The organism is Providencia rustigianii, assembly GCF_900637755.1.
Classification (GTDB): domain Bacteria; phylum Pseudomonadota; class Gammaproteobacteria; order Enterobacterales; family Enterobacteriaceae; genus Providencia; species Providencia rustigianii.
Genome location: NZ_LR134396.1, coordinates 461,372 through 692,057 on the forward strand (window position 1 = coordinate 461,372; position 230,686 = coordinate 692,057).

A 230,686-nucleotide genomic window follows, 5' to 3' on the forward strand; every position below is an offset into this window, starting at 1 on the left:
GGTCATCGGTAAGATCACTAAGGTACTGATCAATAACGTACCAAAACAGATCAGTAGCGATCGCCCAAATGCCATTAAAAATCGTGGATCTTGCCACAGTTGCAGATACCATTTTACGGACAATGCATCAGGTAAAATGGTCGCGCCCCACGAACTCGAAATGGAGTAAATAAACGTGGCAATAATTGGCAAGGCGAGGATAGCAGCCACACTGGTCAGAACGATTTTATGAAACAGTAAGCTCGGCGTTTTTGAGGTACGGAGATTAGGACTTAGCATGGTAGCTCCGCTTTAATAGCCAATGGTGGATAGCTGTAATGAAACCTAGAATAGCAATCAGCAGTACAGAAATTGCCGCAGCCATATTGGGTTCAAGGAAAAGATCGCCGGAAACCAAACTTGCAATACGGATGGTAACAAGATTGTAGTTACCGCTGGTTAATGCGTAGGTACTGGCATAAGCCCCCACCGCATTTGCTACCAAAATAATAAAGGTGCCAAGTAATGCGGGAGCAATTACCGGAATTCCCACCTTCATCCAGTACGTGAACTTACTGGCTCCCATGGTTTTGGCGGCATCTTCCCATTCAGGTTTAAGGGCATCAAACGCAGGGTATAGCAATAAAACACCCAGCGGGATTTGAAAGTAGATATACAGCAGCATTAACCCACTGGCGCTATAAATATTAAAATCATCAATCCATCCCCACGCTTTTAATTGCAGAGTAATTGCACCGTTGAAGCCCAAAATGATGATAAAGGCGAAAGCCAGAGGTACGCCACTAAAGTTGCTCGCCATTGTCGTAAATGAAATCATCAAATTGCGTACTTTTCCCTGCATTTTGTAGATGGAAAAAGCGGTGATGCTGGCTATCAATAAACCAACCACGCTGCAAATTAAGGATAGCCAAATCGTATTTTCAAAAGCTTGCAGATAAAAATCATTGGTGAAGATTTCAAAGTAATTATCGAAAGACCAAGCTTCTTCATAAATGAAGCTGTTAAACAGCACCCAAATCATAGGGGCAATTTGGAATAAGCAAAACAGTAGGATGAACGGCACGATTAACAGTGCGGCTTGCCAATGAAAACGGGCGAATGGTTTTTTAGTCATTATTATGCCCTCTGTTTTTGGATGGGGCTGTGCGCAGTCGGCGGGAATATCAGCCATGAGTCACCTCGGTGAGTAAGTCATCGCAAACAGTTTTGTTTGGATGGGGTACATCAAGTAACTGGCAAATCGTGCCGCAAATAGCCGTTTGCTCAATTGCGGCGTGAGATTGATGGGAAAAACGGTTACCAATGGTGAATAACGGGATTTCGCGTTCTTCGGGTAAAATTCCACCATGGCTACGATCGTTATTCATGCCGTGATCGCTGGTAATTATGATTTGATAACCTTGTTCCATCCACGCTGGTATGTAGTGGGATAGGGTCACGTCAGCTTTACGGGTCACATTACGATATTGTGGGGAATCAAAACCAAATTTGTGCCCAGTATCGTCAATGTTCATTGGATGGATTAGTAAAAAATCTGGGGAATACTGGGTTCGTAAATACTCTGCATCCATAAACAGGTGGTCATCGGGATAATGGTCAGCTTGGTAAAAGCAGCCATATTGAATCGGTAACTGTGTATCGTGGGTAAAGCGGTCGCGGTTGGCATCAAAAGGAGCTCGATTATACAATTCGCTGACCCAATGATAAGCCGCTGCTGCCGTGATTTTCCCGGCTTTATGAGCCAGCGAAAAAATACTGTCAAAGTGGGATAAGCGTACAATCTCGTTGTTGACGATACCACTTTTGACCGGAGGTACACCCGTTAAAATACATTCGTATAACGGGCGCGACATGGATGGGAGCTCACACTCCATTTTATAAAGTGTTGCACTACCGGTTTTTATAAGACCATTGAGATAGCCCATGCATTGATGGGCTACTGAATAACTTAAACCGTCTAGAACAACAAGTATGACTTTCTCAGACATCAGACTGTTGCTTCCTAAATTATTGCTGGTGGATCAGCACTTGTTGCTGCCACATTTTTGGTAAATTACGTGATGATTTTTCCCACGCTTGCGCATCTTTAATTGGGTGAACATTTTTGTATTGCTCATCCGGTAACAGTTTGGCTTGAATATCTGCTGGCAGCGTAAGGTATTGAGCACGAATTGGACGTGCATAACCTTCGGCAAGGTTGATTTGGCCTTTATCGCTGAAGATAAATTCACGGGCTAACTTAGCGGCATTTGGGTTTTTGGCGTATTTATTGATGATGGTGGTGTAACCCGAAATGACGCTACCATCGGATGGGATCACGACGATAAAACGGTCGCGGTTGATTTGGTCACGGTAATTCAATGCGTTGAAATCCCAAAGAATACCGACTTCGACTTCACCTTTTTCGATGTTAGCTACGGTTGGATCATTGACGGAAAGTCTTTTTTGTTTTGCGAGTTCACCGAAAAATTCAATGGCAGGTTGCAGGTTATTTTCATCGCCCCCACGTGCAAAAGCGGCAGCTAAGACGGCATTATTTGCTTGGGCTGCGATCCCCACATCACCCACAGTAACTTTATATTTGCCTTTTAGCAGGTCGTCCCAACTTGCCGGGGCTTCTTTGACTAAATCTTTGTTAATCATAAAAGCGATAGTGCCGGTATACGCCAGTGCCCAATGGCCATCTTTATCTTTTGCCCAATCAGGAACTTGTGACCAAGTCGTCGGTTTATAAGGTTGTGTTACCCCTTTTTGTACCGCTACGGGACCAAAAGAGGCACCGACATCGCCGATATCTGCCGTTGCATTACTTTTTTCAGCGGCAAATTTCGCGATTTCTTGTGCGGAGCTCATATCGGTATCTTGGTGTTTTAAGCCGTACTGGCTGGATAAATCTTGCCATGTGCCTTTCCAGTTTGCCCATGTATCAGGCATCCCCACGCTATAAACTTGACCTTCTTTTTTTGCTGCATTGATTAATTCGGATAAGTCGGCGTCAGCAGCAAATGCAATCTGAGAGGTAGTGAGTGACAGTAAAATTGCAGGTACGATAGCTTTCATGTTGTTTCTCTCTATAAGAGGAGCCGTATTGGTTGCTTAGCATGCTAATTTTTGAAGGTGACAATGAGTTGACGGTTGTGTGACACTTTTTGTACATCGTGACTTTAAAATGTCTAAAAAGTGTCAAACTGCACAAACTAAGATGATGAATAAAACGGTTATGTGACAATCTATAAAACAAGCGTATCTTTAACGGTAACAAAAGGATCTAATACAGATATTAACGATGAATAAATTCACATTAGCAGGAACGGAAAGTGGCTGGTGGTTTGTCTGTTTTGCCGGTCGTTTATGGCTGCCAAAAGGGGATGTACCGAGAGGAAATGCCAACCAGTATGGGTTAACTGGAAAAGTGGCAACGCCAATTGGTGAGTGGCAAGGCGAAGTAGTTTGGCTGATAGCAGAAAAAATGCCAGCAGATATGGGATCTCCACGGATGGTAACTGCTCAAGATGAAGGCTTATTTCGCTTAGCGGGACGCGGAGTACAGTTGGCTGAATTTTATCGTTCACATCGTTATTGTGGTTATTGTGGTACCGCAATGCGCCATAGCCCAACAGAATGGGCATGCTTATGTGACCATTGTCATGAACGTTATTATCCACAAATAGCACCTTGCATTATTGTGGGTATCCGTCGTGATGACCATATCTTGCTGGCTCAACATCGCCGTCATTCGCAAAATCCACTATTTACAGTGCTTGCGGGGTTTGTCGAAGTTGGGGAAACGCTAGAAGAGGCCGTTGCTCGTGAAGTGATGGAAGAGAGCAATATTAAGGTTCGTAATATTCGCTATGTTTCCTCTCAACCTTGGCCATTCCCACATTCATTAATGATGGGTTTTTTAGCTGATTATGATAGTGGCGATATTAAGGTCGATCCGAATGAACTGATTCGTGCCGATTGGTATCACTATAACGATCTGCCAATGATCCCACCGGGAGATACCATTGCAAGGCGTTTGATTGAAGATACTGTGGTTTTATGCCGTCAATATGATGAAGAGAATCGCTAAAGGCAGGATCGCTGATATTGTTTCCCTTTGCTGATATAATGCGGCGCCTTAGCCATTTGCGGCGGCCACAATAATAATGGAGTAAATAATGACTGAGTTAAAAAATGACCGCTATCTACGTGCGTTGCTACGTCAGCCTGTAGATGTAACCCCAGTATGGATGATGCGTCAAGCCGGGCGTTACCTACCAGAATACAAAGCAACCCGCGCAGAAGCTGGTGATTTTATTGCTTTGTGTAAAAATACTGAGTTAGCGTGTGAAGTCACGTTACAGCCACTTCGTCGTTTTCCATTAGACGCCGCAATTTTATTCTCTGATATTTTAACTATCCCTGATGCAATGGGGCTTGGGCTCTATTTTGAAACTGGGGAAGGACCTCGTTTTGAAAAGCCAATCAAGAATGCCGCAGATGTTAAAAATATCCCTATTCCCGATCCAGAAATGGAACTTGGCTATGTGATGGATGCGGTGCGCGCGATCCGTAAGGCACTGAATGGGGATGTCCCGCTGATTGGCTTCTCCGGAAGCCCATGGACATTAGCAACTTATATGGTCGAAGGCGGTAGCAGTAAAGCATTCACTAAAATCAAAAAAATGATGTATGAAGATCCAACGACGCTGCATCTGCTTCTTGATAAGTTAGCGGATAGCGTGATTTTGTATCTGAACGCACAAATCCGTGCAGGTGCACAATCACTGATGATTTTTGATACATGGGGCGGAGTGCTGACCAAGCGTGATTATCTGCAATTCTCCCTGCACTACATGCATAAAATTGTTGATGGTTTAATTCGTGAAAATGACGGTCGCCGTGTACCTGTAACGTTATTCACTAAGGGTGGCGGTCAATGGTTAGAAGAGATGGCAGCAACAGGTTGTGATGCACTCGGTCTGGACTGGACAACCGAAATTGCAGATGCCCGCCGCCGTGTTGGGGACAAAGTGGCTCTACAAGGTAATATGGATCCTTCTATGTTATATGCGCCTCCTGCTCGTATTGAAGAAGAAGTGCAGCATATTCTAAAAGGCTTCGGTCAAGGGGAAGGGCACGTCTTCAACTTAGGACATGGTATCCATCAAGACGTTCAGCCGGAGCATGCGGGTACTTTTGTCGATGCAGTGCACCGTTTCTCCCGCCAGTACCATCAGTAGATAGAACGCAGGTTCTATCTCACTTTGCATCTCAAAATGAATGGTGTATTTACAGCGTGTTGTAAATACACCATTAGCATCTATGATTAAAACTCACTAAGCAGCGGTCGTACTATGGTTTTAGATACTCAGCAATTACGGCAACAGCAAACCCAGCTAGCACAACGCATCATTTTACAGGATGATTTTGCGACTCCCCATTTTATTGGTGGAGCAGATGTTGGATTTGAGCAGGATGGGGCTATCACTCGTGCAGTGATTGTCGTGTTGTCATGGCCTGAACTTAAATTGATTGAGTATCAAATCGCACGTATACCAACACAATTGCCTTATATTCCGGGGTTACTCTCTTTTCGTGAGGTTCCTGGGTTAATGGCGGCTTGGTCGCAAATAAAGCAGAAACCTGATTTAGTGCTGGTGGATGGGCAAGGTATTGCGCATCCTCGGCGTTTCGGTGTGGCGTGTCACTTTGGATTACTTGCGGATGTTCCCACCATTGGGGTTGCAAAAAGCCGATTATGTGGTGATAACGTCGAGCTTGATCCTGAACCTGAAAGTGTCCAAATGTTAAGGTTGGGGGATGAACAGCTCGGATGGGTATATCGGAGTAAAAAACGCTGTAATCCTTTATATGTTTCACCGGGTCACAAAGTGAGTTTTATTTCCTCGCTAGCATGGGTAAAAGGGTGTATTCAAGGGTATAGATTACCAGAACCCACCCGTATGGCTGACGGAATCGCTTCGAATCGAACGTTTTTTAAGCGAATGAATGAGAAAATTGGCTAATTATCAGCAAAATATGTGGCATTGGCTGATTTTCAGGTAAACTGCGAAGTATTAAGATTGATGAGTCAGAAATTATGTTAAGAAATCCTATTCATTTGAGGTTGGAGAAGCTAGAAGCCTGGCAGCATATGACATTTATGGCATGCCTGTGCGAAAGAATGTATCCCAACTATCAGATGTTTTGTCAGCAAACTGAATTTGCTGATGCGAAGGTTTATCGCTCCATTCTAGATTTAGTTTGGGAAACCTTGGTTATCAAAGATAGCAAAGTCAATTTCGACAGTCAGTTAGAAAAGTTAGAAGAAATTATTCCAGTAGCTGATGACTTCGATATGTATGGTGTGTATCCCGCTATCGACGCTTGCATTGCTTTAGGTGAACTCGTTCATGCAAAACTGAGTGGCGAAACCCTTGAGCACGCAATTTTAGTGAGTGAAGCCTCCATCCGTACAGTTGCCATGCTTGAAATGACCCAAGCAGGGCGGGAAATGACTGATGAAGAATTAAAAGATGTGCCTGCTGTAGAAGAAGAGTGGGACATTCAATGGGATATTTTCCGTTTATTGGCAGCTTGCGAAGAACGGGACTTAGAATTAATTAAAGGATTAAAATCTGACCTCCGCGAAGCGGGTGTCAGCAACATTGGCATCACTGTAGACTAAAATTTGCGCTTTTATGCGTGAAAACGTGACTTGAAGCAGTAATGCTGTGTACTAAGACTTCACATTTACCCCTACTCTGGTCTACATTGAGGGGCGAGAAGAAGTGGCTATCGGGGGCGTGTATCAGGGCTGTCAATCTGGCATATCCGACGCACTCGATGCTTTGCAAACGATAAACACACTGTGTAAGGATAATTTATGAACAAGACTGAATTAGTTGATGCTATCGCAGAATCTACAGATCTGACTAAAACCCAAGCTAAATCAGCTCTGGAAGCGACTCTGAGCGCTATTTCAGATTCACTGAAAAAAGGCGAAGCAGTACAACTGGTCGGTTTCGGTACTTTTAAAGTTAGCCACCGTGCAGCACGTACCGGTCGTAACCCACAAACTAAAGCAGAAATTCAAATTCCTGCGACAACTGTACCTGCTTTCTCTGCCGGTAAAGCATTGAAAGACGCTGTAAAATAAGTACATTGTCTATAAGAGTTATCAGAGGGGGTATTACATTATCCCCTTTGTTTATTCGCAAAAGGTTGCTGGTATTGGGAGCTATCTCAATGCTAAGCGCCTGTTCTTCTCATTCGCCTCAATTACCTGAGTTTAGCGCGAGTGGATTTATTGCCGATGATGGCGTGATCCGAATGTGGCGACTCAACGATGCGAAAAGTCAGCCGTTGGTCTTAATGGTGGTGTATAGCCCCTTTAAACGAACTGACACTTCAGTCAATTTCTTTGAGTATCGTGATGGTCAACTTTGGCAGATCCGCAGCCAGGTCTTAAACCAAGGCGACAACAATATCACCGAGCAATTGCGATTTAATAAAGACAATGAAATTGTGTTTATGCAGCGAGCTCAAAAAAATATCAAATCCCCACTTTCTCCTGATGAAATTAACCGTTGGCGCTTTGAAGCTGAACGGATCCTCGATGTGAATACAGCTTTAATTGTTGGCGGCGTAGAACTGCACCAAGGTCACTGGCAGCAAGGTAAAATTACCACTTGTAGCGGCGAAGAACGAAAAGTAACGTTCGAACCTTATGCACAAAAATGGTTGGATGACCGCGCGAAAGTGTGGACTAAAGAGCTGAATTTAGCTTGGTTGGAGTCGCCAGAAGGGACTCAGCTTTTGATGGTGGCGGATACTAATTTTTGCAGCTGGCAGCCTTCTAAAGATTCTTTGTAGGTCACCGCTCGTCGTCTTTCAAATCCTAGCGTTGTTGGCTTCGGTGACTTAACCCAGTCACATAGTTATCTATGCTCCTGGGCATAAGTAACCTTGCCGCCTAGCTATGCTTCGAAATACTTAGAGCCATTGGCTGGGTGAAGGTCAAAAGCAAACAAAATTCAAAAGCAGGAAAGCAAAAAGCTGATAAAAGTTTCCTCTTATCAGCTTGTGGGTTATTTGTTTCTATTACTTAATACGAGCGATGGCGCGGTAGCCGATGTCATTACGATAGAAACTGTCAGACCAATTGATGGTTTTGGCAACTTCATAAGCTTTAGCTTGGGCTTTTGCGATGTCGTTACCTAACGCAGTTACGCATAGAACGCGCCCACCTGCAGTGACGACTTCACCTGCTTGATTTAACTTGGTACCCGCGTGGAATACTTTACTATCAGCAGCCTCGCTGGTTGGTAAACCAGAAATGACATCGCCGTTGCGATAATCGCCCGGATAACCACCTGCGGCGATAACAACGCCTAGAGCAGGGCGTTCATCCCATAGGGAATCTTTACCTGCTAACTCACCTTTAGCGCCCGCTAAACACAGTGCAACTAAATCAGACTGCAAGCGCATCATAATTGGCTGAGTTTCAGGATCACCAAAGCGGCAGTTAAATTCAATGACTTTCGGATTTCCGGCTTTATCAATCATCAAACCTGCATATAAGAAGCCTTGATAACGATTACCTTCCTGATCCATTCCTTTGACCGTAGGGTAAATCACGTGCTCCATGACTCGCTGATGAACTTCATCAGTCACGACAGGTGCTGGAGAATAAGCGCCCATACCGCCAGTATTTAACCCTGTATCACCGTCACCAACACGTTTATGATCTTGGCTGGTTGCCATTGGAATGACATTTTCACCATCAACCATCACGATAAAACTGGCTTCTTCACCATCGAGAAACTCCTCGATAACGATACGATGACCCGCGTCACCAAAGGCATTTCCAGCCAGCATATCGTGTACCGCATCTTTAGCTTCTTGCAGTGTCATCGCAACGATAACGCCTTTACCTGCGGCAAGGCCATCAGCTTTAATAACAATCGGTGCGCCGACTTTATCTAAGTACGCGAGAGCGGGCTCAACTTCAGTAAAGTTTTCATACGCTGCTGTTGGAATATTATGGCGAGCTAAGAAATCTTTGGTAAAGGCTTTTGAGCCTTCAAGTTGTGCAGCACCTTGAGTTGGACCAAAAATCGTGAGTCCAGCTTGCTTGAATGCATCAACAACACCAATAACTAAAGGCGCTTCAGGACCTACGATGGTCAAGCCAATTTGTTTATCCTTGGCAAATTGAAGTAGTCCATCGATATCCGTCGCTGAAATATCAACATTCTCTAACGCTGGCTCAATCGCTGTTCCTGCATTACCTGGAGCAACATAAACTTTGTCTGCTAAAGGTGATTGTGCTGCTTTCCACGCTAAAGCGTGTTCACGACCGCCGCCACCAATAATCAATATATTCATAAAAACCCCTAAGAATTAATGACGGAAATGACGCATGTTAGTAAAGATCATTGCGATGCCATGTTCATTAGCTGCATCGATGATTTCATTATCACGGATAGAGCCACCCGGTTGGATAACACACGTTACACCAACTGCGGCAGCGGCATCAATACCATCACGGAATGGGAAGAATGCATCAGATGCCATTGCACAGCCCGCGACTTCTAAACCTTCATCCGCAGCTTTGATGCCTGCGATCTTCGCGGAGTACACACGGCTCATTTGCCCTGCGCCAATTCCGATAGTCATATCATTCTTAGAATAAACAATTGCATTCGACTTCACGAATTTAGCCACTTTCCAGCAGAATAGGGCATCTTTTAATTCACGCTCAGTCGGCTGACGTTTAGTCACCACACGCAAATCGTCGGCGGTTACCATGCCTAAGTCACGGTCTTGTACTAATAAGCCACCGTTAACACGTTTGAAATCTAAGCCAGCAACTGGCTTGCTCCATTCTCCGCAAACTAAAACGCGAACGTTCTGTTTTGTTGCTAATGAAGGAAGCGCATCTTCAGCAATAGAAGGTGCGATAATCACTTCCACAAATTGGCGTTCAATAATAGCTTCCGCTGTCGCTTTATCTAATTGGCGGTTAAACGCAATAATGCCACCGAATGCGGAGGTAGGATCAGTTTTGAATGCTTTATCGTAAGCGGTATGAATATTATCGCCAATTGCTACGCCACAAGGGTTAGCGTGCTTAACAATTACGCAGGCTGGTTCGTCGAAAGATTTGACACATTCAAGAGCGGCATCGGTATCAGCGATATTATTATAAGAAAGCGCTTTACCTTGAATTTGTGACGCAGTAGCGATTGACGCTTCCTTCGGATTCTCTTCTATATAGAAAGCGGCATCTTGATGGCTGTTTTCACCATAACGCATATCTTGCTTTTTAATGAAGTTAAGATTCAAGGTACGAGGAAAGCGACCCGATGGCTGAGAAGTGTCACCATGGTAAGGTGCAACGAGCTCACCAAAGTAGTTAGCAATCATGCTGTCATAAGCGGCAGTATGTTCAAATGCTTTAATTGCTAAGTCAAAACGTGTTGACCAATTTAAAGAGTTTTCGTAGTTATCCATCTCTTCAATGACTGTACTGTAATCATTGCTATTTACGACGATGGCAACATCTTTATGGTTCTTAGCGGCGGAGCGAACCATGGTTGGACCGCCGATATCAATATTCTCAACGGCATCTTCTAATGTGCAGTTTGGTTTTGCTACGGTTTGAGCAAAAGGATAGAGGTTTACAACCACCATATCGATAGGGGCAATATCATGTTCTTGCATGATTGCGTCATCGGTACCACGACGACCTAAGATCCCACCGTGAACTTTAGGGTGCAGAGTCTTAACACGACCATCCATCATTTCAGGAAAACCAGTGTAATCCGAAACTTCAGTGACCTTTAGGCCTTGCTCTGCTAATAACTTTGCGGTTCCACCAGTAGAAAGCAGTTCAACACCACGCTGAGAAAGCGCCTTAGCGAATTCAACAACCCCTGTTTTATCAGAGACACTGAGCAGGGCACGACGAATAGGACGAAGCTGTTGCATGAGAGAGATCCCTTGGATTTGGATAAAGAAAGCAATATCTATATATAAGTCACTAACAATTTCAGAGCATCAAAATAAAATCAATGCTGAATTTTCGCGCCAATTGTAGCGCAAACGTTTGCGTAATGCGCGAACTATTTTAACTATTTTTCATCATTGTGGATAACTCTGTGTGTAAATCGGTATAAATAGGGGTTTTGCTGTGGAATGCAGCAGTTGAATCAAAAAATGCAAAAAATATCAAAAAAAGGGTTGCCAGATTTTTCTGACTCCCTATAATGCGCATCCACTGACCGGGAACAAGCCAACGCAAAGCGCGATGGACACTGAACCGGCAGCGAGAGAATCTGAAAAGATTAAGCAAAAAATGCTTGACTCTCACTGAGGAAAGCGTAATATACGCCACCTCGCGACAACGACCTAAGTTGATAAAAACTGAGTCGATTTCCAAAAGAAATGTCGCACCGCTCTTTAACAATTTATCAGACAATCTGTGTGGGCACTCACAAGACACTATCAAAAAAATATTTGATTTTAAAGTCTTGAAGAGTGACTAACACGTTAATTCATATATATGAACTAATAGGTAATTTGGTTTCTTAGGAAATCAAACGACAGTAAACATTCTTTGAGCATCAGACACTTTTAATTGAAGAGTTTGATCATGGCTCAGATTGAACGCTGGCGGCAGGCCTAACACATGCAAGTCGAGCGGTAACAGGGGAAGCTTGCTTCTCGCTGACGAGCGGCGGACGGGTGAGTAATGTATGGGGATCTGCCCGATAGAGGGGGATAACTACTGGAAACGGTAGCTAATACCGCATAATCTCTAAGGAGCAAAGCAGGGGAACTTCGGTCCTTGCGCTATCGGATGAACCCATATGGGATTAGCTAGTTGGTGGGGTAATGGCTCACCAAGGCGACGATCCCTAGCTGGTCTGAGAGGATGATCAGCCACACTGGGACTGAGACACGGCCCAGACTCCTACGGGAGGCAGCAGTGGGGAATATTGCACAATGGGCGCAAGCCTGATGCAGCCATGCCGCGTGTATGAAGAAGGCCTTAGGGTTGTAAAGTACTTTCAGTTGGGAGGAAGGCGTTGATGCTAATATCATCAGCGATTGACGTTACCAACAGAAGAAGCACCGGCTAACTCCGTGCCAGCAGCCGCGGTAATACGGAGGGTGCAAGCGTTAATCGGAATTACTGGGCGTAAAGCGCACGCAGGCGGTTGATTAAGTTAGATGTGAAATCCCCGGGCTTAACCTGGGAATGGCATCTAAGACTGGTCAGCTAGAGTCTTGTAGAGGGGGGTAGAATTCCATGTGTAGCGGTGAAATGCGTAGAGATGTGGAGGAATACCGGTGGCGAAGGCGGCCCCCTGGACAAAGACTGACGCTCAGGTGCGAAAGCGTGGGGAGCAAACAGGATTAGATACCCTGGTAGTCCACGCTGTAAACGATGTCGATTTGGAGGTTGTTCCCTTGAGGAGTGGCTTCCGGAGCTAACGCGTTAAATCGACCGCCTGGGGAGTACGGCCGCAAGGTTAAAACTCAAATGAATTGACGGGGGCCCGCACAAGCGGTGGAGCATGTGGTTTAATTCGATGCAACGCGAAGAACCTTACCTACTCTTGACATCCAGAGAATTTAGCAGAGATGCTTTAGTGCCTTCGGGAACTCTGAGACAGGTGCTGCATGGCTGTCGTCAGCTCGTGTTGTGAAATGTTGGGTTAAGTCCCGCAACGAGCGCAACCCTTATCCTTTGTTGCCAGCACGTAATGGTGGGAACTCAAAGGAGACTGCCGGTGATAAACCGGAGGAAGGTGGGGATGACGTCAAGTCATCATGGCCCTTACGAGTAGGGCTACACACGTGCTACAATGGCGTATACAAAGAGAAGCGACCTCGCGAGAGCAAGCGGAACTCATAAAGTACGTCGTAGTCCGGATTGGAGTCTGCAACTCGACTCCATGAAGTCGGAATCGCTAGTAATCGTAGATCAGAATGCTACGGTGAATACGTTCCCGGGCCTTGTACACACCGCCCGTCACACCATGGGAGTGGGTTGCAAAAGAAGTAGGTAGCTTAACCTTCGGGAGGGCGCTTACCACTTTGTGATTCATGACTGGGGTGAAGTCGTAACAAGGTAACCGTAGGGGAACCTGCGGTTGGATCACCTCCTTACCATTGAAGTGTTTTTGTGAAGTGCTCACACAGATTGTCTGATAGAAAGTAGAGCAATAGGCTATACGTGGGAGAGCTATTCGAAAGAGTGGTTCTTACACGAGATATGCAACAAAGCAATTTGTGCAGTATTTCGTGTCCCCTTCGTCTAGAGGCCTAGGACACCGCCCTTTCACGGCGGTAACAGGGGTTCGAATCCCCTAGGGGACGCCAATTGCGCCGATATCGAGTGAAAGACGATGTCCCCAATAATGATTAAGCCAATTACGATGTAGTTGGTTTAACAATTATGCTCTTTAACAATCTGGAACAAGCTGAAAATTGAAAACAACGCACATTGTTTTGCTTAAACAATGTGAGAGTCTCTCAAAAAATCTCAACTTGAAGATGTTCTCTGAACATTCGAGTCGACGAGCGACATGAGTTCAAGGCAGACAGCGCACAGCAAGCGCAGCGTACTTAAGGTACGTGAGCATTGCGAGCACTGACTAACGCCGAAATCATGAAGCACAGTCACTCGTTGTAAGAAGACACCTTCGGGTTGTGAGGTTAAGCGACTAAGCGTACACGGTGGATGCCTAGGCAATCAGAGGCGATGAAGGACGTGCTAATCTGCGAAAAGCGTCGGTAAGGTGATATGAACCGTTATAACCGACGATATCCGAATGGGGAAACCCAGTGCAATCCGTTGCACTATCGTTTGATGAATACATAGTCAAACGAAGCGAACCGAGGGAACTGAAACATCTCAGTACCTCGAGGAAAAGAAATCAACCGAGATTCCCCTAGTAGCGGCGAGCGAACGGGGAACAGCCCAGAGTCTTAATCAGCATTAGCATCAGGAGAACGGTCTGGAAAGGCCGGCAGTATAGGGTGATAGCCCCGTATCCGAAGGTGTTAGTGTTGTGAACTCGACGAGTAGGGCGGGACACGTGTTATCCTGTCTGAATATGGGGGGACCATCCTCCAAGGCTAAATACTCCTGATTGACCGATAGTGAACCAGTACCGTGAGGGAAAGGCGAAAAGAACCCCGGCGAGGGGAGTGAAATAGAACCTGAAACCGTGTACGTACAAGCAGTGGGAGCCTTGATTTATCAGGGTGACTGCGTACCTTTTGTATAATGGGTCAGCGACTTATATTCTGTAGCAAGGTTAACCGTATAGGGGAGCCGTAGGGAAACCGAGTCTTAACTGGGCGAATAAGTTGCAGGGTATAGACCCGAAACCCGGTGATCTAGCCATGGGCAGGTTGAAGGTTGGGTAACACTAACTGGAGGACCGAACCGACTAATGTTGAAAAATTAGCGGATGACTTGTGGCTGGGGGTGAAAGGCCAATCAAACCGGGAGATAGCTGGTTCTCCCCGAAAGCTATTTAGGTAGCGCCTCGTGAACTCATCTTCGGGGGTAGAGCACTGTTTCGACTAGGGGGTCATCCCGACTTACCAACTCGATGCAAACTACGAATACCGAAGAATGTTATCACGGGAGACACACGGCGGGTGCTAACGTTCGTCGTGAAGAGGGAAACAACCCAGACCGCCAGCTAAGGTCCCAAAGTCATGGTTAAGTGGGAAACGAAGTGGGAAGGCTCAGACAGCCAGGATGTTGGCTTAGAAGCAGCCATCATTTAAAGAAAGCGTAATAGCTCACTGGTCGAGTCGGCCTGCGCGGAAGATGTAACGGGGCTAAACCATGCACCGAAGCTGCGGCAGCGATATGTAAATATTGTTGGGTAGGGGAGCGTTCTGTAAGCCTGCGAAGGTGTGCTGTGAGGCATGCTGGAGGTATCAGAAGTGCGAATGCTGACATAAGTAACGATAATGCGGGTGAAAAACCCGCACGCCGGAAGACCAAGGGTTCCTGTCCAACGTTAATCGGGGCAGGGTGAGTCGACCCCTAAGGCGAGGCAGAAATGCGTAGTCGATGGGCAACGGGTTAATATTCCCGTACTGGTGATAATTGCGATGGGGGGACGGAGAAGGCTAGGCTGGCCGGGCGACGGTTGTCCCGGTTTAAGGATGTAGGTGGGTGAATTAGGCAAATCCGGTTCACTATACACTGAGGTCTGATGACGAGTCACTACGGTGGCGAAGTAGCTCATGCCCCGCTTCCAGGAAAAGCCTCTAAGCTCTAGATTATCATTAATCGTACCCCAAACCGACACAGGTGGTCAGGTAGAGAATACTCAGGCGCTTGAGAGAACTCGGGTGAAGGAACTAGGCAAAATGGTGCCGTAACTTCGGGAGAAGGCACGCTGGCATTAGGTGAAGTCCCTTGCGGATGGAGCTGAAGCCAGTCGAAGATACCAGCTGGCTGCAACTGTTTATTAAAAACACAGCACTGTGCAAACACGAAAGTGGACGTATACGGTGTGACGCCTGCCCGGTGCTGGAAGGTTAATTGATGGGGTTATCCGTAAGGAGAAGCTCTTGATCGAAGCCCCAGTAAACGGCGGCCGTAACTATAACGGTCCTAAGGTAGCGAAATTCCTTGTCGGGTAAGTTCCGACCTGCACGAATGGCGTAATGATGGCCAGGCTGTCTCCACCCGAGACTCAGTGAAATTGAACTCGCTGTGAAGATGCAGTGTACCCGCGGCAAGACGGAAAGACCCCGTGAACCTTTACTATAGCTTGACACTGAACATTGAGCCTTGATGTGTAGGATAGGTGGGAGGCTTTGAAGTGTGGACGCTAGTCTGCATGGAGCCAACCTTGAAATACCACCCTTTAATGTTTGATGTTCTAACGTGGCCCCATTATCTGGGGTGCGGACAGTGTCTGGTGGGTAGTTTGACTGGGGCGGTCTCCTCCCAAAGAGTAACGGAGGAGCACGAAGGTTGGCTAAGCATGGTCGGACATCATGCGGTTAGTGCAAAGGCATAAGCCAGCTTGACTGCGAGAGTGACAGCTCGAGCAGGTACGAAAGTAGGTCTTAGTGATCCGGTGGTTCTGAATGGAAGGGCCATCGCTCAACGGATAAAAGGTACTCCGGGGATAACAGGCTGATACCGCCCAAGAGTTCATATCGACGGCGGTGTTTGGCACCTCGATGTCGGCTCATCACATCCTGGGGCTGAAGTAGGTCCCAAGGGTACGGCTGTTCGCCGTTTAAAGTGGTACGCGAGCTGGGTTTAGAACGTCGTGAGACAGTTCGGTCCCTATCTGCCGTGGGCGTTGGAAGATTGAAAGGGGCTGCTCCTAGTACGAGAGGACCGGAGTGGACGCACCACTGGTGTTCGGGTTGTCATGCCAATGGCATTGCCCGGTAGCTAAGTGCGGAAGAGATAACCGCTGAAAGCATCTAAGCGGGAAACTTGCCTTGAGATGAGTCTTCCCTGACCCTTTAAGGGTCCTAAAGGAACGTTTAAGACTAAGACGTTGATAGGTTGGGTGTGTAAGCGTAGCGATACGTTGAGCTAACCAATACTAATGAACCGTGAGGCTTAACCTGACAACACCGAAGGTGTTTTAGAGAGATAAAGTTGAATTCAATAGCGAGTGAGAAGCCGAAAGGTGAAGGACACAGCAGCTTGTTCAGGATTGATATTCTGGTTACCAAAAGGTAACGGGAATAAACAGAATTTGTCTGGCGGCAATAGCGCGGTGGTCCCACCTGACCCCATGCCGAACTCAGAAGTGAAACGCCGTAGCGCCGATGGTAGTGTGGGGTCTCCCCATGTGAGAGTAGGGAACTGCCAGACATTAAATTAGCCGAGAAGCCACCCATTGGGTGGCTTTTTTGCGTTGGGTGCTTGGTGAAAGTTGAATATGAAAATATGGCGTCGTATAAAAGCACTTCATTATTAATCAGTCGCTCTACATCCTAAAATTATCCTTGCTGAAATCATTCTAATCATTGTTTATCAGATATTACTTTTAGTACTTTTCAACCTCAAATTGGAGAATGTACTGAAACCTATCCGTCAATGAACCCAATACGTCATTGAGCCCCTTGGTGATTTTTTCTTTCGATTTCCTTCCTTCCTTCCTTCCTTCCTTCCTTCCTTCCTTCCTTTTCTTTCTTGTACTTTTCCTGGCGTATATCTTCTTGTGCTGAGTCAGTTCTGATTAATGACGAAAAAATATAAGCGATTTGGAATATTAATGTGTAATAAAAATAAGAGAGATCAGTGAGTTATTACTTTGCTAGACTTTGAATTGTAAAACGACCATATGAATAGCTTGAATTTATTTCAACTAGCTTTGAAATGCTCGACAAACTTAGCAACATTGGTTAGATTATTTAGCATTCTAGAAGTCTAAACGTATAAAAGTATATTTAAGGGGATAAGGGATGCCTATTCGTTTACCAGATGAGCTACCGGCAGTTAATTTTTTGCGCGAAGAGAATGTTTTTGTCATGACAACGACAAGGGCAAGCCTTCAGGAGATCCGTCCCTTGAAAGTACTGATATTGAATCTGATGCCAAAAAAAATAGAAACTGAAAATCAGTTCTTACGTTTACTGTCTAATACGCCGCTACAGGTCGATATCCAGCTTCTACGTATCGACCAGCGCGAATCTAAAAATACCCCAGCAGAGCATCTCAATAACTTTTATTGTGACTTTGAGGATATACAGAATCAAAATTTTGATGGATTGATTGTTACTGGCGCGCCACTAGGTTTAGTTGATTTCAGCGATGTATGCTACTGGGATCAGATCGAGCGAGTGATTGCATGGGCTAAAGAACATGTAACGTCGACCTTATTTGTCTGTTGGGCAGTACAAGCTGCGTTAAAAGTACTCTATGATCTACCTAAATTTACACGCAAAGAAAAACTTTCAGGGGTTTATTCCCATGAAACGGTAAAACCTTTTGCATTGTTAACTCGCGGCTTTGATGCCTCATTTTACGCTCCCCATTCCCGATACGCGGATTTCCCTGAAGATTATATTCGTCAAAATACAGATTTAGATATTTTAGCGAGCTCTTCAGAAGCTGGAGCGTATTTATTTGCCTCTAAAGATAAGCGGTTAGCATTCGTGACTGGGCATCCAGAGTATGATGCTGAAACACTATCTCAAGAATATTGGCGTGATGTAGAGGCCGGACTTACTCCCGAATTACCCTGCAATTATTTTAAAAATGATGATCCTAATAATGATCCAGAAGTTCGTTGGCGTAGTCATGGGCATCTACTATTTTCTAATTGGCTCAATTATTATGTGTACCAGATCACACCGTTTGATCTTACTCATATGGCACCGACGCTCGAGTAAAAAACGTATTTACTGCCAAGTAAAGATGAGATTTTAAAATTAAAGACTAACTAATAGCACATTTTTAGCCTATAAATCACAATATCCTCCCTATTTAAAGATAAAAAAGTAGCCGATAAACGGCTTCTTTTTTATTTATCTTTTCTGGAATGAAAAAAATCTTCAGCCTACAACTCTATGATTTAACTAATATTTAACAAATACATTTTGTAAATAGAAATAAAAAACAAAAGTGATTTTATTTAAAAAATCATAAATATCAAATCGATATATTGATTTTAAATTAAAATGGAAACCGTTTTTGATTTATTTATGATTTGGGCCTACTCTTAATTCATAGCCAGCCATGAATGAGGGTAAGACAATGGAACAGCAGTTATCTATATCAGATTTAACATTTACAAAAGATATTACTCAGCAAGATGAACAGGTTTTACATGCTGATTCTATTGCTTTTCTTTCTTTTTTAGTTGAAGAGTTTTTACCTCGTCGAGAACAATTACTGAAAGACAGAATTGAGAGACAAAAATCAATAGATGCAGGAATGTTACCGAATTTCATTATGGAATCGAATTCCATTAAAAATTCAGAATGGAAGATTCAAAATATTCCTGATGACCTCATGGACCGTCGAATTGAAATTACAGGCCCTGTAGAACGTAAAATGGTCATTAATGCTTTGAATGCAAATGTAAAAGTGTTTATGGCTGATTTTGAGGATTCACTATCACCTTCATGGGAGAAGTTGATCGAAGGGCAGATTAATTTAAGTGATGCGATCAAGGGTGAGATTTCCTACACCAATGAAAACGGAAAAGTTTATCAACTGAAATCAAATCCTGCGGTACTTATTGCTCGTGTTCGTGGCCTTCATTTGGATGAAAAGCATGTACTCGTGGATGGAAAACCTATTTCTGGGGGGCTGTTTGATTTTGCACTGTATTTTTTCAATAACTACCAAGCGCTACTCGCAAAAGGTAGTGGCCCTTACTTCTACATTCCGAAATTAGAATCTTGGCAAGAAGCACAATGGTGGAGTGACGTATTTAGTGCTGCTGAAGATTTTGTTGGGCTGCCAAGAGGCACGATCAAAGCAACTGTATTAATTGAAACGTTACCTGCGGTTTTCCAAATGGACGAAATTCTGTACCACATGCGCCACCATATTGTCGGGCTGAACTGCGGTCGTTGGGATTATATTTTCAGCTATATCAAAACATTGAAAGAGCATGCTGACCGAGTACTTCCTGATAGACAAGTCGTCACCATGACGCAGGAGTTTTTAAGTGCCTATTCTCGTTTATTGATTAAAACCTGTCATCACCGTGGAGCATTTGCGATGGGTGGAATGTCGGCCTTCATCCCAAGTAAAGATGAGTTAGAGAACCAAGCTATTTTAGCCAAAGTTAAAGCAGATAAAGAGCTGGAGGCGAGAAATGGCCACGATGGTTCGTGGATTGCTCATCCTGGTTTGGCTGATACGGTGATGGATGTCTTTAACATGGCTCTTGGCGATCGTAAAAATCAGTTAAATGTACGCCGTGAGAATGATGACGAAATTACCGCTGAACAATTATTGAAGCCTTGTGCTGGGGAACGAACGGAAGCAGGAATGCGTGCCAATATTCGTGTCGCAGTGCAATACATTGAAGCGTGGATTTCAGGGAATGGCTGCGTCCCTATTTATGGGTTAATGGAGGATGCCGCAACCGCAGAGATCTCTCGTACCTCGATCTGGCAGTGGATCCGTCACGGTAAATCGCTATCAAATGGAATGAAAGTCACCAAAATCCTATTTGAAGAGATGCTAGATGAAGAGCTGCAAGTTATTCAAAAAGAACTCGGTGACCAGCGTTTCCAGAGTGGGCGTTTCCGGGAAGCCGCCGAATTAATGCGCCGGATCACTACTCAAGATGAGTTGATAGAGTTCCTGACCATTCCTGGTTATCAGTTATTAGATTAGTCATATTTTGTTTATTAAAACAATAAATACAACATTCGATGAATCCTACACATTATTAGAAAGGAAGTGAATCATGACCACATCGCGCTTAGAACAGATTGCTCAGTTAGAAAACGAATGGAAAAAACCTCGTTGGAAAGGGATCACCCGCCCTTATGCGGCAGAAGACGTGATTAAGTTACGTGGCTCTGTTAATCCAGAACACACATTAGCGCGCAAAGGGGCTGAGCGTTTTTGGGCTCAACTCAATGGTGGTTCGAAAAAAGGGTATGTAAATGCTCTGGGTGCATTAACGGGTGGGCAAGCATTGCAGCAAGCTAAAGCCGGTATTGAAGCTATTTACTTGTCCGGTTGGCAGGTGGCTGCGGATGCGAATACTGCTTCTAGCATGTACCCAGACCAATCGTTGTACCCTGTAGATTCCGTTCCTGCGGTAGTTGAACGCATAAATAATACATTTCGACGTGCAGACCAAATCCAGTGGGCGAATGGAATTGGACCTGATAATAAAGAATATATCGATTTCTTCTTACCGATTGTGGCTGATGCTGAAGCCGGTTTTGGTGGTGTTTTGAATGCCTTTGAATTGATGAAACATATGATTGAAGCGGGTGCGGCGGCTGTTCACTTTGAAGACCAGCTGGCAGCCGTGAAAAAATGTGGTCATATGGGCGGTAAAGTACTCGTTCCAACCCAAGAAGCGGTTCAAAAATTATCTGCGGCGCGTTTAGCTGCCGATGTTTCGGGGATTCCGACCATTTTGATTGCAAGGACAGATGCCGATGCTGCGGATTTATTAACATCGGATTGTGACCCTTATGATGCTCAATTTATTACAGGGGAACGTACCGCTGAAGGTTTTTTCCGCACGAAAGCTGGTATAGAGCAAGCGATTAGCCGAGGCTTAGCTTATGCGCCGTATGCAGATTTAGTTTGGTGTGAAACTTCGAAACCCGACCTTGAAGCCGCACGTCAATTTGCAGATGCCATCCATGCAAAATACCCGGGTAAATTGTTGGCGTATAACTGTTCACCATCATTTAACTGGAAGAAAAACTTAGATGACAGCACGATTGCACGTTTCCAAGATGAATTATCAGCAATGGGATATCGCTTCCAGTTCATTACGTTAGCGGGTATTCACAGCATGTGGTTCAACATGTTTGACCTTGCTCACTCCTACGCTCAGGGTGAAGGAATGAAACACTATGTTGAAAAAGTTCAAGAATGTGAATTTGCAGCAATTAACAAAGGCTATACCTTCTCTTCTCATCAACAAGAAGTCGGAACTGGTTACTTTGATAAGGTCACAACGGTTATTCAAGGAGGAAGTTCATCCGTTACCGCATTAACGGGTTCAACTGAAGAAGAGCAATTTTAAATAAGTGAAATAGCTTAATTTGGTGTGACCGCTACATTTTGTGTGTGCTCTGTGTCTATGTTGACTTTGGTGTATCTATCTATTTTTCAGGCACGTAAGTGCCTGTTTTTTATTGGAGAGAGAAAATGACCCTAGAAACCGAACAGATTATCGCCCAAACTATTTTGCAGGGATTCGATGCCCAGTATGGACGGTTTTTAGAGATTACGTCAGGAGCGCAGGAACGTTTTGAACGTGGGGATTGGCATGCAGTGCAAAATGCCATGAAACAAAGAATCAAATTGTATGACCATCATGTAGGCTTGGTGGTGGCACAGTTGCAATGTATGGGATTGGTTCAATCTTTAAGCCCCTACAGTTTGGCGAGAATTAAACGGGTTTATACCACACTGTTACCCGATTATCCTCGATTTGAAATTGCAGAAAGTTTTTTTAATTCAGTCTATTGCCGCTTGTTTCAGCATCGAGAATTAACCCAGGATAACCTGTTTATTTTTACCTCTCAGCCTGCGAGGCGTTTTAATACATTACCTCGCCCATTAGCGCGTGAATATGCGCTAGAGGCAAATATAGAGGATGTATTGTTGGGAATTCTAAGTGGGCTGCCCTTAAGATTACCGTGGAAAAATTTATCGTTTGATATCCAATGTATCGTTACCATCCTGACAGAAAAATTTCCAGAAATCACTGAACAACCTGTACGATTACATGTTGCTAATGAACTTTTTTATCGAAATAAAGCGGCGTGGCTGGTAGGTAAACTGTATGTTAATCAACAAGTTTATCCATTTTTATTGCCAATTCATCATGATGAACAAGGTCATATGTATGTGGATACCTGTCTAACGGCATTGGATGAAGCCAGCATTGTGTTTGGCTTTGCTCGATCATATTTTATGGTTTATGCGCCATTCCCTGCGGGATTAGTTTTTTGGTTACGGGAAATCTTACCAAGTAAATCTATTGCTGAATTGTATATGGCAATTGGTTGTCAAAAGCATGGGAAAACAGAGTACTACAGAGAATATTTGGCTTATTTGAATTTTTCACGGGAGCAATTCTCTCTGGCTCCGGGTGTAAAAGGGATGGTCATGCTGGTATTTACCGCTCCATCTTTTGATCGTGTTTTTAAGATTATCAAAGATCAATTTGCGCCACAAAAAGAGGTCACTCAGGAGCGGGTTCGCGAATGTTACCGATTGGTCAAAGAGCATGATCGCGTTGGGCGAATGGCCGATACCCAAGAATTCGAAAACTTTGTCATTGAAAAACGTTTTGTGAGCGATGAATTAATGAATGAATTGCTCACGGAAGCTGCATCCCAAGTGGAAGATTTGGGGGATAAAATTCTAATTCGCCATCTTTATATGGAACGTAAAATGATCCCACTAAATCTTTTCATTGATGGAGCAACGGACGAGCAGTTATACCATGCAATTGAAGAATATGGTTGTGCGATTAAACAGCTAGCCGCCGCAAATATCTTTCCGGGAGATATGCTCTTTAAAAACTTTGGAGTGACCCGCCACGGGCGAGTTGTATTCTATGATTACGATGAAATTTGTTACATGACAGAGGTAAATTTTCGTCATATTCCAGAACCTCTTTATCCTGAACAAGAACTATCGGGAGAGCCGTGGTATAGCGTGAGAGAGCAGGATGTTTTTCCGGAAGAATTTGCTCAATTTCTTTGCCAAGATACTAAAATTCGCCACTATTTACAGCAATATCATAGTGAATTATTTTGCGCAGATTATTGGCAGAAATTACAAAATCGGATTATTAGTGGGCATGTTGAAGATGTGTATGCATATCGTGAGGAGCTACGTTTTTGTCGACGATTTAGTGAAGTCGCTTCTGTCGCTTAGGAAAATCAAGTAGGTCACCTCAGTATTAGGTGACCTACCATTCAATTATGCGCTCGCGCCTTGCACCGCTTCTTGCGCTAACTGAGTAATTCTTTCATAGTCGCCAGCAGCCAGTGCATCTTCCGGTACTAACCAAGAGCCCCCGATACATAACACGCTATCGAGCGCGAGGTAATCGCGGTAATTAGCAAGAGAAATTCCACCCGTTGGGCAGAAGCGAACTTGAGAGAATGGACCTGAAATCGCCTTTAAAGCTTTGACTCCACCATTGGCTTCCGCTGGGAAGAATTTAAATTCTTTCAGACCATAGTTCATACCAGCCATCAGCTCTGATACGGTTGAAATACCTGGAATTAATGGAATAGTGCCTTTGGTTGCAGCTGCAAGTAGTTCTTCGGTTAGCCCCGGGCTGATAGCAAATTGAGCACCCGCTTTAGTCACTGCATCTAATTGCTGAGCATTGATCACGGTTCCTGCGCCAACAATCGCTTCTGGGACTTCTTCAGCAATCAAGCGGATCGCGTCAATCGCACATTCTGTGCGTAATGTGACTTCTAAAACTTTAACGCCGCCTTTAAGTAAAGCTTTCGCCAATGGAACGGCTTGTTCGAGTTTATTGATCACAATGACAGGAACAACAGGACCTTGTTTTAGAACATCTTCAGCGGTCATTTTCCAATTATTCATATTTAATCCTATTAAGCTTAGAGTGCTAAAAATTGAGACTACAAGCGCCTTCTTCAGCGCCTGATAAATGTGTTCTTAATGCACCAAATAATTCTCTACCGCAGCCGACACGCTCAGCGCTAAGGTCTGGTTGGTATGGTTGGCGAGCCGCTAATTCATGCTCATCCACTAAGAGTGAAATCTCGCCAGTTAAAGCATCAACACGGATGAGATCTCCATCTTGGACTTTAGCAAGTAATCCGCCATTATAAGCTTCTGGAGTGACATGAATTGCAGAGGGAACTTTACCGGAAGCCCCGGAAAGTCGTCCATCAGTCACCAGCGCCACTTTGTAGCCTTTATCCAATAATACGCCAAGGGGTGGCATCAATTTATGCAATTCAGGCATTCCGTTAGCAGAAGGGCCTTGGAAACGCACGACGATCACGCAGTCGCGATCTAATTCTCCGGCTTCGAAACGAGGTGCAATATCGTTCTGGTTATTGAATACGATAGCTGGCGCTTCAATCACTTGATTTTCGACTGGCACCGCGGATGTTTTCATCATTGCTCGGCCTAAATTTCCGGACAGTAATTTCGTACCGCCATGGGCAGAAAATGGCTGATTGATATCAGCAATGACATCAAGATTGTAAGACGCTTCAGCACCTTCGCGCCATGCGAGTTGCCCGCTATCTAGCCATGGCTCCATAGTATAGCGAGATAATCCAAATCCAACGACGGTATTGACATCATCATGTAATAAGCCTTTCGAGAGTAATTGGCGGATCAATAATTGCACGCCGCCAGAGGCTTGGAATTGGTTAATATCCGCCTGCCCATTTGGATAAATCCGGCAAATGAGTGGAACAATCGCAGAAAGGTCAGAGAAATCATCCCAATTAATGATGATCCCCGCAGCTCGTGCAATGGCCACAAGGTGCATAGTTAAGTTAGTCGAACCGCCGGTTGCTAGTAACGCAACAATCCCATTGACGATCACTTTCTCATCGACCAGCTGACCAATTGGTAAGTAGTTGCCAGATTGCTCAGTCAATCGTGTTATTTGACGAGCCGCGGCGATATTTAATGCATCGCGCAGTGGAGAGTCTGGTGGTACAAAAGAGGCGCCGGGTAGATGTAGCCCCATGACTTCCATCACCATCTGATTTGAGTTGGCGGTACCATAAAAAGTACAGGTTCCAATACCATGGTAAGAGGCAGCTTCAGCTTCAAGCAGTGCGCTACGATCCACTTTTCCTTCTGCGTACAGCTGGCGGATGCGAACTTTCTCTTTGTTTGGTAAGCCTGTACTCATTGGACCCGCAGGAACAAAAATGGCGGGAAGATGCCCAAAGGAGAGTGCGCCAATCATTAATCCAGGAACGATTTTGTCGCAGATCCCTAAATACAGTGCGCCATCGAACATATTATGGGATAACCCAATGGCGGTAGACATAGCAATCACATCACGGCTGAGCAATGAGAGTTCCATCCCATCCTGCCCTTGTGTCACGCCATCACACATCGCCGGAACCCCAGAGGCAACCTGACCGATAGCCCCATTTTCTAATAAGGCTTGCTTAAGTTTTTCTGGATAGCTGTCATAGGGACGATGTGCGGAAAGCATATCGTTGTAGGAGGTGATGATCGCGATATCTGAGCGAGTCATGCTTTTGAGAATTTGTTTTTCTTCACTTTGGCAGGCGGCAAAACCATGAGCCAGATTTCCACAGGCAAGTTCGGCACGATGAACGGTCGTTCTACGGGCATTCTCAATTCGCTCTAAATACGCTTTTCGTGTTGGTTGTGAGCGAGAAATTATGCGCTGGGTGATCTGCTGAATGACATCATTGACCTTACTTGAAGGCGTTACTTTTGGAATATTATTGCTCATGATAATGGCTCCACAATGCAGGCAGTATTGTTTCTATACGCTTGTATTAAGTGTTTTTTATTGATTCTTACCAATTCTCGTTATGGCATAGACCACTTTTTGTTACTTTATATGTTACCGGTAACATTGTTCAATGAAAATACATGGGTTGCAATGATCAAATTGAATATTTCCACTTATCTGTGATCTGTGTCAAAAACAAACAGCTTGGGGGCTTTTGAGATTAGTCGCGAACATTTATCCATTGAGGTGGATAAATAATGGCTATAATGAGCTTATTCACTGAAATCATGATGGTATTTTGAGTAGGAAATGTATGAGCATACTGAAATCGATAAAGCGTATCGGGCTATTTTTTGTCTCATTCCTACTTTATTCAGGGAGCATTCAATCCAATGAGTTGAATGAAGTGGTGCTCACCGCGGGCTCTTATAAACTATTAGAAAATGTCATTTCAGCTGGGCAGAACCAGAGTACAGAACAGAAGGTTATTAATGCGACTACAATCTTGTTAGGAACGCCTTATAACAATCGTACATTGAATATGAATCCATTATTACCGGAGAGATTAGTTATTGATTTAAAAGCGATGGACTGTATGACATTCATTGAATATAGCGAAGCTTTTAAGCATGCAGATAACCTTGAGCAGTTCTCCCAGCATTTAGAGAAAGTACGTTATATCGATGCCAAGGTCGCTTTCGATAGTCGCCGCCATTTTTTTACTGATTGGTCCCAGGAGCATGATCGCCTAGTAGATGATATTACTAGTCAGCTTAGCCCTCATACAATATCTGTAAATAAACAATTGAATTTAAAAGAAAATGGAGGGAAGTATATTTCAAGTTTAGACAGTAAATCACGGGTTATTCATTATATTCCGGTAAGATTTATTGACCATCGAGTATTATCGCAGTTAAAAACCGGGGATTATATTGGTATTTATTCACCGTCTTCCGGACTCGATGTTACCCATGTAGGGATTGTGATCCGTGAAAATAATAAAATCCTGTTTCGGCATGCGTCTTCACAGCACAAAAACTTTCAAGTTATTGATACTGAGCTTTCGCAATATTTGAAAGGAAAAGAGGGAATTTTAGTCTTTAGATAATCATGCTCGACCATAGAAGATTGAAGTTTAGAGCTATAATTTTTGTAACATTGTAGGTTAGATCACTGATATAAATTAATTTATAAAAATTAAACTTCATTTTAAAGAAGTTTTTAGTTACGAATCATTTCTGGAACTAATGAAATTGTAAAATTTTATTAAAAACACAAAATTAAAACTAAGAGGTTAAATATGAATTTTAGTGTTTATGGAATGAGAAAAATATTAAAAAGCAATGAATTACAAATTAGACAAGCTAAAGAGACATTTTAATTATTTACTATTCACCTTATTCCCTATCAATTAATATACTTTCAATTGTTTATAACTATTTCAAAATGGATGAATTATTTTTATAATAATTGAAAGAGTTAATTTTTACTTATATAAGGGGTAAATATGTACGTAGTGGGAAAACAAAATATCTATGCAGTATTAGGTAACCATTTACGCAAAGCACGAGTAAGTAAAGGGTTGTCTGGACAAGAGCTAGCCGGAATTATTCAATTAAGTCAGCAGCAAATATCTCGTTATGAACTCGGCATTAATAAACTTAGTTTAGATAAATTAATCGAAATAGCGATATTTTTGGATATTGATATTAACGAGATCACAAAAATGATAATAAAACAATTTGAATGGGAAAGAGAAATTGCCGCATAAGCGGTATAATAATCAAATAGTTTTAATGTTAAAATATACTACGATAGCATTAATGTGATTTTTTATAGTGAAAATTAATTATATTATTAATCGTAATAATATAATGAGTTTATTGGTTGAACTAATAAAGTAAATAAAAACACTATTAGGTTAAAATATTTCACTAAAATGTTTTTATTTTCTCTATTTCTGATAATCCTATTTCATCATTTATTATAAATTTTGTTTATATTTAATACCGCTATTGAGAGACGTTTTGATAGTGTTATCGATAGCGGTGTGATTAAATGAGCGACAATTCAAGATGGAATAAGGGTCATTTCAAATGTATAGGGCGATATGGATATCTATTATATTCCTACTCGTTGGCTGTTCAACAACACCGTCAAAAACGGGTTACTTCCTAGACCAAAGCCACCCATCACGGAATACCAGTGAGCGCATTCAGTATATTGTTTTGCACTACACGGTTTCTGATGATGCCCATTCGATTAAGATTTTGACCAAAGGAAAGGTGAGTTCCCACTATCTTATCCCGAGCCAGCCTGAACAAAAAAATGGACAGCCTGTTATTTTACAACTCGTTCCTGAGCGTTTGAAAGCTTGGCATGCGGGAGATAGCCGTTGGCAATATCATCATAGTCTGAATGACAATTCGATAGGCATTGAAATCGTTAATGAAGGCTTAGTGAGAAAAAATGGTCAGGATATTTGGCAACCTTTCAATGATTCCCAGATTGATGCTCTAATTCCATTACTCAGTGATATTATGCAGCGCTATGGTATCCCGCCTGAAAATGTGATTGGACATAGTGATATTGCGCCATTACGTAAGCAAGATCCTGGGCGAGCATTTCCATGGCAAGCATTAGCATTGCATGGCATTGGTGCATGGCCAGATCCACAAACGGTGACAAAGCATTTAGCTGGACGTCAGGTTAACGCGCCTGCGAATGTTTTGCGTCTGCAAAAAGCTTTGAAATTTTATGGGTACGCAGGGATACCGCAAACGGGTAAGCTAGATGCAGAAACTAAAAGAACGCTGCGGGCATTTCAATTGCATTTTCGCCCAAGAGATATTGATGGGTTAGCCGATGCAGAAACTGAAGCAATTGCTTTGGCACTGATTGAAAAATATCGCGATATGCCGAAATTTATGCACGTTTTGAAGTCGAATAAACCGGATAATTCATCTAATCAGCAAGGTGATTAAGATGTCGAGTGCGGGGGATCCCGCACTGTTTAGTCAGCCTTAGCGGTTTGCACCATACTCATGGCTGATCTCTTTAGCGGCTTTGATCACCATCGCGCCTAATTCCGTAATACGATCGTCAGTGATCCGCGATAGCGGTCCTGAAATCGAAATCGCAGCAAATGCTTCCTTATGCTCATCATAAATACACGCACCGATACATCTCAATCCTAGTGCATGCTCTTCATCATCATAAGAAAATCCCTGTTTTTTAGCTTGTTGTAGATTCTCTTTGAGCGCAGATGGATTAGTCAGTGTGTGTGGCGTATAGCTGTGGAGACCTTTTTTACTGAGTAATGGAATTAATTGATCTTCAGGAAGATTGGCAATAAAGGCTTTTCCGGCTCCAGAAGCATGCAATGGTAATTTCCCGCCAATCGGCGCAGACATTCGCATTAATGCATTACACTGTACTTGATCAACAATAACCGCATCGTATTCGGTGTAGTCTAAAATCGCTAAATTAACCGTTTCCCCTGATTCATCCATTAATCGGCGTAATATCGGGTGTACTAAGGCTAATAAATTACGGCTCTCAAGGAAGCTACTGCCGATGATAAATGCATGGGAAGCGATGACCCACAAACCGAGATCCCCTGTTTGGCGCACAAAACCATGCTGTTCAAGCGTCATTAACAAACGGTGGGTTGTGGAGTTAGGAAGCCCGGCTTGTAATGCGAGGTCAGTTAAGGCGATCCCCCCAGTAGATTCAGAAATATATTCCAAAAGTGTCAGCCCGCGACTTAAAGATTGGACTTGTCCGGCTGCCGTGGCACCGCTAGCGGGACCTTTTGCCTTCTTTATTTTTTTAGTAATTGGTGAAGCCGCCATTAGTGTCTCCTGACAGGAATGAATATTCGTTTCTATTATGAATGATTTCACTGCAAAATACTCATCGGATCAGTGAAAAGTTAGATCTGCAACAACCTGAAAAAGTCTCATCATAAGCAAACATTTTATGGCAATAAGTTATGGTAGGATGTGATTTATACAAATTTAACTTATTTCTAATTCAATTAATCATCAGGTCGTTGACACTCTAGAGCTTATTGAGTCGAAGGATTTTAACTTTCAGGAGGACAGTGCAGTGTCCAGCAAGAAAAATCAATTAGAACAACAATTAAAAAACCGAATTTTAGTCCTAGACGGCGCAATGGGCACCATGATCCAACGCCATAAACTCACAGAAGAACAATTTCGTGGGGAACGTTTTGCCGATTGGCCCAGTGATGTAAAAGGCAACAACGACCTACTCGTCCTTACCCAGCCTGATATTATTCGCGATATTCATCATCAATATTTTGCGGCGGGTGCTGACATTATCGAAACCAACACATTCAACTCCACGACGATAGCGATGGCGGATTACAAAATGGAATCCCTTTCTGCTGAAATCAACGAAGTGGCAGCACGAATTGCTCGAGAATGTGCGGATGAATGGAGCCGTAAAACCCCTGAAAAACCACGTTATGTTGCGGGTGTTTTAGGTCCAACAAACCGTACTGCATCGATTTCTCCAGATGTTAATGATCCCGCATTTCGAAATGTGACATTTGATCGGCTGGTGGAAGCTTATCGCGAATCTACTCGCGCATTGATCAAGGGCGGTGCCGACTTGATCATGATCGAAACCATTTTTGACACACTGAATGCCAAAGCGGCGATCTTTGCGGTAGAAACGGAATTTGAAGCGTTAGGGACTCATTTGCCAGTGATGATCTCAGGGACGATCACTGATGCCTCCGGCCGGACATTATCGGGGCAAACCACGGAAGCATTTTATAACTCATTGCGTCACTCTCAGCCGCTATCTTTTGGCTTGAACTGCGCTTTAGGTCCCGATGAATTACGCCAATATATTGCCGAACTATCGAGAATATCGGATTGCTATGTGAGTGCTCATCCTAACGCAGGGCTACCAAATGCCTTCGGGGAATATGATCTTGATGCACAAAACATGGCGCAGCAAATTCGTGAATGGGCGGAAGCGGGTTTCTTGAATATTGTTGGTGGCTGCTGTGGGACAACGCCGCTTCATATTCAAAAAATGGCGGAAGCCGTTGAGGGTATCAAACCTCGTCCATTGCCTAAATTACCCGTGGAATGTCGTCTTTCCGGTTTAGAACCACTGAATATTGGTGCTCAGTCTTTGTTTGTTAACGTAGGCGAACGCACAAACGTCACTGGCTCGGCTAAATTTAAGCGCTTAATTAAAGAAGAAAACTACCAAGAAGCGTTAGATATTGCGCGTCAGCAAGTGGAAAGTGGGGCGCAAATTATCGACATCAACATGGATGAGGGGATGTTAGATTCCCATGCCGCCATGGTGCGTTTCCTTAATTTGATCGCCGGTGAACCCGATATTGCCCGTGTGCCGATTATGATCGACTCCTCGAAATGGAGTGTGATTGAAGATGGCCTGAAATGTATTCAAGGTAAGGGGATCGTAAACTCAATCTCTATGAAAGAAGGTGTGGATACCTTTATTGAGCATGCCAAATTAGTCCGTAAATACGGTGCCGCAATGGTAGTCATGGCATTTGATGAGGTAGGTCAGGCAGATACCCGAGAACGTAAAATCGAAATTTGCCGTCGGGCTTACCAAATCCTCACTGAAACGGTCGGTTTTCCGCCAGAAGATATTATTTTCGATCCAAATATTTTTGCTGTCGCAACCGGAATTGAAGAACATAATAATTATGCTGTTGATTTTATTGAGGTGTGTAAAGACATCAAACAGCAGCTTCCTCATGCACTGATTTCTGGTGGTGTCTCTAACGTATCTTTCTCATTTCGCGGAAATGATCCCGTGCGCGAAGCGATCCATGCGGTATTTTTATACTATGCGATCCGTAATGGGATGGACATGGGGATAGTGAATGCGGGACAGTTGGCGATTTATGATGATCTTCCCGCAGAGTTAAAAGATGCGGTAGAGGATGTGATCCTTAATCGTCGAGAAGATGGCACTGAACGTCTGTTAGACCTCGCGGAAAAATACCGTGGAACGGGCGGGCAAGAGCAGCAAGTCCAACAAGCGGAGTGGCGCAATTGGGAAGTAGAGAAGCGCTTAGAATATTCTTTGGTTAAAGGGATCACCGAATTTATTATTCAGGATACGGAAGAAACTCGTCAACGTGCCGCGAGTCCAATTGAAGTCATCGAAGGCCCGTTAATGAACGGAATGAATGTGGTTGGCGATCTGTTTAGTGACGGGAAAATGTTTTTACCGCAAGTAGTGAAATCTGCGCGAGTCATGAAACAGGCGGTTGCTTACCTAGAGCCTTATATTCAAGAGCTAAAACAGTCGGGAAGTAGTGCTGGAAAAGTGTTGCTTGCCACGGTTAAAGGCGATGTTCACGATATCGGCAAAAATATTGTCGGTGTGGTTTTGCAGTGTAATAACTATGAAATCATTGATTTAGGCGTGATGGTGCCTTGCGAAACAATCTTAAAAACAGCCCGTGAAAGAAATGTGGATATCATTGGATTATCAGGATTAATTACTCCATCTCTTGATGAAATGGTGCATGTGGCGAAAGAGATGGAAAGGCAAGGATTTACGCTGCCACTATTAATTGGTGGCGCGACAACCTCAAAAGCGCATACCGCGGTAAAAATTGAGCAAAACTATTCTGGCCCGACGACATACGTACAAAACGCCTCGCGTACCGTCGGTGTTGTTGCCGCTTTACTGTCGGATACCCAAAAAGAGGAATTTGTGGCGCGTACCCGCCGTGAATATGAAACCGTGCGCCAGCAATATGCACGTAAAAAACCAAGAACGCCACCCGTTGAGTTAGAAGTCGCCCGAGCAAATGGTGTAAAAATCGATTGGGATAACTATCAACCACCTACGCCGAAGTTTTTAGGTGTGCAAGAAGTCACGGCTTCTATTGAGACGCTGCGTGAGTATATCGATTGGACACCATTCTTTATGACGTGGTCGCTGGCAGGTAAGTACCCACGTATTTTACAAGATGAGGTAGTTGGTGAAGAGGCGCGCAGAGTCTTGGCAGATGCGAATGCCATGTTGGATGAACTCGATCGCCAGAAATTGCTTACGCCAAGAGGTATTTTTGGTATTTTCCCTGCTAACCGAGTACAAGACGATATAGCGATCTACGCATCATCTGCCCGTGATTGTGTGAAAGCAGTTTCCTTGAATTTACGCCAACAAACCTTAAAAACTGATTTTCCAAACTATTGTTTATCGGATTTTGTTGCACCAAAAGAGAGCGGAAAAGCGGACTATATTGGCGCATTTGCGGTTACGGGGGGGTTAGAAGAAGATGCGTTGGCTGAACAATATGAAAATGCTCATGATGATTACAACAAAATCATGCTCAAAGCGCTGGCGGATCGTTTAGCTGAGGCCTTTGCGGAATATCTTCATCAGCAAGTGCGCATCCACTATTGGGGTTATGCGGCAGAAGAAAGCTTAAGTAATGAAGAGTTGATCCGTGAAAATTATCAAGGGATCCGTCCTGCTCCAGGTTATGCAGCTTGCCCAGAACATACTGAAAAGGAAAAAATCTGGCAACTACTGAACGTTGAAGAGAACATTGGTATGCAGCTCACCAGTTCTTACGCAATGTGGCCGGGGGCATCCGTATCAGGCTGGTATTTTAGCCATCCTGATAGTAAATATTTTGCAGTTGCTCAGGTACAAAAAGATCAAATCGAAGATTATGCGAAGCGTAAGGGAATGAGTATCGCGGAATTAGAACGTTGGTTAGCGCCTAACTTAGGATATGATCCAGAGGATTGATTTTTAAATCATTCGCCTCCATCTTATAGGTAGTATATTTATTGGGAGCAAATGATGAGCTATGAATTTATAATTGAAGGAAAACTGCCATCATCGGTAGTTTATCCTTATCAGATCCAAAATAATGCTGCGCCAGATACCTTTATGATGAGTGAAAACGCAGTGAGCGCCATGATGAGTATTTTACAAATCATGGATAAATTGGATACTGATGATTCATTGACGGAACATTGTTTTAATCGGATTTGGTTGAAAAGCGAACTTACCCCTGCTCGAGCAGAAGAAGTTTATCTTTTCTTAGAAAATCAGGAAAGCGTCGAGCCGGTGCCTTCGGAAGAAGAAATTGCTGCTTTTCATCAAGCTCAACAGGATGAAGACAAGTTATTGTCCCAAGAAAGTCCTAAAGACGGAATGGTGCCTGTCCATAAATTTGCTACAAATGATGGTTGGTTAGTGACAGCAAAAGAGTGTGCATTAATTGCTGAAGTATTTTCTGTGGAGTTGGTGAGTGAAAACCATTTTGTGGTTTCTCAAATATCGACTCTGTGTAAAATGAGCCATCCAAAATTAGAATTATTATTAATTGAATGGGGTAAATTTAATTTATTTGCCAGCAAGCATGGCGGATATAGAGTTAATTAAATATCTCGTTCAGACAATACAATTATTAATCCTTGGGTGATCAGTTCATTTTATGACCAATGATGATGGTCACCCAAATTATTTTCTTAAAATAACCCTTCAATTGATTATTTTCTGCTTATAGTCCTTATGATTTTTGTATGGTAATGATATCTTATATAGCTCTGGTCAATGCCAAGCTGTGAGTAAATGTCATGAAATTGCCTTCTCTATTATTCGGTATCTGCGCTATTTATATTCCTTATGTTAATGCAGAGTCTGTAGAGATAAATATGACGAATGAGAAACTCTCAGCGGCATCGTCATCAATACCTTCCTCATCAACGATCTTACCTGTTGTTTTAGCGCCACAAACGGATGCTGTAGTGGTTGAACCATTACCCAAAGTGACAGAGCAAATAGATCAAAGCCATCTTCCTGTTGATTTTCAAAATAGAATTAAAGAAGCTAATAATGGAAAAATCGACGCGATGATCGATGTGGGTGTGGCTTATTTAGATGGTGCAGAGTTTCTAGAGGCCGATGAGAAAAAAGCGTATTACTGGTTCAAGAAAGCCTCTGATTTAAATAGTACAGATGGTGATTATTATATTGGTATGTTAGCTCAGCGTAAAAATGACTATGAGCAAGCTTCAAATTGGTATCGTAAGTGCGCAGAGAAAGGGGATGCTTACTGCCAATATGCCATGGGATACCTGTACGAACGCGGTCTTGGTGTACCAAAAGATTATAAGCAGGCGCGGGCGTGGTATTTTGAAGCCGCAGAACAAGATCAAGAATATGCTCAGTTTGCTATCGGTTTATTTTATCACGATGGCTTAGGGGGCGATGTTGACTATGCTAAAGCCTATACGTGGTATGAGCGTAGCGCTCAAAATGGAGTCGCTTCCGCGGTCAATAACCTTGCTGTGATGTATGAAAATGGCGAGGGTATGGAAAAAGACGATGAGTCTGCCATTTATTTGTATCGCGAAGCAGCGAATATGGGGTCATCAATAGCTCAAAAAAACATGGGAGACTTTTACCAAAAAGGTCATCCATTAATAGAAAAAAATAGCTATCAAGCGGTCTACTGGTATAAGCGAGCGGCGAATCAAGGAGAGCTAGGGGCTCAATATGCATTAGGGCAAGCCTATGAAAAAGGCGATGGCGTCGGGCAAGATTTGGCTGAAGCTTTCGCATGGTATCAGTTGGCAGCAGATAATGAATCTGCAGAGGCGGCAATGAGAGTTGCTGAGTTTTATGAAAAAGGCTTAGGCGGTGTCAAGCAAGACATGGCTAAAGCGATCCAATGGTATATGGAGTTGGCAGAATCAGACATTACTGCCGCTCAATTAAAAATGGCAGATTTATACCTTTCTGGTCAGTTAAAAAATGTGGATATTCAGCAGATTGTTAAATGGCTACAAATGACTGAAAAGGACAACATGGAGGCAAAAAATCAGTTAGCGATTTTTTACCTCACAGGAACTGGGGTTGCTCAAGATAGTCAAAAAGCGCGTGAACTTCTTGAAACCGCCGCATTTAAAGAAAATAGTGATGCACAGAATAACCTTGGGGTGATGTATGCCAGAGGGGAAGGTGGCACTAAAAATATTTTCCGGGCGATTATGTGGTTTGAGCGAGCGGATGCGTTGGGAAATATCACGGCCAAAAATAATCTCAAATTATTGCAAGAAGAGAGCGCCACTAAAGGAAGTATGTTGCAGTACACAGAAAGTGTGAAAAATTCCGTATCTACTCAATTAGTTCATTAATCAATAACATAATCATCCTAAGCCAGCAGTAATATTAAAATTGCTGGCTTCCAATCCATAAATTCATTATTTGATTTCTTATTAACCGCCTATAAATATCATTTTGATGTCATTTGTAAATATCTTTCTTTGATATTTTCTGAGGCGTTTTTTAGAATAAATCCGTAATAACCTTTGATGAAATAAGACTATCCATAAATTATGGCTTAAGGATATACGTTAAATTTATTTTCATAATGAAGTATAGTTTTATAAACTAGAAAGTCGTTGAACATTTATTGTAATTGTCTCCATTAGATTAATGTCATTAAAGTAGTCGTTACTGAGTATGAAAAATGAGGTGTTACATGAGCACTTATTGTTTTTTTACTAAATCCGATGAAGTTGTGGCTTTAGATGTTAGAAATACCGAGAGGGTCTCAGCGCTTCTCCAAGCGGGTTATCAACGTCAGTTTGAAGAGCTAGAAGCTAATTCGGAAGAGCTGGCGGTAAAGCGCTTTGCAAGTATTCGTAGCGGAGAAGAGCAGAGTGTCAGCGAGTCAGTGTTTCATGGGCTAATTACGTCGTTTTTAAGCCGATAGGTAGTTTATCTTCAGGAATAGCATTCCTTGCGGTTACATGTTTAACGGGCAATGACGCCATTGCCCGTATCCATCCTAAATCATCGTTATTCAAATAAATTACTGTGTAAAGTACGCACAATCTCTTCTGCATCGTCACCGGGGACTAATAAACAGATATTGTGGCTGCTGGCTCCATAACTGATCATGCGAATATTAAATGACTCTAAGACGCCAAAGATTTGTTTGCCTAACCCATTAACTTGAGAAAGCTGGTTACCAATAATCGCGACTAGAGCGAGATTTTCTTCAACCTCCACACGGCACAGAGCAGACAATTCCGTCATTAATGCATTAGTCAGTAAGCTGCCATTGGTGCCCGTCGACCCTGTAGTATCTAAGGTTAGCGCTACACTGACTTCTGATGTCGTAATCAAATCTACTGAAATATTGTGGCGCAATAAGATAGTGAAAATCTCGGCTAAGAAACCACGGGCATGGAGCATTTTCAGACTATGCAATGTCAGTAATGTTTGTTTGCGGCGCAGTGCCAACGCTCTAAATTGTGGTGGGTTGACGGTTTGGTCACAGACGATAGTTCCACCGGCTTCAGGTGCTTTGCTCGATCCCACAAAAACTGGGATGCCCGCACGTACAGCTGGCAACAAGGTGGCTGGATGCAAAATCTTCGCGCCAAAGGTTGCCATTTCAGCGGCCTCATCAAAGGCGATTTCATCAATACGCTGTGCATTCGGCACGACACGAGGGTCGGTGGAGTAAATCCCTGGAACATCAGTCCAGATATCCACTCGGGATAGATTTAAAACTTCAGCCAATAGTGCAGCGGTGTAGTCACTACCGCCACGACCTAATGTTGTGGTACGTCCTTTGTCATCACGACCAATAAATCCTTGCGTGATGACAACGGAATCAGGCAAACGAGGCAGTAAGTGTTGCTGGGCTAGCGCTTTAAGCTGTTCGAGATCAGGTTCCGCGCGACCAAACTGTTCATTTGTTCTCATGACCTTACGCACATCAAACCATTGTGAATGGCTATTACGCTGGCGCAGAACTTCGACAAATAATAGCGTCGACATAATTTCGCCGTGACTGACCATCTCATCCGTTAATGCATCGGATGTGGCTAAGGATGCGGAATCAGCTAAGTGGGCAATATTTTCCAGTAATCTATCGATCTCTTCGCGGATCACATTTGCGGTTTGCAGATGATCTATAATGTCATATTGGATCTGTTTAACTTTTTGCAGTAGCTCGTTGCGTTTGTCGGTATCGCAACCTTCCGCAAGCTCGATCAATAAGTTAGTCACTCCCGCACTGGCTGAGAGTACGACAACGCGAACATGGTTATTTGCCAGTACGATATCCGCACTTTTGTTCATAGCCTCAAAGTTGGCGACACTAGTTCCACCAAATTTCGCGATAACAAACTGATGACTGTCAGCTACTGTATTCATGATCCCAATCCCTTTAATTAAACAGCCTGCCTTAAATAATTTATGATCCCAATATAATTCATGTGGAACTTGCGGAATAAGTCGCTCATCAACAGCTTGAAATATGTTGGACTTATAGATTTATCCAGTTTGGCACTTATCGTCAATGATGAATCGAGGTAAATCAGTAATTCTAATGATGAGTAATAGATTATCGGTTTTTTCAATGTCGATCTTATTCATCTGACTAAATTATTGCAGAATGAATAATTTTGAGGACAGTTGCGGCGAGGTTTGGGAGAATAGGCCTAACAGCAGTAGATAATGAGAACGCAGAAAACCGATAAGCTTCGTTTTCTCGACGAGTTACAATCTATTTTAATTTGAAATCGTTTTGGGAGTGTTATCCATGAAAAGTATCAATCCAAGCCAAACGGCAGCATGGCGGGCGCTAGAACAGCATTTTGCACAAATGAAAGATGTGCATATGCGAGATTTGTTTGCACAAGATACACAGCGCTTTACGAAATTTTCAGCCACATTTGATGACCAAATCTTAGTGGATTTCTCCAAAAACCGTATTACACAAGAAACATTGGACAAACTTTTGGCATTAGCCAAAGAGACAGAACTTGAAGATGCAATCAAAAGTCTGTTCAGTGGTGAAAAAATTAACCGCACTGAAGATCGTGCTGTATTACATACTGCACTGCGTAACCGTGATAACACTCCGATATTTGTCGATGGTAAAGATGTGATGCCGGAAGTGAATGCAGTACTGGAAAAAATGAAGCAATTCAGTACCCGCATCATTAGTGGTGAATGGAAAGGCTATACCGGTAAAGCCATTACAGATGTGGTGAATATTGGGATTGGTGGTTCAGATTTAGGCCCTTTTATGGTGACTGAGGCATTACGCCCTTATAAAAACCATTTAAATATGCATTTTGTTTCTAACGTTGATGGCACACAAATCGCAGAAACGTTGAAAACGCTGAATCCAGAAACAACGCTATTTTTGATCGCTTCAAAAACATTTACTACACAAGAAACCATGACCAATGCGCATTCTGCTCGTGATTGGTTAATGACGTTTGCCAAAGATGAGAAACACATCGCCAAGCACTTTGTTGCGTTATCCACTAACAGTGAGCAAGTGGCGAAATTTGGTATCGATACCAACAATATGTTCGAGTTCTGGGACTGGGTAGGCGGTCGTTATTCTCTGTGGTCTGCAATTGGTTTATCGATTATTTTATCTATTGGTTATGATAATTTCGTTCAGTTACTGAGCGGTGCACATGCGATGGATAAACATTTCAGCCAAACGCCACTGGAAACAAATATCCCAGTATTATTAGCACTGATTGGCATTTGGTATAACAATTTTTTCGGCTCAGAAACTGAAGCGATTCTGCCATACGATCAATATATGCACCGTTTTGCTGCCTATTTCCAACAAGGTAATATGGAATCTAACGGCAAGTACATCGACCGTAATGGCAAGGCGGTGACTTATCAAACAGGACCAATTATCTGGGGCGAACCGGGAACCAATGGACAACATGCATTTTACCAGTTGATCCACCAAGGTACTAAAATGATCCCATGTGATTTTATTGCGCCAGCCGTGACCCATAACCCATTGGGAGACCATCACGACAAACTACTGTCTAATTTCTTTGCTCAGACTGAAGCATTAGCTTTTGGTAAAACCCGTGAAGTTGTGGATGCTGAATTTGCCGCTCAAGGTAAAAGTGCTGAAGAGATGGAATATGTTGCACCTTATAAAGTTTTTGAAGGTAATCGCCCAACCAACTCCATCTTACTGAAAGAGATTTCACCATACTCTTTAGGGGCATTGATTGCGATGTATGAGCATAAAATCTTTACCCAAGGGGCAATCTTAAATATTTTCACTTTTGACCAGTGGGGTGTCGAATTAGGTAAGCAATTAGCGAGCCGAATTTTACCTGAATTGGAAAATAGTGATTCAGTAAATAGTCATGATAGCTCGACGAATGGGCTGATCAATTGCTATAAAAACTGGCGTTAATGTTGGTTTTTTAATCCATTAACAGCCTGTGTTAAGCAGGCTGTTAGGATCCTAATAAAAAAGAAAAAATTCGCTAACTCATTATAAATAAAATAAATTTTACAAAAATTTTACAAATTGTGTTGAATTCACGAATTTTTATATAAATTGTTATCTATCTTTAACCTTGCTCTATGACAACGTGATATTCTATCGCCCAAGAATTAAGATGAACACGACTGGAAACCTTTTCAACTCAATTGAATTGCAAGCAGTAGGTAACCATAAGTTCTATGGTGGAATCAGATTGAATGCATGAAACAATTTTTACCCATCATCCCATTGATTGGCTAAACGAGGATGATGAGTCAGTTCCTAACAGTGTACTAGATTGGCTGCAAGAGCGTGGTTCAATGACTAAACGGTTCGAGCAGCATTGCCAAAAAGTCACAGTAATTCCCTATTTAGAGCGCTATATCACTCCAGAGATGCTGAGCGCTGATGAAGCCGAGCGTTTACCCGAAAGTCAACGTTACTGGTTGCGAGAAGTCATTATGTATGGGGATAATATTCCGTGGTTGATTGGTAGAACATTGATCCCTGAAGAGACCCTCACCAATGATGATAAGAAACTGGTGGACATTGGTCGTGTGCCATTAGGGCGTTACCTTTTTAGTCATGATAGTCTTACCCGAGATTATATTGATATTGGCACCAGTGCGGATCGTTGGGTGCGACGTTCTCTGCTGAGATTATCTCAAAAGCCCTTATTATTAACTGAAATATTTTTACCTGAATCACCTGCATATAGATAACTATCTAACATAATCAAATGACATTTATGGGTAAAATAGAAGCGTAAAGGAGCACGAAAACGTGGAGGGAAGTATGGCGCTAAGTAAATGGCATGCATACAGCCGTTTAATGCGTATTGATAGACCCATTGGTTCATTATTATTACTGTGGCCGACGTATTGGGCGCTGTGGATTGCCGCTCAAGGCACACCTAGTTTGCACCTTTTGATCGTCTTTACAGCCGGCGTATTTCTGATGCGCGCTGCTGGGTGCGTAATCAATGATTTTGCAGACCGTAATTTTGACGGGCATGTGGAAAGAACCAAACATCGGCCTTTGCCTAGTGGTGACGTCACAGAAAAAGAAGCAAAAATCCTATTTGCTTGTTTAGTGGGCTTCTCCTTCTTATTAGTCCTGACACTCAATTCGATGACTATTTGGCTATCCGTAGCGGGTTTAGCATTAGCGTGGATTTACCCCTTTGTTAAACGAGTCAGTAACCTACCGCAAGTTGTGTTGGGTGCTGCTTTTGGGTGGTCGATTCCAATGGGGTTTTCGGCAGTAAGTGAGTCCTTACCTCTTGTTTGTTGGCTACTGTTTTTGGTCAATATTATTTGGTCAGTGATTTATGATACCCAATATGCGATGGTTGATCGTAATGATGACTTAAAAATTGGCATCAAATCGACCGCAATTTTATTTGGAAATTACGACAAGCTGATCATTGGTTTACTGCAAGTTGTGATGGTTGGATTACTGGTGGTGATTGGGTTTCTCGCAAATTTAGGTATGGTTTATTATGCCGCACTGGTACTAACGTCAGCCTTGTTTGTGTATCAACAGCAATTGATGGTTAATCGCGAACGCGCACCCTGTTTCAAAGCATTTATGAACAATAACTATGTGGGTTTTATTCTGTTTATTGGCATGGTGATTAGCTATTTATAATCACTAAAATAGATGCGATAAAAAAGGGGTAATGCTTAGGCATTACCCCTTTTTGTTACAGTTAGAGAATCAACTCAATCAGTTAATCCTGCTTATCTTCTGACTCGCTAGAGGTATCTTTGAGTGTGTCTTTTGAACTTACCTTTGGTGCTGAAAGCTCCTCGGTTTGGCTCACACTTTCAATAGTTAAGCGAATCTCTGGTGACATTAAGCGAGCAAGCACGGCATACAGTTTTTTCGCATTTGTCGCAAAAATATCCGTCTCATCATTATCGATATAACCTTCTTCTTTCAGGGTATCGACCAGTGTTGAGAAGACCGCTTTATCAAAGAACTCAGGGGCATTAATACCATGAAGAACAGATAGACGCTGGGCAAGCATGCGACTCTCTTTTTCTAAAGTATTACGGCTGACTTCTGGGCTAGCATTGAGTAATGACAGCGTAATTGCATAGCGCTGTAAGGTTTCACGTACGCCAGCCGCCAATAATTGCAGTGGGCGGATACGGTGTGGGTTTAATGCCACACGATCGCCATCTTTCAAGCTGATCAGTTTTTGGCTATTTAACTCGTCAATTAAGGTGTCCACGGTGCTGATCAGAGCATCATTGTCATAACGCATAAATAGCTCAGCTTTCAGGAATGGGTAAATCAGCCCAACCTGCTGGTGGATTTCTTGGCGACTAATTTGCTCATGATGCAGAACAATACTGGAAATCAGTGATGGTAGAACCAGTAAGTGATGGATATTATTACGATAGTAAGTCATCAAGACGGCATTTTCGCGAGGCAGAATAATAATATCCCCCATGCTGTCTTTTTCGACTTCGAATTTATCCATTTGCAGTGCATGTTCGAGAAGCTCTTCAGCCGTTTTATTTGGCGTCGTTGCATCTGCGGTATAAGGCACATTACGCAGTAATTGCAGGTAGCAATCCACTTGTTCAATCAGTTGTTCACGGGTAAGTGAGCGCTGACGTGATGCCAATAATGCTGTCGCACATAAGTTGATTGCGTTAGCGGCGGCAGCATTATTGATATTGACCATAATGTTATCTGCTAAGCTACTCACGGTTGGGTTTAACCAACTTGGACGCTGAGGCTCAATAGGGTCGATAGATTCACGCCAATTAGGTACGCGATTATTTAAGTATTGCGGTAATGAAATAGGTTGCCCGAAATTCACATAACCTTGACCTAAATTGCGAAGTTTACGCAAACCGCGGATCATCGAGATAAAGCCTTCTTTCTCTTTTTCCGCACCGCGTAATTCTTTGGCGTAAGTACCTACTTCCATAACATGCTCATAGCCAATATAGATAGGCACGATGGTAATTGGGCGAGAATCCCCGCGTAGCATGGCTTGCAACGTCATCGATAAAGTACCGGTTTTCGGTTGCAGTAAGCGACCTGTGCGGGAGCGCCCACCTTCGACAAAGTATTCAATGGAATAGCCGCGAGCAAATAACTCACTGAGATACTCACGAAAAATAGTCGAGTAAAGCTTATTACCTTTGAAAGTTCGGCGAATAAAGAATGCACCAAGGCGGCGGAATATCGGACCTGCTGGCCAGAAATTGAGGTTGATCCCCGCTGCGATATGTGGAGGAACTAGCCCTTGGTGATACAGAACATACGAGAGCAACAGATAGTCCATATGACTACGGTGAGATGGCACATACACAATTTCATGACCATCTTGAGCCAATTGGCGAACGCGCTCTGCATGCTGAACATTGATGCCTTGATACAGGCGATTCCAAGTCCAGCTAAGTACGCGGTCACTCAGACGAACAGCTTCGTAAGAAAAGTTGGCAGCAATTTCTTCCATCATCGCCACTGCATTTTGCTGGGCTTTTTGTAATGGAATTTTTTTGCTGCGGGCCTCATCTTCAACGGCTTTTTCAATCGCTTTTGAAGCGAGAAGCTTATTGAAGAGCTCATAGCGAACAGGTAGTTTAGGTCCTACGGCCGCCAAGCGCTGGCGGGAATAGTGGATACGAGCCACTCGAGCGAGTTTATTCGCAATAATCGTATCTGTACCATGCTCTTGCGCCATTTTCCCCAATGAGATACTGGGTGAAAAACGGACGAAGCTATCACGACCTAACCATAGGATAGCAAAGAATTTTTGAACACCATTTAGGAGTTTCAGTGGTGCAGGCTTATGACCTTCACGACCCGGTGAACGACCGAACATGACGGAGGCCGGTAGCATCTGGATATCAAGATTTGGGTTATTCTTATGTAAATCTAGATACGCATGGAATACTTTCACTGACTCTTTACGTGGATCTGGTGAATAGTAGCGAAAAACTCTCGGACCATCATCAATAAAGACGTAGGCTGGAAGTTTTGTTCCATTAATGTCGTTATCGACCAGCGGATCAGGAAGACCGATGGCTAAACATTGGTGTCGTAATGTTAGCAAGTCAGACTTTGAATGGTATGGCAATACGTAGAGAGTTGGCTTGTTAGTATCAAGCTGCAGCTCTGCGATTGGGTCTGACGGAATTAGTTTACTTTTTACCAATAATTTTAGTGGTAAATTCAACATGTTGTAATATATTTTACGCCATAGTGACATAAATGATTATAGCCTCTTGTTAAAAATGCTGCGTGATCATACCAGAAAGCAGCGTTCAGATCTGTTATCGATAATTCACTTTGACCGCAAAAGTTGATTATTGTTTAGAAATTTAAGGAAAAAATATGGCAAGTGAAACCAAGGGATTTACACGCGTTATTAAAGCAGCTGGATACTCTCTTAAGGGTTTAAAAGCTGCATGGGTCAATGAAGCCGCGTTTAGACAGGAAGCAGTTGCTGCTATCATAGCGATAATTATAGCTTTTTATTTGGATGTTAGCCAAATAGAGCGGATTTTATTGATTGGCTCAGTGGTGCTTGTTGCCATTGTCGAGCTAATTAATAGCGCTATTGAAGCGGTAGTTGACCGAGTGGGGACTGAATATCATGAACTCTCTGGGCGGGCAAAAGATATTGGTTCAGCAGCGGTTTTTGTGACTATCGGTTTAGCACTGTTTATTTGGGCAACCATTTTATGGTCACGTTATTTTGCCGTTTAATGATGAAAACACAGAAATATCAGTAAAAAATGCGGATATTGAGTGATTTAACGGTTCCCAATCCCTATTTACCTGTATATACTCACAGTTTGACTGTATAAACAAACAGGGGAATGGAATGAAAGCACTGACGGCTCGACAACAGCAGGTTTACAATCTGGTGCGTGACCACATTTCGCAGACAGGTATGCCACCGACTCGCGCTGAAATAGCAGCAAGCCTTGGTTTTCGTTCGCCTAATGCGGCAGAAGAACATTTAAAGGCCTTAGCGCGTAAAGGGGTTATCGAAATTGTCTCTGGTGCTTCCAGAGGAATTCGTCTGCTTTTAGAAGAATCTAATGATGATATTGGGTTGCCTCTCATTGGCCGAGTTGCTGCCGGTGAACCATTACTCGCTGAAGAACATATCGAAAGCCATTATCACGTTGACCCAGAATTATTTAAACCACATGCGGATTTTTTACTGCGCGTGAATGGCATGTCAATGAAAGATATTGGAATTATGGACGGTGATTTATTAGCAGTACACAAAACCCAGAATGTCCATAATGGACAGGTTGTTGTTGCTCGTATTGAAGATGAAGTTACCGTAAAACGCTTTAAGCAGCAGGGTAATCGCGTTGAGCTGATTGCAGAAAATCCAGAGTTTGCACCTATTATTGTTGATTTACGTCAGCAGAATTTTACCATTGAAGGTTTGGCTGTTGGGGTTATTCGCAACGGTGATTGGTATTGATGTTGAATGATTGAGTCTGGAAGCAGACTCAATAGTTTTTAAATTTCTCTTCTTCTATATAGCTTCCTTTATATAGAAAGACGTTACTTCTCTTTTTTTCTCTTCTTTATTACTTCTTTTTTAAATTTATCGGTATCTGATGGTCGTGACCGCAATGTGCGTGATCCTGGCAAATTGCAGTTTCATAGCAATTTTTGCATAGGCCATGATTTTCAACAACGGTATGCCTTAGATGAAAATGATGCTTTTCCGCTAAATCCATAATCGCTTCTTCAATTGCCACGCCGTCACTTTCCGTTACATTCCCACAGTTATCGCAAATTAGCATTACAGAAGTATGGCTTGGATTATCAACGTGATGACAGACGATGTAGCTGTTGGTTGATTCAATTTTGTGGATAAAGCCTTGTTCCATCAGAAATTCAAGACCACGATAAACGGTAGGTGGCTTTGCCTGCGGTTCTATTTCACGCAATAAATCCAGTAGGTCATATGCACTGATGGCCCGAGACTGCTGAGCAATTAAACGTAATACCGTTTCTCTTTGTGGGGTCAAACGAACGCCTTTGGACTCACAAATACGTTTGGCTGTTGCAAGTAACATATCTGCACTCATTTTTTTCATTAACTTGACTCCACAGGATAGGCTTAAATGTTTATTTCTCCTCAGTCTATCATAATTTTTGTATCTGTTGAGGTTGAAATGATTAGAGAAAGTCTACTCTTTTTAAGTAGAAAACAGTTTTTAGCTAATAAATAAAAAAGATAATAAATAAATGGTAAATATTCTCGTAGAGAAAAGTATTTTTATTTTAAATATATTGTTAATAGCTACATTTTTTTAAAAAAAATGAGTTTTAAATTTAACCGACGCGAAACATTTTTTGAAATTTTTAGTTACTATTTGAGATAAATTTTAATTGAGACTTATCCTACCAGTGATTTTTCTTGGAGTTATTGATAGTGAGTTATTGGTCATGATTTCACTTAAATTCTTTAATTTTTACTTTTAATTATTTTTTTATCTATAAATCATCTTAAATATAGATTTTTATATTTCCTGTGTATTTTGTTTATTTTGTAATATTTATTCATTTTTCTAAATATAAAATGAAGTGTTCATATAAATATTTCTAAGTAATTCATTTATTCTGTAGGTCTTCTCACCAAAATCTATTTTTATATCTATTATTTACAAGATTCCAGAAGATAACTCTAATTAAACTCTGTATTTGAGTCGATTTTGACAACAAATATCACATATGTAGAATTGACATCAGAAAACATCACAAGGTAGTTATCAGAATTCATTTGGTGTTCTATATCAATTTTAATTAATTAATGAATGACTCAGTAATTAATTTAGACGTGAGAATGTTGGCTTAATGAGTTTTGTTTTTTAAATCACATAAATGAGATGGAGCTCGTTTATATAAAAAATCTCTAACCTGAATGAAATTCATCAAGTAGGAAAGCTAGAGGAATTTTCAAGGGTGCACTGCTTAAGTAAATAGACTTAATTTTGCATCAGTGAAAACAGGAAAGAGAAAAAGAGAAATAGCAGTTCCTACTCATTTAAAGGAAAACTTTTATGAAACTGAATAAATTAGCATTAACTCTAGGTTTAGGTTTAGGTGTTGGCGTTTCTGGTGCTGCTTTAGCTGCTGATCCAGTAGAAAGCTCACAAGGTGAAATCCGTTTTACTGGTTTCATTAACGACGTTCCATGTTCAATCGATGCTGACAACCTGAAGCAATTAGTTGAATTCGGCGAAATCGCGTTACACGAACTGACTTCTAACCAATTCCGTTCAGACAGCAAAGCGTTCGATATCGTTCTGAAAAACTGCTCTACTGAAACTTATAAAAACGCAAAAATCACATTTACTGGTTCTACAGTAAACGGTTTCACTGGCTTCACAGGTGACTTACTGGGCTTAGGCGGTAAAGTTAAAAACGCTGGTATCGTAATCACTAACGGCGCTGACAAAATCGTTGAATTCGGTAAAGCATTCCCAGGTACTGGTGACGGCTACGCGTTAAACAATGGTGACGGTTCACAAACTACTCTGCACTTCGCAGCGTACGTTAAAGGTAACGAAGATCCAACTCAAAAAGCTACAACAGGTCGTTTTGACACTGTAGCTAACTTCAAAATTGTTTACCAATAATAGTCAGTTTCTATAGAGAACAATATGGCGTAGTTATACGCCATATTTCTTATATCGTCTTCACTGTATTTATTTGTATAGGCGCATAGTTAATGAAAAGCATGAAGCTAAATCTAATTACAAAATTAATGCTTTTAATGTTAACGCCAATGGTTGCATTCTCTGAAGAGGCCGTTGATTTTAACACCGACTTCATTGATTCTGAAGGTAAAGAAAATGTTGACTTCAGTAAGTTCTCTCACGCCAACTATGTCCCTCCTGGGGATTACTCTTTAGCGATTGAAGCGAACCGCGCTAAAGTTTCTATGGAACAACCTATCACCTTTTTTAATCCTAATTACGACGATAAAGTTTCGTTGGCATGTATCACGCCTGAAATTTATGCATTATTGGGATTAAAAAAGGAGTGGGATAGCCAAGTCAAATGGCTAGATGATGGAAAATGTTTGGATATTCGTTCAGTTCCGGATATGACCATTCAAGGAGATTTGGCAAAGAACGTTGTACAGTTCAATATTCCTCAGGCCTACATGGAGTACTCAGACCCTGATTGGGACCCACCATCTCGTTGGGATGACGGGATCATGGGTGCATTTATTGACTATAACGCGACAGGACGCGTTGTTAATAAACAAACCGGCGATAAAGGAACGAAATCAGGTCTGACGGCCACAGGGACAATGGGTGCAAACTTCGGTGCATGGCGTTTGCGTGCCGATTGGCAAACTCAAAATGGTGAGCTGAATAAAGGTAGTAAATCATGGTCTTGGAACCAATTATACGCCTATAGAGCGATTCGTTCACTGAGTGCGCGTTTGACACTCGGGGAGCAATATTTAGCGTCAAACCTGTTTGACAGTATTCGTTATATTGGTGCGAGTTTAGAAACCAATGAATCCATGTTGCCGCCTCGCTTACAAGGCTATGCGCCTGAAATTGCGGGTGTTGCAAAAACGAATGCGACAGTCATTGTAAAACAAGATGGTCGTATTATTTATCAAACAGAAGTTAGCCCTGGTCCATTCCGTATTCAGGATGTGAACTCATTCGGTGGTGGTACGCTGGATGTGGTGATCCAAGAACAAGATGGCACAACAAGCAGTTATCGGGTGGAAACCTCTCGACTGGGTACGTTGACCCGTCCTGGACAGCTGATTTATCAATTTGTGATGGGTAAACCGACTAAAGATGACCATGATACTCAAGGCCCTGCATTTAGCATGGGATCGCTCTCTTGGGGGGCGACAAACAATATCACGGTTTATGGTGGTTTACAGGCATCATCTGAATATCAAAACGTTGCATTTGGTTTAGGTCGTGACTTTGCGCCATTTGGTGTGCTATCAGGAAACATCAACATTTCTCGCGCACAAATGGGTCGACTGGATGACAATGAAACGTTAACCGGTAACTCTTATAACCTGACGTATTCTAAGCAGTTTGACGAAATTAACAGTCAGATTACGTTTGCGGGTTATCGATTCTCTGAACGAAATTATATGACCATGAGCCAGTTTATTGACCGTCGCTATAAAGGCGATACCGTCGATAGTGGTAAAGAACTTTATACTATTATCTTTGGTACGGCGTTCCCTGATTATAACGCCAACATGTATTTGAACTATTCGCACCAAACCTATTGGAATAGAGCTTCAACGAACCAGTATAACTTTACGCTTTCAAACTATTTTGATATTGGCAAAGTTAAAAATATCAGCCTGAGCTTAACGGCGTATAAAACTAAATCACGTGACAGTGATGATGATGGTGTTTATTTAAACCTCATGATCCCATTAAATAAAAATGAGTCGAGCATAAGCTATTCTGGTTCCTATTCTGGGGGTAATAACTCCAATAACGTTAACTATTATAGCCGAATTGATAATCGCTCTTCTTACTCTGTATCTGCAGGTAACTGGGATAAAGATAAAGTCACGACAGCGGGTACATATAGTTACGATGGCGATAGAAGCCAGCTGAATTTGAGTGGTACCTATATTCAGGATAACCAAACTGCTATTTCTATGCAGTTAAAAGGCGGAATGACGATGACACCTGAAGGTGGCGCGATACACCGTAATAACTCAATTAGTGGCGGATCCCGAATATTAGTCGATACTAATGGTGTCGCAGATGTACCCATCTTAAATGGAGTAACACCAATAAAAACTAACCGTTACGGTAAAGCGGTGGTCACCAGTGTGATGGACTACAACCGTAATAACTTAAATATTGATCTGAAAAATGTGCCGGACAATGCAGAAGCATTGCAATCCACACAGTATGCAACCCTGACAGAAGGTGCCATTGGTTACCGTAAATTTAATGTCATCACGGGTGAGAAGTTAATGGGAATTATCAGCTTAGCTGATGGAAGCTATCCACCATTTGGGGCTTCAGTGAAAAATGTGAAGAAAGTAGAAGTTGGAATTATTTCAGATAAAGGTTTTGTTTACTTAGCGGGAGTTAACCCATCAGAGTCGCTTGATGTGGTGTGGGGTGATGATACTTCATGTCATATTCAACTGCCTGAAAAATTAGATAGCAACATGGAGCATAATGTTTTACTGCCATGTAAATAATTAAAAAAAAAATGTTTAACGTCAACGGTGAAAATATGAATTTATTAACTAAACGTAATGCGGTCGCAATTTTAAGCGCCTCATTACTGGCTCAATCAGCTTATGCAGCCATTGCTATTGATAGAACTCGTGTGATTTACAATGAGGGCGATAAGTCAGTAAGCGTAGGTTTAAGTAATGAACACAAAATCAGCCCTTATTTAGCGCAAGCATGGATAGAAAACGATAAAGATGAAAAAGTAAATTCTCCTTTTATTGTGACGCCACCCGTACACCGGCTTGAGGCGGATTCAAAAAGCCAAATTAAAATTCAGTCTGTGCCTGCTATCTCTAAATTACCGAAAGATCAGGAAAGTGTTTATTACCTAAACGTGAGAGAAATACCACCGCGCAGTGAAAAAGCCAACGTATTACAAATTGCGTTACAAACAAAAATAAAACTGTTCTATCGTCCTGCTGCGATTGCAACGAAAGAAAGAATGGAAACTATTCCTCAAGAGAACGACATTAAACTGGTAAAACAGGGTAGTGGATATATCGTTAAAAACCCAACACCTTACTTCTTATCAGTCACTAAATTCAGCAAAGGTAAGACGGAAGTTGCCGATTTTGAACCTATTATGGTTCCACCACGCGGTGAAACTAGCTTAGGAAAAAATACAGGGGATATCGGGACATCACCAACCTTAGTATATCTCAACGATTTTGGCGGTACGATTGACTTGAAATTTAACTGCAGTGCGGTTGAGTGTTCTGTCGTACCTAGAAAATAAGGTCTACCGCTATGATGTCTATTAAAAATTTAGCCAAGGTATTATTGATATCATCGACTCTTTTTACGTCAGGTGCCTTTGGATTTTCAGGCTACCTGTATGTAGAAATTAAAGGGGTCGTCTTATCCAAACCCTGCCAGATTAATAATGGACAAGCGATAGAAGTCGATTTTGGCGATGTCATGACTACGCGTATTGAAGGTGAAGTGTATAAACAGCCAATGGACTACACCATTACCTGCAAAGATGGCGTTCAACCAAAATTGAATATGTATATTGACGGCACACCCGCTGTGTTTGACCAGCGGGTGCTTAAAACGAGTGTCGATAATCTCGGTGTCCTTTTTAAGGCGGATACCAGTGATTTTCCATTAAAAAGTAGGCGCGGTTTTAACTTTGCATCACCAACTAAATTATTTGCAGTATTGGTGAAGAAAAGTGGCGCTGATTTACCAGCGAAAGCCTTTACGGCCAATGCGACACTCAAAGTCGAGTATCAATAAGGGTGATAAACATGCGGGACATTTATAAGCTTATTGGGGTGTTTTTACTGTTTATCTTATTCCCTTTCGCTTCAACGGCGAGAGATAATGAAACGGACATTCTGATTAAAGGTAATTTAATCACCCCGCCACCGTGCCATATTGATAATGGTAAAGATATTGAAGTGGAGTTTGGTAACGTTTCCATTAAATCCATTCAAGGTAATGCTCAAAAGAGACAAGTGAATTACCAAATCCAGTGTGAAGAAAACAAGAACAACTGGGCCATGTATTTAACATTAAATGGCGCAAAAAGTGCATTTGATACCAATGGGTTGAATACTGGCGTTACTAACCTTGCGGTTAAATTTCAACTGGGTGATCAAACTTTAGATTTAGGCAAAAAATATTTAATTAACCCAAGTAACCCTGGGGTACTTTGGGCTGTATTGGTTCGTGATGGTAATAAAGAGCTGAAAACAGGCGACTTTCTTGCAAACGGAACCATGCTAGTGGAGTACCAATAATGAATAAGAAAATACGTTTTGGAGTTTTATTTGCATTACTGGGAAACCTCGCTGCAGTAGCAACGATGCCTGCGCAAGCTGCGCAGAATAATATGAAAATCAAAGGAACGCTGGTAAATGCACCTTGTGTGGTGTTACCAGAAAACTCAAAGGTTGAAGTCGATTTTGGTGATATCCGACTGTTGGATATCTATGAGCCGGGATTTCAATTTCCTAATGAATCCTTCACGTTAGTGCTGTCAGATTGCGATTTGACCATTGCCCAAAAGTTGAAAGTGAAATTCTCAGGAACTGAAAACTTACTGTTGCCGGGTTCTCTTGCGTTGACGGGAAGTGATTTAAACCCAGGTTTAGGGATTTTTATTGAGTTAACCGATGGTACTCCGATGAAAATTAACCAATTTTCATCTTTAATGCCAATCAGCAAAGCGGGTAAGAATGAATTACAGTTTAATTCATTTATCAAAGCGACATCGGACGTTGTGAATAATAAACAAGTGAAAGTAGGTAAAATATCAGCCACTGCAACATTTATATTTGAGTACGAGTGATTTTATTATCAAAGCATATAACTTTGATTTAACTAAGCTTTATTAAGTAAATAAAGAGAACTGAAATGGGAAAACGAATTCAAAGGTTATTTTTAATACCGTTGCTTTTTATAAGCTCTCTTGGTTATGGGTCGACGTATTTCTCGTATGTTGAAGATATTGTCTCTTCAGGTAGTAGCCATACCTATTATTACCAATTTGATTATTGGAAAGCGAACTCTCCTACGGAACCAAACCCATGTGTTGCTGTTCTAGGTTCTGGTGGTGCTAGGAACTGCTATTTTACGATTAACCATTTACATACAGCTCCAAATATTGGGGGGGCTGGGTCTCGTAAAGACTGGGAGTGTTCCATAAATTTCGCGACTTACAAGACGATGCAATCAATTATCGATGCAGCACAAAACCAATGTGGTTTGAGTTTTCCTAAAAAAGGGGATAGTCGTCACTCCGGATCTATTACAGCAGATGAATGTGTCGGTATCTTTTTAGACACAAACCGCACTAGTGGTTCTGCGAAAATGCTACCCGGTGGAATTTGTGGTATTGCACCTCCACCTGCAGGTAAGTGTTATTTCAATTATGTTGCAAATAACCGAATGGAATTAGATCACGGTACATTGAATACTGGGGAGCTGAATGGAAATATGCAACGCGGATTCTTCTCTATTGTTTGTAACCAAAACATGCGAGTAAAAGTTTCTTCAAACATGTTGCAAGAGTACGTGAATTTGCGTCCGAATGGTGAATTGATGTCACGGGTGACATTGAACGGTCAACCTGCTTGGTTTGGTACGACTATCAATGCAAGAGCAAATACGAATGAGCTTGTGACAGTAGAATCTGTATTGAAAACGAATGGTACGGTTGCACCGGGTAACTTTAGTGGTGTAATTACACTGGTAATGACCATTCCATGATGTGAAGCGTTAAGAATTTTGTATTCGTCATTTTCCCATGTTGACAGTTTTGCCTACTTAAACGTAATTGTTGGTAGGCTTTTTTTATTCTATGTAGCAGGTAAAGGATGAGTAAGCTTCATCGCGAAGGATATAGAGATCATCTTCCATTTTGGTTACGCTAATATAGTATTTTGTTTTATCTTTTTCTAGTTCAATGAAATTAGAAAACATTGAGTTTGGCGTATTGTCAGCGTTAGTGACTAATGATTTATTAAATTCAACTTCATAATTACCTTTTTTATCGACAGGAGTATAAGAAAAATAAATTGCTCTATCTAACCGATAAACCGCTTCTTCATTTTTAATGTATCCATAAAAATTCATTCGGCCGTTATGATTATCTGAGATTTGGATGTTTATTTTGGATTTTAGTGTTATTCCATTTGGAGTGCCATTCTCTTTTATCCATATTATCTCGGAGTGACAAATTTTCATTTCATCCTTATCTTCATTTATTATGAAAAGAGATCCTGATGCTATGGCAACTAAAATAATTGAAATGGAAATATACTTTTTCATTTAAATTCTCTGGTCATTAATAGATACGCAATTAGGTTTTTCATTTTTTTCTTTACAAATACTGAGAGAAATATTTTTATCTAATGTATAGTCGGAATTGGTATCGAATAAAACGATAATTCGCTTAGGTTCATCGCAAGAAATATTATATTTTTCAAGCTTTTTATTCACGAACTCGAGTGTGGATTGGTTGGGTTGATGGCTCATTTCGATGGGAGTCTGAATAAGGCAACTATCTTTTTTACTGATGGTGTAGTACGTATTCTCTTGTTTTTTATTGATTATTTCATTGTTAGAAAACAAAAAATAAGTAATAGCCGTAGCTATTATGAGTAACAAAAGACGAGTTATTATTTTCTTTTTATTTGATTTTATTGCATCACTGCTAGTAAATTCTATAGTCGGAGTTTCATTAATGTAATTTAAGTCAACATTTACGGTGGTGGATGTATTTTCAACAGTGGGTGTTATCCCCGAATTAAGGGGAAGAGAATGTGAGGTGATAGAATTCGAAAGGGTAAATGCATTTGATTCCGTTATGTTATAATTTTCCGTGTAAATGTTTTCATCTGGTGTCGTTAATATTTCTTCATTATCTATTTCAATATTTGAAAGATGACTATCAATTCTAAAGCCTTTTTTAGGGACCGTAACGATAGTTTTTGGATCAATACCAACTTGCTCGAGTTTTTTTCTTATCTCGCTAATATAAGTATTTAAATTATTATTTGAACCAACAAGTCCATACTCTTCCCAAACGTTGGTAAGTAATTCATCACGAGTAGCAATCCCTTTTTTAAAATTTAATAAAAGAATCTCCCCAAATAAGCGTGCTGCTGGTTTTGATAATTCAACAGATTGATCTAGGTCACCTTTTAGGTAAATTAGACATTTTTGTTGCTCAAAAATAAATTTTTCATCAATAGTATAATCATGTTTTTCGATCATGGTTACCGCCAGTTCTCTCAAATTCAAATAATTCAATAAGCTAAGCCACCATTATTTATTGGCTAAGTAAAATTAAGTAAAATTAAGTTAAATTTATTTAGGTGTTTTATATTTTTATAATTTTAATAATGTATATAGTCTAAATAGTGAAATGAATTACTGCAAGTATTGCTCGATGAGCTTTTTTGCGATCAATTAGCAAAATTATTGATTTGAATGCCTGGTTGGGATTTTTACCTGTATATATTGAGATTCACAGTCTAATTATATAATTTCGTCGCTTATTTTGAGTGTAAAAAGTTAATTAATCTATATTTTAAATGAGGGTTTAATTGAATTTATAGGATTTATCTTAGGTATAATTGCTTAATTTAATTTATGGATAAACCTAATTTATATAATAGATTATTTTTTATATTGTTAGGTAAGAACGTCAATTCTTACCTAACCTAATTAAGTACTAGTATTTATATTCAATACCTAACCAATAGTTACGACCTTCCTCTATATATCCATTGGTATATTCGTAAGATTTGTCGAATAGGTTATTCACTGAACTATTTACGGATAAGCCATGTCCGAGTTCGTAATCTAAGCGGATATCGGTTTTGGCAAAGCCGCGAACCTTATCTTCGCTATCTATATAGTTAAATGCCCAGCTTCTGGCCTCTTCGGTTACGGTAATACTCATTGGTTCATACGGTGTGAACTTGAGCCAAGCAAAGGCTTTATGAGTTGGTAACTCAGCGACATGGCGTACGCTATAGTGTTTTGGGTCTGCGTGAATATAGCTATAGTTTACGCCAGCTTCTAGCCAGTCGGTAATTTGCCCTGTGGTACCTAAGTCCATCCCCATATAATCCACTTTTCCACTATTACGGTTTTGCAGTAAATCGGCACCTTTTTTATTCACACCCACATGATGTGCCATGATGGCATCAGAAACTTGGTTATAGTAGGCGCTCGCCGTGTAGTTCCAAGCGGGAGTGAAATGACCTTTATAGGTTAAATCAAAGGTTAATGCGCGTTCAGCATCTAAATGAGGGTTAATGAGAAATGAATCATTATTCTTCATTTTATTTTCGGTATAACGCTCTTTTTGGGTTGGGAATCGCGTTCTTTCTGATACTGAGAATTGCACGGTATCTTCATTTTCTAAGTGATAGCGTGCCATGGCTTCCCAGTTAAAGGCATGTTGGCTATTATCATCGTAATGTTGGACACCCTCCATAGCGCCACTTTTTTTATTATAAAGATAGCGCTTACCTTCATCGCTGTTACGCCAGTCATAGCCAATCCCGCCGATAATATCGAGTTTATCCGTGGCAACCCATTGGTATTCTGTTGCGACAGACCAAGTTTGATCTTTATAACGATCAAATGGATTGGTTTTATTGCTACGGGAACGGTGAATATCTTCTTTCCAGTGAGCGGCGAATGACAGCATATCTAATTCTCGAACCGTGAAATCAGCACGTAAATCTGCACCATTACTGTAGTCATCATAGCGGCTATAGTTAAAATCGCCTTTTTGGTAATCTTTGACAGATTTGTACTGATGCAGCGTATTTTTAAATGAGTCATGGTACACACGGCTTTGTAACGCGATTCCATCGGTTACCTGAGTCGTGCCATTAAAATAAATACTTTCTTTATCATAGGCTGGCCATTGCCAAATCTGCTGTTTATCAGTATTCACATTCGGTGCACTGTTTTTGTCGCCATCCTGCTTAATATAGGTGAGGACATACTCATCGGTTTCTCGCGGCGTCCAGCCCATTTTTAGCATTAAGCGTTTATCATCGGTGGCCGAGTTCGTTCGGCGGCCATGGCTTCCTGCCAATGGATTATTATCTTCTGAACTCGGTAATCCCATAAAACGCTGTTTATACTGGCTCCCACTGACTTGGATAAAACCGAGATCATTACGCCCTCCAAGGCGTGCGCTGATGTTATGGGCATTATCAGCCCCACGAGCGAAACCTTGATTGAGGCTAATATTGGCTTCAAGGGGCTTTTTCGGCGTCGCAGTGGTTAAGTTAATCGCGCCACCCATCAAGTTTGGGCCTTGCAATAATGAAGTGTATCCCGTGGACAATTCAACGCTAGCCAGCTCACTGGTCATAAAACGCCCCAGATCGAGGGTGCCATCATAAGGGACATAAGTGGGGATACCATCGAAGAAAACAGGCACCTGACGGCTATCAAAACCTCTTACATTCACTTGGGTTTCATTGCGATTACCGGATTTTTGAATTGCCACACCCGGTAAAGTGCTTAATGCCTGTGCGACGTTGGTTTTATTGAGCTGCTTCATTTGTGACTCAGTGATCACATTGGCATCAGCCGCAAGCGGCGTACTCCATACGGACATGACATCACGGTTAGTTTCTGTTGAGGTTACCGAAGCTGCTTGCCCTTGCGCTGCGAATAATGCCATTCCTACAAAATAAGGTATTTGTTTTATTTTCATTATTAATGTCCAGTTAGTTTTTATCACGACAATCATCGCTATATTTATTTTTATATAGCGATAGCCGTCGTTTATGCCATAAAACACCATCCCGCTATTTTTCGCAGGACAGGTTTTAAATCTCTATTTTAAAGATGATTAAGATTTAAATAGGTGAACTTTGATATCTCTCGGTGCAGCGTAATAAGGGGCTGAAGTGACTAAAATCGACACGCCCGTTTGGGAATAAGCCTCAATGGTTTGAAGATTAACTCCGCCCGCAATAGAAAGCCGGCAGGGGGAATTTTGCTGTTGGATATATTGCTGTAATGCTTGAATTTGCGGAATCGGCAATTTATCCAACTGAACAATATCGGCATTAGCTTTAATCGCTAATATCGCTTGTTGTTCATCATCAGCCTCTACAATAATGAGTTTCTCTGGTGCCGCCGTACGCAAAGTCTTTACATGGGACTGCCAATCATCAGGATTTGCTAAACAGTTGCGATGATTGGTAAACAGCAAGATTGTTTCCGCGCTGCCTGCGCGATGAATAATGGCGCCGCCAGCTAAAATTGCCGTGAGGGCAAGCGGCTTGGTCATTGGGATGGTTTTGCGGGTACAGGCGAGTTGCCCATCAGGTTGATATTTTTTCAATATCGATACCATCTGGTAAGTGTAATGGCTGACTCCGCCACACCATTCAAGGACGTTTTGTACCGCTTTCCAGCCCTGATGTAAGGCTTCGCAGGAACCGGATGCTTTAATTAAGCAGCTCTGAGGTTCGACAATATCCCCATCATGGAATAAGCATTCACAAGTCACACCGAGCTTAGTTAGCATTCTCTCGGCGATATTTAACCCACTGACACAGCCACCTAGTTTTGATGTAAAAGTCATGGTGCCTTGTTGTGACTGTAAACCAAGGGCGCGAGTTGTTAAATCGCCGTATTGAATATCGTCAAGAAGTAACTGATCAATCAGGGCATCCGGTAAGTAGATCATAAAATCAGTTCCGATTCATCAACCACATCCCATGACACCATCGCCCAATCTCTTGATGGGAATGGGAGAACTCTACCGGAAGCCGTTTGTTCATTATAGTAGTGACGGAGTTTTTCAATTTCGTCTTCGGTGAGATCTTTCAGTGACCAATTCACGCTATCTGCAAAAGCAGCAAAATTATCAAAGCCCCCTTTATTAGGGCTTTTAATAAAATCGACTCGCGCATTGATCCCCATTTGATGCAGGATATTTACGGCATAAATATAGGTCGGTAGAGAAACAACGTTTCGTCCAATCGCCTTGATAACCTTTTCATCAATAAAAGTAGGGTTGATGGTATGGGTGGTATAAACCCGTAAATTAGTCTGGCGGTTCAACTTCAATAATGCGCCCTTCAAGTCATCTACCAGTGTAGAGCGAGAAGCCACCGAGATATCCACTTTCGGTAACGAATCCCAGTTATCTTCCCATGCCAATGGTTCGAAACGTGCATTGGTGATATTCATCTCTTTTGCGCGAATTTCTGCCATCTCTAGCATGCCTTGGCTGTAATCGATACCGATAACGGATTCAAATTGATTGGCTAGCGCCAAACTGATAGAGCCGGGGCCACAGCCAACATCCAATAATGTTTTAGCACCGGTAAAATCCATTAATTGGCGGAAACCAACTAAGTAAGGATCGTTTGGATTGGCACAGGTTTGCGCCATTTGTTGTGCTTTTTTATCCCAATGTTCTGGCTCTTTTCGAGAGCGCTGAGCTTGTTGCATATGCTGTTGGTACATTTTTGCAAAATCGAGTTGATTGATAAGCATGACGCTTGCCCTTAACAAGTAAAATTGGATGGAAGCTGAAAATGAGCCATGATACTTGGCTCATCGATATTATAAAGCTCTGCCAAGTTAGTGAGTGTTAACATACTTTGAGCAGAGCCATGTCTGGCTTGCTGTTGCCTATCCAACAACACCACATGGTCAGCAATGGCCGCTGCATGTTGTGGGTGGTGGGTGGACATTAAAACCGTCATTCCATGCTGTTTTAGATTTTCTATTTGTTGTAATAAACGAATTTGATTACCAAAGTCTAAGCTAGCAGCCGGTTCATCCATAATCAGCAATTTGGGCTTTTGAATTAATGCTCTAGCAATGAGAACCAACTGTTTTTCACCACCACTCAAGGTGCTATATAAGCGCTCTCGGAGGTGATCAATACCTAACTGTTGGAGTTGTTGCATAGCGGCGATTTGTTCTTTTTCTCTTGGAAGTGAAAATACAGAGCGGTGGGGAGTTAGCCCCATTATCACCATATCCGTCACCGAGAAACTGAAGGGCGTATCGTGGGCTTGTGGTACGTAAGCAATTACTTTCGCAATATCTCTTGGTTTTAAGCCATTCAGGGATTTACCCTGTAGCCGGATCTCTCCCTGTATTGCGGGTAGCAACCCTAACAATGTTCTCATCAAGGTGGTTTTACCACATCCATTGGCACCCAGCAGACACGTTATCGCCCCCTCGGGTAGCGAAAGATTAATATTTTCAATAATGGCATGATGGTGATAACCAATCGCGAGGTTATTGAGTGTCAAAATACTCATTTGACCCGCCTTGTTTGCAACAAAATGGCTAAAAAGAACGGTGCCCCCACGGCTGAAGTTAGGATGCCCAATGGAAGTTCAATAGCCGCAATGGTTCTTGCTAGTGTGTCAGTGATCAAGAGTAAAATTGCACCAATTGCTATGGATGCCGGAAGTTGATGACGAAAGTTAGCGCCCACTATCATTCTAGTGATATGGGGCACAATCAATCCAATCCACCCAATAATACCCGCAATCGAGACGGTACTTGCGGTAATCAATGTGGCGCAAATAATAAAAATCCCACGGTTCAAGCTGACATTGACACCGAGGCTTTTGGCTTCCTCATCGGATAGGCTGAGCAAATTCATACGCCAACGTAGGAGCAGCAAAGGGATAATGCCTATAACCATAATGGGGAGAACAGAGAGTAAATCCTGCTGGGTAATGGAAGATAACCCTCCTAATAACCAAAATGTGATAGAGGGTAGCTGGGTATAAGGGTCGGCTAGAATTTTCATCAAAGAGATGGCGGAGCCACAAATCGCACTAATCGCCACGCCAACGAGCACCAGCGATAAAATAGGATCATGCTGGCGTGCCATTTTGGCAATCAAACACACGGCGGCGACAGCCAGTAATCCTCCAGCAAAGGCAAATAGCTGGATATACACCAAAGATTGCCCAAAAAATATGCCAAATACCGCCCCCACGCCTGCCCCTGCAGAAACGCCCAATATATCGGGAGAGACTAATGGATTACGAAACATGCCTTGATATGCTGCCCCAGCAACAGCTAATCCACCACCGATTAATATCGCAGCAAGTACTCGAGGGAAACGAATTTGCCAAAATACTGTGTTATTGCGAGGGTCACCCGTTGTATCTTGGAACACGAGACGATACAGCTCCCCCAAGGTTAGTGAGTATTTACCACTGGTTAACGCTATCAATAGGCAGGTCAAAAAGATCATTAACAACCACAGAGGCTTAGCTTTGTTATTCAGAAGCCCACGAGTCATGACATTTCCATCAACATATCAACCTGTTGTGGGCTTAATGGTGAATGATAAAACAGTTCAAAGAACTGCAAAATATCCTGTTTGATGGTTTCCTCGACACACTTATCAAAGTGACTTTGTAGCCTTCTCATACCGAGTAAGCGATTAATACCGGGAGGCCCATCTAGCCAACCAAAAGGCATCCCGCTGAAAACAAATAAATTATTGGAGGTAATGGCGCTGAGTCCTTCCCATAACGGTGAGGTTGTCATTAATTCAACGGCTTCATCATATTGCGTAATAATAATGTCTGGCTCCCATTGATAAAGTTGCTCCATGGAGACATCCGTTAATCCGTGAAATCCTTTGATATCAACGACATTACGTAAACCTAGCATTTCAATAGCTTCAGTATGAATCGAGCCTTTTGTTCCCGTTTGCAACCCTTTAGCCCCCCGAGCCAGATAAAAACTCAGGGGATTTTGTTGGCGACTTTGGGCAAACAGTTGGGCATTTTTTAAATAGCGTTCTGCTAGTGCACTGAGCTTTTCTGCTTGCTGGTGGACATTGAGGATTTTGCCTAATTGGCGCAACTGCTGTGGTGCATCGGCAAGCCCCCCTTCCATTAATAAATAGGGGATCCCCGTCTGTTTAGACACTTTTTCTGCTTGAGAGCGATAAGTCTCATCGAGGTTTCCCATATCTATAATTAAATCGGGATGATAGGCCATCAACTGCTCTAGGGATAAGGTACTTCCTCGCCCAGCAAGACGACCATAAATGGGAAGCGAAAGCCATTGTTCGGAAAATAATTCGGTTTTCCCTTTATTGAGGGAAATCGATGCAAATCCCACCATTTTCTCAGGCGCAAGTGCAAATAAGAGTAAATCCGCAGGAGGTCCTGCGCTGATCACTCGCTGAAGGTTTTCAGCGGTTGGTAACTGACCGAATAGTGCTTCGGCGATTTTTTCACGGCTGAATGCAGGTAAATAGTAAAATACAGCCAGTGCCGCGCAAGATTGTAGGAAGCGTCTTCGATTCATAGTCATAGCCGATGATTGAGTATCGTTATACTTATAATTATATAACGCGGAAATTAACGAACTCGGGGAAGAGAGTCAACTACTTTGAGGAAAACTCGATATTTATGTGATTTAAAGCAATAACAAGGGATTGCTATCCACCAACAGATCGCAGAACATAACGCAAGATAACTGCGTACATATTGAAAATATGGGATATATGAAGAATAAAAGACCCTCTTTGCAAGACGTCGCCGACCTTGTCGGTATCACAAAAATGACGGTGAGCCGCTTTTTACGCAACCCGGATCAAGTTTCTGAGTCTTTGCGTGGAAAAATTGCTAATGCGGTGGAGGATTTGGGATATATCCCGAACAAAGCACCAGATATTCTCTCTAATGCAACCAGTCATGCGATTGGGGTATTACTACCTTCATTAACCAACCAAGTGTTTGCCGAAGTGATCCGCGGTATTGAAGCAGTTACTGACCGCCACGGTTATCAAACCATGCTCGCCCACTATGGTTATCGTGCTGAAAAAGAAGAAGAGCGATTAACCTCGCTACTTTCTTATAATATTGATGGCGTGATTTTGGCCGAGCGTACCCATACAGAACGCACACTGCGTATGTTGAAAACAGCGGGCATTCCCGTGGTGGAAATCATGGACAGTATTTCCCCTTGCTTTGATATGGCGGTGGGCATCAATAACTATGAAGCTTCTCGCCAAATGACCGAAGCAATGATCACCAGAGGCTGTCGTAAGGTTGTCTACTTGGGAGCTAGGCAGGATGAGCGAACCATTATCCGCTTAAAAGGCTACGAACAGGCAATGTTAGATGCCAAATTAACGCCTCGAAATTTAATGACTCAGGAAAGCTCCTCTTATTCTCTAGGTGCCCAATTACTTCAAGAGTGTCGCGAAAAATACCCTGATGCGGATGGGTTATTCTGTACAAACGATGACTTAGCAATAGGCGCTATTTTTGAGTGCCAACGTTTAGGGATCAAAGTGCCGACGGATTTAGCTATCTCAGGTTTCCATGGTCATGATGTCGGGCAGGTGATGACGCCAAAATTAGCAAGTATTTTAACTCCTAGAGATCAAATGGGGCGTAAGGCGGCTGAAGTCCTGCTGGCAAGAATGCGTGGAGAAAAATTAGCGCACAAACAGTTCGATGTTGGTTTTAAGTTACTGACAGGTGAAAGTATCTAGTTTGCTGCTATCGAGTCAGCTAAATATTATTGCGAGTATCATCACAATTCCGCTTTTTTCTTCACCGATCTAATTGCTAAAAAACCCTCAATACAGATAATGTTACCCGTAACCTGTTACCGGTAACATAAACCTAAATTTTAATAAAATATTCAGATAATTTCTTTTCAACACCCGAGGAGATTCCTATGAGTGATACCCAAAATCAAAACTATACATTTGTCCTAATGGGGGTATCGGGTAGCGGCAAATCAGCAGTCGCTAGCGGCGTTGCTCAGCAGCTACAAGCTGCTTTTCTTGATGGGGATTTTTTACACCCTAAAGCTAATATCATGAAAATGGCATCAGGACACGCGCTGAATGATGATGACCGTCGCCCTTGGTTAGAAGCACTGAACGGTGCAATTTTTGCTATGCAAAGAACGAATCAAATTTCATTAGTAGTTTGTTCTGCTTTGAAAAAAAGCTACCGCGATATTCTTAGAAACGATAATAAAAATCTCTATTTCATCTACTTGAAAGGGGATGCAATAGTGATTGAAGAGCGTTTAAGAGCGCGTCGTGGTCATTTCTTCAAACCAGAAATGTTGAAATCACAGTTTGAGGCATTACAAGAACCAAATGAACAAGAAACTGATGCGTATGCGATTGATATTCGTCCATCTTTGGATGTAGTCATCGATAATACGTGCTCAACTATTCGTCAAATCATGGCTGGGGATAAGGTATGAATGCTCCTGTAGAAACATTAAGTACCCTTACGTTAGTACTGACCGCTGTTGGCTCGGTAGTCTTACTATTATTCTTAGTAATGTATGCCCGCTTACATGCGTTCGTGGCATTAATGATTGTATCCATTGGTGCTGGATTATTTTCTGGGATGCCAATCCAAGATATCACCGCAACTATGCAAAAAGGAATGGCGGGAACACTTGGTTTCTTAGCGATAGTTGTCGCTCTAGGTGCCATGTTCGGAAAAATCTTGCATGAAACTGGTGCTCTGGATCAGGTGGCTCATAAGTTACTGACAGCTTTTGGTGAAAAGCGAGCGCATTACGCTGTGGGCGTGGCAGGTTTGATTTGTGCATTGCCTCTGTTTTTTGACGTTGCGATCGTATTGTTGATTGGGGTGGTCTTTGCGGTAGCAAACCGTACCGGTCATAATGTGGTTCGTTTAGCTATTCCTCTATTTGCAGGTGTTGCCGCTGCAGCAGCATTCTTATTACCGGGGCCTACACCGATGCTAGTTGCATCACAAATGGGCGCTGATTACGGTTGGATGATCCTGATTGGTTTATGTGCAGCTATCCCAGGTATGATTTTAGCCGGACCACTGTTTGGTAACTTTATCAGCAAATTCGTCCATATCGATATTCCGGCTGACTACGAAGCACCTCAAGCAGCTAACGGTAAAGTACCAAGCTTTGCATTCAGCTTAAGTTTAGTGCTGTTTCCGCTGCTGTTAGTGGGATTAAAAACCATTGGTACCCACTTTGTTGAAAAAGGCTCTAACGTAGAACATTGGTTAGAATTTATTGGTCATCCATTCACTGCATTATTATTAGCGTGTTTACTGGCAATTTATGGCCTCGGTTTCCGCTACGGCATGGATAAAGAGCGTGTGATGGCGGTATGTTCTGCAGCAATTCAACCCGCGGGTATTATCCTGTTGGTGACCGGTGCTGGTGGCGTATTCAAGCAAGTGTTGGTTGATTCTGGTGTTGGTCCTGCATTAGGCGACTCTCTGATTGGCGCTGGCTTGCCAATTGCCATTGCGTGCTTTGTCTTAGCGGGTGCGGTTCGTGTGATCCAAGGTTCTGCTACGGTGGCATGTTTAACGACGGTTGGCTTAGTCTTGCCTGTTATCGGTGAACTGGGCTATTCCGGAGCTCAATTGGCAGCGCTATCTATCTGTATCTCCGGTGGTTCATTAATTTTGAGCCATGTGAACGACTCCGGTTTCTGGTTATTCGGTAAATTTACAGGCGCAACAGAAGCTCAAACGCTGAAAACATGGTCTGTAATGGAAACTATTCTAGGTACCACGGGTGCCATTGTTGGGATGGTTTTCTTTAGCTTCCTGTAAGTTTTCTTCCTCAGCTCCACTCAAAAGAAAAAGCCAGCTTATTTCGATAAGCTGGCTTTTGTAGTTTTGACTGCAGCTCACACAATATGAGCTTTATTCATTACTTCAACATCTGATTAAACTGGCTGTAAAGAGCCTGAGCGCTTTTCTTATAGCCATCCGCAGAGAAATGTACATTGTCTGGGCGCGCTAAACCTTGGGCTGCCCACGAACGAATAGAGCAAGGACCGCCCATGTAGGCCTGCCAATCCCAAAATAGTGTGTGCTCTTGAGCTGCAACCGCTTTTTGAATGCGGATAACATTCATCAAATTCACAGGCATTTGTGCCGTACAGCCTGCGGCGCTACTAAACTTAATTGAGTCGCTTGGCCCCACTAACATAATCACCGCATTCGGCATTTGCTGGCGGATTTGACGAATTTTCTCTCTGAGGCTCTGCTCATAAGCCGTCAAGTTCAATGTATCGTTAAAGGCTTCATTGGTACCGAAAGCTAAAATAACCATGTCAGGAGACATTTCAGCTAATGTGGCACTCCATTGAGATTGCCATTTATCCAACATATTGATGGTGGCACCATTTAACCCTACCGCAGATAACATGACTCCCGGCTTGTTTGAACGCACTAACCATCCACCGACTTTCAGGTTACCTTGTTGGCTCATTGATACTTGAGAGGGTAATTGAGTGTTCACTGGAGCCGAAAATTGCCAATTATTACCAGTCGCAGGTAATGTCACCATGGATGACGACGACGGTGATACCTTCATCTGGCTATTTGCCGAACTCTGATAAAGCGCTTGTAGACGGTAACTGTTCTGTACTGGTTGCAATGGTTTTAACAGCACATTGCTGCTATTGGAGTGTGGCTCGGCAATCAACCCACCCAGAGGGTAGTCAAATCGCTCATCTTTGCGACTCGATGCGAGTGTCCAATCAGCTTTATCACTCACCCGATTAATCGTGGCAGTACGTTGGCCGGGTACCGAAATAGGTGGTACAAATCCTGGCCCCGCATCACCATAGCGTTGCTGAAATAATGTGCGTAACTCCCCGCTGAAAAAATCTGCCGCTGTGTGCGAATCGCCGATTTGAACGATATGCACTTGTTGGCTACCTTGGCGTAATTTAGACGCCAAAAGACCCAGATTGGGTTCCCCATTATTCACCAATTGCCCTTGCTCTGTAGATGCAGACCATTTTGGTTGTGAGGTTTTACCACGTTGATTGTCAGGCGTTTGGCAAGAGATTAAACCTAATGCCAACAACGTGACGACGCTAGTCGAGAGTAGCTTGCTCTTGGCTTGACGCAAGTTGTTCAGTTTCATGAGGCTCCTTGTCTCCCTCTTCGAAATGGATCAGTGAAAATACACGTTCGGCAATCATTTGTTGCCCTTTACCACTGAAATGGATCCCATCACCACTGCGCAATTTTATAGCATTGCTGCCATCACCAATATAGTCAGAATAGTCGTCATTTTTATACTTAAAGACATCGTTGGCAGAAATGTACATTTCGCCATACTTTTCGACTTCGGACTGATAAAGACTGCGTAGGAACTTCATGCCATCGGACAGGTTATTTTTGCGCATATTAGGCGGACCGACCCAAATAACATCGACGTTATGTTGGCGAGCGGTGGCTAATATATCATTGATGCGCGAGCGGTACACTTGCTCCCACTCTTCACTCTTGAACTTCACATACTTATAGCCTGTCTGCGGCGGCATATCCCATGGGTCATTAGGCCCTAAAAAGACCACTAACACCTTAATATTGGGATTATCATTTAACGCTTTAGCGATAGTTTCTGGCCAGTTAAAGAAACGCGGGTAGGCAAGACCCGTACTCTGCTTACTCAAGTTAATGCTGTCTATATTATACTTTTTCAATAGCATGTTTTTAACATGGGGAGCGATACCCTGCATCATGGAGTCCCCTGCAAATAGCACTTGATCTCCCGCAGTAATCTTAGCGATATGTTTTGGGGTAATCGGTCCTTCTGGACTCGCCAGATTGACCCCAGCGAAAGCGCGTGTTGAATTCTTGGCTCGTGCTTGTGGCCGTTTTAGCAATTCTGGAAACGTCACTGATAAACTTTCGGCTGGGTAGATATAGCCGTTAACAAAGTGTAGCCCAACCCGGAAATCATCAGGAAATTTTAACGCGTCATTACGGTCAGCTATTTGAGCGGCTTGTTTATCGTCTACGGCTTTTTGTCCAGAAGCGTGATAGGCAAACGTGAGCCCCGCTTCTTGCACCCCATCGTGTAACGTACTGCCGTAGCTCCAAACGGGATTGCCCATCATTTTCGACCATGGGGTATCTTGATGGTACTTTTGCTGCCAGAATCGTTCCAGTGAGCCTTGATTCAACCAAATTAATAACAAGCCCGTAATAAGGACGATAAAGAGGACTTGCCCTGTTTTTTTCAGGTTATTTTTAAACTCAGAAGTTAGCATAGATAAATCCTGGCATGCCTGAAGGTGAAAGCATAAACATAATAGTCAGAACAATGGCTAATGGGATAGGGTAATAATACCAAGCGATATCTTGATGTTTTTTGGCAACATATTGGTAGCCTTGAACAAAATAAGGATAAGCAAGGAACAATAGCCAAAATGGGATCAGTAATCCAAGGTTAGCGCTAATCGAGGCGATAAATCCGGGTTCAATAAATTGATTCAGCATCACCATCGCATCATCGAAGGACGGGCTACGGAAAAATATCCAAGCAAAACAGACAAAATGAAACGTAATAATACGTGATAACCAAGTTGATAATGTTTGATTTGGTAGCGACCAATTCCAACCTAGCTTTTGCATGCAGAAATTCTTAAGACTCAGGAATACAATCCCTAAACCGTGAATCGCTCCCCATACAACAAACGTCATTGCTGCACCGTGCCATAAACCCGAAATCACCATGGCTAAGAATGCGTTAATGTTCATTCGGGTAAATCCCTTACGGTTACCACCCAATGGAATATACACATAGTCGCGAATGAAGGTCGATAAACTAATATGCCAGCGCTTCCAAAAATCTTGTAAGTTAGTCGCTAAATAAGGGGCATTAAAGTTTAGAGGTACGTTGAAACCTAACAGTAATGCAATACCGGTGACCAGATTGGTATAACCGGAAAAGTTAAAGTAGATATTCCACGCATAGGCATAGGTAGCAATTAATATTTCGCCCGCGCTATAGCCTGTTGGGGCATCAAAAACGGGGTTAACATAATTTTCAGCCAGATAAGAACTAAACAGAAAAAGCTTCACCAGCGCTAAGCTAATCAGCAAAATGGCGCGTCGAGAATCAAGGATGTTGCGACTTTCTGTCTGAATTTGTGGTAGAAAGTTTTTTGCGCGATTAATTGGACCCGCCACAATACTTGGGAAGAAAGCCAAATACAGTACCACATCAAAAAAATCTGCTTTTTCAATTTCTTTACGGCACACAGACACCGTATAACTCACCGAATGGAATGCGTAGAAAGAAAGACCTAACGGAGCCAATAATTCAAGGATCGGTAACCCAACACTGAATCCAAATTTATCGAGAGTCTGTTGTATGGTTTCTTGAAAGAAAGAATAGTATTTAAATGCGGTAAAGCAGCCAATGATGGCAATACCTAAAAGCGTGTAAATCCAGCGATTGGATAACCAAACGGTTGCCCAATTGGTTAGCAAATAGATAAATAATGTGTAGCCAAATAGAATATAAGCAAAATCAGGGCTAAAGGAATAAACAAAAAAATAGCTAGCGGTGATTAGCAACCCATTTTGTAATTTTGCGCTGGGTTGGCAGCCCCAATAAATAAGAAAAAAAACCAAAAACGAGCCAAGAAACTCAAATGAGAAAAAATTCATAATAGACTCAGATGTTAATTGTTATGGTGCATTATAATATTTATTCTTTTCCGGCTTGCAATCGGAATTTCGTCATATTTCATGTTGTCGCGGTGTTGTCTTCGTATCGCTACCCTAGTCACATACTCATGTATGCTTCTAGGGATATCAATACTCGACGCCTAGCGACAACACGAACTATTTAGAAATTCAAATGGAGAAGCCTGCCATTCATCTAAAATCCGAATTATTTAGAGTAAAACGGATGATGAAAAGAAAAATAAACGATTCAAGATTCAAGATTCAAGATTCAAAGTCTAAGAAGTATAGCTGGGGTGGGGTGGGTTGTCATATTTCGAGTGGATGAGAAAAACTGCAAAAAAAATCCACTTCCGAAAAAGTGGATTTTTATATTGTTGTACCTGGTGTGTTGATACAAATTAACTGCGAGTCGCTGCTCTTTGTTGAGCTTGTGTAATCAATTCTTCGTTGCTCGCGTACATCTCTTTCAGATAGCGGTTATATGACGAACCTAATTCTGAGTACCCTTTCATGTCGTTAATCAGCTTGACTGAGTCTAGCTCATCTTGCGATTTACGCTGCTTAGCGCGTGAATGACGTAATGACTCATACGCATTATGGGTATTCATGTTCTTCATATAGGCTGTTACTGTCTCTTCCACTGAAGAGTACGTTGAATAGCCTTTAATCTTTCCTTTCTTGGTCTGACAGCCGCTACCACAGCGCATCCCAAATAAATTTCCATTTTGTTGAGCAAGCTGAGATGTACCCCAACCAGACTCTGTTGCTGCTTGTGTCGCAACTAAATGTGTTGGCATGATGTCAACACGACTTAACAGTTTATCCCAATTAATACGTTTTGGGTTGCTGCAGTTAATGCCATAGCTATCACAGATCTGAGTCAGGCGACGTAGTTCTTGTGCGCTCCATTTGGCATTTGTACGTACTGACAGTAGCCAGTTACGTTCTTCCATGATCTGTTGATTGACTTTTTCAATCACAGGGACAACCGTTTTTAAAAACGCTTTCTTACGTGCAGTACCAGACGGGTATTTACGCAAATCAGGCAATGGTGTTTGTGCTTGATTTGTACTTTGCGCTTGCTTCAGTGCAAAGTCTTTTTTCAGCATCGTACTAGTACTGGTTGAGCCAAAACTGAGACTCGAAAATAAAAGTAAAAATAAGAAAGCGAAGACGGCGTTTGTCCTCATCGTTCGAGAGGGCATTTGCTTCTCCTATGTATCTCTGAACAAAAATCGAGCGAATGGTATCAGAATAATTTTTTACGAGCTACTTTTATCCGACTCACATTAACTAAATTTCTGTATTATTTTGTATTGAATGGTTTATTTTTTTTAACTTATTGATTTTAATCGAGTGATTAATTTCTTTATTTATATTTTCGACTATTTATTTATTAATTTTAATTTCTTATTTCAAAATGAAATCATCTGTCTTAAGTTAAATTTGTTTAAAATACAATCAATTAACTTTGTTTTTATAAGGTTATTATGATTAAAAAACACCCATTAAGGTGGTTATTTTTAGCTCAAATCACCCTTTTTCGCATTTTATGAACACTTATGGTTTGTATGAAAATCAAATGAAGGCAAACTATGATGACTAGAAATGGCCAAAAAAAATGGGCTTTTTTGACCATAGATGACGAATAATATGACAAAATTAGACTGGAAATTTTACTTTTTCAAAGTGCGTGTTTGTTGTTTTTGATCTTCAATTTTAGCTTGTTCTGCGAGAGTCGAAAAATCATCAATCGTCCAATATTTTTCTGGAACAGGAAGTTGTGCCATTTTATCCGTAGGTACCAACCGGAACTGCGCTAATTTTGCTAATGAATATCCCGCATATTCGTCAGGTAAACTGAGTTTTAACCCTTTGTGAGGGATTGTTTGTGTGGGTAAAAATGGGTAACGGCTATCTGCCACATCATAATCACGGGTTAATAACAAAAATTTATTTGGAACACGTTTTGAGCTATCCCACCATATTCCATCGACTCGATCAAAAACTTCTCGAGTTTTTTCTTTATTAAATGCTCCAAGCTCATTTAAGGCAACAGGGAGTATCGTTTCTAAGGAATGTGAGAAGATAGTTAAGGATTCTGCTCGCCCCTGTAATATTAATGAACTGGCTAAACGAGCCCCAAGGAGGTTGGAATATAAATCTTCAGGAGAAAAAGCGGACACGCCTTCAGAAAAGCCGGGAACAGACTGATAGCCATACCATTGTGCGATTTCATGCCATGCCGCTAACTGAAAAGCCAGTTTCGCGGCAAGGTAAGTACTCAACGTATAGCGTTCTACCGCTGATTCAGGTGGGGTAAACGAGTTAAAGTGAATTTGCCGGCTAGCCAGTTCATCACTGAGTTTTAATGTCCATTCTTTACCCAAATTCGGGTAGATTTGGCTGAATAAGTATAAAGTATAGTCAGCGGTATCACGTACGTGGGCAATATCAATAAAGCCGCCGTCTGTGGTATAGACGAGCCCAACTTTTTCGCTATTTAACCCGACAATATCTGCCGTTGCGGCAAGGTAGCTATCATTATAATGATGCTCACCAAGTTTATTAGCCTCAACGATATTGTCGATAAGATAGAAAGGAACTGGGACGCCAGAGATCTCCGCTCGAATATTATAACCAAATGCACAACAAGCTCTTAGCCCTTGAGGGGCACCTAGAGAACTAAGAACTGGCCAAGTTTGAGAGGCTTCCTCAATAGGGATACTGGCAAGATCCGCCGTTGCAGTAGGGAGCTGAAGTTGTTCGCGGTTTTGACAAGCCACTAACGCGAACAAAATGCACGAGATAATAATGTATTTGAGCATTAGAAAGATTCACCTACTTGAAAATAGAATCCGGTACTGTTGCGACCGACACCAAAATCTAACCTAACATTCATTCGTGGTTTAAATTCAAAACGATAACCCACTCCCGCCGTGGGGAGCCAGTGACCACTGCCGAGTTCTGATGGCGAGTTACTCATGGTGCCGGTTCCTAGCCAACCTACGACACCATGGCGCCAATCTAATTTATGCCGCAACTCGACTTGGCTCGTCAAAATATTATTGTCTCGATATCGTCCTTCGTAATAGCCACGCATGCGGTTACTATTACCTAATAAAGATAGCTGGTTCCATGGTACTTCACCTGTTGAGAAACGGGCATAGTTATCAATGGCAATGACCGTTTTTTCGGAAAGCTCATGGTAATAGGCATATTGCAATTGTGTGGTTTGAAAACGCGTATCACTACCCAAACTCGGTGCAAAATAAGTATAGATAACTTCGAGAGCTTGGCCATTATGTGCATTAGGTAAGAAATCACGGGTGTCATAACTGTAATAAGCACTCACGCCCGAATTAATGGTAGAGCGCCCCCCAGTGGATTGGGAAAAGTATTCTTTTGCGCCGTCATCGGGATCGCTGGCATTAATTGATGAAAAATTCCAACCTAGGCCAACATAGGCGGAATCACCCAACTTATACAGGGCGCGGGGGGTAATCTGAAATTCTTGGGAATGATACTTTTCTTTATTGCTGTCTTTTTTGCCCGCGGCATAACCTTTGCCCCAATAATAGGTCGGAATATTATTGATAGTGCCGGAAATAAACAGACGCCATTGGTCGTTATCAATGAAATTATAATTGGTAAAGTTAACACCAAAGGCACCGGTTGAGGATGCAAAGCCACTCACGCCAATAGAGGATGGCTGAGTCAATGTATCTTGTTTGTCGATACGGTATAAGCCAACGAGAGCAGTACCAATACCGATACCCATTTCAGGCGTATAAAATGGTCCGGGTAATACACCCCAGTCGATAGTTTTGCTCTCATCAAAGCTATTTTCACCGCCAAGCTCGCTTAACCAGCCATCGATGGTGTTACGCTCGGGAAGTATTTGAGCCTGTGGGGCGAAAGAAATAAAAAGGCTGAGTAATATCAGCCTTTCTAGACAGTGATGTCGCAGCATTAAAAGCGGAATTCCCCAGAAATAAAGAAGCTATTACGGTTGTTAAAACCAATTTCAGTGAGGACGTTAAAGTTACGAGTTAATTCCACTCGGGCGCCGACAGTATTATTCCATTTATGGGCGAGATGTTGTTTGACGTCGAATTTTACATCGCCAATAATTTGATTCATACCGGGACCATTTAACATGCCATCCAACTCGTTAGGTAGATTTAGTTTACTCACATCACCTTTAAAGCGCTGAGTAATATCTTGGTACATGGCACCCGTCCAAACTTGAACTTTTGTATTGCCTTGACCAGCAATTAATGGTTCAAATATAAATTCATAGCCAATGCGCGGTGTCACAACAAATGCACTAATATCACCATCTAAGATATCAAGATTAGTACGTGTATAGTTCATATCTAAGGTACCGAAAAATTGGTTATAAGCCCCCGCAAAAGTAATCCCACCACCGTAGGTTTTACCTTCAAAGTCCAAAATAAAAGGCATGTCTTTGTCCCACATGCGCTCATCACTATCACCTAGATAAATACCAGTAATATTAGTTTTAGAGGTACCTTTGGTTTTTCCATAGATACCATACATATTCATGAATGGAAGAACCCAAGCATCGAGCTTTAGTGTGTGTGATTCATTTTTCTCACGGGTATGGCCTGTTTTTACAGATATTTGAGATAGTAAAGCTTGCCCCAATGGTTTGCTGGCATTAAATCCAATTGAATCAACCACAATATCTTGACGCAGATTCATATAACCATAGCTTACCCCAAAAGGTTCTGGAATATCGTAACCTTGGGCGCGTGCCTCATCTCCCCAAATGGGCAACACTCGGGATTCCGTGCTGGATGAGCGAGTCACGCCACCTTCAGCATTATTTTTAGGAACACCCGATTCTGTCATACTGACAGAGAATAGGGGAGTATCGCTATCGGCAAAACTTGTTGGAATTACCAAGCAAGATGAAATAAGCAGCACTGTGCTGAGTTGATTGCGTGTCATAGTGGACTCAATTATCTAATAAATATAAAGGCGTGAATGATAAATAAAACGAAAGAATAAAACTTACAATAAACGCCAAAATTCTAGCATATATTGCGAATTTTAATATGTTCCATAATGCGATTCTAAAAAGATCATGTTTTAAATCAAATGATTCTTATTATCGATGTAATAAAGGTAGGAAAATATGCAGGTAAAAATGCCGAAGCCCAAGAAGACATCGGCAGAGGGACAAGTTAAATATTATTTCTTATTATTTTTGTGAAATTGGACTCGTTCATGGAAATAATTTTTTAAATGGGCTTCCAGATTATGAATTTTCTGCTCTAACGCGTTAACCAGTACATCATCATTATTCATATCAAAGACTTGTTGCATGGCGAGGTCGTCAACGTATTGTTTTTGCTTTTCGGTTAAATCAGTCATATTTCATAACCTATATATAAGAAAGAATGTGTTTCACTGCCAACCCAACATGGCAGAAATGTCATTCTCATTGTGCCTCAGAGGATAACGGATGAAAAGTAGAATAACCAACCGCAGAATAATGAGGATTGATTAACTTAGCAAAAATGAGGCGGATTAAATCACTATCTGAATTGGTTAAGAATATTCACAATATTCTTACGGAATATAAGCTGATATCCTCGATAAAGATAATAAATTACAGGGCAAAATAATGAGTAATAAACAACAATACCTTGATATTGCAAAAGGCGAAGGGGAAAGAGAAGCCTCGATGATGGTGGCTATCCCTGCTTCTGAACTGACTTCACTACAACTTGAGCAACGATTAGAAGAACAAACCTATTTTACTGACGGTGATATTGATTATGTATCTGAAGAAGATGGTGGCGGTTTTTTCTTCACCTGCAAAAAAGATGAACAAGATTTACGCTTTTATATCTCTCTCGTAGAAAGCGATCCGGAATATACAATTAACCCTTATTTTGCCACTGATCCGATTAGCCAAGAGCTATACGCAGAAGCGACTGCTGCACCCCAAGCGGTAGTCGTTGAATGTTTATTCCAAGACCAACCACTCGTCAATTACTTACAGCAACTGAAAATCATCCAAATTTTAGTCCCTGACTTATTATTAGGATTGGATATTTCGGCGGCGGGTAAAGTCTTTACACGTGAATGGCTAAACTTCCAATTGCTGGATGATTTGATGCCAAGTATTGATTCTTTGTATGTAGTGCATGCTATTTATGACCACGATAAAGACGCAGGCGAAGATGCTGCGCCAACCATGTATTGGTTCCATACTCATGGTTTAGCGCGTTGTGGGCTATCCGAAGCAGAGATTATTATCCCACACCCGATTGCGTCTTATTATGGGATCCCTGAGCTATTCTGGAGTTTTGTGAATAACAGCATTACCCAAGGAAAAATTGACTTCAATGAGCCGATCTTCATTGGTCAAACCCAAACAGGTTATGAATATTTGGTGGCAGTCCCATTTGAAGAAGGACTACGCCATGTGGGGCAATCAACCCCTGTTGATAACTTAAAACCATTGGAAGAGATGAATTTTGAATTTGGTGATGCCAGTTCAGAGCGTTTTATGGGCGATTGGCATGATCGTGACGAATCTCACCAACATCCATCCGTGATGCTATTTCGCGTGACCCAAGAAAATCCAACATTAGAAAGCTTCTTTGAAGGTTTTGAAGATCAAAATGCGATGATGTTTATGCGTACTGATGAAGAAACCGCGGATATGTCTCGTAAAGCCAGACTACGTTGGGAGTATTTTACCCACATGCTGGATAACTACGGTCCAAAACCTGTCGTACCGAAGAAAGGATTATTTGCGAAGCTGCTCGGAAAAAAAGAAGACGAAACGGATTCAGAATGGCGCTTCCTTGTGAAATGTGGCATTAGTTATCAGGATGAAGACGGTGATGAAGGGCATGAACACATGTGGTTTGAGCCAATTTCATGGAAGGGTGACCAGTTTGAAGGCCGCTTAATCAACCACCCTTTCTATGTGCAAACTATGCAGGAAGGGGAAACTTACCCGCTTACTCGTGAAGATATCACCGATTGGACTATTTATTACCAAGATGGTAGCTATACACCTGATACAATCTATAAACTCTTAAGCGGTGCCCAAGTTCATTAATATGGATTGGGCACGTTAGTCAGTGCCCAATTTTAATGACCAACGAGTAGATAATGACACAGCCCGAACTCTATCAGTACGCTCTATTTCTGCTTTCCCGACGTGATTATGGAAAGGCAGAGCTATTCGCCAGAATGAAGCGCCGAATGTATGAAAAAAATGACGGAATTATTGATGAGGCGTTGATTGAAGGCGTACTCGATAAACTCAATGAGCAACATTTTTTAGATGATGACCGAGTGGTGGGGTTATTAATGCAAGGCTATGTTCGCAAAGGCTATGGTCCTTTGCGAATTAAACAAGAAATGCGCCAAAAAGGCTTTGCAGAAACTTTAGTGGACCACCACTTTTCGCAACTAGACGTAGACTGGTTTGATATCGCTTCAGAGGTTCGCTGTAAAAAATTTGGCGATGAAATTCCAAAAGATTTTAAAGAAAAAAGTAAGCAAATTCGTTATTTGCAATATCGAGGCTTTTTTGGGGATATGGTGTTTGAACTCTTCAAATAACGCCTTTCAGGCTCTCAATGATGAATAAATCCTCTCATCGTTCACCTCCCATTGTTTTCTAAATGATGTTCATAAAGTGTGACGCTTTTATCCTTTTAAAGAATATTTTGTTAACGTTAACATTGCGTGGGGATATACTGCGACAGTACTTAATTTGAGCATCTGCTCTAAACGCACCTTTAACGATTAAAAAATACTTAGTTGCTTTGCTTCGGTTTAATTCAACAGGATAAAAAATGAAAAAATTTTATTTATCAGCGATTGCGGTGGGATTCGCTGCCATTTTTCCTACTCATAGTCAGGCAGAAACTGATTTGAGTAAAATAGAAGCTCGGCTTCAAGCATTAGAGAAAAGAGCGGAACAGGCTGAGCAACGGGCAAATGTAGCGGAACGTAAAGCGGAAAAGCTTGAGCAAATTATGATGGCGAATAGTTCCCCTGCCTTACCTCCCACCCAGCAAGTTGCGCTATCAAACTCGGAACCACCTGCTCTGGTCAATACATCAAGTAAGAATGCGCCGGGCATTCAATATAATCATGAATATGGTGAATTAAAACTCTATGGAGATGTGGAATTTAACCTTGATAGCGCAAGCCGAAAAGGACAAATTACCTCAGTTCGTACCGCATTAGGTAAAGATAAAGAACCCAATAAATCTGATAACTGGGATATTAATGGGCGGATCTTGATTGGACTGGATGGAAAGCGCATTAATGAAAATGGTAATTACGCAGGTTTCTCTGTACAGCCATTGGCGGATATGACGGGAAAAATGAATCTGGATGACGCGGCGTTTTATTTTGGTCAACAAAATAGCTGGCAAGCCAAAGTTGGGCGTTATGAAGCTTATGACATGTTCCCGTTAGGGCAAGACACCTTCGTTCAGTATTCGGGGAATACCGCCAACGATTTATATGCGGACGGTTTCGGTTATATTTATATGATGAAAGAAGGGCGGGGGCGCTCAGGGGATGGTGGGAGTATTCAATTATCTAAATCATTAAATGATTGGTATTTTGAAGTGAATGCGTTGGTGGAAGATGGTACTGCATTATTTGATAGTGGCTCATATCATGGGTATCAATTAGATAATAAAAAAAATGTCATTTATGTTAGGCCGGTCATTGCTTGGAAACCCAATGAATTTAAAGTGGCGGTGGCAATGGAGTCCCAAGTTATCAATAATGCTTATGGGGCTAATGTGGATGACAAATGGCAAAATATGTCAAAACGCAATGGCTATGGCATGACGATGGAATGGAATAGCCTAGAGAAAGATCCTGACGAGGGATTACAATTAACATTCAGTACTGCCTATTTAGATGCTTCATCGGAAAAAGATTTATCCATTGGTGGATATGGGCTTTGGAAGCGCCTGCAATTAGGCTATATCTATGCGCATAATGATATTCAAGATTTTAATGCAGATAAAATATCGAATGATCCGAATTCAGTGTTAAATAGAGCACCCGGTAAATACGATATTCATACAGTATACACCTCTTATGAATTACCTCAGATTTTAGACTTAGACAATTATAAAATCTATTTAGGGGCATACTACTCAAAAATTAACGCTGATGATAATAACATGATTAATCATCACGATGATGATCGTTATGGTGTTCGTGCCCGCTTCAAATATTTATTCTAAAAATAAAACCCGTTAATTCCCTCTATTCTTTTAAGCAATAGAGGGAATTTGGCTTAAGTTAAATCGAAAAAATAATTATTAATTTTTAGCTTGTCTTTTTATCTATTTCTAGATTAAAAATATTGTCCAACATGATCATTATCAGAGTATTTCGCTTTTTTTTTAGGCAGAGTACCTTCAATAATTACAAAATGAGACGGGCAGGAAAAATAAATGATTGAGCTTTTAATCGGCGTGATAGTCGCCATTGGTGTCGGGCGCTATATAATAAAAGGCTACTCTGCGACAGGGGTATTATTGACCGGCGGTATCTTACTTTTAATCATTTCTGCCTTAATGGGAAAAAGTATTTTACCCGATTCAGTAAAGCCTACGGGATGGCGCGTTACTGATATTCTGGAATACATTAAGTTCCTATTAATGAGCCGAGGTGGCGACCTTGGCATGATGATCATGGTGCTATGTGGTTTTGCGTCTTATATGACCCACATTGGTGCTAATGACGTGGTGGTGAAAATTGCGTCTAAGCCACTTAAAATGATCAACTCCCCTTATTTACTGATGGTTGCGGCTTATATTGTTGCCTGCTTGATGTCACTTGCCGTTTCCTCGGCTACGGGTCTTGGTGTGCTATTAATGGCGACGCTGTTCCCTGTGATGGTCAATGTCGGGATCAGTCGTGGAGCTGCTGCGGCAATCTGTGCTTCTCCGGCGGCGATTATCCTAGCGCCAACATCCGGTGATGTTATTTTAGCGGCGAAAGCAGCAGAAATGCCATTAATCGATTTTGCTTTTAAAACAACCTTGCCTATCTCGATTGCAGCCATTGTGGCGATGTCGATCGCACATTTTTTCTGGCAACGTTACTTAGATAGAAAAGAGCATGTTAAGACTGAAATGCTGGATGTAAATGAGATCAAAACTCATGCGCCAAGCTTCTATGCAATCTTACCTTTCACGCCAATTATCGGTGTTCTCGTTTTTGACGGTAAATGGGCACCAGAATTACACATCGTCACGATTATTGTCGGCTGTATCATTCTGGCGGCAGTGATTGAGTTCCTTCGTAGTTTCAGCGCTAAGCACGTCTATAGTGGCTTAGATGTTTGTTACCGAGGAATGGCTGATGCATTTGCGACGGTGGTGATGCTGTTAGTCGCTGCGGGTATATTTGCTCAAGGCTTGAGTACCATTGGTTTTATTCGTGGCCTCATCGATTTAGCCCAATCTTTCGGTTCTGGTGCCATTATCATGATGATTGCTCTGGTCGTGATTACGATGCTGGCAGCGATGACAACTGGCTCAGGTAACGCACCGTTCTATGCTTTCGTCGAATTGATCCCACACTTAGCGAAGCAAATGGGAGTTAACCCAGCTTACTTAGTGATTCCTATGCTACAGGCTTCCAACTTAGGTCGTACATTATCCCCAGTTTCTGGGGTGGTGGTAGCCGTTTCAGGGATGGCAAAAATTTCACCGTTTGAAGTGGTGAAGAGAACTTCCGTTCCCGTATTAGTCGGTTTAGTGGTCGTCGTGATAGCAACAGAAATTTTAGTCCCTGTTTATCTTTAAATTCGCCTTTTAAATAAAAAAATGGCTAGCAAAATAATGCTAGCCATTTTTTATGGATGTTTATTTTTGATGATAATTTGAGTGAAAAGTAAATAAATATGAATTCATTTTAATGGCATGAAATTTTTATTTTTAATCAATTGATAAACTTTTATTTGCGAATATTAACAAATTGTCATTATTTAACGTTCAGTAATGAGATCTACACCAAAAAGCCAGAAAGATTCTAAAAATTAAGCTAGGTGCTCTTCATCATTTCATGCAGAATTCGCCCATCTTTTTTATCCCTTTTTATAATCATTAAGCGACAATATGAGCACAATAAAAACCGCAGTAAGCACAACGGAAAAATCTGCTAATAAGTGGACCTACAAGGACTTCACTTGGGTGTTATCCCTTTTCGGTACCGCAGTAGGTGCTGGTGTTCTTTTTCTTCCAATTAAAGCAGGTGCGGGTGGTTTCTGGCCATTAGTGGTACTGGCTTTAATTGCAACACCAATGATTTGGTTAGCCCATAAAGGACTTGCGCGTTTCGTACTGTCAGCCAAAAAACCGGATGCGGATATTACTGATACCGTTGAAGAACATTTTGGTAAAGTAGGTGCAAACATCATCACGTTTGCTTATTTCTTTGCTATTTATCCTATCGTATTAATTTACGGTGTGGGTATCACCAATACCGTCGATTCATTCTTAGTGAACCAAATCGGTATGGATCCTATTCCTCGTTGGTTACTGTCAGGCGTTTTAATTGCTGCGATGACGGCTGGGGTCGTGTTTGGTAGGGATTTAATGCTAAAACTGACTTCAATGATGGTTTATCCATTAGTCTTGATTCTGCTAGCACTGTCTCTGTATTTGATTCCTGAGTGGAATACTTCGATGTTAGAAGTTGCACCAGACTGGAGCGCAATGCCGATTGTGGTATGGATGGCAATTCCTATTATCGTGTTCTCTTTTAACCACAGCCCAATTATCAGCCAATTTGCTAAAGACCAACGTCAACAGTTTGGTGACCAAGCAGTGATTAAAACTGACATGATCACCGGTGGCGCAGCATTCATGTTGACCGGTTTTGTCATGTTCTTTGTCTTCTCTGTCGTGCTGTCTTTAAGCCCAGCGGAATTAGAAATTGCGAAAAAAGAAAACATCAGCGTGTTATCTCATATTGCAAACACCAACCCATCTCCAATCCTGTCTTACTTAGGTCCAATCGTGGCATTTGCTGCTATCGTTTCGAGCTACTTTGGGCACTTCTTAGGAGCTCATGAAGGTCTGGTTGGGTTAATAAAATCTCGCTCTTCTGTTTCTGTGAAGAAGATTGAACTCATTTCTCTGTTATTCATTGTTATCACAACGTGGATTGTCGCAATCATTAACCCAAGTATCTTGGGTATGATTGAAACCATGGGTGCGCCAATGATTGCGGCAATCCTGTTTATTCTGCCTGTTGTTGCAATGCGTATGATCCCTGCGATGAAACCATTTAGTACCTCTAAAGCAGCGCAAATCTTTACGATGATTTGTGGTTTAGGGTCGATTACTTCTGTTATTTATGGCGCATTTGCGTAATTAAATTCAGTCGTAACGGAACCCATATTGCTTCGGCAGTATGGGTTTTTTTATATCTGTAGGTTGGAAAATAGATCGATAGATTGTGTTGAATGAAATAATTTCAAGTTAATCCGGTTGTTTGATAACTCTACTTGGGGGATATTTATTGGCGTAACAGTGAGATAACAAAAACAAACCCTTGAATCTAGCAGTGCGGGTGTAGTGCATTATAACAAGGATAAAACAATGAAATTAGAAACATTATCGATCCACGCTGGCTACTCTCCAGACCCTACAACCAAGTCTGTTGCTGTTCCTATTTATCAAACGACATCTTATGCTTTTGATGACACACAGCACGGCGCTGATCTGTTTGACCTAAAAGTCGCGGGCAATATTTATACGCGCATTATGAACCCTACCAATGATGTTCTTGAGCAACGGGTGGCAGCGCTTGAAGGCGGCGTTGCGGGCTTGGCTGTCGCATCAGGTATGGCGGCGATTACTTACGCGATCCAAACTCTTGCTCAGGTTGGCGATAACATCGTTTCTGTTGCCAAGTTATATGGTGGAACCTATAACTTACTGGCTCACGCTCTCCCGCGTCTTGGAATTCAAACCCGTTTTGCTGAACACGATGATTTAGCCGCTCTTGAAGCCCTGATTGATGACAAAACCAAAGCTGTTTTTTGTGAGTCGATTTCTAATCCCGCAGGTTTTATTGTGGATATTGCTGCACTTGCACAAGTGGCTCATCGGCATGGTGTACCACTGATTGTCGACAATACCGTTGCGACTCCTTATCTCTGTCGACCCTTTGAACATGGTGCGGATATCGTGGTTCACTCATTGACTAAGTATATTGGTGGGCACGGAACGTCACTTGGGGGGATGGTGATCGACTCAGGTAAGTTCCCGTGGGCAGAACACCCTGAGCGTTTCTCGCTGCTGGTGGAGCCGGATGTGGCATACCATGGTGTCAGCTATACCGAACATTTTGGCGCTGCGGCATTTATTGCTCGTTGCCGAGTTGCTCCGCTGCGTGGTACTGGCGCGGCACTATCGCCATTTAACGCATTTTTAATTCTACAAGGCTTAGAAACCTTGGCATTAAGAATGGATCGTCATACTGAAAATGCGTTAAAAGTTGCACAATATTTAGAGTCCCATCCGCAAGTGGCATGGGTTAAATATGCAGGGCTACCAACGAATCCAGAACACAAACTGGCACAGAAATACATGAATGGTAAACCTGCCAGTATTATGTCATTTGGTATCAAAGGTGGACAGGAGGCTGGTGCTCGTTTTATTGATGCGCTGAAGTTGATTGTTCGTTTAGTTAATATTGGTGATGCTAAATCCTTAGCGTGTCACCCAGCTTCAACTACCCATCGTCAATTGAATGATGCTGAATTGGCTCAGGCTGGCGTTTCTCGGGATATGATCCGCTTATCTATCGGAATTGAACATATTGATGATATTTTAGAGGACTTAACCCAAGCATTGGATGCGGCTAAGTAAAAACCGATAAACTAGAGGTAGTTTTTGATAAGTCGATTCATCAATAGCTGCCTTTAGTCTCAAATTTATTATTAAACTTTTCTCAATTTTGCCTTTCTAGAATTAATAACTATTCTCAAAGCTACAGAATGTTTCATTTACTTATTAAATTGTTAAAAATAAATGGAAAATGCTGAACTATTGTTTTTTAATCTAGTCTTAACTTTCGATTGATTTTTATATATTAAGCTAAAAAAGATAGTCTCATTTATCGATTATTTATCTAGGGCAGCGGTTGAGAAATTAAAAACGTTCATTGGTTTATGTTGGGTTTAGCTAATAACATGATAATAAAGCCAATTGAAGATTAATGAAAGTTAGTCCGATGATTAAAAATAGATAATTATTAAATATTTATTACAAGAATGGTTGAGATTAAATGATGATGGCAAATAATAAAGTTGCCTACTTTAAGTGGTGCTTGTTATTCGGTTTTGTGCTTGTAACTTATTTCCTTCCACTCAATGGGCGCTTACTTTGGCAACCTGATGAACTGCGCTATGCTGAAATTAGCCGCGAGCTAATTCTGAGTAGTCATTGGAGTGTGCCTGAGCTGCTAGGTATTCGCTATTTTGAAAAACCTATTTTTGGCTACTGGGTAGGCTCCTTCTTCCAATTGTTATTCGGCGAAAATAATGTTTCCGTGCGGCTAGGTGTGGTTTTTAGCACCTTAATTAGCGGGCTATTTGTTTATCTCAGCGCAAAAATGGCATGGAAAAAATCGGATATCGCATTTAATGCGGTATTAATCTATCTCTCCATGTTCATCGTGTTAACTATTGGAACTTACAATATTTTAGACCCGATAGTCACCGCATTTATTACGATGATTATCTTCTTTTTCCAATGGGGTATTACGACTACAAACTTCACCCACAAATTATATGCATATATTCTGATTGGCGTTGCATGTGGTTTAGGCGTGATGACAAAAGGCTTTTTAGTACTGGTGTTACCAACACTGGTTTGTTCTGTCAGCGCCATTTACTTCAAACGTTTTAAAGAAGTCTGTGCGCTCGCGTGTTTATCCATTGTGACCTCAGTGCTAGTGTGTTTACCCTGGGGATTAGTCATTGCGAGTCATGAAGCCGATTTCTGGAATTATTTCTTTTGGGTTGAACATATTCAACGTTTTATGGCAGATAACGCCCAAAATAAATCCCCATTCTGGTTCTATGTCCCTATTCTATTAGTGGCAGTGATCCCATGGTTAGGCTACCTGTTTGGTGCAATTGTGCATGCCATACGTACAAAAGGCATGAATCTCTATTTCTTACTGTGGGCAGTTTTACCCTTCTTATTTTTCAGTATTACTAAAGGTAAATTACTAACCTATATTCTGCCTTGTATTGCTCCACTCGCCATTATTATGGCGTCCTATCTGAATCAAGTTTTAGAAAGTAATAAAGTGGCGATTATTCGCCTGAATGCCTTAATTAATATCACGATTGGCGTTGCTGCTGCGGGCGCATTTATCGTCTCCCCTTATTTTCCTAAAATGAACCTGTATCAAGGGGATGAGAGCTATAAGATCTGGCTTGCGGCTGGGGCTTTCTTATTCTGGGCATTAATGGGGGCAATCTCCTTCAAACGGAAATATTGGTCTCTCGCTGCCGCTTGTACACTTGTGCTGAGCTTATCAATTGGGCATGTGATCCCTAAATATATTGAAAGCAACAATACGCCACAGGGCGTGCTGACAAAATATAAAGATCAGCTGCAAAACCGTGCAATATTGTTAACTAACAATGTAGGCTTAGGGACATCATTGGCTTGGGTGCTTAAGCGCAGCGACATTACGATGTTGTATCAAACCGGTGAACTGGGTTATGGGCTTAATTACCCTGATGCAGAAAATCGATTCTACCGTTTAGAGCAATTGCCAAGCCTGCTGGCGAGTCAGGGAAATCGAAATGTTGCGGTGGTGGTTGATGCATCACAAAATGAGGTGTTAGACGCCTTACCCGGTAACCCGATTATTATTAAAGAAGGCAAGTTAGTAATGGCTTTCTACGAAGGCCAATAACCAGTAAGTCAAATAAATAGTGAAAATGAGCCGCACATTGATGATGCGGCTCTTTTTTGCGTTTATCTAGCTCATACATTGTTATCGCTCAAGAGTGAATTAAAATGCATTGGGTTTATAACGTAGAGATCCAATAATCCGATCCCAAATTTCGACCATTTCAGACTCACTGTATGTTGTGAATTGACTTGTGTTACTCATGATAATATGTAGTTTAGGAATCGTTAAAGACCCTGTTTCTTGATTGGAGTAAAATGTAAAAAAATAATATGGTAAATTAGGGATATCGATATTCTTTTCTTCCGAATAAACATCTTGTTCGCCTTTTACTAACCATTCTTGAGATTGAATGTTACTTGGTAGTAAATTTCCTTTTTTGATCGTTTTTCGATTTTGTTGCCGTATAGCTTCATTGATCTCTGAACTTCTATTCAATAATGTATCATTAGACCCCGCAAAACTATTGTCTGACCCAACCGAAAAAGTGAACTCCTTCAACTCGTAAAGAAAAGCAACATCTTGCGTTGGTATGTCTTTATCATCCAAAATAAAGCCATTCGGAATACATACGCCTTTTTCTATCGGGATGTCATGATCTAAACGCCCCTGCAATCGAGAAATTAAAGATAACATGGCTGCTAATTTTGCAGGCTTATCATTCATTTCATATTCTGAAAAACCCGCATTTTTATAAGATTTTTTTTCCTTCTCATACTTAGGTGCAGATAAATCTAATATCTCTGCTGTAATGGTAAATGCGACATGATTCACATAGACATGCGCTTCTAACATTCGATACGCATCATTTGAAGTTGGTTTGTTTCTGTCAAAAATAACCCCTTTACCATCCGGTAATTGAATTATTTCTTTCAACATCGGTGCATTCTCTGCACTAGTTTTCCATTCCCGTAATTCCGCTTCACGTAACTCAATGCGTTGCTTGAATGCTGGGGGATAGGTAAATAAACTTTCCAGCTTAAAATCACCGATAGAAACACTATCCCGAAGCTTATTATTGAATGATTCAGGTACATCAATGATATAGCGCCCAATGCACTGAGGTTTCGTTTTTTCAAAAAGTGTGGCAATCACAGTATTTTCCTTGTTTGCTAATTCTGTCTGTGCGAGAGCATTTGTCAAACTCCCCCCAATACACACCAATATCCCAATAAAGGAGATAACATTTCGCGTATAACGATCAATCAGCTGCACGAATATCCACCTCTTGCACCATTTTCACTATCGCTTTTAGGGTAAATCGAATCGCATCCCGATTTCTAATATCTGGAAGGCTATCAACCGCATAGGCGTTTTGATGGTCAACATTGGTTGCCAAACTACTTTTGACGAACGGACTATTGAGAATATCAACCAGTGATTCAACAGGAACGGTGCCATCTCCCGCACCTTGAGAAGAGACCAATCGAAATTGGGCGTATTGATAAGAACTGCTATCCCATGACCCTAAGGCATTATTCGCCTCGTTCCCGCCGGAATACACAATGCGTTGGTTATTTTCGGGATTAAAAACTAAAGGACGCCTAGGACCCACTTTCAATGGGAAAATTTTTTCCACGGTCCACTTAAGCGTGTTATCCGATTCCTCTTCGGTACCATAAAAAACGTAAGAATTTGGGTGGTATTGTTTTTTTTCTTGATGAATAATGCTAGTCCTTTCGATTTATCCCTAAGGGAAATAGAATAGCGTAGTTTGGCTTAAGTGTCCCCCTTGAAATATCTGATTCTCGATACTCATAGAATCCATGATGTTAAACAAGAAAATTTGTGGCTCAGAACCTTTTGTTTAACATCATAAAAATACCTCTAATCAATTCTAAATATTAAGCGTCGTTTAACCCCTAATTATGAGGTCTCCAATATTAGGGGTTTACGTTACATTGATGCGGCTCTTTTTATGGGGCTATTTATAGAATGAGTTTTCTGCACTTTTTTGCTTAGAACGCGCGGGGTAACAGTGGTAAATCATCATCATTGCGCTATTACTCATTGGGTTACCTGAAAACGCTTGCTGCTTATCTTCACGGGTACCGCGTTTCTCTTTGCGATTGGTGGTTAATGAAATAGGGTTTAATGAAGAATAATTCATTTTGCATCTTCCTCTTTAATTAGACGATCCGCTTCTGCGAGTTCATAGCGTCTTGGGGTCAATGCATTTGCGCTATGGTTACGAGCCAATAATGAATAAATTGTTGGCAGTACAAATAAAGTAAACAGGGTACCAATCAGCATTCCCGTGACAATAACCAGCCCCAATCCAAAGCGGCTATTGGCGCCAGCGCCCGTGGCGAACAGCAATGGAACCAAGCCAATCACCATGGCGGCAGTGGTCATCAAGATAGGACGCAGACGAATTTGTGCCGCTTTCAAAATTGCTTGGCGTTTATCAAGCCCTTCATTGGCTTGCAGTTCATTGGCAAATTCCACCATCAAGATCCCATGTTTACTGATCAAACCAATCAAGGTGACTAAGCCTATTTGGGTATAAATATTCAAGGTGGCATAGCCCAATGCGAGTGGGATCAAGGCGCCACAGATAGATAACGGAACGGTGATTAAAATAATCAATGGATCAACAAGGCTTTCATATTGTGCCGCTAATACCAGATAAATAATGACCAACGCAGCCATAAAGGCAAAGGCGAGCGTATTGCCTTCTTGCTTATATTGGCGAGAATCTGATTGCCAGTCATGGCTAAAGCCCGCGGGTAATTCGCTCGCAATCTCATCTAAGTAGGCGACCGCTTGCCCTAATGTCACCCCCGGTGCCGGAATAGCTTGGAAAATAGCCGCATTTTGTTGGTTAAATTGAGTCAGTTTATTAGGTTCAACTTGGGTTGAAATCTCAACGACCGTTGATAGCGGGATCATGCTGCTATCTTGTGCTTTCACATAGTGGCGAGAGAGTGCTTCCGGCGTTAAACGCTGATTGCGCAAACTTTGTGGGATCACATCGTAGGAACGGCCATCCATCCCAAAGCGGTTAATGTAGTTTTCACCGACTAACAAGGTCAGGGACTCCCCAATATCCTGCATACGGATCCCCAAACTGTTCGCTTTAGAGCGGTTAATTCGCACTTCAACGACGGGGTTGTTGTAGTCAAGATCGCTATCTACCACCATAAATAATCCACTTTCACGGGCTTTTTGTTTGATCTCTTCCATGGTGCGATACAGGACAGGGTAATCTTGCGGGCTTTTTATCACCATCTGAATGGGTAACCCACCTGTAGAACCCGGTAATGCAGGGAGTTGGAACACAAAAATACTGTTGCCTTCTACCTCGCCGACTCGCGCTTGTAAGTCGGATTGAATTTCGGAAGCTGGGCGATTGCGTTGCTCCCAAGAAGAGAGATTGGTTCCCCCAAAACTGGCGGAAGGCCCATCTGTCCCGTTAATTATCCACGTACTTTCAGTTTCTGGTAGATCCATGAATACATTGTGTAACTTGCGAGAAAAACGCTCAACATACTCAAGATTGGCATGTTGTGGAGACTTAATCGCTGTTAAAACACTGGATTGGTCTTCAACAGGGGCTAATTCACGAGGGGCTGCTTGATACAGTATGGGTAAACTAATCACCACACCTAACGCTAAAATGCCCGTGATCCAACGGTTTTTCAGGGAGAAATTTAAAACGGCGGTGTAGTAGTTGGCGAGGGTATTAAAAAAGGTTTCCGCCATGCGCGCCATACGCCCTTCATTTTGTTTTGAGTTCAGCATAAACGAACTCATGACCGGCGAGAGGGTCAGGGCGACGATGCCTGAAACGATCACTGCACCTGCTAATGTTAACGCAAATTCTTTAAATAATGCCCCAGTTAGCCCAGACATCAATCCAATGGGGGCATACACTGCCGCTAGCGTAATGGTCATGGCGATAACAGGGCCTGCCACTTCACGAGCACCAATTAATGCAGCAAGTACGGGCGATTTTCCCTCTTCAATATGTCGATGGACGTTTTCTACCACCACAATGGCATCATCGACGACCAAGCCAATCGCCAGAACCATGGCTAATAGCGTCAATAAATTGACGCTAAAACCAAATGCCATCATCAGCGCAGCGGCACCCAACATGGATAAGGGAATGGCGAGAATGGGAATGATCACACTGCGGATGGAGCCTAAGCATAAATAGATCACCGCGATCACGATCAGTAATGCTTCGACTAAGGTATTAATCACTTGATCAATGGAGGCTTTGATAAAACGAGAGGTCTCAAACGCCATCTCGATCTTGACTCCCGGAGGCAGGGTTTTGACGATATCAGGCATTAAGGCGTTCATACCATCGACAATCACCAGCGGGTTTCCTGTGGGGGTTGCGAACAGACCTAAATAGATTGCTGGTTCACCATTCATCAAGCCGCTGGTTTCAGTGGAAGATGCGCCGAGTTCCACGGTTCCAACATCTTTCAGGCGAACTAATCCATTTCCATCGTTACGGATCACTAAATCACGGAACTCTTCTACGTTGGTTAAATCGGTATTCACATACACGTTGGAAATAACATATTCACCTTTTACCTTACCGGGGGCGGCTTGGTAGTTATTTTGGCGTACGGCTTGCGCAACTTCAGCGGCAGAAATACCCCGTCCCGCAAGTTTATCCGCATCTAACCATAGGCGCATGGCAAGTTGCTGCCCACCAAAAACTTGCACTTTTGCGACGCCATCGATTGACGAATACATCGGCTCAACGACCCGAGAAATATAGTCAGTTAGGGCGGGTATTGATAATTCGGTGCTGGCGAATCCAATATAAGCAACCGCAGTGGATTCCCCTGAAGAAAGCTCAATCACGGGGTCATAGGCTTCTTTTGGTAGCTTATAACGCACCTGATTTACCTTTGCCATGACTTGGGTAAGGGCTTGAGTTGAATCGCGGTTTAACTCCATCCTGACGGTAACAAGGCTACTACCTTGAACGGAAGAAGAGGATAAATAATCCACACCTTCTACAGAAGAAACCGCTTGTGCAATAGGTTGGGTCACAAAGCCTTGCATCAACTTGGCAGAGGCTCCGGGGTATTGAGTACTAATCGTGATGGTGGCACTTTCTAACTGTGGGTATTGGCGAATAGGTAATTTACTCAGCGCAAATAAACCGACTAATACGATCAAGGCACTTACCACCAGCGCGAGAACAGGTCGACGTACAAACAGATCCGTGAATTTCATAGCGTCCTTCCTTATGACCCTTGAGCGGTATCTAACGTAGATTTAGCCAATGTATCTTGGGAAACTGGCGTAATCGCTGAGCCATTATTTAGGCGCAATTGACCGGATGTGACCACCTGATCGCCAGTATTTAAACCATGCTCAATTTCAATTTTTCCATCAAACCGTTGACCCGTTTTCACAGAAATACGTTTGGCGGTCATCGCTTCACCGCTGCCTTCTGCGATAAAAACAGTATCGCCATAAGCGGTATAAGTGACGGCAGTTTCAGGAATGGTCAGCACTTGGTTATTGGCTTGGCGCACCACATTAACGTTGGCATACATACCCGCTTTAAGCTGACCATTGCTGTTATCGAGAGTGGCTTGCAAGGCGACGGTTCGGGATTTACCAATCAATGGATCAATCGCGGTGATCCGTGCAGGGAATGGGGTGTCAGGATAAGCGTCGACGGTAATATCGACCACTTGTCCTTGATGTAATTCCGGGGATGCTTGCTCATCCAATGAGAAATTCAGTTTCAGAGTTTGCGTATCGACAAGGCTGGCGATAGCTTCTCCCGGACTCAAATATTGGCCCTCATGGACTTGACGGATACCAATGGTGCCATCGAAGGGCGCATGAATGGCTTTTTGGGCAATTAACGCTTGAGTTTGTTGTATCAATCCTTGTGCCATATCTCGTTCGGCACGGGTACTGTCCACTTGCGCTTCAGCCACTAAATGTTGGGTAGATAATGATCGTGTTCGCTCATGCAACCGAGACGCATTACGGTATTGGGCTTGATAACGGGCGAGGTCGGCACGCTCTACGGCGTCATTGAGCTGAACCAGTAATTGCCCTTTTTTAACCTGTTGCCCAGATTCAAAACCAATTTTAGTGATCCTCCCGCTGGTTTCCGCAGCTACAAACACTTGGCTTCCGGCTTCTAATTCTCCGACGCCATAAAACGTTCGTGGTGCATTATCGAGGGTGACAGGGGCTAGAGCCACTTTCACGGGTGGATATTGATAAGCGGTCTGTGGCTTATTATCAGTGTTGGCGTAAGTCGAGTAAATCACTGCGCCGCCGCCAACTGCAATGAGCGCAGCACATAGCAGAGTGAGGTGTCTTTTATTCATTATCATTGAGCATCTTAAATTGACAAACTGTGGCGGGCACTATAAAACCTTAAGTTAAGTTAAGTTGAGGTCAATAGAGACAAGTGAAAATGGCAGATAAAGGCACGAAAACGATAAAAACGGGTAAAATCAAACAAGAACAAATAGATTTTACGCGTGCATTAACGGTGGGTGAGGTCGCTAAACGCTCAGGAGTCCCGGTCTCTACGGTGCATTTTTACGAGTCAAAAGGGCTGATTCAAAGTGCTCGAACTCAAGGAAATCAGCGCCGTTTTCCGCCAGTCGTTTTACGCTATATTGCAATTATAAAAGTGGCACAAAGCACCGGAATCCCTCTCAAAGAGATCCAAGATGCATTAGGCAAATTCCCGGCGAATAGCAAGTTAACGTCAGAGGAATGGAAAGGAATGTCGACAGAATGGAAAAGTTCATTAGATAGGCGAATCAAACAGTTAACTCGGTTACGCAATGAATTAGACCACTGCATTGGTTGTGGCTGCCTTTCCCTTAGTGACTGCCCTTTGCGCAACCCTGAAGATGTCCTCGGAAATAAAGGCTCAGGAGCTCAGATTCTAGAACGTCCTTAAATCACACTTTTCATTATCTGGATAGTCACTGCAAAATGTGGCTATTTCTCCAATATTATCATTACCTTATTATTCAAATTGCCGCGCTGAGCGGATAATCTTTGCGCATATAGGCTACAGCTTTTTGCTGATCTTGCGTAATGATGCTTCATGTTAATTTTTTGTGAATGCATTGTGAGCAAAGAGGGCACAGCGATGAAAGGTTTGAATAACAAAATTGCCATTGTCACGGGTGGCGCAACTAAAATCGGCGCAACAGTGGCAAAAATATTATGTTCTTATGGTGTCAAAGTTACCATTTTTGATATCGATAAGGTTAACGGTGAAAAGGTGGCTCAGTCAGAGCCTAATATCGATTTCTTACCGGTAGATATCACCGATGATCAGCAGCTCAAACAAGGAATTGACCGTGTTGCGCAAAAATATGGGCAACTCGATTTTTTGGTTAATCTGGCCGCGACCTATCTGGATGACGGTCAAGCATCTTCACGTCAAGATTGGTTAACGGCTTTAAATATCAATGTGGTCAGTGCAGTAATGGCAGCGCAGTTTGCTAAACCGCATTTAGCCAATGCTGAAAAAGGCGCCATTGTTAACTTTACCAGTATCTCCTCATCGGTTGCGCAAACAGGTCGTTGGCTCTATCCCGCATCGAAAGCCACCATGTTGGAAGTCACTCGTAGCCAAGCCATGGACTATGCGCCAGATGGCATCCGAGTGAACTCGGTTTCTCCGGGCTGGACATGGTCTCGCGTGATGGATGAAATTACGGGCGGCGACCGCCAAAAAACTGACCGCGTTGCAGCGGATTATCACCTTTTACAACGTGTTGGCGACCCTGAAGAGGTTGCTCAAGTTGTCGCATTCCTACTTTCTGATCTGGCGAGTTTCGTGACTGGCGCAGATTACGCTGTCGATGGCGGTTATTCCGCTATGGGGCCTGAACAGGCTAAACCCGCAATTCCCCGTCTTGCTGAATAAGACATCGTTATTTTAATCTCATCGAGGAAACAACTATGCGTCGTATAGCAATCGTAGGTGGTGGTCAGGCGGGTATGCCATTGGCATTAGGGCTATTAGATAAAGGCTATGAAGTTACTGTTGCCACCAATCGAACCCCAGATGATGTCAAAAATGGCCGAGTGATGTCCAGCCAATGCATGTTTGATATCTCGCTACAATTTGAGCGCGATTTAGGGATCAACTTCTGGGAAGACAAATGTCCACCTGTCGAAGGGATTGGTTTTACGGTTCCCCATCCAGAAAAACCGGGTGAAAAAGCCATTACTTGGCGCTCCCGTTTAGATAACTATGCGCAAGCGGTGGATCAGCGCATCAAAATGCCGTATTGGATGGAGCTGTTTGCTGCTCGTGGCGGTGATTTGCGTATCGAAGATGTTGGCGTTGCAGAATTAGAACGTTTAGCAGAAACCCACGATTTGGTGATCCTTGCGGGTGGTAAAGGGGAAATTGTGAAGCTACTAGAGCGCGATCCTTCTCGCTCGCCATATGATAAACCCCAACGTGCGCTGGCTTTGACCTATGTTCACGGCATGTTGCCAACTCCTGAATATTCCCAAGTTTCCTTCAACCTGATCCCAGGTGTTGGCGAATACTTTGTCTTCCCATCTCTGACCAACAGCGGCGATTGTCACATCATGGTATTTGAAGGTGTACCGGGTGGACCGATGGATCAATGGGGCGAGGCGCGTACACCGCAAGAGCATCTGGCATACAGCAAAAAGATCATTGAAACCTATTTACCGTGGGAAGCTGAACGTTGCAAGCATGTGGAATTAACCGATGAAAATGGCATCTTAGCCGGACGCTTTGCTCCAACGGTACGCAAGCCCGTATTGACTCTGCCATCAGGCAAAATTGTGTTTGGACTCGGCGATGCATTAGTCACCAATGATCCATTAACGGGCCAAGGTTCTAACAACGCCACTAAAGCCTGCAAAGTTTACTATGACGCGATACTCGCCCACGGCGACAAGCCATATACCGCACAGTGGATGAACGAAACATTCGAACAATTCTGGAAATACGGTCGCCATGTGGTGGAGTGGACAAATGCACTGTTAGCACCACCAGAGCCCCATGTTCTTAACGTGTTAGGCGCAGCGCAACAATTACCAGCTTTAGCTCACACGGTCGCAAACGCCTTTAACTACCCACCCGTACTTGCACCATGGTGGCACGATGCCCATGCCTGCGATGCTTATATTCAATCGTTGATGCAAGAAGAAGTTCGCGCTTCGTAGGAGAATCAGTATGTCGATGATTGCAGAGGATACGCTCATGTGTGATAGCGAATGGGGTCATACCGAATTTGAATCAAAAACCTTACGCAATTTATTGGGTTGCTACCCGACAGGGGTCGCAATTGTGACCACGCGCACGGCAGACGGGCGTGATGTGGGGCTAACCATCAACTCATTTGCATCACTCTCTTTGGATCCACCGTTGGTGCTATGGAGCTTAGTTAATCACTCTCCAAACCTTGCGGTATTTCGTGATTGCCAGCATTTCACCATCAATATTTTGGGGAAAGATCACCAAGAGCTTGCAATGCGTTTTGCTAACCCGCGCATTGAAAACAAGTTTGACGATGTGGCAATCCACATCACTCCAGAGGGTATTCCCGCATTACATGGGGCATTAGTGACCTTAGTTTGTGAAAACCACAAACAAGATCATATCGGAGATCACTTATTGATGGTGGGTCATGTTCGCCGCATCGGCAGTGAAACTGGTAAGCCTTTAGTTTTCCACAGCGGTTCATTTACCGCTCTACATGAAGCGCAATAAGCGCAGGAGAGAGTATGGAACAGCAAACTTTGATGTCATTCGCCAGTGAATTACAAAAAGGCAATATTCAAATTATCGACTTGACGCAAACCTTATCGCCTTCATTTCCTGCGTTACAGCTGCCTGCTGAGTTTGGGCAAGTATGGTCATTTAAGATGGAGCAAATCTCACGCTACGATGAAAATGGTCCGGGTTGGTATTGGAATAATTTTAGCTGTGGAGAGCATACTGGAACCCACTTTGATGCACCTATTCACTGGGTTAGTGGCAAAGACCAACCCAATAATACGGTAGATACCATTCCGCTAAAAAACTTCATCGCTCCTGCTGTAGTGGTGGATGCGAGTAAAGAAGTGGCACAAAACCCAGACTGGATACTGACGGTAGATTTTTTACAAAAGTGGGAAGAAAAACACGGCAAAATTCCCCAAGCGGCATGGGTACTATTACGCACGGATTGGTCTAAAAAATCTGACAATCCAGAAGCCTATGTGAATATGCGTGAAGATGGTGCCCATACTCCGGGTCCTTCACAAGAGGCGGTGGAATGGCTGATTCATCAGCGTAATGTTAAAGGTTTTGGCGTTGAAACAATCAATACGGATGCTGGACAATCGTATAGCTGGCCAATTCCCTATCCATGCCACACCTTGATGCATGGCAATAATAAATATGGTCTGCAATGCTTAAAAAATCTCGATAAATTACCAGCCACTGGGGTCGTGATTGTCGCGGCACCGCTGAAAATTGAAGGTGGTTCGGGTAGCCCACTGCGTGTGCTAGCGCTGGTGGGGTGAGGTATGACAACCTTATCTAACCCCCAAGTGATTGTCGTGGGTAGTGGGATGAATTCGCTGATGTGTGCCGCTTTATTAGCGGTGCGCGGAAAATCAGTATTGGTACTGGAACGTAATGACCGCCTTGGCGGCTGTATTCGTACCGAAGAACTGTTTGCCGGTTATACCCACGACCTCCTTTCCTGTTGGTATTCGCTGTTTGTTGGTAGCCCGGGTTATCAAGAGTTAGAACCGTATTTAAAACCCCATGGACTGGAATTTGCACAATGTGACTATTCCACAGGATTAGTGCAGCCAGATGGTCAGTCTATTGCCTTAAAACGGGATATTGGCGAAGCCGCAAAACAGCTGGATGCTATTGCTCCCGGTGATGGTTTAGTGTTTCGAAAAATGGCAGAAAAACTGTTTAGCGCAGATGCGGCACTGACGTTTGGTTTACTCGGACAAAACCCGTACAGCGGCGGGATGTTCAAATTACTGTTTTCTGAGTGGCGTAAACGGGGCGTCGATGGGTTACTCGATTTCGCAAAATCGGGTGTGGAAAGTTTTCGGCGTTGGTCTGAGCGTGAACTTCAACATGATTTTAGTCGCGCATTAATGTCCCCATGGGTATTACATACGGGATTAGGGCCTGATGAAGCCAGCTCCGCATTAATTGGAAAACTGACATTTGCGGCAGTGGTTGCTGGAGGAATGCCGGTGGTGAAAGGCGGCAGTTATCGCATTGTTGAAGCCTTTGCCAAGGTCATTGAACAACATGGGGGAGAACTGCGCACAGGAACCCATGTTGAAAAAATTATCACCCAAGGTAGTGGAAAAAATAGCCGTGCTGTCGGTGTTAGCGTTAATGGGCAAGTGATCCATGCCAACGAAAGTGTGGTATGCAATGTGACACCGACTCAATTATATGGATCTTTACTCGATGAGGTTTCTCCGCAAGTTCAGCAACGGGCGAAAGGCTACCGCTATGGGCGTGGCGGAATGCAAATTCATTTTGCGTTGAGTGCGCCTCCACCGTGGTGCAACCCTGAACTGCTCAATGTTCCATTAGTTCACTTTACCGAAAGCATGGAGCAAGTCTGCTTATCGGTCACTCAAGCCAACAATGGCTATCTACCCAATAAACCGACATTTGGTATTGGTCAGCCGACAACATTAGATCCGAGCCGCGCACCTGAAGGTGGATGGATTCTGTGGATACAAATGCAGGAACTTCCACGTCGCTTAAAAGGTGATGCAGCGGGAGAGATCGAAATTCCGGAAGATGGGCGTTGGAATGAAACGGTTCGTGAGGCAGTAGCCGATCGTATTCAGCGACGTCTGGAAACGGTGATGCCAGGTTTTTCTCAATTAATTATCGGTCGCAAGGCAATTTCCCCTGCGGATCTGGAAAATTACAACTGTAACTTGGTTGGTGGAGATCCTTATTCAGGAACCTGTTCCCCTGACCAATTCTTCTGGTTACGACCTTTTGCGGCATCAGGGCAAACCAAAGCCCATCAAACCGCGGTCAACAACTTATTCCATATTGGAGCTTCAACGCATCCGGGGCCCGGCCTTGGCGGGGGTTCTGGGTATTTAGTCGCTGAGAAATTAGCAGCGAAAAAAAAGCGGTAATGGGCGTTACAACATCATTGGCAAGACAAACACAGTAATACATTTTTAACCATAAAAATAACTACCATAAAAACAACAATAGCGGCAGGTAACATGATGAATAAAGAAATGGTCAATAAGCTTCTCGTCGGCTCGTGCTTAGGTGCACTGTCATTTGGTGCTGTCGCAACGGAAGGGGGCGGTCTTGGGATCTACCCTGATGGGTTGGAAAACTTTATGTCAGGGGCGCTGCCACCGCAGGGTGTGCATGTCCTAATGTACGGTGGAAATGCCCATTACGACAGCGTTCGTGATAATAAAGGTGACAAAATTCCTATTCCCGGATTTAGCGTCAATGTTAACGTATTAGCACCACGCCTTATCTGGGTTACCGATCAAAAAGTGTTTGGTGGCGATCTTGCCTTTCATACCATTATTCCTTTACTGGATGTCACGGCAAAAGCCGCTGGAAATAAAGAAACTAGCCGAGGATTAGGGGATATCACATTCGGTCCCGCTTTAGGTTTTCATCCTTCTGCTGACTTACATTATGTGGTGGGATTGGATGCCTATGCACCAACAGGAAAATACAGTAAAACTGACCCATCGAGTTTAGGTAAGAATTACTGGGCATTACAGCCTGTGTGGGCGATCAGCTATATTCCACCCGTGGGTGTGAATGCGGATTTAAAAATGATGTATGACTTTAACTTCCGCAATAACGATACGGATACACGTTCAGGGCAAGCTTTCCATGCGGATTATGCCCTAGGCTGGGGCTTCGGTAATGGCTGGGTCGCGGGGATTGGTGGATATGGGTTTATGCAAACTACCAATGATAGCGGACCAAACTCGGCACAAGGCAAGGCACAAGCCTTTGCCGTCGGACCGTCAATTCGCTACGCAAATCCACAAGGTTGGTTATTTACTGCCAAGTGGGAAAAAGATTTTGCAGTTGAAAACCGCCCTGAAGGCTCACAGATTTACCTCAAAGCCTCCATACCGTTTTAATCCCTCAATCTTTAATTGGCAGCCGAAAGGCTGCTGATTTTTGAGTTGTTCGAGCTTATAAATTCGTTTTTTCTCATTTTGAATTTGACATATAAGCTATGGCTTATATGTCTCGCATAAGCTAAAACTTATATGAGGGTAATAATGAAAAAGTTAAAACAAGCCATTGCTGAGCGTTCTCAAGAAAGTCAGGAAAGAATCAAAAATCTTACTGATACATTGGTGTTAGAGACGGGATTACAGCTTTTAAGGGAAGAGCTAAATATTTCACAGAAAACGTTAGCAAATAATCTTGGCGTATCTCAACCTGCGATCACCTAGATAGAGCAAAGAGGGAATGATATTAAACTCTCAACGTTGAAGCGCTATATTGAAGCGATGGGGGTAAAGTGAGTTTAACGATAGAGTTACCCACTGGAGATGACCGAGTTTTTCATATCTGAAAAGTAAAGCGCTGGGCGCAGACAACCAGCGCTGTCGATTTAATGACTGTGTATGATAGTCGTTCACTAAGCCTTTTTCATACTTTGGCTTGGCGTTTCCCCATAGCGTTGCTTATATTCCGCACTAAAACGCCCCATATGCGCAAATCCCCAACGCAATGCAACGCCAGTCACGCTGGTGGCTTCACCTGACATCAATTCAGAACGGACTCGCTCCATGCGCAAATCCCGTAAATATTGCATTGGGCTGATATCCAAAAACTCTTTAAAGCCAGCGTATAAACTGCGCAAACTCACACCGGCAATATGAGCGAGTTGCTCAACCGTAATGGGCTCATGAGCATGCGCCTCTAAATATTCCTGAACACGGCGAACATGACGTGGGCGAATTGTGGCTCGGCGCATACCAGAATCTTCTAGGTAGTTATGTTGATGGGTCGATAATAAGGTCACGGAAACTAACTGCTCAACTTGGGTGGTAATCAATTTATGTTGCAGCAAATCAGGGGTTCTCGTTGCGCACTCAATCAGATAATTCATCAAGGTGCGCCACGCAATGCAAGATTGCCATGCAAATCCCAATTCAAAAACTAAAGGCTTATCTAATGTATGCCCAAGCTGACCAACTAAACTACGTTCTAGTAAAGAACGCGAAATACGCAACATAAACTGGTCGTTATCCCCATTCCAGCGCATCACCGTTGACTCTTCAGGGCTGAGCAAAGAAGCCATGTGTGGCGTAGATTCGATACTTTTCCCGCCACTTTCGATCGTTGCACTACCGGATAGCGGCATTTGCACGAGAAAAAAATCTTCGAGTTGCCCCGGAGTGATAGCGACATCGGCACCATAGCGTAACCGACTGAGAGAAATATCCCCCATCGGAATGTAATGCATTCGGGCATCAAGCCTTTGATGTTGATTAAGTAATTTAAAATCATGGGGTTTCATCACTCTTCCCACCATGGATTTAATTTCTTCAGGATCCGTAGAACTAAACAATAATCGTTCAGAAGAGCAGAGTTGATTCTCTATCTGAGGTGCCGGTGTATAAGGCCATGAGTTGCTCAACATAAGGAGGTGCCTCCAAAGTAAACACAGTACCCTTGGTTGACCATGTTATTGGCGGTGTGGACTAACCGATTTCATGGTGCTTTGTGAGGGTATCTACGGGATATTTAAATATCTTATTGTTTTCATGATTTCCGACCTTCTTATACGGGTCGATTTGTTAACATTTTATTAAACTATCTGTAACTAATTATGTTTCGAACATAGCATAAAGAAAATGGCTTACCTAGGTATATTTGTGCAAAAACTATCCAGATAATGCAAAAAATTATAAAGAGTTTACTGATTGTGATTTCCATAACAATATAAAAAATAAAGTGATTTTATTTTGATTTCAGCTCTAAATATATGATCTTTCATATTGTTATCTGTGTTTATCTGCTTATTTGTTAGTCATGACAATTTCTATCTGGTTATTGCGTTTTTTATTGGCATAATTCTCTAAATCCACTTGGATTGTAAGGATTTATTGAGAGTAAATGCGAATTTTCAATTTTCATTTAAACAGCCATATATAGCCTTAAATCACCGTTGCTTGGGGCCGTATGTATAATTTTTTCATTGTTTTACAATGATTTTGTCCATTACATGCATCTCCTATCCACTCTCTGCAAAAATCTAATATGCATGATTAATCATGCATTGACCGATTATTAACAAATGAGATACAAGAAAGAAACACAAAAAAGATAAAAACGGTCTGACGTTGACTGGTGAGGTTAAAATGGCTGAGCGCTCGTTTGTTCAAGAAGTTCAAAAATTACGGCAAGGCGAAGGTGAAATCTTCAGTGGCGAAGGGATCCTTGCTGTCACTAAAGCATTACTTGAATCTGGTGTTTCCTACGTCGCTGGATATCAAGGATCGCCGATTTCCCATCTAATGGACGTGCTTGCGGACGCCCAAGATATTTTATCTGAATATGGCATCCGTTTTGAAAACAGTGCCAGTGAAGCAACCGCAGCGGCAACGTTAGCGGCTTCAGTTAACTACCCATTACGTGGTGCCGTGACGTTCAAAGCCACGGTTGGGACAAACGTCGCTTCTGATGCGTTAGCAAACTTAGCGTCTGGTGGTGTGCTAGGCGGGGCTTTGATCATCGTCGGTGAAGATTACGGCGAAGGCTCCTCCATAATGCAAGAGCGCAGTCATGCTTTTGCCATGAAATCCCAAATGTGGTTACTCGATCCTCGCCCTAATTTACCGTCGATTGTTCAGGCGGTAAAAGATGGTTTTGATCTGTCTGAAGCCAGCAACACCCCCGTTATGCTGCAAATGCGCATTCGTTCTTGCCATGTCCACGGACAATTTACGTGCTCAGAAAACCAATATCCTAAATTTACGATAAAGGATGCGTTGGAAAATCCGACCCGAGATGTGAGCCGTATCGTACTGCCTCCCGCCAGTTTCTTGCATGAAAAAGAGAAGATAGAGGCACGTTGGCCAGCTGCGATTAAATTTATCCAAGATCGTGAACTTAATGAATTTTTTGCTGAAGGTGCTGATGATGTCGGCATCGCCTTGCAAGGAGGATGCTATAACACCTTAATTCGTGCGCTGAATAAGGTTGGACTAGCTGATGTGTTTGGCAATAGCAAAATTCCCTTATATGTCATGAATGTGGCATACCCACTAGTCGACGAAGAATTCGAACGTTTTTGCCGCAATAAAAAAGCTATTTTAGTTTTGGAAGAGGGGCAACCAAACTTTGTTGAGCAGAATGTGGCGAACATCTTACGCCAGCGGGATATTGATATCGCACTTCATGGCAAAGATATGCTGCCTTTGGCGGGCGAATACAATACCGCGACGGTATTAGCGGGGCTGCGCTCCTTCTTTGAACGCTACGGAAAAATTGAACCACAAGTTAAAGCTGCGACAAACCAAATTCGTATTCCAACCATTAATGTGGCCGCAGTAAAAGCTGACGATGATTTGCCTGAATATATTAACGCAGCAGAACCCACTTTAAATGAAACCGTACATGCGCGCCCACCCGGATTTTGTACGGGTTGCCCTGAACGACCAATTTTTACTGCCATGAAGCTGGTTGAGCGTGAATTAGGGGAACATCACATTAGCGCAGATATTGGCTGCCATCTGTTCTCTATTCTTCCTCCATTTAACCTCGGCAACACTACGATGGGCTACGGTTTAGGTGGTGCGGGAACTGCTGCATTAAATGCCAATGCAGGAAAGCGTGCAATTGCAGTGATGGGCGATGGTGGTTTTTGGCATAACGGTTTAACCAGCGGGATTGCCAATAGTGTTTTCAACCGCAGCGATAACTTAACTATCGTGATTGATAATAACTACACGTCAGCAACGGGTGGGCAAGATATTCTCTCTTCAACAGCCCTGAATCCAACGCGTAGCACAGGTCATGAAATTGAAAATGCGGTGAAAGGTGTGGGGGTCAGTTGGGTAAAAACGATTAAGCATACCTATGACTTAAAAACGATGACGAAGACGTTGCGTGAAGCGCTGACGACTACAGAAAAAGGCCCCAAAGTTCTGATTGCGCAAAGCGAATGTATGTTGAATAAACAGCGTCGCGAAAAGAAAAAAGTTCGTCATGATATTTCTACGGGTAAACGTGTTGTTCGTGAACGTTTCGGTATTGATCCTGATACCTGCACTGGGGATCATTCCTGTATTCGTTTATCGGGCTGCCCATCATTATCGATCAAGCCAAATCCAGATCCACTGCGTACCGATCCTGTCGCAACGGTGATGGACAGTTGTGTAGGGTGTGGTTTGTGCGGTGAAGTTTCCCATGCCGCAGTGCTGTGTCCATCATTCTTCAAAGCTCAAATTATTACCAATCCAAATGGTTGGGACAAATTGCGCCACCGTGTTCGCGGCTGGTTTATTGGCTTCTTACAGCGTCGTGATGCACGCCGCCGTGAACAACTGAGTTTCTAAGGGGCAGCAAATGACACAACCTTTAATGGCATTACAGCCGATAAAAATCGCCATTCTCGCCATGGGTGGCGAAGGTGGCGGCGTTCTTGCCGATTGGATTGTTAATCTTGGCGAAGAAAACGGCTATTTTGCGCAAACGACGTCGGTCCCTGGTGTCGCTCAACGTACAGGGGCAACAATCTATTATGTGGAGCTATTTCCCGGGGCTGATAACCCAGAAACTCCGGCGCCCGTGTTGGCATTAATGCCAATGCCGGGAGATGTCGATATCGTATTAGCATCTGAATTGATGGAAGCGGGGCGTGCGGTACAGCGTGGTTTTGTAACTCCTGAACGCACCACGTTGGTGAGCTCGACCCATCGGGTTTACTCCATTGCAGAAAAATCGGCAATGGGAGATGGACGTGTTGATAGCCAAGCATTGATACGCCATACAGGGCAAGCAGCGCGCCAATTTATTCATTTTGATATGGCTCAAGCCGCTCAAGACAGTGGCAGTGTGATCAGTGCGGTTCTGTTTGGTGCTCTGTTCGGTTCCGGCGTGTTGCCATTTAGCCGTGAACAATTTGAAGAAACCATTATGCGAGGCGGCGTCGGTGTTAAACCTAGCTTGCGGGCATTTTCTCTGGGGGCAGAAAAAGCTGCACAGCCCGAAGAGGCTTACCAAGCTGAAGTGGCTGAAAATGTAGTAAAAACACCCCAAAATAAGCATGTTATGGAACTCCTTTCCCGTATTGATAACCAATTCCCTGAGCATGTTCATTACTTAGCAACTGAAGGCATTCGTCGCCTTATTGACTACCAAGACCCTGCATATGCTGAGCAGTATTTAGATCGGCTCGAGAGTCTGTTTACGCAAAAAGGCGGTGATGACCCACGCCTGCAACGTGCTTTGGTGCGCCACTTAGCGTTATGGATGTCTTATGAAGACACCATCCGTGTGGCAGATCTCAAAATTCGTGATAGCCGCTTTGCTCGGGTACGCAATGAAGTGCAAGCCAAAGATAGCCAACTGTTAGACATCAATGAATTTATGCATCCGAGAATTGAAGAGATTTGCGAAACGCTTCCCAAAAATTTAGGTAACTGGTTGATGAAGCCACATTGGGTTCACAAAGCCGTTCGCAAATTTGCCCAAAAGGGGCGCACGATCACTACCAGTTCTTTATGGGGCTTCTTACAGTTATACGTGCTTGCAGCATGGCGACGGGGAAGACGCTCAACATTACGTTATCAACTTGAAAATAATCGTATTGAAAAATGGTTAGCGGTAGTGGTTGATGCGGCGAAAAATAATCCTGCTCTTGCGACTGAAATTGCGCAATGTCAGCGGGTGGTTAAAGGCTATAGCGATACTCATGCCCGTGGATTGCGCAACTTCCAAGTATTGATGGACATTGTTGAGCGCCAAGGTAGCCAATTAGCCCCCATTAATCTACGCGAATTACGTGAAGCCGCATTAGCGGATGAACACGGAAAAGAGTTGCAAAAATGTCGCCAGCGTTTGGCGATGGAATAAGGACAACATCATGAGCTTACTGAAATTTTCACGGGAACATCGGATTCATTTTTCAGAATGTGACCCCGCAGGGATCGTGTTTTACCCACAATATTTCGTGATGTTTAACAACTTGATTGAACGTTGGTTCGATGAGCTGCTTCCTGAAGGATTTGCAGGTTACATTCTCGACCAGCGTTTTGGCTTACCAACCGTTCATTTAGAAGCCGATTTTAAAGCGATTAGCCGTATGGGGGACGATGTCCAGCTAGAGCTACAAGTTGAGCGTATAGGAAGTAAATCACTGACTCTGTGCCAACGTTGTATCAGCCTCGACGGTGAATTACGTATGCAAGTGACTCAAACCTATGTCACGACATCCCTTATCACGCATCAGGCGATCCCTATTCCTGATGCACTGTATAGCGCCTTAACCCAGCAGCAACCTGTGTAATGGCAAAACGTCATTAAAGGAGAAATTCCATGAATATCGTTTGTATCGGCGGCGGTCCCGCAGGGCTTTACTTCGGGTTGCTGATGAAATTACAGAACCCAGAAAATCGTGTTGTGGTGGTTGAACGTAACCGCCCTTATGACACCTTTGGTTGGGGTGTGGTGTTCTCGGATGCCACATTAAGCAATTTACGCAAAGCAGACCCTGTTTCAGCAGAAACTATCAGCGCAGAGTTTAGCCATTGGGATGATATCGACATTCATTTTAAAGGTAGCTGTAATCGCAGTGGCGGACACGGTTTTATCGGGATCGGGCGTAAAAAATTACTCAATATTTTGCAAGATAGTTGTCTTGAAGTGGGCGTAGAACTGGTGTTCGAAACTCAAGTGACAGATGACCAAGAAATTGCTCGCCAATATAACGCAGATTTAGTCATTGCTTCAGATGGGATCAACAGTGCGGTGCGCACTCGTTATGAAAATATCTTTAAACCGGATATCGATCAGCGTCGTTGCCGTTTCGTTTGGTTAGGAACTAAAAAGATTTTCGACGCATTTACCTTTATTTTTGCTGAAAATGAACATGGTTGGTTCCAAGTTCATGCTTATCAATTCCAAGATGGACTTTCTACATTTATCGTAGAAACGACGGAAGAAACGTGGTTAAAAGCCGGTATTGACCAAATGTCCCAAGAGGATGGCGTCGCTTACTGTGAAAAACTGTTTGCGCCATGGCTTGATGGGGAAAAATTGATGGCTAATGCTGCTCATCTGCGTGGTGCCGCCATTTGGATCCGTTTTCCTCGTGTTATTTGTGATAAGTGGGTGCATTGGACTCAACCAGCTGAAAACAAAGACGTACCCGTCGTACTGATGGGAGATGCTGCCCATACCGCACATTTCTCAATTGGTTCAGGAACTAAGCTCGCATTGGAAGACGCTATCGAGTTGTGTGAAAGTTTAAAAACCACTCAGGGTGATTTGCGCAAAGGCTTAGAGCATTACCAAAAAGTTCGTAGTGTTGAAGTATTGAAAATCCAAAATGCGGCACGTAACTCAACTGAGTGGTTTGAAAATGTTCAGCGCTATGAAAACCTCGACCCAGAGCAATTTGCTTATTCATTATTGACCCGCTCTCAGCGTATTTCCCACGAAAATTTACGCGTTCGCGATGGCAGTTGGTTAACGGATTACGAAAACTGGTTTGCCGAAAAATCAGGATTACCTACGAATGTTACTAACCAAAAAATCGCGCCGATGTTAACGCCTTATCGTTTGCGTGATTTGGAATTGAAAAATCGTGTGATTGCCTCACCAACATTATTGTATTGCGCAACCGATGGGGTTGTCAGTGACTTCCATTTAGTCCATATCGGGAGCCGTGCTCTTGGCGGTGCGAGCCTGATCATGACTGAAATGACTGCAATTTCTCCAGAGGCTCGGGTGACAACGGGATGCCCAGGAATTTGGAATGATGAGCAAGTCGCTGCATGGAAAAATGTGACTCAGTTTGTGCATCAAAAAACGGATGCAAAAATGGGTATTCAACTCGGTCATGCAGGGCGTAGAGGTTCAACTCAACGTGGTTGGGAACAAGAAAATCATCCAATGAAACACGGTAATTGGCCATTGGTTTCTGCCTCACCATTACCTTACTTACCGAATATTTCAGATACGCCTGCGGAACTGACTGAAGCGCAAATGGCAATAATAATTGACCAATTTGTTGCGGCGGCAAAGCGCGCGGATCAGGCTGGATTTGACTGGTTGGAACTGCAAGCAGGGCACGGTTATCTATTATCCAGCTTTATTTCACCATTGACGAACCAACGTACCGATGGTTTCGGTGGCTCACTGGAAAATCGCCTACGTTTCCCATTGGCAGTAGTGAGTGCAGTAAGAAAAGTATGGCCAGAGGGTAAGCCGCTTTCAGTGCGTATTTCTGCAACTGATTGGGTTGAGGGCGGTACCACGGTTGATGAAGCGGTCTTGATTGGGAAAGCTTTACACCAAGCTGGTGCTGACATCATTGACTGCTCATCGGGCGAAGTTTCGCCTCTGCAACAACCTGTTTATGGGCGCATGTACCAAACCCCAATGGCAGATCGAATTCGTAATGAAGGTTCGGTTCCAGTGATTGCTGTTGGTGCAATCACTGATGCGGATCAGGTCAACAGCATTATCGCTTCAGGGCGTGCAGACCTTTGCGCTCTATCTCGTCCATTGCTTGCTGACCCTGCTTGGTTACTTCATGAATGTGCTCGCTTTGGATGGAATACCGTAAATTGGCCTGCGCCATATGAATATGGTCGCCAGCAATTGATCCAACAATCGAAAAGTCGCTAATTGCGCTAGCTATATAGGAGCTAAAACCGATGACAACTCAGTCCCATGAACAGTATAGAGAAAATGTCGCAGGACGCGCAGATGTGGCCGACACTCCTGAATTGTTGGCGTATTACAAGCAATTAGATGAATTAAAAACTGGCGCATTATGGACGGTTGCTAACAAGATTGAGCCGTGGCAGCCAAAATCCCAGTCGGTGCCCGTGTTATGGCGCTACCAAGATTTACGGGAACATGTTTTACGTTCAGTGGATTTAGTGACGCCAGAAAAAGCCGGCCGCCGGGTTATCTATCTCAACAATCCTGGTCGTCAAGATGTCGCGGCAGCGGTGGGTTGGTTGTATTCCGGATTACAAGTTATGCATCCAGGAGAAGCGGCATCAGCACATGCGCATTCTTCATCAGCATTGCGTTTCATTATGGAAGGGCGTGGAGCTTATACCATTGTTGAAGGGCAAAAAATGATGCTAGAAGCCAATGATTTTGTGCTGACACCGAATGGAACTTGGCATGAGCATGGTGTTGCAGAGGATGGCTTACCGTGCATTTGGCAAGATGGGCTCGACATTCCCTTAGTCAATGCGATGGAAGCTGGCTTCTATAAAGTGCATCCAGATTTAAATCAAGTGCAGACACGTCCGGTTGATTACCCAGTGGGTATGTGGGGCGGAACGGCATTGCGCCCACAGCATATTGGCTGGGATAAACCTTATTCACCCCTGTTCAAGTATCAATGGGGGCCGACTTATGAAGCGCTACAACGTGCAGTAAAAGTTAGCGAGGGCTCACCCTTTGATGATGTGCTGATGCACTACACCAATCCGTTAACCGGGGGGCCAGTGATGCCAACGATTGGAGCGAGTATGCAGTTGCTGCGCCCAGGTTTTGTGGGTAAAGCCCATCGCCATACAGGCAGCTTTATTTACCAAGTAGCGAAAGGAAAGGGTTATTCGGTTATCAATGGGCAACGCTTTGACTGGCAAGAGCGGGATATTTTCTGTGTGCCGTCATGGATGTTCCATGAGCATGTGAATACCTCGCAAAGTGAGGATGCTTGCTTATTCTGTTTTAACGACCTGCCAGTGATGAACTCCCTTGGCCTCTATTATGAAGAGGCATTAGTGGAAAATGACGGGCACCAAAAAGTTATTGGCTAATTATTTATTCTAACTATTTACGTGAAGATTTCAGTCAGGCATATCGACCTGACACAAGGAGAAGAATTATGCGTCTTATTACTTACCGTTCAGATGTTACCGCAGCAGCACGTTTAGGTGCGATCGTTGATAGCCAAGTAGTTGATTTAGCGAGACTTGCTGAAGAAAACGGCCAATATTTACCAGACAATATGTTGGAATTTATTGATTTAGGTCCTCAAGGGATCCGTGCAGGTACTGAATTATTAAACGCACATAAAGGTCAATTCCCTGCGGGAACTGCATGGCCAGTACAGAACGTAAAAATTTTAGCGCCAATTCCACGTCCAAGAAAAAATATTTTCGGGATCGGTCTGAACTATGTTGAACACGTTGCTGAGTCTAGCCGTACTTTGGATACCTCGAAAGAATTACCTAAAGAGCCTGTTATTTTCTCTAAGCCGCCAACAACGGTGATTGGGACGGGTGATGCGATTGAGCATAACAGCCAGATCACGCAGCAATTAGATTGGGAAGTGGAATTAGCGGTGATTATGGGAACTCGTGCAAAAGGGGTTTCTGAAGCAGACGCACTGAATTATGTGTTTGGTTATAGCCTCATGATCGATATGAGTGCGCGTGATTGCCGCCGTGCAGGCCAATGGATTTACTCGAAAGGGCAAGATACCTATGCGCCGTTTGGCCCTTGCATTGTCACCGCAGATGAAATTCCCGACCCTCATTCCCTTAATTTGAGTCTGAAAGTGAATGGTGTGACTAAACAAGATTCCAATACTCGTCATATGCTGTTCAATGTTAACGCATTAATTGCAGATATCAGCAAAGGCATCACGTTAGAGCCGGGAGATATCATTGCCACGGGGACTCCTGAAGGCGTTGGTGCTGGGCGTTCTCCACAAGAGTGGGTATGGCCAGGAGATGTGATTGAAGCTTACGTGGAAAAAATTGGTGAGCTACGTCATCCAGTGGTTGCGGTATAACCCAAGGGAGATAAAAGTATGTTAAATCTACCTCAGTTTAAGGCGGCGGCGGTACAAGCCGCGCCTGTTTTCCTCGATACCAACGCAACGGTCGACAAAGTGTGCCGGTTAATCGAAGAAGCGGCAGATAACGGGGCTAAGTTAGTGGCATTTCCCGAGGTTTTTGTTTCTGGTTACCCTTATTGGAGCTGGGTGATGAACCCTATCGATGGTAGTCCATGGTTTGAAAAATTGTGCAAATCAGCGATTGAAGTTCCGGGGCCAGAAATTAAGCGCATTGCGCAAGCTGCGGCTCGTCACCATATTAATGTGGTGATTGGGGTGAATGAACGTAATCCCAACGGAATTGCTACTTTGTACAACACCCTTGTGACTATCTCGGATGAAGGGCGAATTCTCGGTCGCCACCGTAAATTAGTTCCGACTTGGGCTGAGAAATTAACGTGGGCAAATGGGGATGCGTCGTCACTAAAAGTCCACCAAACCAGTATTGGTCCTTTGGGAGCGCTGGCTTGTGGGGAGAATACCAATACGTTGGCACGTTTCTCATTATTGGCTCAAGGGGAGTTAGTGCATATCGCGAGTTATATCGCTTTACCCGTTGCGCCAAAAGATTACGACATGGCAGAGGCCATTCGCCTACGAGCGTCGGCACACTGCTTTGAAGGGAAAGTGTTCACCGTTGTTTCTTGTTCAACAGTTTCTGATGAAATTATTGAGGCGATGGCAGATTCTCATCCGGAATCTCGTGAATTGCTCGCGCGTCCTAATAGTGCATTTTCCGGCATTATCGGTCCAGATGGACGCGTAGTGGGTGAACCACTGATAGATAAAGAAGGGATTGTTTATGGTGAAATTGATTTAAATCGCTGTATTCAGCCACGTCAGATGCACGATATTACGGGGCATTATAACCGCTTTGATATCTTTGATTTACAGGTTAATCGTCGCCCACTGACTGCAGCTCGTTTTCATGATAGTGGGCAGAATGTGGATGAATTGAACCAATTTGCCGAAGCAGATGAGCAATCTCTGGAGAAAGGACTATGACTTTAGCGCGCACTTTTCGTATTGGGCAGATAGTGCCTTCATCCAACACGACAATGGAAACAGAGATTCCAGCAATTTTACGTGCTCGTGAAGCGATGTTTGCCGAACGTTTTACATTTCATTCCAGTCGTATGCGTATGCAAAAAGTGACCAAAGATGAGCTGGCAAAAATGGATTTTGACAGTGACCGCTGTGCGATTGAGCTATCTGATGCAGATGTTGATGTTTTAGGCTACGCTTGCTTAGTTGCGATCATGAGTATGGGAAAAGGTTATCACCGTATATCGGAAAAGCGCCTTCACGAACGTACCATCGATAATGGTCACCCAGCTCCGGTTGTCACCAGTGCAGGGGCATTGGTTGATGGGCTACATGCGATTGGGGCGAAAAAAGTCTCTATCCTAACGCCATATATGAAGCCGTTAACTCAGTTGGTGATTGATTACATTGAAAGTGAAGGTATTGAGGTTGTTGACAGTATTTCTCTCGAAATTCCTGACAATCTCGAAGTGGGAAGACAAAATCCATTAGCGCCTGTGGAGATCACCAAAAAACTCAATACCAATGTGGATGTTATCGTTGCCTCCGCTTGTGTCCAAATGCCCTCTTTGCCATCAATTCAATTAATTGAAGATAGAGTTGGGCTGCCCGTTTTATCATCATCGGTAGCAACCACTTACATGATGTTGAAGAAGCTGGGGCTGGATACCCGCGTGGATGGTTTCGGTTCATTACTTAGCGGAAAGTTTTAGTTAAATTATGTTAAGAGTTAGGTTTCCTTCTGCTACTCTGCTAGCTTCCAGTGTGATTAAACTTGAAGCTAAACATGAGGAACTGATGCCTGAATCAAAAGTTTTCGTGGATAATTATCTGCCTGCCCTATTGGGGCAGGCGTGGATGCTTGTATCATCTGAATTTCATGCGGTGGTCGAAGCCCATGGGCTATCAGTATTGGAGTGGCGAGTGTTGTCGACGTTGGCGAATAACGGGTCGATGGGGATAACTGAACTTTCCCAAAAAACTGTCAGTAAGCAACCGACTATCACACGAGTGCTGCAACGATTGGAACAGCAGGGGCATGTTATCCGTCATAATAACCATACAGGCAGCGATCGCCGGGTTACACTAGTCAGTGTGACATCAAGCGGAGTTGCTTTAGTGGAAGGATTATTAGTGGCGGCTGAAGAGCATGAAAAATTAGTATTAGCACCTTTAGGTACACGAAAAAGTAAAATGTTAAAACAGATTTTGCAGGAGCTTATTGATAGACACAGCCCTGAAGTTAAATAAGTAAATCACCATGAAATGGTAGGATTTATCTGTTTTTGATGTGTTTTAATCGTTTGCCAGTAAAGCTATTATTTAAGCCTTATAAAACATTGAGATATTCATTATTTCTATGACGTATTTTAAATTGAGTAATATCCTGTAACACAATGATTGATATGGTTGTTTTTGATTTTCTGGTTATTTTTAAAAGATTATAAATTGCTACTTTACATTGATTTGATTTATCTATTTACTGCAAGACAGAAAACTAATAGATAAACCATACTGGAGCACTCAATGTCAGTAGTGACACTTGTACTCGTTTTTTTACTTGCAGTGGTGGTGAGCGTTTTTGTTTCACGCTTACTTAAAGATATTATTCCGTTACCTATTATTCAAATAGCGTTAGGTGCAGCCTTATCGTTTTATGGGTTTACGGTAGAGTTCGAACCGCATTTATTCTTATTTCTATTTATTCCTCCTTTACTATTTCTTGATGGCTGGCGAATTCCCAAAGAAGCCTTATTTCAAGAAATTAAACCGATTATATCGCTAGCTATTGGGTTAGTCGTCGTCACCGTTATTGGGATGGGCTTCTTTATTCATTGGTTAATTCCGACATTTTCGTTAGCGGTGGCGTTTGCGCTGGCGGCAATTTTATCGCCAACAGACCCCGTATCGGTTTCTGCAATGACCGTGAATTCACCTTTACCATCGCGTATGGCGCATATTCTAGAAGGTGAATCACTGCTTAACGATGCAACGGGTTTAGTGTGCTTTAGTTTTGCAGTTGTTGCGGCGCTGACAGGGGAATTTTCACTGACATCCGCCGCTGGGCAATTTGTTTTGGTGGCATTTGGCGGGATCGCGATTGGCTTACTGGTGGCATGGGCGATTGGCTGGATTAACCAATTTTTGGTGAAACGGACCGGTGAAGAACCCTCGATTCAGATTATGATCAGCTTGTTAATGCCATTTACGGCTTACTTGTTAGCGGAACATTTGCATGTTTCCGGTATTCTTGCTGCTGTTGTTGCGGGTATTGCAATGCACTACGAGAAAATTGCAGGACGTATGCAAGCGGCAACTCGGATGCAGAGCAAGGCTGTATGGGATACGGTACAAACCGGTTTAAATGGGATGATCTTTATTCTATTAGGTGAGCAGCTACCGGGAATGTGGACTAATATGCCGGAGGTTGCAGAAGCGGCAGGAGCCAGTCATCCGTGGATGCTATTTGTCTATGTCGGTATTATTACCGTGGCATTAGGCGCGTTGCGTTTTGCGTGGGTATGGATTTCGATGACGTTAACGGTATTCCATAATCGTCGTCGTGGTAAGCAGGCGGATGAAGTTCGTATTCGTATGATGGCAGTGATGGCAACCGCAGGCGTGCGTGGTGCGATTACGCTAGCGGGTATTTTGACATTGCCATTATTGATGCCGAATGGCTCAATATTCCCTAACCGTGACGTGGCAATTTTCATTGCGATGGGGGTTATTCTATGTTCATTGCTTATTGCCAGCATTGCGTTGCCGATTTTAACTAAAGGTTTAGTGCAAGATTTACCCTATGATAATGATGAAATTCGTGCTCGTCTGGCACTGAATGAAGCCGCAATGGCACATATTCGGGAGCTAATGAACCACCCTTCAGAAGATGTTGATGAAATTGCGATGCGTACAGAAGTGGGGGCTCAGTTATTAGAGATTTATGGTCGACGTTTAGATAACTCTGATGAAACTGAATCTGATGTATTTGATTTACATAGAATGATTGAGATGGAACGCTCAATGTCGGGCTCTGCATTGAAAGCGAAACGAGATGCGTTATATCAGATGCGTAAAGGGAAGAATATTAATGAGCGAGTGTATCACCGTTTACGTGATGAGCTTGATCTTAAAGAAGAAACCCTTAACCATAATAAGAGTTCGAAGCATTAGTGTAGACTAGATTAATAAAAATGGCTTAAGGAAACTTAAGCCATTTTTTTGTATAGAAAAATAGTTTCAGGCAAGTTTAGTGATAACGTGATTCAGTTTACGTAATGAATAGTTTATTAGTGTAATAATTAAAATATTCTATTGAGTTTGGTGTTAACTCCAAGGTTTATACTAAGGTCAGTAATAGCAATGGAGGATTACATTATGTCATTTTTCAATTGGTTATTTAGTTTGGGTAGGAATTCTCGTTATTCAAGATATGGTCGAGATTCTCGATGCGGCGATAGCTCGGGCTATGGTTACTCAAAACATGGAAATAGTTCAAAACATGGAGAAAGATACAGAGAAGATGATGATTGTATCTCCCAGCAAAACCATGAAGTAAATAGGCAATATCAAAAGGTGACGAAGTGTAGTCAGTGTAGAGCGATTTTAAGTATGGATGCTAAATTCTGTAGTGAATGTGGACTAGAAAATAGATAGCACATTGAAAATACTTCTGATTAAGGTGTGAAAATATGAAGCCACCTTCTCTATTTAAAATAAGTCATTATCAGTTGTATATAAAAAATTTCATGATATCACCAACTAAAATGGGCTCATTATTCCCATCTTCTCGTTGGCTATGTGATGCGATGGTTAGTAATATAGATTGGGAAGATTGCCTTAATATTGCTGAAATTGGAGCCGGAAATGGTGTGATGAGCAGATATATTATGAATAAAATCACGCCAGAAACAACTTTAAACCTTTATGAAATTAATAATGATTTTATTCATTTTTTTATTTATAGCGCATGATATTAATTATAATTAGCTAATTATATATTATCACAAGATCTATTTAATTGTATGTAATCAATGGATATTTTATTTTTTAAATCAATCAATAGAAAACAAATAAATTAATTCGATAGGCATTAGCTATTGAATTATATAAATTCGATCGATATAAACGTATTTACAGTGTTATTCCTTGTATCTATATTTTAATAAATTATGTTTCCTGCAATTCGGATATATCCATTTTTTATTGAGCTGTTTATTCATTGTTATGGACTCTCTGTGAATAAATAAAATTAAAGCTATCTAACGTTGGTTTTAATATGATTAAAAATAAAATTTTATTACGTAAAGAAGTGGGTTTGTTTTTACGGGATGCTAGAGTAAATAGTTCTTTAACGGGCGAGCAATTGGGTAAAATGCTTCATATTAGCCAGCAGCAAGTATCTCGCTATGAAAGAGGGATCACCAGTATTAGTATTGAAACTCTTGATGCTTTACTAAATATGCTAGGTAAAGATTGGTCTGAGTTTTTCTTTAAAGTTATTGCTAATTACTCTGATGAAATAGCAGAGATAAAGCGACAGGATAATTTTTTATTCCAAGATAAAAAATCAAAATATTCTTACTATGAAAAATTAAAATTAAGATCAATAAGTGAAATTTAATTTGTTTTTTATTCAATAGTTATGTCTTGAATTATTTTATTAAGATGTTGTTTATGCCATTAATTATTTTAATGGTGATATTTGTTTCCCTCATTTTTTAAATTAAAGGAAAGTCATATTATGAAACTAAATACATTGGCATTAGCCACAATTATGGCTGCCTCAGTCACATCTTTTGGTGTGATGGCAGAAAATACAGGCACAATTAATTTCATCGGAACCGTAGTAACGTCGCCATGTAATATTGGGCAGTCATCACTGAAACAAACCGTAGATTTTGGGCAACTATCTCGTCGAGGGCTAGAAAATGGCCGCTCTGCCGAAGTGGATTTTAATATTGAATTTACGGGCTGTGATTTTTCTGACTTTACTAAAGATGATGCCGGTACTCCTGCTGTGGTGAAATCAATGGAGCTTGTGTTTACAGGGCAAAATTATGCCGATGCGACGAATACATTACTTTCAACTTCTCCAGGTAATCTCAATAACGTAGGTATTGCAATTGATGGCTTTGAATTTGGTAAAGCCAAAGATATCTTGTCACGTATCATCAATAAAAAAGGTGATAATACTTTATCATTCAAAGCACTAGCTAAGGCTATTGATACAACTAAAGATGTCACTGAAGGTAAATTCAGCGCCATCACGAATTTCCGAATTACTTATCAATAAGAGTGTGGAGATACCGTCAGCAGTGTGCTGGCGGTATCACTGATCGAATTGAGGGAGGGAATTGTGATTGTTTATCAACGGCTAGCTCGCCAATTAACACGATTGATAACCACAGTGATTTTGCTGTGTCCTGTGATATCGAGTGCCACCAGTAATAAAAAAATTGAGCTTAACGCGAGTACAACCTTCAAAGGGATCGTTGTCGCTACCCCTTGTTCTGTGGTGATAGAGAATCGTTTCCAATCTATTGATTTTTCTCCATTAGCATTAACGATGCTAGGAACTAAAATTCAGCGAGAGCAGCACAATCAACCTTTTGTTATTGAGCTTCGTGATTGTGGCAGTTTGCACTCTTCTCTCGATCCTAAAACCTGGTCAATTCGTTTTGTCGGTCAAGCTGCTGAGCATATTGATGCCTTTGTATTACAGGGAGCATCTCAAGGGCTTGCTGTCTCCGTATTAGATAATCACTTAAACACGCTGATACCGGGTCAATACTACCTCTTGTCAGATAATGTCTTACGACAAGACAAATCAGAAAAAGTACTTTTCTTACGTTATTTCTTACGGTTAGAGCTGACAGGACAGCCGATTCAGGCGGGTAGTTATCAAGGGCTGATTCGGTTTTTTATCGATTATCAATAGGTTGCAAATATATATGCTCTCGAAATCATTTTCGAGAGGGGCACACTTGTCGCATTTGGGATGGTATAGAGCATGGTGTTCAAACATAGCAAACTAAGACAGGCAGTTTTGTTAGCGCTGAGTATGGGCATAGGAAATGTGTATGCCGCTGAATTTAATACCGATGTATTAGATGCTAGCGATATTAATAATATTGATATGAGCCAATTCTCCGTTGCTGGGTATGTTCCTCCCGGCGATTATATTCTCACCGTTTTTGTCAATGGTCTGCGCTTAGGAGCACCTCGAGATGTGGCTGTTTATGAAGATAAAAGTGTACAGAAAATACAGTCTCAATTCGTGTGTATCGCACCGGAATTACTGGATTTGATGGGTTTTAAGCCATCATCAATAGAAAAAATAACCTTATCTCATGATGGGAAATGTTTAAATTTCTCGGCACTTGCGGGGGTACAAAGTAAAGTCGATTTACCCTCAATGTCCCTCAAAATGACCATTCCACAGATGTGGATGGAATACCGGGACCCTTATTGGGTGCCTCCGAAGTTATGGGAAGACGGTATCAACGGAGTATTTGTCGATTACAACGCAAATATTTCGGCGACTAAAGAAAGCGAAGGCAATAAGCGTATCTATTTATCCGGCAATGGAACTTCTGGTGTGAATATTGGTGCGTGGCGCTTACGTGGTGATTTTAATGGCACGTATCAAAAGCAGCATGGTGGGGATTATGACCAAGAAAAGCATAATTTTGATTTCAGTCGGTTATATGCCTTTCGTTCCCTAAAAGATTCTGCGGCGATCTTAACTCTTGGTGAAAATAACTTTTATTCGGATGTTTTTGAATCGTGGCAATACACGGGGATCTCGATTGAAAGTGATGATCGCATGTTGCCTCCTAAGTTAGTTGGTTATGCACCAGAAATTATTGGGGTGGCTAAAACGAATGCGATTGTGATCGTGCGCAGTCAAGATCGGATCATTTCAGAAACCTCAGTGCCACCGGGGCCATTTCGTATCCAGACGTTAGATAGTGGCGTTCGAGGCCTTTTAGATGTGATCGTACGAGAGGAAAATGGTGAAGAGAATAAATTTAGCCTTAGTACCGCCTCCTTACCGTATTTAACGCGTCCTGGAAGAGTCGTTTATAAGACCGCGGTAGGTAAAACACGTTATGACAATCGACATTTAACGGGGGAGCCGGTCATTAGTGGTGAATTGTCATACGGTGTCTCCAATGCATGGTCGCTTTATGGGGGGGCTCAGCTCAATGCCTATTATCAAAGTGCAGCACTCGGTATTGGGCGAGACCTGTTTTCTCTCGGGGCGATTTCTGTGGATGTCACTCAATCTTTTGCTGATTATTCAGATGATAAAGACCGCTTACAAGGGCGCTCTTATCGCGTCAATTATGCTAAATCATTTGATGATTTACGCACAGATATTACCTTTGCTGGCTATCGGTTTGCGGATAAAGAGTACCGCACTTTGACGCAATATATGGATGAAGATCGAACGGGCGCCACACCAAGAGCGACCAAAGAAAACTACCAAGTTTACCTTAATAAGTATTTTGATAATTTTAATGTGTCGTTCAATTACCAATACAGTACGTATTGGCAGGATGATCCTCAAACTCAATATGGTTTATATGCCAATACTAATTTGAGTTTTCCATCTCTCTCTCAATACAACGGAAATATTGCGTTATCCGCGACACGTACAGAGCGCAGTAACGGCTATGAAGATGATTCCATCAATTTGTACTTAACGATTCCACTGTATAGCGGACATAGTCTGACATTCTCCGAGCTTTATTCGCGGTCAGCCAAAAAGAATCAATATAACCATAACGTGGGTTATAACGGCTATGGAGATAATGATAGCTATAGCTTAACTATGGGTTACAACCATGGGCAGGCTATGGATAGCCAAACCAGTTTCAGTGGTTTCTATTCCCGCGATCTCTCGGATGCCAATGTTTCATTCAACGGTAGTTATGTACCTCATCAATATCGCAGTGTGGGGGCATCTATTAATAGCGGTATTACTGTCACGGGTAAAGGTGCTGCATTACACCGTTCCGCGAATGGCGATACGCGCTTAATGGTAGAAACCTCCGATATTGGTGGCGTTCCCTTGAATAACGGTGTGACCAAAACTAACGCATTTGGGCTCGCAGTGATCCCGAATGTGAATAGCTATCGAAAATCAACAGCCTCTATCAATACCAGTAAGTTACCTGAAAATATTGAAGCGTTGAGTTCAACCAGTGATATCACGCTGACAAAAGGTGCCATTGGTTATCGCACCTTCCCTGTGATGAAAGGGGAAAAAGTGTTTGCCGTGATAACCCTGAAAGGAGGTAAAACACCGCCATTTGGTGCCAGCGTTCGTAATGAAGCTAACCAAGAGTTGGGGATCGTTGGGGAAGATGGGGTGACTTGGTTAGTTGGCGTTTCTGGAAAAGAGCCTTTGTGGGTGTATTGGCGTAATCAAAAACAGTGTCAGTTGATGCTGCCGGACACACCGAATGCCTCTTCTTCCATGCTGTTACTGCCATGTGGCCAATAATCTTTTCGTCAATAAATCATTCTATGAGGTTGATTATGTCTAATTTTCGCAGATCACTGATGGGGCTACTTGCCATCACTTCATTTGCATCTTATAGCGCAGTAACACTGGATAGAACTCGGATTATCTTTCCGGGTAATGAGAATTCAATCAATATTCGCATATCCAATGATAATCCAGAAGAAGCCTATCTAGCCCAAAGCTGGATTGAGGATTTACAGGGGAATAAATTAACCAAAGGGGCCATTTTAGCAACGCCACCATTGCAGCGTATTGAACCTAATAGCCACAGTTTAGTCCGTCTGAGTAAAACGCCTTTATTTAGTCAGTTACCCGATGATAGGGAATCAGTTTTTTATTTTAATTTACGTGAAGTTCCGCCGAAGTCGACGGAAGAAAATACACTACAAATTGCCCTCCAATCCCGTGTAAAGCTGTTTTATCGTCCCGCTAAAATTATCGGCGAATCCGAAACGAAATGGGCGCATAAAGTCACGTTGGTCAAAACACCAAAAGGCTATCGTTTAAACAATGTTACCCCATTTAATCTCACGATTATTGGGGTGGGAAATAATCGTAAACAGTCTGAAGAGAGTGCGTTTGAGGTGGTGATGATTGCGCCGAAGTCGACGCTGGATATTAAATCAAATCCACTTAATACCCCCCATCTTACCTACATCAATGACTATGGCGGTAAACCCACACTGGAATTTCGTTGCCAAGGGGATACTTGCACCGTTTCTGGGGAACAGTGAGTGATAGGGGAAAGCACATGAAAAATATCTCATTGTGGTTAGGGTTAGTCGCAATAAATCTAGTAGCCAGTGTAAATGTGGTGGGCGATGAGTTTGTGGGAAGCGTACCCATCAATGAACCCCGCTATGAATCATCTCAAGGGGGATGGTTGTTAGTCAATGCGACGGTATTTAATGCACCCTGTGATTTGCAGTTGGCGGGAAAGTTAATGCTGACTAATTGTGGTGCTGGTACCAGTTTTAGTGAGATTGGAACATTTAACCATACAGCTAAAACACCCATTATTTTGCAATTAGTTGATCTTTCTACTGGGCAAAAAGTAGTGCGTTATCCAATGGCATTAATGAATGGCAATAACCTTATTCAGCTGCCAAATATCAGCGAAAGATCCCATCAATTCAGATTGGAGGTTAGCTATGAATAAGTCGCTTACCCTCTGTAGCACTTTGTTGATGGCTATTTTGTGGATCTTTTCAAGAGAAGCAAATGCTCAGGTTCTTGATGTCGAGTTCGGTGGAGAACTGATTAATTTATCTTGCCGGGTGAGTTCGACATCCGTGAATAAAGAAGTTCGTTTAGAAAACTTACGGTTACAGACTCTTAATCAAGAAGACCGTAGCGAAATTACGTCTTTTTCTATTGGCATCGATAATTGCCAGCCTAGTGATTTGGACAAGCTAATCAAAATGACATGGCACAGTTCCCAGCTAGTGAATATTGATGGGCACGATTATGTGGCGACTCAAGGGGAAAGTGGTGTTGTTTTAGGGCTATTGACCCATGACGAAAAACCCATCGAATGGAATACCCCGATGGAGGTGGGAAAAGTGATCGAAGCGGATTGTGAACAAGAACTTTTCTTTGGTGTATTTGCTCGTAAACCACAATCCGGTTTAGTCAAAGAAGGTGATTTTTCTGGTTGGGTGACTTTTGCTCTGGAGTATGAATAGTGAAAAGAATCAATAGAATAAGTCTATATCTCTGGGGGTTATTATTACTGAACTCCCCAGCGATATACGGGGATGTTCTGGTGGATGTGACAGCTACGATGGTTGATCCGGCTTGTAATCTCCGTGGTGAGGACGGCAATTCTCCATTACAAATCCATTTTGGAACCATCGAGACCCACAATCTAAATGAAATTTCATTGGCAAAAGATTTTCCGGTGTATATCAGCGGGTGCAATGGTGGAAAGGGGTTATCGATATTGCTAAATCCTAAAGGGTATGGAACTCAAGAATACAGTGGCAAGCAGATCCTATCCACCAGTACAAAAGGGCTTGGCGTTAATCTCTATGATGTCACTGGGGGAAAAACAGATTCTCTGGGGCTTAATCAGCTTCAGCCGATCAATCCGGAGCTAATTAGTGAGACAGAGCACCGAATTAATCTACAGGCTCAGTTGGTTAATACCTTGCCTGTCAGCCAGTTATCTGTAGGGAAATTCACATCTGCGATGATGATTTCAGTCACTTACAACTAGTGAGAACACCGGTATGTTGAAGATTAAACCCATAGCTAAAGTATTTTACTTAGCTGGGAGCCTATTATTACCTATGACGGTACATGCGGATTATGCCGCTCAGATTATTGATCCGAGCTCAGGATACGTGCTTAAAGTCGATAACAATAGTACGGTAGATCCGACTCCCTACAAAGGCAGTGATGGTCAAAATTATTATCAGGTGGGAGACCCAATTACCTTAGACAGCACCTCCGCTCAAGCGTCGGGAATAGTTAAATGTGTTGGGAGACGCTGGGGGGGGAACAGTACACAAATTCTATCCACCAATTCGTTTCATCGATTATTTATGTATGTCCCAACTACAGGCATTTCCATTGGTGGAAAAGAGACTTACCGCATTAACAGTAACGTAGTGATGACCGTCGAAGCGGATATTATGCAGTGGACAAATCGGGGTGCGGGGGTTTGTTCTCTGGCTTATGAAGATACCAAGTACGAAGTTCCTATGTTTAATAGTCAGTTCCCCATTACGATGACTTTCTATATTAATGAGCGAATTATTGATGGTCAGTTGATGATTTATGGTATGGATCTCGCGGGGTATGTGCGTGCATTTACCGATCCCTTGTCGACGCCACCCTTTAATAGCTGGCCGCTGAATGAAGTTTCAGTGCCACTGCGATTAGCAACATCACAAATCAATGTGGGAGCCATGTGCTCAACCAGTACTAGCTCGGGTGATAAAGCGGTATTGAACTTACGTCATGGGCAATTAAACAGTTTGAATTATGACAGTCGAACTAACGGACAAGTGACTTACAGTTGCTTATTTAGCTCCTCAACAAAAGTGCGTTTACGTCTGGATTATGCTTCAGATGAAGATCCTCAAAAGCGGCTACCAATGACCAATAATGCCAATGATAAAATTTATAGCGCGCTCACGATTATAGATCAGGAGACCGGTCAATCGGGTCAAGAGTTAAGGACAGAAATTTATGCTAACAAAACATTTGAAATTATTAGCCACCTGCAAGGGGAAAATGCCGCAGCCGGTGACTATCATGGCTCTGCGTGGTTAATTGCAACCTATGAGTAGGAGTTACTCATCGATTCGCTGGATAAAGCTTGATGGGGTTTGTCCTAACCATTTTTTAAACATGGTAGAGAACGAACCCACGTTACAATAACCGAGATCAAAGGCGACTTCGGTTATTGATTTGCCCGCAGATATATTTGTAATGGCGTTTAATAGGCAGGCTTGCTGTCGCCAATTGGAGAAAGATAAGCCTGTCTGCGCGCTAAAAAAACGGCTAAATGAGCGCTCACTTTTATGTAATTTTTTCGCCCATTCTTGGGGAAGGGACGTGATATGCGGAGCCGTTAAAAACTCACGACACAGCGTTGCTAAATGCGTATCACGGGGAATGGGAGCAAAGAAAGGCAGCGGTTTGGCTCGTGCTACCTCATGTAATATTAACTGAATTAAAATTCCTTCTCGCCCATGAAGGTCGTATTCCAAAGGAATATCGACAGCTTCCAGCAATAACTGACGCAGTAGCCCAGAAACCCGCAGAACTTCACACTTATGGCTTTGGCGAGGTGCGACGGTAGGCTCAATATATAAGCTGCGAGTACTGACATTGAGCATACGTGTTTCATGGAGTGTTTGAGCCGGTATCCACACGCCACAATCCGGGGGAATAACCCATTCTCCATCAGCAGTACTGACCTCTATAAGCCCAGTAGCCCCATATAAAAATTGCGCTCTGCGATGTTCGTGAGCACTTAATAGCATATTCGGGGGGTAATCTGTACCGATGGCTAAAACATCACGAGGCACAGCATCAATTGTGTTCAGTGAAATATTTCGCATGTGGGTTCTGCTTGGCTGAGATTCAAACATCATTATCTATTTTTTGAAGTTTGGCAATTCAGGGCTGTTCTTAATATTAGATCAACATAATCCAAAAATTGTACGAGCAGCAAAGTTTGTCAGAGAGACGCTCTTTTTATTTTATGGCTAATAAGGTTTCCTTGGTCATTAATAAATACAACCACAATATCTTGTTTGTGTTCGTTATTTTCATGGATATTTTGTTCCGAAAATGGTGCAACCATAACGCTTTTTGCTATTGGATTCTGTTGGTTTTTTTCATAATAAACTTCTGAAATATTTAAAAAATAAGGTGTTGGATTTTCAATAATGAGTTGTTTACCAGAAGATGAGAGTTTCACGAGGTCAATAACAGATTCAATGTTACCCGAGAGTATTGTGGGGCGGTAAAAAAGTTTAATGCGTATTTGTAATGCGAGCTGTATCAGATTTATACCTTGTTTATTTTGGGGTTTGGGTGAAATATCGAGAACGTTTAAGTAAAATACGGATTCCCTATCTTGCGGGAGATCTTCTCCAATATATTGAATGCGCAGTTGAGCCCCTTCATTGGCCGCAATCTTGGCAACGGGTGGGGTGACAATAAACGGCGCTTTTGTTGTTTCTGGTGTTGAATGAATATCGCCTTCATCAATCCAACTCTGAATCAAACTGGCTTGCTCGCTATCATTAACCGTTTGAATGCTAATCCGTTCCTTGTCGCCTGGATAAATAATTCGAGTGCCTTTTAAGATTAAACTTGCGTGGGTTTGATGGCTCAACAAGAGTAGCACTAAGCTGTAGATGATTTTCTGTATATGCCTCATGATGCTAACCCTCAATTATATGACATGACAACAGTCGCAGTGCTAGAAACGGCGCCTTGAGTGATGCTGTTCGGGTTATAAGGGTAATAATAAGCCCCCATGTTGATGGAAAATGAAGGGGCTATTGGGTTGCCTTTGTTCACACTAAAAATTGAAGTGGCATTACTTTGAGCTGAGGTACTATTAGACAAGGTTAATGGTGTATTGATATTGCTTGCTGTAACGAGCCTAAAACCAACACCCGCCACACCTTGATTTGCTGTGTTATTTAATACTGTTTTATCGCCCGCGAGTAAGCTATTACTGGATAAAAATATAGAAATATCCCGTGAGGCATTACCACCCGCAAGAAAATCTTTGCAGGCAAAGTTAAGATTGAATGGGGTATAACCTGCTCGAGGGGTATTTTTTACTGTATTGATACTAACTGGAGGAAGAGACACAACCAAACCTTGGTTAGAAAAATTACAGGTGGTTAGTATGGGATTATAGGTAATTTGGACGGGTTGTAAGAAAATATCATCGGGTTGGGTTGTCCATACAAATCCCAGTAAAAATGCAAGAAGCCTTGCAACAACGTCAATGAGCCATTCAACGAGCCCGAGTGTTGAAGCATCAGAGGCAAAAACGACAGGGGTAATTGTGGTGGTGCTACCCGGCACTTCAATATAGTTTGTCGCAGGCTTGCTATCAACTAAAGTAAATTGCATCGTAAAATTAGCATCAAGATCTGACGCAGGATGTGACCCCGTAGTAATATTAGACACATTATTTTTTTCCAAAGCGGTTACTGTAATAGACACAAACTGCTTTCCGCCATTGAACCCTACGGTTGCCGTTCGGTTTTGAAACGGTGATGCTATCCCAACGGTATTTGGGAAAACACCACGTGGAGTACACGTAAAATTACCCGGATATGTCGTGCGAGTCGCTTTCGATATAGGCGTAGATGTGCTGGTTAGTTCCGTTGATAAATCAAAAGAAATCGCAGGTGCTGTCACGGTTGAGACCTGCCGACAATTTGCAGATGCATATTGACTTGTTGCTAGTAAGGCTGAAAGCAATAATGCCAATTTCGTTGTTTTCATCATTTTTTCCTTTATCGGCAGAGATTTTTGTTTTTATCCATCGTATTCACTGGATGGTGGATAACACATGTTTGATTCCCTTTAAGTTTGATATAGATAGCCGATGGGAATTGATCGCTTTTTAGGTACAGCACACCTGATTGCCCGACATAGCCAATGCTTTGTTGTTGTGCATCCATAATTTCAGTGCCGAACGGTAGATTTTTTCCATCTGCGAGTTCACCGCGTAAAATAAAGGTTTGTCGAGTATCCGTTTCTAGCTGGATATAATTAACGGCGCCTTGGTATGGACTGATATTGGCCATATTACCAATGACTTCAGCTCCAGAGGTTTTTTCGGTATCAGATAGGGTATAAGTATTTGCTCTGTATGGCGTGGTGTTAGTCAGCAGGACTACACCTTGTTGATTAGTTAGCGCTGTTTTATCCGAGTTAACCATCATATTATTCGCCATTGGGGCATCAATAATGGTGTAGGTCTGCCCGGTATCACCGGATAAGGCAATATGTCCGGGGATTGCCACAATCGTGCCTCTCATACCTAATCCAGCTTGGCGATAATCATTGGCTTCGGTATAAGACCCGGACAGGGTTGTATCAGGGTGCTTATAGCTGACATTTCCACCGATTAAATTATTACCACCAGATTGATTGGTACCATTAACAGTATAATTAGTTTGATTATTTTCCCCTGCAATACCACTGACACTCAGTGTGGCTTGTTGATAGCGTGAATCGGTAAAGTAACTGCCCATACTGATGTTTGCGCGTTTTTCAAATAACTGAATAGGGACGCTAACATTCATGTATAAGCGAGTTTCTTCATTGTTATCATAATTACGAATACGTGATACGGAGACACTGTAGGAAATATCATGATAGTTGTTTGAATAACCGACTTGATACTCGCGGCTATTACCGTTGGTATTCCAGTAATCGCGATGGGTACCGGAGACGAAAATGGAGCCAAAATTTTCACCCAGTTGCTGATTCAAGTTTATGGTGAAGGTATTTTTAGCTCGGGAACCACGCAGTGCATCGAACGTACTTAATGAGATATCTGAATTATTGTTATTACCAATTTGATTTGAGTTTTCATCTTGATATCTTTTCCATGCTTGGTAGTTATCATGGGAATAAATAGAATCAGTAAAGCTATAATAGCCACTGGTTGAATAACGATAAGTGGCAAGGGTTAAATTGGTTGAGGTTGAATTAATAAATTTACTATAGGTTAGCCGATAGCTTTGCCCACTTTTATCGCCACTATCGAGAGTGGTATTTGCATGGGTAATATCCGCAGAGATAGCACCAAAACGAAAATTCCATCCACTGCCGATCACAGCAGAACGATACTTTTCACTAAACAAAATACCGGAATAGAGAGTGACAAGATTATTTAGCCCGTAGTTAATTTCACCTTGCACAAATTTAGGTTGATAGGATGTATTATCAATTTTTGATTGCCCAGCCAAAAGGTTGTAATTGTAAATCCCCTCTTTGAGCATATTTGGTACCGTTGAGTATGGGACTGTAAAAGTCTCTTTTCTGCCATTAGCTTCTTGAATAACCACCAATAAATCACCGCTACCTGCACTAGGTTGAATATCATTAAATGAAAATTCACCAGGAGGAACATTTTCCTGAAAGACTAAATAGCCATTTTGATAAACGGTAACGAGGGCGTTAGTCTGCGCCACTCCTCGAATAATCGGCACAAAATTCTGGCTGGAATTGGGGAGCATCCCCATTTCAGTTGCTAACATCATTCCTCGAATGCGAATACTGTTAAATAAAGCACTGGGGGTATAGAAGTCACCCACTTTCAAGCCCGAATTAATTTGGCTGATGGGGCGATAGCCATAGCGAGTGTTATTTGTCCATTTTTGAGCGCTGTGGGAAGTATAGCGATAGCTGGATTCATCACGAAATTGCCATGCACCTAAGTTGATGCCTGAGTTTAATGTTGCATAAAAACTGTCATTATTACGCTTCTCATTTTGTTTTTCTTTATAGCTGTAATAGTTTGTATTATAAGAAAAAATAATAGCAGGAACACCGTAGTTCCATAAGCTAGGGTCAACGTAACCTGATTCAGATTGTTTGAGCGATGCTTGTGGAACCATCATATCTAAACGTAATTCGTTGATTTTGAATTTGTAATGAATATTAGATGCGAGTGAATCAATTAATACATAGTGATTATCTTGTACTGGCTCAATGTTTCTCGGTGATGGTTTCAAGCCTAATTTGGTTATATCGCTTTGTGGAATACTGATTTTTTTACCATTATCTTCGATGCCAATTTCAAATTGCCCTCGCCAAACCTGATTAACATAGACATCTGCCAATTGTTTTCCTGATGGTATTTTCCCTTCAGCGTAGAATCGAGAAATATCCCCTTTTCCAGATTCACCCACCAATAAAGAGGTATCAAATTCATCTGAAAGTGAGTTTTTTGAATATGTTTGTAGCCCTATTAAGATCAGGATGTAGAAATAGTTTTCTCTTTTCATGATGATTTCTTCTATTAAGGCTGAATATTTTTAGATCTGAAAACACCATAGTCGTCAACATAGCTGAGTATGAGATTGTGATTTTTTAACTTTCCTTTTAAAGGTAACTCTTTTGATGATAAAGGCGGGATCATTTCTGAATCAACAAGAGCTAGGTTTTTATCTTCAGGTGTTGTTATCGTCACAATAGTAAAATGGTATTGTGAGTTGTTTTTAACTAATACATTATTGCTATTTATTTGATAACTGATTTTTTCCGTAATATCTTCGGATCTTTCAGTTAAGGCTTTTGGACGATAAAATATTTTAATTCTTGAACGTGTAGCTAATTGAATCGTATTTTTTCCTATCATTGAATCAGGTGTTTTAGGAATATCTAAAATATTTAAATAGAAAACGCTTTCAACATTATCAGGAAGTTTTATATCAGTTTTTTTAATTTTCAATTGCTGCCCTTGTAAACCATCTACTTTGACTATGGGTGGATAAAGATAAAAAGGGGCATTTGAATTTTCTGGTGTTGAATTTATATCTCCACTATCAATCCATGACTGAATTAATGAAGGTGATGTACTGTTATTGGTTAATTGAACTACCATGCTATCAGCTGCTTCTGGATATATAACTCGAGTACCCGTGATAATTACATTTGAAAATGTTTTTAATGGAAATGATAAAGCAAGTAAGAATAAGAGTATTATTTTCATCGTAATTTCTCACTAAAAGCTAGGCTCAGAGAGCCTAGCTTTATTCATTAGTTGTTATAGATATGAAACGGTATAAATTACGTTTGATTGCAAAGCTCCAACTTGGGCAGCAGTAGCATTTGTTTTGTAGTAGCTAGCGATTAAGCTTAAGGTTGAACCTGCGGCTGATGTTGTATTTGCAGCGGTTAACTGAGTATCAAAGGTTGAATTTAATGGAATCGCAACGGTTGGTGTCGTTGTTTGTGACAGGCTGAAACCAACGTTTCGTGCGACTGATGGGTCATTTTCATTTGCGGTTGTATTCATTAAATACAAACCAGAGGGAGAAATAGTACTTGATGAGAAATGCAGTTTTAATGTGCCAGTTGGTGTTCCTGCACCAACAAGTGCGCAATTTGAAAATGTAAGAGCAAACGTTTTTTGGTTTTTAGTTATCACCGTATTAGCCGATGTACCAGCATCAGCTGGGACAATTGGATCTAATGCGATCGCCATGTCAGCACTATTACCACCATTAATCGTGCAGGTAGTATCACTAATAGCACCTGAGAAATAAATAATGCCTCCAGGGCTATTCGTTGCTGCAAGTACTGAACCCGATATCATAGATAAAGAAAATATCGACAGAGAAAGTATATGTCTAGGCATAATTAATCCCATTGAGGTTGTGTATTAGTAAAATACAGATGCGATTTAGCTAGTAGAATTACCTAGCTTTGTTAAGCGTAGTTAATGAATTAAGAACTTCAAGATTAATCTTATTTAATTTAATAGAATATTTATCCAATAAAAAAGGGAGTGAAAGAATAAATGATTAAAGATGCTAGTGATATTGTCAGGTGTATCTAGTAAAGATAAAAATAATAAATAAAATTATTAAGATATAAATTTTATATTGTTTATGAAAAATATTCATCTCCACTGTTTGTTTTTTAAACTTCCGCTTTTTTATTTTTAGAATAAATTAATTTAAGATTAAAAAAATAATCAAAACGATTAACAACATTAATTATCATGAAAATAATTTCATCAGATCTAATTTAACTAACGTTACAGTTTCATGAAAAACATTTTAAAGGCACCAATATAGTGCAATTTAATACGGAATATTTAAATTTAAGGATAAAATTGCTTATTAGTTTTTAGTGATAACTTTTAAAATTGAGACTTGTTCAATTTTTTTGTTTATATATCGAATTAATAAACGCTATTTTTGAATAAGTGGTTATGATTTTTTTATTATTGAAATAACCTTGATATAGATGTGGTAAATCTAAATTAAAATAATTCTCATTTTGAATTTCTCGGTCATAATGATAAATAACGTAACTTAATAGGGCGGGTATAAAATGATCGGACTATTCAACCGTTGTTTGTCACATGAAGATGCAGGAAAATTGCTATTGCGCTTAGCTGTGGGTGGATTAATGCTATTTCACGGAATGAGTAAGCTATTAACGGGGGCTAGTGGTATCAAAGGATTGTTAGCCTCATACGGTTTGCCCGAATTCATTGCCTACGGCACAATTGTCGGTGAAGTTATTGCGCCTATTTTTATTATTTTAGGGATTCTGACCCGACCTTCTGCTTTGCTGGTCGCATTCACAATGTTTATTGCATGGCTAATGATTGGGCTAGATAAAACGTTTATACTCGATAAAACGGGTGCATGGGCAATTGAAAGTATTGTGTATTTCTTTGTTAGTGCGATTGCTATCGCACTAATGGGGGCAGGGAAATATTCTGTTATGAAAAATGAATGCTGGCGGTAGGCATTGATCGATAAAGAATGCATAGGGCATCAATCTTGATGTCCTATTTTACTGTTTCTCGGCAGCCGTAAAGACAGCCTAATGATGCTGATCGATTACGTAACTAGCAGGTGAAGTTCGGGTTAGATTGGGGGCATATCTAATAAAAAGAACAATATAAATAAGGAATGGGAATGGAATTAACGTTTCTAGGAACCAGCGCGGGTGTACCGACAAAAGATCGAAATGTCACCAGCATGCTGCTGGATTTGATTGGAATTCGCAAAAATTATTGGGTATTTGATTGTGGGGAAGGAACTCAGCACCGAATTTTAAACAGTCCATTTAAACCCTCAAAAATTGAAAAAATCTTTATTACACACTTACATGGTGACCATATTTTTGGGCTACCGGGGTTGCTATGCAGTCGCTCTATGGGGGGATCAACTGACCCATTGACGATTTATGGGCCTAAAGGATTGAAACAGTATATAGAAACCGCATTGTCGCTCAGTAGCTCCTATATGACTTATCCTCTTGAGATTATTGAAATCGAAGCGGGGCAGTTATTTGATGATGGAAAACTGATTGTGACGGCATATTCTCTCGATCATCGGGTGGAATGTTATGGCTATCGCATTGAGGAATACGCGAAACTAGGAGCTCTAAATGCTGACAAACTGGCTCAAGATAATATCCCCCGAGGGCCATGGATGCTGGCGTTGAAGCAAGGGAAGCAGATTCAATTAGATGATGGGCGAGAGGTTAATGGCACCGATTATCTGGAGGAACCAAGAAAAGGTAAAGTCGTTGCCATTTTTGGAGATACTATCCCAACACCGAATGCCTTACTATTGGCCAAAGATGCGGATGTCATGGTTCATGAAACAACCTTAGAGGCTGAATTTGAAGATAAAGCCAATGAGCGTGGGCATTCAACAACTCGCCAAGCAGCATTGCTTGCTAGGCAGGCAGGAGTAAAACGCTTTATCGCCACCCATATAAGTGCACGTTATGGGCCTCAAGACATCCCCAGATTATTAGCCGAATGCCAAGCTGAATTTCCGGCGACAGAAATAGCGGAAGATTATCTGACGATTAAAATCTGAAAAAAGTGTCGATTTTTGTTATCAAAATCGACACATAAGGAAATCCCATTTTAATAAATCACCTTCACAAACCCATTTCGGCAATACGCTTCATACTCATCAGTAAGTTGTCGATTAGTCACAATCACATCAAACTGGGATAACTCCCCCATATTGGCTGTTGCGACTTCATCGAACAAATTATAAGGCGCCAACAAAATCTTCCGGATAGATTTTTCCATTCCTTTCTTTTTCATCGGCAAATCATCGATATTGTAGCAAGTCACGCCATAGGTGCTGTGGACTCCAGTGGCGGACATAAAGGCTTTTTTGGGATTAATTGAGTCCAGTAATGAAGGCAGTGTTGGGCTATAAAATGAGTCACTTTTAGGACGATATTCCCCACCACAGAGCAGTGCAGTGGCATTTTTTTTCTGGCTCAGAGCAAGAAAAACGTTATGGGAATAACAAATTCCGGTGAAACTGATCTCTTCGGGGATTAGGGAAATCAAGGTTGCCATTTCGATCCCATTATCAAAAAAGATCACATCGTCTTCACTGACCATACTGGCGGCGAGATTAGGGATGTAGAGTTCTTCTGTTTGATCGGGCGTGAAAATATCAGCGTGGTGTTCGGTTGGTGATAAGTGGGAAGTAGGTTGAGTGACAGAAACAATGTAGCCACCAAGCAGTGACATAGGGATAGGGCCTTCAGTATCCGCATTGAGATCTCGGCGAATGGTCATTTCAGAGACTTCAAGTATTCTAGCGGCTTCTTTGAGATGAATGCGTCCTGAACGTTTGATACATTCACTTAAGCGGCGAAGGCGTTCTTTTTGTTTAGTTTCTATCACCCTACAATCCTTTTTATAATGGCGCGGACGAACCGCGCCCCGTTGTTTAGTACTCACTTGGAGTGGTTTCATCTCCAGTCACAATTGAGACACTTGCGCTTGCGCCAACACGGTTAGCACCGGCTTCAATCATTTTAATCGCTGTTTCACGAGTACGAACACCGCCAGAGGCTTTGACGCCGATTTCGTTACCAACGACTTTACGCATCAATGCGACATGATGCTCAGTTGCACCCATTGTACTGAATCCTGTTGAAGTTTTCACAAAACCAACTTTCATTGTGCGGCAAATTTCACAAACTTGTGTGATTTCTTCATCAGTTAACAGGCAATTCTCTAAAATAACTTTCAAAGTGGCATTTCCGCAAGCGGCAAATACAGCTTCAATATCACGGCGAACGAATTCTAAATCACCACTTTTAAGCATACCAACGTTGATAACCATATCGACTTCATCGGCACCACGGCGAACAGCTTCTGCTGCTTCAAATGCTTTTGCTTCTGTTAAGCATGCGCCTAAAGGAAAGCCTACCACACAGCAAACTTTTACATCACTGTCTTTTAAGCATTCGCTTGCAAGAGGTACATAGCCTGTATTAACACAAACAGAGGCAAAGTGATATTGTGCAGCTTCTGCACATAACGTTTTGATATCATTAACAGTTGCGTTTGCTGCGAGTAAGGTGTGATCAATATATTTCGCTAAATCTTGCATTTTAAACCTTCCTATATGATGTGAATTAGGATAAACGTGGGTTAGGTAACAAAGAATGAGGAAATGTGGCAGATATAACACTTGATCATTCGTTATTCGAGATCCTAATCACAAATGATATTTTTGCAACATGATAATGTTAGTATTATATCATTATGTGATTTATTTAACACGAGGGACATTATGGATATAGCAGTTATAGGTTCAAATATGGTCGATTTGATCACTTACATCGATCAAATGCCAAAAGAGGGGGAAACCCTCGAAGCGCCAGCGTTCAAAATTGGTTGTGGCGGTAAAGGTGCTAACCAAGCGGTTGCTGCGGCAAAACTGAACTCAAAAGTGATTATGTTAACCAAAGTCGGTGACGATATCTTTGCTGATAATACCATTCGTAATCTTGAGTCTTATGGCATCAATACCCGTTATGTAGAAAAAGTGCCTTGTACATCCAGTGGGGTTGCGCCAATTTTTGTGAATCAAAACTCCTCTAACAGTATTTTGATCGTCAAAGGTGCGAATAAATTCTTATCTCCAGAAGATATCGATCGCGCTGCTGAAGATCTGAAAAAATGTAAGTTGATCGTGCTGCAATTAGAAGTACAGCTGGAAACGGTGTATCACGCAATTGCATTCGGGAATAAGCATAATATTCCTGTGTTGCTTAACCCAGCCCCAGCTCAGCGTTCATTGGACTTAGATTTTGCGTGTCGTTGTGACTTCTTTGTACCGAACGAAACGGAGCTGGAAATTCTCACCAATATGCCAGTAGATACCTTGGATAACGTTCGTCGCGCAGCCCAATCTTTATTAGATAAGGGACTGAAAAACCTGATTGTTACATTAGGTGATAAAGGCGCGCTATGGATGACTCGTGACAGTGAGTTGTTAATCCCTGCAATCAAAGTGAATGCTATCGACACCAGCGGTGCAGGTGATGCCTTCATCGGTTGCTTCTCCCATTACTATGTTCACACCGGAAATATCGAAGAAGCAATGAAAAAAGCCGTTCTGTTTTCTGCATTTAGCGTAACAGGCAAAGGTACTCAATCCTCTTATCCGAGTATTGAGCAATTTAGTGAATTTGTTCAGTTAAGTAATTAGTCCTTATCGTCTTTCAAGCACCAGATGCATTGCCTGTACCCGCAATATTTGCTCTGAATTTGAATGATGTTGAGCATGACCGGTTGAAATGAATGCCGCCAATAGAGCGATAAAGCAACGTTTAACCGGTTAAAAATATTATAAAAATTATTAAGGGTTACCATGAACATTAAGAACATCACTCAGTTACCTGATGGGTACCTGAATAAGACACCTCTATTTCAATTTATCCTACTTTCCTGCTTATTCCCGTTATGGGGATGTGCAGCTGCACTTAATGACATTTTAATCACACAGTTTAAAAGCGTTTTTGAACTCAGTAACTTTGCGTCAGCATTAGTGCAAAGTGCGTTCTATGGTGGTTACTTTTTGATTGCGATCCCGGCTTCACTCGTGATCAAAAAAACCAGCTATAAATATGCGATCATGATTGGATTGATCTTGTACATCGTGGGTTGCACCATGTTCTTCCCAGCTTCACACATGGCAACCTACACCATGTTCTTAGCGGCGATCTTTGCGATCGCAATCGGCCTAAGTTTCTTGGAAACCGCAGCGAATACCTACAGTTCGATGATTGGTCCAAAACAGTATGCGACCTTGCGTTTGAACATCAGCCAAACTTTCTACCCAATCGGTGCCGCTGGCGGGATCTTGCTGGGCAAATATTTAGTGTTCTCAGAAGGTGAAAGCTTACAAAATCAAATGGCGGGTATGGATGCGACGCAGCTTCATGAATTCCGTCTGGCAATGTTAGAAAATACCCTCGAACCTTACCGTTATATGATTATGGTGTTGGTCGTGGTAATGATTCTGTTTTTAGTGACTAAATTTCCAAAATGTAAAGTGGCTGAAACGGTGGAACATAAACGTCCATCTGCGATGGATACTCTGAAATACTTAGCGAAAAACAGTCGTTTCAGAAAAGGCATTATCGCTCAGTTCTTATATGTGGGGATGCAAGTTGCGGTTTGGTCATTCACTATTCGTTTAGCGCTTGAAATGGGCGATATCAACGAGCGTGATGCCTCTAACTTTATGGTGTACAGTTTCGCTTGCTTCTTCATTGGTAAATTTATTGCCAACATTCTGATGACCCGTTTCAATGCCGATAAAGTGCTAATTATCTATTCTATTATCGGCGTGCTGTTCTTAGTGTATGTCGCCTTTATGCCAAGCTTTACCGCTGTTTACGCTGCTGTATTAGTGAGTATTTTGTTCGGACCATGTTGGGCAACTATCTATGCGGGAACCCTCGAGACAGTTGATAACGAACATACTGAAATGGCGGGTGCGGTGATTGTGATGGCGATAGTCGGCGCGGCAGTGGTTCCTGCGATTCAAGGCTATGTTGCAGACCTCACTCATTCACTCCAGCTTTCTTTCTTAGTTTCTATGTTGTGCTTTGTATATGTGGGCATTTACTTCGTTGGTGAACGCCGCTTCAAAGCAAAACAAGCTGCTAAATAAACCAAAAAGTATATTGGGTAGGCTTGCCTGCCCAATTCTCATTATCAAACCGTGAGTATGACCATGAACACAATGATCCCGTTACATAAAAGCTTATTTACGGAAAAACCGACATTAATCGTTAAAAATAGCCAGTTTTCCGTTTCCGCATTTGTTTATCACTCTGGGGTTCAAGGTTTACGCGTTGAAAACCAGCAAGGTCACCTGACAATTTTGCCATTTTTAGGGCAGATGATTTGGGATGCGGAGTTTTGTGGGCAAAACCTGAAAATGGAAAATATGTTTTCAGAGCCTAAACCCGTCCCCACCGTGATTGAAACGTATGGATGTTTTGCATTCCATTCCGGCTTAATCAGTAATGGCTGCCCATCACCAGAGGATAACCATCCATTACATGGAGAAATGCCTTGTGCATCCATGGATAGCGCATGGCTTGAACTGACTGAAAATAGTCTGAAAGTGTGTGGCGAATATGAGTATGTGATGGGGTTTGGTCATCACTATCGCGCAGCACCTTCCGTGCAATTACATGCTGGCAGCTCGCTATTTGATATTCATATGTCGGTGACGAATTTAGCATCGGTACCAATGCCACTTCAATATATGTGCCATATGAATTATGCCTATGTGGATAATGCGACACTGACGCAAAACATCCCAGAGCAAGCTATCAAGCTACGTGAGTCTATTCCTGGACATGTCCATCCAACCCAAAAATGGCTCGATTTCAATCAAGCATTGAAATCAGGCGAAATCACCTTGAATCAGCTTAACCAGCCACAAATGTGCGACCCGGAAATTGTCTTTTTTATGGATAATCTGAGCCAATATACTCAAAATCCAGAGTTTAGAATGACATCTCCTGCGGGTAATACTTTTGTGACTCGCTTTAAATCGAATGAACTTAATTATGCGACTCGCTGGATTTTATATAATGGCGACCAAAAGGTTGGGGCGTTTGTGCTACCAGCAACATGCCGTCCTGAAGGGTTTCTTGCTGCAAAAAATAACCAAACATTGATTTGGTTAGATGCGGGGGAAAATCGTCAATTTACAGTGACGACGGGTGTAGAAAAGTAATTTTTAATTATTTTTTTCGCGAAGGCTGCTGATTAGTAGCCTTTTTTATTGCTGAATAACGGCAATACTCAGTATTGTTTGTCATGAATAATTCATTATTGGACTATATGAAAAGTAATTGATAATTATTAGGAAACTTAAGCGAATAATTGCTATCTTAGCGATTATTCACTCATAATTTAGAGTGTTATTTTTCATACAGCAAGTTGATTTTAGGGCAATAAACCATGATTCAAACACTACTCGAAAAATATGCTGTCGGTATGACTATCATTACCGTCTGTTTGGTTGTGTATTTAATTTTCGAGATTTTACATAAAAGACATAAACATAAAAGAAAAAGTATTCTGGTTCATGTAATCCAAACTATTGTGTTGTGTGTGATTGTTTTAGCCATTGCTCAGACCGTGGATATGGCAGCCAGTGATTTCGAGCTCAGCTTTATTTCTACACCATTAATTAATTTAGTGGCGATATCGGCGATTACATTAATTATTATGCGAAAGCTGTTTCAGTTAGCAAACCGCCTTGAAAAACAACAAATTAAAAAAGGTAGTGACCCAACTTCAGCACGAATTATCGCTCGTATCTTTAAAACCACCGTTTTTGTCATCATCGTCCTATTGTTTGGTGAACATTTTGGCATGAGCCTCTCAGGCTTAATGGCATTTGGTGGGTTAGGTGGTATTGCGATTGGTATGGCGGGTAAAGATATCCTGAGTAACTTTTTCTCTGGGATTATGCTCTACTTTGATCGCCCCTTTAATATTGGGGACTGGGTGAGTTCTCCAGATAGAAATATTGAAGGTACAGTAGTCGAAATTGGCTGGCGGTTGACCAAAATAGTCACTTTTGACCATCGTCCTTTATATATTCCCAACTCGTTATTTTCATCAATTAGCGTAGAAAATCCTGGGCGCATGACCAACCGACGAATTAAAACGGAAATTGGTTTACGCTATGAAGATTCTGACAAAATTAGTGCCATAGTGGATGATATCCGCACGATGCTGAAACAAGATGAAAATATCGATACAGGGCAAACGTTATTGGTTTATTTTGATGCTTTTGCAGATTCATCATTGAATATTATGGTGTACTGTTTTACCAAAACAACTGTGTGGGCTGAGTGGTTAGATGCACAGCAAACGGTCTACTTAAAGATTATTGAGATCGTTAAAAAGCACGGTGCAGACTTTGCTTTCCCATCGCAAACGTTGTATGTGGAAAAAAACCAGTAACGTCCCAATCCTGTAAAATTAACCGACTCATTCACTGTAATATAAATGTGAATTAGTCGGTTAATCTGCAAACTATTTCTATGTTATGTTTTAATGCTGATGAGTCGTGAGTCCTCCTTTGAAATTTTTATGCTATTAACCAGCAAGTTATAAAAAAGATTCAACTTAGGCCAATTTGAATCTTTTTGCTCACGCTTCGATTGTTTCAATCTCGTTATCTATCAAGTATATTGACCGCCTCTTTACCTCAGCTAACCAAGAGCCAGACTGCTATGAAGAAAATCAATGTGGCATGTAGCCAGGGGGTCGCTATCTATTTTACTGGTGCTTTTCAGTGGGTAGATATTCGCGATGCACAGTTAAACAATATTGCTGCGGTTGTGCTATCTGAACAAGATGCCAACCAAGGGCTGTGGAAGAGGGTTGCTGATAGTAAGCTCAGTATTCCACTGTTTATCATTAGTGATAAACAGCTACCAGAACATGGAAATAAACCACCTTATTTAACCGCATTATTACCACCAGCCCCTGCGGCTCGTGAAGATAATAGCCGCCAGTTACGTGAGGCGGCGAATCAATATCTTGAGCAGTTATTACCCCCATTTTTTGCTCGAATGATGGATTATGCTGCTGGACACAATGTGACTTTTGCATGTCCGGGGCATCAAGGCGGACAATTTTTCCGTCGCCACCCTACCGGAGAGCAATTCTATCAATTCTACGGTGAAAACTTATTTCGTACTGACCTGTGCAACGCCGATGTCGCCATGGGAGATTTGTTGATTCATGAAGGAGCGGCAAAAGAAGCACAAAAATTTGCAGCGAAAGTGTTCAATGCCGATAAAACCTATTTTGTCCTCAACGGTACTTCATCATCGAATAAAGTGGTTCTAAATGCCTTGCTCACACCGGGAGATTTAGTGCTCTTTGACCGGAATAATCACAAATCAAACCATCACGGGGCGCTTATTCAAGCAGGAGCAACTCCTGTTTATTTGGAAACTGCCCGTAACCCATTTGGGTTTATTGGTGGCATTGATGCTCAGTGCTTCGCGGAAGAGTATCTGCGTGAGTGCATTAATGAAGTGATGCCAGAAAAAGCGCAAGCTGAGAAGCCATTTCGTCTGGCAGTGATCCAGTTAGGAACCTACGACGGTACGGTCTATAACGCAAGGCAAGTGGTCGATAAAATTGGACACCTTTGCGAATATATTTTGTTCGATTCTGCATGGGTTGGTTACGAACAATTTATCCCAATGATGCGCCAATGCTCCCCATTATTGCTGGAATTAAATGAAAATGATCCAGGCATTATGGTTACGCAGTCGGTACATAAACAACTCGCTGGTTTTTCCCAAGCCTCGCAAATTCATAAAAAAGATAATCATATTAAAGGGCAGCAGCGATTTGTATCCCATAAAAAGCTCAATAATGCCTTTATGATGCATGCCTCGACTAGCCCATTTTACCCGTTATTTGCCGCTTTGGATGTGAATGCACGTATGCATCAAGGAGAGGCTGGAGAAATGATGTGGATGGAGTGTGTGAGACAAGGGATTGAAGTTCGTAAATCCATAATTAAGCATTGCCGTTACTTTAAACCGTTTGTGCCTGAATTCGTCGATGGTAAACCGTGGGATGAATATCCTACCGAGCAAATTGCTTCGGAACAGCGTTTCTTTAATTTTATTCCAAAAGAACGTTGGCATGCCTTTGATGGATACGCACAAGATCAATACTTTGTTGACCCTTGTAAATTAATGCTGACCACTCCGGGAATTGATGTGGAAAGTGGTGAGTATGAGTCTTTTGGGGTTCCAGCCACTATTCTGGCGCACTTCCTGCGTGAGCATGGGGTGATCCCTGAAAAATGTGATTTAAACTCAATTCTGTTTCTATTAACCCCCGCAGAGTCACAAGAAAAGCTTGAGCTGCTGGTTTCTCATTTGGTGCGTTTTGAGCAACTTTTAGATGAAGATGCGTTATTAGAAGAGGTTTTGCCTTCAGTTTATCAGCGTTATCAAGAACAATACCAAGGCTATACTTTACGTCGCCTATGCCAAGAAATGCACCAGCTAAGTGTGGATTTCAATATTAAACAGCTACAAAAACAGATGTTCAGGAAAGTGCATTTCCCGCAAGTGAAAATGAACCCACAACAGGCTCACGTTGAATTTATTCGTGGCAATGTGGAGTTATTGCCATTGGATGAATTAGAAGGGCGCATTGCCGCAGAGGGTGCATTACCTTATCCTCCGGGAGTACTGTGTGTGGTGCCGGGAGAAGTGTGGTCAGGGCCTGTGCTGCAATACTTCAAAGCGTTGGAAGCGGGAATTAATGCGCTACCGGGCTTTGCTCCTGAACTACAGGGTGTCTATATCTCGAAAAATGAAGATGGGCCTAAACGCGTGTATGCGCATGTTTTGAAATAATTTTCTTCGTATTCAGATACTAATCATAGATTTTGCCTTATGAGATAGCTAAATTGGGATCAGTAAAATGCTGATCCCAATTAACGACAAGGTAATGCTATGACAAAAAAGATTATTCTTGATTGTGACCCAGGGCATGACGATGCTATCGCCATGTTATTGGCTTACGGTAACCCGGAGATTGATTTACTGGCTGTCACCACGGTAGCTGGCAACCAAACCCTCGAAAAAGTCACCTATAATGCTCGAGCGATTGCCAAAATGGCAAATATTTGCGGCATTCCGTTTGCGGCGGGATCGGCTCGTCCATTAGTGCGTGAAGTTGAAGTTGCACCAGATATTCACGGTGACTCAGGGCTTGATGGGCCTGAGCTTCCAGCTCCCACATTACAGTTAGATGAGCGTCATGCTGTCGCGCTAATCATTGAAACGATTATGGCGAATCCGCCAAAAACTATCACATTAGTGCCAACAGGCGCGCTGACCAATATTGCTCTAGCGGCGAGATTAGAACCCCGCATTGTGGAGAGAGTGAAAGAAGTGGTATTGATGGGTGGCGGTTACCACGTGGGTAATTGGAGTCCGGTCGCGGAATTTAATATCAAAATTGACCCTGAAGCAGCACACATTGTTTTTAATGAAACATGGCCGTTAACCATGGTGGGATTGGATCTTACTCACCAAGCTCTAGCAACACCCGAAGTTGTCGCAAAAATTGCAGATATTGGGACTAATTGCTCGCAATTTGTTGTCGAACTATTAGATTTCTTTGGAAAAATGTACAAGCAGGCTCAAGGCTTTGATGCACCCCCAGTTCATGATCCTTGTGCAGTTGCATATGTCATTGATCCGTCAGTCATGACGACTCAGAAAGTACCTGTGAATATTGAATTAACCGGTACATTGACTCTCGGTATGACGGTGGCGGATTTTCGTTATCCTATTCCTGAAGATTGCCATACCCAAGTCGCGGTGAAATTAGATCGTGATAAGTTTTGGAAAATGGTCATTGATGCACTGAAAAATATTGGTTAATAAAAATCGTATTCTGATCTAGTCGTGAAGAAGTCAAATGCCCTTTTTATCATTGATAAAGAGGGTTCTTCATCCAACCCCTTCAAATTAATGATTAGCTTCCTAAGATTTATTAGGAAAAAGTGTTTTTCTAAATAGCCTATATTTCTCCATCTCATCAATTAATTTATTATTTTCCTATAGGTCGCTATTAATAAAAATGGTGCGCATCTATGCACTGTGCTATTGTGCATTCAATGCCGTAATGCTATTTTAGTCATTGCTACCTACAGGATCATAAATGACTCATGGAGGAGGTTTATGTGAATGAAGATAATGATTGTCGTTTAATTTTTAGAGATGAGTATTTACGACTATTTTATGTCTATGGAAAGTTACATCGTCTAATTCCGTCTATCATCTGCACTGTTTTAGCCCGAAAGTTAGACATGCTAAATGCAGCGAAAACATTACAGGATTTTAAAAGTCCCCCAGGAAATCGGTTTAAGCAGCTCAAACCACCGTTGGAAGAATTTTACTCAATTAGAGTTAATGGGCAGTATCGGCTTATATTTAAATGGAAAGATACAGTCGAGGGATTGTATTTGGATCCTCATAAAGATGTTTAGCTAGATGATTTATTTGGAATAGAAAAACCGGAGGATTTGATGCAAGCGACGAGAAAACCTGCAAGTGTGGGGGATATTTTGTTATATGAATACTTACTCCCTACAGGGATGAAAATTCATGAGCTGGCAGAATTATTAGGTGTTCATAGAAACACGGTAAGCTCTTTGATTAATAATAATCGAAAGTTATCAACTGACATGGCATTTAAGCTCGCAAAAGCGTTTGGAACCAGTAAGCAATTTTGGATAAATTTACAACAGGCTCTAGATATCTGGGAGGTTGAAAATGATCCTCGATTGCAGGAAGAAATTAGTCATATTTTGCATTATGAAGATTTTTTAAAACAAAAATCACAGAAAGTCGCCTAAACAACCGCACAGTTTATTATGACAAAAGAAAGCTAGCTGCTAAAATGCGGCTTTCTTTTGCTATTTCACAAAGCATAAGCCTTAAACTCGATACCAACACCAAAAGACCAGCATGCAACAAAATCAAACGTTAGAACAAAATACCCCATCAACAACCGATGGTGACAAAAATCTTAACCGCTTCTCGGTTGCGCCGATGTTAGATTGGACAGACCGTCATTGCCGTTATTTCCATCGCTTACTGACTAAAAATACGTTGTTGTATACCGAAATGGTGACCACTGGTGCGATTATTTTTGGTAAAGGTGACTATCTTGCGTATAGCGAAGAAGAGCATCCAGTTTCCTTACAGCTTGGTGGTAGTGATCCTGCAGCATTGGCTCAGTGTGCCAAGTTGGCGCAAGAGCGCGGTTATGATGAAATCAATCTTAACGTGGGTTGCCCGTCGGATCGCGTACAAAATGGGCGTTTTGGTGCTTGTTTGATGGCTGACGCCCAATTAGTGGCAGATTGCGTGAAAGCGATGCGTGATGTGGTGTCGATTCCCGTGACAGTCAAAACTCGTATTGGTATCGACGAGCAAGATAGCTACGAATTTCTCTGTGATTTTATCGATACAGTTTCGACCAAAGGTGACTGCGATACATTTGTTATCCATGCTAGAAAAGCATGGCTATCAGGTCTTAGTCCGAAAGAAAATCGTGAAATCCCGCCTTTAGATTACCCGCGAGTTTATCAACTAAAACGTGATTTTCCTCATCTGACAATGGCGATAAATGGCGGCGTTAAAACCCTTGAAGAAGCCAAAGAACATCTCAAGTATTTAGATGGTGTGATGATGGGGCGCGAAGCCTATCAGAATCCATCAATTTTAACGGCGGTTGATAATCAACTGTTTGATGAAACAATGCCAATTGTGGATAGCATTGAAGCGGTACGTCGCATGTATCCGTACATTGAAAAAGAGCTGTCTAATGGCGCATACTTAGGGCACATGACCCGCCATATGCTAGGGATTTTCCAAGGTATTCCGGGAGCTCGTCAATGGCGTCGCCATTTAAGTGAAAATGCTCACAAAAAAGGGGCAGACTTGGCGGTAGTTGAACAAGCATTAGCCTTTGTCACTCGAGGCGAGTAAATACCAATTAAACGAAATCACAGTTTCTGTATTTACACCAAGGTATCAGATTATCTGCATGCTATGCTTAAAATAATTTTGATAAATAAAATAGGTGGTAAATGAAACTGTTATTAATGGCTTCATTAATTTTAGTTGTTGCTGGTTGTTCAAATTCAGGTGGTAAACCTGCTGATCCCCCAAAACAAGATCCCTATGAGGGCAGTGTACTGAATACCATCAAAGAAAATCAGCAGAGATATAAAGAGCAGCAAGCTCGCAAAGGTATTTACTAATCAAAAAAGCGCCGAGTTATCAATCGCTCGGCGCTTTTTTATTGCTTAAGGGATTAGCAGGCTAGAACCTTGCGTTTTTCTCTGTTCCAGCGTTTGGTGTGCTTTTTGTGCATCTTTTAGTGCAAAGATTTGTGATGCAGGCACATCCACATTGACCTTACCACTTAGAATCATATCAAACAGTGCATTACTGGCTTGATCTAACTCAGCTCTGTTAGTCACATAGACGCCGAGTGATGGGCGGGTCACATATAGCGCGCCTTTTTGGTTAAGAATACCAAGGTTTACACCAGTCACTGCCCCCGACGCATTCCCAAAACTCACCATTAATCCTCTGCGTTTTAGTGAGTCTAAAGAAGCTAGCCAAGTGGCTTGCCCGACCGAGTCATAAACCACATTTACTTTTTCGCCGTGAGTGATTTCTTTAACTCGCTCTGCAATATTTTCAGTTTGGTAGTTGATCACTTCCCAAGCACCCGCGGCTTTGGCGCGTTGTGCTTTCTCTTCTGAGCCAACAGTGCCAATCATTTTTGCGCCTAATGCTTTGGCCCATTGACAGGCAATTAATCCCACACCACCTGCTGCGGCATGGAATAAAAATACTTCATCTTTTTGAATTTGATAGGTTTGATTTAGGAGGTAGTAGACGGTCATTCCCTTGAGTGAGCTGGCGGCAGCTTGTTCGAAGGAGATATCGTTCGGCAAATGAGCCACTGCATTAACCGGGACATTATGGACTTCACTATAGGCACCTAAAGGGCTTTGAGCATAAACCACTCGGTCACCTGGCTTGAAGCCAGTGACTTGAGAGCCTGTCTTGACGACCACACCCGCCGCTTCGGTTCCTAAACCACTCGGTAAAGCTGGCACTGGGTACAATCCACTGCGAACATAGGTATCGATAAAATTTATACCAATGGCGCGGTTTTCGATTTGGATCTCGTGCTCGGCTGGCTCTTTTGGGGAATAGTCAACAAAATTGAGAACTTCAGGACCACCATGCTGCGAGAATTCAATACGTTTTGCCATGATTATCTCCAATGCTTTAGTTTATTTTATTCACAGTACCAATTGCGCCATCATAACGCGATGCTTTAATAATAAGAATTATCGGTTTGTGCGTTGTGTTGGTGATGATGGCAATAATATCTTGTTGAGAGATTGATAAAGACGCCACACGACATCACAGATTGGCGTATACTAACTGTTGGTTAATTATAGACGTGGATATTTTAAGTATGGCTAAAAAACCCTCCTCAGATTACAAGACAAATACACCGCGAGATCGGCAAATGGAAGGGCTCAAACTTCCACCGCACTCTATTGAAGCGGAGCAATCTGTTTTGGGGGGACTGATGTTGGATAATGAGCGCTGGGATACGGTTTCAGAGCGCGTCACATCGGCAGACTTTTTTAGTCGTCCTCACCGTACTATTTTTTCGCAAATGCAATTTTTGCTGGAACAAGGCAAGCCCATTGACTTAATCACGCTTTCTGAATCCCTTGAACAACAAGGGGAATTAGATGGTGTTGGCGGCTTTGCTTATTTAGCCGAATTATCAAAAAATACGCCAAGTGCGGCGAATATTAATGCTTATGCTGATATCGTTCGTGAACGTGCAGTTGTTCGCGATATGATTTCTGTGGCAAATGAAATTGCCGATGCGGGTTATGATCCGCAGGGGCGCAGTAGTGAAGACTTGCTTGATTTAGCAGAAAGTAAAGTTTTCCAAATCGCAGAATCTAGAGCAAATAAAGAAGATGGTCCAAAAGGGATCGAAGCGATTCTGTCTGAAACGGTAGAGAAAATCGAACAGCTGTATCAGCAGCCCCACGATGGGGTAACTGGCGTCTCGACGGGTTATCAAGATTTGGATAAGAAAACCGCGGGATTACAGGGCTCTGACCTGATAATTGTGGCTGCACGTCCATCAATGGGTAAAACGACTTTCGCGATGAACTTATGCGAAAACGCAGCGATGACGGAAGAAAAACCGGTACTCATTTTCAGTTTGGAGATGCCCGGTAACCAGATCATGATGCGTATGTTAGCGTCCCTTTCTCGCGTCGACCAAACGCGTATTCGTACGGGGCAATTAGATGATGAGGATTGGGCGCGTATCTCCAGCACCATGGGGATCTTGATGGAAAAACGCAATATGTACATCGATGATTCGTCTGGTTTGACACCAACGGAAGTTCGTTCCCGTGCACGACGTATTTATCGTGAACATGGTGGGTTAAGTCTCATTATGATCGACTACCTTCAGTTAATGCGAGTGCCCGCTTTATCGGATAATCGTACGCTAGAAATCGCAGAAATTTCGCGTTCATTGAAAGCGTTAGCAAAAGAACTTAATGTACCCGTTGTAGCACTATCTCAGTTAAACCGTAGCCTTGAGCAACGAGCAGATAAACGCCCTGTGAACTCCGATTTACGTGAATCTGGGTCTATCGAGCAAGATGCTGACTTAATTATGTTTATCTATCGTGATGAGGTTTATCACGATAATAGTGACCTCAAAGGGGTTGCAGAGATTATTTTGGGTAAACAGCGTAATGGTCCAATAGGGACGGTGAGGTTGACGTTTAATGGGCAGTGGTCGAGGTTTGATAATTATGCCGGGCCGGCCTATCAGGACGAGTAACCTTGGTCACCTCGTCATATTTTGAGCTGTAGCTGTGTTGGTTTCTCTCAGCTACCCTAGTCACATACTTATGTATGCTCCTAGGGATAGCTTCGTTTACCGCCTTGCTACAGTTCAAACTATTTAGAGGCTGGTAATCTCGTCATATTTTGAGCTTATAGAAGATTAAAGATTAAAGATTATTTCGGTTAATTTAAGTTTTGGCAGTTGGTTGATAAATTTTAAAATGAATAATTAAGAGGAAGAAATGAAAGCGGCAACAGCATTAATAAACCGCCGCGCTCTGCGACACAACCTGCAACGAGTTAGAGAGTTGGCACCAAATAGCCGCCTGATTGCAGTTGTTAAAGCAAACGCTTATGGTCATGGGTTAGTGGGAGTGGGCACTGAAGTTCAAGAGCTTGTGGACGGGTTTGGTGTTGCGCGTTTAAATGAAGCTCTGCTCCTGAGACACCAAGGTGTCAATAAACCGATTGTTTTACTTGAAGGTTTCTTCGAGCAATCGGATTTACAGCTGATGGTAGAGTACAATATCGATACGGTAATCCACTGTGTTGAACAGCTGGAAATGCTAGAAAGTGCTCAGCTCGCCAAACAAATCAAAGTGTGGATGAAGTTGGATACTGGCATGCATCGTTTAGGTGTACTTCCTCAACACGCTGAAAGTTTTTATCAACGTCTACAAAGCTGTCAGAACGTTGACCTACCTATCAATATTGTCAGCCATTTTTGCCAAGCGGATGCTCCTGAACTGCCTACTACCGCGAAACAAATCGAATGCTTCCAACAGTTTGTATCCGATAAACCGGGTGAAAAATCGATCGCGGCTTCAGCTGGGATCCTACTATGGCCAGAAGCACATTATGACTGGGTTCGCCCGGGAATTATGATGTATGGCGCATCTCCTCAAGAAGGCAAAAGTGCCGCAAGCTTCGGTTTACTCCCCGTTATGACCTTAAAATCGAGCCTGATTGCCGTGAGAGAGCATTCTGCTGGGCAGTGTGTGGGTTATGGCGAAACATGGTGCAGTGAACGCAATACTCTCTTGGGCGTGGTGGCAATTGGTTACGGAGATGGTTATCCACGTAATGTTCCATCGGGTACGCCAGTGCTGGTTAATGGAAGAAAAGTTCCCATTATTGGCCGAATTTCCATGGACATGACTGTGGTGGATTTAGGTCCAGATTCCACAGATAAAGTGGGTGATGATGTCATTCTATGGGGTAATGCACTGCCAGTGGAAGAAATTGCAGCGCAAACGGGCATTATTAACTATGAGCTTCTCACTAAGCTCACCTCGCGAGTCGCAATGGAATATGTAGACGAATAGATCATAACGGGTTATTTTCACAAGACAAAAAGTAAAAAGATAACCTACAAGTGGGAGATATCCTGTGTACCAACATGTTGATGCTTATCCGGGCGACCCAATTTTATCGCTGATGGATGAATTTAATAAAGATACTCGTGAAGGCAAGATTAACCTGAGTATTGGTCTTTATTATGATGCAGAGGGGAAAACCCCTGAGCTGGAAACCGTCGGCACAGCGAAAGCTGCACTGCGTAAACTCCCAGCGAGTGCTTCACTATATCTGCCAATGGAAGGTCTGAAAGACTATCGTACTGAACTGCAAAAGTTAGTATTTGGTGAAGATTGCCCGCTGATTGGCCAAGAGCGTATTGCAACAGTCCAAACAATCGGTGGTTCTGGCGCATTAAAAATCGGTGCAGACTTTTTATATCACTATTTCCCAAACTCTGAAGTCTGGTGCAGTGACCCAACATGGGAAAACCATGCGTCTATTTTTTCGGGTGCAGGAACCAAGGTTCACTATTATCCTTACTTTGATGAAAAAACCAAAGGTGTGAAATTTGATGAAATGCTGGCAACTTTTAAGAAGTTACCAGAAAATAGCATCATTTTAATGCACCCTTGCTGCCATAACCCAACAGGCTCCGATCTAACGCCTGCTCAGTGGGATGAAGTCACCAAAGTCGCATTAGAGCATAAACTGATTCCATTCTTAGATATCGCTTACCAAGGCTTTGCTGAAGGTATCGATGAAGATGCTTATGCCATTCGTACGATGGTTAAAGCTGGTCTACCGGTATTTGTCAGTAATTCATTCTCTAAAATCTTTGGTATTTATGGGGAGCGTGCTGGCGGTTTATCCGTTATCTGTAAAGATAAGGATGAGCGTGATCGTGTGTTAGGTCAGTTGAAAGCGGGTGTTCGTCGTCTATATTCAAGCCCACCATCAAATGGTGCAAAAATTGTTGCAGCGGTGCTCACTGATAGCCAACAAAAAATGAAATGGCTGGAAGAAGTTGAAGCAATGCGTTTGCGTATTTTAGAAATGCGTACCGTATTAGTGGATGAATTGAAGAAAGCCCTGCCAAATAAAAACTTCGACCATCTGTTAAAACAGCGCGGTATGTTTAGTTACACTGGTTTTTCTCAGCAACAAGTTGACCGTTTGAGAGATGAATTTGCAGTGTATTTGGTAGGAACAGGACGTGTCTGTATGGCAGGAGTTAACCGTCATAACGTGAAACGTATTGTTGAAGCGTTCACGGCTGTGAGCCAATAATGCATTATTTTTGATAAATTGAAGGGGAACCTAGTTCCCCTTTTTTAATACTATTTTACTTAGTATCCGCGTTCTAAAATTGGTTTTAAGAATCGAGCTGTATGTGATTTTTCACATTCCGCAACCTGTTCTGGTGTACCAGCAACAAGGATTTCACCACCGCCGCTACCACCTTCTGGACCTAAATCCACAATCCAGTCAGCAGTTTTGATAACATCGAGGTTGTGCTCAATCACAACAATAGTATTGCCCTGATCACGTAGTTGATGAAGCACCACTAACAGTTGTTGAATATCGGCAAAATGCAGACCAGTAGTTGGTTCATCCAGAATATAGATGGTTTGCCCAGTCCCGCGTTTAGACAATTCACGCGCTAATTTCACACGCTGTGCTTCACCACCCGAAAGGGTTGTCGCAGATTGCCCTAAGCGGATGTAAGACAGACCAACATCCATCAGTGTTTGTAGTTTACGTGCCAGTGCAGGAACCGCATCGAAGAATTCACGGGACTCCTCAATAGTCATATCCAACACTTCGTGAATACTTTTACCTTTGTATTTAATTTCCAAGGTTTCACGGTTATAGCGCTTCCCTTTACATTGGTCACAAGGTACGTAGACATCCGGTAGGAAATGCATCTCAACCTTAATGACGCCATCACCTTGGCAGGCTTCACAGCGACCGCCTTTGACGTTAAAACTAAAACGTCCAGGATTATAGCCTCGGGTACGAGACTCTGGAACACCTGCAAATAACTCACGAATCGGTGTAAATATCCCAGTGTAGGTCGCAGGGTTAGAACGTGGTGTCCGCCCAATTGGGCTTTGGTCAATATCGATGACCTTATCAAAATGTTCTAAACCTTCGACTTCTAAATAAGGCGCTGGGGTAATGACCGTCGCACCATTCAGTTGGCGTTGTGCAATGGGAAAAAGTGTATCATTGATCAGTGTTGATTTGCCTGAACCGGAAACCCCTGTAATACATGTAAATAAGCCAACAGGAATATCTAAGGTGACATTTTTAAGGTTATTGCCTGTCGCACCAACGACGGTCAGCATTTTATCTTTATTGATTGGCACGCGTTGCTGAGGGATCTCAATTTTGCGTTCACCACTTAAGAACTTACCGGTCAGTGAATCTGGATTTGCGACGATATCTTCCAGTTTACCTTGTGCCACAATTTGCCCACCATGAACCCCTGCACCGGGACCAATATCAATCACATGGTCAGCAGCACGGATAGCGTCTTCATCATGCTCGACGACAATCACGGTATTACCTAAATTACGTAGGTGGATTAAGGTTTCTAATAGGCGATCATTATCACGCTGATGAAGCCCAATTGATGGCTCATCCAATACATACATAACGCCGACTAGACCTGCACCAATTTGGCTTGCAAGACGAATACGTTGAGCTTCACCACCCGACAACGTATCTGCCGAGCGAGAAAGGCTTAAATAATTTAGTCCCACATTGACTAAAAATTTCAGGCGCTCACCGATCTCTTTCAGAATTTTTTCGGCAATTTGTGCCCGCTGTCCGCTCAGTTTTAAGTTTTGGAAGAACTCCATCGCATGACCAATGCTGTAATCAGCAATTTCAGGCAATGTGGTATTTTCAACAAACACAAAGCGTGCTTCTTTACGTAAGCGAGTTCCACTGCATGTTACGCAGGGACGGTTGCTAATATATTTGGCTAACTCTTCGCGTACCGCAGTAGATTCGGTTTCTTTATAGCGGCGCTCCATATTATTCAGAACGCCTTCAAACGGATGGTGACGAACAGTGATATCACCACGATCGTTACGATATTTGAACTCAATACTCTCTTTGCCTGAGCCATATAAAATAACTTTTTGTATTTCAGGGCTTAATGAATCGAAGGGGGCTTCAACATCGAATTTATAATGCTCACCCAAGGACATTAGCATTTGGAAATAATAAAAGTTACGACGATCCCAACCGCGAATTGCACCACCTGCAAGGGAGATCTCGGTATTTTGGATCACGCGCTCAGGATCAAAAAATTGTTGAACGCCTAAGCCATCACAGCTTGGGCAAGCCCCCGCTGGATTGTTAAAGGAAAATAGGCGCGGTTCCAGTTCCATCATGCTATAGCCACAGACAGAACAGGCAAAATTGGCGGAGAAGATTAATTCTTCTGCTTTTGGATCGTCCATATCGGCGACGACAGCAGTTCCTCCCGAGAGCTCTAATGCGGTCTCAAAGGATTCGGCAAGGCGCTGGGCAATATCATCGCGGACTTTAAAGCGATCGACGACCACTTCAATAGTATGCTTTTTCTGTAATTCGAGTTTTGGTGGATCGGAAAGATCACAAACCTCACCATCAATTCGCGCGCGAATATAGCCTTGGCTAGCTAGGTTATCGAGTAATTTAACATGCTCACCTTTACGATCTTTCACGACAGGTGCAAGTAACATCATTCGACGATCGGTTGGTTGTGCGATCACATTATCTACCATCTGACTGACAGTTTGTGCCGCTAACGGAATACCATGATCAGGACAGCGCGGCTCACCCACACGGGCAAACAACAGTCGCAAATAATCATGAATTTCCGTGATTGTCCCCACCGTTGAACGTGGGTTATGGGAAGTGGATTTTTGCTCGATAGAGATGGCTGGAGATAGCCCTTCAATATGGTCAACATCCGGTTTTTCCATTAAAGAAAGAAACTGGCGAGCATAAGCCGATAAAGATTCAACATAACGACGTTGACCTTCAGCATACAAGGTATCAAAGGCTAAGGACGATTTACCTGAGCCAGATAACCCTGTAATAACTATCAGCTTGTCTCGGGGGATGATGAGATTGATATTTTTTAGATTATGTGTGCGAGCACCGCGGACTTCGATATTCTCCATTTACCACTTCCCGAATGAATTGATAGTGAACAAGCGAAGAAGTATGACATATTTTTCCCTGAATGAATATACAGTATATGTGCTGTTTCTATTTCGTTGTCTCGTCAGATTATCTGGAAGTTATCTGCAATTTAGATTAATTAGTGTCTATACTAAAAACCAGTAATGCAGATTTCACTTAAATTTGGAAAGCCCTTCGCAACTTCAATTAAGCAATTTCAATTTATGGTGCAATACAGATAGGTCGTGGTAAACTTCACGGCTAGTCCAGAGATTAAAATTCAATGCATCAGGAGTAATAAATGGCCAGCAGAGGCGTAAACAAAGTAATTCTTATCGGTAACCTAGGACAAGATCCAGAAATCCGTTATATGCCTAACGGCGGAGCTGTAGCTAACCTGACTCTGGCGACTTCTGAAAGTTGGCGTGACAAGCAATCCGGTGAAATGCGTGAAAAAACAGAATGGCACCGTGTTGTGATTTTCGGCAAATTAGCTGAAGTTGCCGGTGAATATCTGAAAAAGGGTTCACAAGTTTATATTGAAGGTTCATTGCAAACACGTAAATGGCAAGACCAAAGCGGTCAAGAGCGCTATACCACCGAAGTTGTCGTTAACATCGGCGGTTCAATGCAGATGCTGGGTGGTCGCGGTGGCGATGCGCCATCACAAGGTCAAGGTGGGCAAGGTGGTTGGGGTCAACCACAACAGCCAGCAGCGGCTCAACAGTTCAGTGGCGGCGGCGCAGCTCCTGCACGTACTCAAGCTCCTGCACGTACTCAAGCTCCTGCACCTCAAACTAATGAACCACCAATGGATTTCGATGACGATATTCCGTTCTAAAATTGATTTTAGATAACTGATATCATTGATTAAAGCCCTTAATTTTAAGGGCTTTAATTTTTTCTACTGAAGATTATAAAGTTAAAATGACATTCTTACATGAGCATGTGATGAATGTCTCGTTTAGCATTCACAACCAAGAAAAATAGAAAAAAGGGTTGTGGGGATTAGTTTTTTATGGTTTCTTAGATGCAGCAAACACAATAATGAAAAAATCAGACAGAATTTAGCTAGACTAATTTAATTACAGGAAGATCCCGTGAAAATGACCGCTAACCGTTCAAACCTACTACTTACCGCGCCACTAGCCGCGGTAGTCGTGCGTGTGGTGGTGGTCGTGGGCATAGCGCCGTAACGGGAACAAATCACACGATTTAAAAACCCCGCCGGCGCAAACCGAGCGGGGTTTTTTATGACCCAAAGCTCAGTTCCGCAGGCTAGTGAAGGAAAAAATTATGAGCGAGTCGGGCAATACATCATCACAAAAAACCTGTTACACAGGTGCAGAATTAATCGTCCATTTGCTGGAAAAACACGGAATTACTATCGTCTCCGGAATCCCTGGTGGCGCAGCATTGCCTTTCTACGATGCATTAGGGCAAAGTAAAAAAATCCGTCACATATTGGCTCGTCATGAGCAAGGCGCTGGTTTTATCGCTCAAGGCATTGCTCGTACAACGGGAAAGGCTGCGGTATGTATCTCTTCCAGTGGCCCCGGTGCGACTAATTTAGTCACGGCCATTGCAGATGCAAAATTGGACTCTATTCCACTAGTTTGTATCACGGCTCAAGTTTCTTCCTCTATGATTGGTACGGATGCATTTCAGGAAGTCGATACCTACGGAATTTCAATTCCAGTAACTAAACATAATTATTTAGTCCGCAGCATTGAAGAATTGCCGGGCGTTATTTGTGAAGCTTTCCGTATTGCGGAGTCGGGGCGTCCCGGTCCGGTATGGATTGATATCCCTAAAGATGTTCAAACCGCGACGATTCAATTAGAGGCGTTACCTGATGTCATGCCGAAGGATAAAGCACCAAGTTTTGATATGGAAAAAGTTATCCAAGCGGCAGAAATGATTAACCATGCTAAGCGTCCTGTACTTTACTTTGGCGGCGGTGTTATTAGCTCTAACTCTACGCAAACAGCGATAGCATTTGCAGAAAAAGCCTCTTTACCGACCACGATGACATTGATGGCATTAGGGACGATCCCGATGCGTCATCCGCTGTATTTGGGAATGTTAGGAATGCATGCGGCGCGCAGCACGAATATGATCATGGAGGAAGCGGATTTATTGATTGTTATCGGAGCACGCTTTGATGATCGTGCGATTGGTAAGGCGGAGAAATTTTGCTCGAATGCAAAAATTATTCACGTTGATATTGATAAAGCTGAAATCAGTAAAATTAAGCGCCCAGATATCGCTATTCATGCAGATGCAGGGCAAATTTTAGAATTATTATTACCTTTGATTGAACGCGATGATCGTGAAGAGTGGATTGCACAAGTTAATGACTTAAAGAAAAACTATCCATTAAATTTAGCGAATGCAGAAGATCCACTGGATCATTATGGTTTGGTATTAGCAACCGCGCGTGCCGCGGGTGAAGAAGCGATAGTGACCACCGATGTTGGACAGCATCAAATGTGGGCGGCTCAGGTGTATCCGCTATCGCGTCCACGCCAATGGTTAACGTCGGGGGGATTGGGAACCATGGGATTTGGTTTACCAGCGGCAATTGGAGCCGCATTGGCCAATCCCGATAAAACGATTGTTTGTTTTTCAGGTGACGGTAGCTTGATGATGAATATTCAGGAATTAGCCACCGCAGCTGAGCATCAATTAAATATCAAAATTGTTTTAATGAACAACCAAGCCTTGGGAATGGTACATCAGCAGCAAGATTTATTTTTTGAAAATCGTATTTTTGCGGCGGCTTATCCATACCAAACTGATTTTATTAAAATTGCAGCGGGTTTTGGTTTACAAACTTGCGATTTAAATCATGAAACCGACCCTGAGATGGCGTTAGACGCGGTGATGAATACCAAAGGCCCTTGTTTAATTCATGCCCTGATCGATGTGAATCAGAAGGTATATCCAATGGTTCCTCCTGGAGCTGCTAACATTGATATGATCGGAGCGTAATTATGGAATTTGAAAATCACCCAATCGCCTTAGAATTAATTGTTCGTAACCACCCAGGCGTCATGTCCCACATTTGTGGGCTATTTGCGCGTAGGGCTTTTAACGTTGACGCTATTTTATGTTTGCCAATTAAGGGCAGAGATGAAAGCCGTATTTGGCTGTTAGTTGAAAAAGACGAACGTTTATCTCAGATGGTGAATCAGGTAGAAAAGTTGGAAGACGTGCGTGAAGTGCGTTTTAGTGATGACCTCAGAGTCTTCGAAACCATGCAGAATTATTTGCAGTAATTCTTAATTGAATTTATCAGCCTACAATCGTTGTGGGCTGATAATTAAACACCATCACTTAAATGGGAATAGGTCATCACAACCGTTGCGTGTAAATCCCCTTCAATGCATAAATAAGAGTGGGGCAAGTCGCCACTAAAAGCATAAAAATCCCCCGCATCTAAAACCACATTCTGCTCATTATTAAAACGTAACATTAACGAACCGGAATGCAGCATGATGTGTTCATGAGTTCCGCTCATATGGGCAGGGCTATTAATAATCGCCCCTCTTTTCATACTAAGTTGCCAAATTTCGGATACATTTCCCATGCTAATGCGAAATTTAAATTGCTCTAAGTAATCCCCTTCTTGCGGTATTGCTTTGACAAAATAAGGGTAAGATTCATTTTGACGAGTAAATAAGTCACTGAGTGGAAAACGCAGCGCGGCAGCAATAGATTCCAGAGTATCGATACGCGGGTTTGAATCGCCGGACTCCAGTTTTGACAGGGCAGCTTTAGATATTCCCGAGAGCTGAGAAAGTTCATTTAGGGACAGATTTCTCGCTTGACGAAGCAATCGTATTTTCTGTCCAATTTTTATATTTATTTTGTTACTCACAATTAACCTTCCGTGATATCTAAATTATGCTGATAATTCTATCATTTTGAAAATGAAATGTCAGAAATCAGCTAATATGGAAATAATGTTTTGTTGATATAGGTTAATCTAAAAATAATTTGGTTTTTCAGTCTGTTATTATTATCGAATAAATACATGGTATAATCATTTTTGCATTATTCTATTATCTAAATTTTCAATAATATTTTATTTCAATCAAATAATAAAATTCCGGAGTTTATATCTGTTAATTAATTTAAATTAAGCAGATTAATACAAAAATGAGCCCTGACAATCAGCGTTTTCAACACTTTCGACGTTCTGCTTCCTTTGCTATTTTTACGATTACAACCAGTATTGCGGTCATCGGCATTGTTATCGGTCTTAGCATTCCAATGGTCGCCCTGAGATTAAATAATTTTGGGGTCAGTGAGTTATATATTGGTGTTATATCCGCGGCACCAGCTTTAGGGATGTTTTTGATTGCCCCTATGGTGCAGCGAATTGTGCAATGGTGCGGTAAACGCAAAGCGATGTTGATTGCGACAATTATTTCCGCTATCAGCCTGTTGCCGTTATTAAGCTCTTTACCGCTATGGTTACTGTTTCCTCTGCGTTTAATTACTGGCTTAGCAAGTGGGGTCTTGATTTGTTTGGGTGAGACGTGGATCAATGAATTATCATCTGAAAATAAGCGCGGACGCATATTGGCGATTTACACTACCGTATTTACAGTTAGCCAATTATTAGGACCTTCGTTTATTGCGTATTACGGCGTAGAAGATAAATCGCCTCTATTTATTTGTACATTGATTCATTTAATTTCAGTGGCACTATTTTTAGTGATGGATCAGAAAATTGGAGACCGTCTTGCAGAAACGGCTTCAAAATCGAATTTTTCTATTATTCAATTTGTTAAAGTGGCTCCCGGTATCTGTGGTGGGATACTATTTTTTGCTTTTTTTGATGGCACAATTTTATCCATGTTCCCGATTTATGGTATGGGGATGGGTCATACAGAAGCGATAGCTGCGCTAATGATTAGCGCCATATTAGCGGGTGATGCCATTATGCAGATGCCGTTTGGGTGGTTAGCTGACCATATGAATCGAGAAAAATTGTATCGTATCTGCGGTGTTATTACGCTAGGTGCGAGCATGCTATTGCCGTTACTCATTACCCACACTTATTTAATTTGGGTGTTATTGTTCGTACTTGGTGCAACGGCGGGGGCAATCTATACCATTGCCTTGGTACAAATTGGTCAATACTTTAAAGGTAACGAGCTAATTATTGCGAACGCAGCAGCGGCTATGTTATGGGGAATTGGTAACCTTTCAGGTCCATTATTGGCCGGTGTTGCAACGACAATTTCGCCGTCGGGATTACCAGTATTGTTGATCTCAGTCGCCGGGTTATTTCTATGGTTTACACGAGAAAAATACGGTGCTCAGGCAATTCAGCAACAATCGCAATAAATTTCAATGAAAAAAATCCCCGAATAGTCTGTCGGGGATTTATCAAGTAGTTATTCAATGACACGGTAAACCACTAAATTTTCACGAAATTCATCAGGACGATGGTTGGCCCAAAATATTTTCATACCTTCTGGGGCCGGTTTTATCTCTTTCGAGTGCACAATCAACCAGCGGCAGTGGGCGGGTTTTTCAAAGGTATCCTGCCGTTGATGTAATACGCCGGTGTAGTAGTACAACATGGGAGCTTCAGATTCGCCGATGTTATCGGATGTCATACAATCCTGCTCGGTAAATTGTCCCGTGAGGTGTTGGTTGAGATCAGTAAACACCCCTTCATATCCTTTCGAATAGTCCACCCAGCCGACGAATAAACTTAAAATAATTCCCCATACTGTGACCATGCCAAGTAACCAATTTTTCATGCTTTGCAAGGCTGTCTCTGAGGTAGGAATTATGGTGTTACGAAAGCACCAAATTAGCGTAATGAATAACGCCCAAATAAATGCAATTGCAGAAAAATGCATCTGATAGGTCATGGGAAGCCAGCGAGAAAAAATCGTTAGCCACTCTCGATGATGGTTAGATAAGGCAATGAAATAGCAAATCCACAGGATAATTATCAGTAAAGACCAAAAAATGGTAGCAAAGTGCGAGAATAGCCGAAGAAGTCTATCTGAAAACTGCTGAATAACCAGTGAGGCTAAAATGGCCATTGGTGCAATAAACGGCAATAAATAGAGCGCTCGACCACTGGCGGATAGCTGCAAAAATACAATACCCAGTAATGGAAAAATAGTGACCAAATACTCATTTTTATCGAAAAGGCGTTTGAGTGGATTTCGAAGAAAATAAGCGGTCGCTAACAGACCTGAAGGTAGGGCAAAAAAGGCAATCGCCGCAGGTATTCGGGTATGGTTGGCTTTTGCGCCTAATTTTTCAACAGAAAAGCCCAAGAAACGCCCAATATTATTTTCCCAAAACCAGGTTACGAATAGCTCAGGGTGCTTTAGATAAAGAATAATTGGCCATGGAAGAATTAATAATAATGCGACAGCCCCTGCAATTATGGTGGGTATCCAAAATTGTTTTCGTCGACATTCAGTTAGGAATATGGGGGCTAAAAATAAGCTAATCCATAGCACACCGGGAATAAATATCCCTTTTGACAGCATTGTAATAACTGTTCCAAGAGATAACCAGCAAGTAGATGCGATAATTTTTTGTTGTTGAATTAGCCCTAATAACCCATATAAACCGATGGTTGCTCCCGCCATTAATGCCACATCAGTGAACATTTCATGGGAGTGACGTAATATTCCTGGAGCGCAGGCATATAAAGCAAATGCAATCCAAATTCGTGAGTCGGATAAATTTTTTGCGTTAAAAAAACGACGAGCAAGTAAAACAAAAAATGAAAAATTGATTATGGAGAAAATGAGTGTTGCGCTTCTAGCGGCATCATAAAGTGGCATGATACCGGAGAATAAATGTGCAGTCAGGGTCGCTACCCAATAGTATATTGGGGGCTTCTCCATAAAAGGTTCACCTGCGTTCGTCGGGACTAGCCAGTTTCCTGTTTCATACATCGTTTGGATAATACCAAAACTGTAGTTTTCATCTTGCTTCCATGGGCTATGAGCATAAATCCCAGGTAAAAGATAAATGAGTAGAAATAGGAAAAAAAGAATTACAATTCTTTTTTCGGATGCTTTAAATAATGAAGTAATAATTGACATTTTTATTTTAAAAATTAAATGGATTAATAAAAGCGTTATTGTTTATATAAAGTAATATTATTTTTAATTTTTATTTAATAAATATTAAAAATAATACGTTATAAAAATGATTTATTTAAATAAACAAATTTGGATTGAGAATACTAGCAAGATAATCAAAATTGTATTTAAACAAAGAGTATATAAGGAAGAGTAATAAGTATATTTGCTTGTTTTTTGTGAGGGATAGTCGCGTTGTTTACGTTTTTAGTCGCTGTTATGGGCATCATAAAACACTTGATTAACCCACCGCTTTAGAACGATAATTACGCCCTTCACAATTTGCCGCATTTTATTCAAAAAGCCAAACGATTGCGCGCTGTATCCAGTACATGATTTTGTATCGAAAAATATGTCGGTTCAGTTAACTTTATTAAAAAAGTAATCGTTTACGTGGTTTTTAGTGAGTCGGTGAAAATAACTAGACAATAAAAATTGTATAGTAAAATTAGTGGCATAGATTACTTTCGAAAATTAATAATAGAGGTAGACCATGGCAAGCCAGCAGGCGTCATCCAATTGCAAGTTGGATTCATATTTTAAGATAACAGCGCGTGGCTCATCAGTACGCCGCGAAATCATTGCGGGATTAACAACATTTTTAGCGATGGTTTACTCGGTTATTGTCGTACCGGGTATGTTAGGACAAGCAGGTTTTCCTCCAACAGCGGTATTTATTGCAACCTGTTTAGTGGCAGGTTTCGGTTCCCTATTAATGGGCTTGTGGGCAAATCTGCCGATGGCGATTGGTTGTGCAATCTCATTAACAGCATTTACCGCGTTTAGTTTGGTTCTGGGTCAGCACATTAGTATTCCTGTGGCTTTAGGCGCAGTATTCTTAATGGGGTGCTTATTCACTCTTATCTCTGTAACAGGTATTCGTAGCTGGATTTTACGTAATATGCCAATGGGGGTTGCCCATGGTACGGGTATCGGCATCGGATTATTTTTATTGTTGATCGCAGCAACCGGTGTGGGCTTAGTAATTAAAAACCCAAATGCCGGCTTGCCTGTGGCGCTGGGTGAATTTACCTCTTTCCCTGTTTTAATGTCACTGATTGGCTTAGCGGTTATTTTTGGCTTAGAGAAACGCCGTGTTCCAGGTGGGGTTTTATTGGTCATTATTGCCATCTCAATTATCGGTTTGATTTTTGATCCGGCAGTAAAATATCAAGGCTTTTTCAAGTTGCCATCGCTGGGTGAAGATGGCTTGTCTCTGATGTTTAGTATGGACATCATGGGCGCATTACAGGCAGCGGTATTACCAAGCGTATTGGCATTAGTGATGACGGCAGTTTTCGATGCGACGGGAACTATTCGTGCAGTTGCAGGACAAGCGAATCTGCTAGATAAAGACGGCCAAATTATTGATGGTGGAAAAGCATTAACTGCGGACTCGGTGAGTAGCATTTTCGCTGGTGCTATCGGGGCTTCTCCCGCAGCGGTATATATTGAATCTGCCGCAGGTACCGCAGCAGGTGGTCGTACAGGCTTAACCGCGGTTGTTGTTGGCGTTTTATTCTTATTTATCTTGTTCTTATCACCGCTATCTTATTTGGTTCCAGCTTATGCAACGGCACCTGCGTTGATGTATGTTGGTTTGCTGATGCTGAGCAATGTGTCTAAGTTAGATTTTGACGATTTCGTTGATTCTATGTCTGGCTTACTGTGCGCAGTTTTCATCGTATTAACTTGTAATATTGTTACGGGCATCATGTTAGGTTTTGCTGCGCTAGTTATCGGGCGTATTTTTGCTGGTGAATGGCGCAAGCTGAACATCGGAAGTGTTGTTATTGCGGTTCTTTTGGTAGCGTTTTATGCTGCGGGCTTAGCAATTTAAAGGTAATTCTAGTTATGGGGTGGCAGCATTTGCCACCCTTTAATGGATTATGGCGATTAATCTCAAAGTGCAAATTATTTTCCCGTCAGATAGCTGGTTGAGGATAGAATATAGATAAGGCTGTAAATTAGGTGAAATAACATGTATTCGGCTACTTACTGCCTTGATTGAAAACATCATGGTCTGGACGGTGCTATCTCTTACTATGCGGCGGCAGGCAAAATTTGGGCTATCGCGTTATACTTTAAGTTGCATTATTTAGGGTATGCATTGAGTCAATAAGTAAGGGCAACATGGAAATTTTCTTTACTATTCTTATTTTGATCTTGGCTGTCTCTGTTTCTGGCGTTGTGACGAAAGTCCTTCCCATCCGTATTCCCCTTCCTCTGATTCAAATCGCCATTGGTGCTTTATTAGCATGGCCTCAATTTGGGTTGCATGTCACTTTTGACCCTGAACTGTTTATGGTTCTGTTGATCCCGCCATTGCTGTTTGTTGACGGATGGAAAACCCCAACTCGCGAGTTTTTCCAGAATGGGCGGGAAATATTCATTTTGGTTTTGGTTTTAGTTCTTGTGACCGTCGTGGGGATTGGCTATTTAATTTATTGGTTGATGCCGGGTATTCCGTTAATTGCCGCGTTCGCATTGGCAGCGGTACTTTCACCAACGGATGCGGTTGCTTTATCCTCTATTGTCGGGAAAGGGCGCATTCCTAAGCGCATGATGAGTGTGCTGGAAGGTGAAGCATTAATGAATGATGCTTCAGGGCTAGTCGCACTAAAATTTGCGGTAGCCATTGCCATGGGAACCATGGTCTTCAGTGTATCTGAGGTCACTATTGAATTCTTTAAAGTGGCTGTCGGTGGCTTGCTAGCTGGGGTTGCAGTTACTTGGCTATACAGTAAATCACTTCGTTTGATGAGCCGCTGGAGTGGGGATGATCCTGCGACTCAAATCGTCTTTATGTTATTGCTGCCATTTGCATCCTATATGATTGCAGAGCATATCGGTTTTTCTGGTATTTTGGCGGCAGTCGCCGCAGGTATGACAATTACAAAATCCGGCGTGATCCGCAATGCGCCTTTAGCTATGCGTTTACGAGCGGATAATGTGTGGTCGATGCTTGAATTCGTTTTCAACGGATTAGTCTTTATCATGCTCGGTTTACAATTGCCGGGGATCTGGGAAACGTCAGTTATTCAAGCAGAGTTAGACCCGAGCGTTGAAACGTGGATGCTGTTTGCGGCGGTAGTGATTATTTATTTTGCTTTGCTACTTTTACGCTTCTGCTGGCTGTGGCTGATGAAGAGATTCAGTCGGCTCTTTTTGAAGAAAAAGCCATTACAGTTTGCTAACTATACGGTTCGTGAATTATGGCTTGCCTCTTTTGCAGGCGTTCGTGGTGCGATTACTCTCGCCGGTGTGCTATCGGTGCCTTTATTCCTTACGGATGGGTCACCGTTTCCTGCTAGGTATCAGTTGGTGTTTATTGCGGCAGGGGTCATTTTATTCTCTATCTTTGCTGGGGTAGTGGCTTTACCGCTGTTGCTACGAAACTTCCAAGTGGGTGATAAAGAAGCCGATATTAATGAGATCCGGATGGCTAAATCCGCAATGGCGGAAGTCGCCATTGTCAGCTTAAACAAAATGCAAGAGCGTTTATCTGCGGATGTTGAAGAGAAGTTGGATTCGGAAGATATCAATGAGGTGGCGACACGAGTCATCGGTTATTTACGACGCCGAACAGCAGGCCAAGATGAGATTGAGCATAATCTACTGATTGAAGATCTTGAGCGCCGCTTCCGCTTAACGGCACTGCGTGCTGAACGTGGTGAACTTTATCACTTACGTGCAACCCGTAAAATCAGCAATGAGACTCTACAAAACTTGCTGATGGATTTGGATTTGCTAGAAGCAGTATTGATTGATAAAGAGCATTAAGCGGAAAAAACGCGTATTCTACTGAGCATTCTTGTGTGAAATATAATTGTGCTTGAGATTGAATAATAATGTGGCTACTGGTGATAACGACGCTGCTATGGGCAGCGTCTTTTAGTCTAATTGGGGAATACCTTGCAGGGCAGGTGGATAGCTGGTTATCTGTCTTAATTCGCGTTAGCCTTGCGGCCTTAGTCTTCCTTCCTTTTCTACGTTGGCGTAACTTCAGCGCTAAAGTCATTTTACTGTACATGCTGGTGGGTGCTTGCCAACTGGGGATCATGTATTTCTTTGTTTTCCAAGCCTATAAATACCTTAGCGTTGCAGAGTTTTTACTCTTTACGGTATTAACACCGTTGTATGTGACATTGATTTATGACCTCTTAGAGCGTCAGCGCCTACGTAAAGGGTATTTATTTAGCTCTTTGCTGGCAGTAATTGGGGCGGCGATCATTCGTTATGACCACTTAAGTGAGTCATTCTGGTTAGGTTTATTATTTGTACAGCTCGCGAATATTTTCTTTGCGATTGGTCAGGTCGGCTATAAGCGCCTGATGGAAATACACCCTATTCCTCAGCATCAAGCTTTTTCGTGGTTTTATATTGGGGCAACATTGATTGCGCTGATTGGATGGTTACTATTTGGTAATAAAGCGTTAGTTCCAACCTCGAATTCACAGTGGATTGTGTTGTTATGGTTGGGGATAGCTGCGTCGGGAATTGGCTATTTTATGTGGAACTATGGTGCCACGAAAGTGGATGCCGGAACCCTTGCTATTATGAATAACATGATGGTTCCAGCTGGTTTATTAGTGAATTTTGCACTCTGGCAACAGCATCCTGATTGGCTAAGTTTTACCATAGGCTCGAGCCTGATAATTGCGTCTCTGTGGGTGCATAAGCGTTGGATCCTCGCACCGACTTCACGTAAGACAAATTCTCCACTGCGTGATTAGTCGCCGTATTGATAAATGTCTCAATCGCTGGCTGGCGCTGCTCCCCCTCACGGCATGCAGCGTACAGTCGGCTCCATAACCCACTGCCTAAGGTTTTTGTCTTAATTAATCCTTGTTTTTCAAAGGAGTCTACCGCCCAGTGAGGCAGTGCGGCAATTCCCATTTTAGCGGCCACCATCTGTATTAAAATCAGCGTGTTATCTACGGTTTTTACATTCGGTGAAATCCCCGCAGGTTGTAAAAAATGGCGCCAAATATCAAAGCGTTGACGCTGAACAGGATAAAGAAGCAAGGTATCATCAGCCAGATCCTGTGGCTCAATTAACGGTTTTTTTGCCAATGGATGGTCATTGGCAACTACTAATTTCACTTCATAATCAAACATTGGTGTGTAGTGTAGTTCTTGCTCTGGCAGGATATCTGAGGTCATGACGATATCGAGCTCCCTTGAGAGCAGTTCTGGCTGCGGCTCAAAGGTGACACCAGATTTAAAATCTACATTTACTTGCGGCCATGTTTGCCTAAATTGCTGTAAAGCCGGTGTTAGCCATTGGATGCAACTATGGCATTCAATCGCAATACGCAGCGCACATACGCTGGGTTCATTACAGACACGAATGGCATCTTTTACCATTGGCAAAACTTTCTGTGCTAGCTGAAGCAGCACTTCTCCTTGCGGTGTAAAACGAACAGGTTGGCTTTTACGTATAAACAGTTTGTAGCCTAAGCGATGCTCTAAATCACTAAATTGGTGAGATAGCGCAGACTGAGTCTGATGCAGGTAGGTTGCGGTGGCGGCTAATGATCCGTGTTGGCTTAGCGCCTGCAACGTTTTTAAGTGTTTTAATTCGATCATGAGAAACCTTCAAGTTTGCGATGAATAATTTGCGCTTGTGCTTTATACAGTACCTGTTGATTATGGATGTGTAAACATCTAGACGGCTAAATATTTTAAGGGGTCAATATGTCTGTTATAAATCATATACTTGGTTTTCCACGTGTCGGACTGAAAAGAGAGTTAAAGCGTGCTCAAGAGGATTATTGGGCAGGCAAGATTGATCAACGTGCTCTTCTTGAAACGGGATATCAATTACGTGCTCGTCACTGGGAACAACAAAAAAATGCGGGCGTTGAACTGCTACCCGTTGGTGATTTTGCATGGTATGACCAAGTATTAACCACCAGTTTATTACTGGGGAACGTGCCGCCTCGCCATCAAAATGAAGATGGCTCTATCGATTTAGATACGTTATTCCGTGTAGCCCGTGGTCGTGCACCGACGGGGACGCCCGCAGCAGCGGGAGAAATGACGAAATGGTTCAACACTAATTACCACTATATCGTGCCAGAATTTCAACAAGGGCAAACATTTTCACTGTCATGGACACAATTGTTTGATGAAGTGGACGAGGCGTTGGCATTAGGTCATAAAGTAAAACCCGTGTTGATTGGACCGATTACTTATTTATGGCTAGGAAAAGTAAAAGGGCCGGCTTTTGAGCGATTATCATTACTTAATGAATTACTGCCGGTATATCAGGAAATTTTGTCTCGTTTGGCACAAAAAGGTGTGGAATGGGTACAAATTGATGAGCCTGCATTGGTGCTTGATTTACCGATTGAGTGGCAACAGGCTTATCTGCAAGCCTATCAGGCTCTATCAGGTAAAACCAAGTTACTACTGACCACTTATTTTGATGGTATTAGTCATCATCTGGATGTCATTAAGCAACTTCCTGTACAAGGTTTACATGTGGATGTTGTGGCTGGCAAAGATGATATTGAGAAACTGCATCAAGCCTTACCTGCCGATTGGGTATTGTCTCTCGGGCTGATTAATGGACGTAACGTGTGGAAAGGGGATCTTGGCGAGAAATTCCAACGTGTGAAGCCGTTACTTGGTCTGCGTGAATTGTGGATTGGTTCATCATGTTCGCTGTTGCATAGTCCAATCGACTTAAATGGTGAAACCCGCTTAGATGCGGAAGTGAAAAGCTGGTTTGCATTTGCGCTACAAAAATGTGAAGAGCTAGCCTTATTGACGAAAGTGCTGAACCAGCCTACGGCGGATAATATTGCCAAACTTGAAGCTTATAGCACGCCAATTCGTGCGCGTAAGACATCTTCTCGCGTCAATAATCTAACCGTTGCTGAACGCTTAGCCGCAATTCAACAGAATGATGTGGAGCGTGCTAGTGCATACGAAAGTAGAGCAGAGCGTCAGCGTCAACGCTTTAATTTACCATTATTGCCAACGACGACGATTGGCTCATTTCCTCAAACGAGTGAAATCAGAACGTTACGTTTAGATTTCAAAAAGGGGAATGTGGATAAACTGAGTTATCGCACCAACATTAGTGAACACATTAAGCAAGCCATTAAGGAACAAGAGATTTTAGATATTGATGTTTTGGTGCATGGAGAAGCCGAACGTAATGACATGGTGGAATATTTTGGGGAACATTTCGATGGCTATATTTTTACGCAAAATGGCTGGGTGCAAAGCTATGGCTCCCGTTGCGTAAAACCGCCTGTGATTATTGGTGACATTAGTCGCCCCGAAGCCATTACGGTTGAGTGGGCCAAATATGCACAATCCTTAACGGAAAAACCGGTCAAAGGGATGTTAACTGGCCCTGTCACGATATTGTGTTGGTCATTTCCTCGCGAGGATGTTAGCCGTGAAACTATCGCGAAGCAGATTGCATTAGCCTTACGTGATGAGGTGGACGATTTACAGAAGGCGGGAATTGGGATTATCCAAATTGATGAACCTGCGTTACGAGAAGGTCTACCATTACGCCGTGACGAGTGGGCAGAATATCTGACTTGGGCTGTGGATGCTTTTAAACTAAGCGCTGCTATCGCCGAAGATGAAACGCAAATTCACACCCATATGTGTTATTGCGAGTTCAACGATATTATGGATTCTATTGCTGCGCTGGATGCGGATGTTATCACCATCGAAACTTCACGCTCTGATATGGATTTATTGGATGCATTTGAACACTTTGATTATCCAAATGAAATTGGGCCGGGGGTTTATGATATTCATTCACCAAACGTACCAAATGTGGAATGGATTGTGGCATTACTGCGCAAGGCTGCGAAACGTGTACCTGTGGAACGTTTATGGGTGAATCCTGATTGTGGATTAAAAACGCGAGGTTGGGAAGAAACTCGCCAAGCGTTAGCTAACATGGTGGAAGCAGCGAAAAAATTGAGAAATGAGTATCAGAGTTAATGAATGAAGTAAAAGCCCACGAATAAGTGGGCTTTCATTATATAAAACTTAGCCAAACAGTTTTTGTTTAAGTAGATTCATGCCAATAGATGCTAAGTCAATATTCTCAGGTAAGACGCCATCTGGCGTTGCACCGTCGACTAATGTAGGCAGGTATTTAGCAACTAAATCAGATGTTTGTTGCGGGTCTAACCCGACATGCTGTGCTAATTCTTCAATTCCTAAATTGCCGAATACTTCAGTTAATTGGCTAGCATCAATCGGTAAATTTTCACCTTCACCAATCCACGATGCTGCAATATTGCCTAACCCCTCTTGGTTAAACTTATCGACCACACCTGAAAGCCCACCTTGGTTTTCAATCCAATCAATAACAGATTGAAATTGTTGCATTTTATCACCAGCAACCAGACTTAACATTTGATCAAACAGACCCATTTAGATTCCTCGATAAGGTAATTATGTGCTCAATACAAAGTATGGAACATTTTATAAAAATTAATAGGCGGCTATTTTGAGTAATTTGTATCACACGTCAATGAAAATAAAGAATTAGGTGAGAATAAAAGTGGAGTGAAAAGCGCGACATTAGAAAAACAGTATAAAGATCACAAATTTTATCACATGACGTTGTGAATGTTGTTTGATTGGCTTTCATTTAAAATATGATTAAATATCAATGCATTGTAATATTTATTGTTGATTTTTATATTCTCATCAATGTGATGATTGTCATATGTTTGTGAATTTTGTTATGTGAAAATTCACAACATTCACGAGAATTAACAATATCAGGGGTCACAATGAAAAATATTGGTGTTATTGGCCTTGGTTCCATGGGGATGGGGATAGCTCAGTCTCTTATAAGAAAAAATATTCCTACCTATGGATTCGATTTAAATCCACAAGCTTGCAATGCGTTACTCGAGTATGGCGCTAAAGCTGCTGGAGCCAGTGCAATTGAATTTGCTCAACAACTTGATGCATTGCTGATGGTGGTCGTTAATGGCCGCCAAGTCGACAATATTCTATTTGGTGGAGAGAAGCCGCTGGTTGAGCAGCTTCGTCCAAATACCATTATTGTATTGCATAGCACCTTAGCCGCTGAGCAAACTAAAAATATTGCTGCGCGCCTTGCACCATATCAGTTACCGCTTGTTGATGCGCCTATCTCCGGTGGAGCCGTTAAGGCAGCTGAAGGTAAGTTAACAGTAATGGCATCCGGTGAGTCGCAGCTATTCGATCAACTTGCTCAGGTATTCGATGCAATTTCAGAGCGTTTATATCGCGTGGGCGATGAGGTTGGCTTAGGTTCTACAGTAAAAACTATCCATCAGCTTTTAGCGGGTGTGCATATTGCTGTAGCGGCTGAAAGCATGGCTCTTGCCGCTAAGGCAGGAATTAATTTGGATGTGATGTATGACATTGTTACCCATGCTGCGGGCAATTCATGGATGTTCGAAAACAGAATGCAGCACGTTCTTGATGGTGACTACACACCAAAATCCTCGGTTGATATCTTTGTGAAAGACCTTGGTTTAGTAATGGAAACGGGCAAAGCATTAAATTTTCCATTACCTCTAGCAGCAACAGCACATCAAATGTTTATTTCAGCCAGTAATGAAGGTTTTGGCTTGCTGGATGACAGTGCGGTGATTAAAACCTTTAAAGGCATTACTTTACCGGAGAAAAAGGCATGACAGTGAAATTAGGTGTGATTGCTGATGATTTTACCGGAGCCACCGATATCGCAGGTTTCATGGTTCAAAATGGCTGGAAAGTGGTTCAGTTACTGAATGAACCCACTGAGCATACCCAAGTACCACACAATGTGGATGCAATTGTTATCAGTCTAAAAAGTCGTTCTTGCCCAGTAGATGAAGCGGTAAATGCGTCGGTAAATGCGTGTGATTGGTTGAAGAATAAAGCGAATTGCCAGCAAGTATTTTTTAAATATTGTTCTACGTTTGATTCAACGGAAAAAGGCAATATTGGCCCTGTGACTGACGCGCTAATGAAGCAACTTGGTACCGACTTAGCGTTAGTTTGCCCTGCTTTACCCGTAAATGGTCGTACCGTTGTGCATGGTCATTTGTTTGTTAATGGGCAGCTACTGAATGAAAGTGGTATGCAACATCATCCTGTGACGCCAATGACAGATGCAAATCTGATGAGAGTGATGGAAAAGCAGTCATCAGGAAAAGCAGGACTGATCAAATTAGTGGATGTTCAAGCAGGAAGTGCGGCAATTAAAGAACAATTAGATTCGTTACGTCAGCAAGGTGTGAGTTATGCCGTCGTTGACACGCTGACGATGGATGACTTACTGCCAATCGCTCAAGCGACTAAGTCGATGCCGTTATTAACGGGAGGATCGGGTTTAGGTGCTGCAATAGCCAATATTGATAGTCAATCAATTTGGGGGGCAGAAACAAGCCATGGTAGCAAACCTACTGGGCAACATCGTAAAACGGTGATTTTGTCAGGTAGTTGCTCGTTAATGACTAACAAGCAAGTACAACATTACCTTCAAGTTGCGCCAAGTAAGGCTTTAGATGTTGGTGAGTGCTTGAATAACCTAGAGTATGCGAAATCACTGGCAGCATGGGTTATGTCCCAGAAAACAACGGGTTTAGCCCCTTTGCTATATGCGACTCAATCACCAGAGCTATTGAAACAAACTCAAGAAAAATACGGTGCATCTCAATCCAGTTTAGCGGTAGAAAACGTCTTTGGTGATGTGGTCAAGTTACTCGAAGAACAAGGCTATAACACGTTCATTATTGCTGGTGGGGAAACCTCAGGAAAAGTGGTTCAAAGCCTTGGGACTGAACAATTAAGTATTGGTTCGCCTATCGCACCGGGAGTGCCATGGGTACAGGATTTAGCAAATGGTAACTGGTTAGCACTGAAATCCGGAAATTTCGGTCAGGAAAATTTTTTCCAGTTAGCACAGGAGATGTTTAATGAGTAGTCACGAACAGACGCTACGCCAAGAGCTAGTCGATTGGGCTAAATCGATGTTTAACCGAGGCTACAGCAGTGGTGGTGCAGGCAATATTAGTGCTCGTTTACCTGATGGTTGCATTATTGTCACGCCAACCAATTCAAGCTTTGGCGACCTTGTTCCCGAGCGCCTGAGTAAGCTTGATGCGCAAGGAAATTGGATTGATGGTGATAAGCCCACAAAAGAAGTTTCCATGCATATGGCGATGTATTTGCAGCGTCCAGATTGCCAAGCCGTGGTGCATCTTCATTCACCTTGGCTAACGGCGCTATCCTGTTTGCCTAACTTGGATGCAACAAATTGCCTACCACCGATTACACCGTATTACGTGATGCGCGTAGGAAAATTACCGCTCATTGAATATTTACCTCCAGGGGACGATCGCATTGGAGAGGAAATTGCAAAATTGGCACCTAATCATAATGCCGTTTTGTTATCTAACCATGGTCCTGTTGTGGGTGGGAAAACATTAAGACAAGCATTTTTTAATGCTGAAGAATTAGAAGATACGGCACGCTTGTATATCACATTGCGTCCACATGGTTTTACCACGCTAACGCCAGAGCAAGTTCAAGAGCTCGAAAGCCGTTATCCACAGAAATGAGGGCATAGAAATGGCTAAATTTGCAGCAAATCTCAGTATGATGTTTAACGAAGTTCCATTTATGCAACGTTTTGAACGTGCAGTTAATGCTGGCTTTACGGGCGTTGAGTATCTTTTTCCTTATGAAGAAGATGCAGAGGCTATCGCCGCCGAACTTAAAAAACATCATTTAACCCAAGCTCTGTTTAATATGCCCGCCGGAAACTGGGGGGCAGGGGAGCGAGGGATGGCATCAATTCCGGGTCGTGAAGATGAATTCGCTCAAGGCGTTCAAACGGCACTGAAATATGCCAATGCACTCGGCTGCAAGCAAGTCCATGCTATGGCTGGAAAAATGAATGAAAAATTCACGCCAGAACAGCAAAAAGCCTGTTTTATTCAGAATATTCAATATGCTGCTGATGTGATGGCGGAGCATGGAATTCGTGTACTTATCGAGCCAATTAATACTCGTGATATGCCGGGGTATTTTTTAACAACTCAAAAGCAAGCAGAGTCACTATTACCCGAAATTGATCGCGATAACGTCTTTATTCAGTTGGATTTATATCACTGCCAAATTATGGAGGGTGATTTATTGAAAACAATTGAGCGTCTATGGGGTAAATTTAGTCATATTCAGATAGCGTCAGTTCCTTTTCGTCATGAACCTGATAGCGGTGAAGTCAATTATCCATGGATTTTCAATCAATTAGATGAAATGGGATATGAAGGTTGGCTTGGATGTGAATATCATCCCGCAGGGCGTACAGAAGACGGTTTGGGCTGGCTAAAGCAAGCTAATCTCTAGGAGAACCTTATGATCCCTTCCGAACGTCGTGATTTTATTTATCGTTATGTCTATGAGCATCAGACTGTGTCTATTGGTGACTTGGTCGAGTTAATGAATGTATCTCACATGACGGTAAGACGCGATATTCGCATGCTGGAGGAAGAGGGTAAGGTCATCGGGATTAGTGGTGGCGTGAAACTTAATGATGCATTACGCCAAGAGCTCCCATGGAGTGAGAAAGCCAGATTGCATCATCGAACTAAGCGTGAAATAGGGCAATTCTCCAGCTCATTAGTTGAAGACGGTCAAGTGGTTTATCTCGATGCAGGAACCACCACGTTTGAAATCGCGAAAGTGTTAGGAGAGCGTTTTAATTTAACGATAGTGACGAACGATTTTTCCATCATGCAGTATCTGATGAATAAATCGCAGCTCAACTTGTATCACACGGGTGGACAAGTGGATAAGCGTAATCATTCTTGCGTGGGAAATACTGCCGCATCAATGTTACGAACACTGAATGTAGATATTGCTTTTATTAGCACTAGTTCATGGGATTTACTCCATGGGGTATCAACTCCACATGAAGAAAAGGTGCAAATTAAACAGACATTGCTTGATGTTGCTCGCCGTTGTGTACTCGTTTCAGATAGCAGTAAATTCGGTAAATATGGCATGTTCCGTGTTTGCCCATTAGATCAGTTGCACGACATTATTTGTGATAACCAACTGCCTGCTGATGTTGTGCAGCAGATAATCGAAAAAAATATAAAACTTCATTTAATAAATACATAAAAAAACATCTTACCTAGTGATGCATAGCTCTTAAGAGTTATAGCAAGGAGAATGACAATGAAAGTTATTATTACTGGTGGCGCAGGTTTTCTGGGCCAGCAGCTAGCCGCTGCTTTGCTTAAAAATAACCAAGGATTAAAATTTAACCAACTTATTTTAGCGGATATTCAATGCCCTACATCGCCTATTGAAGATTCTCGAGTAAGTTGTATCGCATTAGATTTAACTCAGTCTGGCGCTGCAGATAAATTAATTGATGCTGAAACTGATGTTATTTTCCATCTTGCCGCCATTGTTAGTAGTCATGCAGAAAGTGATTTTGATTTAGGCATGAAGGTTAACTTTGAAGCAACTCGCCAGTTGCTGGAAGTTGCTCGTGCAAAAAATCCAGCAATCAAATTCTTATTCACTAGCTCACTGGCAGTATTTGGTGGTGAATTGCCGGATGTGATTACTGACTTATGCGTTGTTAATCCGCAGTCATCTTACGGCGCTCAAAAAGCCATGTGCGAACTGATGGTGAATGATTACTCACGCAAAGGTTATGTTGATGGGCGGGTGATGCGTTTACCAACAATCAGTATTCGTCCTGGAGTTCCGAATAAAGCCGCTTCTTCTTTCGCTAGCGGCATTATTCGTGAGCCATTAAATGGTATCGAAAGTGTTTGCCCTGTTTCTCCTAACTTAGCTCTATGGCTATCAAGTCCTGAAACGGTCATTAATAACTTTATTCATGCAGTCAGTATTCCTGCTCAACAATTTGGTCAATCTCGCACCGTTAATTTGCCGGGAATTACCGTTACGGTACAAGATATGATTGACGCACTGCGTGATGTTGCTGGGCAAAAAGCAGTGGATTTAATCCGTTTTGAGCCAGATGAAGCAATTAATCGTATTGTGGCAAGCTGGCCGGGTAAATTCGATATTACCCGTGCTTTGAGCTTGGGGTTCCGCGCGGATGGATCATTCAGTGATGGAATCCGTTCGTTCATTAAGCATCATGGCTCGGCCAAATAGGAGATTAAATAATGTCCTATATTCCTATTATTGGCCTAGCGGTGGCCATATTTGTCCTTATTTTCTTAGTATTACGAACGCGTGTACACGCACTGTTAGCGATGTTGATCGCTGCAGCCATTGCTGGGATTTCGGGGGGATTAACGGCTGCGGAAACGGTTACCGTGATTACAAAGGGTTTTGGTTCAACTCTTGGTAGCATTGGTATTGTTATCGGTCTTGGGGTCATGATGGGAAGAGTGCTGGAAGTTTCCGGCGCTGCTGAGCAGATAGCCTACAGTTTTATTAAATGGTTGGGTAAAAAACGTGAGGAATGGGCGCTGGCAATTACCGGTTATATCGTCAGTATCCCTATTTTCGTCGACTCCGCTTTTGTTATTTTATACCCACTAGCAAAAGCATTAGCTAAGAATGGAAAGCGCAGTATATTAACGCTTGGGGTTGCATTAGCGGGTGGCTTAGTTGTCACGCATCATACAGTGCCACCCACTCCGGGTCCTTTGGGTGTTGCGGGTATTTTTGGTGTTGATGTTGGTGCGATGATTCTAGCAGGTATGGCGCTGGCTATTCCTTGCGTTATTGGTATTGTTTTCTATGCAAAATGGTTAGGCAAAAAATACCCAGAATTTATTCCAGATGAAACGGGTAATGATGATTTAAAAGACGTGCATGCTCGTTATATGGAAGAAAAAGCCAATAAACCATTACCCAGCTTATTCTTATCGTTATTACCGATCATTACACCAATTCTGTTAATTTTTATTAATGCCATCAACGGATTATTACTAAAAACAGCAACATTCCAAGGTATGGATGACAATTGGTATTTCCAATCATTCCAATTCTTGGGGGCACCAATAATCGCGCTTTCTATCAGTGTACTGATTTCAGTTTATACATTGATGCCAAAAGCTTCTAAAGAAGAAGTCATTGACCGCATGGAAGAAGGTTTGCAGGCGGCGGGAATTATTCTTTTAGTCACGGGGGCTGGTGGGGCATTAGGCGCAGTTTTACGTGATAGTGGAACAGGCAATATTTTGGCGGAGCATGTGGCAAACCTGCCAATTACGCCAGTATTGATTCCATTTATTATCGCAACATTAGTGCGTTTAATTCAGGGGTCTGGAACGGTTGCAATGATTACCGCGGCATCTATTTCAGCACCGATTATTAGTGAAATACCGGATATTAACTTATTAGTTGCTGCCCAAGCGGCAACGATGGGATCGCTGTTCTTCGGTTATTTTAACGACAGTCTTTACTGGGTTGTGAACAGAATGATGGGGATTAAGGACGTTAAGCAACAAATGATTGTTTGGTCTATTCCAACCACAATAGCTTGGGGTATCGGATTGATTGGTGTTCTGATCCTTGATGTTGTGCTCTGATTTTACAAGATATTTCTATTCTGCCTATCTAAAGCGCCCTTATGGGCGCTTTTTTTCGATAATCGCATGCATTCATCTATACTGGTTGTATCTCATTCTTGGGCTTAAAGTTTCGCAGCCTTTTTTATGATCAAGATCTCGTTTTACTGAAAATGAATCAGTTGCGTTTTCATTAAAAGAGACATTCATCACTAAATGAGTCCGTATTAAACGCTATATTAACCCTAATGTACTAATTCAATGATGCCATTGTGTAAAGGAGTTTTATATGTCTGACGTTTTCCACTTAGGTTTAAAAAAGAGTGACTTACAGGGCGCTACTGTTGCGATTGTTCCTGGGGATCCTAACCGTGTTGAAAAAATTGCACGTCTGATGGATAACCCTGTACACCTTGCTTCATTACGTGAATTTACGTCATGGCGTGGTGAGCTTAATGGAAAAGCGGTTATTGTTTGCTCTACGGGTATCGGTGGCCCATCAACGTCTATCGCAGTTGAAGAGTTAGCTCAACTGGGTATCCGCACGTTCTTGCGTATTGGTACAACTGGCGCTATTCAAGAAAATATCAATGTTGGTGATGTACTCGTTACCACTGGTGCGGTGCGTTTAGATGGTGCTAGCCAGCATTTTGCACCAATCGAATTCCCTGCGGTTGCTGATTTCACCTGTACTAATGCATTGTACGCAGCAGCGAAAGATGCGGGAGCGACAGTTCACGTAGGTGTTACCGCATCTTCAGATACTTTCTACCCAGGTCAAGAGCGTTATGATACCTACACTGGTCGTGTTATGCGCCATTTCAGAGGCTCGATGAAAGAGTGGCAAGATATGGGCGTGATGAACTATGAAATGGAATCTGCAACACTGTTAACAATGTGTGCAAGCCAAGGTTTACGTGCAGGTATGGTTGCTGGTGTGATTGTGAACCGTACTCAGCAAGAAATTCCAAATGAAGCATTACTGAAAAAGACAGAAGGCAACGTATTGAGCATTGTTGTTGAAGCTGCTCGTCGCCTCCTCTAGTTTTCTAATTAACTGACCCGCTTACTTATTTCACTCGGTTGTGGATAACGAGTAAGCGGGTTTAGTTATCTATTTACGTTATCAGAACGCGTTTTTTTCTTGGAACTCATACCTCGTCGCTTTATTAAAACCCTATTTCTTTTCTCATTTTTTCTTATTCACTTAGTCGATGAATCTGTTATTGTCTTTTTAATCAGACTCACAAAAACTCCTTAACTTACTCAAATTATAGGTAATTGCCTTAACTCTCTTACTTGTTAATTTGGTTGGTATAGGAATGGAAAGGGAAAATACATGTCAACAAAACCTTACCTTCATCCTTCTGTACTCCCTTTAAAGGGAGGGATAAATTTTCGTGATTTAGGCGGCAAGAAGTTAGCAAATGGTGGGAAAATTAAGCCTGGAGTACTGTTTCGCTCGGGGGCTCTCGACCGCTTAACGCAAGATGACGAGAAAGTTTTACAGTCACAAAATCTATTTCAAATCATTGATTATCGAGATGAAGCTGAAATCATAGATAAGCCAGATATCGTCTGGAACGGTGCCCATTATGTTCATGCACCGGCAAATCCATTGGCAAAAGAAGTGAGTGCAAATTTAGACAAACTAACGCCGGAAGTGCTAGAACAGTTTGATCCTCAATCCTTTATGTTCCGCCTCTATGAATTACTACCGCTTAATAATGCGGCTTATCATCAGTTAGTCAGTATGTTGAAACAGCCTGAAAAGGGTGGGCTGGTGCAACACTGTGCCGTAGGTAAAGATCGTACAGGAATTGGTTCTGCATTAGTCTTATTTGCACTTGGGGCCGATGTAAATACGGTTATGGACGATTATTTATTAACCAATGAAACATTGGCTCCATTCCGTAATCACCTACTAGAAGAATTTTCAAAAACCATGAGCGAAAATGTGCTGAAAAAATTCGAGTATGTTTTTTCTGTACGTGAAGAATTTTTACTCACAGCGTTGAAAAGTATCGATACAAATTATGGTAATGTGGACAAGTGGTTAGAAAAAGATTTTGGGCTAGATAGTGCCCAACGAAGCGTGCTACAGAGCCATTTTCTCGAATAATACTGTCTGATTATTGCAAGTTGCAACCCTGCGGTTTCGTTGCAACTTTATTTATTTCAATTCACTATAATAATGTTATCAAACTAATTAGTGATAGGACATCGCCTTTGACCCTCAATGAAATCGTTACTCTCATCACGGATTTTACACGCGAGCATGAAGTGTGGGCGTGGCCTATCATTTTCTTTCTCGCTTTTGGTGAATCTCTCGCTTTTTTATCTTTATTATTGCCCGCAACAGTTATTTTACTGGGGTTAGGGGCATTGATTGGTGAGAGTGAAATTGCCTTTTTCCCAATTTGGATCGCCGCAGCATTAGGGGCTTTCTTTGGGGACTGGGTATCATATTGGTTTGGTTTTCACTACAAAGACAAAGTGCGTGAGATGTGGCCACTTTCCCGTAACCCTGAAATGATTGATAAAGGACATCGCTTCTTTGAGCGTTGGGGTGTTTGGGGAATATTCTTTGGTCGTTTCTTTGGCCCTATTCGGGCTGTTATCCCCCTTGTCGCGGGTATTTGTGAAATGCCACAACGTTATTTTCAGTTGGCGAATATGGGCTCTGCGATGGTGTGGGCTTTTGGGATCCTCGCTCCGGGGGCTTTAGGGATTCGCTGGTTTGCGAGTTGGATGGGATAAGCTGCGAAGCGGCTCGCAAAAAAGTCGCAGTATAGTGATTTCCCTCTGGACACTTATACAGTATCCCATTACCTTACTCTAGGTTCTGTAAAGTAAGGGTTTAACTGTGGATACCTCTCTTTTATATGCAATTATTGGCGCCTTGAGTGGCATTTTGACTGGTGGTTTAGCGGTCTGGTTTTCTATTGCTCAAAAAGTAGTCGTAAAGGAGAGAGAGCTACAAGAAGCTTATCGTCAAATAGCGGTAAGTGATGAAAAAAACAGTCATCTCGCTCAATGGAAAGATGAGTGTGACCGATTGGATCAAGAACTCAGAACACAGCGAGATATTAATCGTGAGCAAGAAGCCGAATTACGGGAAGTCATGACCCGTTTCGAACAAAGCCAACTAGCGAATGAAGAAAAACAACGCATACTACAAAATAGTGAACAGCGTCTCACTGCACAATTTGAAAACCTAGCTAATCGTATTTTTGAACAAAATGAGCGCAGGGCATCAGAACAACATCAAAAAAATTTAATGGCCATGTTGTCACCTTTTCGTGAGCAATTGGAAGGTTTTCGCCAACAAGTCCAGCAAAGTTATGGTGAAGAAGCCAAAGAGCGCCATACTCTGGCTTATGAAATTCGCCAACTTCAACAACTGAATAATCAAATGACCAAAGAGGCGATAAACCTGACTCGCGCACTCAAAGGCGATAATAAAATTCAGGGAAATTGGGGTGAAACAATTCTAACCCGTATCTTAGAAGTTTCTGGTCTACGTCAAGGAAGTGAGTTTGAAACGCAAGTTAGTATAAATACTGGCTATAATAGTCGATATCAACCGGATGTGATTATCCATCTTCCAGAGGGTAAAGATGTTGTTGTCGATGCGAAAATGTCATTGGTCGCGTATGAACATTATTTTAACAGTGACGACCCTGAGCAACAAAAACAAGGAATTAAAGATCATGTGGCATCAATTCGTAACCACATGAAAATGCTAAGTCGTAAAGACTACCACCAATTACCGGGTGTACGTTCACTGGATTATGTTTTGATGTTTATACCCATTGAACCAGCGTATTTGCTGGCGCTGAAAGAGGCGCCTGAGCTACTTGATGAAGGGTTGAAACTGAATATTATGTTGGTTTGCCCATCCACATTATTAGTGGCTGTGCGCACAATTAATAATTTATGGCGCTATGAACGGCAAGAGCAAAATGCACAAGAGATCGCAGATAGAGCAGCTAAAATGTACGACAAGCTACGCTTATTTGTTGATGACATGCAAGTTTTGGGCTCTAGCCTAGATAAAGCCAATAATACTTATCTATCAGCGATGAAACGTCTTGCTGATGGGCGAGGTAATTTACTCGCTCAGGCGGAAAGTTTTAAAGAGTTAGGCGTAGAAGTAAAGCAGTCTATAGACACTCAACTCATTGAGCGAGCTCAGAAGTCTAATTGTGCGGAATCTTAGACTTCTAATAGGGTTTTACCTCAAAGGCTGGTACACTTCTCAAAAAAGTTTGAACGATTAACAGGCATAATAGAAATGACCGAACCAAATAAAGAAACCATTGATTTTGGTTTCCGTACTGTAGAGAAAGAAGAAAAAGAGAGCCTAGTTGCGAATGTTTTTCACTCTGTAGCTGCAAAATATGATCTGATGAATGATCTGATGTCATTCGGTATTCATCGTATTTGGAAACGTTTCACAATTGAAGCGAGCGGGGTACGTCGTAATCAACGTGTTCTTGACCTTGCTGGTGGAACCGGTGACCTGACCGCAAAATTCTCTCGATTAGTAGGCGAAAAAGGTGAAGTCGTTCTCGCTGATATCAATGATTCAATGTTAAAAATGGGTCGTGAGAAACTGCGTGATCTCGGTATTGTAGGTAATGTAAATTACGTACAAGCTAATGCAGAAGAACTGCCATTCCCAGATAACTATTTTGACTGTATCACCATCTCTTTTGGTTTACGTAATGTTACCGATAAAGATAAAGCGCTGCGCTCGATGTTCCGCGTATTAAAACCAGGTGGACGCTTATTAGTTCTTGAGTTCTCTAAACCTATTATTGAACCGCTAAATAAAGCTTATGACGCTTATTCATTCCATATATTACCTCGTATAGGTCAGGCGATTGTGAATGATCCGGATAGCTATCGCTATTTAGCAGAGTCTATTCGTATGCATCCAAACCAAGAAACCCTAAAAGGGATGATGGAAAATGCAGGTTTTGAGCAAGTGTCCTACGACAATATGACTGGCGGTATTGTAGCATTGCATAAAGGGTTTAAATTCTAAGATGGAAGCACCATCAACACATAGTGAAAATCCAAATACGGTCTTGTACTCCTTGGTTACCGCAATGATGGAAACCTCTTTAAACCATATGTTGTTTAAGGAGAAAGTTCTGCAACCTGCAAGAATGCGTCTGGCAGGCAAAGTCATGGCGATTGAGTTGAAAGAGCTGAATAAAACGTTAACCCTGATTTTTGCTGAAAATCATGTGGATGTACTGAGTGAATGGCAAGAACCTGCCGATTGCACGATCAAAACATCCCTGTTTACGTTGATTAAATTGAAAGATAAACAGCAACTTTCACAGTTGATCAGTCATGGTGACATCGTGATTGAAGGCGACATGCAGATTGTTCAGCATTGGTCTTCATTATTGGACTTGGCTATTTGGAATCCTGCCCATTATTTATCACCTTATATTGGTGATGTTGCGGCTGAAGGGATTAGCAAGGTGTTGAGTAAAGGTGCTTGTCTGGCCTCTCGTTTAGTCAAAAGCCAGAAAACCTATGTGAAAGATGTCATCCTTGAAGAGTGGAAAATGGCGCCTAGCCAGTTAGAACTCGTCTACTTTAGTGATGAAGTTGAACAGATATCAAACTCAATGAGCCAATTAGAACAGCGGCTCAATCAGTTGGAGGAGAAGAATGACTCCCGGTGAAATAAAACGCCTTTACTTCATTATTCGGGTTTTTCTCTCTTACGGGTTAGATGAGCTGATCCCTAAAATTAAGTTAACACTGCCGTTAAGAATTGGGCGGTTAGGCTTTTTTTGGATCAGAAACAAACATAAAGATAAGGATGTCGGTGAAAGACTTCGCTTAGCATTGCAGGAACTCGGTCCAGTATGGATCAAATTCGGTCAAATGCTGTCAACTCGCCGAGACCTTTTTCCACCAGAAATTGCCGATCAGCTTTCTTTATTACAAGATAAAGTCGCAAGTTTTGATGGTAAATTAGCGCGTCGTTACATCGAAGAATCGCTTGGTGGCCCTCTAGAACAATGGTTTGATGATTTCGATGAGCAGGCATTAGCTTCTGCCTCTATTGCCCAAGTACACACGGCAATTCTGAAAGAAAATGGTAAAAATGTTGTATTAAAAGTAATTCGACCTGATATTTTGCCCGTCATCAGAGCAGATATTAAGCTGATGTATCGTATTGCTAATTGGATTCCCCTTCTTCCTGATGGGCGACGCTTACGTCCAAAAGAGGTTGTACGTGAATACGAAAAAACGCTAATTGATGAGCTAAATTTATTGCGTGAATCGGCTAATGCAATTCAGTTAAGACGTAATTTTGAAAATAGCTCAATGCTATATATTCCAGAAGTATATCCAGATTATTGCCGTGAAAACGTCATGGTCATGGAACGTATTTATGGTATTCCGGTATCGGATATTGCGGCACTAGAAGCGCAAGGTACTAACATGAAGCTATTAGCAGAAAGAGGGGTAAAAGTCTTTTTCACGCAGGTGTTTCGTGACAGTTTCTTCCATGCTGATATGCATCCGGGCAATATCTTTGTAAGTCGTGAACATCCTGAAGATCCGCTCTATATTGGGATTGATTGTGGAATTGTTGGCTCATTGAACAAAGAAGATAAGCGCTATTTAGCGGAAAACTTTATTGCCTTTTTTAACCGTGACTACCGTAAAGTCGCAGAGCTACATGTCGATTCTGGTTGGGTTCCCCCGGATACCAATGTAGAAGATTTTGAATTTGCTATTCGTACGGTATGTGAGCCAATTTTTGAAAAACCACTCGCTGAAATTTCCTTTGGGCATGTGTTATTAAATCTCTTTAATACCGCCCGCCGCTTTAATATGGAAGTTCAGCCACAATTGGTGCTACTACAAAAGACGCTGCTGTATGTTGAAGGACTGGGGCGTCAACTGTATCCACAATTAGATTTATGGAAGACGGCAAAACCCTTTTTAGAAGATTGGATTCACAGTCAGGTCGGTATTCCAGCGATCACAAAAGCTTTAAAAGAAAAAGCCCCTTATTGGGCTGAGAAAATGCCAGAAATTCCTGACCTTATATACGGAGCACTAAAGCAGCACCGATTTTTACAATCTAATATTGAGCAGCTTACTCAAGAATTAAAGCATCAACGTGCTAAGCAGCGTAAATCTCAGTACCTTTTAGGTATCGGAGCAACATTTATTCTTTGTGGTAGTTTATTCTTTATCTCTGACTTAACTCGAATTGCAGCAGTATTTATGACTGTGGGGGCATTATCGTGGCTTGTGGGTTGGTGTAAAGGAGACGATAATTAAGTAGACTTTGTTTTGCGACAAGTTTATAAGGCTGTGAACATTTCCGTATTTAGAGTAGGTTGTATATAATAGAGTTAGATACAATTGATCCCAAAACTATAGAGGTATTAACAATGGAATCAACTTTTGCAATGGCTTCTTTCGGCAGCCCTTGGCAATTAATTATTATTGCTTTGCTTATCATTTTGATTTTCGGTACCAAAAAACTGCGTTCTTTAGGTTCTGATTTAGGTGAATCACTTAAAGGCTTTAAAAAAGCCATGAATGATGATGAAGCTGCGAAAGCGAAAGCAGAGCAAGAAAAGCAAGATGCTGATTTTGCAACGAAAAATATTACTGAACAACAGGCTTCTGAAAAGAAAGACAGCCCAGTTGAGAGCAAAAATAAAGAGCAGGGATAAACCGTGTTTGACATAGGTTTTAGTGAACTACTGCTTGTTGCTATTATTGGTCTTGTGGTACTCGGTCCTCAGCGCCTTCCAGTAGCAGTGCGAACTGTTGCTGGTTGGATTCGTGCTATGCGCTCTATGGCGACAAATGTACAGAATGAGCTATCACAAGAACTAAAATTGCAAGAGCTGCAAGAGACTCTAAAAAAAGTTGAAGAGAAGGCTGGCCTAGAAACACTTTCTCCTGAACTTAAAAAGTCGATGGATGATTTGCGTCATGCTGCCTTGTCCTTACAAAGCGGTTATCAAGCAACGTCCAATGGTGTTCAATCTGAGTTGAACAAAGCAAAAGAGCTCACAGAAAACTACGATGCTGCGGTAAAGGAATCCCATGCGAGTTCTCAGCAAATTCAAGAATCAGATCCTGATCCTGAGCATGCTGCTAAAATGGCTGCGGTCGTTGAAGAAAAACCTGCTTCAACAACATTAACAGACACCAAGCCACTCGATGCTAAAGTAACAAACTCCAATCAAACAGAAAGTGAAAAATAACACATGGCTGTCAATGATACTCAACCACTTATTAGCCATCTAATTGAACTTAGAAAGCGGCTATTAAACTGTTTGATTACAGTATTAATCATATTTGCGGCACTCGCTTATTTTTCAAATGACATCTACCGGTTGGTCGCTGCACCTTTGATTGATAAGCTACCTGTTGGCTCTCAAATGAGTGCGACAGATGTTGCTTCAACGTTTTTTACCCCAATTAAATTAACAATGATGGTATCTGTGTTTGTCTCGATACCGGTCATTTTGTACCAAATTTGGGCATTTATCGCACCAGCGCTATATAAGCATGAACGCAGGTTGATGTTGCCACTGCTAGTTTCAAGTAGTTTCCTATTCTATCTGGGAATGGCATTTGCTTACTTTGTCGTGTTTCCGTTAGCATTTGGTTTCTTCGTAAAAACGACGCCAGACAGTGTTAACTTCATACCTGACATCAGTAAATATCTCAGTTTTGTCATGACGTTATTTATGGCGTTTGGGGCTGCGTTTGAAGTTCCGATTGCTATCATTTTACTGTGCTGGACTGGTGTAACAACGCCAGAATCCCTCAGACGTAAGCGTCCATATATATTAGTCGGTGCATTTATTGTGGGGATGTTCTTAACCCCTCCTGATGTCTTATCTCAAACTTTATTGGCAGTACCTATGTATCTGTTATTTGAGCTTGGGGTTTTACTCTCGAATTTCTATGTTGGCAAAGGTAGAAAAGGTCGAGAAGAAAATGAAGAAGACGCTGAAACCGAAGAATAATCATCATTTTTAAAATGATTTAGACATTAAAAAGCCCATTTTATAATGGGCTTTTTATATCTCGCTAACGATTAAATTATTCAGTCAATTTTTTAAATTGAGTATTATCAATTACTTTAACAACATTAGTGTTTAAAATATTGAGTAATAATATAGAGCGAGACTCGCCATCTGGTTCGTCAAAGATGGCTTTCACTCCAGCAAATATCCCGTCAGTAATAATGACACTATCCCCGTGAGCAGGAAGGTCTGGAGCTTTAGAATGACCAATAGGAGCTTGCTGTAGAAGCTCCATAATTTCTTCAGGGACCTCGACGGGAAGTTTACCAAAGCGTATAAAGTGGCTAACTCCACGAGTAGATTGGATCGTGGTTGTGTGGATTTTTTCATGGTCGAATTTTACAAATAGATAATTTGGAAAAAGCGCTTCAGTAACAATAACTCGCTTACCTCGAACGACTTTTTCCATTTCTGTCATGGGAGTCATGCAAGTGACATATTGTCGAGTTAAGTGCTCAATCGCTCTGTCAAGCTGACCGCGTTTGCAATACAGCAAATACCATTTTTCCATTTTTTGATCCCATCCAACAAAATTATGCTTATGATAACAAATTAAGGCATAACAATGTGACTAATGATGAGCCACGCAATATTATTCATACCCACAAGTATAGATTAATTCAGTAGTTACAAAACTTGGGTACATTATAATCACAGCAACAAATACACTTTTTGTAGGAGACACCATGGATATCTTTTTATTGAGTAATGGCAAACTTTCGGGTAATCCGGTATGGCTGAGTTATGCATTACCACGTATTAATGAAATGATTGAGCGTAAAAAAATTAAGTCAGCGGTATTAGTCCCGTATGCCGTTTTACGTGGCTCTCATGATGAAAGAGCAGCTCAGCTCTCTGAAGCTCTAGGTATCGAAGTCACTTCTATCGAACATTTCTCAAGTCCAGTCGAAGCAATTGAACAAGCAGAATGTATTTTGGTGAGCGGTGGTAATACATGGTGGCTGAATAAATGCCTGCATGAAAATGGATTGATTGTTGCCATTCAGCGTGCAGTACGTGAACGTGGTGTTCCTTATATTGGCTGGAGTGCGGGTTGTAATGTGGCAACTCCAAGTATCCGTACGACTAATGATATGCCAGTAAGCAATGCGGTTATTATGCCATCGCTGGGATTGTTCCCTATGCAAATTAACCCTCACTACATCGATGCTCACATTTCAGGGCACATGGGCGAAACTCGTGATGAACGTTTGCAAGAATTTTGTGTAATTAACCCTCATGAGGTTGTTGTTGCGTTACGTGAAGGTAGTGGCTTACAAATTAAAGGTAATGAATTGAGCTACTTTAGTGGCAAAAACGAGGGTTTTAAATTGTTTCAGCACAACAAAACATTCCCTGAACAATTCGATACCGTATCATTGACGGATTATGTCCCGTTTGATTGTAAGTAAAATGATATACTTAATCTCAAGAATACTGATTATTAAGCATGTTTAACAGTGACTTGTAACCTTGGCTGGGAGCCTTATAATGAGGTTCCCCCTGTAATTGTAAAAGAAGATAATGAAATACCGTGACCTTAGAGATTTTATCGCGCAGCTTGAAAAGCAAGGCGAACTAAAACGCATTACGATGGAAGTCGATCCTTATTTGGAAATGACTGAAATCGCAGATCGTACGCTAAGAGCAGGGGGACCAGCCTTACTATTTGAAAATCCTAAAGGCTATAAGATGCCTGTCTTGTGTAACTTATTTGGAACTACCAAACGGGTTGCTATGGGGATGGGACAAGAAGATATTAAAGCGCTTCATGATGTAGGCAAGTTACTCGCTTTTCTTAAAGAACCTGATCCTCCGAAAGGTTTCCGTGATCTAATGGATAAGCTTCCTAAGTTTAAACAAGTGCTTAATATGCCAGCTAAACGTTTAAACTCAGCGCCATGTCAGGAGCAAATTTGGGCTGGGGATGACGTTGACCTGACCAAAATTCCTGTAATGCACTGTTGGCCAGAAGATGCCGCACCGTTGATTACTTGGGGTTTAACGGTGACTAAAGGTCCTCATAAAGAGCGCCAAAATTTAGGCATTTATCGCCAGCAAGTCCTGGGGAAAAATAAGGTTATTATGCGTTGGCTTTCCCATCGTGGTGGAGCTTTAGATTTCCAAGAATGGTGCCAACAACACCCAGGAGAAAAATTCCCTGTAGCGGTTGCTCTTGGTGCAGATCCTGCGACAATTCTAGCGGCAGTGACCCCGGTACCTGATACGCTCTCAGAGTATGCTTTTGCTGGGTTACTCCGTGGCAATAAAACTGAGGTCGTAAAATGTATTTCTAACGATCTCGAAGTTCCTGCTGGCGCAGAAATTATTCTTGAAGGTTATATTGAACCTGGAGAAATGGCGCCTGAAGGACCTTATGGTGACCATACTGGTTACTATAATGAAATTGATGATTTTCCTGTTTTCACCGTCACTCATGTTACTCAGCGCCGTGATGCGATTTACCATTCTACCTATACTGGACGCCCACCCGATGAGCCCGCGGTATTAGGTGAAGCTCTCAATGAAGTCTTGGTGCCTATTTTACAAAAGCAGTTCCCTGAAATTGTCGATTTCTACTTACCTCCAGAAGGATGTTCATATCGTTTGGCTGTGGTAACCATGAAAAAACAGTATGCAGGACACGCAAAAAGAGTAATGATGGGGGTCTGGTCTTACCTGCGACAATTCATGTACACTAAGTTTGTGATTGTTTGTGATGATGATATCAATGCCCGTGATTGGAAAGATGTCATTTGGGCAATCACTACCCGTATGGATCCAGCCCGCGATACGATAATGATGGAAAATACGCCAATAGACTATCTCGACTTTGCATCTCCGATTTCTGGCCTTGGCTCAAAAATGGGACTTGATGCGACAAATAAATGGCCGGGAGAAACGAGTCGTGAATGGGGACGCCCAATTGTGATGACTGAAAGCGTTAAATCCCGCGTTGATGATATTTGGGAACAATTGAATATTTTTGAAAAGTAAGAGGAAATCCATGGCAACTTTGAGCTGCAAAGTCACATCTGTCGAGTCCATCACGGATACGGTTTATCGGGTTATTTTGTTGCCAGATGGTCCTTTTCATTTCAAAGCCGGTCAATATCTCATGGTTGTTATGGATGAAAGGGATAAGCGTCCATTTTCGATGGCTTCAACACCTGAAAATAAACAGTCCATTGAGCTGCATATCGGAGCTTCTGAATTCAATCTATATGCGATGGCCGTGTTAGATAGAATTTTAGAACAACAGCGGATTGATATCGATATCCCTCATGGCAAAGCATGGTTCCGTGAGAATAGTCAAAATCCAATCATTTTAATTGCAGGGGGGACGGGATTTTCTTATACCCATTCCATCCTGCTTGCCGCCCTTGCAGAAAATCCTCACAGAGATATTACGTTCTATTGGGGGGGCCGCCAGTTAGAGCATCTATACGACTTGGGTGAACTGCAAGCTCTCAGTGAACGTTATTCTAATCTCAAAGTTATCCCTGTTGTTGAGCAACCTGATGAAAATTGGCGAGGCAGAACAGGGACTGTATTGAGTTCGGTACTGGAAGATTTTGGCGATCTATCTGAACACGATATTTATATTGCAGGTCGGTTTGAGATGGCGAAGATTGCGAGAGATCGGTTTTGTGGCGAGAGGAATGCTAAGGCGGCTCAGTTGTTCGGTGATGCCTTTGATTTCCTGTAATCTAAACATCCCCGTCATATTTCAAGCCACAGGGGTGTTGGCTTCATAAAGCTACCCTATCACATACTTTAGTATGCTCAAGGGATAGCTTAACTTGCCGCCTACCTGTGACCTGAACTATTTAGGGAATAGACGGAGTTGTATTCAAAATAGTGATTAGTTGATTAGTTGATTAGTTGGTTGATTTCACTGAGCTGTTTTGTGGATAAAAAAATCCCGCCCCTGACTAGGCGGGAACATTGACAAACATGACAATGTAACGGCAAAACTTCTTAAATTCTTTCAATAATTGTGGCTATACCTTGCCCAAATCCAATACACATAGTCGCTAATCCAAACTGCTTATCTTGCTGTTCTAGTTGGTTTAATAGCGCTGTTGTTATTCTTGCTCCAGAGCAACCTAATGGATGACCCAATGCAATGGCGCCGCCACTTAGATTAACTTTTTGATCAATTTGGCTTTCTGGAATTCTTAAACCTTTCATACAGGCAATCGACTGGGCTGCAAATGCTTCATTCAGCTCAATAATATCGATATCATTTAAAGATAATCCCGCTCGTTTTAAAGCTAGCTCGGTGGCAGGAACTGGTCCGAACCCCATAATTGAAGGGTCACAGCCGACAACTGACATGGCACGGATCTTGGCTCTAGGCTTGAGACCATGTTGATTTGTGTAGGATTCACTAGCTAATAGCATGGCTGAGGCACCATCTGAAAGTGCGGATGAATTTCCTGCGGTAACGGTGCCACTGACGGGGTCAAAAGCAGGGCGTAAGGCGGCTAAACCCTCTAAGCTTGCATCAAAGCGAATGACTTCATCGTATGTAACAGAAACTAAATTACCATCAGTATCATGGCCTAAAATCGGGACGATCTCCTGACCAAATTTGCCACTTTTTGTTGCCGCAGAGGCACGTTGATGAGATCTCAATGCAAAGGCATCTTGCTCTTCGCGACTTATTTTATACATCTTAGCCAGCATCTCTGCAGTTAATCCCATCGCACCAGCGGCTTTAGCTACACGCAAAGTTAGCTTCGGATTAAAATCAATACCATGGGTCATAGGCACATGCCCCATATGTTCAACTCCGCCAATTAAGACTGAATGCGCATCCCCAGTCATGATAAAGCGGCTAGCGTCATGGATCGCTTGCATGGATGAGCCGCATAAGCGGTTAATTGTTACTGCGGGAACGGTATGAGGAATATCTGTTAAAAGGGCTGCATTTTTGGCAACATTAAACCCTTGCTCTAAGGTTTGCTGGACGCAGCCCCAGATGATGTCATCAAGCTCTTTCTTTTGAGCATTGGGATTGCGTTCAAAAATCGCATTCATCAGTTGTGCAGAGAGGTCTTCTGCTCTTACATGACGAAATACACCACCTTTGGAACGCCCCATTGGAGTGCGTATACCATCAATAATGAAGACATTTTCCATAGGATTAACCCCTCACAACTTTTTTGACATCGATAGCCACAACGGGTGGCTGCGGATAATATCTGGCATTGGTTGCCGCTTTCTCTTTTAATCCATTTGGCACTTGATAAAGCGGGCTTAAGTGGGAATAAGATTCTGCAGTTTTGACATAAGATTGACTGCCTAGGGTATCAAGGTAACAGAATACGCCTCCTCGGAATGGTGGAAAACCAAGTCCGTAAACCAATGCAATATCAGCATCTGAAGGACTTTGAATAATGCCTTCTTCTAAACACCGAACCACTTCATTAACCATTGGTGCCATCATGCGAGCAATAATTTCTTCCTTGGTAAACGAACGTTTATTTTGGCGAATAGCGAATAATAATTCGTCTGTATGTGGGTCATCGATTTTTTTCGGTTTGCCTTTTTTATCTGTTTCATACAGATAAAAACCTTTACCATTTTTCTGACCAAAGCGTTGCTGTTCAAACATAATATCGATGGCATTTTTACCCACTTTTTGCATGCGTTGTGGAAAGCCTTGAGCCATGACTTGCTCTGCATGAAATGCAGTATCAATCCCGACGACATCAAGTAAGTAAGCAGGTCCCATCGGCCACCCAAACTCTTTCTCCATGACTTTATCGATTTCTCTAAAATCGGCACCATCTTGAATCAATAAATTAAAGCCCGCGAAGTAGGGGAATAAAACTCGGTTAACAAAAAAACCAGGGCAATCATTAACAACAATCGGGGTTTTTCCCATCTTGTTTGCGAATGAAACAACTTTGGCTATGGTCTCTTCGGAGGTCTTTTCTCCACGTATAATTTCGACCAAAGGCATACGATGGACTGGATTAAAAAAATGCATCCCGCAGAAATTTTCTGGGCGTTTTAATGAGTTAGCTAGCTCTGTAATTGGGATCGTAGATGTGTTTGACGCAAGTAGAGTCTCCGATGTGATTAATGATTCAACTTCGGATAATACCGCAGCTTTAATTTTGGGATTTTCAACAACAGCTTCAACAATAATCTGTACGTTCTCAATACCAGAATAAGATAACGATGGATGAATAGAGGCTAACGTTGTCGCCATTCTATCGGCAGTAATTTTGCCTCTTTCAAATTGGCCATTGAGTAATTTTTTGGCTTCATTGATGCCAAGATCCAGAGATTTTTCGTTGATATCTTTCATTAAGACCGCAATGCCTTTGCTGGCAGATTGGTAGGCGATACCGCCCCCCATGATTCCCGCGCCCAGAACAGCAGCTTGTATCGGTGCTGTTACTTTGCCAGCAATTTTTTTACTGGTTGCTTTAACTTGTTGATCATTAAGAAATACGCTAACTAATGCACGGGCAACATCACTATGTGCGAGAGGTACAAAGGCAGCTGTTTCATGTTTTAATGCTTCTTCACGAGTACAGTTAGCGGCTTTTTCAATTGTATTTACGGCTGTCATTGGGGCTGGATAATGTTTACCAGCGACTTGGTAGACCATTCCTTTAGCAACACTAAAACTCATCGTCTGCTCAATAGGAGATAGTTTGAGAGCTTCGAGTTTTGGCTGACGTTTTTGCTTCCAATTAATAGCACCAGCAATAGCTTGTTCGATAATTTGTAATGCCGCTTGTGGGAGTTTTTCTGTTTCTACAACAGCATCAACGAGACCGAGTTTAAGTGCTTGTGTACCGCTAACATCTTTTCCTGCGGTAATAATCTCTAATGCGCTATCAAGCCCAATTAAACGAGGTAATCGAACGGAGCCACCAAAGCCGGGCATAATACCTAATTTTGTTTCAGGTAAACCAATTCTGGCATCTGGAGAAGCAATTCTAAAATCAGTGGCTAAGATACATTCGCAACCACCACCGAGAGCATAACCATTGATTGCGCTAATAGTTGGAACGGGAAGGTCTTCGAGGCGATTAAAAATATGATTAGCGTAAGATAACCACTCACTTAAAGTCTCTTTTGAAGCTTCAAAGAGAGATAAAAATTCTTTTATGTCAGCACCGACAATAAATGCGGGTTTATCTGAACGCAGAATAACACCTTGCAAATCAGATTGCCGTTCAAGAACGGTAACAGCTTCATCAAGTGAAGCAACGGTATGGGTATCCAATTTATTGATTGGACCTGATGCATTAAACACCAATTCTGCAATACCTTTTTTCAACCATTGAATATAGATTGTTTCACTTTGATAAAGCATGCTGTTCTCCTTTAGATAACTGAGTTATCTGGTATGACCAGATGAAATTTAGTGTGACTAGAATGTTAATTAATTGCAAATGTTTAATAACAAAAGTGGAATGCTGCTCACAGGAATAAAGTGAAATAACGTAATGTTAATATGGTATTTTTGTTAATTATCAATATATTAATAAATGAATATAATAGAGTGCATACACGTTAATATCAGAACGTGATAAGCTCTATTTTTCTAACGAATACTGTAAGGTTGAATGAAATGGAAAAACTGGCTGGACTCTACGCTGAACACATCAAAACACTACAAAAAACAACTCAGCAAGTTTTACAACGCAGTAAATTAGATGCCATCTTAATTCACTCAGGGGAGCCGATTCGCATCTTCCTTGATGACAGTGATTACCCATTTAAAGTTAACCCACACTTTAAAGCTTGGGTGCCGGTCACCGATGTCCCGCACTCGTGGTTATTAGTTGATGGTGTTAATAAGCCTAAGCTATGGTTTTATTCACCAGTAGATTACTGGCACAGTGTAGAACCATTACCAAATAGTTTTTGGACGAAAGAAGTTGAATTAATTCATCTGAAAAATGCAGATGAAATCAAAGATTTTTTAGCTAATCTGCCAAAAGAGCATGTCGCTTATATTGGTTCTGCGACAGCGAAAGCAGAATCTTTAGGTATCTCCTCTCACAACATCAATCCAAAACCAGTGCTGGATTACTACCATTATCACCGTTCATATAAAACAGATTATGAATTGTGCTGCATGCGTGAAGCGCAAAAAATGGCTGTGAATGGTCATCTTTCTGCATTTGAAGCATTCCAAGCAGGTGCTAGCGAATTTGATATTAATATTAGTTATCTAGAGGCTACGGGGCACCGAGATACTAATGTTCCTTATGGTAATATTGTGGCTCTTAATGAAAATGCCGCAGTACTTCACTACACGAAATTACAGCAAACTGTTCCCAATGAAGTTCGTAGCTTCCTGATTGATGCAGGTGCTGAATATAATGGTTACGCTGCGGATATTACTCGTACTTATGCCGCCAAAAGTAAAAGTGAATTTGCTGCATTAGTCGCGGATTTAAATGCAGAACAGTTAGCGTTAATTCATACGATTAAAGCTGGCGTTCGTTATACGGATTACCATGTTGATATGCATCACCGTATCGCCAGATTATTGGTTAAACATGGGATAGTTAAAGGAATTAGCGAAGACTCAATGGTAGAACATGGGTTAACGACGCCATTTTTACCTCATGGTTTAGGTCACCCTCTTGGATTGCAAGTTCATGATGTCGCTGGTTTTATGCAAGATGAGGAAGGTACACATTTAGCTGCACCAAAAATGCATCCTTTCTTGCGCTGTACTCGAGTATTAGAGCCAAGAATGGTGCTAACAATCGAACCAGGTCTCTATTTTATTGAATCTTTATTATCTGGCTGGCGCGCTGGAGAGTTTAGTCAACATTTCAATTGGGATAAAATCGAGCAATTCAAACCTTATGGTGGTATTCGTATTGAAGATAATATCGTTATCCATCATAACCATATTGAAAATATGACTCGAGATTTGCATTTACCGTAATGAGACCCTATTCAATTCCGGCAGAAACGATCTCTTTCGCGGAAGAGATCAAAAAAAGTCGTTTTATTACTTATATAGCGCATACCGAAGGTATTGACGCGGCGAAAGATTATATCCAATCAATCAAAGCTCAATACCCAGATGCCCGGCACCATTGCTGGGCATTTGTTGCTGGTCGACCTGATGATTCCCAGCAGTTAGGATTTTCTGATGATGGGGAGCCAACAGGAACGGCCGGCAAGCCTATCATGGCACAATTACTTGGAAGTCATTTGGGTGAAGTTACCTGTGTTGTAGTGCGCTATTTTGGCGGGATAAAGCTAGGAACAGGAGGGCTGGTTCGCGCTTATGGAAGTGGCGTACAGCAAGCGCTTAAAATCCTACCCACAAAAATAAAAGTTCCTCAAAAGATCTTTAATTTGATATGTGATTACTCCCTTATCAATGGAGTTGAGCAATTATTGGCTCAGGTAAATGGTATGATTCTACACAGTGATTATAATGAGTCTGTATCTTTGCAAATTTCTATTCCTGCTAGCTGTGAGCAGGAGGTCAATGATAAATTACGCGATATTAGCCGTGGTGAAGTAAAACTCATCGAACAATCGCAATAGTAAATAGCCTAAGCAAGGAACTGGCCGAATGCACTTTCGCGCAATAACCCGTATCGTTGGGTTACTCGTCATTATTTTCTCTTTTACGATGGTCATTCCTGGCATTGTTGCGCTTATATATCGCGATGGTGCGGGGCGAGCTTTTAGCCAAACATTCGTAACTGCCTTATTAATCGGTCTTTTTCTATGGCTACCGACTCGCAATAGTCGACATGAGTTAAAGGCAAAGGAAGGATTTCTTATTGTTGTCTTGTTCTGGACAGTACTAGGCAGTGTTGGGGCGTTGCCGTTTATCTTCTCGGAAAAACCAAACTTATCAGTCACTGATGCATTTTTTGAATCATTTTCCGGTTTAACCACCACAGGAGCCACAACCTTAACGGGGTTGGATTCGTTACCAAAAGCCATTTTATTTTATCGTCAAATGTTGCAATGGCTGGGTGGTATGGGGATCATTGTATTGGCAGTTGCCATCTTGCCTCTATTAGGTGTAGGGGGAATGCAGCTCTATCGAGCTGAAATGCCTGGGCCACTAAAAGATAATAAGATGCGTCCTAGGATTGCTGAAACGGCGAAAACACTTTGGTTGATCTACGTTCTATTGACTATCGCGTGCGCAATAGCTTTGTGGATCGCGGGTATGGATGTGTTTGATGCAATCTCTCATAGCTTCTCTACTATTGCTATTGGAGGGTTTTCTACCCATGATGCCAGTATTGGTTATTTCAATAGCCCAGCAATTAATACCATTATTGGTATTTTCTTAATTATCTCCGGCTGTAACTTCGGTTTACACTTTGCAGTATTAACAGGGCGAAGCCTTGGTATTTATTGGCGTGACCCTGAATTTAGAATGTTTATTAGCTTCCAATTTGTGCTGGTGGTGATCTGTACCGCAGTGTTGATGTTCCACTCTGTGTATGCTGATTTTGGACAAACATTAGATCAGGCCTTTTTCCAAGTGGTTTCTATGGCAACTACCGCAGGCTTCACAACGGACAGTTTCTCTGGATGGCCACTATTCTTACCGATGCTTTTATTATGTGCGGCATTTGTTGGGGGATGCGCGGGTTCAACAGGAGGAGGATTAAAAGTTATTCGTATCCTTCTTTTATTTCTACAAGGCTCCCGTGAACTGAAACGATTGGTACATCCCAATGCGGTATATACCATTAAATTAGGCCAAAGAGCTTTACCAGAAAGGATTATTGAAGCTGTTTGGGGATTCTTTTCTGCATACGCCTTAGTATTTGTAGTGAGTTTACTGCTACTTATCGCAACCGGTGTTGATGAGTTCTCCGCATTTTCTGCAATTGCTACCACATTGAATAACCTTGGACCAGGGTTAGGAACGGTTGCCGAGAACTTCACAAGTATGAATCCGGCTGGGAAATGGATTTTAGTGGTGACAATGTTATTTGGTCGTCTTGAAGTCTTTACTTTATTAGTTTTATTTACGCCAACGTTTTGGCGTGAGTAAACAATGGATAGCAATGATTAGGAATTTTACAGAAGATGAGTTATCTACTTTTACACTCCAGCACTGATGGGCAAACGAAAAAAATCATTTTAAAGATAGCAGACCAATTACGTCGCTCTGGGTGTGAGTGTGACATCCGTGATTTAAATACGGATAAAAACTTCAATTTATCGGCTTACAATAAAGTATTGGTTGGCGCATCTATCCGTTACGGTCATTTTAATAAGCAACTTGAACGCTTCGTAGCAACACATCAAACCCAACTCAATTCGATGAAGAGCGCCTTTTTTGCTGTAAACCTAACAGCAAGAAAGGAGGGGAAAGATACCGCTGAGACAAATGTTTATACTCGCAAGTTTTTAGAAAAATGTCCGTGGCAGCCAACATTGAAGGCGGTATTTGCAGGAGCGCTGTTTTATCCTCGTTATAAGTGGCTTGATAAAGTAATGATCCGGCTAATTATGAAGATGACGGGGGGACCAACAGACCCAAAAACAGAAATTGAATATACTAATTGGGATAGTGTTGCTGCTTTTGCTATAGAGTTTGAGAATTTATAGTACTATTTTTCAACAAAACGTGGCTGTTTTGTACTATTTGTTGAAATAATCGGCGGTTGATAAAAAATATCAAAAAAAGGGTTGCCAGATTTTTCTGACTCCCTATAATGCGCATCCACTGACCGGGAACAAGCCAACGCAAAGCGCGATGGACACTGAACCGGCAGCGAGAGAATCTGAAAAGATTAAGCAAAAAAATGCTTGACTCTCACTGAGGAAAGCGTAATATACGCCACCTCGCGACAACGACCTAAGTTGATAAAAACTGAGTCGATTTCCAAAAGAAATGTCGCACTGCTCTTTAACAATTTATCAGACAATCTGTGTGGGCACTCACAAGACACTATCAAAAAATATTTGATTTTAAAGTCTTGAAGAGTGACTAACACGTTAATTCATATATATGAACTAATAGGTAATATGTTTTCTTCGGAAAGCATACGACAGTAAACATTCTTTGAGCATCAGACACTTTTAATTGAAGAGTTTGATCATGGCTCAGATTGAACGCTGGCGGCAGGCCTAACACATGCAAGTCGAGCGGTAACAGGGGAAGCTTGCTTCTCGCTGACGAGCGGCGGACGGGTGAGTAATGTATGGGGATCTGCCCGATAGAGGGGGATAACTACTGGAAACGGTAGCTAATACCGCATAATCTCTAAGGAGCAAAGCAGGGGAACTTCGGTCCTTGCGCTATCGGATGAACCCATATGGGATTAGCTAGTTGGTGGGGTAATGGCTCACCAAGGCGACGATCCCTAGCTGGTCTGAGAGGATGATCAGCCACACTGGGACTGAGACACGGCCCAGACTCCTACGGGAGGCAGCAGTGGGGAATATTGCACAATGGGCGCAAGCCTGATGCAGCCATGCCGCGTGTATGAAGAAGGCCTTAGGGTTGTAAAGTACTTTCAGTTGGGAGGAAGGCGTTGATGCTAATATCATCAACGATTGACGTTACCAACAGAAGAAGCACCGGCTAACTCCGTGCCAGCAGCCGCGGTAATACGGAGGGTGCAAGCGTTAATCGGAATTACTGGGCGTAAAGCGCACGCAGGCGGTTGATTAAGTTAGATGTGAAATCCCCGGGCTTAACCTGGGAATGGCATCTAAGACTGGTCAGCTAGAGTCTTGTAGAGGGGGGTAGAATTCCATGTGTAGCGGTGAAATGCGTAGAGATGTGGAGGAATACCGGTGGCGAAGGCGGCCCCCTGGACAAAGACTGACGCTCAGGTGCGAAAGCGTGGGGAGCAAACAGGATTAGATACCCTGGTAGTCCACGCTGTAAACGATGTCGATTTGGAGGTTGTTCCCTTGAGGAGTGGCTTCCGGAGCTAACGCGTTAAATCGACCGCCTGGGGAGTACGGCCGCAAGGTTAAAACTCAAATGAATTGACGGGGGCCCGCACAAGCGGTGGAGCATGTGGTTTAATTCGATGCAACGCGAAGAACCTTACCTACTCTTGACATCCAGAGAATTTAGCAGAGATGCTTTAGTGCCTTCGGGAACTCTGAGACAGGTGCTGCATGGCTGTCGTCAGCTCGTGTTGTGAAATGTTGGGTTAAGTCCCGCAACGAGCGCAACCCTTATCCTTTGTTGCCAGCACGTGATGGTGGGAACTCAAAGGAGACTGCCGGTGATAAACCGGAGGAAGGTGGGGATGACGTCAAGTCATCATGGCCCTTACGAGTAGGGCTACACACGTGCTACAATGGCGTATACAAAGAGAAGCGACCTCGCGAGAGCAAGCGGAACTCATAAAGTACGTCGTAGTCCGGATTGGAGTCTGCAACTCGACTCCATGAAGTCGGAATCGCTAGTAATCGTAGATCAGAATGCTACGGTGAATACGTTCCCGGGCCTTGTACACACCGCCCGTCACACCATGGGAGTGGGTTGCAAAAGAAGTAGGTAGCTTAACCTTCGGGAGGGCGCTTACCACTTTGTGATTCATGACTGGGGTGAAGTCGTAACAAGGTAACCGTAGGGGAACCTGCGGTTGGATCACCTCCTTACCATTGAAGTGTTTTTGTGAAGTGCTCACACAGATTGTCTGATAGAAAGTAGAGCAATAGGCTATACGTGGGAGAGCTATTCGAAAGAGTGGTTCTTACACGAGATATGCAACAAAGCAATTTGTGCAGTATTTCGTGTCCCCTTCGTCTAGAGGCCTAGGACACCGCCCTTTCACGGCGGTAACAGGGGTTCGAATCCCCTAGGGGACGCCAATTGCGCCGATATCGAGTGAAAGACGATGTCCCCAATAATGATTAAGCCAATTACGATGTAGTTGGTTTAACAATTATGCTCTTTAACAATCTGGAACAAGCTGAAAATTGAAAACAACGCACATTGTTTTGCTTAAACAATGTGAGAGTCTCTCAAAAAATCTCAACTTGAAGATGTTCTCTGAACATTCGAGTCGACGAGCGACATGAGTTCAAGGCAGACAGCGCACAGCAAGCGCAGCGTACTTAAGGTACGTGAGCATTGCGAGCACTGACTAACGCCGAAATCATGAAGCACAGTCACTCGTTGTAAGAAGACACCTTCGGGTTGTGAGGTTAAGCGACTAAGCGTACACGGTGGATGCCTAGGCAATCAGAGGCGATGAAGGACGTGCTAATCTGCGAAAAGCGTCGGTAAGGTGATATGAACCGTTATAACCGACGATATCCGAATGGGGAAACCCAGTGCAATCCGTTGCACTATCGTTTGATGAATACATAGTCAAACGAGGCGAACCGAGGGAACTGAAACATCTCAGTACCTCGAGGAAAAGAAATCAACCGAGATTCCCCTAGTAGCGGCGAGCGAACGGGGAACAGCCCAGAGTCTTAATCAGCATTAGCATCAGGAGAACGGTCTGGAAAGGCCGGCAGTATAGGGTGATAGCCCCGTATCCGAAGGTGTTGGTGTTGTGAACTCGACGAGTAGGGCGGGACACGTGTTATCCTGTCTGAATATGGGGGGACCATCCTCCAAGGCTAAATACTCCTGATTGACCGATAGTGAACCAGTACCGTGAGGGAAAGGCGAAAAGAACCCCGGCGAGGGGAGTGAAATAGAACCTGAAACCGTGTACGTACAAGCAGTGGGAGCCTTGATTTATCAGGGTGACTGCGTACCTTTTGTATAATGGGTCAGCGACTTATATTCTGTAGCAAGGTTAACCGTATAGGGGAGCCGTAGGGAAACCGAGTCTTAACTGGGCGAATAAGTTGCAGGGTATAGACCCGAAACCCGGTGATCTAGCCATGGGCAGGTTGAAGGTTGGGTAACACTAACTGGAGGACCGAACCGACTAATGTTGAAAAATTAGCGGATGACTTGTGGCTGGGGGTGAAAGGCCAATCAAACCGGGAGATAGCTGGTTCTCCCCGAAAGCTATTTAGGTAGCGCCTCGTGAACTCATCTTCGGGGGTAGAGCACTGTTTCGACTAGGGGGTCATCCCGACTTACCAACTCGATGCAAACTACGAATACCGAAGAATGTTATCACGGGAGACACACGGCGGGTGCTAACGTTCGTCGTGAAGAGGGAAACAACCCAGACCGCCAGCTAAGGTCCCAAAGTCATGGTTAAGTGGGAAACGAAGTGGGAAGGCTCAGACAGCCAGGATGTTGGCTTAGAAGCAGCCATCATTTAAAGAAAGCGTAATAGCTCACTGGTCGAGTCGGCCTGCGCGGAAGATGTAACGGGGCTAAACCATGCACCGAAGCTGCGGCAGCGATATGTAAATATTGTTGGGTAGGGGAGCGTTCTGTAAGCCTGCGAAGGTGTGCTGTGAGGCATGCTGGAGGTATCAGAAGTGCGAATGCTGACATAAGTAACGATAATGCGGGTGAAAAACCCGCACGCCGGAAGACCAAGGGTTCCTGTCCAACGTTAATCGGGGCAGGGTGAGTCGACCCCTAAGGCGAGGCAGAAATGCGTAGTCGATGGGCAACGGGTTAATATTCCCGTACTGGTGATAATTGCGATGGGGGGACGGAGAAGGCTAGGCTGGCCGGGCGACGGTTGTCCCGGTTTAAGGATGTAGGTGGGTGAATTAGGCAAATCCGGTTCACTATACACTGAGGTCTGATGACGAGTCACTACGGTGGCGAAGTAGCTCATGCCCCGCTTCCAGGAAAAGCCTCTAAGCTCTAGATTATCATTAATCGTACCCCAAACCGACACAGGTGGTCAGGTAGAGAATACTCAGGCGCTTGAGAGAACTCGGGTGAAGGAACTAGGCAAAATGGTGCCGTAACTTCGGGAGAAGGCACGCTGGCATTAGGTGAAGTCCCTTGCGGATGGAGCTGAAGCCAGTCGAAGATACCAGCTGGCTGCAACTGTTTATTAAAAACACAGCACTGTGCAAACACGAAAGTGGACGTATACGGTGTGACGCCTGCCCGGTGCTGGAAGGTTAATTGATGGGGTTATCCGTAAGGAGAAGCTCTTGATCGAAGCCCCAGTAAACGGCGGCCGTAACTATAACGGTCCTAAGGTAGCGAAATTCCTTGTCGGGTAAGTTCCGACCTGCACGAATGGCGTAATGATGGCCAGGCTGTCTCCACCCGAGACTCAGTGAAATTGAACTCGCTGTGAAGATGCAGTGTACCCGCGGCAAGACGGAAAGACCCCGTGAACCTTTACTATAGCTTGACACTGAACATTGAGCCTTGATGTGTAGGATAGGTGGGAGGCTTTGAAGTGTGGACGCTAGTCTGCATGGAGCCAACCTTGAAATACCACCCTTTAATGTTTGATGTTCTAACGTGGCCCCATTATCTGGGGTGCGGACAGTGTCTGGTGGGTAGTTTGACTGGGGCGGTCTCCTCCCAAAGAGTAACGGAGGAGCACGAAGGTTGGCTAAGCATGGTCGGACATCATGCGGTTAGTGCAAAGGCATAAGCCAGCTTGACTGCGAGAGTGACAGCTCGAGCAGGTACGAAAGTAGGTCTTAGTGATCCGGTGGTTCTGAATGGAAGGGCCATCGCTCAACGGATAAAAGGTACTCCGGGGATAACAGGCTGATACCGCCCAAGAGTTCATATCGACGGCGGTGTTTGGCACCTCGATGTCGGCTCATCACATCCTGGGGCTGAAGTAGGTCCCAAGGGTACGGCTGTTCGCCGTTTAAAGTGGTACGCGAGCTGGGTTTAGAACGTCGTGAGACAGTTCGGTCCCTATCTGCCGTGGGCGTTGGAAGATTGAAAGGGGCTGCTCCTAGTACGAGAGGACCGGAGTGGACGCACCACTGGTGTTCGGGTTGTCATGCCAATGGCATTGCCCGGTAGCTAAGTGCGGAAGAGATAACCGCTGAAAGCATCTAAGCGGGAAACTTGCCTTGAGATGAGTCTTCCCTGACCCTTTAAGGGTCCTAAAGGAACGTTTAAGACTAAGACGTTGATAGGTTGGGTGTGTAAGCGTAGCGATACGTTGAGCTAACCAATACTAATGAACCGTGAGGCTTAACCTGACAACACCGAAGGTGTTTTAGAGAGATGAAGTTGATTTTCAATAGCGAGTGAGAAGCCGAAAGGTGAAGGACACAGCAGCTTGTTCAGGATTGATGTTCTGGTTTAAGGATAAAAGACTTAAACGGGAATAAACAGAATTTGTCTGGCGGCAATAGCGCGGTGGTCCCACCTGACCCCATGCCGAACTCAGAAGTGAAACGCCGTAGCGCCGATGGTAGTGTGGGGTCTCCCCATGTGAGAGTAGGGAACTGCCAGACATTAAATTAGCCGAGAAGCCACCCAATGGGTGGCTTTTTTGCGTTGGGTGCTTGGTGACAGTTGAAGAGGTTCAATCGTTTTCCAATTTTAAGTTGGCAAAGGTACTGAAACTCATCCGTCAATTAACCCAATCCGTCATTGAACCCCTAGGTGATTTTTTTTCGATCCCTTTCTTCCGCTCTTCCTTTCTTCTTTTCTTTCTTGTACTTTTCCTGGCGTATATCTTCTTGTGCTGAGTCAGTTCTGATTAATGACGAAAAAATATAAGCGATTTGGAATATTAATGTGTAATACATCGGGTTTTAGTGGGAAATAACTGAAGGGATATTTTAGGCTTTGGGGTATAAACAGCTATTTATTAGTATTTTTATCTTAAATAGAGATAAATGTAATAGAGCCAATTTTACTGAATTAAGGTATTTTAAAATCAGATAGTAAAGTTCAATAAAGGATATTTTGCTAAAATTGCTTTAAACCATGGGGTAAATTTTGTGGGTTCCTCATGAACCTCTTGATTCAGCAATTCAATTCCAACCCAACGGACTGCATTCACTTCATTGGAATTAGGTTTAAAGTCACCATTATAATAACCAACAAAAATATGGTCATACTCATGCTCAATTAATCCACCATTAACGTCTGCATAGTAGATAAAAGCATCGACATGTTTTAGCTCAGTCTTGAACCCAAGTTCTTCATCTAACCGACGTATAGCGGCATCTAATGTATTTTCTTGAGGTCTAGGGTGGCTACAGCATGAATTAGCCCACTGACCTGCGGAATGATATTTATGGAAAGCTCGTTGCTGAATCAGCAATTCATTTTTATTATTAAAAATAAAAATAGAAAATGCCCGATGTAAACGACCTTCTTGATGAGCAAGTAATTTTGGCATCGTACCAATTTCAATATCTTGTTCATTAACTAAAATAAGTTGTTCTTCTTTCATCATTTTGTATTTTTCATAGATAAGTCTTCAACGAGCTTATTATAACTGGAAAAAATTAGCTTGTAGATTAGAGCTATTGATATGGGTTTATGGTGGGGATAGTAACGAGGAAAATTCATAGCTAGATGATGTGGTCATGTAGCTATGAATTATTTAACATCTTATTTCTGTTGTAATACCCAAACGGCAGCTTCTACTCTAGATTTTAAATTTAACTTTTTTAGTAGATGTTTGACATGTACTTTTACTGTACTTTCTGCAATATCTAAATTTCGTGCAATCATTTTATTAGATAACCCTTGAGCAATGAGTTCCAAAATATCCGACTCTCTTGGGGTTAAGGCTACAGCATCACTTTCCGATTGTGTCTGATGATCTCTTAGCGATTCAGCTAGCACTGAAGTTAATGTTGGGCTAACGACCATCTTGCCACTTGCCGCTTCTTTTAGTGCAATAATTAACTCTTCAGGCTCCATATCTTTGAGTAAATATCCATCAGCACCTCTTTTTAATGCACTCACAAGATCATCACTATAATTGGACACAGTAAATAAAATGATCCGACCTGAGAGTTCGCGCTTTCTTAATTCATCAAGGGTTTCAAATCCATTCATCCCTGGCATATTAAGATCCAGAAGAATTAAGTCAGGATCTTGTTCTTCTGCAATTTGGATCCCTGTCTTCCCATCACCTGCTTCTCCGATGACCTGTAATGAAGGTTCTAAGCTAATTAGCTGTTTTACACCATTTCTTAGCATCGGATGATCATCAATGAGTAAGATCGTTGATTTTTCGTTCATTTATTTTGGGTCTCCATGAATGATTTTTTCCGGCGTATTAAACTTCTGACAGAGGGAAAGTTACTTTAACCTCGGTTCCCCCTTGAACTCGTGGTGTTATATAGCATTCACCATTCAAGCTGAGCGCTCTTTCCCTCATAATGATTAAACCATAGTGATTGATCTTATTGGGATTGTCATCTATTCCTCGACCATTATCATCAATGGTAATGGTGACTATTCCTCGATCTTGGCTTAGGGATATGGCTGCCCAGTTTGCATTCGCATGCTTTAAAATATTGCTTAGCGCTTCGCGTATTATTTGAATTATATGAATCGATTGATGAGGTGAAATACTTTTAGCTGGTATGTCATAGCTAAGTTGAATCTTGAATCCAATACGTTCGCTAAATTCATCAAGCGTGCTTTTAAGTGAGGGCAATAAACCAGACTCAGTCAATTTTAAACGGAATGTCGTCAGTAATTCACGTAATTGGCTATACGCAGTATTGATTTCAGTACGCATCTCATTGAGTAAATGTTTAGTGGTTTCCGGTAGAGGTTCGGGTTGCATTTGTAGATAGCTAATTTGCATTTTGAGGCACGAGAGTGACTGTGCAATTGAGTCATGCAGCTCTCGAGCAATGGCTGCACGCTCGTCCATAATGAGTAATTGCTGCTGCTGTTCTATTTGCTGCTCCATTGTTAACATGCCTGAAATTTGCTTAGCTAACATCAGTACCAGTTTATTTTTTTCATCTGCAAATGGTTGGTTTTGCTCAATTTCACCGATAATAACACCATATCGATGCATGTTATCAGATAGATCCCACTGTAGTATTTGTGGGTTATTAAAAATCATTTCCTGAGATCTAAACGGATCAACCGCATGAGTTAATTCCATATCCTGAGCAGCAGGACTAGAAAAATAAGAGATTTCATGAAAGTATTTTTCATTACTATCTTCATACAGTCTTATACGTAGATTTTTTAATTGCGTGATACTTTTTAATTCTACTAAGACCTTTTGTAGCCTTGAATAGAGTGTATCTGAAGAGTGCAAAATTTGATTTGACTGGTACAGATAAGATAAAACACGATTTTTAGCTAATAGGTCAGCTGTTTTTTCTGCAACCCGTTTTTCAAGCTGATGATAGCTTTGTGCTAGTTCATCAGACATGTGGTTTAGTGTTTCACCGAGGGCATTGAGCTCATCTTGTTTATTATTTTTTAATGGGTAACGTTGGCTAAAATCCTTTTGACCAATCGCATTCACCATAGAAAGTAACTTCATCCAAGGGTAGTAAATTTTTCGTCTTAGATGCCATATAGTGCCTGTTAATAATAAGAAAACGAGACTGATAAAAATGAGTTGTGTCATCGCAACATAGGCAATTTTTCTCTCGGTAATATCATCAATATTATGAACGAGCTCATTGAGCATGTTAACAAAAGTAATGACTTCGTAGCGGGCATCATCTGGAGATGAAGCTTGAGTAAGTGCAGGCTTTAGGGTATTTAGCCAAAAGTCATGTATTTTATTAAATTGCGGTGTTAGATTTTCGATTTTGACAACTTGGGTTAATTCGGGGCTTAATAAGTCGTTTTCTAACTCATTAAGGTAGCTTTGATTTTGTTGATTTAGAGGCGTCAAGGAAAGTAAGCGGTAGCTTTGCATACGTAATGAGCCAGAGGTATTAATTGCATGGGCATTGCCTTGCGCACTGATGATCATGCGATTAGATATAGTCATGCCGATAATACCTAGGATCGCAATTAATAACATCAACCCAATGACTTGATTGATAATTGAGAAACGGCGGTAAAGTGTTGGCATAATCCTTTTTCCTCTGGCGCAACGCTAATTCACGAAATATCACATAAGATTAATGCTATTTATCAGCTATTTTAGCGAGGGTTTGGCTTTTTTAAAGTGAGCGAAAACACTGAAGATTAGCACAATGATTAAACCAATAACCAACCCGAACACTAAGTTAAGAATAGAAGGCGTTAAAAATTGCAAAATAGCGCCAATTGCGGGTGTCATCGCCGACATTTCAGCGACTTTTTCTATCCATGAATGCGGGTAAGAAATTCCATGTGTGAGTATACCTCCCCCGACCATAAACATTGCCGCAGTTCCAACGACGGAAAGTGTTTTCATGAGATAAGGCGTAGCATAAATTAGCCCGTTACCGAATTTACGTAAGATCGCTGATGCTTTTTTCTGTAAATAAAACCCTAAATCATCGAGTTTTACTATCCCTGCAACTAATCCATATACTCCGATAGTCATGACAATAGCAATGAGTGATAGGACAACAACTTGATTGAGAAAAGTCGTTGAGGAGACAATACCTAGAGTGATAGCGATAATTTCAGCGGATAGCACAAAATCAGTACGAATTGCGCCTTTAATTTTTTGTTTTTCAAATTCAGCAATGTCTTCTGGAGATAGCTCAACTTGCTGTGTTTCCGACGGCTCTTGACTATTTTTATGCAAAAATTTATGCGCTAGCTTTTCTGCCCCCTCAAAACAAAGATATGCACCTCCTACCATTAGAAGTGGAGTCACTGCCCAGGGAATAAATGCACTAATCAATAATGCCAGTGGTACCAAAATTAACTTATTGAGAAAAGAGCCTTTTGCAACGGACCAGACAACAGGCAACTCCCTATCGGCGCGCACCCCAGTCACTTGTTGAGCGTTTAAGGCGAGGTCATCCCCTAAAACTCCCGATGTTTTCTTTGCTGCCATTTTTGTCATGACGGATACGTCATCTAATACTGCGGCAATATCATCTAATAAGGCAAGTAAGCTACTTCCAGCCACGGGAGGATCCTTCTGTTATCGTGAGGTATAATTGATGTTTGTTAGATCAAAGAAGTAAAAATTAGTTCACAACTATTTGGGTATTTGAGTAATAATAGAGCCATATCAGTAACTTCTATCATAACTATATTGATTTAATTATAAAATTTATATGAAATGAACGAATATATTTTTTAATTATAATCTTTTTGATTAGTTTAAGGTTAATACATGTCTTCTCAACCTGTTTTGAGTATCGTTGTAGCCGTATACAACGGTGAAAAATTTTTACCTCATTTTTTTGATAGTCTGATCGCGCAGAAATTGGAAAACTGGGAACTGATCGTTGTTAACGACGGTTCTAAAGATGATAGTGAAGGCGTTATTCGTCAATATGAAGATAAATTTGAGAATATCAAAGTTCTCTTTCAGGAAAACCAAGGTGTTTCTGTTGCTCGCAATACGGGAATGGTAGAGGCTACGGGAAAATATATCACTTTCCCTGATATTGATGATGAAATTAACCCGAAAATGTATGGTCGTTTATTAGAGATCGCACTTGAGGGAGATTTAGATGTTGCAACATGTAATGGTACTTATGTGTATACCAATGGTGATGCGCCTAAAGCAATTTTTCCGCCAAATAAAGTGCCATCAACCGGCGTGATCACTGGGCCACAATGGCTACAAATGGGGTTGAGCTCCCGCAAATTTTTACATGTGACTTGGTTAAATATCTATCGTTTAGAGCTTATTAGGGAATATCACTTTTTCTTTGAGCCAAAGCTGCATCATCAGGATATTCCTTGGACAACAGAAATGTTGTTAGTGGCAAAACGGGTGCAATTTATCAATGAGCAGTATTATGAATATTTGATTCATAATCAGTCTGTTTCTCACTCATTAACGGGTGATGAAAGATCTGTACGCAAGATTAATACCTATTTGAAAATCCTTGATATGTTATTAGCTATTTATCAACGCTATCCGGAACACGTTAAGCAAGCACCAGCCTGTTTATGGCAAGTAGGTAAAGAGGGGTTAGGAGTCGTACAAGCGCTATTAGCGATAAAATCCCCTGAAATTCAAAAACAAATGGTACAAATGTTCTTTGATAAAGGTTACTGGGAAATCGTCTGGAAACATGCGACAACCCTGAAATTAAAATGGCGTTTAATTCGTCGCTATTCCAAGTTAAAAGCCATTATTAAACATTAATGCATCAACAGCCTTTCGGGGCTGTTTTTCTGTATATCCTCTCTGAATTTTTCTTTTCAATTTATCAGGTAATTGCTAAAAAAATATTAACAAAACCAGCATTCATTGTGATTTGATTAACATAGTAATAACAAATCAATTGAGATTCCTTTCATAATATGGTTTTTATACCACTCTACCCTGCTCGAATATGTTTGGCAGGGGCTTATTAATGAGTTAATGAATAGGGGGTATAATGGATAATTATCTAAATAAGTTACCCCATCTTATTGATTCTGTTGCTACCAACCAGTTCTATCCTAACCTCTTATCTTGGCTCTCTTCTTTTATTGCTTTTGATAACGCGATTATTTATGCCTTCGAAAAAGGGGGAGCTCCTCGTTTTCTCTCTAAAGTTGAAACGCGTAATAGCGATAATATTAATCGCTTATATCAACGTGGCGCTTATTTAATGGATCCCTTTTATCAAGAACTGCAAAAGGGAGGAAGTTCTAAGGTATTGACCTTAAAAGAGCTAGCACCAAAAGGTTTTCACCATACGGATTATTATCTGAATTTTTACCGTAAAACGGGATGGTGTGATGAGGCGGGCTTACTGTTGGAGATCTCTCGTGATAGGCAGCTGGCTATCTTTTTTGGTAATGAAGAAAAGCCTTTGTTATCAGAAGAAAGTAAGCGGGCACCATTGAAAGAAGCTTTTGATATTATTAGGAGTATCGCTAGGCTCCATAAAGATGTGGTTCCTAATTCAGTCTCTAGTGATTATCGACATACAGATTTACAAACCTGTTTTGGCCTAACGCCAAGAGAGTGTGAGGTTGTTGAGTTAGTTTTGGAAGGTAAAGGTTCCCCGCAGATAGCAGATACCTTATTCATCAGTTTAGGAACCGTGAAAAATCACCGAAAAAATATCTATCAAAAACTCGGTATAGGCTCACAAGTCGAGTTATTTAACTTATTAATGACACCAATAAAGCAATAATATTGGTACTGAATAATTGTTTCAGAGAAATATTTTTAGCTTACCTCCTCATTTTTCATCTCGTTTAGTCGTGGATAACCATTTCCATTAATATAAAAATAACCAATTAACTTATTAAAATTTAAAAAGAATATTTAAAATTTTTTTATATCATTTATAAGTTAATACTGTACTTGCATCACAGATGTTAATTTTATGTTTTAGAATGTCCCTAAAGGGCTATGTAAATGTTAATGCTGGGTTAACATAATCAAGGTTATTGTAAGATACTAGACAGGGTATCCATTATGAATAACCAAGTAGAATCATTAACTTATTACTCAGCAACAAAAAAATATGATCTGCGTTTTCCTACATTAAAAGAAGATCTAGACGTTGATGTCGTGATTATCGGTGGTGGTTTTTCAGGCATAAATACTGCACTGGAGCTGTGTGAAAAAGGCATCACTAATATTGCTATCCTTGAAGGGCGTCATCTTGGCTATGGTGGTACAGGGCGAAATGGTGGACAAGTGATGGCTGGCATTGGTCATGACTTAGATGCAATCAAGAAGCATGTTGGTTCTGAAGGTTTAGAAACAATTTTTAAACTTAGCAATATGGGTGCAGGTATTATGCGCGACCGCATTGCTAAATATAATATTGATGCGGATTTTTGCCATGGTTATGCCTATTTAGGCAGTAATAAGCGCCAAGAAAAAACATTACGTAGCTGGCTAACAGATTTCAAAGCAGTTGCTCCGGATGAAGAAATTGAATTTTATACCGGGTCCGATTTAAAACAAATCATTGGCTCTGATGCTTATACCTGTGGAATAAAACACATGGGAGGAGGGCATGTTCATTCCCTTAACTTGCTGTTAGGTGAGGCAAAAGCAGTCAGTGAATATGGCGCGAAAATTTTTGAAAATAGCCAAGTACTGAATGTTGAATATGGCGATACCGTTACTGTTCGTACGGCAATGGGATCGGTCAAAGCGAAGAAAATGCTGTGGGCTTGTGATGGATTTTTAAATGGTCTTGAGCCAATGCTGTATCCAAAAACAATTAATACCTATGCCTATCAACTGATGACGGAAGAGCTCTCTGATGAGCTGATTGAGCGTATCAGCCCTATTCGTGGCGCATACAGTGATATTCGCCCTGTGATTGACTACTACCGTGTGACAAATGAAAACCGCTTGTTGTTTGGAAGCTCAACCTATTTTCTTGAGTATATTCCATCCGACTTAAAAGCGTGGAACCGCAAGTTAATGTTGAACGTTTTCCCATACTTGAAAGATGTGAAAATCGAGTTGGCATGGGGTGGTCCAATGGCTTGCAGCGCCAATTTATTCCCACAAATTGGCACTATTCCTGGTCATAACAATGTTTTTTATGTGCAAGGGTATTCCGGTTTTGGCGTCACTCCAAGCCAGATTGTTTGTAAAGTGCTAGCGGAAGGAATGGCAGAAGGCTCTAGTCGCTATGACCTGATGAGCTCGATTCCCCATGCCAATATCGTGGGGAAAGATAGCATGAGAAATGCAATTGTATCCCTCGCAAAATGTTGGCATCAAGTCTCTGGATATTGGCAAGGGCGCCGTTAAATTCTCTCAATTGGTTTTAGCTTTTTGATTTCATTAAATACAAGGTAAATAAATATGATCAGCCCATTACTGTTAAACAAACCACTTCCTGAGCTACTGAATATCGGTAGCGTAACTAATTTAGGATCCGTTGTCGTTGAAGGCGACCCACAGGCTAGCGTCGCTATGGTCCATGGTGAACCAACGGATAATCTGACTTGCGGCATTTTTGCGTGCACCAAAGGTAAGTTCAAAATGGTTTACCCATTTGATGAGATGGCAACAGTGCATGAAGGTTCGGTGAAATTAACTGACATAAAAACTGGGGTTACAGTGGAATACCATAAAGGTGATACTTGGTTTGCAGAGAAAGGCACTGAAGTACTGTGGGAAATTAATGCTGAGCGTTTTGTGAAACATTATTTAGCTTGCGTGAATGCGTAATTAGATAAATTAACGAGGTGGAGATAACGATGAGTGAGTTAGCCCTATTACCAGAAGTCACAGAATTCCTTAAACGCCAACATGGCCATTTTATCAATGGATTGCCTGTTTCTGGCAAGGGAAATACTTATTTCGACGTTGTGAATCCAGCCACCGAGCAGGTTATAGCTAAAGTCAAAGAAGGAACATTGGCCGAAGTCGATGCTGCAATGGATGCGGCTTATACTGCATTTAAAGGTTCATGGGCAAATACCACGCCAATGGAGCGAGGTAATTGCCTGAGCCGCTTAGCCGATTTATTGGAAAAGCATTTAGAAGAGTTAGCTCAGTTAGAAACCTTAAGCTCAGGAAAAACTATTCAATTATCGCGTTTTCTTGAGGTGGGCTCTGCTGCCCAGTTCTTACGTTATTTTGCTGGATGGGCAACCAAGATCAGTGGTGAAACTCTGAACGTTTCGCTACCTTCATTTCATGGTGAAAAATATTCAGCATTTACTCAGCGAGAGCCCGTCGGTGTGGTTGCTGGCATTATTCCTTGGAATTTCTCGATTATGATTTCCATTTGGAAATTGGCTGCGGCATTAACCTGCGGTTGTACGATTGTACTGAAACCCAGTGAATTTACACCGCTAACAATGTTACGGGTTGCTGAATTAGCGAAGGAAGCGGGTATTCCCGATGGTGTGATTAACATTGTTAATGGTGGTGGGCGTGAAGTCGGTCCTGCATTAATTCATCATTCACTCTGCTCAAAAGTGACTTTTACTGGTTCGGTTCCTACGGGATTAGCGGTAGGACGCTCGGCTATGGAAAGCAAACTGACTCGCGTAACTCTGGAGCTGGGTGGAAAGAATGGAGCCGCATTCTTGGCAGACTTGCCTGTTGATAAGATTGTTAATGGCATCATTGAGGCTGGTTATTTAAACCAAGGCCAAATCTGTGCAGCGGCAGAACGTTTTTATATTCCATCGAAGCTAATGGATGACGTTCTTGATGCATTAAAAGTGCGTTTATCAACAATGAAAATTGGCTCTCCATTAGACGAAACGACAGAAATGGGGCCATTAGCCAATAAGGCACACTACGATAAAATTCTAAGCTTGTTTGAAAAAGCACGCCAAGATGGTAGTGAAATTGTTTATGGTGGTCAGCCGATTGCTGGTGCGGGATATTTTGTTCCTCCAACCATCATTCGTGCAAATAGCCCAAATGATATTTTAATGCAGGAAGAAACTTTTGGTCCAGTGGGTACATTCTTAAGCTATGACGATGAAGATGAATTAATTAGCATGATGAATAGCACACCATTTGGATTAGCGGCTAGCGTATGGACGAATGACCTTGGTAAAGCCATGCGGATGGTGTCTCAAATTGAAGCAGGGACAGTTTGGGTGAATATGCATACTTTCCTTGATCCTGCGGTTCCTTTTGGAGGGATTAAATCATCAGGAATTGGACGGGAGTTTGGTAGTGCTTTCATTGAGCATTACACAGAATTGAAATCGGTAATGATACGTTATTAGTGTTCTGGTGGTTTTGTTTTTTCTGTAAAGCAACAGGTTTTCCCGGCTTTTTAGCCGGGATTTTTTTACAAAATTTTGTCTTGGCGAATAATGAAGCCGGATGATACTAACTCGGTTCGGTTACTCACATTCGCCTTAGTAAAAATATTCCTCAAATGAGTTTTCACTGTAGAAAGGGATATTCCCAGTAGCAACGCAATTCGCTTATTACTAGCGCCTTCTCGTACTAAATGAATAATTTCCTGCTCTTTAGGCGTGTATGAAACTAATGAGTCAGGCAGGACATCAAATGTCATCAATTCCGCAATGGGTAGAATCGCATTCAGTCTCACGACCTCTTGTGGTGTGAAAGGTTTATCTCTGAGCACGGAGATTCCCGCAATAATTTTATTTTTACGACGAATAAAAATTTCTGCCATATCCGCTAGTTGGTTAGGCTGCATAAAGTCATGGAAAAAAGTTTGATTTTGCTGACGCATTTCGGGCGCCATTTTGACTAATCGTAAATCCTCACCACGAAAGTGATCGGGATGTAACGGATCGTGATGAGAAAAATGCGTTAGATATTCATGATGCATATGCGGTGATATCCCATACAACACATGATTTTCAGGTTGCCAATAATCATTAACGAGATAGTAAACGGCGGCGGAAATAGGAATGATATGGGCAATCGTATTTAGGCAACAGTCGATTAATGCTTGTTGATGGTAGCTAAATAGAGGCTGTTCCATTCAATCTCCATTAATAGTTAGGTTATAAACCATCATGCTATGTATTGGTGTTAACATAAAGTAAACATATTAATAACGTGAGCTTGATTACACTATTTAAAACTTGTTTTTTCTATAAGAAATGCAGTTTTCTAATTTTTGGTATCTTTCGCTGTTTGTTTATTAATATATTAATGAGCGTCTTATTGGTTAATTATTGATATCTTAATAATTATTATTTTTTCATTAAAATAAAACAGTACTTTTCGTCGTCATAAATTCAGACTCCCCTCCCTCTAGGTATCGTCCAAAAGGACGATAGCGGCATGTTTATGCTTATTTCTATAGTGAGAATACAGCCACTCTGTTTTTACAAAAATTTCACAATTATGGTTGTTGCAAAGAGAGGGAAACAAAATGAATTTATCCTCAAAATTATCCTCACATATTGAGAACGGGAAGGTGGGTTTTCCAACGACACTAGCCAGTTCCGTCGGTGTGATCATGGCAAGTCCCGTGATTTTGACTGTGACAAGCGGATTTGGCATTGGCGGAGACACTTTTGCTTTAGCGGTTTTATTAAGTTTTATTATGATGCAGGCTCAGTTAACGACTTTCTCTGAAGCTGCGGCAATCCTGCCAACTTCGGGATCTGTTTACGACTATATTTCGTGTGGGATGGGGCGATTTTGGGCTATTACTGGTGCTTTGTCTGCTTACCTGATTGTGCATGTCTTTGCTGGAACCGCGGAAACCATCCTGTCGGGAATTATGGCATTAGTCAATTTTGAAAGCCTCAATACCGTACTAGAAACTAATAACTCTTCTTGGATGGTTGGGGTGGGTTTAGTGATTGCGTTCGGGTTATTGAATGCATTTGGGATTGAAGCCTTTGGTAAGGTGGAAGTAGTGCTGACTTTTGCCATGTGGAGCACATTGGTTATTTTCAGTATTTGTGGATTACTCATGCCATTTCATGTCTCTACTGATGGCTGGTTTGGACAAGGGCTAAATATTTCAGATCCCACCTTGGTATTAAGTTTTATTGGCATGGCGATGTTCATGTTTGTGGGGTGTGAATTAGTCACTCCGATGGCTCCTGAAATTAAAAATTCGGCGAAAGTGATCCCTAGGGCAATGGCAACCGGCTTATGCGGTGTTGCATTTTGTATGTTCCTTTTCGGCGCGGCGCTGACGAATCAAGTCGAAAACGTGATTATTGATCCACAAAATGGAGTGAGCTTATTAGAAACACCTATGGCGATCCCTGCATTTGCGGGTCAAATTATGGGCGATTTCGGTAAATATTGGATTGGGATCGCATTACTGCTTGCTGGCGGAGCGACGATCAATACTTTGATGGCAGCGGTTCCTCGTATTCTGTATGGGATGGCGCTGGATGGGGCATTGCCTCGGATCTTTGCGTATTTACATCCACGTTTTAAAACCCCTGTATTTGGTATTTTAATCGCAGTTATGATCCCATGCTTACATGCCTTTGCTATTCAAGGGGATTTGGAACGTATCATTCCTCTGGTTTTGGCGGCAGTTTGCTCTTGGGGAACGGCATATTTATTAGTCACTATTTCTGTTGTTTTATTGCGAATTCGTCGCCCTGACTTACATCGAGCCTATCGTTCTCCGTTCTTCCCAATTCCGCAAATCATTTCTAGTGTGGGGATCATTTTAGCCATTGTTTACATCACCCCGCCGGGTATGAATAAAGCGGATGTATATATTCCATTTGCCATCATGTTAGGGCTTACCGCGAGCTATGCGTTGGGCTGGACAGTACTGGTACAGAAAGTAAATCCGTTCAAACCTGTTCCTGTGGAGCAAGTGTTATCGAATTCTTTTGCTGATGAAAGTATTGAGGAGGTAGAACTTGAGCCTTTACGTAACCTTGCCTAAATATTCATGGTGGCAGAAATTAACTCAAAAGCGTCTTCCTGCGGGTTATCAAGCAGGACTAACGCTCAATCGGATTGAAAAGGATATTACGCCCTATCCTTGTGAGTGGAGGACGCCAGGGGAGCTACTCATTCATCTGCCTCAGGGGTTAACTGTTCAAGTTACTGAACGGGTAAAAACGTTATTTATGGCTTTCATTGTACATAGCCGTTTTGCAATATCTGGTCAGTGTAATGAAAAGTTAGTGGCACGTATTGATGTGAAAACAGCCGGAACCACACGTAAAAAACAGGTGCATTATACGTCTAAACAAGTGGATGGGCAGATGTTCATCAACCAGTTAAATCAGTATCCTGTGATCCAACAAACACTTGAGGAGCTGGATTTTACGTATTGCTCTATTGAAATCCAAGATGGCGTTTGGCGTTGTGAAATTGAGCCTTTCACTGCATCTGAAATGGTTAGCCGGCTTCCTGCGGCTCGGCGATATTTACGCTTAACACAGTTGCAGAGGCATCGTTTACTCAGTGCTTTACAGCTGATACACCAGCTAATAAATAAAAATGATTTATCAAATAACGCCCAGTAAGGGCGTTTCGCATTTATGACAATCATCTTTATATCGACATAAAACCGTCATTCAACTGTCATCTGGCTGCTTTAGCATGCTGGTCATTATTCGAAGTAAATCCATTTTATTTTATTTATTGATTGGCAAGGAAAACAGTTATGACAGGTCAGTTTATTAAATCTATGTTAGCCGTTGCTGTAAGTACGTTAATTTTAGGTGCTGCAATTCCAGCTTATGCGGTAGATAAAAATGAAGCCGTTTCAGAAAGTCGTGCCGCGAAAGGGGATATCACTAAGTTTGGCGGAGCTCGTCGTTTATCCACAGAGCAAACGGATATTATGAAAGCCGCTCTGCATAATGGCCAAGCAAAAAACGTGATTTTATTTATTGGCGATGGGATGGGTGATTCTGAAATTACTGTTGCACGTAACTATGCGGAAGGTGCTGGCGGTTTCTTTAAAGGTATCGATGCATTGCCAATCACAGGCCAATATACTCACTATGCGTTAGATAAAAAGACCCAAAAACCAGATTATGTCACAGATTCTGCAGCATCGGCGACAGCATGGTCTTCAGGTGTGAAAACGTATAATGGCGCATTAGGGGTTGATGTATTTAGTAAGGACCATGACACGCTGATTGAGCTTGCTAAACGTAGCGGTAAAGCAACGGGTAACGTGACAACGTCTGAAATTCAAGATGCGACGCCAGCGGCACAATTTTCTCACGTCACAGCGCGTAAATGTTACGGTCCGGAAGAGACTAGTGAGAAATGTGCGACAAATGCTTTAGAAAATGGCGGTCGTGGTTCTATCTCTGAACAGCTGTTAATAACGCGTGCTGATGTTACGTTAGGCGGTGGTGCGAAGAGCTTTAAGCAGGAAGCTAAAGCTGGTGATTACAAAGGAAAAACATTAGAACAACAGGCAACCGAACGTGGTTTCAGTATCGTTCGTGATGCAAAATCTTTGGATGCAATCAAAGAAGCCAATCAAGATAAGCCAGTATTAGGTCTGTTCCATGATGGTAACATGACCATTGCATTAGAAGGCCCAAAAGCCACGTATCATGGCAACTTGAATAACCCGCCGTTAGAGTGTAAACCAAACGCTAAACTCGATCCGAATGCACCAACATTGGCTCAGATGACACAAAAAGCGATTGATTTGTTGCAAGTGAATCCGAATGGTTTCTTCCTACAAGTTGAAAGCGCATCTATCGATAAGCAGGATCATAAAGCGAATCCATGCGGACAAATTGGTGAAACAATTTCATTAGACCAAGCGGTTCAAGTTGGTTTAGATTTTGCGAAGAAACATGGCGATACGCTAGTTATCGTGACGGCTGACCACTCCCATTCTAGCCAAATTATTCCTGAAGGGACTAAATCATCGGGTTTAACTCAGGCACTGATCACCAAAGATGGTTCAGTGATGGTGGTCAATTACGGTAACTCTGAGGAAGAAGATTCACAAGAGCATACTGGTGCTCAATTGCGTGTTGCCGCATACGGTCCACATGCTGCCAATGTAATGGGTCTAACCGACCAAACAGATTTGTTCTTTACCATGCGCGATGCAATGGGACTGAAGCAATAAACCAACCCCGTAGTTAAAAATTCTCCGTGACAGGATGTTACGGAGAATTTTTTGTTTTTCCCCTTTCATCATTTTCTCTTAGCGAAATACCCCATAAAAATCTGATTGATTTTTACAGAAACAAAGATATGATTGATAATCATTATCATTTGTAATTTCGGAGGCGTTATGGGAACTAGCGTATCAAAAGCAACTGGGTTGCGACGTATCGGCGCTGGTTTGTGGGGCGTCTTTGCGGTAGTTTTACTCAGTATTATTTATCTGTTGAGCAATATGGGTGTTGACCCTTTAAGGGTATTGATGGTCACACTGATGATTGCAACGGCAGGTATGTTATTTAATCGAGGCTCTCGACGCTTGTTGATTATTCCTGCGGTTTTATCTTTGGCTTGTTTCTTATTAGCATTTATTTTGAGAAGCTAAATTTAGAGCGGAATACATTGAAGTTTAAAGTGGGCTACGAATATTAACAGTGGTGCGAAAGGGGGGACTTGAACCCCCACGTCCATAGGACACTAACACCTGAAGCTAGCGCGTCTACCAATTCCGCCACCCTCGCAAATACTGTCAAAATTCTTTCTATTGATGCTTGTTTCTGAGTTAACGCCTAGATAATTGAAATTATGAAATAAGCGTTCTTACTCAAAAGAATTTCAATTAGATTAAGGCGACAAGCGCGGCTATTCCGTTGAACATAGATAACTATGTGATACGGATAGCGAAGAGAAGTCAACGCCTAGATAATTGAAATTATGAAGAGTAAGTGGTGCGAAAGGGGGGACTTGAACCCCCACGTCCATAGGACACTAACACCTGAAGCTAGCGCGTCTACCAATTCCGCCACCCTCGCAATACTAACTCTTTTGCATAATTGCTCATGCATCAATAGTACGGTGCGGATTTTAGGCTAATTTCTGCTGGCGTCAATAATTTTTTATCGCTCAATTTTCATTTGATGAAAAAACGGCCAGCGGATAAAGCTGACCGTTAAAATGCGATAAACAGCTAACGTAAATTAACGTTTAATGGCTTCGTAAACTTTGAATTTACCGGTTTTAGCTAACACGACATGACCACCAAATGCTTTGTCCAGTAAGTCTGGGTAAGGTAGGAATGCATTTGCGACAATTCGCAAGCGCCCACCTTTTTTCAGGTACTTAGGTGCGTGTGAAATTAAGGTTTCTACTGCGTTATAACTGGTATTGATTCCATCGTGGAATGGCGGATTCGAAATGATCCAATCAAACTTGTCACTAATCTCTGAGTAGACATCACTAGGAATAATTTTTCCAGTCAGTTTATTCGCTGCGAGAGTGGCCGTTGCTGAATCTAGGGCTGCGGAACTCACATCACTGAGTGTTAAGGTCACATTCGGATTTTGTGAGCCAACAACGGCTGCAAGTACACCATTACCACAAGCCAGGTCCAGGACATTGCCATTCATAGGCTCAGTTAGGGTGGACAAGAGTAAATCGCTGCCAATATCTAACTCGCTGTTGCTGAATACGCCCGGTAGTGCATTAACAACCACATTATCGAGCTGATAATTACGCCACCAGCGACTAATATTAAATTCGGTTGGATGCTCTAATTCACCGTGATAGAGCCCACAACGGCGTGCAGAATCAATTTTTTGTAATGTTGAGATGCCTTCCATAATCGCGTCGGCACTCTTAACGCCGCTGCGATTTTCACCAACAACAAAGATCTGGCTGCCCACAGCAAGGTGGGTACAAAGGTCATCCAGTTGGAAAGCAGCTTCTTGTTTATTCTTTGGCCAGAAATAAATTAAGGTATCGCAAGGTTGGATAAATTCAGCGGGTACCGTTGTCGCAAATACAACATTGTCACCTAAGGTGGGTTGTAAATTTTTCCAGCGATGATACTGATTAGTCAGAACACGCACACTGGCGGCTTCAAGGGTAGCGCCCAGTTCATCCTGAATGTCACCAGCCAAGATAACATGACGATCTGTAAAGTGCTCTAAATGACGTTCAATAACTTCGCTGGCGGGTGTCAGTAATGACATATCCTGTCTATCTCCTAAAATGATAATTAACCACGGTCGCTACCTTACCAGAAAAAAGATAAATAGCATTGCTCTGTTGGCGCTATTAATCCCCTTTGATAAGATGTGGTCGTAAAATAACGACGGGAAAAAGCAATGACACGACGTGACAGACTTTTAGAACAAATGGGGATTACTCAATGGATGGTGAGAAATCCGGCTGTGTTACGTGGTGAACGAGGTGTTCGTATTCCCGAGTCGACTAAGCTTATTATTATTACTGATGAGAACCTCGATTTAAACAGCCAACTGTTAAAAGATATTTTTTTCACCATGGATATCGATGAGACGGATATGGTGTGTATTAATTCTGAGCAGTTAAAGTTAATCCCAACACCAATAACAATTCCTTGTTGGGTATTAGGAAATGAAATTCATCCCGAGGGTTCAAAATTCACATTTATTTCTCCTGTTTTATCTGAACTGATAGCAAGCAGTCATGCTAAACAGGCGCTATGGAAACAGATTTATCAATATGATGAAAATTTCAACACTAAAGCAATCTGACCTTGCCACTGCCTTCTTAATTGAGAAACTAAGCCATGATTTTCCATGGACTGAGCGTGTTTTTTATGGCAATCAAGGTGAGAAATATCATAATTTAAAGATTTCGGTTAATAATCAAATCATTGGGTACGCGATAACCCAGTATGTTCTGGATGAGGCAACTTTATTTAATATCGCTATCCATCCTGATTTTCAAGGGCATGGTTATGGTCGCCAACTCTTAGAAAAATTAATTGATGATCTAATAAAAAAAGGGATTATGACCCTGTGGCTAGAGGTTCGGGAATCGAATGCTTCCGCTATTCATTTATATGATAAATTAGGTTTTCAACAAGCAACGGTGCGCAAAGATTATTATCCAACAAAAACAGGTCGAGAAGATGCGTTAGTATTGGCACTAACATTATTTAGTGAAGATATGTTTAGCCAGAAAGCATAATAATTAATTCCGTCAAATAGATTTAAAAAAGAAACCACGATGTAGCAATTTATTGTGATTCGTGGTTTTTTGTATTGGAGCATATGAAGACACAATAATAAGAGGCGTTGCGAATGACACAGTTCAATATAGCGGTGATACCGGGCGATGGTATCGGTACGGAAGTGATCCCAGAAGGTTTACGCGTTTTAGAAGCAGCAGCGAAAAAGCATGATATAAAATTAAACTTCATCCACTTTGACTGGTCATGTGAAACCTACCATCGAACGGGGCGAATGATGCCTGAGGATGGTTTAGAACAACTCAAAAAATTTGATGCTATTTTTCTTGGTGCCGTAGGCTTTCCCGGTGTTCCTGATCACATTTCATTATGGGGCTTATTACTGCCAATTCGCCGTGCATTTAATCAATATGTTAATCTGCGTCCTGTCCGTTTATTTGACGGCATTAAATGCCCATTAGCCGATAAAAAACCAGGTGATATTGATTTCTATGTGGTACGTGAAAATGTTGAGGGGGAATACTCGGCTATTGGTGGGATTCAATATGAAGGTACTGAAGATGAAATGGTATCCCAGCAAAGTATTTTTACCCGTAAAGGCACTGACCGTATTTTAAAATATGCTTTCGAACTTGCCCGTTCTCGCGATAAAAAACATTTAAGTTCGGCAACCAAATCTAATGGCTTATTTCACTCAATGCCTTATTGGGATAGCCGTGTCGCTGAGATGGCTAAACAGTATCCGGATGTCAAAGTTGATCAATTCCATATCGATATTTTTGCGGCTAATTTAGTGAGAATGCCGGAGTTTTACGATGTGATTGTTGGTTCTAATTTATTTGGCGATATTCTTTCCGATTTAGGTCCTGCTTGCACGGGAACTATTGCGATTGCCCCATCCGCAAATATTAACCCTGAAAAACAATTCCCATCCATGTTTGAACCAGTTCATGGTTCCGCACCAGATATTGCAGGGCAAAATATTGCTAACCCTATAGGGACCATTTGGGCTGCGGCGATGATGATGCAGCATTTAGGTTGCCAAGAGATGCATGACACGATAATGACCGCAGTAGAAATGGCAATTCGTGAACGTCGTCATTTAACGCGTGATATGGGCGGAAATGCTAGTACACAGGATCTCGGACAGTCAATTGCTCAACTAGTATCACAGTTGAAATAATTTTGATAAAGGGTCTTCAAAGGAATGAAGACCTGAACATGGCAGGCTCTGATTGTTTATAAACCCAAGATCTGCGAAAATAACCGCCAATTACGATCAACAAGACGGATTTGCTGCGCTTAGAGCTACCTAGAGCCTCTTCCCGATGCCAATACAAATCTGGATATAAACGAAAAGAACGGTTAAATGACAGATCAGAATTTTCTTCATGAAGTTAGCACGCGCAGAACGTTTGCTATTATTTCTCACCCCGATGCGGGTAAAACGACCATTACTGAAAAAGTATTACTGTTTGGAAACGCGATCCAACGCGCAGGAACAGTAAAAGGGCGTGGTTCGAACCAACACGCTAAATCAGACTGGATGGAAATGGAAAAGCAGCGTGGTATTTCGATCACAACTTCTGTGATGCAATTTCCTTATAACGATTGCTTGGTAAACCTCCTTGATACCCCAGGGCATGAAGACTTCTCTGAAGATACTTATCGGACATTAACCGCTGTTGACTGTTGCTTGATGGTCATTGACTCAGGTAAAGGGGTCGAGGATCGTACACGCAAATTAATGGAAGTCACCCGTTTACGTGATACACCAATTTTGACATTCATGAATAAATTAGACCGTGATATTCGTGATCCAATGGAGCTATTGGATGAAGTGGAAAATGAGCTAAAAATAGCTTGTTGCCCAATCACATGGCCAATTGGTTGCGGTAAATTATTCAAAGGGGTTTATCATTTACTGCGTGACGAAACCATTCTGTATCAAACAGGTCAAGGTCACACTATCCAAGAAGTTCGCATTGTTAAAGGGCTTAATAATCCAGAACTGGATGCCGCTGTTGGTGAAGATCTTGCTTCACAACTTCGTGAAGAATTAGAACTTGTTCAAGGAGCTTCTCATGAGTTTGACCATGATGCTTTCCTTGAGGGTGAATTGACCCCTGTTTTCTTTGGTACAGCACTCGGTAACTTTGGTGTTGACCACATGCTCGATGGCTTAGTTAAATGGGCTCCAGCACCACAAGCGCGTAAAACAGATGTACGTGAAGTAGAAGCGACAGAAGAGAAATTTACTGGATTCGTTTTTAAAATTCAGGCAAATATGGATCCAAAACATCGCGACCGTGTTGCTTTTATGCGTATTGTTTCAGGTACCTATGAAAAAGGAATGAAACTACGCCAAGTGCGAACTAAGAAAGATGTGGTGATCTCAGATGCTCTGACCTTTATGGCGGGTGATCGTTCTCAAGTTGAGCATGCTTATGCTGGGGATATTATTGGCTTGCATAACCATGGCACTATTCAGATTGGTGATACCTTTACTCAAGGTGAAGATCTGAAATTCACGGGTATCCCTAACTTTGCTCCTGAGCTATTCCGTCGTATCCGCTTACGTGATCCGTTAAAACAGAAACAGCTATTAAAAGGTCTGGTTCAGTTATCCGAAGAGGGTGCTGTACAGGTATTCCGCCCATTAACCAACAATGATTTGATTGTAGGTGCGGTTGGTGTGCTGCAGTTTGACGTGGTAGTTTCTCGTTTGAAAAGCGAATATAACGTTGAAGCAATTTATGAAACGGTGAACGTTTCTACAGCGCGTTGGGTTGAATGTGATGATGTGAAGAAATTCGAAGAATTTAAACGCAAAAATGAACAAAACTTGGCGTTAGATGGCGGCGATAATTTATCGTATATCGCACCAACGATGGTGAATTTAAATCTAACGAGTGAACGTTATCCTGAAGTTAGATTCAGGAAGACACGGGAACACTAATTCGCAACCGTTCTATTAATTCATCCCATTCAAAGTGGCTCAGTAATATGAGCCATTTTTTTATTCAAATCGCTAAATAATTAATGAATTCAATCTGATAATGATATTTCATGGCGGATTGTTAGCATATTCTTGCTATGATGGCGGTGGGTGCTTGGATCATTTTGGTTCAAGCATTTGCAAGAGCCAAAAAGACGAAAGCCCCGAGTTATGTTTTACCATTAACCCGAGGCAGTTTCTCGTCCCAACAACTTGATTCTGTCTCCTTTATATACAGGAGTCAAGAGGAATGACCAAGTTTACCCTGATGGGGCTGATAGCCGTGTGTATCACGGTTTTAGGGCTTTCATTATTGATGCGCGATAGGTTGTGTTCTTTTAGCGTGATCAGTGGAAATACGGCGGTTCAAGCTGCTCTATCTTGCACTGAGTAGTCTGGTGGGGGAGCTTTCCCCCACATTTCTCATTTTTGTTGAGATTGGTGATACAAGCACCCTTTTTCATGTCGGAATTATTCACTCAATCACATGAGCTATTCCTGTTAGCTAAATCGTTAAATAGTTAATGAATTCAATCTGATAATGCCATTTCATGGCGGATTGTTAGCATATTCTTGCTATGATGGCGGTGGGTGCTTGGATCATTTTGGTTCAAGCATTTGCCAAGAGCCAAAAAGACGAAAGCCCCGAGTTATGTTTACCATTAACCCGAGGCAGTCTCAAAACCCAACAACTTGATTCTGTCTCCTTTATATACAGGAGTCAAGAGGAATGACCAAGTTTACCCTGATGGGGCTGATAGCCGTGTGTATCACGGTTTTAGGGCTTTCATTATTGATGCGCGATAGGTTGTGTTCTTTTAGCGTGATCAGTGGAAATACGGCGGTTCAAGCTACTCTATCTTGTACTGAGTAGTCTGGTGGGGGAATTTTCCCCCACATTTCTCATTTCTGTTGAGGCTGGTGATACAAGCACCCTTTTTAAATAATCAGATTAAGAATGTTTTTCTGCTAATATTCAAATTGCTTATGAAATAGACTGATTAACCTATTATTTGGCTTTATCTTTGTCTGTTTTTTACTTAGGCTATAACATCGTTAGTCTGATAATCATAGCAAGAGGAAGGTTCCAATGAAAAAGATCGCCATCTTACGTTCTTTGGGTGTCATTGGGTTGAGTTGGGCATTATTTGCATGTAGCTCATCATCCGATAGTGCATTGAAAAAACAAGCGTCAGAAACATGGGATAGTGCGGGTAAAACAGTTGAGATAGCGGGCAAAGATACGGGAAATGCCATCTCTAGCGGTGTGAAAAGCACCGATACCTATATCGATGATTCTGCGATTACCGCTGACATTAAAAGTAAATTACTGAGTACCAGTGGGATCCCGAGTAATAGCGTCTCGGTAAAAACCGTTAATGGTGTGGTTTACTTATCAGGCTTTATTAAATCTAGTGACACAATCAATCAAATTACACAGATTGCCGCCAGCGCAAAAGGGGTTAAATCTGTACAAAATGGCTTAGTACTTACCAATAAGTAATTTGTCTAAAAATGAGCTTTCATTAGAAAGCTCATTTTGCCATTCTTTATCCCGCTGAAAAGAGTTCAATGAAAACCAATCAACATATTATTTCGTGGGTTTGGTTGCAAATACGCCAATGGCAAAAAGGGTTAGTATGGGAAAACATGTTCCAGTCACGTTAGGCACAATTGAGCCGCTCGCATTTTTTGATGAGATCAATTCAGGTAAAACTGCCCTTATTTGTGAAGGTGGGGGACAGCGAGGGATCTTTACTGCTGGTGTTCTGGATGAATTCCTAATCGAAAATTTTAACCCTTTCGATTTGATGATTGGTACGTCTGCGGGAGCTCAAAACCTTTCCGCTTATATCTGTGGTCAGGCTGGATATGCCCGACGAGTGATCACTCGATACACCACTAACTCAGAGTTTTTTAACCCATTACGATTTATTCGTGGCGGTCATTTGATTGATTTAGATTGGTTAATCTCTACGACGGCGAAAGAATTTCCACTGAACATGGATGCAGGGCTGGAATTACTCAATTCTGGCCGAGAATTCTATATGGGGGCGAGCCGTAGTGATGATTTTTCAGCTGAATTTTTGCAGCCTAATGCAGATTCATGGCTCGATATGATCCGTGCTTCCAGTGCGATTCCCGGTTTTTATCGCACGGGTGTTGAGCTTGATGGTCGTTTGTACCATGACGGGGGAATTAGTGCGGCAGTTCCAGTCGAAGAAGCTTATCATCGAGGCGCTGATACGATTGTGGTTATTCGTACTGTCCCTTCACAAATGTATTTTACCCCTGAGTGGTTAAAACGCATGACTCGTTGGTTAGAGGGGGATAGCAGCGCTTTACAACGGATGGCTGCCATGCTGAAGGTACATTTAAAAAGCTACCGTCGAACTCAAGAATTTATTGAAAATCCGCCTGATGGCGTCCAAATTTTTGAAATATATCCACCAACTCCACTAAAAAGCAGTGCTTTAGGCAGTAAAATTAGCGCATTAAATCAGGACTATCATGTCGGTCGGCGTTGTGGACGCTATTTCGTGGCGACATTGGCTCAACATTTTGCGAGTAATGATGCCCATTTTAGTCGTTTTGCATCTCACAAGCGGTCATTAGAAATGGCACATAAAGAAGATGTCCTCGCTGAGGAATTAGTGGAAAATGGCATAGAAACGTTTGGCGCTCCAGTCATGCCGAGTAATCAACTTCATGATGCATAGCCCTCATTTTATTGATACCCATTGCCATTTTGATTTTCCCCCATTCAGTGATTCATACCCTGAAAATCTCGAATTGGCTAAACGAGCTGGAATAACTGATATTATTATCCCCTCGGTGAGTGCGGATAATTTTCAGCGTGTATGGGCGCTTGCTCATCAATATTCTCAGTTACATGCTGCAATGGGGTTTCATCCACTGTATTTAAATCAATTCCAAGAGTTTCAATTTGACGAATTGGTTTCTTATTTAAAACAATCAAGTCAAAAATGTGTCGCTATTGGGGAAATAGGGTTGGATTTATACATGCAAGACCCTTTATTTGAATTGCAACAAACACTGCTTCAGAGACAATTAAAACTCGCTAAACAATTTGATCTTCCCGTCATTTTGCATTCACGGAAATCCCACGATCAATTAGTCGCTATGTTACGTCGACATGAAGTGCCAGCTCGTGGAGTCGTGCATGGTTTTTCCGGTAGCTTGTCACAAGCACAAAGTTTCGTGAAATTAGGTTATTACATTGGTGTCGGAGGAACGATTACGTATGAAAGGGCGAATAAAACTCGGCAAGTAATGGCGCAATTACCCTTGAATTGTTTAGTTTTTGAAACGGATGCACCTGATATGCCAGTATCTGGTTTTCAAGGAGAACCAAATAGACCCGAACGCATTCAGTGGGTTTTTCGTGCATTATGTGAACTTCGCCACGAATCACCGGATGAAATAGCGCAACAACTTTACAACAATAGCAAAATTTTATTTAATCTAAATTAGATTTAAATTCATTAATTAATTATTTTTACTTATCTATTTTATTGTTATTCCAACTAAAAACCATTCAGTTTTTACTTCCCTCAGCTATATCAGAAATGCTATTCCAGACTAAACTGACTCTTAATTGTGATTTTCATCACAATATTTGAATTTATGTTGCTTATTGCACTTTGGATTTGTGATGAATATTGCGGGTTATTAATGATGACTGGTTATAATCATCGAACTAAGATTCAAGGACTCTAGCGAGTTTCTTTATACATTAACCTAGAATTAAGTGAACAGGGATACTTCCATGCAACTCATTATGAGTATTGTTGGGATGGCGGTGCTTATTGCGATAGCCGTTCTCTTCTCCAGCAATCGTCGAGCGATTAGACTTCGTACCGTTGGCGGTGCTTTTTTAATCCAGTTAGCGGTTGGGGCATTTGTCCTGTATGTACCTGCGGGTCGTAGCGTATTACAAGGCATATCTGATGCTGTTTCTAAAGTCATCGGCTATGGTCAAGATGGAATGAGCTTCATCTTTGGTGGGCTGGTTTCCGATAAGATGTTCGAGCTGTTTGGTGGTGGCGGTTTTATATTTGCATTTCGTGTATTGCCTATCATTGTATTCTTTTCATCATTAATTGCGGTTCTGTATTACTTAGGCATCATGCAACTGGTCATCAAAGTTTTAGGTGGTGGTTTGCAAAAAGTACTGGGTACTTCAAGAACTGAATCACTCTCTGCAACTGCGAATATTTTCGTTGGTCAAACAGAAGCGCCTCTGGTTGTTCGTCCCTATATTGCAACCATGACCACGTCTGAATTATTTGCCATTATGTGTGGTGGTTTAGCATCAGTCGCAGGTTCTGTATTAGCGGGATATGCCCAAATGGGTGTACCGATGGAATATCTGATTGCAGCATCCTTTATGGCGGCGCCAGGTGGTTTATTATTTGCTAAGTTAATGGTGCCAGAGACTGAAGTCGCTAAAGACAATGTTAATGCTATTGATTTAATTGCCGAAGAAGACCGCCCTACAAATATTATTGATGCTGCGGCATCCGGCGCTGCATCAGGTATGCAATTGGCCATGAACGTGGGTGCGATGTTACTGGCTTTCATTGCATTGATTGCGCTGATTAACGGCATTTTAGGTGGTGTTGGTGGATGGTTTAACTATCCACAGTTATCCCTTGAATTATTATTGGGGTGGTTATTTGCTCCAATTGCTTATTTGATTGGTGTGCCATGGAGCGAAGCAACGATAGCGGGCTCTTTCATCGGACAAAAAGTGGTAGTGAACGAATTCGTTGCTTTCATGAATTTCGGTGAATATATGAAGGCGGATGCGGATGTAATCGCAGCAGGCAAACAAGTCCTGTCTGATCATACTAAAGCGATTATTTCTTTTGCCCTGTGTGGATTTGCCAACTTGTCTTCTGTTGCAATCCTGCTTGGTGGTTTAGGTGGAATGGCACCAAATCGTCGTAGTGACGTTGCCCGTTTAGGAATGAAAGCCGTTATGGCAGGTACATTATCTAACTTAATGAGCGCAACGATTGCTGGATTCTTCTTAACATTGACGGCAATGACTGCACTATAATTCCTCAATTTTGGCGCGGAAAGACGATCTGTCTTTCCGCTGTCATTTTCTTTTGCGATATTCTTTTTCTGTTTTTTATCGTGATTCTTACTTTTTCAACTATTCTTAACGTAATCCATTTAAGATGAGATAATCAGCAACGAATTATTGGCTGAGAAAGAGTAATTCAAAATCCAGATTATTGTGATAATCTTCACAGTAATATATTAAATAATGTAACGTTCAGTCGATAAATGTGATTTGTAGCGCATAAAACAACCCGGTTTCATGGTCAAATAGGTACAAGTAAGTTGCCACGGAACTGATAGTTCTTAGAGTCAAGTTACTCTAGGGCACCGTGCGGTGAGAAGGATCTCAGCTGCTGTGTTTGGATATTCCCAACTAGCATCTTTATGGAACAAGCCCGCTCGCCAACAAAGAACGTATCGTTCTGATAGAATTAACATCGTTGGAGAGTTATATGACTGATTTAAAAGCAGCTGCGCAACGCGCACTGACCCTGATGGATTTAACCACATTGAATGATGACGACACAGATGCCAAAGTGATTGCATTATGTCATCAAGCAAAAAGCCCAGCAGGTAATACCGCCGCAATTTGTATTTATCCTCGTTTTATTCCTATTGCACGTAAAACATTACGTGAGCAAGGTACTCCTGACATCCGTATCGCAACGGTCACCAACTTCCCTCATGGTAATGACGATATCGATATCGCATTGGCAGAAACCAAAGCGGCGATCGCGTATGGTGCGGATGAAGTTGATGTGGTATTCCCTTATCGTGCGCTGATGGCAGGCAATGAACAAATCGGTTATGATTTAGTGAAAGCCTGTAAAGAAGCTTGTGCAGCTTCCAATGTATTGCTGAAAGTAATCATTGAAACGGGTGAATTAAAAGACGCGGCACTGATCCGCAAAGCATCTGAAATTTCCATCAAAGCAGGTGCCGACTTTATCAAAACTTCAACAGGTAAAGTGCCTGTTAATGCCACCCTCGAAAGTGCTGAAATCATGATGCAAGTTATTCATGATATGGGCGTTGCTAAGAGCGTTGGTTTTAAACCTGCTGGTGGTGTTCGTACCGCTGAAGAAGCAGCACAATATTTAGCCTTAGCAAGCAAAATCTTAGGCGATGATTGGGCTGATGCGCGCCATTTCCGTTTTGGTGCATCAAGCCTATTAGCGAATTTATTAAATACACTGGGTTTTGACGTTAAAAAATCAACCAGCAGTTATTAATAATCGTAGTGACGAGTTATATCAGACTATTGCTCAACGAAAGTTGAGCGATAGCCATAACTCTTTAGCCTAAGAATTCAATGTGAATTAAGGAGCCTATTGTGTTTCTAGCTCAAGAAATTATCCGTAAAAAGCGTGATGGCAAGGTGTTAAGTGAAGAAGAAATCCGCTTCTTTATTAATGGCGTACGTGATAACACCGTTTCTGAAGGTCAAATTGCTGCACTGGCGATGACGATCTATTTCAATGATATGACGACCCCAGAACGTGTTGCGCTAACATTAGCGATGCGTGATTCAGGAAGCGTATTGAATTGGAAATCATTAAACCTGAATGGTCCATTAGTTGATAAGCATTCTACCGGTGGCGTAGGTGACGTGACTTCACTAATGTTAGGACCGATGGTTGCGGCTTGCGGTGGTTACGTCCCAATGATTTCAGGGCGTGGTTTAGGCCACACAGGTGGAACATTAGATAAATTAGAAGCCATTCCAGGCTTTGATATTTTCCCTGATGATGAACGCTTCCGCGATATCATCAAAAATGTAGGTGTGGCGATTATTGGCCAAACTAATTCCTTAGCGCCTGCGGATAAACGTTTCTATGCAACTCGTGATATCACGGCAACCGTAGACTCTATCCCATTGATTACAGCGTCTATCTTAGGGAAAAAATTAGCCGAAGGTTTGGATGCGTTAGTCATGGACGTAAAAGTAGGTTCTGGTGCATTTATGCCAACCTATGAAAAATCGGAGCAGCTTGCTGAGTCAATTGTTCAAGTGGCAAATGGCGCAGGTTGCAATACAACTGCATTGTTAACCGACATGAACGAAGTCTTAGCATCCAGCGCAGGTAACGCCGTTGAAGTACGTGAAGCTGTTCAGTTCCTCACTGGCGAATATCGTAATCCACGTCTATTCGAAGTGACTATGGCACTGTGCGTAGAAATGCTAGTGTCTGGAAAGTTGGCGGCTAACCGCGATGAAGCTCGTCAAAAATTACAAGCAGTTCTGGATAATGGCCAGGCGGCAGAAGTCTTTGGCCGTATGGTTGCAGCTCAGAATGGACCAAAAGATTTTGTTGAGAACTACAACAAATATCTGCCAACAGCAGTACTGAGCAAAGCGGTTTACGCATCTCAAGCGGGCATTATCACACAAATGGATACACGTGCGTTGGGGATGTCTGTGGTAACGTTAGGTGGTGGACGCCGCAAAGCGACAGACTCCATTGATTATAGTGTTGGTTTAAGTGAGATCGCAGCATTAGGTAGCAAAGTTGATACCCAAACCCCATTAGCGATTATTCATGCCAATAACGAAAAATCATGGGAAGAAGCGGCGAAAGAAGTCCGCGCTGCTATGGTTATTGGGGATAAAGCTCCGGAAGCAACGCCAATGGTCTATCGTCAAATTAGTGAATAAACCGATACCCGCATTTTTCATTGAAGAGTGCGGGTAGATTGACGCGATGAACAGATAAACTGTATCGCAGGAGAATAAACATGAAACGCACATTTATTATGGTATTGGATTCCTTTGGGATCGGCGCAGCGGGCGATGCCCACAAATTCGGTGATGTAGGTTCGAATACACTTGGCCATATCGCAGAAGCTTGTGCTCGCGGAGAAGCTGATAAAGGCCGTAAAGGTCCATTACACCTGCCTAACTTAACAAAATTAGGTTTAGGTAAAGCAGGGGAAGAATCGAGCGGAACATTCCCTGCGGGTCTGGATCCTAACGCGGAAATCATCGGTGCATACGGTTATGCCAGTGAACTTTCTTCTGGTAAAGATACACCGTCAGGTCACTGGGAAATCGCGGGTGTACCCGTGCTATTTGATTGGGGCTATTTCGAGAAACACGAAAACAGCTTCCCACAAGAACTACTGGATACGCTGGTAGAAAAAGCTAACTTACCGGGTTATTTAGGCAACTGCCACTCATCTGGTACTGTCATTCTTGACCAGCTGGGTGAAGAACACATGAAAACCGGCAAACCGATTTTCTACACCTCTGCTGACTCTGTATTCCAAATTGCGTGCCATGAAGAAACTTACGGTTTAGACAAACTGTATGAACTGTGCGAAATCGCGCGTGAAGAATTAACCAAAGGCGGTTACAACATCGGTCGTGTTATTGCGCGTCCATTTGTTGGTGACAAAGCGGGTAATTTTGAGCGTACGGGTAACCGTCATGACTTAGCTGTTGAGCCACCAGCACCAACAGTTTTGAAAAAATTAGTCGATGAAAAACAAGGTGAAGTGGTTTCTATCGGTAAAATTGCTGATATCTATGCACATGTTGGTATCACCAAAAAAATCAA

The 230,686-nt window shown here is 42.2% G+C and carries 193 protein-coding genes, 4 tRNA genes, 6 rRNA genes and 1 pseudogene (2 of these 204 cut by a window edge); 145 read left to right on the forward strand and 59 right to left on the reverse strand.

Translation table 11 applies throughout. The features are described from left to right. The 4 genes in view from EL244_RS02110 to EL244_RS02125 are tightly spaced (at most 19 nt apart) and all read right to left on the reverse strand, a layout consistent with a single transcriptional unit that may run on beyond the window. Nucleotides 1-279, reverse strand: partial view of an ABC transporter permease gene (locus tag EL244_RS02110; RefSeq protein WP_126458374.1) — the start only. The gene continues 537 nt to the left of window position 1, outside the view; only the first 279 of its 816 coding nucleotides appear in the window; the start codon lies at nt 277-279; its stop codon lies beyond the left edge, outside the window. Then, nucleotides 266-1,171, reverse strand: a complete 906-nt coding sequence (locus tag EL244_RS02115; RefSeq protein ID WP_006813660.1) for an ABC transporter permease — start codon at nt 1,169-1,171, stop codon at nt 266-268. Before EL244_RS02115 ends, EL244_RS02110 begins: the two co-directional genes overlap by 14 nt. Next, nucleotides 1,164-1,988, reverse strand: coding sequence for an alkaline phosphatase family protein (locus tag EL244_RS02120; RefSeq protein WP_126458376.1), 825 nt, complete (start codon nt 1,986-1,988; stop codon nt 1,164-1,166). Before EL244_RS02120 ends, EL244_RS02115 begins: the two co-directional genes overlap by 8 nt. A 19-nt stretch (nt 1,989-2,007) precedes the next feature. Then, entirely contained in the window at nt 2,008-3,060 is a 1,053-nt protein-coding gene (locus EL244_RS02125; RefSeq protein ID WP_126458379.1) for an ABC transporter substrate-binding protein, read from the reverse strand. Nucleotides 3,061-3,286: 226 nt separating this feature from the next. Here EL244_RS02125 and nudC point away from each other — a divergent pair, with 226 nt between their 5' ends. From nudC to EL244_RS02155, 6 genes are all read left to right on the forward strand, one after another. Then, nucleotides 3,287-4,075 carry an NAD(+) diphosphatase gene (gene nudC, locus EL244_RS02130; RefSeq protein WP_006813657.1) on the forward strand — a complete coding sequence of 263 codons (789 nt, stop codon included), beginning with the start codon at nt 3,287-3,289 and terminating at the stop codon, nt 4,073-4,075. Between the two features lie 88 nt (nt 4,076-4,163). Further along, nucleotides 4,164-5,228: a uroporphyrinogen decarboxylase gene (hemE, locus tag EL244_RS02135; protein WP_006813656.1), complete on the forward strand. Its 1,065-nt coding sequence runs from the start codon at nt 4,164-4,166 to the stop codon at nt 5,226-5,228. A gap of 114 nt (nt 5,229-5,342) precedes the next feature. Next, on the forward strand, nt 5,343-6,014 hold the full coding sequence (gene nfi, locus EL244_RS02140) for a deoxyribonuclease V (protein ID WP_006813655.1): 672 nt from the start codon (nt 5,343-5,345) through the stop codon (nt 6,012-6,014). A 74-nt stretch (nt 6,015-6,088) separates the two neighbouring features. Further along, nucleotides 6,089-6,676 (forward strand): YjaG family protein, encoded by a 588-nt coding sequence (locus tag EL244_RS02145; RefSeq protein WP_006813654.1) that lies wholly within the window; start codon nt 6,089-6,091, stop codon nt 6,674-6,676. A 198-nt stretch (nt 6,677-6,874) separates the two neighbouring features. Next, on the forward strand, nt 6,875-7,147 hold the full coding sequence (locus EL244_RS02150) for an HU family DNA-binding protein (protein ID WP_006813653.1): 273 nt from the start codon (nt 6,875-6,877) through the stop codon (nt 7,145-7,147). Between the two features lie 89 nt (nt 7,148-7,236). Beyond that, the gene (locus EL244_RS02155; protein WP_154600509.1) at nt 7,237-7,863 is read left to right on the forward strand and encodes a DUF1481 domain-containing protein; all 627 of its coding nucleotides are present in this window, start codon (nt 7,237-7,239) and stop codon (nt 7,861-7,863) included. Nucleotides 7,864-8,091: 228 nt separating this feature from the next. Here the strand turns inward: EL244_RS02155 and purD are convergent, their stop codons facing one another. Both purD and purH read right to left on the reverse strand, forming a co-directional pair. Further along, nucleotides 8,092-9,378 (reverse strand): phosphoribosylamine--glycine ligase, encoded by a 1,287-nt coding sequence (purD, locus tag EL244_RS02160; protein WP_126458381.1) that lies wholly within the window; start codon nt 9,376-9,378, stop codon nt 8,092-8,094. Between the two features lie 15 nt (nt 9,379-9,393). Continuing rightward, nucleotides 9,394-10,983 (reverse strand): bifunctional phosphoribosylaminoimidazolecarboxamide formyltransferase/IMP cyclohydrolase, encoded by a 1,590-nt coding sequence (gene purH / locus EL244_RS02165; protein ID WP_126458384.1) that lies wholly within the window; start codon nt 10,981-10,983, stop codon nt 9,394-9,396. Between the two features lie 646 nt (nt 10,984-11,629). Here purH and EL244_RS02170 point away from each other — a divergent pair. From EL244_RS02170 to aceK, 8 genes are all read left to right on the forward strand, one after another. Continuing rightward, nucleotides 11,630-13,170 (forward strand): 16S ribosomal RNA (locus EL244_RS02170). A gap of 137 nt (nt 13,171-13,307) precedes the next feature. Beyond that, nucleotides 13,308-13,383, forward strand: a tRNA-Glu gene (locus tag EL244_RS02175). 334 nt (nt 13,384-13,717) lie between these two features. After that, a 23S ribosomal RNA gene (locus EL244_RS02180) occupies nt 13,718-16,626 on the forward strand. A gap of 134 nt (nt 16,627-16,760) precedes the next feature. Then, nucleotides 16,761-16,876: ribosomal RNA gene (gene rrf, locus EL244_RS02185) — 5S ribosomal RNA — on the forward strand. Together the 16S, 23S and 5S rRNA genes with 1 tRNA gene alongside form the textbook arrangement of a ribosomal RNA operon. Before the next feature lie 593 nt (nt 16,877-17,469). After that, nucleotides 17,470-18,399, forward strand: a complete 930-nt coding sequence (gene metA, locus EL244_RS02190; RefSeq protein ID WP_006816093.1) for a homoserine O-acetyltransferase MetA — start codon at nt 17,470-17,472, stop codon at nt 18,397-18,399. Between the two features lie 364 nt (nt 18,400-18,763). Beyond that, nucleotides 18,764-20,362 carry a malate synthase A gene (gene aceB / locus EL244_RS02195; RefSeq protein ID WP_112836037.1) on the forward strand — a complete coding sequence of 533 codons (1,599 nt, stop codon included), beginning with the start codon at nt 18,764-18,766 and terminating at the stop codon, nt 20,360-20,362. A 73-nt stretch (nt 20,363-20,435) separates the two neighbouring features. Further along, nucleotides 20,436-21,743 (forward strand): isocitrate lyase, encoded by a 1,308-nt coding sequence (aceA, locus tag EL244_RS02200; protein ID WP_112836039.1) that lies wholly within the window; start codon nt 20,436-20,438, stop codon nt 21,741-21,743. A gap of 125 nt (nt 21,744-21,868) precedes the next feature. Continuing rightward, the gene (gene aceK, locus EL244_RS02205; protein WP_126458386.1) at nt 21,869-23,611 is read left to right on the forward strand and encodes a bifunctional isocitrate dehydrogenase kinase/phosphatase; all 1,743 of its coding nucleotides are present in this window, start codon (nt 21,869-21,871) and stop codon (nt 23,609-23,611) included. 45 nt (nt 23,612-23,656) lie between these two features. On the opposite strand, the gene EL244_RS02210 is transcribed toward aceK, so the two are convergent. Continuing rightward, nucleotides 23,657-24,298: a bifunctional 4-hydroxy-2-oxoglutarate aldolase/2-dehydro-3-deoxy-phosphogluconate aldolase gene (locus EL244_RS02210; RefSeq protein ID WP_006816089.1), complete on the reverse strand. Its 642-nt coding sequence runs from the start codon at nt 24,296-24,298 to the stop codon at nt 23,657-23,659. A 25-nt stretch (nt 24,299-24,323) separates the two neighbouring features. Further along, a complete protein-coding gene (gene edd / locus EL244_RS02215; protein WP_126458389.1) occupies nt 24,324-26,174 on the reverse strand; it encodes a phosphogluconate dehydratase in 1,851 nt (616 codons plus the stop codon). A 316-nt stretch (nt 26,175-26,490) separates the two neighbouring features. Here edd and EL244_RS02220 point away from each other — a divergent pair, with 316 nt between their 5' ends. The 3 genes from EL244_RS02220 to EL244_RS02230 all read left to right on the forward strand — a co-directional run bounded on the left by EL244_RS02220 (nt 26,491) and on the right by EL244_RS02230 (nt 29,161). Next, nucleotides 26,491-27,285, forward strand: coding sequence for an N-acetylmuramoyl-L-alanine amidase-like domain-containing protein (locus EL244_RS02220; RefSeq protein WP_126458391.1), 795 nt, complete (start codon nt 26,491-26,493; stop codon nt 27,283-27,285). 399 nt (nt 27,286-27,684) lie between these two features. Next, the gene (locus EL244_RS02225) at nt 27,685-27,948 is read left to right on the forward strand and encodes a helix-turn-helix domain-containing protein (RefSeq protein ID WP_006816086.1); all 264 of its coding nucleotides are present in this window, start codon (nt 27,685-27,687) and stop codon (nt 27,946-27,948) included. 325 nt (nt 27,949-28,273) lie between these two features. Next, the gene (locus EL244_RS02230; protein ID WP_006816085.1) at nt 28,274-29,161 is read left to right on the forward strand and encodes an N-acetylmuramoyl-L-alanine amidase; all 888 of its coding nucleotides are present in this window, start codon (nt 28,274-28,276) and stop codon (nt 29,159-29,161) included. Nucleotides 29,162-29,200: 39 nt separating this feature from the next. Here the strand turns inward: EL244_RS02230 and iclR are convergent, their stop codons facing one another. Then, the gene (iclR, locus tag EL244_RS02235) at nt 29,201-30,031 is read right to left on the reverse strand and encodes a glyoxylate bypass operon transcriptional repressor IclR (protein ID WP_006816074.1); all 831 of its coding nucleotides are present in this window, start codon (nt 30,029-30,031) and stop codon (nt 29,201-29,203) included. Between the two features lie 256 nt (nt 30,032-30,287). Here iclR and metH point away from each other — a divergent pair, with 256 nt between their 5' ends. The 4 genes from metH to EL244_RS02255 all read left to right on the forward strand — a co-directional run bounded on the left by metH (nt 30,288) and on the right by EL244_RS02255 (nt 36,951). Further along, the gene (metH, locus tag EL244_RS02240) at nt 30,288-33,971 is read left to right on the forward strand and encodes a methionine synthase (protein WP_126458394.1); all 3,684 of its coding nucleotides are present in this window, start codon (nt 30,288-30,290) and stop codon (nt 33,969-33,971) included. A gap of 51 nt (nt 33,972-34,022) precedes the next feature. After that, nucleotides 34,023-34,613, forward strand: coding sequence for a hypothetical protein (locus EL244_RS02245; RefSeq protein ID WP_172597493.1), 591 nt, complete (start codon nt 34,023-34,025; stop codon nt 34,611-34,613). A 194-nt stretch (nt 34,614-34,807) separates the two neighbouring features. After that, on the forward strand, nt 34,808-36,370 hold the full coding sequence (locus tag EL244_RS02250) for an SEL1-like repeat protein (protein ID WP_126458411.1): 1,563 nt from the start codon (nt 34,808-34,810) through the stop codon (nt 36,368-36,370). 347 nt (nt 36,371-36,717) lie between these two features. Further along, nucleotides 36,718-36,951 (forward strand): hypothetical protein, encoded by a 234-nt coding sequence (locus EL244_RS02255; RefSeq protein ID WP_006816070.1) that lies wholly within the window; start codon nt 36,718-36,720, stop codon nt 36,949-36,951. Between the two features lie 86 nt (nt 36,952-37,037). On the opposite strand, the gene lysC is transcribed toward EL244_RS02255, so the two are convergent. Further along, nucleotides 37,038-38,405 carry a lysine-sensitive aspartokinase 3 gene (gene lysC, locus EL244_RS02260; RefSeq protein ID WP_126458414.1) on the reverse strand — a complete coding sequence of 456 codons (1,368 nt, stop codon included), beginning with the start codon at nt 38,403-38,405 and terminating at the stop codon, nt 37,038-37,040. A 388-nt stretch (nt 38,406-38,793) separates the two neighbouring features. On the opposite strand from lysC, the gene pgi reads away from it, so the two are divergent. The 3 genes from pgi to ubiA all read left to right on the forward strand — a co-directional run bounded on the left by pgi (nt 38,794) and on the right by ubiA (nt 42,162). Next, nucleotides 38,794-40,440: a glucose-6-phosphate isomerase gene (gene pgi / locus EL244_RS02265; protein WP_126458416.1), complete on the forward strand. Its 1,647-nt coding sequence runs from the start codon at nt 38,794-38,796 to the stop codon at nt 40,438-40,440. Nucleotides 40,441-40,730: 290 nt separating this feature from the next. Next, complete coding sequence (gene ubiC, locus EL244_RS02270; RefSeq protein WP_006816067.1) at nt 40,731-41,234, forward strand: chorismate lyase; 504 nt, start codon at nt 40,731-40,733, stop codon at nt 41,232-41,234. Between the two features lie 73 nt (nt 41,235-41,307). Beyond that, complete coding sequence (gene ubiA / locus EL244_RS02275) at nt 41,308-42,162, forward strand: 4-hydroxybenzoate octaprenyltransferase (protein WP_115163912.1); 855 nt, start codon at nt 41,308-41,310, stop codon at nt 42,160-42,162. Nucleotides 42,163-42,244: 82 nt separating this feature from the next. Here the strand turns inward: ubiA and plsB are convergent, their stop codons facing one another. Continuing rightward, nucleotides 42,245-44,749: a glycerol-3-phosphate 1-O-acyltransferase PlsB gene (plsB, locus tag EL244_RS02280; protein ID WP_126458420.1), complete on the reverse strand. Its 2,505-nt coding sequence runs from the start codon at nt 44,747-44,749 to the stop codon at nt 42,245-42,247. A 125-nt stretch (nt 44,750-44,874) separates the two neighbouring features. On the opposite strand from plsB, the gene EL244_RS02285 reads away from it, so the two are divergent. Together EL244_RS02285 and lexA are read left to right on the forward strand one after the other, a co-directional pair. Next, the gene (locus EL244_RS02285) at nt 44,875-45,249 is read left to right on the forward strand and encodes a diacylglycerol kinase (RefSeq protein ID WP_126458423.1); all 375 of its coding nucleotides are present in this window, start codon (nt 44,875-44,877) and stop codon (nt 45,247-45,249) included. Nucleotides 45,250-45,367: 118 nt separating this feature from the next. Continuing rightward, entirely contained in the window at nt 45,368-45,985 is a 618-nt protein-coding gene (lexA, locus tag EL244_RS02290; RefSeq protein WP_126458426.1) for a transcriptional repressor LexA, read from the forward strand. A gap of 109 nt (nt 45,986-46,094) precedes the next feature. On the opposite strand, the gene zur is transcribed toward lexA, so the two are convergent. Then, on the reverse strand, nt 46,095-46,610 hold the full coding sequence (gene zur / locus EL244_RS02295) for a zinc uptake transcriptional repressor Zur (protein ID WP_006816062.1): 516 nt from the start codon (nt 46,608-46,610) through the stop codon (nt 46,095-46,097). Nucleotides 46,611-47,576: 966 nt separating this feature from the next. Here zur and EL244_RS02300 point away from each other — a divergent pair. The 7 genes from EL244_RS02300 (at nt 47,577) to EL244_RS02330 (ending at nt 53,990) form a co-directional block, all read left to right on the forward strand. Then, nucleotides 47,577-48,155 (forward strand): fimbrial protein, encoded by a 579-nt coding sequence (locus EL244_RS02300; protein ID WP_126458429.1) that lies wholly within the window; start codon nt 47,577-47,579, stop codon nt 48,153-48,155. Between the two features lie 92 nt (nt 48,156-48,247). After that, nucleotides 48,248-50,737, forward strand: coding sequence for a fimbria/pilus outer membrane usher protein (locus tag EL244_RS02305; protein ID WP_126458432.1), 2,490 nt, complete (start codon nt 48,248-48,250; stop codon nt 50,735-50,737). Between the two features lie 35 nt (nt 50,738-50,772). Then, nucleotides 50,773-51,510, forward strand: a complete 738-nt coding sequence (locus EL244_RS02310; protein WP_126458435.1) for a fimbria/pilus periplasmic chaperone — start codon at nt 50,773-50,775, stop codon at nt 51,508-51,510. 14 nt (nt 51,511-51,524) lie between these two features. Further along, nucleotides 51,525-52,013: a fimbrial protein gene (locus tag EL244_RS02315; RefSeq protein WP_230084834.1), complete on the forward strand. Its 489-nt coding sequence runs from the start codon at nt 51,525-51,527 to the stop codon at nt 52,011-52,013. A gap of 11 nt (nt 52,014-52,024) precedes the next feature. Further along, nucleotides 52,025-52,519, forward strand: coding sequence for a fimbrial protein (locus EL244_RS02320; RefSeq protein WP_126458441.1), 495 nt, complete (start codon nt 52,025-52,027; stop codon nt 52,517-52,519). Next, nucleotides 52,519-53,070 (forward strand): fimbrial protein, encoded by a 552-nt coding sequence (locus EL244_RS02325; RefSeq protein ID WP_126458444.1) that lies wholly within the window; start codon nt 52,519-52,521, stop codon nt 53,068-53,070. Before EL244_RS02320 ends, EL244_RS02325 begins: the two co-directional genes overlap by 1 nt. Nucleotides 53,071-53,135: 65 nt before the next feature. Beyond that, the gene (locus EL244_RS02330; RefSeq protein ID WP_126458447.1) at nt 53,136-53,990 is read left to right on the forward strand and encodes an MrpH family fimbial adhesin; all 855 of its coding nucleotides are present in this window, start codon (nt 53,136-53,138) and stop codon (nt 53,988-53,990) included. Nucleotides 53,991-54,074: 84 nt separating this feature from the next. On the opposite strand, the gene EL244_RS02335 is transcribed toward EL244_RS02330, so the two are convergent. The 8 genes from EL244_RS02335 to EL244_RS02370 form a co-directional block, all read right to left on the reverse strand. After that, the gene (locus EL244_RS02335) at nt 54,075-54,551 is read right to left on the reverse strand and encodes a FidL-like protein (protein WP_126458450.1); all 477 of its coding nucleotides are present in this window, start codon (nt 54,549-54,551) and stop codon (nt 54,075-54,077) included. After that, nucleotides 54,552-55,499, reverse strand: a complete 948-nt coding sequence (locus tag EL244_RS02340) for a winged helix-turn-helix domain-containing protein (protein WP_126458453.1) — start codon at nt 55,497-55,499, stop codon at nt 54,552-54,554. Nucleotides 55,500-55,959: 460 nt separating this feature from the next. After that, the gene (locus tag EL244_RS02345) at nt 55,960-57,972 is read right to left on the reverse strand and encodes a TonB-dependent receptor plug domain-containing protein (RefSeq protein ID WP_126458456.1); all 2,013 of its coding nucleotides are present in this window, start codon (nt 57,970-57,972) and stop codon (nt 55,960-55,962) included. Nucleotides 57,973-58,110: 138 nt separating this feature from the next. Beyond that, the gene (gene modD, locus EL244_RS02350) at nt 58,111-58,956 is read right to left on the reverse strand and encodes a ModD protein (RefSeq protein ID WP_006816049.1); all 846 of its coding nucleotides are present in this window, start codon (nt 58,954-58,956) and stop codon (nt 58,111-58,113) included. Next, entirely contained in the window at nt 58,953-59,771 is an 819-nt protein-coding gene (locus tag EL244_RS02355; RefSeq protein WP_126436300.1) for a class I SAM-dependent methyltransferase, read from the reverse strand. The genes modD and EL244_RS02355 overlap by 4 nt, the downstream gene beginning before the upstream one ends. 11 nt (nt 59,772-59,782) lie before the next feature. Further along, nucleotides 59,783-60,550: an ABC transporter ATP-binding protein gene (locus EL244_RS02360; protein WP_126458459.1), complete on the reverse strand. Its 768-nt coding sequence runs from the start codon at nt 60,548-60,550 to the stop codon at nt 59,783-59,785. Further along, nucleotides 60,547-61,503, reverse strand: a complete 957-nt coding sequence (locus EL244_RS02365; RefSeq protein WP_412033781.1) for a FecCD family ABC transporter permease — start codon at nt 61,501-61,503, stop codon at nt 60,547-60,549. The genes EL244_RS02360 and EL244_RS02365 overlap by 4 nt, the downstream gene beginning before the upstream one ends. Before the next feature lie 44 nt (nt 61,504-61,547). Further along, nucleotides 61,548-62,579: an ABC transporter substrate-binding protein gene (locus EL244_RS02370; RefSeq protein ID WP_126458465.1), complete on the reverse strand. Its 1,032-nt coding sequence runs from the start codon at nt 62,577-62,579 to the stop codon at nt 61,548-61,550. 193 nt (nt 62,580-62,772) lie between these two features. Between EL244_RS02370 and gntR the strand changes: the two genes are divergently transcribed. The 3 genes from gntR to gntU all read left to right on the forward strand — a co-directional run bounded on the left by gntR (nt 62,773) and on the right by gntU (nt 65,854). Continuing rightward, complete coding sequence (gene gntR / locus EL244_RS02375; RefSeq protein ID WP_126458468.1) at nt 62,773-63,768, forward strand: gluconate operon transcriptional repressor GntR; 996 nt, start codon at nt 62,773-62,775, stop codon at nt 63,766-63,768. A gap of 188 nt (nt 63,769-63,956) precedes the next feature. Then, nucleotides 63,957-64,499 (forward strand): gluconokinase, encoded by a 543-nt coding sequence (gene gntK, locus EL244_RS02380; RefSeq protein WP_006816043.1) that lies wholly within the window; start codon nt 63,957-63,959, stop codon nt 64,497-64,499. Beyond that, the gene (gene gntU / locus EL244_RS02385; RefSeq protein ID WP_112836061.1) at nt 64,496-65,854 is read left to right on the forward strand and encodes a gluconate transporter; all 1,359 of its coding nucleotides are present in this window, start codon (nt 64,496-64,498) and stop codon (nt 65,852-65,854) included. The genes gntK and gntU overlap by 4 nt, the downstream gene beginning before the upstream one ends. A 100-nt stretch (nt 65,855-65,954) precedes the next feature. On the opposite strand, the gene EL244_RS02390 is transcribed toward gntU, so the two are convergent. The 8 genes from EL244_RS02390 to EL244_RS02425 form a co-directional block, all read right to left on the reverse strand. Next, entirely contained in the window at nt 65,955-67,181 is a 1,227-nt protein-coding gene (locus EL244_RS02390) for an SGNH/GDSL hydrolase family protein (protein WP_115163924.1), read from the reverse strand. After that, the gene (locus tag EL244_RS02395) at nt 67,132-68,316 is read right to left on the reverse strand and encodes an SGNH/GDSL hydrolase family protein (RefSeq protein WP_126458471.1); all 1,185 of its coding nucleotides are present in this window, start codon (nt 68,314-68,316) and stop codon (nt 67,132-67,134) included. Before EL244_RS02395 ends, EL244_RS02390 begins: the two co-directional genes overlap by 50 nt. Further along, nucleotides 68,303-69,721, reverse strand: a complete 1,419-nt coding sequence (locus EL244_RS02400) for an MBOAT family O-acyltransferase (RefSeq protein ID WP_006816039.1) — start codon at nt 69,719-69,721, stop codon at nt 68,303-68,305. Before EL244_RS02400 ends, EL244_RS02395 begins: the two co-directional genes overlap by 14 nt. Before the next feature lie 419 nt (nt 69,722-70,140). Continuing rightward, the gene (locus EL244_RS02405) at nt 70,141-70,947 is read right to left on the reverse strand and encodes a protein bax (RefSeq protein ID WP_126458473.1); all 807 of its coding nucleotides are present in this window, start codon (nt 70,945-70,947) and stop codon (nt 70,141-70,143) included. Between the two features lie 471 nt (nt 70,948-71,418). Next, a complete protein-coding gene (locus EL244_RS02410) occupies nt 71,419-72,570 on the reverse strand; it encodes a DUF4056 domain-containing protein (RefSeq protein ID WP_126458475.1) in 1,152 nt (383 codons plus the stop codon). After that, nucleotides 72,570-73,715 carry a BamA/TamA family outer membrane protein gene (locus EL244_RS02415; RefSeq protein ID WP_126458478.1) on the reverse strand — a complete coding sequence of 382 codons (1,146 nt, stop codon included), beginning with the start codon at nt 73,713-73,715 and terminating at the stop codon, nt 72,570-72,572. Before EL244_RS02415 ends, EL244_RS02410 begins: the two co-directional genes overlap by 1 nt. Continuing rightward, nucleotides 73,715-74,719, reverse strand: coding sequence for a hypothetical protein (locus tag EL244_RS02420; protein ID WP_126458480.1), 1,005 nt, complete (start codon nt 74,717-74,719; stop codon nt 73,715-73,717). The genes EL244_RS02415 and EL244_RS02420 overlap by 1 nt, the downstream gene beginning before the upstream one ends. Before the next feature lie 243 nt (nt 74,720-74,962). Next, nucleotides 74,963-75,145, reverse strand: a complete 183-nt coding sequence (locus EL244_RS02425) for a hypothetical protein (protein WP_006816033.1) — start codon at nt 75,143-75,145, stop codon at nt 74,963-74,965. A 253-nt stretch (nt 75,146-75,398) separates the two neighbouring features. Here EL244_RS02425 and EL244_RS02430 point away from each other — a divergent pair, with 253 nt between their 5' ends. From EL244_RS02430 to arnT, 7 genes are all read left to right on the forward strand, one after another. Further along, nucleotides 75,399-76,850 (forward strand): DUF4026 domain-containing protein, encoded by a 1,452-nt coding sequence (locus EL244_RS02430; protein ID WP_126458483.1) that lies wholly within the window; start codon nt 75,399-75,401, stop codon nt 76,848-76,850. Nucleotides 76,851-76,903: 53 nt separating this feature from the next. Further along, nucleotides 76,904-77,359: a regulatory protein RecX gene (locus EL244_RS02435; protein WP_112836075.1), complete on the forward strand. Its 456-nt coding sequence runs from the start codon at nt 76,904-76,906 to the stop codon at nt 77,357-77,359. A gap of 236 nt (nt 77,360-77,595) precedes the next feature. After that, nucleotides 77,596-79,014: a carbohydrate porin gene (locus EL244_RS02440; RefSeq protein ID WP_115163927.1), complete on the forward strand. Its 1,419-nt coding sequence runs from the start codon at nt 77,596-77,598 to the stop codon at nt 79,012-79,014. Nucleotides 79,015-79,227: 213 nt separating this feature from the next. Continuing rightward, nucleotides 79,228-80,586 (forward strand): anaerobic C4-dicarboxylate transporter DcuC, encoded by a 1,359-nt coding sequence (dcuC, locus tag EL244_RS02445; protein WP_006816029.1) that lies wholly within the window; start codon nt 79,228-79,230, stop codon nt 80,584-80,586. A gap of 312 nt (nt 80,587-80,898) precedes the next feature. Beyond that, nucleotides 80,899-82,158, forward strand: a complete 1,260-nt coding sequence (locus tag EL244_RS02450; protein WP_006816028.1) for an aromatic amino acid transport family protein — start codon at nt 80,899-80,901, stop codon at nt 82,156-82,158. A 228-nt stretch (nt 82,159-82,386) separates the two neighbouring features. Further along, a complete protein-coding gene (locus EL244_RS02455; protein ID WP_126436312.1) occupies nt 82,387-83,661 on the forward strand; it encodes a bifunctional O-acetylhomoserine aminocarboxypropyltransferase/cysteine synthase in 1,275 nt (424 codons plus the stop codon). Between the two features lie 418 nt (nt 83,662-84,079). Then, nucleotides 84,080-85,726 (forward strand): lipid IV(A) 4-amino-4-deoxy-L-arabinosyltransferase, encoded by a 1,647-nt coding sequence (gene arnT, locus EL244_RS02460; protein ID WP_126458485.1) that lies wholly within the window; start codon nt 84,080-84,082, stop codon nt 85,724-85,726. 99 nt (nt 85,727-85,825) lie between these two features. Here the strand turns inward: arnT and EL244_RS02465 are convergent, their stop codons facing one another. The 5 genes from EL244_RS02465 to EL244_RS02485 form a co-directional block, all read right to left on the reverse strand. Beyond that, complete coding sequence (locus EL244_RS02465; RefSeq protein ID WP_126462710.1) at nt 85,826-86,818, reverse strand: T6SS immunity protein Tli4 family protein; 993 nt, start codon at nt 86,816-86,818, stop codon at nt 85,826-85,828. A 106-nt stretch (nt 86,819-86,924) separates the two neighbouring features. Then, nucleotides 86,925-87,302: a hypothetical protein gene (locus EL244_RS02470; RefSeq protein ID WP_223844752.1), complete on the reverse strand. Its 378-nt coding sequence runs from the start codon at nt 87,300-87,302 to the stop codon at nt 86,925-86,927. Between the two features lie 345 nt (nt 87,303-87,647). After that, on the reverse strand, nt 87,648-87,833 hold the full coding sequence (locus tag EL244_RS02475; protein WP_126458488.1) for a hypothetical protein: 186 nt from the start codon (nt 87,831-87,833) through the stop codon (nt 87,648-87,650). Beyond that, nucleotides 87,830-90,928, reverse strand: coding sequence for a MexW/MexI family multidrug efflux RND transporter permease subunit (locus tag EL244_RS02480; protein ID WP_126458490.1), 3,099 nt, complete (start codon nt 90,926-90,928; stop codon nt 87,830-87,832). Before EL244_RS02480 ends, EL244_RS02475 begins: the two co-directional genes overlap by 4 nt. An 11-nt stretch (nt 90,929-90,939) precedes the next feature. Next, nucleotides 90,940-92,049: an efflux RND transporter periplasmic adaptor subunit gene (locus EL244_RS02485; RefSeq protein ID WP_126458493.1), complete on the reverse strand. Its 1,110-nt coding sequence runs from the start codon at nt 92,047-92,049 to the stop codon at nt 90,940-90,942. An 89-nt stretch (nt 92,050-92,138) separates the two neighbouring features. On the opposite strand from EL244_RS02485, the gene soxR reads away from it, so the two are divergent. The 8 genes and pseudogenes from soxR to EL244_RS02525 all read left to right on the forward strand — a co-directional run bounded on the left by soxR (nt 92,139) and on the right by EL244_RS02525 (nt 99,294). Continuing rightward, the gene (soxR, locus tag EL244_RS02490; protein ID WP_112836083.1) at nt 92,139-92,636 is read left to right on the forward strand and encodes a redox-sensitive transcriptional activator SoxR; all 498 of its coding nucleotides are present in this window, start codon (nt 92,139-92,141) and stop codon (nt 92,634-92,636) included. 195 nt (nt 92,637-92,831) lie between these two features. After that, nucleotides 92,832-93,617 (forward strand): SDR family oxidoreductase, encoded by a 786-nt coding sequence (locus EL244_RS02495; RefSeq protein WP_039855798.1) that lies wholly within the window; start codon nt 92,832-92,834, stop codon nt 93,615-93,617. 35 nt (nt 93,618-93,652) lie between these two features. Further along, complete coding sequence (locus EL244_RS02500; protein WP_126458496.1) at nt 93,653-94,900, forward strand: styrene monooxygenase/indole monooxygenase family protein; 1,248 nt, start codon at nt 93,653-93,655, stop codon at nt 94,898-94,900. 10 nt (nt 94,901-94,910) lie between these two features. Then, the gene (locus EL244_RS02505; RefSeq protein WP_223844753.1) at nt 94,911-95,447 is read left to right on the forward strand and encodes a flavin reductase family protein; all 537 of its coding nucleotides are present in this window, start codon (nt 94,911-94,913) and stop codon (nt 95,445-95,447) included. A gap of 14 nt (nt 95,448-95,461) precedes the next feature. Further along, entirely contained in the window at nt 95,462-96,244 is a 783-nt protein-coding gene (locus tag EL244_RS02510; protein WP_126458499.1) for a cyclase family protein, read from the forward strand. A 3-nt stretch (nt 96,245-96,247) separates the two neighbouring features. Further along, the gene (locus EL244_RS02515) at nt 96,248-97,861 is read left to right on the forward strand and encodes a phytoene desaturase family protein (protein ID WP_126458502.1); all 1,614 of its coding nucleotides are present in this window, start codon (nt 96,248-96,250) and stop codon (nt 97,859-97,861) included. Between the two features lie 93 nt (nt 97,862-97,954). After that, the gene (locus EL244_RS02520) at nt 97,955-98,851 is read left to right on the forward strand and encodes a SphA family protein (protein WP_006816016.1); all 897 of its coding nucleotides are present in this window, start codon (nt 97,955-97,957) and stop codon (nt 98,849-98,851) included. A gap of 144 nt (nt 98,852-98,995) precedes the next feature. Next, a pseudogene (locus EL244_RS02525) lies at nt 98,996-99,294 on the forward strand (helix-turn-helix domain-containing protein). Nucleotides 99,295-99,360: 66 nt separating this feature from the next. Here the strand turns inward: EL244_RS02525 and EL244_RS02530 are convergent. Beyond that, a complete protein-coding gene (locus tag EL244_RS02530; RefSeq protein ID WP_039855752.1) occupies nt 99,361-100,368 on the reverse strand; it encodes an AraC family transcriptional regulator in 1,008 nt (335 codons plus the stop codon). Nucleotides 100,369-101,089: 721 nt separating this feature from the next. Here EL244_RS02530 and EL244_RS02535 point away from each other — a divergent pair. The 20 genes from EL244_RS02535 to EL244_RS02635 all read left to right on the forward strand — a co-directional run bounded on the left by EL244_RS02535 (nt 101,090) and on the right by EL244_RS02635 (nt 122,643). Continuing rightward, nucleotides 101,090-103,288 carry a thiamine pyrophosphate-dependent enzyme gene (locus tag EL244_RS02535; RefSeq protein ID WP_126458505.1) on the forward strand — a complete coding sequence of 733 codons (2,199 nt, stop codon included), beginning with the start codon at nt 101,090-101,092 and terminating at the stop codon, nt 103,286-103,288. A gap of 10 nt (nt 103,289-103,298) precedes the next feature. Next, the gene (locus EL244_RS02540) at nt 103,299-104,807 is read left to right on the forward strand and encodes an indolepyruvate oxidoreductase subunit beta family protein (RefSeq protein ID WP_126458508.1); all 1,509 of its coding nucleotides are present in this window, start codon (nt 103,299-103,301) and stop codon (nt 104,805-104,807) included. A gap of 10 nt (nt 104,808-104,817) precedes the next feature. Continuing rightward, nucleotides 104,818-105,240 carry an acyl-CoA thioesterase gene (locus EL244_RS02545; protein ID WP_039855749.1) on the forward strand — a complete coding sequence of 141 codons (423 nt, stop codon included), beginning with the start codon at nt 104,818-104,820 and terminating at the stop codon, nt 105,238-105,240. 29 nt (nt 105,241-105,269) lie between these two features. Continuing rightward, nucleotides 105,270-107,585 carry a bifunctional salicylyl-CoA 5-hydroxylase/oxidoreductase gene (locus EL244_RS02550; protein ID WP_126458511.1) on the forward strand — a complete coding sequence of 772 codons (2,316 nt, stop codon included), beginning with the start codon at nt 105,270-105,272 and terminating at the stop codon, nt 107,583-107,585. Nucleotides 107,586-107,614: 29 nt separating this feature from the next. Next, entirely contained in the window at nt 107,615-108,742 is a 1,128-nt protein-coding gene (locus EL244_RS02555) for a cupin domain-containing protein (protein WP_112836089.1), read from the forward strand. Nucleotides 108,743-108,810: 68 nt separating this feature from the next. Beyond that, entirely contained in the window at nt 108,811-109,722 is a 912-nt protein-coding gene (locus EL244_RS02560; protein ID WP_126458514.1) for a fumarylacetoacetate hydrolase family protein, read from the forward strand. Between the two features lie 18 nt (nt 109,723-109,740). Continuing rightward, entirely contained in the window at nt 109,741-110,772 is a 1,032-nt protein-coding gene (locus EL244_RS02565; RefSeq protein WP_006816007.1) for a carbon-nitrogen hydrolase family protein, read from the forward strand. Continuing rightward, a complete protein-coding gene (locus EL244_RS02570) occupies nt 110,769-111,524 on the forward strand; it encodes a maleate cis-trans isomerase family protein (protein WP_006816006.1) in 756 nt (251 codons plus the stop codon). Before EL244_RS02565 ends, EL244_RS02570 begins: the two co-directional genes overlap by 4 nt. An 85-nt stretch (nt 111,525-111,609) precedes the next feature. Then, complete coding sequence (locus EL244_RS02575; protein WP_039855745.1) at nt 111,610-112,062, forward strand: MarR family winged helix-turn-helix transcriptional regulator; 453 nt, start codon at nt 111,610-111,612, stop codon at nt 112,060-112,062. Between the two features lie 276 nt (nt 112,063-112,338). Then, nucleotides 112,339-113,985: a Na+/H+ antiporter gene (locus tag EL244_RS02580; RefSeq protein WP_115163934.1), complete on the forward strand. Its 1,647-nt coding sequence runs from the start codon at nt 112,339-112,341 to the stop codon at nt 113,983-113,985. A 518-nt stretch (nt 113,986-114,503) separates the two neighbouring features. Next, a complete protein-coding gene (locus EL244_RS02590; RefSeq protein WP_126458520.1) occupies nt 114,504-114,785 on the forward strand; it encodes a hypothetical protein in 282 nt (93 codons plus the stop codon). Nucleotides 114,786-115,090: 305 nt separating this feature from the next. Further along, nucleotides 115,091-115,435, forward strand: coding sequence for a helix-turn-helix domain-containing protein (locus tag EL244_RS02595; RefSeq protein WP_126458524.1), 345 nt, complete (start codon nt 115,091-115,093; stop codon nt 115,433-115,435). Between the two features lie 120 nt (nt 115,436-115,555). Beyond that, nucleotides 115,556-116,107, forward strand: coding sequence for a fimbrial protein (locus EL244_RS02600; RefSeq protein ID WP_006815998.1), 552 nt, complete (start codon nt 115,556-115,558; stop codon nt 116,105-116,107). Between the two features lie 24 nt (nt 116,108-116,131). After that, nucleotides 116,132-116,752 carry a fimbrial protein gene (locus EL244_RS02605; RefSeq protein ID WP_232004562.1) on the forward strand — a complete coding sequence of 207 codons (621 nt, stop codon included), beginning with the start codon at nt 116,132-116,134 and terminating at the stop codon, nt 116,750-116,752. Between the two features lie 72 nt (nt 116,753-116,824). Continuing rightward, the gene (locus tag EL244_RS02610; protein ID WP_126458527.1) at nt 116,825-119,326 is read left to right on the forward strand and encodes a fimbria/pilus outer membrane usher protein; all 2,502 of its coding nucleotides are present in this window, start codon (nt 116,825-116,827) and stop codon (nt 119,324-119,326) included. A gap of 35 nt (nt 119,327-119,361) precedes the next feature. After that, nucleotides 119,362-120,081, forward strand: a complete 720-nt coding sequence (locus tag EL244_RS02615; protein ID WP_039855738.1) for a fimbrial biogenesis chaperone — start codon at nt 119,362-119,364, stop codon at nt 120,079-120,081. A 17-nt stretch (nt 120,082-120,098) separates the two neighbouring features. Continuing rightward, complete coding sequence (locus EL244_RS02620; protein ID WP_154600511.1) at nt 120,099-120,506, forward strand: hypothetical protein; 408 nt, start codon at nt 120,099-120,101, stop codon at nt 120,504-120,506. Further along, nucleotides 120,499-121,032, forward strand: coding sequence for a fimbrial protein (locus tag EL244_RS02625; RefSeq protein ID WP_126458533.1), 534 nt, complete (start codon nt 120,499-120,501; stop codon nt 121,030-121,032). The genes EL244_RS02620 and EL244_RS02625 overlap by 8 nt, the downstream gene beginning before the upstream one ends. Next, on the forward strand, nt 121,032-121,565 hold the full coding sequence (locus EL244_RS02630; protein WP_126458536.1) for a fimbrial protein: 534 nt from the start codon (nt 121,032-121,034) through the stop codon (nt 121,563-121,565). The genes EL244_RS02625 and EL244_RS02630 overlap by 1 nt, the downstream gene beginning before the upstream one ends. Nucleotides 121,566-121,578: 13 nt before the next feature. Next, complete coding sequence (locus EL244_RS02635; RefSeq protein ID WP_126458539.1) at nt 121,579-122,643, forward strand: adhesin; 1,065 nt, start codon at nt 121,579-121,581, stop codon at nt 122,641-122,643. A gap of 3 nt (nt 122,644-122,646) precedes the next feature. Here the strand turns inward: EL244_RS02635 and EL244_RS02640 are convergent, their stop codons facing one another. The 6 genes from EL244_RS02640 to EL244_RS02665 all read right to left on the reverse strand — a co-directional run bounded on the left by EL244_RS02640 (nt 122,647) and on the right by EL244_RS02665 (nt 129,206). Further along, nucleotides 122,647-123,420: an AraC family transcriptional regulator gene (locus tag EL244_RS02640; protein WP_126458542.1), complete on the reverse strand. Its 774-nt coding sequence runs from the start codon at nt 123,418-123,420 to the stop codon at nt 122,647-122,649. A 119-nt stretch (nt 123,421-123,539) separates the two neighbouring features. Then, nucleotides 123,540-124,247 carry a fimbrial biogenesis chaperone gene (locus EL244_RS02645; protein WP_126458544.1) on the reverse strand — a complete coding sequence of 236 codons (708 nt, stop codon included), beginning with the start codon at nt 124,245-124,247 and terminating at the stop codon, nt 123,540-123,542. 11 nt (nt 124,248-124,258) lie between these two features. Next, nucleotides 124,259-125,335 (reverse strand): fimbrial protein, encoded by a 1,077-nt coding sequence (locus EL244_RS18260; RefSeq protein WP_126458547.1) that lies wholly within the window; start codon nt 125,333-125,335, stop codon nt 124,259-124,261. 11 nt (nt 125,336-125,346) lie between these two features. Continuing rightward, entirely contained in the window at nt 125,347-127,851 is a 2,505-nt protein-coding gene (locus EL244_RS02655; RefSeq protein ID WP_126458550.1) for a fimbria/pilus outer membrane usher protein, read from the reverse strand. A 14-nt stretch (nt 127,852-127,865) separates the two neighbouring features. Next, a complete protein-coding gene (locus EL244_RS02660) occupies nt 127,866-128,558 on the reverse strand; it encodes a fimbrial biogenesis chaperone (protein WP_126458553.1) in 693 nt (230 codons plus the stop codon). Nucleotides 128,559-128,612: 54 nt separating this feature from the next. Then, the gene (locus EL244_RS02665) at nt 128,613-129,206 is read right to left on the reverse strand and encodes a fimbrial protein (RefSeq protein ID WP_126458556.1); all 594 of its coding nucleotides are present in this window, start codon (nt 129,204-129,206) and stop codon (nt 128,613-128,615) included. Between the two features lie 701 nt (nt 129,207-129,907). On the opposite strand from EL244_RS02665, the gene EL244_RS02670 reads away from it, so the two are divergent. Both EL244_RS02670 and rnz read left to right on the forward strand, forming a co-directional pair. Next, the gene (locus EL244_RS02670) at nt 129,908-130,330 is read left to right on the forward strand and encodes a DoxX family protein (protein WP_006815984.1); all 423 of its coding nucleotides are present in this window, start codon (nt 129,908-129,910) and stop codon (nt 130,328-130,330) included. Nucleotides 130,331-130,503: 173 nt separating this feature from the next. Then, nucleotides 130,504-131,418 carry a ribonuclease Z gene (rnz, locus tag EL244_RS02675; RefSeq protein ID WP_126458558.1) on the forward strand — a complete coding sequence of 305 codons (915 nt, stop codon included), beginning with the start codon at nt 130,504-130,506 and terminating at the stop codon, nt 131,416-131,418. 50 nt (nt 131,419-131,468) lie between these two features. On the opposite strand, the gene EL244_RS02680 is transcribed toward rnz, so the two are convergent. Further along, nucleotides 131,469-132,251 (reverse strand): DeoR family transcriptional regulator, encoded by a 783-nt coding sequence (locus EL244_RS02680; RefSeq protein ID WP_126458561.1) that lies wholly within the window; start codon nt 132,249-132,251, stop codon nt 131,469-131,471. Between the two features lie 46 nt (nt 132,252-132,297). Continuing rightward, nucleotides 132,298-132,966, reverse strand: a complete 669-nt coding sequence (gene deoC / locus EL244_RS02685; protein WP_006815981.1) for a deoxyribose-phosphate aldolase — start codon at nt 132,964-132,966, stop codon at nt 132,298-132,300. Nucleotides 132,967-133,149: 183 nt separating this feature from the next. Here deoC (EL244_RS02685) and rbsK point away from each other — a divergent pair, with 183 nt between their 5' ends. The 10 genes from rbsK to EL244_RS17875 all read left to right on the forward strand — a co-directional run bounded on the left by rbsK (nt 133,150) and on the right by EL244_RS17875 (nt 143,718). Further along, nucleotides 133,150-134,070 (forward strand): ribokinase, encoded by a 921-nt coding sequence (gene rbsK, locus EL244_RS02690; protein WP_039855726.1) that lies wholly within the window; start codon nt 133,150-133,152, stop codon nt 134,068-134,070. Nucleotides 134,071-134,232: 162 nt separating this feature from the next. Then, nucleotides 134,233-135,540 carry an L-fucose:H+ symporter permease gene (gene fucP / locus EL244_RS02695; protein ID WP_006815977.1) on the forward strand — a complete coding sequence of 436 codons (1,308 nt, stop codon included), beginning with the start codon at nt 134,233-134,235 and terminating at the stop codon, nt 135,538-135,540. 63 nt (nt 135,541-135,603) lie between these two features. Next, on the forward strand, nt 135,604-136,620 hold the full coding sequence (locus EL244_RS02700; RefSeq protein WP_172597494.1) for an aldose 1-epimerase family protein: 1,017 nt from the start codon (nt 135,604-135,606) through the stop codon (nt 136,618-136,620). Nucleotides 136,621-136,847: 227 nt separating this feature from the next. Next, nucleotides 136,848-137,861 carry a mechanosensitive ion channel family protein gene (locus EL244_RS02705; protein WP_006815975.1) on the forward strand — a complete coding sequence of 338 codons (1,014 nt, stop codon included), beginning with the start codon at nt 136,848-136,850 and terminating at the stop codon, nt 137,859-137,861. Between the two features lie 272 nt (nt 137,862-138,133). After that, on the forward strand, nt 138,134-140,293 hold the full coding sequence (locus tag EL244_RS02710; protein ID WP_126458567.1) for an ornithine decarboxylase: 2,160 nt from the start codon (nt 138,134-138,136) through the stop codon (nt 140,291-140,293). Nucleotides 140,294-140,392: 99 nt separating this feature from the next. Further along, nucleotides 140,393-141,328 carry a uridine-preferring nucleoside hydrolase UriH gene (uriH, locus tag EL244_RS02715; protein WP_126458570.1) on the forward strand — a complete coding sequence of 312 codons (936 nt, stop codon included), beginning with the start codon at nt 140,393-140,395 and terminating at the stop codon, nt 141,326-141,328. 287 nt (nt 141,329-141,615) lie between these two features. Continuing rightward, the gene (locus EL244_RS02720; protein ID WP_006815972.1) at nt 141,616-141,936 is read left to right on the forward strand and encodes a type II toxin-antitoxin system RelE/ParE family toxin; all 321 of its coding nucleotides are present in this window, start codon (nt 141,616-141,618) and stop codon (nt 141,934-141,936) included. A gap of 36 nt (nt 141,937-141,972) precedes the next feature. After that, the gene (locus EL244_RS02725) at nt 141,973-142,305 is read left to right on the forward strand and encodes a HigA family addiction module antitoxin (protein ID WP_039855724.1); all 333 of its coding nucleotides are present in this window, start codon (nt 141,973-141,975) and stop codon (nt 142,303-142,305) included. A 112-nt stretch (nt 142,306-142,417) separates the two neighbouring features. After that, complete coding sequence (gene dusA, locus EL244_RS02730; RefSeq protein WP_126458573.1) at nt 142,418-143,443, forward strand: tRNA dihydrouridine(20/20a) synthase DusA; 1,026 nt, start codon at nt 142,418-142,420, stop codon at nt 143,441-143,443. Between the two features lie 101 nt (nt 143,444-143,544). Further along, nucleotides 143,545-143,718: a hypothetical protein gene (locus EL244_RS17875; protein ID WP_172597495.1), complete on the forward strand. Its 174-nt coding sequence runs from the start codon at nt 143,545-143,547 to the stop codon at nt 143,716-143,718. A 45-nt stretch (nt 143,719-143,763) separates the two neighbouring features. On the opposite strand, the gene EL244_RS02735 is transcribed toward EL244_RS17875, so the two are convergent. After that, a complete protein-coding gene (locus EL244_RS02735) occupies nt 143,764-144,747 on the reverse strand; it encodes a quinone oxidoreductase (protein ID WP_126458576.1) in 984 nt (327 codons plus the stop codon). 209 nt (nt 144,748-144,956) lie between these two features. On the opposite strand from EL244_RS02735, the gene dnaB reads away from it, so the two are divergent. From dnaB to EL244_RS02750, 3 genes are all read left to right on the forward strand, one after another. Beyond that, on the forward strand, nt 144,957-146,366 hold the full coding sequence (dnaB, locus tag EL244_RS02740) for a replicative DNA helicase (protein WP_006815966.1): 1,410 nt from the start codon (nt 144,957-144,959) through the stop codon (nt 146,364-146,366). Between the two features lie 247 nt (nt 146,367-146,613). Then, complete coding sequence (gene alr / locus EL244_RS02745; RefSeq protein WP_126458579.1) at nt 146,614-147,696, forward strand: alanine racemase; 1,083 nt, start codon at nt 146,614-146,616, stop codon at nt 147,694-147,696. Nucleotides 147,697-147,760: 64 nt separating this feature from the next. Continuing rightward, nucleotides 147,761-148,957: an amino acid aminotransferase gene (locus tag EL244_RS02750; protein WP_126458582.1), complete on the forward strand. Its 1,197-nt coding sequence runs from the start codon at nt 147,761-147,763 to the stop codon at nt 148,955-148,957. A gap of 59 nt (nt 148,958-149,016) precedes the next feature. Here the strand turns inward: EL244_RS02750 and uvrA are convergent, their stop codons facing one another. Continuing rightward, nucleotides 149,017-151,851 carry an excinuclease ABC subunit UvrA gene (gene uvrA, locus EL244_RS02755; RefSeq protein WP_126458585.1) on the reverse strand — a complete coding sequence of 945 codons (2,835 nt, stop codon included), beginning with the start codon at nt 151,849-151,851 and terminating at the stop codon, nt 149,017-149,019. 302 nt (nt 151,852-152,153) lie between these two features. Here uvrA and EL244_RS02760 point away from each other — a divergent pair, with 302 nt between their 5' ends. The 4 genes from EL244_RS02760 (at nt 152,154) to ilvN (ending at nt 155,133) form a co-directional block, all read left to right on the forward strand. After that, nucleotides 152,154-152,693 carry a single-stranded DNA-binding protein gene (locus tag EL244_RS02760; protein WP_126458588.1) on the forward strand — a complete coding sequence of 180 codons (540 nt, stop codon included), beginning with the start codon at nt 152,154-152,156 and terminating at the stop codon, nt 152,691-152,693. Nucleotides 152,694-152,958: 265 nt separating this feature from the next. Further along, nucleotides 152,959-153,048, forward strand: coding sequence for an ilvB operon leader peptide IvbL (ivbL, locus tag EL244_RS02765; protein ID WP_112837526.1), 90 nt, complete (start codon nt 152,959-152,961; stop codon nt 153,046-153,048). 100 nt (nt 153,049-153,148) lie between these two features. Then, nucleotides 153,149-154,846, forward strand: coding sequence for an acetolactate synthase large subunit (ilvB, locus tag EL244_RS02770; RefSeq protein ID WP_126458591.1), 1,698 nt, complete (start codon nt 153,149-153,151; stop codon nt 154,844-154,846). A gap of 2 nt (nt 154,847-154,848) precedes the next feature. After that, complete coding sequence (gene ilvN, locus EL244_RS02775) at nt 154,849-155,133, forward strand: acetolactate synthase small subunit (RefSeq protein ID WP_126458594.1); 285 nt, start codon at nt 154,849-154,851, stop codon at nt 155,131-155,133. 44 nt (nt 155,134-155,177) lie between these two features. On the opposite strand, the gene EL244_RS02780 is transcribed toward ilvN, so the two are convergent. Then, nucleotides 155,178-155,735, reverse strand: a complete 558-nt coding sequence (locus tag EL244_RS02780) for a helix-turn-helix domain-containing protein (RefSeq protein ID WP_126458597.1) — start codon at nt 155,733-155,735, stop codon at nt 155,178-155,180. A gap of 281 nt (nt 155,736-156,016) precedes the next feature. Between EL244_RS02780 and EL244_RS02785 the strand changes: the two genes are divergently transcribed. Further along, nucleotides 156,017-157,213, forward strand: coding sequence for an MFS transporter (locus tag EL244_RS02785; protein WP_006815958.1), 1,197 nt, complete (start codon nt 156,017-156,019; stop codon nt 157,211-157,213). Nucleotides 157,214-157,263: 50 nt separating this feature from the next. On the opposite strand, the gene EL244_RS02790 is transcribed toward EL244_RS02785, so the two are convergent. Beyond that, nucleotides 157,264-158,949 (reverse strand): ArnT family glycosyltransferase, encoded by a 1,686-nt coding sequence (locus tag EL244_RS02790; protein WP_126458600.1) that lies wholly within the window; start codon nt 158,947-158,949, stop codon nt 157,264-157,266. Between the two features lie 532 nt (nt 158,950-159,481). Here EL244_RS02790 and EL244_RS02795 point away from each other — a divergent pair. The 3 genes from EL244_RS02795 (at nt 159,482) to EL244_RS02805 (ending at nt 163,724) form a co-directional block, all read left to right on the forward strand. Next, complete coding sequence (locus EL244_RS02795; RefSeq protein WP_006815956.1) at nt 159,482-160,828, forward strand: NCS2 family permease; 1,347 nt, start codon at nt 159,482-159,484, stop codon at nt 160,826-160,828. Between the two features lie 293 nt (nt 160,829-161,121). Next, complete coding sequence (locus tag EL244_RS02800; protein ID WP_112836113.1) at nt 161,122-162,771, forward strand: Na+/H+ antiporter; 1,650 nt, start codon at nt 161,122-161,124, stop codon at nt 162,769-162,771. Between the two features lie 68 nt (nt 162,772-162,839). After that, complete coding sequence (locus EL244_RS02805) at nt 162,840-163,724, forward strand: carboxylate/amino acid/amine transporter (RefSeq protein WP_126458603.1); 885 nt, start codon at nt 162,840-162,842, stop codon at nt 163,722-163,724. Here EL244_RS02805 and metR read toward each other — a convergent pair. Further along, on the reverse strand, nt 163,624-164,580 hold the full coding sequence (gene metR, locus EL244_RS02810; protein ID WP_006815953.1) for an HTH-type transcriptional regulator MetR: 957 nt from the start codon (nt 164,578-164,580) through the stop codon (nt 163,624-163,626). The two genes, EL244_RS02805 and metR, sit on opposite strands and share 101 nt — an antisense overlap. Before the next feature lie 108 nt (nt 164,581-164,688). Between metR and metE the strand changes: the two genes are divergently transcribed. Next, nucleotides 164,689-166,968 carry a 5-methyltetrahydropteroyltriglutamate--homocysteine S-methyltransferase gene (gene metE, locus EL244_RS02815; RefSeq protein ID WP_126458606.1) on the forward strand — a complete coding sequence of 760 codons (2,280 nt, stop codon included), beginning with the start codon at nt 164,689-164,691 and terminating at the stop codon, nt 166,966-166,968. 48 nt (nt 166,969-167,016) lie between these two features. Here the strand turns inward: metE and EL244_RS02820 are convergent, their stop codons facing one another. Beyond that, on the reverse strand, nt 167,017-167,406 hold the full coding sequence (locus EL244_RS02820) for a YidB family protein (RefSeq protein ID WP_126458609.1): 390 nt from the start codon (nt 167,404-167,406) through the stop codon (nt 167,017-167,019). Nucleotides 167,407-167,771: 365 nt separating this feature from the next. Here EL244_RS02820 and ltnD point away from each other — a divergent pair, with 365 nt between their 5' ends. The 17 genes from ltnD to tatC all read left to right on the forward strand — a co-directional run bounded on the left by ltnD (nt 167,772) and on the right by tatC (nt 183,571). Next, a complete protein-coding gene (gene ltnD / locus EL244_RS02825) occupies nt 167,772-168,668 on the forward strand; it encodes an L-threonate dehydrogenase (RefSeq protein ID WP_126458612.1) in 897 nt (298 codons plus the stop codon). Further along, nucleotides 168,665-169,942: a 3-oxo-tetronate kinase gene (gene otnK, locus EL244_RS02830; protein WP_126458615.1), complete on the forward strand. Its 1,278-nt coding sequence runs from the start codon at nt 168,665-168,667 to the stop codon at nt 169,940-169,942. Before ltnD ends, otnK begins: the two co-directional genes overlap by 4 nt. Beyond that, on the forward strand, nt 169,935-170,579 hold the full coding sequence (gene otnC / locus EL244_RS02835; RefSeq protein ID WP_006815948.1) for a 3-oxo-tetronate 4-phosphate decarboxylase: 645 nt from the start codon (nt 169,935-169,937) through the stop codon (nt 170,577-170,579). Before otnK ends, otnC begins: the two co-directional genes overlap by 8 nt. 10 nt (nt 170,580-170,589) lie before the next feature. Further along, nucleotides 170,590-171,369 carry a 2-oxo-tetronate isomerase gene (gene otnI, locus EL244_RS02840; protein ID WP_126458618.1) on the forward strand — a complete coding sequence of 260 codons (780 nt, stop codon included), beginning with the start codon at nt 170,590-170,592 and terminating at the stop codon, nt 171,367-171,369. A 9-nt stretch (nt 171,370-171,378) separates the two neighbouring features. After that, nucleotides 171,379-172,146 carry a DeoR/GlpR family DNA-binding transcription regulator gene (locus EL244_RS02845; RefSeq protein ID WP_006815946.1) on the forward strand — a complete coding sequence of 256 codons (768 nt, stop codon included), beginning with the start codon at nt 171,379-171,381 and terminating at the stop codon, nt 172,144-172,146. Nucleotides 172,147-172,203: 57 nt separating this feature from the next. After that, nucleotides 172,204-173,163: a D-erythronate dehydrogenase gene (gene denD / locus EL244_RS02850; RefSeq protein ID WP_126458621.1), complete on the forward strand. Its 960-nt coding sequence runs from the start codon at nt 172,204-172,206 to the stop codon at nt 173,161-173,163. A gap of 11 nt (nt 173,164-173,174) precedes the next feature. Then, complete coding sequence (locus EL244_RS02855; RefSeq protein ID WP_115163952.1) at nt 173,175-174,551, forward strand: GntP family permease; 1,377 nt, start codon at nt 173,175-173,177, stop codon at nt 174,549-174,551. 268 nt (nt 174,552-174,819) lie between these two features. Continuing rightward, a complete protein-coding gene (gene udp / locus EL244_RS02860; RefSeq protein ID WP_126458624.1) occupies nt 174,820-175,575 on the forward strand; it encodes a uridine phosphorylase in 756 nt (251 codons plus the stop codon). Between the two features lie 294 nt (nt 175,576-175,869). Further along, entirely contained in the window at nt 175,870-176,652 is a 783-nt protein-coding gene (locus tag EL244_RS02865; protein ID WP_126458627.1) for a tyrosine-protein phosphatase, read from the forward strand. A 107-nt stretch (nt 176,653-176,759) separates the two neighbouring features. Further along, a complete protein-coding gene (locus EL244_RS02870; RefSeq protein WP_039855712.1) occupies nt 176,760-177,290 on the forward strand; it encodes a DedA family protein in 531 nt (176 codons plus the stop codon). 106 nt (nt 177,291-177,396) lie between these two features. Next, nucleotides 177,397-178,752, forward strand: coding sequence for a DNA recombination protein RmuC (gene rmuC / locus EL244_RS02875; RefSeq protein WP_006815940.1), 1,356 nt, complete (start codon nt 177,397-177,399; stop codon nt 178,750-178,752). Between the two features lie 75 nt (nt 178,753-178,827). After that, nucleotides 178,828-179,583 (forward strand): bifunctional demethylmenaquinone methyltransferase/2-methoxy-6-polyprenyl-1,4-benzoquinol methylase UbiE, encoded by a 756-nt coding sequence (ubiE, locus tag EL244_RS02880; RefSeq protein WP_006815939.1) that lies wholly within the window; start codon nt 178,828-178,830, stop codon nt 179,581-179,583. 1 nt (nt 179,584) lies between these two features. Continuing rightward, entirely contained in the window at nt 179,585-180,238 is a 654-nt protein-coding gene (locus EL244_RS02885; protein ID WP_126458630.1) for a ubiquinone biosynthesis accessory factor UbiJ, read from the forward strand. Next, nucleotides 180,225-181,859, forward strand: a complete 1,635-nt coding sequence (gene ubiB, locus EL244_RS02890) for a ubiquinone biosynthesis regulatory protein kinase UbiB (RefSeq protein ID WP_006815937.1) — start codon at nt 180,225-180,227, stop codon at nt 181,857-181,859. Before EL244_RS02885 ends, ubiB begins: the two co-directional genes overlap by 14 nt. 113 nt (nt 181,860-181,972) lie before the next feature. Then, nucleotides 181,973-182,260: a twin-arginine translocase TatA/TatE family subunit gene (tatA, locus tag EL244_RS02895; protein ID WP_039855708.1), complete on the forward strand. Its 288-nt coding sequence runs from the start codon at nt 181,973-181,975 to the stop codon at nt 182,258-182,260. Nucleotides 182,261-182,263: 3 nt separating this feature from the next. Further along, nucleotides 182,264-182,800, forward strand: a complete 537-nt coding sequence (gene tatB / locus EL244_RS02900; RefSeq protein WP_006815935.1) for a Sec-independent protein translocase protein TatB — start codon at nt 182,264-182,266, stop codon at nt 182,798-182,800. Nucleotides 182,801-182,803: 3 nt separating this feature from the next. After that, a complete protein-coding gene (gene tatC, locus EL244_RS02905) occupies nt 182,804-183,571 on the forward strand; it encodes a Sec-independent protein translocase subunit TatC (RefSeq protein ID WP_006815934.1) in 768 nt (255 codons plus the stop codon). 76 nt (nt 183,572-183,647) lie between these two features. Here tatC and rfaH read toward each other — a convergent pair whose 3' ends face one another. After that, a complete protein-coding gene (gene rfaH, locus EL244_RS02910) occupies nt 183,648-184,142 on the reverse strand; it encodes a transcription/translation regulatory transformer protein RfaH (RefSeq protein WP_126458633.1) in 495 nt (164 codons plus the stop codon). A gap of 175 nt (nt 184,143-184,317) precedes the next feature. On the opposite strand from rfaH, the gene pepE reads away from it, so the two are divergent. From pepE to fre, 3 genes are all read left to right on the forward strand, one after another. After that, a complete protein-coding gene (gene pepE / locus EL244_RS02915) occupies nt 184,318-185,043 on the forward strand; it encodes a dipeptidase PepE (protein WP_006815932.1) in 726 nt (241 codons plus the stop codon). Between the two features lie 112 nt (nt 185,044-185,155). Continuing rightward, the gene (gene ubiD, locus EL244_RS02920; RefSeq protein WP_006815931.1) at nt 185,156-186,628 is read left to right on the forward strand and encodes a 4-hydroxy-3-polyprenylbenzoate decarboxylase; all 1,473 of its coding nucleotides are present in this window, start codon (nt 185,156-185,158) and stop codon (nt 186,626-186,628) included. 10 nt (nt 186,629-186,638) lie between these two features. Further along, nucleotides 186,639-187,340: an NAD(P)H-flavin reductase gene (gene fre / locus EL244_RS02925; protein ID WP_112836119.1), complete on the forward strand. Its 702-nt coding sequence runs from the start codon at nt 186,639-186,641 to the stop codon at nt 187,338-187,340. Nucleotides 187,341-187,612: 272 nt separating this feature from the next. Here the strand turns inward: fre and fadA are convergent, their stop codons facing one another. After that, on the reverse strand, nt 187,613-188,779 hold the full coding sequence (gene fadA / locus EL244_RS02930; RefSeq protein WP_126458637.1) for an acetyl-CoA C-acyltransferase FadA: 1,167 nt from the start codon (nt 188,777-188,779) through the stop codon (nt 187,613-187,615). 4 nt (nt 188,780-188,783) lie between these two features. Next, nucleotides 188,784-190,976 carry a fatty acid oxidation complex subunit alpha FadB gene (gene fadB, locus EL244_RS02935; protein ID WP_126458640.1) on the reverse strand — a complete coding sequence of 731 codons (2,193 nt, stop codon included), beginning with the start codon at nt 190,974-190,976 and terminating at the stop codon, nt 188,784-188,786. Nucleotides 190,977-191,234: 258 nt separating this feature from the next. Between fadB and pepQ the strand changes: the two genes are divergently transcribed. The 8 genes from pepQ to rrf (EL244_RS02975) all read left to right on the forward strand — a co-directional run bounded on the left by pepQ (nt 191,235) and on the right by rrf (EL244_RS02975) (nt 200,953). Continuing rightward, nucleotides 191,235-192,569 carry a Xaa-Pro dipeptidase gene (gene pepQ, locus EL244_RS02940; RefSeq protein WP_126458643.1) on the forward strand — a complete coding sequence of 445 codons (1,335 nt, stop codon included), beginning with the start codon at nt 191,235-191,237 and terminating at the stop codon, nt 192,567-192,569. Further along, complete coding sequence (locus EL244_RS02945) at nt 192,569-193,183, forward strand: IMPACT family protein (RefSeq protein ID WP_126458646.1); 615 nt, start codon at nt 192,569-192,571, stop codon at nt 193,181-193,183. The genes pepQ and EL244_RS02945 overlap by 1 nt, the downstream gene beginning before the upstream one ends. A gap of 28 nt (nt 193,184-193,211) precedes the next feature. Beyond that, complete coding sequence (gene trkH, locus EL244_RS02950; protein WP_006815925.1) at nt 193,212-194,663, forward strand: Trk system potassium transporter TrkH; 1,452 nt, start codon at nt 193,212-193,214, stop codon at nt 194,661-194,663. A gap of 35 nt (nt 194,664-194,698) precedes the next feature. Then, on the forward strand, nt 194,699-195,223 hold the full coding sequence (gene hemG, locus EL244_RS02955; RefSeq protein WP_006815924.1) for a menaquinone-dependent protoporphyrinogen IX dehydrogenase: 525 nt from the start codon (nt 194,699-194,701) through the stop codon (nt 195,221-195,223). Between the two features lie 475 nt (nt 195,224-195,698). Beyond that, nucleotides 195,699-197,239 (forward strand): 16S ribosomal RNA (locus EL244_RS02960). A 137-nt stretch (nt 197,240-197,376) separates the two neighbouring features. Next, a tRNA-Glu gene (locus EL244_RS02965) sits at nt 197,377-197,452 on the forward strand. Between the two features lie 334 nt (nt 197,453-197,786). After that, a 23S ribosomal RNA gene (locus EL244_RS02970) occupies nt 197,787-200,695 on the forward strand. Between the two features lie 142 nt (nt 200,696-200,837). Beyond that, nucleotides 200,838-200,953 (forward strand): 5S ribosomal RNA (rrf, locus tag EL244_RS02975). Nucleotides 200,954-201,381: 428 nt separating this feature from the next. Here rrf (EL244_RS02975) and idi read toward each other — a convergent pair. From idi to EL244_RS02995, 4 genes are all read right to left on the reverse strand, one after another. After that, complete coding sequence (idi, locus tag EL244_RS02980) at nt 201,382-201,906, reverse strand: isopentenyl-diphosphate Delta-isomerase (protein ID WP_126458649.1); 525 nt, start codon at nt 201,904-201,906, stop codon at nt 201,382-201,384. Between the two features lie 158 nt (nt 201,907-202,064). Next, nucleotides 202,065-202,703 carry a two-component system response regulator NarL gene (gene narL, locus EL244_RS02985; RefSeq protein WP_006815921.1) on the reverse strand — a complete coding sequence of 213 codons (639 nt, stop codon included), beginning with the start codon at nt 202,701-202,703 and terminating at the stop codon, nt 202,065-202,067. Between the two features lie 37 nt (nt 202,704-202,740). After that, a complete protein-coding gene (gene narX, locus EL244_RS02990) occupies nt 202,741-204,519 on the reverse strand; it encodes a nitrate/nitrite two-component system sensor histidine kinase NarX (protein ID WP_126458652.1) in 1,779 nt (592 codons plus the stop codon). A gap of 66 nt (nt 204,520-204,585) precedes the next feature. After that, nucleotides 204,586-205,515, reverse strand: coding sequence for a DUF808 domain-containing protein (locus EL244_RS02995; protein ID WP_126458655.1), 930 nt, complete (start codon nt 205,513-205,515; stop codon nt 204,586-204,588). Between the two features lie 210 nt (nt 205,516-205,725). Here EL244_RS02995 and EL244_RS03000 point away from each other — a divergent pair, with 210 nt between their 5' ends. From EL244_RS03000 to EL244_RS03020, 5 genes are all read left to right on the forward strand, one after another. Further along, on the forward strand, nt 205,726-206,712 hold the full coding sequence (locus EL244_RS03000) for a glycosyltransferase (RefSeq protein ID WP_006815918.1): 987 nt from the start codon (nt 205,726-205,728) through the stop codon (nt 206,710-206,712). A gap of 235 nt (nt 206,713-206,947) precedes the next feature. Further along, nucleotides 206,948-207,694, forward strand: coding sequence for a helix-turn-helix transcriptional regulator (locus tag EL244_RS03005; RefSeq protein ID WP_126458658.1), 747 nt, complete (start codon nt 206,948-206,950; stop codon nt 207,692-207,694). A gap of 287 nt (nt 207,695-207,981) precedes the next feature. After that, nucleotides 207,982-209,283: an NAD(P)/FAD-dependent oxidoreductase gene (locus EL244_RS03010; protein ID WP_126458661.1), complete on the forward strand. Its 1,302-nt coding sequence runs from the start codon at nt 207,982-207,984 to the stop codon at nt 209,281-209,283. Nucleotides 209,284-209,337: 54 nt separating this feature from the next. Further along, complete coding sequence (locus EL244_RS03015; protein WP_126458664.1) at nt 209,338-209,706, forward strand: cupin domain-containing protein; 369 nt, start codon at nt 209,338-209,340, stop codon at nt 209,704-209,706. A 29-nt stretch (nt 209,707-209,735) separates the two neighbouring features. Next, nucleotides 209,736-211,229 carry an aldehyde dehydrogenase family protein gene (locus EL244_RS03020; RefSeq protein WP_126458667.1) on the forward strand — a complete coding sequence of 498 codons (1,494 nt, stop codon included), beginning with the start codon at nt 209,736-209,738 and terminating at the stop codon, nt 211,227-211,229. Between the two features lie 65 nt (nt 211,230-211,294). On the opposite strand, the gene EL244_RS03025 is transcribed toward EL244_RS03020, so the two are convergent. Further along, nucleotides 211,295-211,963, reverse strand: a complete 669-nt coding sequence (locus EL244_RS03025; RefSeq protein WP_126436354.1) for a helix-turn-helix transcriptional regulator — start codon at nt 211,961-211,963, stop codon at nt 211,295-211,297. A 396-nt stretch (nt 211,964-212,359) separates the two neighbouring features. Here EL244_RS03025 and EL244_RS03030 point away from each other — a divergent pair, with 396 nt between their 5' ends. From EL244_RS03030 to EL244_RS03045, 4 genes are all read left to right on the forward strand, one after another. Further along, nucleotides 212,360-213,853: an APC family permease gene (locus EL244_RS03030; RefSeq protein ID WP_039855650.1), complete on the forward strand. Its 1,494-nt coding sequence runs from the start codon at nt 212,360-212,362 to the stop codon at nt 213,851-213,853. Then, a complete protein-coding gene (locus EL244_RS03035) occupies nt 213,828-214,442 on the forward strand; it encodes a DUF3156 family protein (protein ID WP_230084876.1) in 615 nt (204 codons plus the stop codon). Before EL244_RS03030 ends, EL244_RS03035 begins: the two co-directional genes overlap by 26 nt. A 140-nt stretch (nt 214,443-214,582) precedes the next feature. Continuing rightward, nucleotides 214,583-216,022: an alkaline phosphatase gene (gene phoA, locus EL244_RS03040; protein WP_126458670.1), complete on the forward strand. Its 1,440-nt coding sequence runs from the start codon at nt 214,583-214,585 to the stop codon at nt 216,020-216,022. Between the two features lie 168 nt (nt 216,023-216,190). Next, entirely contained in the window at nt 216,191-216,445 is a 255-nt protein-coding gene (locus EL244_RS03045; RefSeq protein ID WP_039855648.1) for a DUF1435 family protein, read from the forward strand. Nucleotides 216,446-216,495: 50 nt separating this feature from the next. On the opposite strand, the gene EL244_RS03050 is transcribed toward EL244_RS03045, so the two are convergent. From EL244_RS03050 to rsmC, 3 genes are all read right to left on the reverse strand, one after another. Further along, nucleotides 216,496-216,581: transfer RNA gene (locus tag EL244_RS03050), tRNA-Leu, on the reverse strand. 205 nt (nt 216,582-216,786) lie between these two features. Beyond that, a tRNA-Leu gene (locus EL244_RS03055) sits at nt 216,787-216,872 on the reverse strand. Nucleotides 216,873-217,037: 165 nt separating this feature from the next. Next, the gene (rsmC, locus tag EL244_RS03060; protein WP_126458673.1) at nt 217,038-218,051 is read right to left on the reverse strand and encodes a 16S rRNA (guanine(1207)-N(2))-methyltransferase RsmC; all 1,014 of its coding nucleotides are present in this window, start codon (nt 218,049-218,051) and stop codon (nt 217,038-217,040) included. A 135-nt stretch (nt 218,052-218,186) separates the two neighbouring features. Between rsmC and EL244_RS03065 the strand changes: the two genes are divergently transcribed. The 13 genes from EL244_RS03065 to deoB form a co-directional block, all read left to right on the forward strand. Beyond that, entirely contained in the window at nt 218,187-218,597 is a 411-nt protein-coding gene (locus EL244_RS03065) for a DNA polymerase III subunit psi (protein WP_006815905.1), read from the forward strand. Further along, the gene (gene rimI / locus EL244_RS03070; RefSeq protein ID WP_006815904.1) at nt 218,566-219,036 is read left to right on the forward strand and encodes a ribosomal protein S18-alanine N-acetyltransferase; all 471 of its coding nucleotides are present in this window, start codon (nt 218,566-218,568) and stop codon (nt 219,034-219,036) included. The genes EL244_RS03065 and rimI overlap by 32 nt, the downstream gene beginning before the upstream one ends. 113 nt (nt 219,037-219,149) lie before the next feature. Then, nucleotides 219,150-220,220: a tartrate dehydrogenase gene (locus tag EL244_RS03075; RefSeq protein ID WP_126458676.1), complete on the forward strand. Its 1,071-nt coding sequence runs from the start codon at nt 219,150-219,152 to the stop codon at nt 220,218-220,220. A 186-nt stretch (nt 220,221-220,406) separates the two neighbouring features. Further along, the gene (gene prfC / locus EL244_RS03080; RefSeq protein WP_006815902.1) at nt 220,407-221,996 is read left to right on the forward strand and encodes a peptide chain release factor 3; all 1,590 of its coding nucleotides are present in this window, start codon (nt 220,407-220,409) and stop codon (nt 221,994-221,996) included. A gap of 289 nt (nt 221,997-222,285) precedes the next feature. Then, on the forward strand, nt 222,286-222,429 hold the full coding sequence (locus tag EL244_RS03085; RefSeq protein WP_126458679.1) for a Hok/Gef family protein: 144 nt from the start codon (nt 222,286-222,288) through the stop codon (nt 222,427-222,429). 336 nt (nt 222,430-222,765) lie between these two features. Next, nucleotides 222,766-222,909: a Hok/Gef family protein gene (locus EL244_RS03090; RefSeq protein ID WP_006815898.1), complete on the forward strand. Its 144-nt coding sequence runs from the start codon at nt 222,766-222,768 to the stop codon at nt 222,907-222,909. A gap of 216 nt (nt 222,910-223,125) precedes the next feature. Further along, a complete protein-coding gene (locus EL244_RS03095; protein ID WP_006815897.1) occupies nt 223,126-223,539 on the forward strand; it encodes a BON domain-containing protein in 414 nt (137 codons plus the stop codon). A gap of 136 nt (nt 223,540-223,675) precedes the next feature. Continuing rightward, nucleotides 223,676-224,755 (forward strand): patatin-like phospholipase family protein, encoded by a 1,080-nt coding sequence (locus EL244_RS03100; RefSeq protein ID WP_126458682.1) that lies wholly within the window; start codon nt 223,676-223,678, stop codon nt 224,753-224,755. Continuing rightward, nucleotides 224,745-225,530, forward strand: coding sequence for a TatD family hydrolase (locus tag EL244_RS03105; protein ID WP_126458685.1), 786 nt, complete (start codon nt 224,745-224,747; stop codon nt 225,528-225,530). The genes EL244_RS03100 and EL244_RS03105 overlap by 11 nt, the downstream gene beginning before the upstream one ends. A 295-nt stretch (nt 225,531-225,825) precedes the next feature. Beyond that, the gene (locus tag EL244_RS03110) at nt 225,826-227,121 is read left to right on the forward strand and encodes a NupC/NupG family nucleoside CNT transporter (RefSeq protein WP_006815894.1); all 1,296 of its coding nucleotides are present in this window, start codon (nt 225,826-225,828) and stop codon (nt 227,119-227,121) included. Between the two features lie 460 nt (nt 227,122-227,581). Continuing rightward, nucleotides 227,582-228,361: a deoxyribose-phosphate aldolase gene (gene deoC / locus EL244_RS03115; protein ID WP_006815893.1), complete on the forward strand. Its 780-nt coding sequence runs from the start codon at nt 227,582-227,584 to the stop codon at nt 228,359-228,361. A gap of 101 nt (nt 228,362-228,462) precedes the next feature. Beyond that, nucleotides 228,463-229,785 carry a thymidine phosphorylase gene (gene deoA, locus EL244_RS03120; RefSeq protein WP_115163964.1) on the forward strand — a complete coding sequence of 441 codons (1,323 nt, stop codon included), beginning with the start codon at nt 228,463-228,465 and terminating at the stop codon, nt 229,783-229,785. A gap of 80 nt (nt 229,786-229,865) precedes the next feature. Further along, nucleotides 229,866-230,686, forward strand: the 5' portion of a protein-coding gene (gene deoB, locus EL244_RS03125; protein ID WP_006815891.1) for a phosphopentomutase. It continues 403 nt past the right edge of the window; only the first 821 of its 1,224 coding nucleotides appear in the window; the start codon lies at nt 229,866-229,868; the stop codon falls past the right edge of the window.

What these genes read in the sequence shown, in the direction of transcription:
- EL244_RS03005 (WP_126458658.1), top strand. Translation starts at nt 206,948, where the DNA reads ATGGATAATTATCTAAATAAGTTACCCCATCTTATTGATTCTGTTGCT.
- zur (WP_006816062.1), bottom strand. Translation starts at nt 46,610, where the DNA reads ATGAAAAAAATGAGTGCAGATATGTTACTTGCAACAGCCAAACGTATT.
- denD (WP_126458621.1), top strand. Translation starts at nt 172,204, where the DNA reads ATGAAAGTTATTATTACTGGTGGCGCAGGTTTTCTGGGCCAGCAGCTA.
- EL244_RS02510 (WP_126458499.1), top strand. Translation starts at nt 95,462, where the DNA reads ATGGAACAGCAAACTTTGATGTCATTCGCCAGTGAATTACAAAAAGGC.
- dnaB (WP_006815966.1), top strand. Translation starts at nt 144,957, where the DNA reads ATGGCTAAAAAACCCTCCTCAGATTACAAGACAAATACACCGCGAGAT.
- gntU (WP_112836061.1), top strand. Translation starts at nt 64,496, where the DNA reads ATGAATGCTCCTGTAGAAACATTAAGTACCCTTACGTTAGTACTGACC.
- EL244_RS02885 (WP_126458630.1), top strand. Translation starts at nt 179,585, where the DNA reads ATGGAAGCACCATCAACACATAGTGAAAATCCAAATACGGTCTTGTAC.
- EL244_RS02420 (WP_126458480.1), bottom strand. Translation starts at nt 74,719, where the DNA reads ATGACACGCAATCAACTCAGCACAGTGCTGCTTATTTCATCTTGCTTG.
- EL244_RS17875 (WP_172597495.1), top strand. Translation starts at nt 143,545, where the DNA reads ATGAAACTGTTATTAATGGCTTCATTAATTTTAGTTGTTGCTGGTTGT.
- hemE (WP_006813656.1), top strand. Translation starts at nt 4,164, where the DNA reads ATGACTGAGTTAAAAAATGACCGCTATCTACGTGCGTTGCTACGTCAG.
- EL244_RS02300 (WP_126458429.1), top strand. Translation starts at nt 47,577, where the DNA reads ATGAAACTGAATAAATTAGCATTAACTCTAGGTTTAGGTTTAGGTGTT.
- gntK (WP_006816043.1), top strand. Translation starts at nt 63,957, where the DNA reads ATGAGTGATACCCAAAATCAAAACTATACATTTGTCCTAATGGGGGTA.
- rfaH (WP_126458633.1), bottom strand. Translation starts at nt 184,142, where the DNA reads ATGGAAAAATGGTATTTGCTGTATTGCAAACGCGGTCAGCTTGACAGA.
- EL244_RS03015 (WP_126458664.1), top strand. Translation starts at nt 209,338, where the DNA reads ATGATCAGCCCATTACTGTTAAACAAACCACTTCCTGAGCTACTGAAT.
- ltnD (WP_126458612.1), top strand. Translation starts at nt 167,772, where the DNA reads ATGAAAAATATTGGTGTTATTGGCCTTGGTTCCATGGGGATGGGGATA.
- EL244_RS02565 (WP_006816007.1), top strand. Translation starts at nt 109,741, where the DNA reads ATGTTAAATCTACCTCAGTTTAAGGCGGCGGCGGTACAAGCCGCGCCT.
- hemG (WP_006815924.1), top strand. Translation starts at nt 194,699, where the DNA reads ATGAGTTATCTACTTTTACACTCCAGCACTGATGGGCAAACGAAAAAA.
- EL244_RS03045 (WP_039855648.1), top strand. Translation starts at nt 216,191, where the DNA reads ATGGGAACTAGCGTATCAAAAGCAACTGGGTTGCGACGTATCGGCGCT.
- EL244_RS02315 (WP_230084834.1), top strand. Translation starts at nt 51,525, where the DNA reads ATGTCTATTAAAAATTTAGCCAAGGTATTATTGATATCATCGACTCTT.
- EL244_RS02365 (WP_412033781.1), bottom strand. Translation starts at nt 61,503, where the DNA reads ATGATCTTTTTGACCTGCCTATTGATAGCGTTAACCAGTGGTAAATAC.
- EL244_RS02785 (WP_006815958.1), top strand. Translation starts at nt 156,017, where the DNA reads ATGAGCCCTGACAATCAGCGTTTTCAACACTTTCGACGTTCTGCTTCC.
- EL244_RS02495 (WP_039855798.1), top strand. Translation starts at nt 92,832, where the DNA reads ATGAAAGGTTTGAATAACAAAATTGCCATTGTCACGGGTGGCGCAACT.
- EL244_RS03025 (WP_126436354.1), bottom strand. Translation starts at nt 211,963, where the DNA reads ATGGAACAGCCTCTATTTAGCTACCATCAACAAGCATTAATCGACTGT.
- EL244_RS02250 (WP_126458411.1), top strand. Translation starts at nt 34,808, where the DNA reads ATGAAATTGCCTTCTCTATTATTCGGTATCTGCGCTATTTATATTCCT.
- deoC (WP_006815981.1), bottom strand. Translation starts at nt 132,966, where the DNA reads ATGCAAGATTTAGCGAAATATATTGATCACACCTTACTCGCAGCAAAC.
- EL244_RS02595 (WP_126458524.1), top strand. Translation starts at nt 115,091, where the DNA reads ATGATTAAAAATAAAATTTTATTACGTAAAGAAGTGGGTTTGTTTTTA.
- EL244_RS02945 (WP_126458646.1), top strand. Translation starts at nt 192,569, where the DNA reads ATGAGACCCTATTCAATTCCGGCAGAAACGATCTCTTTCGCGGAAGAG.
- EL244_RS02580 (WP_115163934.1), top strand. Translation starts at nt 112,339, where the DNA reads ATGTCAGTAGTGACACTTGTACTCGTTTTTTTACTTGCAGTGGTGGTG.
- rimI (WP_006815904.1), top strand. Translation starts at nt 218,566, where the DNA reads ATGATGAAAATTTCAACACTAAAGCAATCTGACCTTGCCACTGCCTTC.
- EL244_RS02735 (WP_126458576.1), bottom strand. Translation starts at nt 144,747, where the DNA reads ATGGCAAAACGTATTGAATTCTCGCAGCATGGTGGTCCTGAAGTTCTC.
- ivbL (WP_112837526.1), top strand. Translation starts at nt 152,959, where the DNA reads ATGACCGCTAACCGTTCAAACCTACTACTTACCGCGCCACTAGCCGCG.
- EL244_RS02865 (WP_126458627.1), top strand. Translation starts at nt 175,870, where the DNA reads ATGTCAACAAAACCTTACCTTCATCCTTCTGTACTCCCTTTAAAGGGA.
- metE (WP_126458606.1), top strand. Translation starts at nt 164,689, where the DNA reads ATGTCTGTTATAAATCATATACTTGGTTTTCCACGTGTCGGACTGAAA.
- EL244_RS02615 (WP_039855738.1), top strand. Translation starts at nt 119,362, where the DNA reads ATGTCTAATTTTCGCAGATCACTGATGGGGCTACTTGCCATCACTTCA.
- ubiE (WP_006815939.1), top strand. Translation starts at nt 178,828, where the DNA reads ATGACCGAACCAAATAAAGAAACCATTGATTTTGGTTTCCGTACTGTA.
- EL244_RS03110 (WP_006815894.1), top strand. Translation starts at nt 225,826, where the DNA reads ATGCAACTCATTATGAGTATTGTTGGGATGGCGGTGCTTATTGCGATA.
- EL244_RS02310 (WP_126458435.1), top strand. Translation starts at nt 50,773, where the DNA reads ATGAATTTATTAACTAAACGTAATGCGGTCGCAATTTTAAGCGCCTCA.
- EL244_RS02390 (WP_115163924.1), bottom strand. Translation starts at nt 67,181, where the DNA reads ATGAAACTGAACAACTTGCGTCAAGCCAAGAGCAAGCTACTCTCGACT.
- EL244_RS18260 (WP_126458547.1), bottom strand. Translation starts at nt 125,335, where the DNA reads ATGAAAACAACGAAATTGGCATTATTGCTTTCAGCCTTACTAGCAACA.
- EL244_RS02335 (WP_126458450.1), bottom strand. Translation starts at nt 54,551, where the DNA reads ATGAAAAAGTATATTTCCATTTCAATTATTTTAGTTGCCATAGCATCA.
- ilvN (WP_126458594.1), top strand. Translation starts at nt 154,849, where the DNA reads ATGGAATTTGAAAATCACCCAATCGCCTTAGAATTAATTGTTCGTAAC.
- EL244_RS02655 (WP_126458550.1), bottom strand. Translation starts at nt 127,851, where the DNA reads ATGAAAAGAGAAAACTATTTCTACATCCTGATCTTAATAGGGCTACAA.
- EL244_RS02550 (WP_126458511.1), top strand. Translation starts at nt 105,270, where the DNA reads ATGAATATCGTTTGTATCGGCGGCGGTCCCGCAGGGCTTTACTTCGGG.
- ubiA (WP_115163912.1), top strand. Translation starts at nt 41,308, where the DNA reads ATGGCGCTAAGTAAATGGCATGCATACAGCCGTTTAATGCGTATTGAT.
- pepQ (WP_126458643.1), top strand. Translation starts at nt 191,235, where the DNA reads ATGGAAAAACTGGCTGGACTCTACGCTGAACACATCAAAACACTACAA.
- purH (WP_126458384.1), bottom strand. Translation starts at nt 10,983, where the DNA reads ATGCAACAGCTTCGTCCTATTCGTCGTGCCCTGCTCAGTGTCTCTGAT.
- nudC (WP_006813657.1), top strand. Translation starts at nt 3,287, where the DNA reads ATGAATAAATTCACATTAGCAGGAACGGAAAGTGGCTGGTGGTTTGTC.
- ubiC (WP_006816067.1), top strand. Translation starts at nt 40,731, where the DNA reads ATGCATGAAACAATTTTTACCCATCATCCCATTGATTGGCTAAACGAG.
- EL244_RS02820 (WP_126458609.1), bottom strand. Translation starts at nt 167,406, where the DNA reads ATGGGTCTGTTTGATCAAATGTTAAGTCTGGTTGCTGGTGATAAAATG.
- lysC (WP_126458414.1), bottom strand. Translation starts at nt 38,405, where the DNA reads ATGAATACAGTAGCTGACAGTCATCAGTTTGTTATCGCGAAATTTGGT.
- EL244_RS02455 (WP_126436312.1), top strand. Translation starts at nt 82,387, where the DNA reads ATGAAATTAGAAACATTATCGATCCACGCTGGCTACTCTCCAGACCCT.
- EL244_RS02220 (WP_126458391.1), top strand. Translation starts at nt 26,491, where the DNA reads ATGAGCATACTGAAATCGATAAAGCGTATCGGGCTATTTTTTGTCTCA.
- EL244_RS02535 (WP_126458505.1), top strand. Translation starts at nt 101,090, where the DNA reads ATGGCTGAGCGCTCGTTTGTTCAAGAAGTTCAAAAATTACGGCAAGGC.
- gntR (WP_126458468.1), top strand. Translation starts at nt 62,773, where the DNA reads ATGAAGAATAAAAGACCCTCTTTGCAAGACGTCGCCGACCTTGTCGGT.
- otnC (WP_006815948.1), top strand. Translation starts at nt 169,935, where the DNA reads ATGAGTAGTCACGAACAGACGCTACGCCAAGAGCTAGTCGATTGGGCT.
- EL244_RS02330 (WP_126458447.1), top strand. Translation starts at nt 53,136, where the DNA reads ATGGGAAAACGAATTCAAAGGTTATTTTTAATACCGTTGCTTTTTATA.
- ubiB (WP_006815937.1), top strand. Translation starts at nt 180,225, where the DNA reads ATGACTCCCGGTGAAATAAAACGCCTTTACTTCATTATTCGGGTTTTT.
- EL244_RS02425 (WP_006816033.1), bottom strand. Translation starts at nt 75,145, where the DNA reads ATGACTGATTTAACCGAAAAGCAAAAACAATACGTTGACGACCTCGCC.
- EL244_RS02720 (WP_006815972.1), top strand. Translation starts at nt 141,616, where the DNA reads ATGGAGGAGGTTTATGTGAATGAAGATAATGATTGTCGTTTAATTTTT.
- rbsK (WP_039855726.1), top strand. Translation starts at nt 133,150, where the DNA reads ATGGATATAGCAGTTATAGGTTCAAATATGGTCGATTTGATCACTTAC.
- EL244_RS02115 (WP_006813660.1), bottom strand. Translation starts at nt 1,171, where the DNA reads ATGGCTGATATTCCCGCCGACTGCGCACAGCCCCATCCAAAAACAGAG.
- rsmC (WP_126458673.1), bottom strand. Translation starts at nt 218,051, where the DNA reads ATGTCATTACTGACACCCGCCAGCGAAGTTATTGAACGTCATTTAGAG.
- EL244_RS02120 (WP_126458376.1), bottom strand. Translation starts at nt 1,988, where the DNA reads ATGTCTGAGAAAGTCATACTTGTTGTTCTAGACGGTTTAAGTTATTCA.
- EL244_RS02635 (WP_126458539.1), top strand. Translation starts at nt 121,579, where the DNA reads ATGTTGAAGATTAAACCCATAGCTAAAGTATTTTACTTAGCTGGGAGC.
- EL244_RS02415 (WP_126458478.1), bottom strand. Translation starts at nt 73,715, where the DNA reads ATGCTGCGACATCACTGTCTAGAAAGGCTGATATTACTCAGCCTTTTT.
- dusA (WP_126458573.1), top strand. Translation starts at nt 142,418, where the DNA reads ATGCAACAAAATCAAACGTTAGAACAAAATACCCCATCAACAACCGAT.
- udp (WP_126458624.1), top strand. Translation starts at nt 174,820, where the DNA reads ATGTCTGACGTTTTCCACTTAGGTTTAAAAAAGAGTGACTTACAGGGC.
- EL244_RS02225 (WP_006816086.1), top strand. Translation starts at nt 27,685, where the DNA reads ATGTACGTAGTGGGAAAACAAAATATCTATGCAGTATTAGGTAACCAT.
- EL244_RS03065 (WP_006815905.1), top strand. Translation starts at nt 218,187, where the DNA reads ATGACACGACGTGACAGACTTTTAGAACAAATGGGGATTACTCAATGG.
- EL244_RS02575 (WP_039855745.1), top strand. Translation starts at nt 111,610, where the DNA reads ATGCCTGAATCAAAAGTTTTCGTGGATAATTATCTGCCTGCCCTATTG.
- uriH (WP_126458570.1), top strand. Translation starts at nt 140,393, where the DNA reads ATGACAAAAAAGATTATTCTTGATTGTGACCCAGGGCATGACGATGCT.
- EL244_RS02255 (WP_006816070.1), top strand. Translation starts at nt 36,718, where the DNA reads ATGAGCACTTATTGTTTTTTTACTAAATCCGATGAAGTTGTGGCTTTA.
- EL244_RS02450 (WP_006816028.1), top strand. Translation starts at nt 80,899, where the DNA reads ATGAGCACAATAAAAACCGCAGTAAGCACAACGGAAAAATCTGCTAAT.
- EL244_RS02560 (WP_126458514.1), top strand. Translation starts at nt 108,811, where the DNA reads ATGCGTCTTATTACTTACCGTTCAGATGTTACCGCAGCAGCACGTTTA.
- tatC (WP_006815934.1), top strand. Translation starts at nt 182,804, where the DNA reads ATGGCTGTCAATGATACTCAACCACTTATTAGCCATCTAATTGAACTT.
- EL244_RS02540 (WP_126458508.1), top strand. Translation starts at nt 103,299, where the DNA reads ATGACACAACCTTTAATGGCATTACAGCCGATAAAAATCGCCATTCTC.
- ubiD (WP_006815931.1), top strand. Translation starts at nt 185,156, where the DNA reads ATGAAATACCGTGACCTTAGAGATTTTATCGCGCAGCTTGAAAAGCAA.
- EL244_RS03020 (WP_126458667.1), top strand. Translation starts at nt 209,736, where the DNA reads ATGAGTGAGTTAGCCCTATTACCAGAAGTCACAGAATTCCTTAAACGC.
- EL244_RS02625 (WP_126458533.1), top strand. Translation starts at nt 120,499, where the DNA reads ATGAATAAGTCGCTTACCCTCTGTAGCACTTTGTTGATGGCTATTTTG.
- arnT (WP_126458485.1), top strand. Translation starts at nt 84,080, where the DNA reads ATGATGATGGCAAATAATAAAGTTGCCTACTTTAAGTGGTGCTTGTTA.
- EL244_RS03085 (WP_126458679.1), top strand. Translation starts at nt 222,286, where the DNA reads ATGACCAAGTTTACCCTGATGGGGCTGATAGCCGTGTGTATCACGGTT.
- fucP (WP_006815977.1), top strand. Translation starts at nt 134,233, where the DNA reads ATGAACATTAAGAACATCACTCAGTTACCTGATGGGTACCTGAATAAG.
- EL244_RS02760 (WP_126458588.1), top strand. Translation starts at nt 152,154, where the DNA reads ATGGCCAGCAGAGGCGTAAACAAAGTAATTCTTATCGGTAACCTAGGA.
- EL244_RS02590 (WP_126458520.1), top strand. Translation starts at nt 114,504, where the DNA reads ATGAAGCCACCTTCTCTATTTAAAATAAGTCATTATCAGTTGTATATA.
- EL244_RS02485 (WP_126458493.1), bottom strand. Translation starts at nt 92,049, where the DNA reads ATGAATAAAAGACACCTCACTCTGCTATGTGCTGCGCTCATTGCAGTT.
- trkH (WP_006815925.1), top strand. Translation starts at nt 193,212, where the DNA reads ATGCACTTTCGCGCAATAACCCGTATCGTTGGGTTACTCGTCATTATT.
- EL244_RS02340 (WP_126458453.1), bottom strand. Translation starts at nt 55,499, where the DNA reads ATGATCGAAAAACATGATTATACTATTGATGAAAAATTTATTTTTGAG.
- EL244_RS02395 (WP_126458471.1), bottom strand. Translation starts at nt 68,316, where the DNA reads ATGCTAACTTCTGAGTTTAAAAATAACCTGAAAAAAACAGGGCAAGTC.
- aceB (WP_112836037.1), top strand. Translation starts at nt 18,764, where the DNA reads ATGGAACAGCAGTTATCTATATCAGATTTAACATTTACAAAAGATATT.
- EL244_RS03030 (WP_039855650.1), top strand. Translation starts at nt 212,360, where the DNA reads ATGAATTTATCCTCAAAATTATCCTCACATATTGAGAACGGGAAGGTG.
- EL244_RS02610 (WP_126458527.1), top strand. Translation starts at nt 116,825, where the DNA reads ATGGTGTTCAAACATAGCAAACTAAGACAGGCAGTTTTGTTAGCGCTG.
- aceA (WP_112836039.1), top strand. Translation starts at nt 20,436, where the DNA reads ATGACCACATCGCGCTTAGAACAGATTGCTCAGTTAGAAAACGAATGG.
- EL244_RS02150 (WP_006813653.1), top strand. Translation starts at nt 6,875, where the DNA reads ATGAACAAGACTGAATTAGTTGATGCTATCGCAGAATCTACAGATCTG.
- lexA (WP_126458426.1), top strand. Translation starts at nt 45,368, where the DNA reads ATGAAAGCACTGACGGCTCGACAACAGCAGGTTTACAATCTGGTGCGT.
- EL244_RS02800 (WP_112836113.1), top strand. Translation starts at nt 161,122, where the DNA reads ATGGAAATTTTCTTTACTATTCTTATTTTGATCTTGGCTGTCTCTGTT.
- EL244_RS02440 (WP_115163927.1), top strand. Translation starts at nt 77,596, where the DNA reads ATGAAAAAATTTTATTTATCAGCGATTGCGGTGGGATTCGCTGCCATT.
- phoA (WP_126458670.1), top strand. Translation starts at nt 214,583, where the DNA reads ATGACAGGTCAGTTTATTAAATCTATGTTAGCCGTTGCTGTAAGTACG.
- modD (WP_006816049.1), bottom strand. Translation starts at nt 58,956, where the DNA reads ATGATCTACTTACCGGATGCCCTGATTGATCAGTTACTTCTTGACGAT.
- rnz (WP_126458558.1), top strand. Translation starts at nt 130,504, where the DNA reads ATGGAATTAACGTTTCTAGGAACCAGCGCGGGTGTACCGACAAAAGAT.
- EL244_RS03000 (WP_006815918.1), top strand. Translation starts at nt 205,726, where the DNA reads ATGTCTTCTCAACCTGTTTTGAGTATCGTTGTAGCCGTATACAACGGT.
- fre (WP_112836119.1), top strand. Translation starts at nt 186,639, where the DNA reads ATGGCAACTTTGAGCTGCAAAGTCACATCTGTCGAGTCCATCACGGAT.
- EL244_RS02520 (WP_006816016.1), top strand. Translation starts at nt 97,955, where the DNA reads ATGATGAATAAAGAAATGGTCAATAAGCTTCTCGTCGGCTCGTGCTTA.
- EL244_RS02230 (WP_006816085.1), top strand. Translation starts at nt 28,274, where the DNA reads ATGTATAGGGCGATATGGATATCTATTATATTCCTACTCGTTGGCTGT.
- alr (WP_126458579.1), top strand. Translation starts at nt 146,614, where the DNA reads ATGAAAGCGGCAACAGCATTAATAAACCGCCGCGCTCTGCGACACAAC.
- uvrA (WP_126458585.1), bottom strand. Translation starts at nt 151,851, where the DNA reads ATGGAGAATATCGAAGTCCGCGGTGCTCGCACACATAATCTAAAAAAT.
- EL244_RS03090 (WP_006815898.1), top strand. Translation starts at nt 222,766, where the DNA reads ATGACCAAGTTTACCCTGATGGGGCTGATAGCCGTGTGTATCACGGTT.
- soxR (WP_112836083.1), top strand. Translation starts at nt 92,139, where the DNA reads ATGGCAGATAAAGGCACGAAAACGATAAAAACGGGTAAAATCAAACAA.
- EL244_RS02805 (WP_126458603.1), top strand. Translation starts at nt 162,840, where the DNA reads ATGTGGCTACTGGTGATAACGACGCTGCTATGGGCAGCGTCTTTTAGT.
- edd (WP_126458389.1), bottom strand. Translation starts at nt 26,174, where the DNA reads ATGAGCAATAATATTCCAAAAGTAACGCCTTCAAGTAAGGTCAATGAT.
- EL244_RS02665 (WP_126458556.1), bottom strand. Translation starts at nt 129,206, where the DNA reads ATGCCTAGACATATACTTTCTCTGTCGATATTTTCTTTATCTATGATA.
- plsB (WP_126458420.1), bottom strand. Translation starts at nt 44,749, where the DNA reads ATGTCACTATGGCGTAAAATATATTACAACATGTTGAATTTACCACTA.
- EL244_RS02360 (WP_126458459.1), bottom strand. Translation starts at nt 60,550, where the DNA reads ATGAGTATTTTGACACTCAATAACCTCGCGATTGGTTATCACCATCAT.
- EL244_RS02515 (WP_126458502.1), top strand. Translation starts at nt 96,248, where the DNA reads ATGACAACCTTATCTAACCCCCAAGTGATTGTCGTGGGTAGTGGGATG.
- EL244_RS02370 (WP_126458465.1), bottom strand. Translation starts at nt 62,579, where the DNA reads ATGACTATGAATCGAAGACGCTTCCTACAATCTTGCGCGGCACTGGCT.
- narL (WP_006815921.1), bottom strand. Translation starts at nt 202,703, where the DNA reads ATGAACGAAAAATCAACGATCTTACTCATTGATGATCATCCGATGCTA.
- pepE (WP_006815932.1), top strand. Translation starts at nt 184,318, where the DNA reads ATGGATATCTTTTTATTGAGTAATGGCAAACTTTCGGGTAATCCGGTA.
- otnI (WP_126458618.1), top strand. Translation starts at nt 170,590, where the DNA reads ATGGCTAAATTTGCAGCAAATCTCAGTATGATGTTTAACGAAGTTCCA.
- EL244_RS03105 (WP_126458685.1), top strand. Translation starts at nt 224,745, where the DNA reads ATGATGCATAGCCCTCATTTTATTGATACCCATTGCCATTTTGATTTT.
- metA (WP_006816093.1), top strand. Translation starts at nt 17,470, where the DNA reads ATGCCTATTCGTTTACCAGATGAGCTACCGGCAGTTAATTTTTTGCGC.
- EL244_RS02410 (WP_126458475.1), bottom strand. Translation starts at nt 72,570, where the DNA reads ATGCTCAAATACATTATTATCTCGTGCATTTTGTTCGCGTTAGTGGCT.
- EL244_RS02155 (WP_154600509.1), top strand. Translation starts at nt 7,237, where the DNA reads ATGCTAAGCGCCTGTTCTTCTCATTCGCCTCAATTACCTGAGTTTAGC.
- EL244_RS02620 (WP_154600511.1), top strand. Translation starts at nt 120,099, where the DNA reads ATGAAAAATATCTCATTGTGGTTAGGGTTAGTCGCAATAAATCTAGTA.
- prfC (WP_006815902.1), top strand. Translation starts at nt 220,407, where the DNA reads ATGACAGATCAGAATTTTCTTCATGAAGTTAGCACGCGCAGAACGTTT.
- EL244_RS02505 (WP_223844753.1), top strand. Translation starts at nt 94,911, where the DNA reads ATGTCGATGATTGCAGAGGATACGCTCATGTGTGATAGCGAATGGGGT.
- EL244_RS02600 (WP_006815998.1), top strand. Translation starts at nt 115,556, where the DNA reads ATGAAACTAAATACATTGGCATTAGCCACAATTATGGCTGCCTCAGTC.
- EL244_RS02710 (WP_126458567.1), top strand. Translation starts at nt 138,134, where the DNA reads ATGAAGAAAATCAATGTGGCATGTAGCCAGGGGGTCGCTATCTATTTT.
- otnK (WP_126458615.1), top strand. Translation starts at nt 168,665, where the DNA reads ATGACAGTGAAATTAGGTGTGATTGCTGATGATTTTACCGGAGCCACC.
- EL244_RS02545 (WP_039855749.1), top strand. Translation starts at nt 104,818, where the DNA reads ATGAGCTTACTGAAATTTTCACGGGAACATCGGATTCATTTTTCAGAA.
- fadA (WP_126458637.1), bottom strand. Translation starts at nt 188,779, where the DNA reads ATGGAAAATGTCTTCATTATTGATGGTATACGCACTCCAATGGGGCGT.
- EL244_RS02400 (WP_006816039.1), bottom strand. Translation starts at nt 69,721, where the DNA reads ATGAATTTTTTCTCATTTGAGTTTCTTGGCTCGTTTTTGGTTTTTTTT.
- EL244_RS02125 (WP_126458379.1), bottom strand. Translation starts at nt 3,060, where the DNA reads ATGAAAGCTATCGTACCTGCAATTTTACTGTCACTCACTACCTCTCAG.
- EL244_RS02435 (WP_112836075.1), top strand. Translation starts at nt 76,904, where the DNA reads ATGACACAGCCCGAACTCTATCAGTACGCTCTATTTCTGCTTTCCCGA.
- EL244_RS03095 (WP_006815897.1), top strand. Translation starts at nt 223,126, where the DNA reads ATGAAAAAGATCGCCATCTTACGTTCTTTGGGTGTCATTGGGTTGAGT.
- EL244_RS02555 (WP_112836089.1), top strand. Translation starts at nt 107,615, where the DNA reads ATGACAACTCAGTCCCATGAACAGTATAGAGAAAATGTCGCAGGACGC.
- purD (WP_126458381.1), bottom strand. Translation starts at nt 9,378, where the DNA reads ATGAATATATTGATTATTGGTGGCGGCGGTCGTGAACACGCTTTAGCG.
- EL244_RS02855 (WP_115163952.1), top strand. Translation starts at nt 173,175, where the DNA reads ATGTCCTATATTCCTATTATTGGCCTAGCGGTGGCCATATTTGTCCTT.
- nfi (WP_006813655.1), top strand. Translation starts at nt 5,343, where the DNA reads ATGGTTTTAGATACTCAGCAATTACGGCAACAGCAAACCCAGCTAGCA.
- EL244_RS02480 (WP_126458490.1), bottom strand. Translation starts at nt 90,928, where the DNA reads ATGAAATTCACGGATCTGTTTGTACGTCGACCTGTTCTCGCGCTGGTG.
- EL244_RS02345 (WP_126458456.1), bottom strand. Translation starts at nt 57,972, where the DNA reads ATGAAAATAAAACAAATACCTTATTTTGTAGGAATGGCATTATTCGCA.
- iclR (WP_006816074.1), bottom strand. Translation starts at nt 30,031, where the DNA reads ATGGCGGCTTCACCAATTACTAAAAAAATAAAGAAGGCAAAAGGTCCC.
- EL244_RS02145 (WP_006813654.1), top strand. Translation starts at nt 6,089, where the DNA reads ATGTTAAGAAATCCTATTCATTTGAGGTTGGAGAAGCTAGAAGCCTGG.
- metR (WP_006815953.1), bottom strand. Translation starts at nt 164,580, where the DNA reads ATGATCGAATTAAAACACTTAAAAACGTTGCAGGCGCTAAGCCAACAC.
- dcuC (WP_006816029.1), top strand. Translation starts at nt 79,228, where the DNA reads ATGATTGAGCTTTTAATCGGCGTGATAGTCGCCATTGGTGTCGGGCGC.
- EL244_RS02245 (WP_172597493.1), top strand. Translation starts at nt 34,023, where the DNA reads ATGATGAGCTATGAATTTATAATTGAAGGAAAACTGCCATCATCGGTA.
- EL244_RS02640 (WP_126458542.1), bottom strand. Translation starts at nt 123,420, where the DNA reads ATGCGAAATATTTCACTGAACACAATTGATGCTGTGCCTCGTGATGTT.
- EL244_RS02285 (WP_126458423.1), top strand. Translation starts at nt 44,875, where the DNA reads ATGGCAAGTGAAACCAAGGGATTTACACGCGTTATTAAAGCAGCTGGA.
- EL244_RS02645 (WP_126458544.1), bottom strand. Translation starts at nt 124,247, where the DNA reads ATGAGGCATATACAGAAAATCATCTACAGCTTAGTGCTACTCTTGTTG.
- idi (WP_126458649.1), bottom strand. Translation starts at nt 201,906, where the DNA reads ATGATGAAAGAAGAACAACTTATTTTAGTTAATGAACAAGATATTGAA.
- EL244_RS02475 (WP_126458488.1), bottom strand. Translation starts at nt 87,833, where the DNA reads ATGAATTATTCTTCATTAAACCCTATTTCATTAACCACCAATCGCAAA.
- EL244_RS02210 (WP_006816089.1), bottom strand. Translation starts at nt 24,298, where the DNA reads ATGAATAATTGGAAAATGACCGCTGAAGATGTTCTAAAACAAGGTCCT.
- EL244_RS02660 (WP_126458553.1), bottom strand. Translation starts at nt 128,558, where the DNA reads ATGAAAATAATACTCTTATTCTTACTTGCTTTATCATTTCCATTAAAA.
- EL244_RS02705 (WP_006815975.1), top strand. Translation starts at nt 136,848, where the DNA reads ATGATTCAAACACTACTCGAAAAATATGCTGTCGGTATGACTATCATT.
- EL244_RS02845 (WP_006815946.1), top strand. Translation starts at nt 171,379, where the DNA reads ATGATCCCTTCCGAACGTCGTGATTTTATTTATCGTTATGTCTATGAG.
- deoC (WP_006815893.1), top strand. Translation starts at nt 227,582, where the DNA reads ATGACTGATTTAAAAGCAGCTGCGCAACGCGCACTGACCCTGATGGAT.
- EL244_RS02790 (WP_126458600.1), bottom strand. Translation starts at nt 158,949, where the DNA reads ATGTCAATTATTACTTCATTATTTAAAGCATCCGAAAAAAGAATTGTA.
- pgi (WP_126458416.1), top strand. Translation starts at nt 38,794, where the DNA reads ATGAAAAGTATCAATCCAAGCCAAACGGCAGCATGGCGGGCGCTAGAA.
- EL244_RS03075 (WP_126458676.1), top strand. Translation starts at nt 219,150, where the DNA reads ATGACACAGTTCAATATAGCGGTGATACCGGGCGATGGTATCGGTACG.
- fadB (WP_126458640.1), bottom strand. Translation starts at nt 190,976, where the DNA reads ATGCTTTATCAAAGTGAAACAATCTATATTCAATGGTTGAAAAAAGGT.
- EL244_RS03010 (WP_126458661.1), top strand. Translation starts at nt 207,982, where the DNA reads ATGAATAACCAAGTAGAATCATTAACTTATTACTCAGCAACAAAAAAA.
- EL244_RS03100 (WP_126458682.1), top strand. Translation starts at nt 223,676, where the DNA reads ATGGGAAAACATGTTCCAGTCACGTTAGGCACAATTGAGCCGCTCGCA.
- EL244_RS02500 (WP_126458496.1), top strand. Translation starts at nt 93,653, where the DNA reads ATGCGTCGTATAGCAATCGTAGGTGGTGGTCAGGCGGGTATGCCATTG.
- narX (WP_126458652.1), bottom strand. Translation starts at nt 204,519, where the DNA reads ATGCCAACACTTTACCGCCGTTTCTCAATTATCAATCAAGTCATTGGG.
- EL244_RS02325 (WP_126458444.1), top strand. Translation starts at nt 52,519, where the DNA reads ATGAATAAGAAAATACGTTTTGGAGTTTTATTTGCATTACTGGGAAAC.
- EL244_RS02320 (WP_126458441.1), top strand. Translation starts at nt 52,025, where the DNA reads ATGCGGGACATTTATAAGCTTATTGGGGTGTTTTTACTGTTTATCTTA.
- EL244_RS02430 (WP_126458483.1), top strand. Translation starts at nt 75,399, where the DNA reads ATGAGTAATAAACAACAATACCTTGATATTGCAAAAGGCGAAGGGGAA.
- EL244_RS02795 (WP_006815956.1), top strand. Translation starts at nt 159,482, where the DNA reads ATGGCAAGCCAGCAGGCGTCATCCAATTGCAAGTTGGATTCATATTTT.
- EL244_RS02530 (WP_039855752.1), bottom strand. Translation starts at nt 100,368, where the DNA reads ATGTTGAGCAACTCATGGCCTTATACACCGGCACCTCAGATAGAGAAT.
- EL244_RS02570 (WP_006816006.1), top strand. Translation starts at nt 110,769, where the DNA reads ATGACTTTAGCGCGCACTTTTCGTATTGGGCAGATAGTGCCTTCATCC.
- EL244_RS02670 (WP_006815984.1), top strand. Translation starts at nt 129,908, where the DNA reads ATGATCGGACTATTCAACCGTTGTTTGTCACATGAAGATGCAGGAAAA.
- EL244_RS02700 (WP_172597494.1), top strand. Translation starts at nt 135,604, where the DNA reads ATGAACACAATGATCCCGTTACATAAAAGCTTATTTACGGAAAAACCG.
- tatA (WP_039855708.1), top strand. Translation starts at nt 181,973, where the DNA reads ATGGAATCAACTTTTGCAATGGCTTCTTTCGGCAGCCCTTGGCAATTA.
- EL244_RS02305 (WP_126458432.1), top strand. Translation starts at nt 48,248, where the DNA reads ATGAAAAGCATGAAGCTAAATCTAATTACAAAATTAATGCTTTTAATG.
- EL244_RS02405 (WP_126458473.1), bottom strand. Translation starts at nt 70,947, where the DNA reads ATGCCCTCTCGAACGATGAGGACAAACGCCGTCTTCGCTTTCTTATTT.
- aceK (WP_126458386.1), top strand. Translation starts at nt 21,869, where the DNA reads ATGACCCTAGAAACCGAACAGATTATCGCCCAAACTATTTTGCAGGGA.
- EL244_RS02355 (WP_126436300.1), bottom strand. Translation starts at nt 59,771, where the DNA reads ATGCTTATCAATCAACTCGATTTTGCAAAAATGTACCAACAGCATATG.
- ilvB (WP_126458591.1), top strand. Translation starts at nt 153,149, where the DNA reads ATGAGCGAGTCGGGCAATACATCATCACAAAAAACCTGTTACACAGGT.